Consider the following 230,686-nt stretch of genomic DNA (forward strand, 5'->3'; position numbering starts at 1 on the left):
GGAAGTGATTCGTGCAATACGAGATGTCGAGACAGAGGGGATTGCCCCGATGACCAATCCCTTTGATGCCACCTTGACTTTGCGAGCAGATGTCGTGACAGTTAAAAATGAGCGCGATGAGTTGCAAAAGTTAGCTCAAAGTGTTGAAGATGGTCTATATCTTGTTCCTCAAGTCATTGAATAAAAGAGTGTTATCATGCATACAAAAACAATTTCAGAACTTCGCCTTCAGTTAGAGAAAGGGGAAGTTTCAGCGACGGAAGTTACACAATATTTTCAAGATAGAATTGAAAAATATGATTCGCAGATCAATAGTTTTATTACAACAACTTTTGATCAAGCAAAAGCGGGGGCGGAAAAGGCAGACGCTGCCCTAAAGAACGGGGAAGGAAAGCTATTAACAGGGATTCCTATTGCACATAAAGACCTAGTCTCTACTAAAGGGATCTTAACTACCGCAGCCTCAAAGATGCTGAGTAATTATACGCCCCCTTTTGATGCAACAATTGCAGAGCGATTAGAAGCGCATGGCGCTATCTCATTGGGAAAAGTGAATATGGATGAGTTCGCAATGGGATCAACTGGGGGAACGAGCTATTATGGTATTACTCATAATCCTTGGAACCTAGATCATGTTGCGGGAGGCTCTTCAAGTGGTTCTGCAGCCGCCGTTGCCGCTGGTTTAGTCTTAGCCGCAACCGGTTCAGATACGGGTGGTTCTATTCGTCAACCTGCAAGCTTTTGTGGCGTGACTGGCATTAAACCAACATATGGTCGTGTTTCTCGATATGGATTAGTTCCCTTTGCTTCCTCTTTAGATCAAGCGGGAGTCTTAGCGAAGAGCGCAGAAGATTGTGCAATTGTCTTAGAGGGAATGGCCGGATTTGATCAAAAAGATCCTACCTCTATGGAGGTTGAATTACCCCATTTTTCTAAATTATTAGAGATGCCATTAAAAGGCTTAAAAGTTGCTCTTCCGCGTAACTTCTTTGAAGGAGATATGGATACGGCAACGGCAAAAGCGATCGATGAGACGCTCGATATCTATCGCAAACTAGGTTTAGAGTTTGTAGAAGTTGAGTTGAAATATCATGATCTTGTTACGCCGGTCTACTATGTTGTTGCGCCTGCAGAAGCAGCGAGTAATCTTGCGCGCTATGATGGAATCCGTTTCGGTTACCGTGCAGAAGATGTTCAAAATTTAGAAGAGCTCTATTGCCGTACCCGTTCAGAGGGCTTTGGCAATGAGGTGAAGAGCCGAATCTTGATGGGAACATATGCTAAGACTGAGAAGCTCTATAAAGATTTCTATATTAAAGGGCAGCAGATTCGTCGCTTAATTAGTGAGGAGTATCAAGCGCTTCTAAAAGAGGTTGATTTTATTGCCGGACCGACTGTTGCGGGCCCTGCGTATAGTCAAAATCATCAAGCATCAAGCATTCAAAATTCACTATTTGATACCAATCTCATTGGTGCAAACCTCGCAGGATTACCTGCATTAAGCCATCCTATGGGTTTTAGTAATGGTCTGCCATTAGGGTTCCAGCTCATTGGGCGTGCATTTGATGAAGCTCGACTATTAGCTGCAGCACATCAATATCAGAAAAATAGTGAGTGGCACCAAAAACTCCCAGCAAACTTTGCATAGGAAATCTTTGTTTTATATTAAAGATTGATGGGTGCAAAGTGGTCAGTTCAGTTTTATAAGTATGATGAGAGGTATTCAATGAGTTGGGAAGTTGTAATTGGACTGGAAGTCCATACTCAGTTAACAACAAAAACAAAATTATTTTCTGGTAGTAGCACACTTTATGGACAACCGCCCAACACACAGGCGGGAATCTTTGATATTGCCTTACCAGGAGTTTTGCCATTATTAAATGATGCCGTGATCGATAAAGCGATTCGTTTAGCGATTGCGACAAACTCCAAAGTTCAGCAGCGAACTATTTTTGAGCGGAAGCACTATTTCTATCCCGATCTTCCGAAAGGGTATCAGACAAGTCAATTAGATGCGCCAATTGTCTATGATGGTTATCTAATGATCGAGACAGAATCAGGGGAGAAGAAGATCCGCATCAATCGTGCTCATCTTGAAGAGGATGCGGGAAGTTCACGTCACGGAGAGGTTCCGGGAATGACTGGGATCGATCTTAACCGTGCAGGAACCCCACTTTTAGAGATTGTTTCTGAGCCTGATTTGAGTTCTGCAGAAGAGGCGATTAGTTATCTCAAACAGCTGCATCAGATCGTCACATGGCTCGATATTAGTGATGGCAATATGCAGGAAGGTTCTTTTAGATGTGATGCAAACGTCTCGGTAAGAAGAGCGGGTGAGCCATTAGGAACCCGTACAGAGTTGAAAAATATCAACTCTTTCCGTTTTATTGAGCAAGCGATCAATTATGAAGTTGCGCGTCAAATTAAGATTTTAGAAGCGGGCGGGACAATTACGCAAGAGACACGTCTCTATGATTCTGATAAGAATGAGACACGCTCTATGCGAGCAAAAGAGGAAGCAAATGATTATCGTTACTTCCATGATCCCGATCTTTTACCGATCATTATCTCCGATGAGCGAATTGCGGCAGTGAAGGATGCATTTCCGTTGATGCCAGAAGCTTTAAAAACGAAGTTAATGAGCGAATATGATCTTTCAGAGTATGATGCATCGATTATTGTGCAATCACGCGCTATGGCGGATTATTTTATGACACTTCTTTCATTGAAAGTTGATGCGAAGATGGCTGTTAACTGGTTATTAGGAGATGTATCTGCTTACCTTAATGAAAATGGTTTAGAGATTACCCAATTACCTGTTGATGCCAAAGCATTTGCCGGATTATTAGTAAGAATTGAAGATAAGACAATCTCGAATAATATTGCGAAAAAAGTCTTTACGTTGATGGTTGAGCGCGGAGAGAGTGCGGATGCAGTTATCGAAGCTGAGGGCTTAAAGCAAGTTACCGATAGTAGCGCAATTGAAGCTTGGGTAGATGAAGTGATCGATAAAAACCCGAAACAGGTGGAGCAATATCGTTCAGGTCAGACAAAAATTTTAGGGTTTTTTGTTGGACAAGTGATGAAATTGAGCCAAGGAAAAGCTGATCCGGCAATGATCAATGAGTTAATTAAACAGAAATTGAGCTAAATTTTTCAAAAATCTTTCAAATATAATAATATCTTAACAATATTTTGAGTTTGTTAAGAGAGAAAAAGGGCCTAGTAATGAAAATTGCTAGGCCTTTCTATTCCGCATTATTTTTATTTTTGCTATATTTTTTATATTGATTTCTGATATTGTATGTAATATCAGAGATAAATAATTATGTTAATAGATGGTTAAATAATGTTGTTTTATGTGAAGGCAACTGTTTGCTATTTATTGATCTATTACTGATTACTTATCTGATTACATACACTTATTAATTTCTATCTTAATATCGATACTGTTGATACCATCGAGATCTCATTATTCTCTTTTTAGGATTCAGATAATAATGGGCCTTTTCACCTGCTTGTATGTAAAGATCGGTTCTTACATTTTAAGCAAGAAGAGGGGTATTGAGAGAGATATTCAATCATCTCTTGGTGCTATCTTTATCAACTTTAATGATCTTAAGTGATCTTAAATGATTGATAAGATAGGGCTTAGTAGTCACCATTTAAACTATATTGGAATATAACTTTAGATGAGACTATGAAAGAGAAGATTGGGTCGCTATCATGAATGATATTGCAGTATTATAATATATGATATGAAATATTGATCAATCGATATTGATGACATTATTGACGATAATAATGTCGACATAAAATAGAGTTTTTGATTATTGTGCTGATTATAACTTAATAGGGTTTGAGCTCTATTCTAATCATTGAGCTAATTGCTTCAATTTTAAGTAGTAGCGATCAATTTTTGGAATATTCAATATTATCTGAAAAGGGTATTACACCTTAATAAGCCATTTCGACACGCTCTGAAGATCGCTCTGAAAATAATTAAGGGTCAATTGATCTATTATTAGATAGATTAATAGGTGAATAACAGAATAAGTGAATAAGAGATAGTAATTATTTAATAAGTATCTATTTTGTAGTTTATATCTCTCTTAGATGTGGATTTATTTTTAATTAAACGTTTTTCCATATGTTGCAGGATAATGTGACATAGAGGAGCAGATGTGCTTAAAAAGTAGCTACTTTGAAGAGAGAAAGTGACGTTTAAAATAAGGGGGTAAAGAATGATTCCTGTCGAAAGACATGAGGCAATTTTGGCACTTGTTGCTGAAAAAGGAATAGCAACTATTAATGAGTTGATAGAACTTTTAGGCGTATCACATATGACGATACGCCGAGATCTTCAGAAGTTAGAGAGTCAAGGAAAAGTGGTCACTGTCTCTGGGGGCGTTAAAGCTGCGGAGAAATTGTCGACACAACTAACACATAAAGTAAAAGAGTCCTTAAACGAAGAGGGGCAACGAAAGATTGCACTACTTGCTGCAGCAAGAATTCCTATCAATAGTTGTATCTTTTTAGATTCAGGGTTAACTACTTTAGCCATAGCAAGAGAGATCAAAGGGCGTGATGATTTAACAATTATTACAAATGATTTTATCATCATGTTTTATCTTATTGAGAATGGGAAAGGGAAGTTGATTCATACAGGCGGAACGGTCTGTCCAGATTCTCACTGTAGTGTAGGTGAGGGGGCGGCACAGGGGATTAGAAATTATCTAATCGATATTGCTTTTGTCTCTACAACCTCTTGGAATGAGCGCGGTTTATCAGCAACTTCTGAGGATAAAGTTCCTATTAAAAAGGCGCTTCCCGATGTTGCTAAGAAGCTGGTGCTTGTTGCTGATAGTACACAATATGGCAAAGTTAATACCTACTTCTCGTTGCCATTAAAACATTTTGATGAGGTGATTACAGATCAGCCACTTCCCGATGATATTACCGAGATTTTACAAAATCATAAAATCAATCTGATTACAGATGGTATGGGAGCAGGGGCATATTAATTTAGCAGGTTAATCTGTAAGTCTATTAATGACTTACAGATAGCGTGGTAGATAATAGTGCATTATATGATGCGTTATTGCTATATGAGTTAAGAGAGTATTAATCAAGAGAGATGGATGTTAGTTGATATCAGTACTATCAGTGATCTCAGTACGTAATCTCAGTACGTAATCTCAGTACTATTAGTGGTTATATGAATATTGTGCCCACCAATAACGTTCTGAGTCGGCATAATGATGAACTTGAATTGCTAACTTCTGTTGATTAGCTTCAGTAGAAGCTGATGTGAGAATGATCTCAATAGCGCCAAAATAGCCATTATAAAATTTAGTTTTATCTATTGAGCGAAGCTCTTTTCTAGGGAACTTTGTTGAGAGGAGAATAATCGAATGAAGATTATTCTCCTCTTTTTGTTGTGGATTTCGATGATGGGGCAGTTGTTGCTGAAGAGCTTGATGAAGATCGACATTGAAGCGACTTCTTCCTTGATTGGGGTAGAGCAGAATCAATGTTTCGATATTAGGCATTGCTAGATCTTGTTGGAGCAAGGTATCTGTAAATTTACGCCATTCAGATTGGGTAATATCGGAGAGAAGATAGAGAAGAAGTTGATTCTGAAAGAGAATGCGATAGGCACAACTCGAATCAATAGACGTAATAGGTTGAATCGATAATATTGGTGAGTGATAAGAGAGTGCTTGACACTCCTCTGCTTGATCGATCATTTTGCTAACCGTTCTATGAGCGATAATTTGATCGATCGAAATTTTTTCTCGAAGTGAGCGCGTTCCACCAATATGTTGTTGCTTATTTTGAGTCAGAATTAAAGTCTTAAGGTGATCGATTCCCCTTCTCTTTAAAAAGGGAATAATTACATCCCGGCCGGCATCAAAAGCACCAAAGCGATTGCCACTATCATAGAGAAGATTGTTATCTCCCCACTCTAAATAGAAGGATAGCCCCTCGCCGACAGGTAATTGGTAGAGCGTTAATCTCTCAATTGTGGTGTTACTATCCTGTTTTATTTCCGATGTTGTAATGTAGCCTCGTTGATAGAGTATAAAAAGAAGGGTGCCGAATGAGAGTATCAGCATCGAAGTGATAGCGGGGCGAAAATTGATGCGTTGAATGGTATGTAGGAGAGTATCTTTATAATACCTCTTTTGAGCATCATCGAATGGTGCTCCTAATGGGTGATCTTCTAACTTTTTACGCTTAATTTTGGGGATCAAAGCGAGTAGCCAAAGCGGAATAAGCGTTCCGATAAGAGCGATCTCTAAAGTAATTGCCGGCGTCTCTATTGAGGCGTAAGGGAGATTAGCCGCGCTTTCGATAGCATAACGCAATAAGGTGATGCTCTGATTGGTAAAAGCGAGGAAAGGGGTGGCAAAAAGTTTAGAGAGCGGAAGAAGAAGTGTTCCTAGAAGAAGGGGCGGCATAATCATCAAGGAGGTCCAGGGAATCGCAAAAAGATTGATAAGTGGGCTGATAAGCGAGATCTCTTGAAAAAAAGTAGCCGTTAAGGGAATCAAGAGTAACGAGATGATAAGTTGTGAAATAATCAGTCCTTTTAAGGAGGAACTCACCACGCGAGCAGTGAGTGTTAAGATTGTAACTGCTATAAAGGAGAGCCAAAACCCCGGCATGAAGAGTGAAAGTGGCCAAATCGAGAGAATGGTAAGCAGTGCTAGGGCGACACTGTTGAGTGTAAAGATCGGTTTTTCTATTAAGAGTGAAATCATGGCGATGGTAAACATAATAGCGGCTCGTATTGTAGGTAGACTCATGCCGGCAAGCGTTGCATAGCTCCAAGCAGCCCCGATCGCAATTAGGGCGGCAAGCTTATAAGGAGCAGGGGAGCGCCATCCGATCAAAGCAAAAAAGATTCGAAAGAGAATAAAAGCATAAAAGGCGGTTAAAGTGAGATGTAGCCCTGAGATAGAGACAAGATGGATAGTGCCGGTCTCCCGTAAGATCTGCCAATCATGTTGTGTTAAGGCCTCGCTTTTTCCTACGGATAGAGCGCTCATATAAGCCCCATTTCCATACTGCTGTAGCATTGAGGAGGATATTTTTTGCCGTAGATTCTCAATTTGAGAGGGCTTATGAATCTCTCTAGGTTCAGAGGTAAATTTGCCATAGCCGATCTCTTTTCGCGCCAAGGGTCGCAATATTCGTTGCTGATCTCCCGGCATAGAGCGAAAATAACGCGCTCTTAACTCTAATTTTCCTTGATAGATCGCTCCCTTTTGAAGGGTGTTTTTGATCTTTTTAGGGGGTGAATAGATTCGTAGTTGTGCATTTTTAAGGGCAGACAAGAGCTGCATTTGACGCTTGGGGTCCCTATCATCATCCATGATCTGATCTACATTCAGAAGCTTTACTGTCGTGCTATAAGGAGAGTTATTGTAAATTACCTGATAGGATGCCGTTACTTCAATAGGAAGCGCTTGTAAAATAGTACGATACCCTTTGAGTTCAGAGAGATAGAGTGGCGTTGCTAGAAGAATGCCGGCGATGAGAAAGAGAAGTTGATGTTGTATATTGCGCTGAGCATAAAAGTAGGTACCCTTGAGTGCTGACTGCCGGATTCTCTCTTTCAGCAGATTGAGCGGGGTAGAGAGTTTTAAGGGAAGATCGTTCTCCAGTTGTAATATTCGATTATAGAGGCGGGGGCGATAGTTAATGCTCCAGCAAAGCAAAAGAATCAAAATTATGAGCCATTGAGTGATAGAGAGCGTGGTCGTTAGGGAGTAGGGGGAGAGTGTGAGCCAGAGCGCTTGAAGTGTAAAAGAGAATGCAAGAGTGACCATAATGAATAACCCTCTAATGACTGGATTCTGATGAATTCAATCATCGATTCTGAAGTATAATTTTAAGGTGTTTTTTAAGGTATTCTTAAATGATTCAATTTTAGGAGGGTTTTTCTTGAGGTGAGAAGAGCGCTCAAAGAGTGAGATTGTAGGGAGTGATATCGTGACAAGAGAGAAGATAAATAGTAAGCGTATTAAGAAGGGAAGAGCGCCAAGTTGTCCGTGCCAGAGCGGAGAGGCATATGCTCAATGTTGTGAGCCCCTTCATTTAGGAGAGCATCCCCGAAATGGAGAAGCAGTGATGCGATCTCGTTATAGTGCTTTTGTCTTAGGTTTAGAGGTATATCTTTTAAGTAGCTGGCATGAAGAGACCCGTCCTGAGAGCTTAACGCTCTCGCCGGAGCAACAATGGTTTTATCTAAAAATTATTGAAGCGACACAAGGAGAGCATTGTGATGAATATTATGTCACCTTTGAGGCGCGTTACCGGGAGAATCATCAGGTCTATAAAATGTGTGAGAAGAGCCACTTTATCAAGGATAGTAGTGGTATTTTGAAATATATTGATGGCCAATTTATCTCTTAAAGGATTGTTGCAATCGCTCTAATCTTTGGGGAACCGAGATCGTAATAGATGGGGATTGGGGATCATTTCAGTCTAGGGTATTTATTTTCCGGCAAGTTAGTGATAGTTTTACTCTATAATGATTAAAAGAGATCTCGCAAACGAGCGCTGTTAAAGAGTGCTGTTAAAATCGAGCAATGTACCCCTGTTGTATCGATAGTTAGAATGATGTACCCCATCTAAAATCAGATAGAGAGATCAATCAGATCACAATCAGGACCCAATCAGGATTAATCAGCGTCAATTAGAATTAATCAGAATTGATCAGTGTCTATGAATCATTTTACTAACCAAAAAGTCGTGTAACGATAGCTTAGTGTAATCAATGGCTTATTTTTATTTGATAGGCGCTTTAATGCGTTATCAGTTTTATCGCTAGGTTAGTAATTTGAGAGTTAGGTTTATAAGTAAAATAATGTAAGAATGTAAGCAGAATAGCTGATTTTAATCGCCCTTTAAGCCTGCATATTGAGTGTCACATGTGTCACAAGTCACAAGTGTCATAAGCGTTATATAAGCGTTATATAAGTGTGATATGAGTGTTCACCTTTCAGCATTACACTTAGATTATTAAATATGCTACTTTTAGCGGGGTAGTCAGAGAAAAAATATTATGGAGAATAGAGGAATAGAGATGGTTCAAGATCCAAAGTATCGTTCACACACATCAACTCAGGGACGAAATATGGCAGGTGCGCGCTCATTATGGCGTGCGACAGGCATGACGGATGAAGATTTTAAAAAGCCGATTATTGCCGTGGCAAACTCATTTACCCAATTTGTGCCGGGACATGTCCATCTAAAAGATCTCGGGCAGATGGTTGCAAGAGAGATTGAGGCTGCAGGAGGTGTTGCAAAAGAGTTCAATACGATTGCGGTCGATGATGGTATCGCTATGGGCCATGATGGGATGCTCTACTCCTTGCCTAGTCGGGATCTTATTGCAGATTCGGTAGAGTATATGGTTAATGCTCACTGTGCCGATGCGCTTATCTGTATCTCTAACTGTGATAAAATTACTCCCGGAATGTTGATGGCGGCGCTTCGTCTCAATATTCCTACAATTTTTGTCTCGGGAGGCCCGATGGAAGCCGGTAAAATCTCTTGGGATGGCGAATCGATGAAACTCGATCTCGTTGATGCGATGGTGATGGCAGCAAGTGATGATGCAGCAGATGAGAAGGTCTCTGCCATTGAGAGCGCTGCTTGCCCGACTTGTGGTTCTTGTTCCGGGATGTTCACGGCAAACTCAATGAACTGTTTAACAGAGGCTTTAGGTTTAGCACTTCCTGGAAATGGCTCACTATTAGCAACACATGCGCGTCGAAAAGAGCTCTTTTTAGAAGCCGCAAGAACAATCGTTAAGATTACTAAAGATCATTACATTAATGGTAATGAAGCAGTATTACCCCGTTCTATTGTCAATTTTGATGCGTTTGAAAATGCAATGATGCTCGATATTGCAATGGGAGGTTCAACAAATACCGTTCTCCATCTATTAGCGGCTGCTCATGAAGCAAAAGTTGATTTTACAATGAAGGATATTGATCGCCTTTCTCGTAAAGTGCCGCATCTCTCTAAAGTCTCTCCTTCAACGAATCTTTACCATATGGAAGATGTTCATCGTGCCGGTGGAATCTATGGAATTTTAGGAGAGCTCGATCGTGCCGGCTTGATTCATAATCAGCAGCCAACAGTTGTACATAAGAGTCTTAAAGAGGGGCTTGATGAGTGGGATATCTGCCGTTCAGAGAAGCACCATGAATTTTATAAAGCTGCTCCTGGTGGCGTTAGAACGACAGAAGCTTTCTCTCAAGATCGCCATTTTGAGACGCTCGATCTTGATCGTCAATCTGGTTGTATTCGTGATATTGAACACGCTTACAGTCAAGATGGTGGAATTGCAATTCTCTACGGAAACTTGGCGACAGATGGGTGTATTGTAAAAACTGCTGGAGTTGATGCCTCAATCCTTAAATTTACGGGTAAGGCGCGTGTTTACGAGAGTCAAGATGCAGCTGTTGCCGGCATCTTAGGCGATGAAGTTAAGCCGTGGGAGGTGGTGATTATCCGTTATGAAGGACCTAAAGGGGGGCCAGGCATGCAAGAGATGCTCTATCCTACTTCATATCTTAAGAGTAAGAAGATCGATGCTGAGTGTGCGCTTCTAACGGATGGACGCTTCTCTGGTGGAACTTCGGGACTCTCTATCGGTCACGTCTCACCTGAGGCGGCAGATGGTGGGTTAATTGCGGTTGTAGAAAATGGTGATGAGATTATCATCGATATCCCCAATCGTTCTATTCACCTCAATGTTGCTGAAGAGGTATTAGAAGAGCGGATGGCAGCGCAACGAGAAAAGGGCTTTGTGCCGGCAAAAGAGCGTCCTCGTAAAGTCTCTAATGCGCTAAAAGTTTATGGTGCTTTAGCTACTTCAGCTGCGTTTGGTGCTGTAAGAGATGTCTCTCGCTTAGAGAAGCTTCGTTAAGCAAAAAGGGAGTCGACTCTTTACCGGAGTCGGCCGCAGTGTATTAGTTGATCTATTAGTGAGTGTATTAAAAGTAGACGAATCATTTTTTTGACTTGCTATCTGGAGAAAGATCTCTATAATACATCAAAGTTAATCCTCGATAGCTCAGTTGGTAGTAGCACTTGACTGTTAATCAAGGGGTCCCTGGTTCGAGCCCAGGTCGAGGAGCCACACAAGAAACCGAAGTTACTATAACTTCGGTTTTTCTTTATTTTTTCTTTTTTGTTTTTATCCTCTCCTTTTTGAGCCTATCCTTCTATCTATAAAGATGTTAAAGGAAATTGAAGCGAGTTGAAGAGGATTAAAAGCAGAGGCTAAAAATAGCGCAATAAATTTAGCTAAAAGAGATGAAAAAGGGTTGCTTTGTCTTAAAAAATGATTATAATGCTTAATCTCTAATCCTCGATAGCTCAGTTGGTAGTAGCACTTGACTGTTAATCAAGGGGTCCCTGGTTCGAGCCCAGGTCGAGGAGCCAGATTAGAAACCGAAGTGATTACAACTTCGGTTTTTTTATTGCGCTCAATTTATGGTTGCCGGCATCTGATTAAGTTATTTAGGTATGTTGTTTAGGTGAGTTATCTAGGCAAGTTATATGGTTGAGTTGTCTAGTTAACATTACTCTGCCTCTACTCATCTCAATAGATCTTCTCTCAAGATCCCTCTGATCTCTCCCTAATAGATCTGCATTAAGACTTCTCGTTTCCTTATCAAGGGATTGGATGAAATAGGGAAGAATCATTGAAAATATTGATCAATCCTTGTTATAGTACTTCTTTCTACGATATTAACTATCTTCTTCCACGAGAGAAGGGTATGAGACGCAAAAGATGACAGCAACAACAATAGCAAACGATATTAAAGAGTATGAGTTAAAGCATCGCGGCAAGATTAAGCGATTGACCAATAAAACATTCAAGTTTGATAAGCGTGTCGGCGAGGGTTGGTTTTCCGCAGTCTACTTCTTAAAAACAGCGGAGATAGCGCGTCAATGTGCGCCCGATAAGATTGTGACGATGCAGTTTTTCCAACGTAAAAATGGTGCTGTGTTATGCGGCATTGATGAAGCGATCTCACTTCTTCATGCTTTTGCAAATCATCCTGAGGAGCTTGAAATTTGGGCGCTCAATGATGGTGATCGTATCGATGCTTATGAAACTGTCTTAACCATTACTGGTCGCTACCAAAATTTTGGTTTTCTTGAAGGTATTATCGATGGCATCTTAGCGCGTCGCACCTCGGTAGCAACACATGTGTTAGAAGTAGTAGAAGCTGCCGGCGATAAAGAGATTATCTTTATGGGCGATCGTGATGATCATTTTAGCCAACAAGCGGGAGATGGTTATGCAGCCTTTATCGGCGGCTCAACGGCACAAGCGACCCATGCGATGAATGAGTGGTGGGGAATTGAGGGTTTAGGCACAATGCCACATGCACTTATCCAGCTCTTCAATGGTGATACCTTAGCAGCGGCAAAAGCTTACCATGAGATCTTTCCTGAAGATAAATTGATGGTTTTAGTCGATTATAATAATGATGCAGTTGAAGAGTCATTGAAAGTTGCGCGTCACTTTGGTGATAAGCTTTCAGCAGTACGGGTCGATACCTCAAATACAATGGTGGATCAATACTTTATGCGTCACCAGGATCAATTAGGGACGTTTGATCCTCGCGGAACTAATCCTACGTTGATCTTTGCCCTTAGAGATGCCCTGGATCGAGAAGGATTTAATAATGTGAAGATTGTGGTCAGTGGTGGTTTTAATGCTGAAAAGATCGCTGAATTTGAGAAGAAGAATACCCCCGTTGATTTCTACGGCGTTGGGTCGAGCCTCTTAAAAGTGAATATTAGTTTTACAGGTGATAATGTACTGCTAGATGGAAAAGAGCAGGCGAAGGCTGGACGACGCTATCGCCCTAATCCACGTCTTGAGCAGGTCTTCTATGGCGATAATGAGATTCACTCCTAAGAGGGGAAAGATCTTCGCTTATAAAATTATAGAATATGTGTAACCGTAAGAGCGTGATAGGGATATCGCGCTCTTTTGCAATGATAATGTTGCCGATTGATGTTGCCATTTTACGAAGAATAGAGACATTATAAAGAGCACAATATTATAAAGAGTATAGATAGGTTAAAGGGTTAGCGTGAGTTTTTAGCGATTCACCAATGAGTTGCTAGTAGATGCTGGCTAAATAGTAGTTGAGAGATAATCATTGCCCGCAGCTACTGTTTATTTCCCCTATCTTTGATGAGAAAAAGAGATCGATTATGAAATATTTAGAAAATTATATTATTGAATTAGAGAATTGGTTAGAGGCGGAGCTTCATTATCGTCAGGCTGAAAATTTTATCTTCGGTGTTAGTGGTGGCGTCGACTCTGCCGTGATTGCTTTTCTCTTAAAGCGCCGCTTTGCAGATCGTTCATTAGGGGTGATGATGCCCTCACATAGCCATCCAGATGACCTTCATGATGCAAAATTGGTGATGACAGAATCAGGGCTCCCTTACCATATTGTCGATTTAACAGAGACCCATAATCAACTGATGCAAGCGGTGGGAAATAATTACAATCATACGGGAGATTTAGCCAAAGACCGGGTGATTTCTGGTAATAGTAGCGCAAGATTACGCATGACAACCCTCTATCTTATCGCGCAGACCCAAAATGGTGTTGTGGTAGGAACAGATAACGCTGTTGAGTGGTATACCGGTTATTTTACAAAGTTTGGCGACGGTGGTGTTGATATTGCGCCACTTATTCATCTCGATAAAGAGGAGATTTTTCAAATAGCAGAGAGGTTAGGTGTTCCACAAAAAATTATTGATAAAAAGCCTTCTGCCGGATTGTGGGAAGCGCAGACCGATGAAGATGAGATGGGAGTAACTTACCAAGCACTCAATCGCCATTTAAGAGGGGAGAGTGTTACAGAAGCAGAGCTTGAACGGATTCGCTATTGGCATGAGCGTTCGCACCATAAACGGGCAATGCCACGGATTCCAGCAAAACCACAACGTTAAAGGGTTAAGAATTGATGATCTTTGCAGTCATTATGGTGCTCTATCTCTCGATACAGGGCTATATTCTGTGGCGTTACTATCAGCTGTTGCCGCAGCGCCGTATCATTAAAATATTGGGAGCGATTGCAGCATTACTCTTAACGGTTAGTATGCCGTTAGTTCTTCTTTTCGGGCGCTCACTTCCGGGTGAAATTGTTCGGCCACTCTATCTTGTTGGGGCAACATGGATGGTGGGGTTAATCTACTTTCTTATCCCCGTTCTTAGTTTAGATCTCTTTCGACTTCTCAACCGTTTGGGTCGCTGGATCGCACCGGAGAAAATAGAGGCTTTTCGTCTTGGCAATGGTAAGTTGTTTCTCACGCTCGCACTCTTTTATCTTATCTTTTTTACGATAGGTAACAGGGTGTATGAAGAGAAAGCACGCCGAGAATATTTCTTCAATTTAGAGAATCTACAAGTGATCGATGAAACAGCGTGTCGCTTGCCGGAAAAGGGCGGAGAGATCGATTCTATTCATCCTATTAAGATCATTATGGTAAGTGATCTCCATTTAGGTCATACCATTCAAGGTGATGAGTTAAAGCGTTGGGTGGCGATGTTAAATGAGGAGGCGGCAGATTATCTCTTTATTGCCGGCGATCTGATCGATAATGATCTTAGACCCCTCTACGATGAGCAGATGGCGCAGATCTTAGCAGAGCTATCGGTAACTCAAGGCGTCTATGCTGTTTTAGGCAATCATGAGTATATTGCCGGTGTGGAGCAGAGTATCCCTTTCTTTGCTAAAAGTGGGATAACGCTTCTACGCGATGAGGTAATCGAGTTGCCGGAAGGTATTCTTCTGATGGGGCGTGATGATAAGATGAATCGTCAGCGTGCTTCTCTCTTATCGCTATTAGAGAAGGTTGATCAAATAGATTCCTCTCGCCCTTTGATTATCTTAGATCATCAACCAGGAGATATTGTCGGAAGAGTCAGATCAAGGCAGAATGCAGGCCCCTTTTTACAACTTTCAGGTCATACCCATGATGGGCAGGTTTGGCCCTATATGTATGCAACAGATTATCTCCATAAGATCTCTTCAGGCTTGAGCACTTTTGGAAAGGATCATTTTCTAATTAGCTCCGGCTTAGGTGTCTGGGGCGGGAAATTTAGGGTAGGAACCCGGTCTGAATATGTTGTGATTAATCTCTGTTCTTCAGAAGCGGTGGAAGCGTCTCAGCTTAAAGATTGATTCTGTTCTATTGAGATGTCACTCATGTCGCTCATCTTTTCTTAAGAGGTGTCAAGATCTCAAGCAGCATCCTATCAAGATTTTATCAATATGTTATCGCTCTTATGAAGAGGTTGTTCTCTTTTGAGGCGTTTTTTTTGGGGGGTCGGAGAGGGAAGAGGAATCGTTTTTATGATGCATCTCTTAAAAAGGTTTGACAATTATCAAAAACCATTCTATAACTTTAAAGGAATCAAAAATAAAGAGTTATCTGCAAAGCGCAATAAATGTATTAAAAGTACAAAAAGTACAAAAAGTACAAAAAGTACAAAAAGTACTAAAAAGACTAATCGCTGAATCAGCTAGAGATGCAGTGTAACTTCAAATATAAAAGAGGAATTTATACAGATGTTTGGACAAAACTTTTTCTATAACTATTGGTGGCACAGCTCGCAATTGCGGGAGGTATCTGTGTGCCTAAGAGAAAGATAGAAGCTTTTAGCCAGAGATCAGAATAACCCGCACACGCTGCGGGTTTTTTTATGCCTAGAGAAATCGCAATAAGATCCGCAGCTGAAATATTAGTAATCAGTGCAGTTGATAAAACAGTAGATGCAAGCAGAAGTTTAAGAGATCAGATTTTAACGCGATAACGATAGGATAAAACCATGACAGATAGAACGAATACTTCATTAAAACCGATTTTTCAAAGACTCTATAGTGGTGAGAGATTATCTCAAGAGGAGAGCCATCAACTCTTTAGTGCCATTGTAAGAGGTGAAGTGAGCGAGGCACTTTTGGGAGCCGCATTAATCTCGATGAAGTTACGAGGTGAAACTCCTGCTGAAGTTGCCGGAGCTGCTAGCGCCTTCTTAAGTGAAGCAAAATATTTTGATACTCCCGATTATCCCTTTGCCGATATTGTCGGAACCGGCGGTGATGGCCTTAATACCGTCAATATCTCAACAGCAAGTGCTCTAGTGGGTGCAAGTTGTGGTGCAATCGTTGCAAAACATGGAAATCGTAGTGTCTCTAGCTTAACCGGTTCCTCTGATCTATTACAGGCGTTAGGAGTAGATCTCTATAAGAGTCCTGAAGAGGCACGCACTGCATTAGATCAAGCGCGCATCACTTTCCTCTTTGCTCCCCACTATCATGGTGGCTTTAAGTATGCGGCGAAGACAAGAGGCGAATTAAAAACACGTACAATATTCAATCTTTTAGGGCCATTAACAAATCCCGCACGTCCTAAGCGAGCCGTAATGGGGGTATATCATGCTGACTTAACGGAGCTGATGGCAGAGACGGCAAAACTTTTGGGGTATGAGCATGTTTTAGTTGTTCACGGTGGTGGTATGGATGAAGCAGCACTTCATGCGCCGACCAAGGTAACAGAACTTCGTGATGGATTGATTGAGACCTACTCGCTCACTCCCGCAGATTTTGGTTTAAATGAGCATCCTCTCTCTGCCATTCGTGGGGGAGATGCCTTAGAGAATCGTAAGACTCTTTTAACAATGTTGCATGGAGCAGCTCCTGAAGCGCATCGTCATGCTGTTGCTATCAATGTGGCGCTTCTTCTCAAGCTCTTTGGTTATGAGAATTTAAAAGAGAATGCTGAAAATGCCTTAACTGCAATCGATGAGCGAAGAGCGCTAGCGCTTTTAGAGAAGATGACCGGTAATCAGTTCACACAAACCGGTGAGATCATCACCTCAACGCAAGGCATTCAACGCTTGGCATAAATAGCGCTGTAAGTCATTGCTATCAGATTCTAGATGTAGCACTAAATAACACTAAACAAGATTAAACAATAATAAACAACATTAAACTGAAAAAGTTGATCTAACAAATTGATTTAAAAACTGACTTAAGATGATCGCTTGAAAGAGTGAATTGAGAATAATAGAGAGGAACAAGATGAGTGATACGGTATTAGGGAAGATTGTAAAAACAAGACGTGAGGCGATTGCGCAATTATCACAAGAGATGCCATTAGCGCAATTTGAGGCAGATTTAACCCCTAGTGATCGAGATTTTTATCAAGCGATAGAAGCCCGCAGAGCAGAAGATCTTCCCGCCTATATTTTGGAGTGTAAGCGCTCTTCTCCCTCAAAAGGATTGATCTGTGAAACGTTTGATCTCCCTGCGATTGTTCAATCTTATAATGCTTATGCAACAGCGATCTCCGTCTTAACAGAGCCTCAATACTTTGGGGGTGATTTTGCGAACTTAGCGCTAGCAAAGGCCGCATCTGATCTACCGATTCTCTGTAAGGATTTTATCGTTGATGCCTATCAGATCTATTTAGCACGCCATTATGGAGCAGATGCTGTTCTCTTAATGCTCTCGGTGCTTCGAGATGATGAGTATCGTTATCTTGCCAATATTGCGCATACTTTAGGAATGGGCGTTTTAACAGAGGTCAATGATGAGGAGGAGGTCCGCCGAGCGCTAAAATTACGAGCTAGAGTGATTGGTATCAATAATCGTGATCTGCGTGATCTTTCGATCGATCTTGGTAAAAGTGAGCGATTACGTGCATTGATGCCGGCAGAGCAGATTGTGATTAGTGAGTCAGGTATTCGTCACTATCACGATATTCGCAAGCTTTCCCAATTGGTAGATGGTTTCTTAATTGGAAGTCATCTTATGGGAAGTAGTGATCTTGATCGTGCATTGCATCAGCTATTAGTGGGGGGAGATAAAGTTTGTGGCTTAACCTCTATTGAGGATGCGCAAGCGGCTTATGATGCCGGGGCTCAATATGGTGGATTGATCTTTATTCTTACAAGTCCTCGTGGGGTGACTTATCGTCAAGCAAAGGAGATTACTCGTGCAGTCCCTTTAGAGTATATCGGTGTTTTTCAGAATGATGATATTGAGGCAATTCTCTTTATTGCAGAAGAGGTTGGACTTTCAGCAATTCAGCTCCACGGTAATGAACCTCAACACTATATTGATGAGCTGCGTGCAAAATTGCCGAGTCATATCAAGATTATTAAAGCAATCAATATTCAAAAGGAGGAAAAACAGCTACCTTTTCTTGCTTATCAAGGGGTAGATCACTATCTCTTAGATGGTAAAAAAGGAGGAAGTGGAGAACCTTTCGATTGGACTATTCTGGAAGGAGCTGATCTCTCTAATCTCTTCTTAGCCGGCGGTCTCGATCATCATAATATTGTCGATGCGCTCTCTTTTCATCCATTAGGGGTCGATCTTAACTCGGGTGTTGAAGCGCAGCCGGGAAAGAAAGATGTTAAAAAGTTGCAGGAGATCTTCCAACTCATCGCCCAACATAAGCAGCCAATTAAAGTTGTACGTCAATCGCGGATAGAGTGATGAGTGTGAGGATCTATAGGTGAGTGGCCCATTAAATGTGGGGTGGATCAGAGTAGATAGATCAGATAGGTCGGGCAGGTCAGATAAATGGGTCAGAACAGAATTGATAGATCTAGACAGATACAGATATAGAAAACATATAGACAATAGATAGAAAACATAGAATAAATTAGGAGCGTAGCATGAGAAAGTTAGATCCCTATTTTGGGGAGTTTGGTGGGCAATATGTACCGGAATTACTGATTCCCGCCCTCGATCAATTGGAAGCGGAGTTTATCAAAGCGCAGGATGATCCGGAATTTCAGCGGGAATTTATGGATCTTCTTAAAAATTATGCCGGTCGACCAACCGCATTAACGCTTTGTCGTAACTTAACGGCAGGTACAAAAAGCAAACTCTATCTCAAAAGAGAGGATCTACTCCATGGTGGAGCGCATAAGACAAATCAGGTCTTAGGGCAGGCGCTATTGGCAAAACGGATGGGAAAGAGTGAAATTATCGCTGAGACAGGTGCCGGGCAACATGGTGTTGCAACTGCATTAGCCTGTGCGCTCTTAAATATGAAGTGCCGAATCTATATGGGCGCTAAAGATATCGAGCGACAATCGCCAAATGTGTTTCGAATGGAGTTGATGGGAGCAGAGATTATTCCTGTTTCAAGTGGTTCGGGCACACTAAAAGATGCTTGTAATGAGGCATTGAGAGATTGGTCTGCTAGTTATAAAACAACTCACTATCTTTTGGGAACAGCCGCGGGCCCCCATCCTTTTCCAACTATCGTCAGAGAGTTTCAGAAGATGATTGGCGAAGAGACTAAAGCGGAGATTTTAGCAAGAGAAGGGCGTCTACCTGATGCTGTTTTAGCTTGTATCGGTGGTGGTTCTAATGCGATCGGCATGTTTACCGAGTTTATTCCCGATGCTTCAGTACGTCTAATCGGTGTTGAACCTGCCGGAAAAGGGATTGAGAGTGGTCAGCATGGCGCCTCATTAAAGCATGGAACGCCGGGAATCTACTTTGGAATGAAGTCTCATCTTATGCAGAGTGAAGAGGGGCAGATCAAAGGCTCATATTCGATCTCTGCAGGACTCGATTTTCCTTCTGTCGGGCCTCAGCATGTTCACCTTCATGATATTGGTCGGGCAGAATATCACTCAGTAACGGATGAAGAGGCGCTCGATGCATTTCAACAATTAGCAAAACGAGAGGGGATTATTCCCGCCTTAGAATCTTCCCATGCACTCGCCTATGCCTTAAAGATGATCGCTGCAGAGCCGGAGAAGGAGCAGTTATTAGTGGTGAATCTTTCAGGCCGCGGGGATAAGGATATCTTTACAGTTCATAAAATTTTAGAAGGGAGAGCATAAAATGGCGCGATATCAGCAACTATTTACCCAATTGAGTGCAAAAAAAGAGGGGGCTTTTATCCCATTTGTTGTATTAGGGGACCCCAATAGAGCGCTCTCGGCGAAAATATTATCTACATTGGTGGCATCAGGGGCAGATGCATTAGAGGTGAGTATTCCTTTTTCCGATCCCCTAGCCGATGGGCCTGAGATCCAAGGTGCCGTTTTACGAGCATTAGAGAATGGAGCAACGATTGAGAGCGCTTTCTCTCTTCTCTCTGAGGTGCGGGAAGCATCCCCTCAATTGCCGATCGGTTTATTGATGTATACCAATCTTATCTATGCATATGGTGTTGAAGCCTTCTATCGTCGCTGCAAGGAGATTGGGATCGATTCTGTTCTTGTGGCCGATCTGCCGCTAAGAGAGTCAGCCCCCTTTAATGTTATTGCAAAAGCGCAAGGTATAGCGCCAATCTTTATCTGTCCGCCCGATGCTACTGATGAGGCGATTGCCGGCATCGCCGAAGAGGGAAGAGGCTATACCTACCTTGTTTCTCGTGCGGGTGTTACCGGCATTGATCAAGCTTCAACATCGGTAGATAGCGATGATCTTCAACATAATATTGCTCGCTTAAAAGCTGCGAAAGCAGCACCTATTGTGCAAGGATTTGGGATCTCTACGCCAGCGCAGGCGCGTTACTATTTAGAGCAAGGCGTTGCCGGAGTGATTAGTGGTTCAGCAGTTACCCAAATTATTCGTGAAAATCTCGATAATGAGACACTGATGTTGGAGAAACTTGCCGATTTTATTCGACAAATGAAGCAAGCAACAAAAGAGATTTCTTCAGGCGACTCTTAGAGAGACCACTCCTTGGATCGAGGTAGGACTAAATAGATGGCAGAGATAGGGGAAATGGAATAGAAGCTGACAGATATTCTTCTTTTAGCGTATAATTGATCCCTTAAAATTAAGCCGGTATTTATTAGCAAAAGTGAATAGAAAGGTTAAAAAAATGCATAAGTGGATCTATTTTGTCATTGCAGCGCTTGTCGCGGTCTTTATCTATATGGTCAGTATGCCTTTTATTATGCTCTATCAGGATCACCAAGAGCCGATCGAAGAGGTTAATTACTATATTGCGGAAGAGGGACTTGAGGCGCATTACCATAAAGAGGTGGAGATGGCGAAAGGTCGAAGAGCAAGAAAAGCGGAAGCTGAGCAGGAAAAGGCAGCAGATACACAATAATGGCGTTTAAACAGCGCTAAAAAGCTGAGCTTTACCAGATTCTCTCTACAGTTTGCCAAAAGAGTTCGGCATGCTTATATAAAGAGATTAATGTAAAGAGATTGCTCTGAAAAAATCCGCACTATCTATTGTTATTGAAGGTCACTATCATCGGTAGTGACCTTTTTTATTCTCTTGTTATTCTCTTTTTAACCTTTTATTCTTAGGGTTCTCTTTATAGAGATGTTTGGTAGATATTTAGATAGACATTTAGAAAGAAGGGGCTATTCTAAAAGAGACAACTATTGAGAAGAGTATCGATAAGATATCGATAGAGGAGTATTTATGTTAGTACGAAATCAGACCATTTTAGTGCTTGTGGATGTGCAAGAGAAGTTACTACCGGTGATGCATCAATCGGAGAAGCTTCTAAAAAATCTTGAGATTTTAGTTGAAGGGGCAACAATACTCGATATTCCAATTATCTGGTTAGAGCAGTATCCCAAGGGTTTAGGACCTACCGTTCCCTCTCTTAAAGCTTTGTTGCAAGCGGCAGAGATCTCTCCTTTAGAGAAGATGACCTTCAGTGGTGTTCCTCATCCCCAATTTCAAGCAATATTAGAGCAGCAACCGGAAGCACACTTTGTTGTTGCCGGTATTGAGACGCATGTCTGTGTCTATCAGACCGTTCGGGATCTATTGTTGTTAGATCGAGAGGTGGAAGTCGTCTCTGATGCAGTCGCCTCAAGAGTTGAGCCTAATATTGAATTAGGACTCAATAAGATGATTCAGTTAGGTGCAAATTTAACGAGTGTCGAGATGGTACTCTTTGAGCTTTTAGAGAGCGCAGAAGATGCTAAATTTAAAGAGATTAGTCGTTTGATTCGTTAAGGGAGAAGAATCTTTTGATATCGTGATCTTAAGAGCACTCGTCATAATGAGTCGCCATCCATAAATAGAGTTCTCATTACTATAATTGACCACGACGATCTGCCTCTTTTTAATGTGATTTCTCCCTTTTAAATGCTTCTGATACGCTTTTTAAATAAGAGAGAGAAGATAGATCAATAAATACTATCGAAAATGGGGGTGATTATACCTCCATTTTATTGAGTTATTTTTTATTATCCCTATTATGCACTCATTGCTTTTAGGGATCTTTTTTAGGAGTCTTTATTGCAGCAATTTTATCGGTCATATTTTATCGTGGTTTAATGATTGATTATCGATTTTTATTGGGTTATTTTTTATGCCTGTTTGCCTGTTTGCCTGTTTGCCTATTTGCTTATTAGTCTCTTTGGTCTGTTTAGTTTTATCTTAGTATTTTTACTTTAGTTTTTACTTTAGTTTTTACTTTAGTTGTCACGTTAACTTTTGCGTTAATTTTTACTTTCACCTCCTCATTAATTGGGAAATATAGATGTAATATGAATCAAGAACTTCTCATTGTCCTCGCACTTCTCTTTATCGCTATTGTGGCCTTTATGATCAATAAACCACGAATGGATGTGGTTGCGGTATGTGCATTATTAGCGCTTCCTTTAACAGGAAGTGTCACTTTAGATCAGGCATTAGCGGGATTTAGTGATAGTAGCGTCATCATTGTTGCGGTTTTCTTTATTATTGGTGATGGATTAGTTCGAACCGGCGTTGCATTTAGGGTCGGGGATTGGTTGATGAAGCAATCGAAGAATAGCGAGACGCGATTAATTGTCCTCTTGATGCTCTCTGTTGCGCTACTAGGTTCTGTGATGAGCTCGACCGGTATTGTGGCGATCTTTATTCCGATTGTGTTGAGTGTTGCCGCAAAGATGAAGGCAGATACTCGAAGATTGATGATGCCGCTTAGTTTCGCGGGCCTGATCAGTGGGATGTTAACCTTAGTTGCAACAGCGCCCAACCTTGTGGTTTCAGCCCAATTAGAGCTTGCCGGCAATAAGGCATTTGAGTTTTTCTCCTTTACGCCGATCGGATTGATCATCTTAGTTGTAGGCATCTTCTATATGCTCTTTGCGCGTCGATTTTTAGGAAAAAAGCAGGAGGATATCCCTCAAAATCGGGGGAAAACTCGCATCAATTTTGATGATTTAGCGAGTGAATATAAGCTTAAAGGAAGAAATTATCGTGCTCAGGTGGGTAAAGGATCGCCGATGATTGGTAAGCGCTTAACGGAGCTCAATCTTCGAGAGGCGCATGGGGCTAATATTATTGCGGTAGAGCGCCGGCTTAACCGTCTTCGAAATGTAGTCCTCGATGGTGTTCCTGACCGTGTTATTCAGGAGAATGACGTTCTGCTTTTTGACTTTTTCTATCCTGAAAAGGTTGATTTCTTTCTCCAACAATTTAATCTTGTCTCTCTCCCTCTGATGAGTAGTTACTTCAATGAGCATTCACGAGAGATCGGAATGGTTGAGGTCGCCATTCACCCCGATTCAAAACTGATCGATAAAACGGTTCTAGAGAATACCTTTAGATCGAAATTTGGATTAAATGTGATGGGGATTAAGCGTCAAGGAGAGGTTTTAGAAAATGAGCTACTCAATGAGAAGTTAAAGCGGGGAGATATACTTCTTGTTTTCGGTATGTGGCGAGCGATTCGACAGTTGCAGACGATGAAAAATGATTTTGTTGTCTTAACGATTCCGGCAGAGGTTGATGAGGTTGCGCCGGCAATGGATCGGGCGCCTTATGCCATTATTGCGCTTTTAGTTACAATTGGATTGATGATTTCAGGCATCTTCCCGAATGTCTTGATTGCGATCTTTGGGGCGCTTTTGATGGGAGCATTTGGTTGTATCACGATGGATAGTGCCTATAAATCGATTCATTGGCAGAGCATTATCTTAATTGTGGGGATGTTCCCTTTTGCGGTAGCATTACAAAATACGGGCGGTGTTGATCTAGCGGTAAAATATCTTTTAGAGGCAAGTGGTGATGCCAGTCCAAGGGTGATTTTAGCGATGCTCTTTGGTTTTACCGCTGTTATCGGGCTCTTTATCTCCAATACAGCAACAGCGGTACTTTTAGCGCCGATAGCTATTCAGACCGCTACGGTATTAGAGGTCTCGCCTTATCCTTTTGCGATGGCGGTCGCAATAGCGGCTTCAGCGGCATTTATGACGCCGGTTTCATCGCCGGTCAATACATTAGTTGTTGCGCCGGGAAAATATAGTTTTGCCGACTTTATCAAGATCGGTGTTCCTTTCGTGATTATTGTAATGTTGATTGCCGTGACCTTTATTCCGCTCCTTTTCCCACTCTAAAGGAGCCATATCTGCCGGCATGTAATTAATAGTAAAAGATCTTCATTCGGTGGTAATTAAGAATTGCCACTTGCCGGCATGCAGTTTATGGAAGAGTGCGATGGTAATCTCCGACAACTCCACGGCTCCTCTTATTTTAATTAATCATTCTTAAGAGCGTCTTTCGAGTGGCGGGAGCCGACTATTTCGTTCTTTTCACCATTACATGCCCCCAGAGATGAGCATCTTCGATGTCGGGAACATACTAATTATGTAATTATCGGCGATTAGGAGCGTTTTTTGAGCTCTTTGATCGCAAGATCGGTAATGAGGTGGAGCTCATCATAGTATCGGCGCATCATCTTCTCATCTTCGATCAATTTGAGTTGTAACTCATCTTTTTTTGATCCATTTTTATTAGAAGGAGTAGTGCGGAGGGAGATGGTATGCTCGATCTGTAGACAGTAATCTTCTATTGTAAAGAGTGTCTCTCTTAAGATATTAAATGTTGCATGGGAGGAATCATCGAGAATCATCTGATAGAGATTAAAGTCGATAATATGTTGTAACGCTCGACTGATGATTTCGCTCTCTGCCGATTCTTCATTGTCGTTGTGAGTTGCTTGATATTGAACATCTGCTACTTTAAGGAGTGGTACTGCCTCTCCATATTGCTTTCGATAGAGATAGAGTCGATAGTTGAGAAGTGCTTCAACACCAAGATTTTGGAGCCTCTCAAAGAGCGCGGTGATCTCAGCTTTAGGTAGAAATTTTTCCACTTTATCATCATTGAGTTCAATATCACCGGCACAGTTAAAGAGGGCAACCTTCGAAAAGGAGCTGCTCTTGCCGATCTCTTGATATAAGTGAAAAACCGTCTGGTTATCTACCTTAAGTTCCATAAACCCCTCCTACTATTTCCATTATCTATTGCTCTCTCTTCTGGAGATCTTTGATACTTGATGAATCTTACTTGTTACGGTGATCTTAGATGAAATAAGTTCACAATAAGTTGCCTGATTTTACCGCAAATAGAGCAGGAGGGAGTCTCTAAGTGATCATTATCTGATTAAAGTCAGGTAATATTCTCTCTCTTAAGGATGGATAAATATTGAGCCAAAAAGCCTTAAAAGCGCTATCCTAAAAGCGTTATAAATGGGGTGAAAATAGTAAGAATAAAAAAAGAAGAAGATACTCTATCTCCTTCTTTTGATAGGTATTGATCACTATTTGGTAGCGTTAATCCGATCAATATTATGATTACTCTCAATAACGTTATTGTGACTATTTCAATTCATTGGGCTTGATAAGCGCGAAATTGATATGGCAATAACCGCGAGGATTCTTCTCTAAGTAATCTTGATGCATCTCTTCTGCACTCCAGAAGGATCTTAAAGGCTCTACTTCTACGGCAATAGGTGCACTATAAGCTTGTTGCTCCTTGGAGATAAAAGCCTTGATTGTGGGAAGATCGTTTCGATCGCTATAGTAGACTCCCGTACGATATTGTGTTCCTACATCTCCTCCTTGTTGATTGAGAGAAAGTGGGTCAATCATTCGGAAAAGGTGCTCTAAGATCTTCTCTAAAGAGATAATATCGGTATCATATATGACCTTTACCACTTCAGCATGATCAGTGGTCATGGTGCAAACCTCTTCGTAACTAGGATTGTCAGTAATACCTTGCGCATATCCTACTTCTGTGGAGATAACCCCTTTAAGGCGCTTATAATACTCCTCAACACCCCAAAAACAGCCACCTGCAACAACAATCTCTCTTATATCTCTATTATCCATTATGTCCTCGCTTACTTGATCGCTTATCGAATCGCTCAATGACTCTTTGATACCGTTCAGTTTAGCATATTTCTCTTCGCCTACATTTAGAGCTGTGAAGTGCGTCATAATTTTATACAATAGGGGCTCTTTCTGAACTAGGGTCAAGGAGTCTAAAAATGAGTGAAGAATTAGATGATTTAACATTTGATCTCGATAACCTCTATGAGGGAGTTACGGCAAACTCTGATAATCCAATTGATACAACAGCGCCAGAAGTTGTGGAAGATACAGGTTGTACCGGTGGTGGTTGCACGCTCTAATTTCACTACGCTTAAGGGCATAATTACGATCGTTATCGCTGGTATTTACGGTATTTAATATTATCGAATGATAGCGAGAGTATCCTTTAAGTGGATCTTAAAGGTATCGAAGCTAAAAATAGAACGATCTATCAGAGAGGTAGATCGTTTTTTTAAGGCTATCGATAACCGACTTCTATGAAGTTAAGAGGGTAGGTAACATTCGCCCATACACCTTCTGATAGATCTTTAATAATTAGGTATTAATAGTCAGTATTAATCGGTAAGTATTAATTGGTAAGTATTATGGGTAAGTATTAATAGAGAACGGTTAGTAGGTTAATAGGTAAAGAGTAATAGGTAAATGTGAAGCATAAGGGAGATAGTAGATGGAGTTAACATTAGAAGCGATCAGAATCATCGATACAATCGCTGAGGTGAACTCATATGAGCAAGCCTCTGAGATATTACAAACACCGGCAGCAACCTTAATTGAAGAGATTAGAGCGATTGAGAAGAAGATGGGGCTCACCTTCTTTGAACAGAGGGAGGATCAGCTTATCCTGACTTCTATAGGAGAGCTACTGCTTGAAGAGGGGCGTATTCTATTAGGGGCGGTGACCGATCTTGAAGCGCGATTGCAAAAGATGGCTGGCGGTGTAGAGGTTGAACTCAATATTGTTTTTGATGAGCTTTTCCCACTAGAAGAGATTATGCCGCTCTTTAGTCGCTTTAAAAACTCAACTGTGGCAACTGAGCTCAATATTCGCCGAGAGGTGATGATGGGAGCCTGGGAAGCGCTCTTAAAATTCCGCGCAGATATTATTGTCGCAGTGGGAGAAGGGCCTTCTGGTGGCGGTTATCGTACCTATCCCATCGGCGTTGTTCCCTTTATCTTCGCTGTTGCACCACATCATCCTTTAGCGAAAAAAGAGGCGCCACTTACAAAACATGATCTTCTAAAATACCCAGCAATTATGTTGTCAGATAGCGCACGCACACTACCTAAGCGGCAACGGACGCCACATGAGTGGGAAAAGATGATTACAGTGAATAGATTAGAAGATAAAATCGCGCTACAAGTTGCCGGGGTCGGTCACGGTTTTCTTCCTAAAAAGCAGGCGCAAGCTTATCTTGATGCCGGCACCTTGGTAACTCGAGAGGTTGTACAGGGGTATCGAGAGGAGACGCTCTATCTTGCGTGGCGCACCCATGATGAAGGATTAGCGCTTAATTGGTGGAAAGAGGCGCTGGCAGAGAAGTGGTTAAGTTGAGGCTTTGAGGGATGTTTTGAAGGCTTTAGAGAGGGAGATGCCGCTGATTGAGCTCACAATTGAGCGCTTCTTTTTCCAAGTCAATATTGGTGATAGAGAGCCCCATTAAACGGATTCCCTTATTAGGGTTTAGGTCAATCCTCTCTAGTAGGTAGAGTGCAACAGACCAGAGCTCGGTTAAGCTCTCACCTAAAGGGAAATGGGTAGTGACGCTTCTTGATGTCTGTGTAAAATCTTTATAGCGCAGTTTAAGTGTACAGTTACGACCGATAAACTGACTCTTGAGCGCGCGGCGAATCAACTCTTGCGCAATGATTTCAAGCTCTTCAATCACAGATTCTTTAAGGAGAAGATCATTAAAGAAGGTCTCTTCTACACCGAGTGATTTTTGGGGCTGATCAGGATCAACAGCACGCCGATCGATCCCTTGAGCATAGTAAAAATAGCTCTCTCCCGCTTTTCCAAATTTTTCGATCAAGGCTGACTTTTCCAATCTCTGGAGATCAGCACCATTTTTAATGCCCATTTTATGCATCTTTTGGGCAGTGACTTTTCCTACACCAAAAAATTTTTCAATCGGCAATTGGGCGAGAAATGGGATTGCCTCTTCCGGTGTGATCTCAAAGAGACCATTGGGCTTTTTAACATCAGAGGCAATTTTGGCAAGAAATTTATTATAAGAGATGCCAGCAGAGGCGGTTAATCCCAGCGTTTTTTCGATCTCATCCTTAATCTTTAAAGCAATCTCTCGACTTGAGGAAATATTTTGTAGATTGTGGGTGACATCGAGATAGGCTTCATCAAGCGCAAGCGGTTCAACGAGTGGGGTATAACGATAGAAGATCTGCCGAATCTGTTGTGAAACCTCACGATAACGAGCGAATCGAGGTGCCGCAAAGATTAGGTCAGGGCAGAGCTCTAAGGCACGTTTAGTAGGCATGGCAGAATGAATCCCAAATGCCCTTGCTTCATAGCTTGCAGCAGCAATCACTCCCCGTCCTTCAGAGAAGCCCACAACAAGTGGCTTCTTTCGATATTCAGGGTGATCATGCTGCTCAATCGATGCATAGAAAGCATCCATATCGATATGAATAATTTTGCGTAACTCAGCCATAGCAATGAAATAGATAGGAGGAATAGAGATAGAAGTCCAAATGGAGAGAGAAGTTCTATCTCCTCCTCTTACTTCGTTTTTTTACGACGACGGCTCTTTTGGGATCCCGCTTTAAGGCGCTTTTTATCACTCCCTTTCCGCTCATCATTGGCGCGTTGCTTTCGCTTTTTAGGAACCGGACGATCACCTAGATTCTTCCCGTTATTCTGATTGCTATTTTTATTGCCATTTTTATTCTTATTACCATTCTCAGCACTATTATCATGACCAACTGCTGAAATGAGCTCAAAGTCGATATGTTTTGTTTCGGGATTCGATTCAAGAACCTTTACACGAACCTTATCACTTAGGCGATATTGTTGACGCGTTCTCTCACCAATTAAACGATGTTTTGTCTCATCATAGATGTAGTAATCATCGGTCATTTGGGAGATATGAACCAATCCTTCGATAAAGATATTATCGAGCTCAACGAAGATTCCAAAGCTTGTAATGCTTGTGATTGTGCCGTCAAATTCATCTCCAATAAAGCGTTGAAGGTATTTTGCTTTTAACCAATCCATCACATCGCGTGTGGCATCATCGGCACGGCGTTCACACATTGAGGTATGTTCGCCCATATGAACCATATGCGCTTCCGGATAAAATTGATTAAAATCCCCTTTCTGAAGAATTAATTTAATTGCTCGATGCACAATCAGGTCAGGATAACGACGAATCGGCGAGGTAAAGTGTGCATAGTGGCTTAATGCTAAACCAAAATGCCCCTCATTTTCCGGTTGATATACCGCTTGACTCAGAGAGCGTAACATTACTGTCTGAATCATATTGAATGCCGGTAACTCTTTTGCCGCATTGAGGGTCTCTGCAAAATCCATCGGCGAGGGCTCACTTGCGCCGGCAAGACCGAGTCCAAACTCTTTGAGAAAGTCTCTTAAGGCAAGCAATTTTTTACTATCGGGCTTTGGATGGACACGATAGAGCGCCGAGAGTGGAGAGGATTCAATCATTTTTGCCGCGGCAATATTAGCGGTGATCATGCACTCTTCAATAATCTTATGTGCATCGAATCGGGCATCGGGGACAATCTTCTCAATCTCACCATCATTATCATAGAGAATGAGCGTCTCAACGGTGTCAAAGTCGATCGTTCCACGTGCTTCCCGCGCTCTTCGTAATATTTTATAGAGCGCATAGAGATGATCGAGATGGGGGACAAGCGTCTGATAGCTTTCGCGCAGAATCTCATCACCATCGATCACTTTTTGCACTAATTCATAAGTTAAACGAGCATGAGAGCGCATCACTCCTTCAAAGAATTGATACTCAACGAGATCACCCTCTTGGTTAATCGTCAGTTCTGCAACCATCGTTAAGCGATCGACATCAGGGTTGAGTGAGCAGATCCCATTAGAGAGCTTCGGATGCAGCATCGGAACGACATAATTGGGGAAGTAGACCGATGTTGAACGAAGATAGGCATCCTGATCAATCGCTGAGTCTCGTTTAACGTAGTGGGCAACGTCAGCAATAGCGACATAGAGCTTATAGTGCCCATTTTTAAGGGGTTCACAGTAGACCGCATCATCAAAGTCACGAGCGGTAATTCCATCGATGGTCACTAGTGGGAGATCGCGATAATCTTTTCGCCCCTTCATCTCTTCAGGAGTCACCTCTGAAGGAATTGTCTCAACCTCAGCTTCGCATGATTGAGTGAATTGATGGGGAATATTATGCTCTAAAATGGCCTGCATAATCTCGATATCGATCGTCATCTCTTCCCCAAATACCTCTAACACTTCAGCTTTAGGAGATACACCATCAGAAGGATAGCTATCGATTTTTACCCGAACAAGGTCGAAGTTTTTTGCTTTTAGACTCTTCGCATCATCTACAAAAAATTCTGTTGTGATTTTACGATTTTCAGAGATAACAACGTTAATCCCCTTCTCACGATAGAAGCGCCCGATAAACTCATGTAGTTTATGTTCGAGAATTCTCTCTACTTTCGCAATTCTGCGTCCACGATTATCGATGCCGGCAATAGAGACCTCGATCCGGTCGCCATGGAGAACTTTTTTCATCTCATGCGGCGGGATATAGAAGGAGCCACCCCCTTCAAGATCGAGATAGCCATATCCTTCAGCATGACCGGAGACCTCACCGATAAAGCGCTCGCTACTATCGATAATTTGTAATTTATCTGCTTTATCTAGATAGAGAGAGCCTTGACGGATCATGGCATTAATCCGGCTCTCTAATGCATCAAGCTCCCAATTTTTACGAAGCTTAAAGATACGAGCAAGCTCATCAAAATCGAGATTTGGATGATTTTGTAATAATTCTAAAATAAAAGAGCGGCTCGGGATCGCTCTGCCATATTGTTCTTTTTGTGCTGCGTACTCGGCATCATTCTCATAATATTGTGCAAAGTACTCTAAATTTTTTTGGATATCATTCACTGATGTCTTTTCCTTATAGGGATGACTGCCACTGAATATCGATCTTCTCATCTTCTGGGATCATGCGCTCAATATGGCGATCGATCACAGATTGAATGGTTTCTAATTCTGATTCAGTTGGCGTTGTAAGTTTAATGGTAAGGGATCTCTCTTGTGGATAGAAGAGGGCAACTTTGCCATCTCCAAAATCGACCTTACTCTCTTCTTCATTATATTCGGTTGTAAGTTTATGTGCCCAATGTTTGCAGAGGCGGCGGACTAAGCGCGTTGAATCATTGAGGGTAAATGTTGTTGTTGAGTGAAAGTTTGAGTGGCTCATAAAAGCTCCTACTTGTTATTTTATGGCGAATGTTATCATTCGCTTTTATTGTTTGTTTTATTATTTGTATTAATTATATCGATATTATATCGATACTCCGATCCTTCAACACACCGTTGTTGCATCTTGTCATAACTTTATAATCTCATGATTTGATCATTTCATTATTTCGTTATCCCACATTTATCACGATGATTGATGATCAGTTTTATTATTCGTTGCAATATTGTCACTAGAGCGATATCAACCGCAATATCTATTGCAACATAAAGTTTATTATGGGGCTAATAATTACGATTGCAAGGCTAGAGTTGAAGTGATGACAAGTGATTATAAACGATGATAAATGGTTATAAATAGCGACAAGTAGGGGTCAGCTAACAAGTAGCGAAGTAAGCGCCGATGCAGCCGATACCGCAGATGTAAGTTATCGATCAGTTATCTGTTAGCTATTATTGAATAATCATTCTAGAGCTTGTCGTTAGAATCGACAGAGCAACATAGATAGTAAATATTAGATAGTAATATAGATCGTAATGTTTGTAATGTAGATAAATAGATTGGGGATGTTATATAGAAACAGAGCTATCGATCATTTGCCATTATTTTTCTTTGCAGTGTATCAATAAAATGATCCGGGAGCTCATTTTTTAGTGGAACTGCCCAGAGATTATCCATTTTAAAGTGCTGACATTTTGTAGCATCCTTCTCTGTCATAAGGATGGGAGGAGGAAGTGTTGCGAGCTCATGCTCTTCAATCTGGTGATGATCAGGAAAGCTCTTTGTGGTCAATTGAAGCCCTCTTGCGCGCAGCATCTGATAGAAGTTTTCCGGATGAGCAATGCCGGCAATGGCGCTTAAAGGGGGTTGAAAAGTCTCAAGCGAGCGTTTTAATGCAGGATTATGGAGTGAAACTGCATCATCTAATTCTGCTTTAAGCGGAATAATCTTGGTCTGATCGAATACTTTCGATCTGCCTGAAAAACTTGCTATCTGCTGTATTAATTCGTTAGGAAAGATCTGGTTGCAGATAATAAAATCTACCCTCTGGAGACGGTTTATAGGTTCTCTTAAGGGGCCGGCAGGTAATAAGCGACCATTTCCAAATCCTTGAGCGCCGACCACAATAATCTCTATATCTCGCTCTAATTGCCGATGCTGTAAGGCATCATCACAGATAAAGCAGTCGATATGGGGATTCGCTTTCAGTAGCGCAAGACCTGCCTCGTAACGATGAGAGTAGATTGCCATAGGCGCTTTTGTTTTTTGGTAGATCAAGTAGGGCTCATCGCCAATCTCTTGAACGGTAGAGTGAGGTGTTACAATCTGTAGCGATCGATCTTTGCGCCCAAACCCTCTTGAGAGAATCCCGACTGTCAATCCACGAGCTTGTAATGCTTTTGTTAATGTGATCGTTGTAGGCGTTTTTCCTGTGCCGCCCACATTGATATTGCCAATCACAATGGTTGGGCGAGGAAGCTTTTGGGCTCTCTTTGCCCGTTTTTGTAGATCATATTGTGAGATAAGATGATAAAGGTAAGAGAGTGGAAGAAGAAGTGTTGAGATTCCCCTCTTTTTTTGCCAAAACTTAGGTGTCTTTAACATCAATATCCTCTTTAAATCTTAAATCTTAAATCTTAAATCGCGCGTTTTGATTGAGCGTTCTCTTCTAAATCACCCTGTGGACGATTTTCTACAATAGCAGTTGCCGAATGATCGGAACGCTGCTCGGAGTGTAATTCGGAATGTAATTGATGGTAGAGATAGACTAAACCTTTAAAGATTAAGGTCTCATCAAAGATGATCTCTCCTTTAAAAGGGGCATCTGCGTAGTAATGGAGATTACCGCCGGTAAAGAGGATCTTTTCAATCGGATAGCGCTTCTTAATCTCGGCAATAAGCCCCATAATCATATGGTAGTGGCCATTAATTGTTCCGATACTGATCGATTCAAATGTATTAAATCCTAATACTCCTTCTTGTAGAGCATAATCCATCTCTGAAAGGAGCGCGGCTTGAGCAAAGAGACCTTGAAGGCTCGATTGAATGCCGGGAGAGATCGTTGTACCTACAAATTTTCCATTCTCTACAACAAAGATCGTTGTCGCAGTTCCTAGTGCAACAACCGCACAATTTTGATATTGATATGCTGCTTCAACGCCATAGAAATTAGCGACAAAATCAGCACCTAAGAGATGGATGTTTTTAAGGGAGAAGCGGGACCAATCGACCGGCAGATCATGACGGAGACTATAGACGGGAATTTGGTAGAGGTCGGCAATTGCGCGAATCAAACTATTGAGATCCGGGACAACAGAGACATAGACAACAGCGTCAAAAGAGATCTCAAATTGGTCTAATTTTCTCTTTATCGCTGCGGTATCGCTTAAGACACTATCCTGGCTCAGCGGTCTAATTAGGGGCGTTAAAGAGCCATCTTTAGCGTTATAGAGTCGAAAGTCTGCTGTGGTATTGCCAATATCTACTAAAAGTAGCTTCATGATTTTACGCCTATTTACAGAGATAAAGCTTATTATTATAGCCACTTTTTTGCTGAAATCATCCTAAAGATCATCTTCAAGTATTAAAGCATAGGAGATTGAGTGAGGATTTTTTTAATGCTTATGCTCAATAATCACTTCCCGATTGGTAAAAATTGTCTCAATAGAAGCTGAGTTGATCGCAATATCCATCGTTCTTGAAATCGCTTCAAAAGCTAACTCCATGCGGTAACTCTCCAGAATTTTTTTAGTAATTGGATAGCGTTCTCGCACGGTATGGAAAGGGTTCTCTTTCTCCTCTAAGGTGATTGGCAGATCTCTCTCTTCCTTTGCCTTTAAAAGTGGGGTAATTGCCGCAATAATTAACTTTGAAGGGGTATCTTCGGGGAGTAAGAGTGTTAACGCATTGGCCGCAGGAGTGCTTAAGATCTTTTCAAGTGCTAAAGAGAGAATGTCGAGCCAATTTTGAGGCAGATTGCTCGGTAGGGTTGCCTCTTCCCCTTGTGCTAGAATCTCTTTTTGAAATTGTTCTAAAAGTACGCTATCAATTAACATCTCTTTGATACCTCCCCGATAAATCTTTTGATCATCTCTGATCATTTCTAATCATTGCTGACTATTTTGATCTTTGAAATATTTTTCAAAGCCATTCAATTGTTCGAAGAGTAGAATCTCTACCCTTTAAAAGTTAATTATCAAGCGTAGTGAAAAATAGCGCGTGGTGGGAGAAGCCACGACTGTTAGGATTATTTAAATGAGCAGTTAAGCGCGTAGGGCACGGAGAAGCGCTGAGCAGTCGGTAAAGTGATAATCGGCAAGCTCGGGATAGATATTTTCTTGCTGATTGATCAAGAGGGTGGTAATCCCGGCATTTTTCCCAGCAGCTAAGTCATATTCATGATCCCCAATGATCAGTGCTTCTTGGGGAGAGATCTGCCATAACTCAAGAAGCTTTAAGATTCCATCAGGTGCTGGCTTTGGAGTTGCGGTATCACGACCAATAATGAACTCTTGTGGAAAGTGTTCTGCGATTTTTGCAGCCTTGAGCGTTATTTCCGTTAATGCATGTAAATTGCGAGTTAGGATCGCAAAGTGAGTCGATCTCTTTGCTAAATATGCTAAAAGATCAGCCGCGCCAGCCGCCGCTTTTGTTGCTTTTGCCACTTTATATTCATATTCTGCAAGCCAACGCTCTCGCGCTAGGCGATCTTCTTTTGGTAGTGCTGCTAAATTGTCTAAGATATCTTCATCATCCGCAACTTCGAGGACTTTTCGAATCATTGCAAAATCATGTTTTGCGACGGTAAGGGTACCATCCATATCAAAAATCCAATAGCGGATATCTTGTAATCGAGAAATATTGTGTATCATAAGAGCTCCCTGGAGTATCACCTTGAGCATTATGGCATTATCGTAGCGACTATCAAAATTTGCCGGTCAAACCCTAGGTTAGTGGATCGTTAAATGGGTCACTAGATGGGTCTTTAGATAGGACAATAGGGCGAAGCTAGAATTGAGCTTAGGTGTACAATGGGATCTTAAGATATCAATATCAATATCTATATCAGTATTAGTCTTAATAATTAGATATCAGATACTGGTGTAGATAAATATGGATAGTAATCGACAGCAATTGAAGGAAGAGAGATGAAATTATTATTGCAGAGGGTTAAAGAGGCTTCTGTCACAGTAGAGGGAGAGGTTGTCGGCGCGATTAAAAATGGATTGCTACTCTTTGTCGGTATCGAACCTTTTGATACAGAAGAGACGGTTAAAAAGGGGATTGAGCGAGCGCTTAAATATCGAATATTTAGTGATGAAGCGGGGAAGATGAATCTCTCATTGATCGATACGAAGGGTGATCTTCTTCTTGTCTCTCAATTTACCCTAGCGGCTGATACAGAGAGAGGCTTGCGGCCAAGTTTCACTTCCGCCGCTCCACCTGCACTCGGTGAAGCGCTCTTCGACTATGCTATCTCCGTTGCCCGCTCTACGATTGAACATGTCGCAACGGGCCGTTTTGGCGCTGATATGCAGGTCTCATTGATCAATGATGGCCCTGTAACCTTTCTTTTAGAGACGCGTTAATAGTGCTCTGTTAATAGTCGTTAATAGTCGAAAGATCGTTTTTTTAGGTATTGATCTCTCGCATCACTTCGCTTAAGAGTTGGAAAGATCTTAAGCGTTTTTCTTGCTCATAGATCACGCCGGCAAACATCAATTCTTCAACTTCAATCTCTGTAAGTAGTTCTTCGATGAAATTTTTAGCTCGATTAGGGTCGCCGACAGCAGAGATGCGCAACATTGAGGAGACGTGACGTTTTTCCATAGGATTCCAGTAGCGCTCCATCTCCTCTCGGCTAATGGGAGGTGGTGTCAATTTTCGATCATCACGAATTAATTGTGTAAAGCTCTGTTCCATTGTGGTGAAGAGATAATCTGCCTCCTCATTGCTATCGGCAATTACAGCATTCATACAGAGCATGGCATAGGGCTTATCAAGATATGCCGAAGGACGGAAGCGTTCACGATAGAGCGTGAGCGCCTCTTTCATATGGGTGGGTGCAAAATGAGCGGCAAATGCATAGGGTAGTCCTAAGTGTGCTGCAAGCTGTGCGCCGAAGAGGCTAGATCCTAAAATCCAAACAGGAATCGAGAGATTCATGCCGGGAATCGCATTGATACGCTGATTATCTTGAGGGTGAAAATAGTTCAATAATTCAACCACTTCCTCGGGAAAATGTTCCGCACGCGAAGGATCTCGGCGAAGAGCATAGGAGGTTTGTGGATCAGTGCCGGGCGCTCTGCCGACGCCAAGATCGATTCTACCAGGATAGAGACTCTCTAAGGTGCCAAAAGCCTCAGCGACCATTAAGGGGGAATGGTTAGGGAGCATTATTCCACCTGAACCTAAGCGGATCTTCTCTGTTTGGCTCGCAAGATAACCGATTAAGACTGCAGTTGCCGAGCTTGCGATGTTCACCATATTATGGTGTTCTGCAACCCAAAAGCGACAATATCCTTGTACTTCACCTAGTTGCGCTAATGCTGCTGCTCGATGAAATGCATCGCTTGGTGTCTCTTTTTGATTAATATTGGCTAGATCTAAAATGGAATATTTCATGTTCACGCTCCTATATCACCCCTTCTACTTGATAATCTCTCTTTTAACGGCTTAAATCTGATCATTTAAGCCTGGATAGTTAAACCTAAATAGTTGAATATGATCGTTTAATACCACTCTTCACGCATCTCCTCGATTAAGAGGGAGAGGTCATGATCATTGAAGTAGAGTGGCCGGAAATTGAGGATAAATCCCTTGATATTTTCGAAAGAGCCCTGCAATTCACAGCTCTCCTCATTAGGTTCATATCGAAAGGCACCTTGCAGCTCTGTTAACTGATGCTCGAGATAAAATTCAATAATATCGATCCAGGTATACCCGGTAATCTCCATCTCTAGATCATCAAAGATCTCAAAACGGTCATGAGCAGGGAAGTAGACTCCCCAGAGATTTTCTTCATATTGAACAAGTTCAAAAGGGTGGATTCGTTGTAAGTCTTGCATAATATATATTCTATTACTCTTATTATTCTTATTGCTCTATCAGTGTATCAAATTAATCTATTGAATTAATTTATTGGGCCAGTGTAACGAAAAGAGAAAAAAGAAAAGAGAAAAATTAGGTCAATCTCTCTCATTAATCGCTCTTCTTATTCAGAAAGTGATGTAGGAGAGAGGTAAAATCGAGTAGAAATTAAAGCGGAAAAGAGAGAAAGCCCCCTATAACCTATTAATTTATAGAGGGCTTTTTAGCAGAGTGAACGCTTCTCCAACCGCCCACTCTTTTGCTATATTTCTATTTTTTACTTTAGTTCTAACGATTGTCAGATCACTTCTTTAGGCGATTATTTTGAATGGTATCAGGTATTAATAACACCATTCATCATTGCGCTATTGCCTTAAGCATCTGGTGTCCGTGAGCGACTTAAGAACTCTTTCGGGAATTGGGTAAAGCCTTTCGTTACAAATGAGAGATAGACTAAACCGATCATGCCCCAAACAATACCGATCACAAGCGCTGTATACTCAAGGTTAAACCAGAGATAGATAATAAACGCCATTCCTGCCATTGGGAAGAGAAGGTAGTTTAAGTTATGCATTACTGAGTAACGTTGATTATCACGGATATAGTACTGAACAACAACACAGAGATTAACGAAGAAGAATGCGGTTAAAGCTCCAAAGTTGACGAGATGTAGCGCAAAACTGAGATCGAAGAATCCTGCAAAGAGACAGATAAATCCCACAATAATGATATTGATCGATGGGGTCTTATACTTAGGGTTGATATAACCGAAGATTTTAGGTGGTAAAATTCCATCACGACCCATCACATACATCATTCTCGATACCCCCGTGTGTGCGGCAATTCCTGATGCACAGACTGCTAATACCGCTAACCAAAGGCCGATCGATTGGAATAGCTTTTTCCCAACATAGAGGAGGACCTCTGGTTGGCTCTCTTCCGGATCGATAAAGGTATAGTTTTTAAAGTAGAGTTGCATAAAGTAGGTGACGAAGATAAAGATAATTCCGCCCACTAAAGTGGTAAGAAGAATCGCTCTTGGCACTGTTTTTGCCGCATCTTTTGTCTCTTCTGAAAGAGAGCTTAACCCATCAAACCCTAAGAATGAGAAGCAAAGAATTGCCGAACCTGCTGCAACTGCACCAATCTGCATATCTTCAGACCAGAAAGGTTCAGTGCTCATCAATGTACCGGCGCCGATATCGTCAAATGCTAATCCCTTAATAATTAGACCAATAAAGATTCCAATAAGAAGTAATTGGCAGAAAACAATTAAGGTATTAACGTTTGCGACAAGCTCAACACCACGGTAATTGATATAGGTCATTGCGATAGCTAATGGAATGACATAGAACCAAACACTCACATCAGCACTAATTAATGTCTTAAGGTAGATTGTTGCAAGCAGAATATTGATCATCGGGTTAAAGAGATAATCGAGCATCGTACACCAGCCGATCAAGAATCCTAAATTGGGATTTAATGATCTCTGTGCGTAGGTATATGCAGATCCTGCAGATGGATAATATTTCACCATTTGGCCATAGCTCATCGCTGTAAACATCATTGCCACAAGGGTGATGATGTAAGCAGTGGGAACATGTCCGCCTGATTGGTCACTAACAATACCAAAAGTATCAAAGACAGTCATCGGTTGCATATAAGCAAGGCCGATCATGACAAGTTGCCATAATACTAAGGTTTTTTGTAGTCTTGATGGAGAAGAGATGGATGAAGCAGTAGTAGCGTTAGGAGATAACGCCTTCGTTTTTAATAACATAAGTTTATTTCCCCCAGCCGTCTTAATGGCATGTTAAGAGAGATAAATTAGCCGCGTTAATTCAGATGAATTATTGCCCCCTTGTATCGAAATGAGAAAGAATCTTCTCATAAAATCCCCACTTTATATTTGAGGTTCGGGGAATTTTACACGTTTTATCCCATATGGCTACCCCTTTTTAAATATTAAATAGGGTAGGAGGATCTAAAAGATTTTTAGGGAGCCTCGCCGGCATTAAAGAGAGGTAGAAAGAGGAATAGAGAGATGGCTAGAAAGATGGATAGAGGGAAAGTGTCGTTAGCATTGGTCTACTATCTATCGGCGTTTAATTCATGCTTTCACGATAAAAGCTGGAGTTCATTTCTAAAATTTACAATTAGTGCTTTCTATAGCGAATGCTATTTATTATTTCCAATAAAAAGGAAAAAAGTGTCGCTTGATAAAATTTAGTTATTAAGCAGCCCCATTTCGGCATATCTTTAGCGTGAAATCTACGCTGAGATGATTCTAGATAATCTTAGAAATATTTTCCTTGCCGTGAGGAGTAGCCGTTGATGCTATCTTGCCATAATCCATCAGTATTTTGCCCAACACTTCCAATACCGTTGAGATCAAATTCGATATAGACACGCCACTGTTTTTGTTCATCATAGACATTATTGCGATAGTAGCGTGCAGCAACCCTCGTTGTTACACAGCAATCGCGAAACTCAAAGCCTAATTGGCTATCGATCATCTTTGATTCACTTAAAATGTAGTTGTAGCGGCCTGCAATTGCCCATTTATTGTTGATACTCCAGTAGAAGGAGGTATCAATTTGGTCTGTTTTATCCGAATTTTTTTGATCAGGGCGATTATATTGGTAACTGATGGAGAAAATCTTATCAGAGGCAGGTCGATAGTTGAGGTCAAAAGTTCCATATGTAATGAGCTTATTAGTTGGCGACCAATCAAGATTAGCTTTTGTATAGAGATTGCGTGTGATAGCAATCCCGGTTTCAACAGTTAAAGCTGATTTGCGAATCTCATCGTCCCCTTTCTTACGATCGTCTCCCATCGTGATTCTTGGCGCGCTAAAGTAGCGCGTTTGACCAAGAGAGAGGAAGAAGCGCTCTATGCCGGAACTATCTTCAACAAGACGCGTTGTTACAGCAGCTGTAAGTCGATTAGCATTACTCTGCCTATCGGCACCATAAAAGTCATTAAAGTTGAAGAGATTATCAAAGCTCGAACTCATTCGTGAGGTATCGAAGATCGGGATATTACTCTGCTCGCGATAGGGTGCATAGAGGTAGAAGAGGCGAGGTTCAAATGTTTGTGTGAAATTTCCCCCACCAAATAGCTTAGAGAGGTGAAGGTTTTTATCTAAAAAGAAGCCTGACTCTAAGCTTAAAATCGGCATAGAGCGGGAGAAGCTCGTCTTATTATTTGCTTGATATTTTCTATCATGATAATTGAGATGATATTGCGTATAGCGAAATCTTGCTGCTGGCTCAATATAACCCCATGCATTTTCTAAGCGGTAGCTTATTGTAGGCATCAGATCAAGACGTGTAGCTGCTCGAGGGTGTTTAGCGCTCTCTGCTAAAAAACGATCATTTTTAGCAGAGAAATGGACTAATTCACCATAGAGTTCAAAGCCTAATCCCTTAAAATCCCAACCCCCTTGAAAGAGTAGTTGTGGTAAGCGTCCATACGGGTTTTTCTGCACGATATTTCGATCTGTAACAACAAAGTCTTGAAAGCGAAGAAGCGCAGTCCAATGTTCTGTACGATAATTTAATACAGCATGTCTCTCTAACGTGACCTCTTCAAATAGTCCCGTTTGTCTGCCAAGATCTTTAGCGTATTGATCGTCAGAGACATTTTGAAAGAGAATGTTTCCGGTTAGATTTTTATCAAACTTGAGTTCTTGTTCTGCTTTGATTTGCCATCGTTTCTTATTGTCGTAGAGTTTATCTCGGAAAAGATAACTCCCTTCCAATGTAAGATATTGCCATTCATTAAGATAACGAAGATTACCTTTAACTGCTATCCCTCTTTTGCTGATAATACCAGGCGCTAATATCGCATCCATATTAGGAGCGATATTGAAGTAGTAGGGGAGAAAGAAGGAAATTCCGCTACTTCGGCTAATTTCAAACTCGGGGAAAAGAATCCCACTATGACGCTTTCCATCAATCGGATAGGAAATATAGGGCGTATAGAGTATAGGAACATCAAAAACATCAAAAGTGGCATTATATGCTTTTGCACGGCCTGCAGTATGATCGATATCGATATCGATAGCATCGATTTTCCAGATCTCATTATCAACAGAACAGGCAGAGTAAGTTGCATCTTTTAGAAGTGTCTTTTGAGTATTATCAAAGTGTTCAATCTGTGTAGCTCGACCTTGTATATTGGTGCCAGCTTTTAAGTAGTAGGTGGCAGCGGTCACAGAGGTCTCTTTCTTGCCAATATTATGAATCAATCGGTCACCGACAAGAACGGTGTTAGGAGTTGCGTAACGAACATCTTTACCTTCAGAAGTGATAATTTGATGAACACGATCCATCTCAAATTGATCACTACTTAACCACTCATTTCCAAATTGAATTTCAACATCACCATAGAGATGAGCGTTAGTAGGGGTTAGATTTCCTTCATTAGCAGTTACAAATATTTGCTCTTTTGTCGCGACCTGATCGACGGGCATAATATGTTGAGCAAGGGGAGAGATCTGACAAGCTATAGGATTAGAGGCCAGTGATAGAGCGGGTAGCGAAAGGATAAGGGCAACCGCAATTTTGGAAGGTAGATATCTAGTCTTGGGCACGACAATTTATGCTCGAAAGTTGGGATCAATCAGATCAGGCTAATAAACTTTAATGGAGTGTAGAATCTCATTTTTTAGTGTTAATTTCAACGGAAAGGCTCGCTAAATTTCTACCAAAGATGATACAATCGATAGAAAGAGCGGGTCTCTTTTGCAATAAGTTTCTATAAAGCTTCTATTAAAAGTCTATTAAAAGTCTATTAAAAGTATTTTGCGGACTCACCTTAATTCTTTTTAAGCCGCTAATCTTTATTCTATTGGATTGAAGCTTTTCAGAAAGAGATAGTGCATAGGAGCCCTTAAGTTTAGTAACATTCGTTCATTCTGACACATATCGGTCATTGAAAAGATCGATCTAATAGTAACCCTTAGGAGTTAATTAGATGAATAACTATTATCAAACAGATGCCTATACAGGTGTGCAACGTGAAGGGATGCATAAAGTATTGCGTCAAGCATATACTTTAGTGGCGCTTTCATTGATCCCAACAATTATTGGTGCTTTTATCTCTGTACAGACCAATGTTGTTCTCAATTTAATGGTTTCAAGCCCCATTATCTTCTTTATCGGTTTTATGGTGGCGTTTTACGGTCTCTCTTTTGCGATTGAGGCGAATAAGACATCGGTGACTGGTTTAGTATTGATGTTTGTATTTACCTTCTTGATGGGAATGATGTTAGGTCCTCTCTTAACATTGGCGCTTAAGTCTACTAATGGCTGGCAATATATTGGTATTGCGGCTGGTGGAACGGCGGGTCTCTTCTTGGTTTTAGCTATTTTAGGTGGCGATAAGACTAAGGATTTCTCACCGATTGGTAAATATGTAGGTGCATTAGGAATTGTGATGATTATCACTATTGCGCTTAACTTCCTCTTCTTAAAAATGCCGATGATTAACTTGATTCTATCGATGTTAATTATCCCATTCTCAGGTGCAATTATCTTATGGCGCGTCAATAGCGTTGTAAGAGGTGGGGAAGATAACTACATTAGTGTGGCATTAGATATCTATATTGCACTCTATAATATCTTCTCAAGCTTGCTCCGTCTTATTCTTGCGAGCAATGATTAATCATTGAGAGTTGATCGAAGAATCAATCGAGAATCAATTTAAAATTAATTTGTTGGTCAGTTGACTAGTTAATTTAAAGAGAAGGCGCTTATTTTAAATAAATAGGCGCCTTTTTTATTCTCCATTTCAATTCCTACAGTTTCGCTACTCTCCTCTTTGAGAGGGAGTGATGCAGATTGGGCAATTCTCTTTCTGCTAGAGTTTCCCCCTTAAGATCGATATGATAGAGCTTACAGTTGAGCAGTGAGGATGTGATGATTCAAAATCGGAAAGATCAAATATTGAAAGCATTAGAGAATTTCTATATCTCGCCCCTTACAGAGATAAGCGCAGAGATAGAGATTTTAAAGCGAGTGATCGCTAAGCGCCCATTTCGGGTTCAGATTGCAATGCCAGCAAGTTGGAAAATGGCGCGTTATCTGCCCACGACAATGAATTTGACTCATGATGAAGCATTGGCTCGACTACAACTATTTGTTGATTACTTTTCAGGAAGTAAAAGATCGGTATTTGATCATCAATCCTCTTTGAATACAGGCTCTTCTTTTCCCTATTTTGAGTGGCGTGATGGCGCCGTTTTGCAGGGGATCAATGCATTATTAGGTGAGTTGCGGCTTATCTATCTCTATCGCGGGAATGAGGATGCGGCGTTAGAGTTTTTTACCTTTTTACAAGAGATCAATCTCTTTTCGCAACTAGTTGTTGTGGGAAGTGCGTTAACAGAGAATATTGAATCCTTCTTAAGAGGGGAGAAGATCACGATCATTAACGATATTGAAGAGACTTTTTGGGATCCTTTGGTGAAGAATCGCTCTTTACCGCAGTTGAGTCTGACGACATTTTTTCACACTTCTACAGACCTTTTGTTAATGAGTGCGAAAGGGTGCTATCTAAAGAGCTACTCTCGAACTGAGTTTATGAAGCAATATGAGCAGATTCAGCAAGAGTATTTCGTTGATCTGCCTATTCGTTAAGTTAATTATGTTTGAGTATTGAGATCCATCAACGCGCATCGCTACGTTATCTCTTCACTTATTGATTAGACTTACTCTGTCTATTTTGTCTCTTTACTCTTCAATCCTATCTAAATTTTATTTAAATTTTATCTAAACCCTATCTATTATTAATGGTCAGGTTTACTCTACTAATCTGTGCGATTTAACCTCTTCTTTGTTGATAAATTCCTTGATCAGAGGTGATCACACCCTCAATCTCAAGCATCATTAGATCTGTGGTGATCTCTGCTGCACCTTTATTGAGAAGTTCAACTAACTGGTTGATCGATTTAGGCGCGGCTAGAAGCTGATAGAGTTCATATTGAGGATGCTCTTTTGGTAATTCTGCTACTGCCGGAGCTTTAGGCACTCTTTTCTCAATTTTTTGACGCGGCTTATCGGGGCGACGTTTCTCATTTGTTGATCTCTCCTCAAAAGTAAGATCGAGAGAGGTTTGAGGTGATGAAGGATGGGGATCAACCCAACCGGTGAGGATAGAGCGAATATCATGGGTTGATTCTACTAAGGTTGCGCCCTCACGAATCAATTGATGGCACCCGCGCGATTGTGGCGAATGAATAGAGCCTGGGATGGTAAAGAGATCTCGATTCTCCTCCATGCTGATTCTTGCTGTGATCAGTGAGCCTGATTTTTTCGCAGCTTCTACGACTAAAGTGCCCAGCGATAATCCAGCAATAATGCGATTTCTTCGAGGAAAATTTTGAGGTTTTGCCGGCATATGGAGCGGATACTCACTAATAATAGTGCCGCCATACTCAATAATCGCCTCACTTAATGGGAGATGGTTTTTAGGGTAGATCTCATTTAAACCTGTTCCTAACACAGCAATTGTCGGAGCTTGCTGTTCTACGGCAGCTTTATGAGCAATATAATCGATGCCGAGGGCTAAACCGCTTGTAACAGTCAGCCCTGCGGCAGTTAGCTCTGCTGCAAAGAGTTTGGCATTGTAACTTCCTTCTTGCGTCGGTTTTCGTGTTCCAACAATTGCTATCTGTGGGGCTGAAAGTAGCTGGATTGATCCCTTTACAAAGAGGATTGCCGGAGGGTCGAAGATCTCTTTTAAAAGTGGCGGATAAGATTCACTTTCAAGATGTAAAATTGCGTGATTAGGCGCTTCGGCCCAATTGAGCGCGGCTTCTATCTTGTCGGAGAGATCATAATTGTTAGGGTGCCTGACAGAGCTCGGAACTCCTGCTTCCTGCCAAGCAAGTTGATCTGCTTCTAATACTTTATCGATAGTGCCAAAATAGTTGAGAAGTTGCTGAAAGCGTCTTGCCCCAATATTGGGCGTATAGTAGAGCGTAAGCCAATCTTGTAACATCTGATTTAATCCTTGTTATCCTCACCTTTCACTCGATCCACTCAATCGCTATTCATGTTATATTGAAGAACGATGGAGAGATCGATTTGAAAAGATCTCTTAAGCCGATAATCGATAACCTATAACCATAAGTAATGGAGTTTTAGAATGGGAAATATGATTGAGAAAGTAGCAACAGAAGTCTTATCAACAGCATACGAAACACAAACAGAGCCATTGCAGCTCGATGAATTGAAAGAGCGTTATATTGTGCTCTTTTTCTATCCGAAAGATAATACCCCAGGTTGTAGCAATGAGGTGCAAGACTTTAACCAGCATCTCTCAGATTTTGCCGCACTAGATTGTGCTGTTGTCGGTGCCTCTCGAGATAGTAAAAACTCTCACATTAAATTTGCCGATAAGTTTGAACTGAAGTTTCCACTTCTGTCAGATCCGGAAGAGTCACTTTGCCGAGCATTTGATGTGATTAAGGAGAAGAAGATGTTTGGTAAGGTTGGAATGGGAATTGAGCGTAGTACCTTTATTTTCGATAAAACGGGAAAAATTCTTCATGAGTGGCGTAAGGTGAAGGTTCCTGGTCATGTAGAAGAGGTCTTGGAGACGCTAAAATCGCTTTAGAATCAAAGGTTACTGTTTTTGTTGTTAAAAGCTTTTAATAGCTTTTAATGGTATTCCAACAATAATTATTGTCATAATGACTCTAACTATAGATAATGAAAAGCCCTCAGTATTGACTGAGGGCTCTCTATTTGTGCTCAAAAGTTTGTATAACGCTCTATGCTATTCTCTATAAGAATATAAGAGGCTTATATGCACGCGTGTTATTTTAGAAATGAATAAGTGGGATTGCTTTTAAGATCACAAGGAAGACCACTAAGACTAAAATTACACTAGGGATCTCATTGAAGTAACGATAAAATTTATGTGAATGGCGGTTTTTGTCATGACGGAAGATCAAGACATAGCGATAACAGTAGTAGTGGTAGATCAGCAGTAGAAAGACAAGTGTCAATTTAAAATGAAACCAACCCATCTTGAGAAGCGCCGGATTTTTCATAATAAGAATCAACCCAAAGATCACAGTTAGCGCACCGCCGATGTTAGTCATGATCATCAATTTTTTCTCCATCACCTTAAAGGTCTCGCTAGTGGCGGGATTACTGTTAGATGCATGATAGACAAAAATTCTAGGAAGATAGAAGAGGCCTGCGAACCAGGTGACCATAAAGATAATATGTAATGCTTTGTAGACAAGATATGACATAAAATTTTATAACCTTATTAGTGTGGGATTTAATTTAACTTAATTTGTGATTTGATTTGACTGAACTTTAATATTTAAAGTATCTTTAAGAGATTTTGTATTATCCGCTTCTGATCACTGATAGAGCGGATATTTATAGAATCGATTATAGCAGAGTTTAGGATGCGCTATCGAGAAAGCGCACTGCATTCAAAAGATAAGAATCAGCCACTCTCGATCTTGTGTAAAAGGCTTATTTTAGCGATAATGACCGGCATTGATAACTTTAGATCTTCAACAAAGGACTTTATATGGTTTTTACCATCAAAAGACGCCCCACAAGTCAGGTGATGGTGGGAAATATTGGTATCGGCTCAGATTATCCCATCAGAGTTCAATCGATGACCAATACAAATACAGAAGATGTTGCGACAACAGTGGCGCAGATTATTGAGCTAGCAGATGCTGGCTCTGAGCTTGTTCGTGTTACGGTTAATACCGAGCTAGCGGCAAAGGCAGTTCCCCATATTGTTGAGCAGTTAAGAGTTGCAGGATACGATACTCCCATCGTGGGCGATTTTCATTTCAATGGGCATCGTCTTTTACAGGCTGAGCCAGAATGTGCTAAAGCGTTGGCAAAATTACGAATTAATCCGGGCAATGTCGGGCGTGGAGCACGAAAAGATGAACAATTTAGTGCAATTATTGAAGAGGCGCTTAAACACCAAAAGCCGGTTAGGATCGGAGTTAACTGGGGAAGTTTAGATCCCGAGGTACTAAAGCGCCTATGGGATGAGAATCTTAAAAAGGCGTCCCCTTTAACAAATGATGAGTTGATGTGCGAAGCAATGATTGTCTCGGCACTGGAGAGCATCAGTTTTGCTAAAGAAATCGGAATGACGGATGAGGATATTATCCTCTCCGTGAAGGTAAGTCAGAGTCAACAGCTGATCAAAGTCTATCGTGATATTGCACCGTTAACGAATGTACCACTCCATCTTGGTTTAACAGAAGCAGGAATGGGAATGAAGGGAACTGTAGCCTCCACGGCGGCATTGGCAGTATTACTTCAGGAAGGAATTGGTGATACAATCCGCATCTCTTTAACGCCAGAACCGAATGCTTCCCGAACAGAAGAGGTATTAGTTGGGCGTGAGATTTTGCAGAGTTTACAGATTCGTGCTTTCACTCCAAAAGTGGTGGCATGTCCAGGATGTGGTAGAACCAGCAGTGATGCATTCCAACATTTAGCGCAAGATATTCAATCCTACATCGACAACAATATGCCAACGTGGAAGACCCAATATGAAGGGGTTGAAAAAATGGTGGTGGCGGTGATGGGTTGTATTGTCAATGGCCCTGGAGAATCTAAAATGGCCAATATTGGTATTAGCTTGCCGGGAAATGGTGAGCGGCCTGTTGCGCCTGTCTATATTGATGGTGAGCGATCAGTGACCTTAAAAGGGGAGCAGATTGCTCAAGAATTTAAACAGATCATAAACGAATATATTAATGAGAAATATCGAAAATAGTCACGAGAAGAGTCACGAGAAGAGTAAGGAACAGCATTTAGAAAAGCGCCACGAAAAAGATTGCGAAGGTGTTTCTGAGAGTAGTGAAGCTGCTTGCGAAGAAGCGCATAAAGAACCAGATAAAAATTCGGCGCGTCCATTACGTACGGTTCGTTCATTTGTAAAGCGAGAAGGGCGACTCACTAAGGGGCAGGAGCGTATTTTAGCGGAGAGCCCTTATCTACTTCCTCATACTATTGTTAATGAAGTATGGGATCTTGATCAGATTTTTGGACGTCATAATAGCGCGCGTACGTTGGAGATCGGCTTCGGTGATGGTGCTTCTCTCTCAAAGATGGCAGAAAATGAGCCTGAACGTGACTTTTTAGGAATAGAAGTTCATCGTCCCGGCGTTGGTCGCTTACTTTTAGATGTTGAAGAGAAGGGCTTGAGTAATATTCGAGTGATCGATTATGATGCGGTTCATATCTTAAAGCATGCAATTGCTGATGAATCACTCGATTGTGTTCAGATCTTCTTCCCAGATCCTTGGCATAAGAAAAAACATCATAAACGTCGTATTATTCAACCGGCATTTGTAGCACTGATAGCCCAGAAGCTTCGTCCCGGCGGTCGACTCTGCTTAGCAACCGATTGGGAGCCCTATGCTGAGCATATGATGGAGGTGATGTTAGCCGCTCCTGATTATGTCAATAGTGTAGAGGGATTTGTAGAGAATCCCACCCATAGAATGCCGACAAAATTTGAGGCGCGTGGTCGTCGTTTAGGTCATGGCGTTTGGGATCTGCTCTTTCTTAAAAAGTAGAAAATAGATAGCTAAGACTTAAGATTCAAGATCCAAGGTTCAAGACCCAATATTCAAGGCTAAGGCTAAGGCTAAGGCTCAGGACTTAAGTCTTAAGATGTAAAGTCGAGCAGTAGGACTGATATTAAAATTAAAAATTAAGAGTAAAATGAGAGATAGGAAGAGAGCGGAAAATAGTGAGGAGCGCAGACCATGGTTGATAGTGCGATGATTCTTGCTCTCTCCATCTTTATCATCACAATGACATTGGTGATTTGGCAACCTAGAGGCTTAGGGATTGGCTATGGCGCCTCATTCGGGGCTATTTTAGCTTTAGTGAGTGGCGCAATCGCTTTTTCCGATATCCTTATCGTCTGGGGAATTATCTGGAATGCTGTTTTAACATTTATTGCGATCATTATCATTAGTATTATTTTAGATAAGGCTAACTTCTTTCAATGGGCAGCTCTTCATATTACCCGATTAGGAGCTGGTAGTGGCTTAAAGCTCTTCTTCTTGATGATGCTGTTAGGTGCATTGATTTCAGCTTTTTTTGCTAATGATGGTGCGGCTCTTATTTTAACGCCGATTGTGATGGCGATTCTTATTAAATCAGGGGTTAGTCGCGCATCAACATTAGCGTTTGTTATGGGGGCGGGGTTTATTGCCGATACGGCAAGTCTCCCATTTACTGTCTCTAATCTCGTTAATATAGTCTCTGCTGATTACTATCAGATCTCATTTGGACGCTATGCTTCTGTAATGGTTCCGGTCAATATTGTCTCTATCTTGATGACGCTTCTAGTGTTGGGGCTCTTCTATCGTAGAGAGATTCAATTTCGGTATCAGATGACAGAAGTAGAGCAATCTCCGAGTACTGTTATTCAGGATAAAAAGCTATTTTGGGCAGGTTGGTTGACTCTTTTCCTTCTCTTAATCGGCTTCTTTATCTCCGATTACTATAAGATTCCACTTAGTGTTATCGCCGGCGCTGGCGCACTTTTTCTTCTCTATATTGCTGGAAAACGGGGAGTAATAGCACCGAAGGCTGCTCTCCGTTTAGCGCCTTGGCAGATTGTTCTCTTCTCATTGGGAATGTATCTAGTTGTTTTTGGTCTAAGAAACGCAGGTTTGATCAACTATCTGGTAGCACTTCTGAATCAGCTAGTGGAGAGAGGTATCTGGAGCGCAACTGTAGGAACGGGAGTTCTCTCGGCACTGCTCTCTTCAGTGATGAATAATTTGCCTACCGTTTTGATTGGTGTTCTCTCGATCGATAGTTCCATTGCGACAGGGGTGACGAAGGAGGCGATGATCTATGCCAATGTGATCGGTAGTGATTTAGGACCTAAAATTACCCCGATTGGAAGTTTAGCGACGCTACTATGGCTCCATGTTTTAAGCCAAAAAAACTTAAAGATCACCTGGGGATACTACTTTAAAGTAGGAATAGTTTTGACCTTGCCAGTACTACTTGTGACGCTCTTGGCGCTTGCTATTCGGCTGACATGGTAACCGCGGGGATCTTATCTGCCACCGCTTCTGGTGTTCCATAGAAGATATCCTCAATATACCAACGTTTTGAAATATGCTCTGTTTTAACAAATAGCTCATCATCGATCTCTTTACCTAAACACGCTTTTGCAATAGGGGAGTTAACCGATGAGTAATCTTTGTGGTGAGCAATCTCATCAGCGCCGACAATCCGAAAGAAGAGGCGATTCTCCTCGTCATCAACCAATGTAACCCAAGCACCGAAGTAGACCTTTCCTTCCTGTTGTGGAGAGTAGGGAACAGGGCGAAGAACTTCAAGGCGCTTTCTAAGATGGCGTACGCGACGATCGATCTCGCGCAATTTCTGCTTGTTGAATTGATAATCTGCATTTTCTGAGCGATCGCCTAATCCTGCAGCCCATGTCACTTTCTGAGTGATTTCTGGGCGCTCAATTCGCCAAAGATAGTCGAGCTCTTTCTGTAAGATCTCCATTCCTTCTTGTGTGATTAAGTTGATAGCCATTCTTAAAACCTCTATTTCTTTCTACCACGTGTTCTTGGACGATTACTTCTGTTGCGTCGATTATTGGTAGGCGTATTGGAAGAGTGTCCTCCTTGATTGCTATTTGGGCTTAAGCCTTGAGTCAAGTTCTGGATAAAATTACCATCGCTCGATTGACCTAAACCACCGGGAACGCCAAATGGATCACGATTTCTTCGGCGATTTTCACGTGCAATATTTGCTTCAAATGATCCCGATTCAAAGGGTAAGCGATTCTTGTTGACGATTTCATCATGATTGTTGCTAAAGAAATCGCTCTGACTCTCCCCTTTAGGTGCCGATTGTGGAGCAGGTGCTGGTTGATTTTCTCGATTATCTCGACGGCGACGTGTTGCGCGCGGTTTTATTTCTCGCTTAAGACGTTCTTGGCGATTGACGCGTCCTCTCCGAGGCGTTCGTTCTGTTCGTGTACTATTTTGAGGATCTTGAGCGCTCTGAGTATTTTGGGCATTTTGAGTATTTTGAACATTTTGTGTTTCTGCTTCTTTTGCAACAATATCTTTAGAGGAGACCGACTTAGGCGTCTTTATATCTTGAGAGGCCTGATTAGATTGATCACCTTTTACGGTGCGAGATCGATTGTTATCACGGCGATTGCGCTGATTTTTTTGCTCTCGTTCATGATGGCCGGCATGGCTACGTCCAGTTTCCTCTCGCGTTTGACGCTTAGGCGCTTTAATATCGATTACTTCAATGGGGAGGTTGAGGTCAGGATACTCTTCAAAGAGGGCATCAACCCACACCTGATCATTTTCTGAAGCGATTGAGATAAAGTGTTGCGGATTGAATTTCTGCTGTACAAATTGCAAACGCTCTTCATATTCTGCATAAACCGTCGGAAAGTCGAGGAAGAAAACTGCATCACATTGCGTAATCTTATCGGCAAAGTCCTGAACAACTCGATGCATTAAGATTAATGTATTAAATTGTCCTTCATGGTATCGATCGAAGAGGCTCTTTGCTGTCTCATCATCAATCTTTTCATGAACGATGCGACTGCGAATGCGAGCGCGATAGAGATATTTTTCTAAAAGGCGGGCTGATTGACGATTGTGGGTGATCACTAGCACATCTTGTAGGTTATGTTCTCGAATATAGTCACGAATATATTGTCGCTGTAAATTTCGTGGAACCATTGCTATAAAAGTACCGCCGGCATCAGGTGCATCAGGTTGTTCTACTTGAGTAGACACCTGCTCTTCGTCGGTTGTTTCAGCTTCTCTCTTTTGTGCTTTGAGGCTAATTTTAGCACCACGTTTAGGTTCACTGATCCCATCTGTGCTTGTTTCTGTCGTTTCCTGCTCTTCTGCTACAGCAAGATGCTCCTCATCTACGTCGTTTGATAGATCTTTGGGCATCTCTTTTGATGTTTCTGGAGTCTCTTGAGTAGCTTTTATGTTGCTAGTACGGATGGTGCGAGGCTCATTGATAAGGTTGATCTTTACTTCATCTGCAATCGATTCTTTAGGGAGTGCAGATAAAATAGGATCACTAATCTCCGAAAAACAGGTCGCAAGAAAATAAGAGGGATGATTTTCGAAGCTCTCAATAAGATAGTTACGATTTTCAGCTTCTAAGAAGAAGAGGTCATCAATAAGATCGATCGGGACAGCTTGATCGACAATAATGCAATCAAAATTGGCGGGATTGAATGGTTGTCTTCGCATAGCATCGAGCGAGAAGAGCGAGTAGGGCGCAATAATCACATCAGAGGCCAAAATATTAATTGGTTTCTCTGCATCTTTAGGAAATAGGGTATTGACGCGTAATTTTGAATCTATCGCCTCAAGAAAGAGCTTTAGGAAGATAGTATCGCTAATAGTTCGAGTAATAATGAGGCTACTCGTCAGTAATTTTAGGGTAAAGAGTCGAGAGAGTTGCACCAAAATAGCAGAAGGGGGGAGAATCTCCTCGACCTCTAGGGGTGCTTTTTGTTCTAACAGTGCCTTGCCTCTTACTGAGAAGGTGTTCCAGCGTGATAATATCGTCTCTTGTGTCGAATTCATATAATCTTTTTCTAAGTTGTAATTGTGATTTGAGTATCAAAAAAGTATTAAAATAGCGTGAGAATCAGACTTCTTTATTTCTTTAGATTCTGCACTAGACCATACACTTACTCTTTAGCGTGCGCTTTAACCCTAATCAATCAAGATCAATTTTGACGTTGATGACTAAAATCATCTCTAACATTCATCTCTAATATCTCGAGATCTCAATCTCTTAGTCTCTCGATATTAACGTTTCCGATCTAGCTGATAGGCACAGCACACTCTGATTGCTGATCTGTTTTATGAAATTATAATTTTTACCAGCTTTACAAGTTTTATCATCTATTATCTCTATTATTTTGAATAGAATCTTATTGGATAAGATCAAGTTAAAGATCTAGTTGAAGATCTGCTTGAAGACCTTTTAAGAAGCTATTCAACCGCATTTATAGCTCTTTATCTTTAGGAGCAGTTGCGTTGCTAATATTACTATTATTGTTTCTAGTTTCTAGTTTCTATTGTTATTTCACGTCGTAACATTGTCATGTCGTTATATCGCTATTTTCTTATCCTAAACTGGCATTTGCTCAATTGAAATCTGATTTTGGAATCTAACTTAGAATCTTCTAACTCAGAATCTAATTCAGATTTTAATTCAGATTTTAATTCAGATTTTAATTCAATTGAGTCTGATTATAGGCCGGTGAATAGAATCTGCATTCTTCAATCTTAATATACTTTTAGAATGGATTGGCACCGAGATAAATCAGATTTTTCTAGTACGATGACTGATGACAGTATCGTAAATAAGTAACGTAAATCGATAAAAGTGTAAAGCAATAAAATCATCCAAGATTGTTCTTGTTCGTTTTACAATCAGAATAAGCAAGAATTTTGGTAATTGTGAGTTATATCTCTAAGTTATACCTCTACCTTCATCAAGCTTTGAACGATAGCTATTTTATAGGGTAAGTGTAGGATATAACAGAGAGTGAGTGTCACGCTAATAATAGATGCGCTGATTTGCCCTCCATCGATCTTTTATATTGTCCTTTGCCGATCAATGGCGCTCTCACTCAATTTCAATCTTTGATAACGCTTTATAATTTAGCACGATAAGGGTAGAATGAAAAGCTCGTATTTGAATATATAGTGTCTATAACGGTATCTACGATTCCGGTCATCGGAACGACTTATGGGAAAGGATTGATAAGAGTATGAAGCGAATCTACTTTTGGTTGAAATTGGCGATTTGGTTAGCAATTTTTGCAGTGATGTTTATTGTCTTTTATGTGAATCGTCATAGTGATGTCACCTTCAATTATCTGTTAGGGGAGACAACAATTAATACCTCTCTCTTTATCTGTATTGTCTTTATTGTGGGTGCAATTTTTACTATCGCCGTGCTTGCATTGCTCAATATTTCTCGACTCTTTCAACATCTCTCTCTTAAAAGCTCTGTTAAAAAGCTAGAAAAAGAGAATGAGGAGTTGAAGCGTAAGACGCATGTTCTTTAGTGATCGCCAATTGTGGAAATTATTAAGGAGATGAGATCAAAGCTGAGATCGGTCAGCTTGAGAGAAAGGGGCTTCCTTATGAGGATCGGCCTCTTTTTGCGTCTGATATCTCTTTGGAGGGTAATGAAGGGTCTCGTAGCGCGTTTGATGCGACTTAATTATGCTTGAATATATCTGGTTACTTCTACCATTAGGCTTATTGATCGGTTGGCTTGCAGCTAAGCGAGATAATATTAAAAAGCAGAAGATGCTCCGTTATCTTAATCTGCGCTACTTTATTGAAGAGAGCCAAGAGGTTGATGAGTCATTGTTGACCCTTCCTCCCGATTTTGATGCCGATAACTTACGATTTAGCCTGATGTTGGGGGATCTCTTTCGGAAGCGTGGTGAGATTGATAAAGCGATCAATCTTCATGAGTATCTCATTAAAGAAGCACCCACTAAGGCATTAACGGAAAAGGTCTATCTCTCTTTAGCAGAAGATTATCTTGCTGCCGGGATGCTCGATCGAGCAGAAAGCACATTGCGTCAGCTTCTTGAGTCAGAGGAGTATCGAGATTTAGCACTCTTAAAATTAACAAAGATCTATAAGCAGCAGCGAGAGTGGCTCCAGAGTATCGCTATGCTAGAGCAGATGGAGTCATTGACGTCGCTCTTAAGGGCAGAGATGGCTCATCTCTATTGTGAGTTAGCAGAAGAGGCATTAGCAGAGGGGAGTTCCGCAGGATTAGAGCGGATGATGCTTTGGCTCGATAAAGCCTATAAGGCTGATAAAAATTGTGTTAGGGCCACCTTGATTCGCGCTTATGGGCTCTATCAATATCAACAATATCCATTAGCTTTAGAGACACTTCTTGAGATTGAGCGGCAAGAGATTAAGTTGGTGCCGCTCATTGTGCCGATTATTTATGAGATCTATCATCTAGAAAATGAGGATGAACTCTTTCTACAGTGGTTAGAGCAGATTATCTCAAAAAATAATCATATCTTATTAAAAGCGTGGAAAACACACTATCTTATCTTACATCGCTCCTTTGATGCCGGTATCGATTATCTTCAAGCAGCGCTTAAGCAGACGCCTAATCTTTTAGGGTTAACTATTTTAAATCAGTTGCAAAAGTATCAAAATAGGAGCGAGGAAGCAGAGCTTATTGATCAAACCTTCCAAGAGATGCTCGATCGTTATGCGCAATTTCAGTGTGATTCCTGTGGCTATACAACTAAGACCCTTCAGTGGAGTTGTCCTAGCTGTTTTGAATGGAATCGCTCGATGCCGGTAGAGGATATCGTGGCATTGAAGGTGAAGCATCACTAAATTTCCGTGGAGATGCTTACCTGTTTCTCTAGTTTCTCCTGTTTCTGCGCCTATTTTGATGTTTAATTTTAGCGCAATAGATTTAGTGAGATGTTTGTATAGATTATTCTTTTTCCGCTTATCTTTATGTAAAGATTAATTAAACGCTTGAATAGGACTCTCTTTTTAAAAAAGAGGTGTATAATGTGCGCGTAATAGATGAGGCTGGCATCGAATCTCGAATCTCGAATCTCGAATCTCGATAATCTCTAACCTTGATGATACCTCTATTATCTTAGGGCTATTACTATCGGGTGATTTTATAGAAGGGCGTTGATCATTATTGATATTACCATTACCATCTTGGAATTATCATTGATGCTCTCTTTAGCGCCTACTCTATCTTTATAGAGCAGCCTCTCTAGTTGAACTCCATTTTTATCACTCTTGAGAGACCTCTAATGAAAGAAGATAATCTGTTATACCATCTTGAAGATCGACCTCCCTTTTCAATCTCCCTCCTTCTTGCCGCTCAACACCTTCTTGCTGCTTTAGGCGGAATTATTGCTGTTCCATTAGTTATCGGTAGTGCATTAGGACTTCCTAGTGCTGAAAAAGTGGCTTTAGTTAACGCGGCACTTTTAGTCTCAGGTGCGGTAACATTTGTTCAATCACGTGGTATTGGGCCGATCGGCCTTAAATTGCCGGCAGTAATGGGGACAAGTTTCACCTTCGTCGCATCTGCGATCGCAATCGGTAATAGTGAGTATGGTGTTGCCGGGATTTTAGGTTCTTCATTAGTAGCATCATTGGTGATGATTATCGGTAGCTTCTTTATGCCTCAGATTCGTAAACTCTTCCCACCGGTGGTAACGGGTACTGTTGTGGCGATGATCGGTTTGAGTCTTCTTCCTGTCGGATTAGATTGGTTTGCTGGCGGTCAAGTTGGATCACCTCAATATGCTTCTGGACCAAATCTTCTCGTTGCTTTCTTTGTTCTCTTTGTTGTGATTGCCTTAACGCAGTGGGGTAAAGGAATCTTAGCTTCCGCCTCAATCGTTATCGGAATGATCGTTGGATATTTAGCGGTGATTATTTTAGAGAAAGGTTTTGGCTATGAGCTTGGTTTAGTCAATTTCTCAGGAATTGAGTCCGCTAAAGTCTTCGCACTTCCTTCACTTTTTGAGTATGGTTTTGCCTTTCCTATCTCTGGTATTATCGGCATGAGTATCGCTTATCTTGTGACCATTGTAGAATCGAGCGGTAACTTTCTAGCGCTTGGGGAAGCAACACAGACAAAAGTGACTGGAAAGCGGATGAAAGCAGGGATTCTTTGTGAAGGATTAGGTTCTGCACTTGCAGCTTTAATGTCGACGACACCATTTTCAACCTTTGCACAAAATATCGGTATTATCTCTTTAACTGGTGTTGCGAGCCGTTTTGTTGTGGCAATGGCTGGAATTTTACTTCTCTTTGCCGGCATCTTTCCTATCTTCGGTGCATTAGTTGTTTCGATCCCTCTCCCTGTCTTAGGGGGTGCGGGATTAATGATGTTTGCAATGATTATTGCTGCAGGGATTCAAGTTTTAGGACGTGTTGAGATCAATAAACGTAATGGATTAGTAATCTCTGTTTCATTAGGTTTAGGCTTGATGGTGACGATGCGCCCAGAAGTTTTAAATGCACTTCCTGAGTTTGTTCAAGTGATCTTCAAATCAGGAATTACTGTCGGTTCACTCTCGGCATTGATCTTAAATCTTATCCTTCCAGGAAGAGAGATCGTGCAAGATGATGAGGCAGAAGAGGCGTAATAAAGCCTAAGAGGGCTGAGAAAAAGTTGCTCTGAAGCGACTGCTCTAATAAGTATAATAGAGAGAAGGCGAAAGGATGAGTGTTATTGCTACTCGCACCTTTCGCCTTTTACCTTTCGCTTTTTTTACATTAGATCTTTTTGTGATGTTAAATTTTGTCCTTTATTTAGTTAAGGCTTACTCAACGGTCAGTGATTTAGCAAGATTTCTTGGCTTATCGATATCCTCTCCTCGCTGAAGCGCCGCATAGTAGGCGATTAGCTGAATAGGAATCGTGAAGAGAATAGGGCTTAAAAGATCACTCACCTCCGGCAGATGCATAATATGAGCCCCCTTAAGATCATCTAAAGGGATCTTACTATCGGTAATAATAAAGAGTTGCCCTTTGCGCGCTAAAACTTCATGAAGGTTGGCGCGCACTTTTTCAAAGAGTGCATCATCAGGGAGAAGCGCAATAATCGGCATCTGATCATCAACAAGCGCAAGAGGACCATGTTTCAATTCGCCAGAAGGGTAAGCTTCGGCATGAATATAGCTGATCTCTTTAAGTTTTAATGCTCCTTCTGCCGCAATAGGGTAGTGAATGCCACGTCCTAAATAGAGGGCGCTTGTAACTTCTAAAAAGAGCGTTCCCCATTGACTCGCTAGCTCTTGACAATTGAAGCTTTGGATAATCATTGCCGGCAATTCACGCATCATTTGAAGATGCCGATCTCGATTTTGAGAGGAGAGTCTTCCTTGACTCATTGCAATGCTATTAGCCAAAATAAAGAGTCCCATCAGTTGTGTTGTAAAGGCTTTTGTAGAGGCAACCCCCACCTCAATGCCTGCTTCTGTATAGAAGTAGCAATCACTCATACGCGGTAGCACGCTCTCTTTGACATTGCAGATAGAGAGAGAACCCATCGCTCCTAACTCAAGTGCATGCTTAAGGGCTTCGATAGTATCTAAGGTTTCACCTGATTGGGAGATGGTAATCACTAAGGTATCAGCTTCAACAATCGGGGTTCGATAGCGATATTCGCTCGAAACTTCCACAAGTGTTGGAATTTTAGCGATCTCTTCAAACCAATATTTTGCCACCATGCCGGCAAAGTAGGAGGTGCCACAAGCAAGAATTTGAATACGTTTAATTTGCGGAAAGAGCGCTTCAGCACGATCACCAAAAAGTGCCGGGGAGAAGGGATTTTGATCTGCCTCTTTCATTGTTTTTGCCATGGTATTCTCTAAGACCATGGGCTGCTCGAAGATCTCTTTTAACATAAAGTGTTGATAGTGACCGATATCAAGCCTCTCTAGGGTAAGATCGGAGATCTTAATTTTGTTATCAATGGCGGCTGAAGAGAGTTCGACTCCTTGATAATCAAAGAGTGTTGGTTCTCCGCCAGCGCGTAAGATGGCAAGATCCCCTTTTTCTAAGTAGAGAAGGCGATTGGTCTCTGAGATAATCGCTGCAATATCGGAGGCAATATAGTGGCTCTTTTCTCCTAATCCGATGATTAAAGGACAGCCTTGCGCTGTGGCAATCAGCTCTGCAGGATTGTTTTGATCTAAGACTAAGAAGGCATAATTACCGCTAATGGTAGCAATCATTTCTTTCACGGCTTCTAAGAGCGAGCCACATCTTTGAGTCGCTTCATGTAGAAGGTGTGCTAAAACTTCGGTATCTGTCTCTGATTCAAATTGATAACCGACACGCTGTAAGCGCTGTTTATGCTCATCGTAGGCATCAATAATGCCATTATGAACAATCATTAAATGCCCCGATTGATGAGGGTGAGCATTCTCCACAGAGACGCCGCCATGAGTCGCCCAACGCGTATGTCCAATGCCGACAGAACTCTCGTAGATCGATGCATCTTGGAGGAGATTTTCTACACGACCGACAGCTCTGAGTCGTTTTAAATCTCGTTTGTCTAAAAAAGCAATACCTACCGAATCGTAGCCTCGATATTCGAGCTGCTCTAAGCCTTTTAACAGGGTGGGAAGGATGTTCTTTTGTTGACTAATAATTCCAAATATTCCGCACATCGATCGTCCTTTTGATTTAGGTTAAAGAAGTTATTTTAGGGGGAAAGTGAGAGAATTTCTAATTAAAATTTTAAAGCTAGTGCTATTTTTATAAATTATCTGTTTATAGATTATCTGATCCTTTAAATTGCAGGTTAGAGGAAATGGGCAAGGTTTATCTGTAGAAGTCGTAAACATCGTAAATACCATAAAAATTGTACCAGCCTGAAAATCTGAAAGCCTTAAAGTCGATTACGATTAACTATTAATATGTTAATTAGGGCGTGAATTAGGGTATTAATTAGAGATCCTAATGCCTAATGCGGGATCGTGGGATTGCGCTGCTCTCTTCATAGGGGAAATAGGTTGGAGCGATAAATATTTGTGCGATCAGAAGGGAGAAAATCATCTTCTGCAGGATAACTTTTGCAATAGCGAGGAAAAGTCCCTATTATTGAGATCTATTAGATGTATAGACCTTTTCAAAAGATGAGAAGATATTTAATCTAGATTGAGAGAGCTTAAGAAAATTATGGAACTTATAAAATACAGTACACTTATTGAAGAGCCTTGGAAAAATGGGTTAGGGACAACCCGTCAAATTGTAATCTGGCCTTTAGATGCCGATTTAAGCAACTTTGAGTGGCGTGTGAGTGCGGCCTCTATTATCTTCCCAGGTCATTTTTCTCACTATCCCGGCGTTTCTAGAAGCTTAAGCGTTCTCTCAGGGAAAAGCGCAGAGCTGAAATTAGGTGAGACAGAGCAGACCCTCGCATATCAAGGGCCTATCGTGACTTTTGATGGTGGCGACCATGCAGAAGTTTTAAGTGCTGATGGCCCAGTGTTAGATTACAATGTGATGAGTCGTGATAAGGATGTTGAACACGAGCTCTCTTGTGTCACATTAAAAAAAGAGGAAGTCTACAATCGAAAAGGGGATTATACGTTAGTCACTGTCTTTAAAGGTTGTAATCTGATTTTTGAAGGTGAAGTTGTCTATCTTGCAGAGTATGATTCAGTACTCTTTAAGAAGCATGATGGCGCAGATCTTCTCTTTGAAAGTGCAGATCCGACGACTTCAATGTTGATTACCGAAGTGTGGGAAAAATAGAGGTGTAGAGGCAGAGAGCATAAAGCTCAAGACCTTAAAACATCAAAACATCAAAACATCAAAATATTCAAAATATCAAGAGATAGAAACAAGAGTAGAGCTACAAGATCGGTAGATGTTGTAGCTTTTTTATTATCGCTAGGTTATCGCGATTCTTTTGATGTGTGCGTCCCTATAATCATTTCAAAATCTTAGATACTTTAATGATGCTACCTACGGCACTTTAGCGAGAATTTTAGAGAGAAGCTTAAGGCTGAAGGTAGCGAATCATCTCTCCGAGACGTTTACGATCGATTAAGATAACATCGAGTTTAATGGCCGCTTCAATCGCTGCTTTGGTAAAGCCGCTATTGGTAATCACAATAATACGATCTAGTTCATAAAGATCTTTCGCTGTATAGATCTCTTGAATTGCTGAGAGCGGTACATTTCGTCCCCATCGTTTGCATTGAAAGCCATATTTGAGCTTGTCATGCTCAGCATAAACATCGAGCCCTTTATCATTACTATAGGGGGAGACGCGAATCTTTTTAAATTGGTAGAGATGTAGAAGATTTGCAACATAATGTTCAAATTGTTCCCCATCCATCTGATCGATATCGTCCAATGTATAGCTTGCGGCACGGCGATCTTTCTCATATTCTCGTCGGAAGATATTGAGCGAGATAATTTTTCTACCTATCTGCAAAACAAGATCGCCAATAGCTTTAAAAGTAGGAATTATAGGGATCAATGCCATTATGCTAGGGTAGAGCGGATTAACATGGCGAAAGAGAGTAATATAGAGAAGAAAACCAGCCCAAGCGGCTGTAATCATAAATGCTTCCGAGGCGGAGAGATAGAGCCAACGACCGATACTGATAATCGGAATAAGGAGCAGAAGGGTAAAGTAGAGAACCCCAAGATAAGCAACCCAATGATTTTCAGAGTGAATAAGGGAGAGCCCCATTAGGGTTAAAACCGAAATGGTCACAAATGGCATTGTGATATAGCCAAAGAAATATTTTGATATTGTAAATGCGCACTTCATCGTTATTAATTTTCTACTTTTCTGCGCAAACCTTGATTTAAACTAGCTTAGGAGAGATTATTCTACCATAAGGTTATCTGATTAATCTCAAAAAATATAAAATAGGACTTGAAAAAGAGAAAATTTTCATTAAATAGAGGAGAAATAGGCGCTTAAAGTTGTTTCTCGTTTAATTAGTGCGCAATTATAAAGATAGTGTTGACAGTTATCGTGATACTATATAGAATTCCTTTCTAGTTCAGGACATATAGCTCAGTTGGTTAGAGCACAGCACTCATAATGCTGGGGTCGGTAGTTCGAATCTACCTATGTCCACCAAACCAGTGGTTTTAGAGTGCAATTTTAAGACCACAAAAAATTAGGACATGTAGCTCAGTTGGTTAGAGCACAGCACTCATAATGCTGGGGTCAGTGGTTCAACTCCACTCATGTCCACCAACACAAAAAGCCCACTTTTTAGTGGGCTTTTTTATTGCTTCAAAAAATGAGTATCAGTTCAAAATTTAAAAAATGGCATTAGTACTATCACACTAAGGCATTTTAGCAAATGTCGTCATGGATAGTTTATTTCAGATGACGCAAGGATTTTATGAAAATATTTCTCAAATTTGGTTCGTCATAGAAATTCTAATCTAGGAGATAAGCCTTAATGTTAACCAAGGCTTATCATTAAGCAATGTTTGGAGTATCGGATAGAGGGATTGTATTAATTTCTTGATGATCACATTTTACAGTTTTTTTTATTTCAAATGGTCTATAGCCTCAGAATACTTTGTCTAAAAATGTGTATAAATTTAGTGAGTTTTCTCCCTATTAATTGGTAAAAGTAAGTGGGGATGATGTGGTATTATCTATATGAAATTGAAAGGCAGTCTAGAATATTTTACTAATACAGCTACGTTACTGAAAAGGAGTTATTCAATGTATGGGAAATTTATTGTTATTGAGGGCATAGATGGTGCTGGTACTACAACTCAATCCGAGATGCTTTTTGACTATTTTATCTGTCAAAATATTAAATCTCATTTAACTTATGAACCATCGAGTGGGCCGATAGGAAATCTCATAAGAGAAATATTTAAAGGTCGTATACTAGTAACTAATGATGAGTTGCTTTTTGATAAACAGCTTGCATATTTATTTGCTGCTGATCGACATGATCATTTATATAATCCCATTGATGGTATTGAAAATATCTTGTCTCAAAATATAAATGTCATTTGTACTAGATATTTTTTTTCTTCATATGTTTATCACTCTAGAACTAAAAAGGAAAGAGAGTTCCTTTATAATTTAAATAAAGAATTTAGAAAGCCTGATTTAATTATTTATTTAGATAATCCAATTGAAGTATCAATGGAAAGAATGTCAAATAGAATGGTGAAAGATACATATGAAAATTTCAGGAAACTAAAGCAAGTAAAGGATAATTATGATACCGTTATTGAAGAATATAATGGCAATGTAACCAGAATATTAGCAGATCAACCTGTTAACATTATTCATCAAAAAATTGTCAATGCTGTATTAAGCTTATAAGAGAGGTAACATGTCAATTTTCCCAAATTTATTGCTTTTGAATAAAAATGAATTAAAAGACATATTCCAGAAAATTATTTCAAAGAATGTATTTTTAAAAAAAGATCTTGATATTTTGTTAAGTGAATACCCTTTCATAAACAGATCATTGGAAAGTTATGTTATTTCAATAAGCTTCACTTTGGTCAATTTAGAATTAGCCATATCAAATCCATTTAAAGAGAAATTAAAAAAGAATTTAGAGTTTTTAAGAAAGAAGTTTGGAATTGATGAAAGAGATGTTATTGCATTAGATAATAAAATAGATTTGATACTCGAGCTAAATTGGAATATTTAAATGATAATTTGTGATAAAGATTTATTAAGTAAAATTATAAAAAATGGCTTCAACTCAGACCGTATTAAGGGGGCATCTTATGAATTAACCGCAAGTAATGAATATTTTGATCTGACAGAAAACCCCTCTAAAAAAATAATAGCAAAAAATGAAGAAAATAAAAAGATTTTGATTAAGCCTCTTCATAAGGTAGTTTTAATAACAGCAGAAGAGTTAGAATTACCAGCCAATATAATTGGTCGGATAGTTACTAAAGGATCATTGTTCAGTATAGGATTGAGTGCAATAAATACTATTGCTGATCCAGGATTTAAGGGTAGGCTAGGTTTGGTGTTTTATAATTTTAGCTCAAAGTATATTGTTTTAGATGTAGGGCAAGAAATCGCAAAAATAGATTTTAATCAAGTACGAGATGAATGTGAAACATATTCAGGACAACATGGATTTAGTTTAAATCATTGGCCCGTTCTAACTAATTTACAATATACTTATAATGAGGTTAAAAACCATGAACTTATGAAGTCTTCTTCTTTAGATGAAGCATATGAAATTCTTCCTAACTCTATTACTGACTTGCTTAAAAAACTACAGAAAGGGATATATGCTTTGCGTATGGTTTTAATTGTATTATTTACAATAAATTTGATCGCATGCACGCTTTTATTTTTTAATAAAATTGAAGGTATCACAGCCGGGTTACTTATTAATGGTATAACCGCCCTTATTGGCTTTATATTTACATTTTCTAAAAGTAAGATTTTTTAAATCTTTCTCTATTTCTTATAAATGTGAAAAAAATATTTTTTTTAGCAGTAAACACTGCTATGACAAAACATAATGAAATTACCGAACGCTACATTAAGTTTTATGATGAAAGGGCTAGTGAAAAACTTTATTGCTCTATTGTTGGGAATGTTGTTATTCCAAACGGATATCCAACTAATTCAAATACTCCAATAATATCAAATAATAAATTATGGAAAGAATTAGCAACTAGAATCAATTCTAAAGGAACAAGACCAGGTATACAACTAGCCAGTACTTGGCCGACATATGAGGGGCAGCGTAATTTTATATCTAGAGAGAATAGTTTAGAAACATATAGAAGTTATATGGAAGGCATCAATCAACGAACTATACAGTCAATATTTTCAAATCTTTATTTAGCCTCGCGAATGTCAATTGACTTTGGTTTTAAACATATACAGTTACATGCAGGACATGGCTATTTATTTAATCTTTTAATAGAACCTGTTTTTACGTCTTTTCATGATTTAATAATGGAAAAACTAGAAGAGTGGTTATTTTTTTTGAAAAAAAATAATATAGAGTCATCAATAAGAGTAAGCTTAGTGACAGGAAATTTAGACATAGATAAAGCTCTTGAAATTAGCAATTTAATTCCTAAGCTATCCCCTGATTATTATGATCTAAGTGATGGTTTTTATAATATAGATAAAAAGCTAATCTATCCATACTCGAAGAATATAGAATGCAGGAAAAATAGGCAAATAGATATCAGTAACACATATATTCAACAAAAATTTATCTCATCAGGATTGTCATATGGTTTATATGATGAAGAAATTCTGCCTGATAATCTTCATATTGGTATATGTCGAGATTTAATTGCATCCCCGAACTTTTTAAATTTTCCTAATGAAAAGGGATGTAGCAAATGCTCAAAATGTCATTATTACTCAAGAGGTAAAAGTGAATTAGAATGCCCCAAATGGGATGAGAAGTATTAGTAATCTATATATTAGAATATTTTATTTCAAAACTGACATAACCTATTAAGGTATAATTAAACACTTGTATAAAATTAAATGCAATACAATTAATTATGATATAAAACTAAAATAGTTATGTATAATTCCCTCAATCTCAATAATATTGATACTTATCAATATTAATAGTGGGAGCTAAATAATAATGCATATCAAGAAAATTTAAAAAGATTATATTTTGGCTTTTCAGTTTTTTGTCGTGGCAAAAGTCGAAGTTAGAACATAAGCCTATCATCAAATGTACAGTTCGTAACTAGAGACTTTAGGGGCTCCTCTTTTTTTAAATTGATTAGGAAGGATATTACCCAATAATTCGTGGGTTCTTTCTTCGTTATAACTTAAGATTTAAATCATTGATAAGGGTTATATGTGAAGGGTGGTAGGTGGTAGAATTAAGGTGATTAGTAGTAATATTATTATGTTTAGATGGGTAACAAACCATGTAAATCTGGGGTCAGTAATCCTAAAAGGGATATTTTCTAAATTTGATTATTTGAAGGTTTTCGCTATTTTCATAGAGCTGTACTACAATAGATTAAATAATCAAATTTCTTCATTGATTGGAGAATATTATTAATATTTGCCGGAGGAAATAAGTATGCTATATGAAAAAAAAGGATTTTTGCGATCTGTAGCAAGTATATTTATACAAGGCTCTAGCTATTATGACTATAAAAAAATTACTCAGAAATCCTTTAAAGAGGCTTCTGCTGAGGATATTTTAGAAATATCTAAAGATTTTGAAAGAGTCACAAAAAAATATATATCTGATAAAAATATAGAGTGATACATTTTTTAATAAATAAACTGTAGTATTACCATAGATTTAGCATGAGAAAAGAAAATCATCAGGAAGCTGAAAATAATAAAAACTCTCAGGCGAATGATTTAATACAAGAGCTTCAAAAGCAAGGTATTTTAGATGATGATGCGCTGAAAGTCATATATGAAAATCCTGAAGCTGCAAAGGTTATTACTCAGATAGCTGTTCAATATAAACAGGAAAGTTACGATAGTCCATTCCCTCATCCTGATCATCTGGAAAGATTTAACGAACTCTATGCTGATGCTGCTGAAACCGTTTTTAAGGAATTTGAGTGGCAGGGAAAACATCGTAGAGATATGGAGTCTATTATTGTAGAGAGAGGAACGAAGTTTGATCTTAATGCTCAAAAATATGGGTTTTTTACATCTATAATTTTAGTGATAGCAGCTTTGTTTGGAATGTATATGGGATGGGATGTTTTATCTTATGGAATTCTCGGCTTTGGTGTAGCTCCTATCGTATCTAGTTATTTTGGTAAATTTTCTAAAAAAGAAAAATAACATTTAAACTTTGCTCTTAAAATCGTTCTCAAGACATTGTTATACGGATAAATAGCTACTGTTCTGATTTATAAATTTGTCAACGTTATTTAGGACGGGTCACCACCAACACAAAGCCTACTTTTTAGTGGGCTTTTCTTATTGCCTAAATGACTAAATGTCTAAATCTAAGCTCCTTTATTAGCTCGGCAATAGCTTGGAAGTGTAAGCTATATACAGCATTCTCTACTCCCTATTTATCTCTCCAACTTTCATTGTTTATACCATTAGTTATTTTTGTCATTATTTCTGGCAACAAGGTAAGATACTTTAATCTGGCCATATAGAAGGCGTGATCTAATTAAAGAGAGAAGAGAGCTAAACATGAAAAAATTATTATTGAGTCTTATTGTAGGTGGGTTGGTTACGTTAGGGCAGATGCTCTTTGCCGCTGATATCAAAGCAGTTAGTGATTTTGATAGTGAGCGTTATCTTGGGCAATGGTATGAAATTGCGCGGTTACCTAACTTTTTTCAAGAGAAATGTGTCGGGGATATTTCCGCTCAATATCAGCGTGAAGGGGCGGGGATTTCGGTGGTCAATCGTTGCCGAGTCGCTGATGGAAAGGTGGATGTTGCTAATGGCTATGCCACTGTTGAAAATAGTAGTGGCAGTGAGTTGAAGGTCTCTTTTCTCCCCCGTTATTTCCGCTGGATCCCCTTTACAAAGGGGGATTATTGGGTTTTAAGAATAGATCCTGAGTATCAGATCTCTTTAGTCGGTGACTCTGATCGAAAATATCTCTGGCTTCTTTCTCGCACTCCTACCTTGTCAGAAGATCTGATTGCCGATTATCTCAATAGTGCAAAAGCGATGGGTTATCAGCTAGATGAGGTAATCTATACACAAAACAGCCCTTATAATGTGAGTGATCAGTAACGCATGGGAAGAAAGTTACAGAAATTAGAGATTTTACATGTCACAGATCTTCACTACCAGAAGAAGCTCTATCGCTGGATTGCGAAGGTAGAGGATCGCTTTGATCTGATCTGTTTAACGGGAGATCTTCTTGATGAACGGGCAAATGATGCTGGTAAGAAGCAGATTCGATATCTGAAGCGTTGGCTTGCTAAGCGTAAGATGCCGGTGATGATCTGTAGTGGCAATCATGATTATGTTAAAGAATCGATCGATTGGATGAAGGATCTCCCTTATGGTGATGGGCAAATACATCCTATTTTAGGACTCAAAATTGCTTCTGCTCCCGAAGATTGTCGTGATTTTCGCCCCTATTATGATTGCGATATCTTGTTACATCATTATCCCCCGAAAGGAACACCAACGGCATTTCATCGTAAGAAGGGAAAAGATGTTGGAAGCAAATGGTTAGCGCAAGAATTGCCTAATCTTCGATGTCAGCTACTCTTAACAGGACACGCTCATCGTCCACTTCTCCCTATTTTTGTACGCCACGGAATTAAAATTTATAACTCAGGTGGGGATCATGCTCCTAAGCAACCGAAATATAGTCATATTACTTACTATTTTCCCAAGAATAAGAGATGTTAAGAAGAGAAAGTAGAGAAAGCGGAGTGGGCAATGATTTAAGTAGATAGAGGAAGGTAATCTAGGATTACTTAGATTGCTTTTTTTTAATAAATTTCTCTTCTTTCTTCTCTTTTTTTGAAAAGCATGATATTTTGGGTATAAATATATAAAACTTATATGTTTAATTTTAGGTGCTGTTTTAGAGCTGTGATAGATCAATTTATAATCTGGGTTTATAACCTGGATTTGTGATTTGGTTATAGCGTTGTAGCACTATTTTTTATATTTCAATGTCTTATAAACGACTTATAAACGACTTATAAACGTCTTATAAAAGACTTATAAGAGTCTTATCAATAGAGGGGGAGTTGTATGGTGGGAAGTGCAGAGCAAGAGAACTCATTGCGACAAAAATTGGAGAAAGGTGTGAAAATTGCCACCCTTTTTCTATTAGGGGGCATATTAGCCGCATGTGGTGATTCAGCGGATAAAAATAACAAAGTTTTACGGGTTGGGATGCCGCCGAGTGCGCACAATATCTTGGTGGAGAAGGTTGTCAAACCTGAGCTTGAAGCAGAAGGGTATGAGGTGATCTTTCGAAATTTTGGCGCATTAAGAGATGCTAATAGTGCATTAGTTGAGGGTGGAATCGATTTTCATACTGCGCAACATCAAGCTTATCTCGATGTCTATAAGAGAGAAACTGGTGCCGATCTTGTCTCGATTGTCCATACGCCATCAATACCAGCATTTATCTATTCAACTCGACAGAAGACATTAGATGTAAATGAGGGAGCCTCTATTTTAATTCCAAATGATCCTTCTAATGCGGCGCGTTCTTATGCACTCTTGCAGAAGATCGGTTGGATCGAGTTAGATCCTAAAGTAGATTTAGCGATTGTAACGGCAAAAGATATTACAAAAAATAGTAAAAATCTACAATTTACTGAGGTGGATTCAGCGCTTATTCCTCGTCTTCTTGAGGAGATCGATTATGGTGTTATGCCGGGCGGCGTAGCTCTTTTGGGGGGAATTGGGCCGGAATATGCATTAGCCCATGAGACTTTTCTGCCTGATCTTGAGTTGATGGTAACCGTTAGAGCAGAGGATCAAAATGCTCCTTGGACTGAAGATGTCAAAGCCGCCTTTCAATCTGAGAAGATGCGTGAGTTTATCGAAACAGATCCTGATATTGCCGGATGGTTTATTTGGCCAGAAGGTTAAAGCATCAGATTGTCTAAGAGTGCACATAAAAAAAGAGAAAGTTTGAGTAAATGTGAATATTTGTTGAACAAATCCCCTTTTTTTCTAAAGAGAAAAAGGGGTTATTTTTCAATCCTATTTTCTTTACAATCTTACCTGCTATTAAATGGTAATAGATCTTAAATGCGTCCTTTTTTAAAAAGATAACAGCTCTACGATAGACTTATTTCTTTGATATCTAACGGCTTTTTGGCAGATTTTTTTTAAAAATGTCTAGTTCTATAAAAAACATTCTGTTTTTTTATAAATCACTTACTATTCAATAAAAATTACCTTCTCTCCATTGAAAAAAATTATCGCTTTATAAGAAGTGCTAAAAATTGATCATGATCAATAAAATTTTCTCATGATAAGATACGCGCTTATAAATTTTAAGGTGTTTTAACATAATTATTTGAATGGAGTTTGATATGAGTATTTCACGTAGAAAGTTTCTTCTAGGTGCAGGTGCTGTAGGCGTTTTAGGGGCAGGGGCAGCAGTTACCCCAATGATTCGTAGAGAAGGAACGTTAATTGCGACCACTTCTCGAGCGCCCTATGTTGCAGGAACAGAAGGGGCTTTACCGAAAGAGTCTGATGTTGTGATTATCGGTGCCGGTATTCAAGGAATTATGAGCGCAATCAATATGCGTGAGCGCGGGATGAGCGTCACAATTGTTGAAAAGGGCGAAGTTGCGGGTGAACAATCTGGTCGTGCTTATAGTCAAATTATCAGCTATAAAACAGCGCCAGAGATCTTCCCACTTCACCATTATGGTAAAAAGTTGTGGCGTGAGATGAATGCCCGTGTAGGTGCTGATACCTCTTACCGCACTCAAGGTCGTGTTGAAGCTATTATCACACCTGAAGAACTTACGACTGTGCAAGAATGGATTGCACTTAACTCTCAAAACCCAGGATTTGATACACCTTTAAAGACCCGTATCATTCAAGGTAAAGAGTTAGCAGATCGTCTCCCTAATGCACAAACTGCTTGGGAAGTTGCAGGTTTTGAAGAAGATGCCGGAAGTGTTGATCCTGAGCGCGGAACCACTGTTTTAGCTGAATATGCGAAACGAATTGGTGTGAAGATCTTTACCAATTGTGCAGCTCGCGGTATCGAAACTGAAGGGGGTAAGATTACTGAAGTAGTGACTGAGAAAGGCGCTATTAAGACAAATCTTGTGGTCTTGGCAAATGGTTTCTGGGCTCGTCTCTTTATGGGGAATATGGGCGTTGATCTTCCTACGCTCAATGTCTACCTCTCTCAGCAGGTAGTTGAAGGGGCAGAAGGCGCTCCAAGAGGAAACGTCCATCTTCCGAATGGTATCCATTTCCGTGAACAATCAGATGGTACTTATGCTGTCGCTCCTCGTATCTTTACCAGCTCTATTACAAAGGATAGCTTCCTCTTAGGTCCTAAGTTTATGCATCTTTTAGGCGGAGAAGATCTTCCATTAGAGTTTAAATTAGGAAGCGATCTCTACAACTCATTCACTATGAAGACTTCATGGAGCATGGATGAAGTAACACCATTTGAAGAGTATCGTGTTGCATCCGCAACGCCTAATAATGAGCATCTTGATGGCGTATTTGATCGAATGAAGGCAGAGTTCCCACAATTTGCAGACTCTAAAGTGATCGAGCGTTGGGGCGCATGTATTGCACCGACAGCAGATGGCGCTCCGATTATCTCAGAAGTTGAGAAATATCCTGGTCTTGTGATCAATACAGCAACAGGTTGGGGCATGAGTGAAAGCCCAGCGGCAGGTGAGATTACTGCAGACTTGATTATGGGTAGAACACCGATTATCGATCCAACGCCTTATAGCATCAAACGTTTCTCATAAGTAAGTATCGATATTGAGGTATCGATTAGTAAAATTGAATATATTCAATATTCAATATTCAATATTCAATATTCAATATTCACTAATCGCTAATCATTTAGATGCAAAACCCAACTGTTCCATTATCTCTCTTACAAAGAGAGGGGTAAGGCAGTTGGGTTTTTTATACTCTTTTGCGGCGAAATATCGAGGCTAACCAATATTGTGCTGAGTCTTGTATGGAGCATCGTATTCAATATTATCTTGAATGTTCTATAGACTTATTAGTTCGTTAGAAGCTTGCATTGAGTAGATAAGCATCGCCTCTTCTTGGTGCATGCTTTCGAATACGCTCCATCTCAGCTGGAATCTGGATAAATTGATTGGTCATCTCCACAATGCAACGATCGAGCTGATCATTACCGCTACTCTTATAGACGCCGGTTCGTAACGGGTTTTCATAGATAATGAGTGCGACACGATATTGTCGATTCTGCCCCTTAATATAGCGATCATAACACTGGGTTGATTTGAGCGAGACATTATACTCAAGTCTCCGAATTTGGCTCTCGGCGGCATTATAGATATTGCGATAAGCCTTAATTTCTGCTCTCTCTGGATTCTCTTCCTCAACTAAGATCTCCTCTTCAAGTGGAATTGGCTCGCTATCGGGAGAGTCGAGATAGTGAACGATCAGAGGTGTCGATTCCGTTTTTTCTATCTCTTCGGTGATCTCTTCAATCTCTACAATTTCATCACTGACCTCATCATCGCTCTCATCATGAATCTCATCGAGCGCATCATCAATAGCTGCCTCATTCTCCTTAAAGTTTTGCGGATTATATTGCTTTAATAGATCGATAAATTGGGGAGAATAGTAATTAGGCTGATCGCTATCATCTTCAGCCTCATCCCAGTTTTTATCGAGAAATGGTGTATCTTCTAAAAGAGCAATCGCATCATCGACTAGTTTTTGGTAGGGATTCTCTTCTGTTGTGATGATTCGGCGATAATCTCCCTCTTCTCTTGGGGGAAGAATATTGTCGCGCAGATATTCGCCATCTTGAGAGATATTGCGTTGATAGGGTAGTGGTTCATCTTCTTCGCTCTCTTTTGTCTCCTCAGCAGAGATCTCAATTGCTTCTTCATCAGACGAATCATCTATCTCAGTGTTCTTTTCGTTATTTTCTAGATTTTCTAGATTCTCTTCATCTTTTTGACTCTCTTCCTCTGTTTCCGCGGTCGACGTTACCTCATCTTCGCTCTCTTCGATCATCTCATCTTGAGCCTCCTCAGCTGATGAATCGGGCGTATTAGGGAGAAGAGTGACGGCAATAAGATCCTCTTGCTGATAGAGCTCAATACGACTTTGCTCATCATGGAGCATCAAGTAACCGATACTGGCATGTAGAATCAGCGCAATCAGTAGGGCGATGATAAAGAGGGTACGATCATTCATAGGTTATTTATTCTACTCTATCGGGGCAGCGGGATTATAGGCTCTCTCTATGAGATAGAGGAAGGGAGGATGATTCTTTTGGTTGATAAATTGTTGCCGAAAGACATGATAGTGTTGCTGATCTAAAGTTGAAAGATATTGAGCCAACTGATCTCGCTCCTCTTTTCCCGTCTCATGCCCATGATAGACAGCAATGACCATCATGCCGTAAGGTTTCAGGAGTGAAAGACCTATCTCTACACTCTTTAGTGTGGATTTAGCAACCGTTGTGATCGATTTATCCCCGCGTGGAAGATAGCCGAGATTATAGATAATAAAGTCGATCTTCTCCTCGGGAGCGAGATAATTCTTAAAATAGATATGGCTATCGTGAATTAAGCTGACTTGAGAGGGATCGATCTTCGCCTCTTTGAGCAGCTCTCGGCTTCGCTCAATTGCTTCTGCTTGAATATCAAAGCTATAGAGATGGCCCTTTGCTCCTAGTCGTTGAGCGATCTTAAGGCTATCTTGTCCATTGCCTAAAGTTGCATCAATCACTCTGCTCTCCGGCATTACAAAGCGCTCAATATAGCGATCGATAATGGGATGAATGGAGGTTAAGAATTGGTAACGTTTCATAGAAATAATTATCTACCTGTCACTCTTTGATGAGAGTCTCACTATACTAATTAAAATCGATAACAAATAGGAGTATCATATCATGTTTGTGGGTGCTTATTGAGCAGATAAAGCGAGCTAAAAAGATTACTCTTATAAAGGTTTAAAAATTAGGTTTAAAAATCTGAGTTTATATCTGAGTTGATTGGTGAACGCTTAAACAATTACAAAAGAGAGGAGCGATAAGTGATGGCAAAGAGAAGAATTACAGACCTATTGCAGATGAAAGCAGCATCGGAGAAAATCGCGATGTTAACCTGTTATGAGGCAGGTTTTGCTAAAGAGATGACAAAAGCTGGCGTTGATGCCATCTTAGTGGGCGATTCGTTGGGAATGGTGGTGCAAGGGCATCGCTCTACATTGCCGGTGACATTAGAAGAGATGATCTACCATACGGAGAATATTGTTCGTAGCGACCCCACTGCATTTATTGTTGTCGATCTTCCGTTTGGAACTTATGAAGGAAGTTGTGAAGATGCCTTTCGCGCCGCTTCTGCCTTAATGAAAGCAGGTGCAGAGATGGTCAAACTAGAAGGTGGTGCCGGCATGGCTGAAATTACCAACTTCTTAACAGCAAGAGGAATTCCTGTTTGTGGTCATGTTGGGCTTTTGCCACAATCGGTGCATCTAACGGGCGGTTATCGTGTGCAAGGGCGTGATCTTCAGGTGGCAGCACAATTGATTGAAGATGCTAGAGCTCATCAGAGTGCCGGCGCACAGTTAATGGTGGTAGAGTGTGTTCCAGAAGAGGTTGGAGAGGCGTTAGCGATCGCGCTCGATATTCCTGTCATCGGTATTGGTGCCGGTGCTTTAACCGATGGGCAGGTATTAGTAATGCATGATATGCTCGGTTTAGAAGGGGATGTTACTCCTCGTTTTGTAAAGAACTTTTTAGCGAGTAGTGCTGAGAAGGGAGATTGCTCTATTGACGGCGCATTTAGAGATTATGTTGCCGAAGTTAAGGCAAAAAAATTTCCAGGTAAAGAGCATCTTTTTTAAAGTAATTGTTATTTACTATCTATGGTTATCTGTGATTTTATATGTGATTTCGTTATAGACTCTATTTGAGATCATAAGCTGTAAATCATAGTCATAAACCGTAAATCATAGTCATAAACCGTAAATCATAAGTTATAGAGATTATCGTAGGTTACGGTTGTACAATAATATGATCGGAATCTTAAGATAGTGAGGAGACAGATTGTGAAAATATTAAAAAGTGTGGCGGAAGTACGTCAATGGCGCAAAGAGCATGATGAAGTGGCATTTGTTCCAACAATGGGGAATCTTCATGCTGGGCATCTCTCTTTAGTGGCTGAGGCGAAGCGTCACTCAGAGAATGTTATTGTTTCGATCTTTGTGAATCCCTTACAATTTGGTGAGGGGGAAGATCTCGATAGTTATCCCCGTACTTTGGAGGCAGATAGAGAGAAGTTGGAAGCCGCTGGTGTTTCGGCACTTTTTCTACCTACAGAAGAGATGCTTTATGGTGAAGATGCGCCCTTTTTAGTAGTACCGCCTAAATCTCTTATCGGCGAACTATGTGGTCGAGATCGTCCTGGTCATTTTGAGGGCGTTGCGACTGTTGTTACTAAGTTTTTTAATATTGTTGCGCCAACTTATGCCTGTTTTGGTAAAAAAGATTATCAGCAATTGAAGGTGATCGAAGCGCTTGTGGCGGCACTGAATTTCGATATTAAGATTATTCCAGTAGCTATTGAGCGAGAAGAGAGCGGCTTAGCGCTCTCAAGTCGAAATGGTTATCTCAGTGATGATGAGCGTGCGCAAGCAGTAAAGATCTCTGAAGTCTTAAAGGTATTAAGAGAGAATCTATTAGCACTTGATCCATCGGCGCGTCCTGAAAATTATCATGCCTATGAGAACGAAGCGCGTACGCTCTTAGAGCGAGAGGGTTTTGTTGTTGATTATCTCTCTATTCGTGAGCAAAAGAGTCTACAATTAGCTAAGCAGGCAGATCAGCATCTTGTTGTTTTAGTTGCGGCGAAATGTGGTAAGACAAGGCTTTTAGATAATATTGAGATTAACTATTAAACTCGACATCATATTGAAATGAAGGAAAGGAGATGGATGACATCTCCTTTTTTCTTTTGTTACATTGTTGTCACATACGCTTTGTATACTGTTTTCAGTCGCGGGAGGGACGTAGTTTATTAAGGCCGACCCCCGTCTCCTTAAATCATAAACTTTTAATTTGTACACTTAGGAGAGTTTTTATAATGAAAACAGTAAAGAGCAGTATCGCTAAATTGACAGCAGCAGTTGCATTGGGCGTCGCTATCACTACAACAGGTGCAATGGCACAAAACCCAATCACTGTAACAGGCGCAGGCGCTTCATTCCCCGCACCTGTCTATGCGAAATGGGCCGCTGAGTATGCGAAAGAGACGGGTAATCGAATCAACTATCAATCGATCGGTTCTTCTGCAGGTGTTAAGCAGATCGATGCTGGAACTGTTGATTTTGGTGCAACTGATGCGCCTTTATCAGAAGAGCAGTTAGCAGAGAAGGGCTTGATCCAATTCCCAACAGTTATCGGTGGTGTTGTTCTTGCAATCAATGTTGATGGTATCAAATCGAATGAGCTTGTCTTAGATGGTGAGACATTAGGGGATATCTATCTTGGTAAAATCACGAAGTGGAATGATGAAGCAATTGCAAAATTGAATCCTAATTTACAACTTCCAAATCAAGATATCTCTGTTGTTCGTCGTGCTGATGGATCAGGAACCTCTTTTATCTTTACCGGTTATCTCGCGAAAGTAAATGATGCATGGAAAGATCAAGTTGGTAGCGGTTCAACCGTTAACTGGCCTGTTGGTATCGGCGGTAAGGGGAATGATGGCGTCACTGCCTTTGTTCAACGAATCGAAGGTTCAATCGGTTATGTTGAGTATGCATATGCGAAACAGAATAACTTAAGCTATACAAAATTGATCTCTAAAGATGGTGAGATCGTCAGCCCAGGAATCGATTCCTTCAGCGCCGCTGCAAAAGAGGTGAAGTGGAGTGAGTCATTTGTCCAAGATCTAACGGATAAACCTGGTAAAAATGCATGGCCTTTAGCAGCAACGACCTTTATCCTTCTCCATAAAGAGCAGAATAAACCAGAAGTTGCAAAAGAGATTGTTAATTTCTTTAACTGGGGTTATGGCAAGCAAGGTCAAGAGATCGTAATCGGTCTAGATTATGCACCCCTTCCTGAAAATGTCGTGAAAATCATCGATACTACATTGAAAAATGAGTTGATCATCAAGTAGCTCAAGTAGCTCAAGTAGTTCAAGTAGTTAAATTGCGCATATCTCTTATCGATCGATAAGATGATATGCACAAATGATGATGAGAATGATGAAAAGAGATCATCTTAAGCGATAAATAGAATACCCAATCGATGAGAAGAGACTTCGGTTGGGTTTTCCCATATCTAAAAATTGAGTCATCGAGAATAGTGAAAGAAGAGATTGAATGAAAAGTATTAAAAAACCACAATCGGCTCTGCCAGATCAGATTTTCGCTTTTAGTGTTCGTGCTGCAGCGATCTTTGTCCTGATCCTTTTAACGGGAATTATGCTCTCCCTAATTATTGCATCTATGCCGAGTATCAAGGAGTTTGGCCTCAAATTCCTCTGGACGAAGGAGTGGGATGCCCCGATGGATCAGTTTGGTGCTTTAGTCCCCATTTATGGCACGATTGTGACCTCTGTGATTGCCTTAGTGATTGCCGTGCCGGTTAGCTTCGGTATTGCAATATTTTTAACAGAGTTAGCGCCGCCTTGGTTGCGCCGTCCTATTGGTGTTGCGGTGGAGCTTTTAGCTGCAATCCCCAGTATCGTCTATGGAATGTGGGGGTTATTTGTCTTTGCACCCCTCTTTGCAAAATATTTCCAAAAGCCACTTGAATCCTTTAGTAAAGGGATTCCATTTCTCGATGAGATCTTTAAAGGACCCGCTTTCGGAATCGGTATTTTAACTGCCGGCATTATCCTTGCTATTATGATTATTCCCTATATCGCTTCAGTGATGCGTGATGTCTTTGAGCGAACGCCTCGTATTATGAAGGAATCAGCCTATGGATTAGGGGCAACGACTTGGGAAGTGATCTGGAAAGTGATTCTCCCTTATACGAAAAAAGGGGTTTTCGGGGGCGTGATGCTCGGTTTAGGCCGCGCCCTTGGGGAGACGATGGCGGTCACCTTTGTGATCGGTAATACCTATCAATTTGATAGCTTCTCACTCTTCGCGCCGGGAAATAGTATCACCTCTTCACTTGCAAATGAGTTTGCAGAAGCATCGAGCGAGCTACATACCGCAGCGTTGATGGAGTTAGGTTTACTTCTCTTTATTATCACCTTTATTGTATTAGCGATCTCAAAAATATTTATGAAGCAGGAGCGTGCATAAGATGAATGTAGTCAAGAGCACAGAGAAAAGTATGGGGCAGAATGAGCAGCATCATGAACGACAAGCGGTGCATCTCTCCCGAGTGAAAAAGCAGCAACGACGAAAAGCGGTGAACCAATTTGCGATTGGTCTCTCTCTGGTTGCAATGGCTTTTGGTCTCTTCTGGTTGATCTGGATCTTATGGACCACTGCCACTAAAGGGATGGGGGGAATCTCCTTACAATTTTTTACCGAGATGACGCCACCCCCTAATAGTGAAGGGGGCGGATTGCTCAATGCGATTGTCGGAAGTGGAATCCTAATTTTATGGGCAACAGTGATCGGGACACCATTAGGAATCTTAGCAGGGGTCTATCTTGCCGAATATAATAGTAATGGCAAGCTCTCATCTGTGATTCGCTTTATTAACGATATTCTACTTTCAGCGCCTTCCATTGTTATTGGACTCTTTGTCTATACCGTTGTTGTCGTGCGGATGGGGCATTACTCTGCTATAGCCGGGATCATTGCATTAGCCTTGATTCAGATTCCGATCGTCATTCGGACAACGGAGAATATGTTACTGCTTGTTCCCCATACATTGCGAGAAGCAGCCTATGCCTTAGGAACCCCTAAGTGGAAGATTATCGTACGAATTACCTTAAAATCCTCTCTTTCAGGCATTATGACAGGGATTCTTTTGGCGGTTGCGCGAATTTCCGGGGAGACAGCACCGCTTCTCTTTACGACCTTATCTAATCAATTCTGGAGTACCGATTTGATGGAGCCGATGGCGAGCTTGCCGGTGACAATCTATAACTTTGCAATGACGCCGGATAGTAATCTCCAAGCATTAGCCTGGGCTGGGGTCTTCTTTATCACGATGGCGATCTTAGCACTCAATATTATTGTGCGGATCTTCTTTAAATCTAATAATCGTGATTAGTAGACTTAGCGTGTCAATGAATTAACGCATTGACGAGTTAACAGGTAAATAGGTTGAAAGCAGATAGCACGTTGATACCATTTGAAGTTATCAGCTACTGATCTGCCGGACACCGCTCCATATCGCGCTTCTTATAGAACCACCTATAGAAGCACCTATAAAACCACTTATAAGAAGTGCGGTAGAGGCATCATAAAAGAGTAATAAAGTGAATTTGTTACACTCCTGTTACATAGCAAACTTATAATAGCTCGACCTTTAGCAGATAGGCTGTAATAAAGTGTCTAAAATAGACAACAGTAGACAACAGCTGGCAACAAAAAGATAGGTAGATAGCGCTTAGAGCGTTGCCCAAGTGCCGAAATTGATGTGAAAGGTCAGTGAATCTCTTAATAGATGTAGGAAGATAGAATGAATTTAGAAGCTAAACAGAATATCGAATCTCACGATGCGTTTGCAGCAGCGACAGTCAAGCCTGCTGTAAAAGAGGAGCATACCGCAAAAATTAGCGTACGGAATCTTAACTTTTATTACCATAAATTCCATGCGTTACATGATATTACCCTCGATATTCCAGCAAACCAAGTGACGGCATTTATCGGCCCTTCTGGTTGTGGTAAATCGACATTGCTTCGTACCTTCAATAAGATGTTCGAACTCTATCCGGAGCAGCGTGCTGAAGGGGAGATTCTGATTAATGGGGAGAATATCTTAACCTCAAAGCAGGATGTTGCGCTTTTACGTGCGAATGTGGGCATGGTGTTTCAAAAGCCGACACCTTTCCCGATGTCGATCTACGATAATATCGCCTTTGGCGTTAAACTCTTTGAAAATCTCTCAAGAGCCGATATGGATGCGCGAGTAGAGTGGGCCTTAACCAAAGCGGCACTCTGGTCGGAGACAAAGGATAAACTTCATGAGCATGGGACCAATCTTTCGGGTGGGCAACAGCAGCGGTTGAGTATCGCTCGTGCAATTGCTATTCGTCCTGAGATACTCCTAATGGATGAACCCTGTTCCGCACTCGATCCAATCTCAACAGGCAAGATTGAAGAGTTAATCTTTGAGCTTAAAGAGGATTACACCATTGTGATGGTAACCCATAATATGCAGCAAGCGGCGCGTTGTTCCGATAAGACTGCCTTTATGTATCTTGGGGATCTTATTGAGTTTGATGATACTGATACTATCTTCACCAAGCCTAATCATAAGCAGACGGAAGATTATATTACCGGGCGTTATGGTTAGTTGAGAGATATTTTGGGAATGGTTTTGAAGCAGTTGCGAAGACTATTTTCATCAATATTTTCATCGATATTTTTGTCAATATTTTTCGTAAACAGTTTGAGAAGAGTTTAGTGAGGGAAGGGTAAGGCATGAAAAAGTTAGATTTTACGAGCCATATCTCAGCACAATTTAATGCTGAGTTAGAGCGTTCAATGAGTAAAGTTCTGGAGATGGGTGGCCTAACAGAGCGCCAAATTCGAGATTCCATCAAGGCGATGACTCATCGTGATGAGGCATTAGCACGCGCAATTATAGAGCGTGATGAAGTGATCAATGAGTTAGAGGTGGAGATTAATGAGCTCTGCATTATGATCATCGCTAAGCGACAACCAACGGCGAGCGATCTTCGTCTCTTGATTGTAATCATTAAGACTATTGCAGAGTTAGAGCGTATTGCTGATACAGCCCGAAATATTGCTAAAATGGCCAATATCACACCGGCACCTGAGCATCTCGATGCGATTACGGTCTCTTTAGAATCTTTAGCGATTCGTAGTCTCAATTTCTTTGAGAAGGTTTTAGATGCTTTTGCCCGAATGGATCTTGAAATGGTACTGACGATCTATCCGGAAGATGACAAGATCGATAGTGAATATGAGAATATTATCCGTCAATTGATGACCTACATGATGGAAGATCCACGATCGATCCCTTCAATCTTAAAAGCGATGAATTGTGCGCGTTCTTTAGAGCGAATTGGGGATCGTTGCCAAAATATTTGTGAGTTTATTATCTACTTTGTAAAAGGCGTTGATATTCGAGTTCAAAAGAATGAGCGATTGCAAGAGCTCCTCGATCAGCGTGATCGTAAAGCGCTTTAATCATCGCTAGCTCTCTCTGTAGGCCTTAAGCCTCCAATATGGCAAGGAAGTGCTAACAATGAGGATTCAAAAAAGCGATAACAAATAGAGAGACAATAAGAATGGGAAGAGGATCAGCTCAAATAGGGCTGATCCTTTTTTTAGATAAGAAGATAGCAGATTGCAAGAGAGGTTACTTAGATCATAAATATGGAACAATTTCAGTGACAAAGCATCTATATTGACGAATAATAGGGCGTTTTTTAGTGATTCTTATTTTCTCTATTCCCTCTATGAGCTCTATTGATGAGCATTGATGCCGATAAGTCGGCTTAGGAGTATTATGCTTTCTGTTTTTCAATCTATTAGGATGTTTAAAAAATCATTATCTCGCACTGTTGCTCTTCTCGCTATCGCAGGAGCTTCACTTATCTCGCCGATCGCTTCAGCGCAGACGGTGCCGATTGAGAACTTTAAAACTTGTCTTTTAGAGAATACCTCAGAGGTTGATCAGGTAGAGTTAGCACAATGGGTCTATTTGGCGATCTCAGCGCATCCGCATTTAACCGCCTATACAGCGATTACTCCAGCAGAGCGTCGTCTTGCAAACCAGCGTGTTGCTCGACTCTATGAGCGCCTTGTGACACAAGATTGTAAAATTGCTTTGGCAATGTTAGTTGTTACAGATCAAGTTGAAGCGGGGGTTGAGGCAGGATTTAGTGCTTTAGGAGAAGTTGCGATGCTCTCTCTTTTAGAGGATGAGAGTGTGCTTGAGAGTATTGAGGAGTATGTTCAATATCTCGATGTTGAAAAATTTACAGAACTCTTCAATATCGATAATTAGAGTTGCTGTTTGGCGTAATTCCGTTAGAATGATCGCCTTTCGTTCGTGGTTCGCAATCCTCCCACATAAAAAAACTAAGGAATATATCGATGATTCAATATAACTTTACGCCAGAGCAACGGCAGCGTGCGCTCTATATCCTCTCCTTTTTTCATATTCTGATTATTGCCTCAAGTAACTATCTTGTGCAGTTGCCTTTTACCATTTTTGGTTTTCATACCACTTGGGGGGCATTTACTTTTCCCTTTATCTTTCTTACAACTGATCTAACGATTCGAATTTTTGGTGCTTCATTAGCGCGCAGAATCATTTTTGTCGTGATGATTCCGGCATTGATCATCTCTTATCTGCTCTCAGTTCTCTTCTTTAAAGGGTTATGGGTAGGCTGGGAATCACTAGCGACCTTCAATCTCTTTGTGGCTCGTATTGCATTGGCAAGTTTCTCTGCTTATCTTGTTGGTCAATTGATCGATATTACGGTCTTTAATTATCTTCGCCAAAATCAACGTTGGTGGGTGGCGCCGAGTGCAGCAGCTGTTGTGGGGAATCTAATCGATACTTTAGTCTTCTTCAGTATCGCTTTCTATCAGAGTGATGATGCCTTTATGGCAGAGAATTGGCCAGAAATCGCGATGGTCGATTATTTCTTTAAGATTGTTATCTCTGCTATTTTCTTCCTTCCGCTATATGGAATATTGCTTAACTATCTTTTAAGAAAATTGGCAGCATTTAAAGGTTAAAAGCTCATTCTAACGGATGAAATTAAAGTGCCGGCAATCGAGATCACACTCATTGCCGGTAACTCAACAGATCTTCTTACTTCAATTATTCATTCTTAAGAGAGTTCTTGGAGCGGCGGGAACCGACTATTTCGTTTTTTTCACCGGTGCATGCCCGCCGGTTGGCATCTTCGATGCCGGGAAAGTTATTGCCATTTACAATGCACTTATCGGCAATTGCCGGTGATTAAGAATTGCCATCTGCCGGCGCGTAATCTTTGGAAGAACGTGATAGTAAGGACCGGCAGCGTTCAGCTTCTGTTTGTATTATTTTCAATAAGAAGGGCAGTGGAGCGGCGGGAATCGACCATTTCGTTTTTTTCACCGGTGCATGCCCGCCGGTTGGCATCTTCGATGCCGGGAAAGTTATTGCCATTTACAATGCACTTATCGGTAATTGCCGGTGATTAAGAATCGCCAACTGCCGGCGCGTAATTTATGGAAGAGCGAGATAGTGGTCTCCGGTAACTCAACAGATCTTCTTATTTCCATGATTCATTCTTAAGAGAATTCTTGGAGCGGCGGGAACCGACTATTTCGTTTTTTTCGCCGGTGCATGCCCGCCAAATGGCATCTTCGATGCCGGGAAAGTTATTACTATTCGCAATGCACTTATCGGCAATTGCCGGTGATTGAGAATCGCCAACTGCCGGCGCGTAATTTATGGAAGAGCGAGATAGTGAGGACCGGCAACTCATGAGCTTTTCTTATCTCAATAAATCCTTCATTTTACCGGTGATTGAGAATCGCCAACTGCCGGCGCGTAATTTATGGAAGAGCGCGATAATGAGGACCGGCAGCGTTCAGCTTCTGTTTGTATTATTTTCAATAAGAATGGCAGTGGAGCGACGGGAATCGATCATTTCGTTTTTTTCACCGGTGCATGCCCGCCGGTTGGCATCTTCGATGCCGGGAAAGTTATTGCCATTTACAATGCACTTATCGGTAATTGCCGGTGATTGAGAATTGCCAACTGCCGGCGCGTAATTTATGGAAGAGCGAGATAGTGAGGACCGGCAACTCATGAGCTTTTCTTATCTCAATAAATCCCTCATTTTACCGGTGATTGAGAACCGCCAACTGCCGGCGCGTAATCTTTGGAAGAATCTGATAGTAAGGACCGGCAGCGTTCAGCTTCTGTTTGTATTATTTTCAATAAGAAGGGCAGTGGAGCGGTGGGAATCGACCATTTCGTTTTTTTCACCGGTGCATGCCCGTCTAATCGGTAAGCGCTTCACTATTGAGATGGAAAGAGAAGCAACTTCCTTTACCAACTTCACTTCTGATCTCAAGTTGACTGTCATGATTGTTAAGCGCATGTTTAACAATGGCTAAACCTAAACCACTGCCTCCCGATTGATCCCGATTACGAGAGGAGTCGACACGATAGAAGCGCTCAGTCAACTTATGGAGATGCATCGGCGGAATTCCTTTACCTTTATCACAGAGCTCAAAAAGAATCCGATTCTGCTCTCTCTTTAATGTGAGATGAATCGGAGTATGAGGCGGATTATGCTCAATTGCATTGTAAAAGAGATTCAAAATCACCTGCTTGAGCTGATCACTACTGCCGATAACTTCTAAGTTCGGGGTAATCTCTGCTGTAATATAATCGCGAGATTCAGGATGCTGCTGATAATAATCATCAAGCATCGCTATTGTTAATTGAGAGAGCGGTACTACCTCAGCTTGATCCCATTTTGCCCCTGTCTCTAAACGGGTTAATGCCATTAATTGGATAACTAGAGAGTGTAATCTCTCTGCCTGCTCTTCAATCCGATCTAGTGCTTTTGCCTCAAAGCTCTCTTGCTCCGATTCAGGAAGATTGCTCTGTAACATCTCTACATAACCTTTGATCACTGTTAAAGGAACGCGAAGCTCATGATTGACATTGGCAAAGAAAGTTTGTCGTGTACGCTCCGCCATCTCACGATCGGTAATATCACGCGCAATAATAAGGAGGTTATTCTCAATGTAGGGGTAGTAAAAACGGCATTCGAGCTCGCGCTGATCAAGCTTAAGATGGAACGGCTCGCTATAATCGCCCGCTTTAAAATACTCTAAAATCTCCGGGGTGCGAATTAGATTGAAGATCGATTGCCGCTCATCTTGTGGCCATCGTAATTTTAGCATCGCCTCCGCTTGTGGATTGCACCAATTAAGGCGCCCCTCTTTATCACATAAAATGGTCGCATCAGGCATTGCTTCAGCCCCTTTACGGAAATAACGAATAAAGTCGAGTAATCGATTGCGCTCTTTTCGCTGCTCTATGCGCATTCGGTGAAGGCCGTGGAAGATAGGGAGCCAGCTACTCTTACCTTCAGGCGGGTAGAAATTATGATCGATCCAGATCCAGCGCGAGAGTCGATAGAGCTGTCGATAGTGCCAAAGCAGAAGGAGAAGGGTTGCTAGAAAGAGCCATAAAAAGAGGGAGCCAAAGAAGAAAGAGAGCACTATCGCCGGCAGATAGAGCAGAAAGAGCTCTAAGAGAAACTGTTTGGGGGAGAGGTGACCTAACATACTTTAAGGCTCCTAAGGTAAATCCTAATATTGATAAGTTGGTAACTCTTGAGTAAGTCCTGGTAAGTCTCTATCTTGCGATCTGATATTTGCGATCGCATTTTTGGAGGGCTTTATTTAAAGACTTATTAAATGGCAAGCTAAGAGCCCATCATAACGGATCGATGTGGGCTTCTCCTAGCTAAATTTAGGGTGATTTTCATAGATTAGAGCGGGGGAGAGAAGCGATAGCCTTCACCACGAACAGTCTGGAGAAGTTTATTATGACCTGAGGGTTCCAATATTTTGCGTAATCGGCCGATGGTCACATCGACGGTTCTCTCATCGACATAGCTATCGATTCCCCAAACATGATCGAGAAGCTGATCGCGGCTATAGACTCGGTCAATATGGGTAATAAAGAAGGCGAGCAGGCGAAATTCAATTGCGCTGAGATTGATAAGCTCACCATTAATAGTGATGCGTTGTGCGTCAAGATCGAGTTCGATGCCGGCAACTTCACGAATCTCATTCTCCTCCTCAACATACTCATCGATCCGGCGTAAAAGTGAATTGATTCGAGAGAGTAGCTCTTTCATGGCAAAAGGTTTAGGAAGATAATCATCTGCGCCAGAATCAAGCCCGACAACACGATCTTCCAATTCTGCGCGAGCACTTAGCATAATAACGGGAATGTGACGGTTTTTACGACTTGCTTTTAGTTCTTTGAGCAGATCGATCCCCGATTTTTGTGGCATCATCCAGTCGAGGAGAATAAGATCGATTTTAGGGTTTTGCGTTAAGATCGATTTTGCTTCCTCTCCATCAAAAGCTTGGATTACTTCAAATCCCTGGCTTGAAAGGAAGTGTTCAATCATCTCTGATATAGGAATTTCGTCTTCAACGATAAGAATTTTTTTCATATTGACCAATATCTACCACTGTTTGTACTATTTTAACTAGTTGTCTCATCAAAGTTTCATCAAGGCTACTTTACCGATCGGTCGATCCCTATTTTGTGTCTATAGCAGATCAATGTTACGAATCGATATCTCGATCGATATTTTGCCTCTTTTATTAGCAGATTCTTATTTTAAGGAGCGATTGTGACAACTATGTAACAAAGCAAAGGATTGCGCAATGATTTGTCATCTTTATGTCATCTCAATAGGGTATAAGGTAGAGGGGAGGTCTCGAAACTATTCAGCTTCAGTCAATTTCAACAAGTAAGAAGATTTTTGAGCGGCGGGAACCGACTATTTCGTTTTTTTCACCGGTGCATACCCGCCAATCGGCATCTTCGATGCCGGGGAAGTTATTACTATTTACAATGCACTTATCGGTAATTACCGGTGATTAAGAATCGCCAACTGCCGGCGCGCAATTTATGGAAGAACGGAATAGTAAGGACCGGCAGCGTTCAGCTTCTGTTTGTATTATTTTCAATAAGAAGGGCAGTGGAGCGGCGGGAACCGACTATTTCGTTCTTTTAGCCGGTGCATGCCCGCCATTTGGCATCTTCGATGCCGGGGAAGTTATTACTATTTATAATGCACTTATCGGCAATTGCCGGTGATTAAGAATCGCCAACTGTCGGCGCGCAATTTATGGAAGAACGGAATAGTAAGGACCGGCAGCGTTCAGCTTCTACTTGTATTATTTTCAATAAGAAGAGTCGTGGAACGGCGGGAACCGACTATTTCGTTTTTTTCACCGGTGCATGCCCGCCAATCGGCATCTTCGATGCCGGGGAAGTTATTACTATTTACAATGTACTTATCGGTAATTACCGGTGATTAAGAATCGCCAACTGCCGGCGCGCAATTTATGGAAGAACACGATAGTGATCTCCGGCAACTCAACAGATCTTCTTATTTCAATGAATCATTTTTAAGAGAGTTCTTGGAGTAGCGGGAGCCAATTATTTTGCTCTTTTCACGATTACATGCCCGGCAGTTGGCGCTTTCAGCCCGAGGATAGATCTTTTAATGATGACTATTACGAATAATATCCGCTAAATATTGTGTATGTTTTTCGCTGATCTCATACTCATCACTCTCCACCATAACGCGAACAACAGGTTCAGTGCCGGAGGGGCGAATTAAGACTCGACCTCGACCTGCTAATGCTGCCTCAACCTCTTCCATCGCCTCTTTTAGCGCATCACTCTCCCAAGCTGCACCTCGTTCAATTCTAACATTGTGCATTACCTGTACAGTCTTAGGAATACGATTGCGGATTTCGGCAAAAGTTGTACCACTCTGTTTCATCAATTGAATGGCTTGAAGAGCGGCAATAATACCATCGCCGGTAGAGTGCTGATCGAGACAGAGAATATGACCCGAGTTCTCCCCACCAATATTGAGATCTAACTGATTGAGAAGCTCTAAAACATAGCGATCCCCAACATTAGAGCGATGTAGCGTGATGCCTTGCTCTTTAAGCGCAAGCTCAAATCCTAAATTGCTCATAATAGTGCCGACAACCGCCTTTTCTTTGCGCTCAGTGGCTAATAGATAGAGGATATCATCTCCATCAAAAGGGCGACCTGTTTCATCAATAATTAGAAGACGATCACCATCACCATCAAATGCAACACCATAATCGGCTTCTTCTGCCACTACTTGAGCCATAATTTTTTCCGGCGCGGTAGAACCGACAGCATCATTGATATTGATACCATTTGGGGCAGTTCCAACCTCAATGACCGTAGCACCTAGATGGCGAAAGAGTTCAGGAACGATCTGGTAAGTAGCGCCATGGGCACAATCGACAACGATTTTATCCCCTTTCAGTGAAAGCTCCGGCGCACTAGCAAGACAGAAGTCGCGATACTCAGTGCGTGCTGTTGAGAGCTCTTGAATAGTCCCTACGACGCCATTTTGAGGTGGAGAGAAGGGCGCATCGATCCCTGCTTCGATGGAGAGCTCTACATTATCATCGAGCTTTTCCCCTTTCGCATTGAAGAATTTAATTCCATTATCATAGAAAGGGTTGTGAGATGCTGAGACAACAATACCGGCGATCGCTTGATGCTTCATCGTTAAGTAAGCAACGCCCGGTGTTGGGATTGTGCCGGCAAGTAGGACATTGACGCCCGCATAAGTGAGTCCTGATGCAAGAGCCGCAACAAAGAGGTCGCAGGAGATCCGGGTATCCTTACCGATAACAACGGTACTACCTTCTTCTTGGGCAAGTGCCTTTCCTGCCGCAAACCCAAGTTTAAGAGCAAAGTCGGGTGTGAGAGGAAATTCTCCTACTTTTCCACGGACACCATCAGTACCAAAATATCTTCTCATTGCGCGGACTCCTTTTAGTTCCAACTCAAAATTTAAAAATATGGGGAAAATCATAGCAGATTTTTAAAGCGGAGGTCTTATTTGAAGTGTTAAACGTCAATTAGGATCAAGTTTCCTAGGGATCTTTTAACGGATGAGCCATCATCTATCTATCAGTCTATCTATCAATCTATATGTCATGATAGATCGGATAAGTCATTACCTATTTATCAGACTGCATTTATCGAGATAATTTAACTCAAGTTCCCGATTTATTTTGTTATACTGAGAGAATTAGAGTTTACAATCTATTTCAGGAGCAGAAATGAATCGAAAGAAAGTGTGTATCTTTGGGGGAACAGGTTTTGTCGGTTCTCCTCTTGTTGTGGCATTGGCAAAAAATGGGTATCGCGTCACAGTAATTTCTCGTGATCGTAATGTGCAAAATGATGCTTCATGCCTCTCTTATGTTGAATTTATCGATGGCTGTAAATTAGAAGATGAAGCGGTGATTCGTCAACATATGGCCGGCTCAGATTATGTGATTAATCTTGTGGGAACCTGGGATAATAATCGTCGTAGAGCAACGAAAGCACATGTGACCTATCCAACTCGCATCTATGAGATCGCTAACGATTTGGGCGTTAAAAAGATGATTCATTTTAGTGCATTAGGCGCTAAAGAGGGGCAGAGCACCTTCTTTACAACAAAGGCGGCCGGTGATAAAGCACTTCTTGATCTTGCTGCTAAAAATGAGATGAAGTTAGCAATTGTTGCTCCCTCATTGGTGGTCGGCTATGAAGATCGCTTCAGCTACAATTTAGCACGCTGGATTCGTCATTCTCCTCTTTTATGGTTGCCGATGGCTGAAGCAAAAGTACAACCTCTTTTTATTGATGATCTTATCCAAGCGGTTTTTGCACTTCTCGAGCAAGATCATGAGCAGGTCATCTTTGAGCTTGCTGGCAAAGAGCAATATCGCATTAAAGAGATTGCACAAAAAATTGCAAAAGAGATTACACCTAAGCGCCGTATGATTATCGGTATGCCTAACTTTATCGCGGGCATCTTAGCTTTCTTTATCGGCTTTATTCCACGCTTCCCCTATAATCGCAATCAGTTAAAGAGTGCGAAGACCGGTTCAGTTACAACGCGAAATGATTTTGAAAAGTTAGGTTTAACGCCGGCAAGCTATGAATCTGTACGTCAAGCTGAGATGCCGACGACAGTCTTAGATAAATATTATTACGACCGCCTCAATGCGCGTCGACCTGTTAAGCTCTAATTGATTAGAACTCATTAAAGAAAAATAGATAGCGAAATAACAAAGTAAGCTCCTTATATTTGAAGGTTCTCATAAAAGAGATCAATTAAATATAAGAGAGCTTCTTTCTTTCTCAACAAATGAATAATGATAAGAAAGGATAAATAGAAGATGCTCAATGTTGAATTTAAAGTATTAGATCAACGTCTTGGAACAGAGTTTCCCCTCCCTAATTACGCAACTGCAGGTTCTGCCGGCTTAGATCTTCGCGCAATGATCGATGAAGATATTGTGATTAAAGCCGGGGAGAGTCTCTTTGTGAAGACCGGAATGGCGATCTATCTTAAAGATCCTCGCTATGCGGCGATGATTCTTCCACGCTCGGGTCTTGGGGTTAAGCATGGCATTGTCTTGGGAAATTTAGTAGGCTTGATTGATGCTGATTATCAAGGTGAATTAATGGTTTCACTCTGGAATCGTAGCGATAAGGATTTTACCTTAACAGTGGGTGAGCGTATGGCGCAGATGGTGATCGTTCCTGTAATTCAGGCAAACTTTGAGCAAGTTGAAGAGTTTGAAGCATCAGAGCGCGGTGAAGGTGGATTTGGACATACAGGACGAAAATAGAAGATGGTGAGAGAGAAGGGGTATCGAGTTCCATTAGCCTGCTTTTGGCTAGTCTTTTTAGCCGCGGCATCATTACGGGTAACGTTAACCTCGTTAGGACCAGTGATGAGCGATATCTCCGAAAATTTAGCACTTTCGAGTGCTGTGGTTAGCTTTTTAGTGACCATTCCGGTGATCTGTATGGGAATCTTTGCACTTATCGCTTCTCCATTGAGCCATCGATTTGGTTTAGAGCGGGTGATTACCTTCAGCCTCTTCTTGATCGGGGTTTCCACCATTACTCGTAGCTATTTTCAGAGTACAACGTGGCTCTTTCTCTCCTCCTTTTTAATGGGGATCGGTATCGCAATTGCCGGTCCTCTTCTCTCTGGTTATGTAAAACATCACTTTAAGCAGCGCAGTAATGTGGGGATGATTTTCTACACATTAGGTATCAGCATCAGTGGTGTTTTAGGGACGATGAGTAGCTCTATTTTGAACCACTATCTCCATTGGAAGTGGACATCGACGCTACAATTTTGGGCGCTTCCGGTACTTTTTGTATCGGCAGTCTGGGCGGCTTTCTATCTCTTTAGAGGGGGCGCGCCGGCTAATCAGCAGGCTCCTAAAGCGAAGATGCCCTGGAATCAACCTCGGGCCTGGATGTTAGTCGCCTGTTTTGGTCTACAATCAGGACTTTTTTATACCAATGTCGCTTGGCTTCTCCCCTTTTTATTGGAGAAGGGGATCGATCAATTTCATGCGAATACGCTCCTTAATCTTTCGATCTTAAATGGTATTATCGGAGGCTTTTTGATTCCGATTATTGTGATTCGTTTAGGATTGAGAATGACGAGTCTCGGCGCTATTTTAGTGACGATACTTGCGGTGGTAACGCTCCTTTGGGGTGGAAATAATCTCTTCCTTCTCTATGTCACCGTTGGAATCTTAGGTATTTTAGTCAGCTCTGGACTCTTTGCATTGACGATGCTTCTCCCCTTTTATGAGGTAGATGATGGTAATGCGGTGGCAAGTTGGACAGCGATGATGCTCTTTGGCGGCTACTGCTTTGCGGCCTTTATTCCTACAATTTTAGGATGGCTCTATGATCTTACCGGAACATATGACACGGTCTTTTTAGGGTATCTCCTCAATGCAATATTACTCGGAATAGTCTTCTACCGATTCTTTAGCACGAAGAAGGGCTAAGAAAGAAGGGTTAAAAAGGAGTAAGAAGGCGTAAGAGGCGCAAGCTCAATTGCTGGAATAATTGTCCAAATTACGATCAAAATTACAAGCGAATCGATCAGGTCAATAAAAATAATCGCTCAAATCGATGTTGAGTACTATGATTTTTTAGAACGATCTCGTATATTGATTTGTGGAGCTTTAAAGCTCCGATAGTATATTCGATGATATAAATAGGTGGGCGGTTTGGTATTCTTCTACCGAGCGGCTCTGATCAATCAGATAATAATTAGAGAATAGATCAAAACTCTTGAGATTTGGAGAAGGTTAGAAAAATGAAAGTATTAGTTTTAGCAGGGGATGGAATTGGGCCGGAGATTGTTGGAGAAGCGGAAAAAGTTCTCAATTTTGTTGCAGAAAAGCATCAACTCTCCCTCACTACTGAGCATGCATTGATTGGTGGAATTGCAGTGGATGAGAAAGGGGAGCCCCTACCTGCTGAGACCTTAGCGCGCGCAAAAGCGGCAGATGCTATTCTTCTCGGATCGGTTGGTGGACCTAAATATGATTCACTTCCACGCAATATTCGTCCTGAACAGGGATTATTAGCAATCCGTAAGGAGCTCAATCTTTTTGCGAATCTTCGTCCTGCGCAGGTATTTAAAGAGTTAGCGCATGCCTCTAGCCTTAAAGATGAGTTAGTTGCCGGGCTCGACATTATGATCGTGCGGGAATTAACGGGTGATATCTATTTCGGCCAACCTCGTGGAATTGAGGAGCGTAATGGTGAGCGTGTAGGTTTCAATACCATGATTTATTCCGAGTCTGAGATTCGCCGCATTGCCCATGTTGCTTTCCAAGCTGCACAAAAGCGTAATAAACGTCTCTGCTCAATCGATAAGATGAATGTATTGGAAGCGACGCAATTGTGGCGTGATGTGGTGACGGAGGTAGCAGCTGAATATCCTGATGTTGAGCTCTCCCATCTTTTAGTAGATAACGCCGCGATGCAGTTAGTAAGAGCGCCTAAGCAATTTGATGTTATGTTAACGGGAAATATTTTTGGAGATATCCTCTCTGATGAAGCATCAATGTTAACAGGTTCGATCGGCATGCTTCCTTCAGCCTCTCTTGATGAGAATAACAAAGGACTCTATGAACCGATTCATGGATCAGCACCCGATATTGCCGGTAAAGATGTGGCCAATCCTTTAGCAACGATTCTCTCAGTTGCGATGATGTTCCGCTATACCTTTGCAAAAAATGAGATTGCCGATGAGATTGAGAGTGCGGTAAAACAAGTCTTGAGCGAAGGATATCGTACGCGCGATATTGCCCAACCTGGTGAAGAGGTTGTCGGGTGTGTTGCTATGGGGCAAGCTGTCTTAAAAGCATTAGGTGCTTAATTAAAGTTGATTGTAACTGATCGTAACTAATCGTAACTAATTGTGGTTAGTTGAAATTAATAGAAGTTAATTGAAATCGACCGGCGTCGATTGAAGCCGGTCGAATCAGAGAATAATTAAATAATAAATTAAATAATAAAGGATCAATATAAGATGAAAAAGTTGGGTTTAATCGGTTGGCGTGGAATGGTCGGCTCCGTTTTAATGGAGCGTATGGAGAAAGAGAATGATTTTGCCGGAATTCACACCACCTTTTTCTCAACCTCAAACGCAGGTGGTAAGGCACCTGTGGTTGCCGGAAGTTATGAATCAGCACTTGTAGATGCTTTTGATATTGGGGCGCTTGCGGCACAAGATATTATTATTAGCTGCCAAGGGGGCGATTATACATCTGCTGTTTTTGGGCAATTACGTGAAGCTGGATGGCAAGGTTATTGGATTGATGCCGCATCAACCCTTAGAATGGATGAAGATGCGCTCATTATTCTAGACCCTGTTAATCGAGATATTATCGATCAAGGTTTAGCGCGTGGTATTAAAAACTTCATCGGCGGAAACTGTACTGTAAGTTTAATGTTGATGGCGCTCGGTTCTCTCTTTAAAGAGGGGCTTGTTGAGTGGGCGACCTCAATGACCTATCAATCTGCTTCCGGTGCGGGTGCGCAAAATATGAAGGAGCTCTTAGAGCAGATGGGGGCAATCCATTCGCTTGTCAATAATGATCTCTACAATCCGGCAAAGAGTATCTTAGAGATCGATCAGATGATTACCGATTCTTTCGCAACTGATCAATATCCTAAGAGCCGTTTTGGTGCTCCATTAGCCGGTAGCTTAATCCCTTGGATCGATAGCGAGCTTGAGAATGGGCAGAGCCGTGAAGAGTGGAAAGCGATGGCGGAGAGTAATAAACTTTTACAATTGGAGCGTTCTGTACCTATCGATGGAACTTGTGTCCGTGTCGGAGCAATGCGTTGTCACTCACAAGGTTTAACTGTGAAATTGACTAAAGATGTTCCGTTAGATGATATCGAAGCGATGATTAAAGAGAGTAACCGTTGGGTTAAGGTGGTTCCTAATCATCGTGATATTACGATGCAGGAGTTAACGCCGGCAGCAACATCCGGCACAATGACTATCCCTGTGGGCCGCCTTCGTAAGATGAATTTAGGGCCTGAATATCTCAATGCCTTCACTGTCGGGGATCAGCTTCTCTGGGGTGCAGCAGAGCCACTTCGTCGTATGCTCAATATCTTATTAGAGAGAGAAGAGTCACTCTAATCATGTCGCTCTAAAAATAGAAATAGAAAATAGAGATTTGTTATAAAAAATCCCACAGTTCATTCATTTGATCACTGTGGGATTTTCTCTTTTGTGCCTTCGATCTTTACCTCTTCAACCCTTATGTAGATTAAAGGTAAATGGACTGCTTTACCGCTCTCGCTTTCCTCTTCTTCTCGGGATTCCATGATAGTTGGTGGTAAATTGTTGACCTCGTTGATATTGTCGTTGGCGTCGCTCTTTATGACTCTCTGCCGGCACTAATGCTTCTTTGCCTGAACCGATCAGATCGCTTCTTCCCATATAGCGTAATGCTTGACGCAGTTGTGGCCAATTATTGGGATCGTGATAACGGAGGAATGCCTTATGAAGTTGCCGGCGCTTGAGGCTCTTTGCTGTTCCTACATGTTCAGAATTACGGCGAATCGGTTTGAGGGGATTTCGCTCAGAATAGTACATCGCAGTTGCAACAGACATCGGTGTCGGCATAAAAGCTTGTACCTGATCAGCGCGGAGATCATGTTTTTTAAGCCAGAGCGCAAGATTGAGCATATCCTCATCACTTGTACCGGGATGGGCGGCGATAAAGTAGGGAATTAGATATTGCTCTTTTCCCGCTTCGCGCGAGTATTTTTCAAAGAGAGTCTTAAAATCCTCATAGGCTTTCATCGAGGGCTTCATCATCTTAGAGAGCGGCCCTTCTTCGGTATGCTCCGGTGCAATTTTAAGGTATCCACCCACGTGATGAGTAACTAATTCTTTGATATATTCAGGCGATTGCGCTGCAAGATCATAACGAACGCCGGAGGCAATATGGATCCGTTTAATGCCTTCGATCTCTCGAGCTTTTTTATAGAGTTCAATAAGTGGCTTATGATCAGTATTGAGATTTTGGCAGATGCCGGGGTAGACACATGAGAGTTTGCGGCAATGCTTCTCAATATTGGGATCTTTACAAGCTAAACGATACATATTGGCTGTTGGGCCACCAAGGTCTGAGATATAGCCTTTAAAATCGGGGCTGCGATCTCGAATCTCTTTCACCTCTGCTAAGATAGAAGCTTCAGAGCGGCTCTGGATAATGCGTCCTTCATGCTCTGTGATTGAACAAAAGGTACAACCGCCAAAACAGCCCAGCATAATACTAACGGAGTGCTTGATCATCTCCCATGCCGGAATATGGGCATCACCATAGCTAGGATGAGGTGCTCGTTCAAAGGGAAGTGCGTAAACGGCATCCATCTCTTTGGTAGAGAGAGGGATTGGTGGCGGGTTGATCCAAACATCGAGATCCCCATGTTGCTGCACCATCGGGCGCGCATTAAAAGGATTGGTTTCAAGATGTAAAATACGACTAGCATGAGCATAGAGCGCCGCTGTTTCTGTGACATCTTCAAAGCTAGGTAGACGAATGGTGAGATCGGTTCGGCTAATATTTTCGCTCTTGAGGGTCGATTTTGCTTGATCTTGTGTTGGCGCTTCAAGGGCGACATTGGTTTCGCAATCACGACTTGTGATGGTTCCGTAAGGATTAATATAGGGGTCGATCTTACCCACATGATCAAAGTGAGTAGAATCGAGTTCATGGCGCCCAAAATGGTGTTTTCCATGAGGACGAATAAGGGCTGATCCTCGAATATCGGTAATATCTGCAATCATCTCGCCGGCAGCAAGACGGTGGCTTAGCTCCACAATAGAGCGCTCACCGTTGCCAAAGAGGAGAAGATCAGCTGCGCTATCGACTAAAATAGAGCGACGAATCGTCTCTGACCAATAATCATAATGAGCAACTCGGCGAAGAGAGGCCTCAATTCCACCGATAATAATAGGAATATCCCGATAAGCTTCTCTTACCTTTTGACTATAGACAATCACCGCTCGATCAGGGCGTTTACCATTCACATCTCCGGCAGTGTAGGCATCATTTCGGCGAACTTTACGGTCTGCCGTATAGTGGTTGACCATAGAATCCATATTACCGGAGTTAACTGCAAAGTAGAGATTCGGCGCTCCTAAGCGCATAAAATCATCGAGCGAGCGCCAATCGGGTTGAGAGATCACTCCGACACGAAAACCTTGCGCTTCTAGCAAGCGGCCTAAGATTGCAGTACCAAAGCTTGGGTGATCGATATAACTATCGCCTGTGACAAAGATAATATCGCAACTATCCCAACCGAGAAGATCCATCTCTTCTCGTGTTGTAGGAAGAAATGGCGCCGTACCAAAACGATGAGCCCAATATTTTCGATAGGAGAAGAGCGGTTTAACGCCGTCATATTGTCGCATAGTAAAACCTATATAAGTAAAGGATTGATACTGACCGGTTATCGCCTGAAAGTGGCGGTAAGAGCGGTCATAGATGGGCTCGATAATACCCTTTTATTGCTCAATATCCAAGAAAATAGGGAAATTGGTAGAGAAATATTGCGTGAAAATATTGGTTAAATTTTGCTCAAAAAGAGCGAGGTGGAGCGATTCTGCTTTAAGAGATATTACTATTTACGAGCTATTTTTATCTAAAATTTCAGCTATCTATCTGTTTTTATAGGGATTTTTCATTTAAAATTTTGGAGTATCACTCATCGTTATTTGTAAATCATTTCTGTTTGTAACTTATTGATTAAAGAGGTTTCTCTCAATTCGTAATGTGGGAAATAGTTGTTATACTGTTACGTAAGTTAAGTCGTTGCATTGAGTTGTAGCGATCGTCCGATTCAATAATTTCAATAATAAAGAGGGAATATAAAATGAAAGGAAATAGCGACGTTATCGATTACCTAAATGTTCTTCTTGCTGGTGAGTTAGCAGCAAGAGATCAATATTTCATCCATGCAACAATGTACAACGAATGGGGATATCAGAAGTTATTTGAGCGTATCTTCCATGAGATGGATGATGAAACTGAGCATGCGAAGAAGATCATTGAGCGTATCTTGATGTTAGAAGGTACTCCTAAAATGGTGCCGGACGCGATCCATATCGGCTCTACAGTGGAAGAGATGCTTCAAAGTGATCTTAACCTTGAACTCTCTGTACGTGAAGCTTTGAAGAAAGGTATCGCGTTGTGTGAAGAGAAACAAGATTATGTTACTCGCGAGATGTTAGTTGAGCAGTTGAAAGATACAGAAGAGGATCATGCTCACTGGTTAGAGAAACAACTTCGTCTTATTAAGACTATTGGTCTACCACTCTATCTTCAAAATGAGATCGCTTAAGACCGATTTTAAGGTGATAGCGATCTATTAGGATCTTTTAAGATTGAATCTTAGGGAATTGATTTAACAAACCTAGAGAATCAATCTTTAAAAGATCAATATCTATTTTTAGAAATTGGGGTAAATCATATGAAAGTTGAACGTTCTGTCTTGTTGCAACTCAATAAGGTCTTAGGGCAATACTTAATCTCTATTAACCAATATTTTTTGCATGCACGCATCTTAAAAAATTGGGGCTTTGAAGGATTGGGTCATCCGGTCTATAAGAAATCGATTCAAGATATGAAAGAATCAGATGATCTTATTGAGCGTATTCTTCTACTTGAGGGATTACCGAACCTACAAGAGTTAGGTAAGTTACTCATCGGGGAAGATGTACCAGAGATCTTAAAGTGTGATCTTGATCGTGAGTATCAGAAACGAACCGTTTTAGTGGAAGCAATTGCGCATTTAGAGACGGTGCAAGATTATGTCTCTCGTGAGCTCTTAGAGAGATTACTTGATGAGAGTGAAGAGTATATCGATTGGCTTGAGACTGAGAGAGAAAATATCGATACCTTAGGCTTAGAGATCTATCTTCAGCAGCTTATTGAGAAGAAGTAGCTTAAGCATCAATTAAAGATAAGGCCAAGTTGATTGCATCACCAGAGATAGATCAATATCGCTCGATGTGAGTGACTTGAGTTTCTCTTAATGATTCTTTTAATGATTTTATTAATGATCATTTTAGCCGTTACTATACGTTAGCAGTTAGTTGATCTTTGATCTGTTTAGTCTCCAATTCTCCATTCAATAAACAGAAGATCATTAGCATGCTGAAACGGCTAGAATTATCAAGCAAAAAAAATCTCAGAGGATTTAATAGACCTCTGAGATTTTTTTATGGAAACTTTTTACGCTGTTATAAGTTTTTTTAAGTAATTATCTTACAAGAATTGTTGAGATATAAATTGCAATTATCGCGAGCTTACCGTGCAACAACAAGATAACTAACCAGAAAACTACCGTAATTCATACGCCTGTGGGACGGGGTTGTGGGTCGATTGAGGGGATGCTTCGCCGGGTAAGAGACTTCTGGCAATATCTGCACAAGATCCGCAACCGGTTGCAACACCAAGTTGTGCTTGGAGTGCTTCAAATGTTGTGACACCATTTTCGACAGCTTCAACAATCGCTTTATCAGTAATCCCATTGCAAAGACAAATATACATCATTAATTCCTCTTATCGATGATCGCTTTCTACATACTAATAATAATTATTCTTATTTGCAAGTAGTAAATAGTGCGATTTGAGAAAGTTTTTGTAAACTCACTATTTCGTAATAGGAAAGTATCGTGGAGGCGATAGAGAAGTAATAAAGAAGTAATCGAAAAGAGGAGGAACTTCCTTTCACACTTCGGTTAATATTTTGAGTGTCTCTACTAATTCTCAATTTATCGCATATCTGCACACTTATTTATCTTAAATAAGAAAAGTGAATAAAAAGCGACTAAAGATCAAAGATCGAAAAAATATACACTATATTATGACGTAAGGTTTTATTAAGGGCTCAACTATCGGCATTTTACCTAAGTTTCACCGTTATTTTGTCGACAATTTTGGGTCTTTACGATTGATATTAATTGTTTGCTTAGCAGTTTGATTAACGCTTTTATTAAGGGTGTATTGTTATTATTATCAGGCGTTAGATCGCGACTTACAGTAGCAATAGCGATATATCTATTATCATTAGAAGGGAGTAAAGCATTGAGTAGAGAGATAAAAAATTTACGAGATAAGCTATGGCAGCGTGGAGAGTTACTGAGGATGATCCGCGATTATTTCTTTTTAGAAGAGGTTGTTGAGGTCGATACGCCCATTATGAGCCAATTTGGCAATCCTGATCCTGCGCTCCTCAATTTTAAATCCCGCTACAATGGCCCTGGTCGGCTTCATGGTGATGACACCTATCTGATTACCTCTCCTGAATATCATATGAAGCGTCTATTAGCGGCGGGTTCAGGCTCTTGTTACTATCTCGGCAAAGTCTTTCGAGATGGAGAGTTGAGTCATCGTCATAACCCGGAATTTACCATGTTAGAGTGGTATCGTGAAGGCTTTGATCTCGAGACGCTCATGGAGGAAGTTTATCGTCTTCTCCGTCTTCTTAGTGCAAAGCCGCTTGAGCGCGAATCTTATAGTTATCAAGAGGCATTTTTAAAGTTTCTGCAGATAGATCCTTTCACACTCTCCTTTGAAGCGCTACTTCAATTTATAGAAGACTCAGAGCTCTCCTTAACTTTTACCCCGCGAGATCGAGATGAAGCGTTAGATCTTATAGTTTCTCATCTCTTAGAGCCACAATTTGACCCTGATAAGGTTACCTTTCTCTATCACTATCCTGCAACGCAAGCTTCATTAGCCAAAATTGTGGAAGAGGAGGGCAATTTGGTAGGGAAACGTTTTGAAGCTTATTGGCAAGGTTTAGAACTTGCGAATGGTTATGAAGAGTTAACAGAGAGTCATGAGCAGCGCGCTCGTTTTGAGGCGGAGAATAAGGCACGTCAACAGATTGGATATGAGCCTGTTCCACTCGATCATCTTCTTCTTGAGAGTTTAGATCAGCTTCCATTTTGCAGTGGTGTTGCTTTAGGGGTTGATCGTCTTTTAATGGCTATTTGGGGTAAGGAAGATATTGCCGATGTGCAAGCCTTTGGTTTTGAGCAATCATAATAGCTCTTTTGTAGTTATTGATTGAAATAAAAGAGGCTGAATGCTGCCGGATTTCACCATCGCGTTCTTCCATAAATTGCGCGCCGGCAGATGGCGATTCTTAATCGCCGGAAATTACCAATAAGTGCCTTGTAAATAGTAATAACTTTTCCGGCATCATCGATGCCATTTGGCGGGCATGCGATAGTGTTAAGAATGAAATAGTCGGTTCCCGCCGCCCAACAAACTCTCTTAAGGATTGATTATTAAAATACAAGAGGCTGAATGCTGCCGGATCTTACCATCGCGTTCTTCCAGAGATTGCATGCCGGCAGATTATTTCTTTAAATCATTAGGTTAATGCTCATAAATAGTTATGATGATCAGATATTCTTGATCATAATTGGGTATAATCTCGGGAGGTAATCTTGAAGAGTGAGTGGAAGATCAAAATAACTAAATCGTTATTAAATCGTTATTAAATAGTTATAGATCTAGAAATTTGGGAAACTGAGAGAAGAGGTGAGATGATGGTGGATGCGCCGAAGCCCTTTTGGCAAACGTTGCGATTTATATTGAGTAATCTCATTGTATTGAGCTACTTTTTAGTACGTGTAACACCTGAGAGCCAAATACTCGATGGTGTTGTCTTTACGCTCGATACCTTCTTAATCCCTATGTTTGTTTTTATTGCGGCCTATTTAACACAAGATATCTCCCTAAAGGAGATTAAGAAAGCGGTCATTCCTGCCATTATCACCTGCAGTGGCTTTCAATTGATTAATACAATTCCTGCAATTATTGCCGGCGATTTCTCTCTTTTACAATTCTTTATCGAACCGCTCGACGGAGTCTGGTTTATTATTGCCGTACCATTGTGGCAAGGCTTTAGTAAAATGCATGCGGAATTACGCCACCATCCGATCATTACGATGATTTTCTTCTCTATCATTGGTTTTATCGCTTTTTTCTATGGATTACCCTATTCAGGACTCTTTTCTATCGTGGCCTATTTCCCGATCTTTTTCCTCGGGCGCCGTATTACTCATCAAGCGGTTCATCGTTGGCGGTCAGCACCGCTCTATCTTCCTCTGTTATTGTTAGCGGTAGGGCTAACCTCTGCCTACTTTGGTTTTATCCATTATCCCCATCCGCTCTCCTTTAGAACACTCTATCAGCTCCCTCTTGAAGAAGCGCTTATCTACTATCTCCTCTTTATGTCCCTTTTAGGGATGTTTGGAATGGTGATTGTCTACTTTATTCGCTATATCTCACTATTAGAGGGCGTTGCACCTAAAGCGTTGGGGGTCTATCTTATCCATCCCATTATCTGTGTTATTGTTTTGACGGCATTGGCGCACTCTCAAATTGCTATAACACTTCCTGTTGCGCTTATATCGACATTAATTACTATTGTAGTTGCCGTTGGACTGGCTTCCATCTTCCCCTTTAACTGGCTCTTAGCGCCAAAAATCTCCCATGAGGAGTATGAATCTGCTTAACGAGTGAACAGAGGTGGTAGGGAAGAGCGATAGAAAGAAGCATAAGACAAAAAAGATAAGATAAAAAAGATAAGATAAAAATAAAACCTAAACAGAATAATCCGCTTAGGTTTTAAATGCATCATACAGACTGAGATAATCGATAAGATTGATGAATCTGAGACTCAGCCTAGAAACTACTCCTCATCTTCCTCTTTAATCTGCGCTTTATCAAAGGCTAAGCGAGAGTTGAGACGAAGTACCGCATTATCAAAACGGCGCTGATCAGTACGATTGCGAATCTCTAATTTAGGAACCGGCGTTGGTGTACCATTGTCATTAATCGCGACCATGGTGAAGTAGCAACTATTGGTGTGGCGCACTTCACGTGTCTTAATATTTTTAGCTTCAACTCGAATACCGATCTCCATCGAGGTACGACCGACATAGTTCACATTTGCGTGAAAGGTTACAAGCTCTTGGACATAGATCGGCTGTTTAAAGACCACCTTATCAACGGAGAGGGTCACTACATAGGTACCGGCATATTGGCTTGCACAAGCATAGGCAACTTGGTCGAGGAGCTTTAAAATATTGCCCCCGTGAATATTACCTGAAAAGTTGACCATATCGGGTGTCATTAAAACAGTCATACTGAGTTCACGTGTGGGTGTTTTTGTATCAATCATTTTTCCTATCTCATTTGAAATCAATAAAAGGTATAATTGCTCTCTATTATAGTGGGTCAACTGAAATCATACAGTATCAAATAGTATCAAACCCACTTATTCTTTTTATAAGAGTGATTATAGATCTTGATGAAGGTAAAACTGTATCGATTCGATGAACCTTGATCCTAGAGATGATATTAATCTGCTTGGTAAGCATCGATTAATCTTCATTTTATCGGGGTTTATGGGATCAGTTTAGTAAATTTCACAGTAACTTTTACATTAACTTTAATGAGTTTTAGTCAGTTTATAGCTCGTTTTATTTTAATCTATTTTAGCCAGCTTTAGCTGGATTTAACTAAGTTAGCTTTCATCAGCTTTAATCAGCTCTACCTTTATTTATATCACGATAAATTATTCCGGCAAGATAAATGAGTTATTTAGAACAATTAAATGAGAGTCAATATGAAGCAGTTACGGCACCGCTTGGACCTGTCCGCGTATTGGCAGGAGCAGGATCGGGTAAGACACGTGTTTTAATCTCTCGCATCGCTTGGCTCTTAGAGACTGAACAGGCAGAGCCTTTTGGTATTTTAGCAGTAACGTTCACCAATAAAGCGGCGTTTGAGATGCGCACGCGGTTAGAGGATACCTTAAAGTTTTCATTACGAGGTATGTGGATCGGGACATTCCACTCGCTCTGTCACCGAATTTTACGTCTACATCACCGTGATGCAGGATTGATTGAGAACTTTCAGATCCTCGATAGTGATGATCAGGTTCGTCTCTGTCGGCGCGTTATTCGGGCTAGAGGCTTAGATGAGAAGCTCTACCAACCTCGGGTATTAGCCAACTTTATTAATGGGCATAAAGAGGAGGGACGAAGAGCGCAACATATTGAGGTCTATAATGATCCCTTTACTAAAAATCTCGTCCAGCTCTACCATGATTATCAGACGCTATGTGAGCAATCGGGATTGGTGGATTTTTCTGAAATTCTCTTAAGAACCGTTGAATTATTGCGAACACATCAAGCGATCTTAGCGCACTATCAAGAGCGTTTTAAGTTTGTCTTAGTAGATGAGTTTCAAGACACTAATAGCGTTCAATATGCTTGGTTGCAACTTCTTTCAGGAAAGCATCAAAATCTTTTTGTTGTCGGTGATGATGACCAATCGATTTATGGTTGGCGCGGAGCTAAAGTGGAGAATATCCTCCATTTTGATAGCCATTTTGAAGGGGTGACAACAGTTCGTCTAGAGCAAAATTATCGCTCTACAAAAGCGATCTTAGAGGCGGCAAATCATGTAATAGAGAAGAATGATACCCGTTTAGAGAAGCGTCTTTGGACCGATAATGAATCGACGCAGCCGATTATTCTCTATCGTGGAACTGATGGTTATGATGAGGCGCGTTTTGTCGTTGAGACGATCAAAGAGCGCTTAAAAGAGGGGTATCGTAAATCAGATATTGCGATTTTATACCGCTCGAATGCTCAATCTCGGCTCTTTGAAGAGCTTCTATTGCGTGGGCAGATTCCCTATCGTGTCTATGGTGGGTTACGCTTCTTCGATCGGGCTGAAATCAAAGATATTATGGCCTATCTGCGGATGGTGGTAAATCCGAATGATGATGTCTCATTAGAGCGCAGTATGACAACGCCGCCGAAGGGAATAGGGCAGGCAACTATTGAGATGATTCGAGAATATGCCGCGCAGCAGAGAATCTCCCTGTGGGAGTCGATGCAACATCTGCTTGAGGGGCAACAGCTAAGCACAAGAGCGCATAATGTTCTTTTAGCTTATAGTGCCCAGATTCATGATCTTATGCAGAAAGTTGAAGAGATGAAGCTCGATCAATTTTTTGCTTACGCCATTGAGCAGAGTGGATTGAAAGCGCAATATAAGAAAGAGCCCCTCAATCGGGGGGAAGATCGAATCGATAACCTCAATGAGCTTATCACTGCGGCAGAATACTTTATGATGAGTGATCAAGTTGAGTTAGCTTTTAGTGATGATCCGGTTGATATTCACTCTTTAACCACAAAAGAGCAACTCGATGCTTTTATGGGGCAAACCTCTCTCGATTCGAGTGAAGCGCAAGCAGAAGCGGGTGAGGATTCCATTCAGTTGATGACACTCCATGCATCAAAAGGACTCGAGTTTCCTATCGTCTTCTTAGTCGGAATGGAAGATGGGATGTTTCCTAGTGATGCTTCTATCCAAGAAGCTGATCGATTAGAAGAGGAGCGCCGTTTAGCCTATGTGGGAATTACGCGGGCTGAGAAGATTCTCTACCTCTTAGGGGCAGAGCAACGGATGATCTATGGTAAGACATTACGGATGCCACCTTCACGCTTTATTCGAGATATTCCTCCCCATCTTGTGGAGATGATCGGTCCGGCAATAGCAATTCGTCAAACATTGCCAAGCGGAAACCGAGGTGGGAAGCGGGAGCAATTTGAAGATAATATTGATGGCTATAAGATCGGTCAATTTGTCTCGCACCCTAAATTTGGTGATGGCGTTATTCAAGGATTTGAAGGTGTTGGTGCGAGTACCAGAGTGATTGTGGAATTTTCAGAAGCAGGGCGAAAAGTATTGGTGCTTAGTTTTGCTAACTTAACGATTTTGTAGCTATTTTTTGAAAATAGTGGTCATTTTTCTCAGTAGAAAGAGGAAAGATGATATAGGTCATACTACTAGGGAGAGAAACTTGTTTTATATCAATAGTGTAGCGGTGAGTCTCAGTTAGACTGTTAATCATTCCCTAGTAGTAGGCAATAACAAGTTCAAATCATCAATGCATTTCGTCTATTAAATGTTTATTTGAATGGATATGCCTAATATTTTTACTGGTTTTAACGTTTCGTTAGAACCAGTTTTTTTTGTCCAAAATTTGTCACAAGATATTCAAAGGCTTTAAGAAATTAAGGAGTTAAGGAGTTAAGGAATTAAGGAATTAAGGAATTAATTGCCGGCGCTCAATTTCTGGAAGAGCGCGATGGTAAGATCTGGCAGCGTTCAGCTTTTATTGGTCTTGATAATCTCTTAAAAGAGACGTTGATAGAGAGCACTTTATTTACTTTTGGTAAAGATAGGTCTACCCTAAATATTCTACTTTCTCAATCGTGAGAGATTTGAGGATTAATCTGTAATAGATTAATCAGAGATTGCTTGCCGATTTTGAGACGATTTTATAAGGAGTAAAAGATGTTTAAAGCCCTCTATCTACAAGATACCCCACAGTTTAGCTGTTCACTCTCATCCATTTCCCTCGATGAACTCTATCGGGAAGAGGGTGATACCTTGGTTGAAGTTGAGTATTCAACGCTAAACTATAAAGATGCTTTAGCCATTACCAATCAGGGGAAGATTGCACGTCGTTTTCCAATGATTCCAGGAATCGATCTTGCCGGGCGAGTTTTAGAGAGTCGCTCTGATGCTGTGAAAGAGGGTGATCGAGTCTTTATCAATGGCTTAGGTCTAGGTGAAAATCATTATGGAGGGCTTAGTGAGCGAGCTTATCTCAGAGGAGAGTCGTTACTCCATCTTCCTGAAAATTATAGTACTTTTGATGTAATGGCTTTTGGAACGGCTGGATATACTGCCGCGCTCTCTGTTGCTCGTCTATTGGAATTAGGTTTGATGCCCGAAAAAGGGGAGATCCTCGTCTCTGGTGCCACAGGGGGCGTTGGAATGGTTGCAATTATGTTGCTCTCGAAATTGGGTTTTGAGGTTGTTGCTCTCACCTCAAAGATCGATCAACCTCAATTTTTTACACAGATTGGCGCTCAGCGAGTGGAAGATGCTCGACCTTATTATGAAGCAGGGCGTATTCTGCAAAAAGGGCAATATCAAGGGGCAATTGATGTTTTAGGATCACAACCTCTTGTTAATATCTGCGCACAGATTCAATATGGAGGCGCTGTTGCTGCATGTGGTTTAGCACGAGGAATGGATCTTCCGGGAAGTGTTGCTCCCTTTATTTTGCGTGGCGTTACACTTGCCGGGATCGATAGCGTCATGGCTCCACGATCAGCGCGGATGAGAGCTTGGAAACTTTTAAGTGACAATATTAGTGGGGAAGAGATCCGTTCACAAGTTGAAGAGATCTCTCTGACCGAAGCTATTCCCGTCGCTAAGAAGATGATTGATGGTCAAATTCGTGGGCGCTATGTGGTTAAAATTAGGTAGCTAAGCCTAGATAACTAAGCTTGATCGATATGATGAAATTGGCGATTGAAGTAGAGAAGACCAGCGCTTTTATCTTCGTTAATCGCCATATAATCGAGCTCAATAATAAAGAGGGTGTGGGTCCCTACTTCATAAGTTGCGGTAACGCGACCCTCTAAATTGGCTAAAGCATCTTTGAGGAGTGGAAGATCAGATGGGCCTTCGATAAACTCAAATCGTTCAAAACGCTCTTCCATTGAGACGGGATGCATCCCTCCAAAATATTCTGCTGCCTCTTGCTGATGAGCGCTTAAGATATTAACCGCCATTCGATTATGTGCTTTAAAGGCCGCATTGCTTGCACTATTGCGATTGATTGAGACGAGCATTGTTGGGGGCGTATCGGTAATAGAGACGACCGCCGTTGCCGTTAAGCCACAACGACCTAGAGCACCATTTGTTGTAATAATATTCACGCCTGCGCCCAATTGCGCCATTGCATCTCTAAAGTTCTTCTTAATATCTTGATGGTGGTCATCCACAATCTCTTTCATCGATTATTCCCTCCTGTAGTGAACCATTGATTCTAGCGCTTTCTCCGAAGTTTGAAAAGTAGGAATCAGGGATCTCACCATTATGAGAGACGTTTTTTACCAATCTTGCTTAAAATTCGTTGATAGACTTCAGGATAGCGATCTTTCCATTGGGTATGGCTCTCAACAATATCACTGCAATCGATATTGATAATTCGCTCACTATCGCTCTCGATAGGATAGTAGCCGATCGGCTTGCTCAATTTTGCATTAGCGATGGCATAAGCGGTATGAAGCGTTGCATCATGATCAGAGTGGCAATTGTAGATCTTGCCAGCGATCGCCGCAGTTAGACTCTCCCACTCTTTAGCATTATTATCGACCGCTCCACCAAGAAGAATCACATTGTTGATCTTAATTTGAGGGTGATATTTGAGGAGCTCAAGGGTATAGAAGATGACACGGCAACCTAACGAGTGGGCGATGAGAGTGTAGGGGATTTCACCACTCTGATAGAGAATATTTCCCAAAAGCTCGCCGGTATCTGCCGCTTTTTTCATCGAAACATGCCAAGGATTGGTGATAGCACTATAGGCAAGTTGTGCTAAGAGCAATTTTTTTGAGAAGATATTTCCCAGTTTTGGGGAAAGAAAGGAGCGAGCGAAATCTTCAAAATTCTTGGATGCCCATGTTAATCCATAGATCTCAATATTATCGGGGATCAATTCAAAAGCGCGGCACCAATCTTCAAAGATCTTATCTCGCTCTTTTAAAAAGCCATTGATCACAATGGCACGATGAGGAGGTTTGGGGGATTTAGATGGCATCTCTGTTTGAGCAGCTTTAGGGGGCTTTTGTAACTTAATAATTTCAAAGCGCTCATCATCGGTGAAATATTCGCTAAGTAGATGTTTACCAATAGTTGCCCCAAAGCTATAATTTTTGCGCTCGATCGTTAGAAGTCGCTCATATTGGGTAATATCTTCTAAAGGTGGGTCGAGTGGTGCAAAACGGATAATGGTGCCGTCATGTTCAGCACAGCGCTCATTATCCCAAGTGAAGAATTTCCCAAAGCTCTCTTTATCGGCCCCTTTTGCCATATTGTCACAAAAGCGGCATTGAACCGTGTAGTGATGGCATTGAGTACATTGATAGATACTCCGTCTTAAACGATGCGCTTCAATGAGCTGATGATCCGTGGCATTTAAGCACCAAGAGCAGTAGCGCTCTGCCAATAGTGGCGCTACTTGAGGTTCCTCTTTAATCTCTTTCTCTTGGGAAAGATCAGCGACATTTTCTAACTCAGAGGTGCTTGGGTTATCTTTTTTCATTCAATAAATCCGCTTAACAATATCCGCTTAATAATATCTATTTAGCAATAATCTGCACGATAACGATCAACCCACATTGCCGTCGCACCACAGACTGCTGCCGGCATAATAAAGAGGTTAATGATTGGAATCATCGTTAAAATCGAGACTAGAGCACCAAAAGGGAGATTGAAGAGACGATCTTTTGCCAGACGGTTTTTCATATCGGGGAAGGAGATCTTATGGTTATCGAAGGCGTAGTCACAATATTGGATGACCATCATCCAAGAACCGAAGGCAAACCAGAGCAGGGGAGCGGCAATATTGATTACAGGAATAAAGGAGAGAATTAAGATCAGTAGCGCTCGAGGAAGGTAGTAGCCTAAACGAACTAATTCACGCTGTACCATTCGGGGGACATCTTTAGCAAAAGCAGCCCAAGAGAGATCAGCTGCCGGGATGCCAGATCGCTCCTCTTCAACCTTCTCAGCTAAGAGACTATTGAAAGGGGAGGCGATAATATTAGCTACGGTACTAAAGAAATAACCAAAGACCAAGATGATGGAAAAGAGGATCAATGGCCAGAGGATAAAGTGAAGCCAATGGAGCCAGTTAGGAAGATAATCTAAGGTTGCCGCCACCCAGCCATCGATCTGAAAATAGAGCCAGATAAAGGCACCCCCAAGGATGATGATATTGACAATAATCGGGAGAAAAACAAAACGCTTCAATCCCGGTTGCATCATGATGGAAAAGCCCTCTAAAAAGTAGTGAAAGCCTGTCTTTCTACTCTGACCTGCACGCTTTTGATTCATCCTAATCTCCTTAACATTCTTAGCGCTATTTAAAGCATTGTAAATTTAAGCGTTGTAAAATAAGCGGTATGAAATTTAAATCGCTAGATTGCGGTTATTGCTTGAAGTCCCAGATTTCAAAGGTGTAATCATATCGATTCTTCTCATCTTTAAGATGCTTCTCCTCAAAGATGAGGGTGGCATTGTTAAAATCAAAGGGTGCCATTTTAGTATCTCCCTCAATTTCGGCATGAACATGGGTAAGATAGAGCCGATCCATCAGCGGAAGTGCAGCTTTATAGATCTGCGCGCCTCCCATAATCATAATCTCTTCAGCTTGATAATCATTTTTAAGTACCTCAATTGCATGCGGAAGATCAGCGTAGATTAAACATCCCGGGAGAGCATCTTCCTCTAATGTGCGGGAGATAACTACATTTGTGCGGCCAGGAAGTGGGCGACCAATCGACTCATAGGTTTTGCGACCCATCACAATCGGTTTGCCCATAGTGCTCTTTTTGAAAAATTGGAGATCATTCGGCAGATGCCACGGTAGGCTGTTTTGATCACCAATGGTGCCATTATCTGCCATCGCCAAGATCAGTGAGATAATCTGCGATCTCTTTGTGGGCTCTGTTGCTCTCTCTCTATTTTGATCCATTCAATACTTGCCTCTTTTAATGCTGACTCTATTCAAATTTTCTGTTGAGTTTTTCTATTCAATTTTTCTATTCAATTTCTCTATTATAGGGGAATTTCATCGAAAATATTGACCTATTCGGGGTAAGTTTAAAATCGATGCATAAGATCCTTACAACTTACGCTTAATTAAATAGTGAGGAGTGCTATAATATCGTCCTACTTATTTTAGGTGTTGATGAAAATGACTGAACAGAAAGAGAGTAACAAAGCGCCTCATAAAAAGAGCAATGCGATCTATGTATTACCAAACTTGATTACAACTGCTTCGATGCTCTGTGGTTTCTCTGCAATATTAATGGCATTAGATGCTTATTATGGAGCTCATACCGGAGATTCCCCTCAAACCTTTACTCAAGCGGCGATCTTAGTCTTTATTGCGATGATCTTTGATGGATTAGATGGGCGCGTAGCACGGATGACCAATAGCTCGAGTGCTTTTGGGGAGCAGTATGACTCCTTATCAGATCTGATCTCCTTTGGGATTGCACCAGCATTAATTATCTATCTTTGGGCATTAAAAGAGAGTCATTTCAATATTATTGGAGGGATTTCTTGGTTTGTTGCCTATATCTACCTTGCTTGCGCCGCCCTTCGTTTAGCACGCTTTAATGTACAGATTGGTAAAGTGGATAAGCGCTTCTTTGTGGGGATGCCAAGTCCGACAGCCGCGGCGATTGTTGTTGGCTTTGTCTGGTTTGGAGAGAATGTCGCCTTAGAGACACCATGGAAAGATTATGCTGCATTGATATTAACGCTCTATGCCGGCTTGATGATGGTGACTAATATTAAATTCTTCAGCTTTAAAGATCTTCGCTTTCAAAATCCGGTACCATTCTTCTTTTGGGTATTGCTCGTTTTAGCTTTAGGGATCTTAGCGGTCTGTGTGGTACACTTCCCAGGAGAATCGATCTTTATTGTGCTTCTGCTCTACGGATTATCAGGACCGATCTATGGGATTTTCCGTTTTCGTAAGAGAAAGCAGTTACAGAGTCAACCAAAAGCGGCGAGACAGCGTTAGAGCTATGATTAAACCGAAATTAAGCAAAAACTAAACAGAAATAGCGTTAATAGTTGAATCGATAGTTGATTAGTCGTTTTAGTAATATCAGCAATATCAGAAATATTAGTACTATCAGTAATATTAGTAATACCAATCGTTAACTCAATTATTATAAGTGAGTAATAAGTGAATCATAAGCGAGTAGAGAGAGATGGGGTCGATTGAGATCTCATCTCTTTTGAAATTAGAGGGAGAGAAGAGATGGATGCCAGACAAGCTGAATATCTAAAGCTGTTGGGAATTCAAGCCTGGTGTAAGCAGGAGGATCTCCCTATTATTCAAAGCCATCTCCGGCAAGGAGAGACCTCCGAAACGGTGCAAAGAGCAGCCGCGCCAAGTACGGCACAAGCGCCAAGAGCTCGGCTTCAAGATCAGATGGCATCACTCTTTGATGAGCGACCTTCAGAGCGTTCAAATCTAACGAGAGAGGTTTCGAGCCAAGCGAAAGCGATCGCAATGAAACCCGCCTCTGAAGAGCGTTTGCAGGTAGCTTCTTTAGGAGCAGAGCAGAGCACTTCTAGTGAAAGATCTCGCGCAGAGTCTCGAAGCTCAAACGCTTTCCAGGTGGAAGTTGCCCCCAAAGCGCCGGAGAAGATTGCCGTTAAAGGTCCCTTTACGCCAACACCCTATCAATTCCCCGTCGGTCACTCCATCTATACATCAGAATTTGCTGAAAGTATCCAGCAGTGTCGTGGATGTGAATTTTCTCAATCACGGCATCAAGCGACATTGCCGCGACAATATCCCGATGCGCCGGTAATGATTATTACCGATATTCCGTTGAAAGAGGAGATGTATCAAGGTTTAGTTTTAGATCGCTCTGATGAATCATTCTTCTACCAAGCGCTCAATCGGGTTGGCTTTAGAACGGAAGAGCTCTACATCACCCCCTTTATTAAGTGTCGACCTCCTGAATTACGAGATGTTGATGAAGCTGAATGGCATGCCTGTTACGCCATTTTGCGTCAGGAAATTTTAACGGTAAAACCGAAGGTGATCTTCCTCTTAGGGCGAAACTGTGTCAAATTTCTTCTCCAGAGTGAATTACCCTTTGAGTCGCTCCGTTTAACCCTTCATCAATTGACATTTGAAGGGCTAACTATTCCCGCCGTGATCTCCCATTCACCAAAGGTGTATGCACGAAATTCACGATTGAAGATTAATTTTTGGCAAGATGTAAAATTTTTACGCCGGCAATATCTTGCTTAAAGGGTATGCTATTACGGTTGAACAATCAGATTAATAATTAGATTACTGATCTGATTAAATGGTCAAATTGGGAGCTCAGATTGAATGAGCAGATTGAAGGGTCAACATCCGAGGATTATTTTATAACGGTAGAGCCGATTAAATCATCGATATTCGTAGGGTTTTGATCAATATCGGAAGTGAGAAAATGAGACGCTCATGGAAGGCGTCCTACTATGGAGAAGAGATGGAGAAGCAGAAAAGAGAAGAGGCGATCGCTGCATTATTGACGCGACTATCAATCGCCCCCGCAACAGTTGATGATCTAGAGACTGTTGTTGAAATTGAGCAGAGAGCTTATCCTGTCCCTTGGAGCCGAGAGCAACTCCTTGCAGTCTTTCAGCAGAAGGTGATTCGATTAAAGTTACTTCTCGATGGGAAGATATTGATCGGTTACGCTTTTGTTTCCATTATCTTAGATGAAGGGCATCTGCTCCATATTACTGTCGATCCCCAATATCATGGAAAACGCTTAGGGCACTATCTTCTCGATGCGATCTTAAAGATGGGGGAGAAGGAGCAGTTAGCAACGCTCTTTTTGGAGGTTCGTGCAGGAAATCAACCGGCGAGAAGGCTCTATGATCGTATCGGCTTTAATCAGGTTGGATTACGTAAAGGGTACTATCCTTGTAATATTAATGGTCGGGAAGATGCGATTGTGATGGCTTATACCTTTCCGTCGGCAACGTTCAATTTTAAGGTAGATTCAAAGTAGGTTAAGGACAGATTCAAGGTCGGTTCAACTTAAATTCGATATAGATCTGACTTAGAATAGATTCTATTTCGATTCGATTCGATTCGATTCGATTCTATTTAGCGCTAATTTAGAGGTTTAATTATGAGTGAAAATCAGGAGAAGCATATTATTGAGCTCGATCTAAAAGGGTTAAATTGCCCTATGCCTATTTTAAAGACAAAGCAGGCATTGATGCGAGCAGAGAAGGGTGATCAGTTAAGAGTCTATGCCACAGATCCTCATGCAGAGATCGATTTTAAGGCCTATTTAGCACGAGCGGAACATCAGCTTCTCTCTTTTGAACAGAAAGATGATCTCTTTATCTTTTTAATAGAGAAGTGTTAATTTGCAAGTGATTCTCTTGTTATTGAAGCGCTTGTTATTAAGGTGATCTCAAATGATCCCCGCTCACTATTGCATTCTATAAGTATTCCATAAGCATTCCATAAACTGTTTTGAAAGATATTTTGAAAGATATTTTGAAAGATATTTTTAAAGATATGTCGAAAGGTATATCACAAAGTATTTTTTAAGTTATTTCGCAAATTACTCCGCAAAGTATTTTTATAAGGTATTTCATAAGGTATTAATGGGTTAAAAACCATAATAAGAAGAGATGAAGATTATTCGTAGAACGCCACAACATCACCATATTGCTCCCCATCATTCTCCCTATCTGCAAGAGATCTTAAAAAAGCGGGCGATTGAACATCCTGAGGAGCTCGATCTGTCGCTTCGAGGGCTACACTCCTTTAAGAGTTTAAGCAATATTGAGGTGGCGACGGAGATTGTGGTAGAGGCGATCTTAGCGCAGAAAGAGATCTTAATTGTTGGCGATTATGATGTTGATGGAGCCACAAGTATTGCCCTTGCGATCAGATTGTTACGGGAATTTGGCTGTCATAATGTGCGTTATACCGTACCGCATAGAATTTTAGATGGGTATGGACTCTCTCGTCCTTTGGTACGAAAGATATTGCGAAATCGGCCCGATCTGCTTATAACCGTTGATAATGGTATCTCCAATATTGAGGGCGTTGCCCTTGCGCGTGAGGCCGGGATCGATGTTATTGTGACCGATCACCATCTGCCGCCCGAGACACTTCCAGATGCTAATGCGATTGTTAATCCCAATTTAGTGGGTGATCAATTTCCGAGTAAAGCATTAGCGGGGGTAGGAGTGATCTTTTATCTACTCTCAAGTGTTCGAGCGAGATTGCAAGAACTCAACTACTTTGGCGACTATCCAGCGCCTAATTTAGGAAAGTATCTTGATATTGTGGCGCTAGGAACGGTAGCCGATCTGGTTCCGCTAGATGCGAATAATCGTAAGATTGCTCAGCAAGGCCTCTTAAGAATGCGTCAGGGCGTGACAATTCCGGGGATTGCCGCACTTATTGAGGTTTCAAATCGAACGCAGGCGCGTCTCTCTACCAGTGATATCGGTTTTGGCGTTGCGCCTCTGCTCAATGCTGCCGGCCGATTAGATAATATGCAGGTGGGGATTGAGCTTCTTTTAACAGAGAGTCCAGAAGAGGCAAGAGCGATCGCTCATGAGCTCTTTAGTATGAATGAAGAGCGTAAGCGCATTGAGCAGGAGATGCGAGAAACAGCAGACTTTATCCTCAATGAGATCTCTTTAGATGATCGATCCTTACCTCTTTCGATCTGCCTCTATGATCAGTCGTGGCATCAAGGAATCACCGGTATTGTTGCCTCACGTATTAAGGAGCAATATTATCGTCCAACCTTTATCTTTGCCTATGATAATGAGGGATTAGTAAAAGGTTCTGGTCGCTCTATTCGTGGGATTCATCTTCGTGATTTGATGAGTAATGTTGCCCGTGATAATCCTGGATTGATCGTTACCTTTGGTGGACATGCGATGGCTGCGGGGCTCTCCTTAATGGAGGAGAATATTCCTCACTTTCAAAGCGCGATGGAGCAGGAGATCGCCCGCTTTTTAGCACAAAATGGTGAAGATCAAGAAGCGCTATTAAGTCAAAAGATCTATAGCGATGGCCCTCTTCCGACCGAGGCATTTAATCTGCAATTTGCCGATGAGATTAAATTAGCCTTCCCTTGGGGGCAACAATTTCCAGAGCCTGTTTTTGATGATCGATTTAAAGTGCTCGATTACCGTATCTTAAAGGGAACACATCTTAAGTTAACCTTAAAGGCTCCAAGAAGTGGAGAGACAATTGAAGCGATGGCTTTCTTCCAAGCGCATCAACTTGTCGATCATGTCGAGGAGATTCATTGTGCTTTCAAACTCGATATTAATGAGTGGCGCGGTAATCGTAATTTACAGTTAATTATCGATTATTTTACTCCGGTGGCTTAATTGCTCCCTTAAGACCTGATCGACACCCTATCGTTTACTATCGTTTAATGAAGATTCAGCATAGAAAGATTCAACATAGATATTAAAGAACGCAATTAGCGGAAAATAGACTAGCTTTATACTTTTTAGCAGTATAGAGGAGTCTTATGAAATTGGTCAAATCTAAACAGAACCTTACTGTAGCGCATATTCCCGCGTTTTTTCAGCAGATCGTAGGGCAGATCTTATCCTTATTGCGAGCGAAATCTTCACTTTGGCAACGGCGAAGAAGCAGGATTCATGCACCGCTCTTCAGTCTACTCTTTTTGTCGCTTTTTACTCTTAGTGTGCCGGCTTACAGCGTACCGCTTCAACATGGTAAGAGCTTAACGCCGAAGATGTTAGAGCATCTGCTGATACAAGAGTATTTTGTCAGCGAGAAGTTAGATGGTGTGCGGGGCTATTGGAATGGTAAGCAGCTTCTCTCTCGGCAGGGATATGAAATTGTCGCCCCTGAATGGTTTACAGCCAATCTTGGTGATCTCCCCTTAGATGGTGAATTGTGGTTAGGGCGCGAAACTTTTCAAGAGATCTCGGCTCTCATTGCCAGGGCAGATCGAGAAGATCCGCTCTGGAGAGATGTAACGTTTCAAATTTTCGATCTTCCTGCAGAAAAAGGTCCTTTTCGTGATCGAGTTGCAAAGATGGCGCAATATCTTCCTCTCTTAGCGAAGAAAAATCCTCATGTCATGATGATTCCTCAGGAGCGAATTGAGACAAAAAAAGCGCTACAACAGCGATTAGATGAGGTAATCACTCAAGGGGGAGAGGGGTTGATGTTGCATCATCAAGATGCTTTTTATCAACCTTATATTCGGCATGATCAGCTTCTTAAGATGAAGCGGGTTGAAGAAGATTGTGCCATGGTGATCGGTTATACTGAGGGGAAGGGAAAATATCGGGGAATGGTGGGGGCTCTTCGAGTTAAGGCGGTGATAGAAGGGGAGACCAAATATTTTAAGATCGGCTCAGGATTAAAAGATCGAGATCGGCAATCACCGCCGGAGATCGGGCATTGGATTCGTTATCGTCATAATGGTTTTACAGATCGAAAAATCCCCCGTTTTGCTCGGGTCGTCGATATTAGCGGAGAGAGTTGTGAGCAGTTATCGCAGCAGGAATTTGAAGCATTAGAGAAAGCGATTTAAGCTGTTACCGCTCTCTTTTATCAAGGTATTATTAAACTTTTATTAAAACTTTATTAAAGCTTTATAAAGCTTATTGAGCGTTGAGTGATATTTTAAGGTTGAATAAGTTGCAATCCTTTTTATTGCGATCCTTTTTCTGAAGCGGGCATCTCTATTTTTGGCAATAATTGGTGCTCATTTGTCACTTATTTATCGCCTATTTGTCATTCAGTTGCCACAGAGTTGTTATTGAAGAGAGATTGAATTAGTCATTAGAGCGATTATCTGTTTGTAGATGTCCGGTTATCTATTATAATAATGGGGTTTATAGGATCTATATCAGATAATGATTTCAACAGATCATTCGATTTCTCTTTTAGAGATTTGGCATTCTTATCAGTTTAAAGATTTGCCTTGGTTATCGAATGATATTTGAAATAGAGGGAATAGCTCATATCATTATCCATTTATTTATATAAGAGGCTTAAAATGAAGAAATTAACAATGATTGGACTTGCGGTATTAACGCTTGCTGGTTGTACAAACTCAAGTCTATATTCGGGTGATGTCTATACAGGAAACCAAGCGAAAACAGTTCAATCAGTCTCCTATGGTACCGTTGTCGCAGTTCGTCCTGTGACGATTCAGGCAGAAGGTTCATCTTTAGGAACAGTCTCTGGTGCGGTATTAGGGGGCGTTCTTGGTAATGCAATGGGTGGCGGCCGTGGTCGTAACATCACAACAGCAGTAGGTGCTGTTGCCGGTGGTATCGCAGGAAATAAGATCGAACAGCAAGTGGATAAAGTTCAAGGTGTTGAGCTTGATATCAAAACCGATAGCGGTCAAACAATCGCTGTGGTTCAAAAACAAGATAAGAGCCTTTTCCGCCCAGGTCAGCGTGTAAGAATGGTAGGAAGTGGTCGTAACATCAACGTTTCTCCTCTTTAATAGCATCGATTATCGAGCGCAAACGCATTAAAAAAGCATACCTAAAAGGATCTAAAATGGAGTAAATCCTCTATTTAGATCCTTTTTTATTGTCAGTGATAAGAAGAGATTGCCATCTGCCGGCACGCGATTTATGGAAGAGTGCGATAGTGATCTCCGGCAATTCAACAGACCTTCTTATTTTAATTAATCATTCTTAAGAAAGTTATTAGGGCGGCGGGAGCCGACTAATTCTTTCTTTTTACCATTGTATGCCCGCCAATTGGCATCTTCGATGCCGGGAATAATGTCGGGAATAATGATTATTAAAGATGCAATTTGCCGGCAATAGGAAGGTTGTCCCCTTCCGGCGCACGATTTAGGGAAGAGAGTGATGGTGAAATCCGGAAAATTCTTGTCGTAATCATTCAATCATTTATCGGCAATAGGGAGATTGCCATCTGCCGGCACGTGATTTATAGAAAAGTGCGATAGTGATCTCCGGCAATTCAACAGACCTTCTTATTTCAATTAATCATTCTTAAGAAAGTTATTAGAGCGGCGGGAGCCGACTAATTCATTTTTTTTACCATTGCATGCCCGGAAATTGGTATTTTTGATGCCGAGAAAATAATCACTATTTAAATGATTAAAACTTCATCCCAAGATCGGCGCATTGAGCGCCGATTGGGTCATGCATTATTTAAAGAAGTTAAGTGCAGAGACATTAAAAACCTCTACTAATAGGTGGGAAACAATCGCCACTAAACCGTAGAGAATAATAATGTAGGGCATCACTTTGCCCCCTAATGCACGAAATGGTACAGCGGGTTTTTCGCCACTCTTTTCAGCTTTTTTACGATAATTGATCACCATTGCGGCCGGTACAATAACAGACCAGATCGCAGCAAAGAGACCTGCAAACCCGATCGCTAATACAAATCCATTTGGAAAGAGCATCCCTAAAATTGTAGGAGGTAAGAAGGTGATGAGCGCCGTTAAAAAGCGACCTTTATGACCATCATTAATCTTAAAGAGGTCAGCAATATAATCAAAAAGCCCCAATCCCGCACCTAAAAATGAGGTGACAACAGCAAAGAAGGCAAAGAAACGTAAGGCTAATGCGGCAAAAGGTGCAGCATTGACTTGATCGAGCAACCATGCGACCTGATCATCACCGACAGAGAGGAAACTTGCTCGCTCAACACTTCCCATAATAGCCACCATCCAAGCAAGATAGAAGAGGAAGGTGATTCCCATTCCCCAACCGATAGCTTTTTTAATCTTACTTCCCTCAATGCCATAATATTTTACAAAGCTAGGCACACTTGCATGAAAGCAGAAAGAGGTTAAGAAGAAGGGAAGACTCGCAAAAGCATAGATCGCATAGCGTGACTCTCCATTAGGCTCAAAAAGGTAGGGGATCTCTATCTTTCCTAAAAGACCGGTCACCGCAGCAAAGAGGGTAATAAACATGCCGATCATTAGGATGGTTGAGATCCGATCAACCGCCTTAGTGCTCCACCAGACAATGCCGGTAAAGAGGAGCGCAAAGATTAAGGAGGATTGGTAACGGGGTAATGCGATATCGAAATTGTGGGCGATAGTATTACTAATAACAGAGCCTGAACCTACGACATAAGCATAGAGCAGAATATAGAGAACAAAGGCAACAGAGAAGCCATTTACAAAACGCCAAAGACTGCCGAGGTTATCTTTCACTAAAGTATCGAAACTTGCGCCGGGGCGATAACCTAAGTTGACCTCCAAAATCTGCTCTGCGGTGATATACATAAAAAAGAGCGTCATGAGCATAATTATGACTGTCCAACCAAACCACATTCCAGCTGATGCGATTGGTAAACTCAACATACCTGCGCCAATCATCGTTCCTGCGGCAATCATTGCGCCACCTAAAACAGAAGGCGATTTATCTACTTTCATCTTTGTCCTCGTCGGTCATTGTACATCTTTGTTAAACTTTTCATGATTGAAAGGATCTAATATTATCATGATCTACTATTACTGTAATGATTAATCAGGGTAATTGAGGGATAAAAATAGATCTTTAGGAAGAAACTGTGATAGACTTCTCGCCATTGACAGCAACATCTATAATTTTTTAATACCGATAATACCTATTAATGATCCTTAATTGATTTATATCTATTGGCTTATATCGATATAATTTTATCCCTATTAAGGGATATCTCTATTAAGGGATATCTCTATTGAGAGAGTCATTAATCACTTCACTTACTGCACAGCCCATCTTTTTTCAGTCCGTTTTCCTGTATTTGCGTAAGTAGGCCTTTTATTTAAATACCGTTGCAATAGCGTCAATATTTGGGCCCTATCCTTCAGATATTATATTTTTCAATTTGTGAAATTGGTACGATCAACAATCGCCAAGCATGATGGATAGATTTTCTCCTCTTATACTTTTGTGAGGGAATAATAAAAATGACTATTGAAGTATCTTCTGTTGAAGCGATCTCAACTCGCCGCCCCACCATTCTTGAAGCATTTATCCCGATCATCTTTATGATGTTTGCTCTTGTGATGGGCATTGGTATGTGGGATGTGAGTCCTCATATACCGTTACTATTGAGTGTCTGTGTGGCGATTTTAGTTGCTATGCGCTTAGGCTTTAAATGGAAAGCGATAGAGACAGGGATGTTAGATGCCGTTCGTTTAGCGCTCCAAGCTATTGTGATTTTGATCGTGATCGGAACCATTATCGCTTCTTGGATTGCCGGCGGTATTGTTCCAACATTGATCTATTATGGCCTTAATCTCCTCAATCCTGCCTACTTTCTAGTAGCCGCTTGTGCGATCTGCTGTATTATCTCTATTGCTTCAGGTAATGCCTGGACCGCAGCGGGAACGATCGGTATCGCTATTATGGGGATCGGCTTTGGTTTAGGGATTCCTCCAGAGATGGTGGCAGGTGCGGTGATTTCAGGAGCCTATTTTGGTGATAAGATCTCTCCTCTTTCAGAATCTACAAACTTAGCGCCAGGCATTGTGGGAGTCGACCTCTTTGAACATATCCGTTATATGCTCTATACCACGATTCCAGCATTGATCATCTCCTTGATTCTCTTTACGATTTTAGGATTTAGCGCAACAGCAGAATTAACTGATACTGCGGCGACAAACTTTACCTTAAGAGAAGATCTTAAAGAGCTCTTTGTAATCTCCCCTTGGTTACTGCTTGTGCCGGCATCAATCATTATTGTGATGATCTTTCGTATTCCTGCTTTCCCTGGTTTGATGATCGGTTCGATCTTGGGAGTTCTATGCGCACTCTTTGTACAAGATGCTGATCCTAGTATGGTAATGAATGCGCTCTATGATGGTTATAGCATCACAACAGATAATGAGACACTCAATGAGCTACTCAATAATGGGGGAATTGTCTCTGTCTTCTCGACAGTATCACTTGTGATTATCGCGATGTGTTTTGGGGGGATTTTAGAATTTACCGGAATCTTCCAGACGATTGTTGCTTCGATTGTCCGTCTTGCAAAGACAACAAAGAGCTTGATTATTGCTACTGTTACCACCTGTATTACCGGCAATATTGTGGGGTGCGATCAATATATGTCGATTATTGTGCCGGGAAGAATGTATGCAGAGGAGTATCGTAAGCGGGGAATTAAAGGCAAGGTTCTCTCACGAACTTTAGAAGATTCAGGAACGATGACCTCGCCACTGATTCCATGGAATACCTGTGGCGCTTTTATGGCAACAACCTTAGGGGTGGCAACATTCGATTATCTCCCCTATACCTTCCTCTGTCTCTTAAGCCCGGTGATTGCGATAGCGTATGCTTTAACGGGATATACCATTGAATATTATGAAGATGGGGAAGCGCCGAAGAAGGTTAGACGCTTTAGAATGCCAAAACGAATCTAATCATCTAATGACCTAATGATCTAGTCAATAGGTAGAGTAGCTAAAAGAGTGATCGAGCGGTCACTCTTTTTTTATGCCGAATGAAGATGAATCTGCCGATAGCGATCGGGCGTCATGCCGGCAATTTTCAGAAAGAGGGTAATAAAGCTAGAGGTAGAGCGATATCCTAAAGCAAAGGCGCTCTCTTCCACACTATAACCTTTTTCTAAGAGGGCCGAGCCATGAATAAAGCGGAGCCGAGCAGACCATTCGCTAAAACTCATTCCTAATTCTTTTTGAAAGTAGCGAGCGAGGGTTCTCTCAGTCGTATAGACCCGTTCCGCCCACTCTTTGAGTGTTAAACGTATTGCAGGATCTGCTTCTAGCGCGCTTAAGATCGGCTCTAAGTAGCGATGGTTAGAGAAGGGAAGATAGGTGTGACCGACCATGGCATCTTCAAGTTCATCGATAAAGACACGACTTCGGCGATAATCGCGATCACTCTCTGGCAGATAGATCGCTTTTTCAAAGAGTTCATCAATAATGGCAGCAGCGATAGGGCTCAATTCTAGGAGGGAGGGTTTTTGAGGTAGCTTTTTCGCTTCAGCTTCGCAGATATTGACAGAGCGAAAGCGTGCTTCGGCACGGCTATAGCAACTATGCGGGCAGTGGGGCGGAATCCAGATGGCAAATCCCGGCGGGGCAATAAAGCGTTCATGAGCAATTTCGAGGGTAATAACACCATCATTAACTAAGATCATTTGCCCCCAGCTATGTGAGTGGCTTAGGTACTCTGTCGCCTCATTGATCTGTTCATCTAGTAGCATAATGAGTCGTTTAGGATGATGTAGAAAAGCTTGAAGGGGAAGTTGTTGCACCATAAGAATCTCCAAGGGTGATTGATTGAGTAAGATTGTCTGAATAACGAGAGGAATTGTCCGATTTCCATTATATCCTTCTTATCAGACAAGACTATACTATCTTCCACCCCTTTTAGGGGCTACTACTCAATTGACCTTATTTAGGAGCTCACTATGCAATTTGCAGCGATGTTCTATCCCCTTTTAGCCGTCTTAATCTGGGCGATGAATGCTGTTGTTAACAAACTCTCAACGGGAGTTGTTGAACCTGAAACAATCTCATTTTACCGATGGTTCTTTGCCTTTTTAATTCTGACCCCTTTCTGCCTTAAAAAGAGCATTAAAGAGTGGGATACAATTCGCCCTTATCTTGCTAAGTTGGCATTTTTAGGGCTTTTAGGAATGGCACTCTATCAATGTTTAGCTTACTATGCTGCCTATACGATCAGTGCAACAATGATCGGCATCTTTATCTCGCTGATTCCTCTACTAACTATTATTTTAAGCCTCTTTATTCTAAAAACACCCATTACTTTAGGGCTCATTATCGGAAGTGCGCTCTCCTTTTTCGGCATTATTTGGCTCATTAGCGGTGGTATGCCGGGAATTCTCTTTGAAGTAGGCATAGGGCAAGGGGAGTTGATGATGCTCATTGCAGCCTCCGCCTATGCGCTCTATGGTGTTTTAACGAAAAAGTGGCAGATTCGTCTCTCTGTATGGCAATCGCTCTATTGGCAGATTATCTTTGGAATGATTCTACTGCTTCCACTTTTCTGGTTTGCCGCAGATCGCGCCATCACTTCAGAAAATATCGGCTTGATTCTCTTTGCCGGCATTCCCGCCTCTATTATTGCGCCATTTCTTTGGATTAAAGGTGTTGCCTTTCTTGGGCCCAATAAAACGGCACTCTTTATGAATCTCTCACCACTATTGACGGCATTGATCTCTATTGTCGTTCTCCACGAGTCATTAGAGAGCTACCACTATATCGGCGGAGCAGTCTCTCTTACCGGCGTGATGATTGCACAGAGATTTTCGCAGTAGGAAAATAGTCATTAAATTAAAAGAGATGATTAAAAAAGTAGTGGAAGAAACTCTTTTTGCTCATATTTTATAAGTTGCTATATTGATACAGCTCTCATAGAAGTCTTTTAACAGAAATATTGTTAAATAAAGAGAATATAGGGGCTAGAGATACTATGTAAAAGCTATCAGTTAAATTAATGGGATTAAAAATAGGATGACCTTTGAAAGAATAACTCATTCAATCTGTTCAGTAAAAGATCTTTTACAACTTAGCAATTTAAAAATTCCCCAATATCAGCGCCCTTACAAATGGACAGCAGAGAATGTGAGCGCGCTTCTGCACGATATCAAAACCCAGAGCGATAGAGCAGTGCCGTATCGCCTTGGGAGTGTTGTGTTTCATCGGCAGATTGAAACGAATGAAGACGGAACGGAAAAAATGATCCTCAATATTGTCGATGGGCAACAGCGGATTATTACCTTAATGCTGATTATTTGGGCACTTCGAAAGCATTATGTAGGCGATGAGAAATCATCAGAAAATGGGGAAATTCCGAATGATGAGATAAAATCGGAAACGGTAATTCTTCGTTCAGATCTAGAGAAAACGCTAAAGGAGTTAACAGAGAAGGCATCTTTTCAAGATTGGGCTTTTCCCAGTACGATTTCTCAGAAGAATATCACACAGAATTATCAGCTCATTAATCATTACATTGCTCAAGGCGGATTGCAGGAGAAAGAGATCGATTTCCTGCTCAATCGCTGTGAAGTGGTGCGTTTTGAGTTACAAGATATTTCAGAAGCGTTTCAATTTTTCGATTCTCAAAATAGCCGAGGGCGAGATCTTGCACCGCACGATCTACTCAAAGCCTATCATCTTCGAGAGTTTCCAAAGAGTGAGGTTGAGCTAAAACCGATATCAATCGCCTATTGGGAAGCAACAGAAGATGCCGACAGTGATGAACTGAAAACATTATTTGGCACCTATCTCTTCCGTATTCGTAGATGGATGCAACAAGCACCGGCACGCTATTTTACGAAATCCCAAATTGCGCTCTTTAAGGGCATTAATTTAGATCACAAATCGAATTATCCTTATGCAAAAGCGCTTCAGGTAACGCACCGTTATATTGATCACTATAATCGACAATTTGACCGAGAGATTGATGGACAGAAGATGGATTTCCCCTTTCAACTCGATCAAGCCATTATCAATGGCCGGCGCTTCTTTGAGATGGTGGAATATTATCAAAAGTCGATTGTGAGCCCGGTCATTCAATCGAAATTAAGCGTCGCTACTTCAGATGAAGAGAAGCACAATTCACCATTAGACGGTTTACTTAGCGATCGAGCAGTAGATATTCTTCAGACGCTAGCAACTTATAATCAACGGCATAGAGTCGGCGATGGCTGGGTGCGGATGATCTTCGATTGCGCATTAATCACTTATCTCGATAAATTTGGCCCAGCCAAAATGTCAGAAGCGATTGAGCAGATCTTTATCTGGGCGTATGCTTGCCGACTGCAACAGCACGCGGTACAACTAGCGACAGTGGATAACTATGTTTTAGGGCGAAATCTCTTTGTCTTTATTAAAGAGGCGAATGAACCGCAGGAGGTTTTTATCCAACTGGAGAAGACCCGTTATCTACCGACAATATCGGGAAATCACGGCGATATTGTAAAATTGTTTGGGAAATTGGGCTTTTATAAAAAGGAAAATGATGAACAGCAATCACAAAAATGATAGCGTCAGAGAATTGAGCATCGGCGAGCTATTCAAAGAGCCTAATACCGCTTATATGATTCCGATGTATCAGCGCAATTATGCTTGGCGTGAGGCGGAGATTGAACAGCTCATCGAAGATATTGAGAGCTATGTTAATGGCGATCAGAAAAAATACTATATCGGGACGTTAGTGGTCTATCAGCATGATGATGGGATCTTTGAGGTTATCGATGGACAGCAACGGCTAACAACGCTGACTTTGATCTTATTGGCTTTTATTAATTTGTATGAAAAGTCTCTTAAAATCAAAGTGTTAGATATTAAAAGCTGGCGAAAAAGTGTGAAGCTCACTTTTGAATGTCGGCCGAAATCGATTGCGACTTTAGAGATGATTCAAAAAGGGGATCTTACGGCATTAGATGCAGAGCATTATAACCAAGGAATCATAACCGGTTATCATATTATCAAAAAGACTTTTCAGCGGAAATTGCAAGATGAAGGGGCAATAGAAGCCTTTTTGCAATATCTACTCAACTCTGTTCATATCGCCCGTATTCAAGTGCCTCAAGGGACAGATCTCAATCACTATTTTGAAGTGATGAATAATCGCGGGGAACAGCTGGAAAAACATGAAATTATCAAAGCGAATCTTCTCTCTAAACTCTCAGAAGAGGATCGACCGATCTTGAGCCAAGTGTGGAATGGCGTTGCGAATATGGAACGCTATCTGCAATATGCTTTTGAACCTGAACCGAGAAGTGCAATTTTTGGTAATGAGTGGCAGAGTTTACAGGTCACAGATTATGATACATTAAAGAAGTGTTTAACATCTGATGCCTCAGAAGCTCAAAAAATCAAGGAGTCTGAAGTACCGAAAGCGCCGACAATAGAAACGCTCATTGCAAATATCACGACTAAAGATCATAGAGAGAAAAGCAGTAAAAAAGAGGAAGATACGCCGGAGCGCTTTCAGGTGGTGCTCTCATTTTCGAGCTTTCTACTGCACGTTCTGCGCGTTTTTGTGCAGACGAAGTTATATCCCAAGCAATTTGATCGAGTTGCTTCAGCAGAGGGTGATCTTCACGATGTCGCACTTGATGATAAGCAACTCATTCAACAATTTAACCAGTATCTATTGCAGAAAGATCTTTTCCCGGGGGAAACTGCGGACTCAAAAGCGTTGGAAAATGAGATCGTATCTGAACGGATCAAACAATTTACCTTTCTGTTATTGCAATGCAAATATCTCTTTGATCACTATGTTATAAAACGGGATACAAGCCAAGAGGATCTGTGGGGGATTAGAGCGCTGAAACAGTATGAAAAGAGTGCTAGTTCTAGTTATGTGAATACTTTTACCGGCGGAGAGACTGAAACGACAGATGTGAAGCGAATGATTCTATTGCAAACTGCATTTCACTACTCTATTCCATCGCCCCATTATAAGCATTGGCTCTCAGGGCTACTCTATTTCTTGGTCAATGAGCAATCAGATAGGGAGATGTTTCAAGAGATTAAGGCACAAGCCTATTTAGATTATATGGAGCGTTTAGCTCGGCGTTACACTTTTTGGCGTTATCTTGCTAAAGATGAAGATAGAACGGCGAAAGGGGGTTATGGCAATATGCTCTTTAATAATGAGAATGTCGCTACCTCGATGACTGAAAAAGATATTCCTTTAGATAAGTTGAGCTATTTCGGAATTGAAAATCATTTTCTCTTCTATTATCTCGATTACCTTATTTGGCAAGAGGCGCAAGGGGAAAACAATCAACCAGAGGATAGGCAAGAGAAGGATAGACAAGAGAAATATACGCAACAAGAGAAGGAACTTATCAAAAATTACACAATGGTGGCCGGCGGTTCGATTGAACATTTCTATCCGCAAAAACCTAAAAATGAGGAGTACTTAGATCAGCAATCTACAGATGAAGAGTGTAAAAAACGGGAGGCGGAGAATAAGGACGAAGAACCGGCAATCCGCATTGTAGATAGTTTTGGAAACCTCTTTTTAATCTCTCGCAATCAAAACTCTAAAATTGGGAATGATCTGCCGGGTGCGAAGATTGATCATTACCATAAGAGAGATATCGATAATCAGAAAATTGTGAGTCTAAAACTCTATCGAATGATTAAGTTAATCAACAGCGAACAGAAAGATCCCAATAATCGGGAGCAATATACTGAGCTGATGGATAAACATGAAGATGCGATGATTGAGTTATTCGTATCGGCATCAAAAAAAGAGGAATCGGCAGCTAAATGATAGAAAACACCCTAAAGCAATCAGTAATGATCAACTTTAGGGTGTTTTTGTATCGGTTTTATATCGATTCAGATTCTATCTTAACTCTCTTTTTATATAACTAGAGGCTTTTTCGGCGAATTATCCGATGACGTAGACGGCTATAGATGAATGCGATTAAGAAGAGAAGTGTTTGGCTGAGAACGATACAAGGGCCCGTTTCGGCATCGATATGAAAGCTTAAGAGAACGCCCATAAAAGCGGAGATGAGTGAGGAGATCACCGCAATTATCATCATAATGGGGAAACGCTTTGTGAGAAGAAAGCCGATAATTCCCGGCGCAACTAACATCGCAATAACGAGGATAACGCCCACCGCTTGTAGTGATGCCACAATACTTAATGCTAATAGAATCAGTAATGTATAGTGGAGAAATTTGACCGGAAGCCCTAAAACATTCGCTTGTACCGGATCGAAGCAGTAGAGCATAAAATCTTTTCGCTTCAAGAGGATAATTAGCAAGGTAATGCCGGCGATAATGATAATCTGCCATAGCTCAGAAGGGAGAATCCCTAAGATATTACCAAAAAGAACATGGGTAAGATGTTGGTCGGTCTTTACGAAAGAGAAGGTGAACAGCCCTAGCGCAAAGAGTCCGGAGAAGACAATCCCTAAGATTGCATCCTCTTTGATTCTGCTATTCGCCCGTAAGTAACCGGTTGCAACGGCACAGAAGAGCCCTGAAGCAAAGGCACCAATGACAAGCGGAAGATTGAAGATAAAGGCTAGAACAATTCCCGGCAAGACCGCATGAGAGATCGCATCCCCCATCAGTGCCCATCCCTTTAAAATAAGGTAGCAAGAGAGTACGGCACAAACAACACCAGAGATCAGCGCACCTAACATCGCTTGCTGCATAAAGGGGTATTGTAGAGGCGTTAAGATTAAGGTATCGATCATAATGAGACCTCCTTTTTCGTTAACTTCTCTTCATCTTGCATCAATGTCTCCTCAATCTCATCGATACTTTCGCTAAGGCTTGTAGATCGACGGGCAGAGCGACGTTTGGCAAAGTGACCATGTTTCGGCGCAAAGAGAAAGGTGAGAAGAAAGAGCGTTGTCTGAAGGACAACAATAAGGCTTCCCGTTGTACCTCCTGGAAGAAAGAAGCTCACATAAGCCCCAATAAAGCTACTTAATGCGCCAATCATCACGGCTAGGGTGAGCATCACGCCAAAGCGATCTGTTAAGAGATAAGCGGTCGCTCCCGGTGTAATAACCATCGCAATAACCAAAATTGCCCCGACAGTTTGAAGTGCTGCAACAATACAGGCACTCAATAGTACAAAGAAGAGAATCTGCAGACGCATCACCGGCAGACCGATCGTTTTAGCTTGAACCTCATCGAAGAAGAGAAGCATTAGATCTTTCCAGTAGCAGAGAAGAAGAAGTAGGGAGATTATCGTAATAATCGCTGCTTGTAGCGCATCTCCATCGGAGATCCCTAAAATATTTCCAAAGACGATAGAGTTGATACTAATCGGTGTTGGATTGAGCGAAATAATCAATAACCCTGCCGCAAAGAAGCTACTAAAGATCAGCCCGATAATGGCATCTTCCCGCAATTTGGTGAAATGTTTGACAAGTCCCATCGCGAGGGCTGCTAAAATGCCGGTGAAGAATGCACCAATAGCATAGGGAAGACTTAACGCATATGCGCCGGCAACCCCGGGAACAACTGAGTGAGAGAGAGCATCTCCCATCAAGGACCAACCTTTCAGCACAAGATAGGCAGAAAGGAAAGCACAAACAGCGCCAACCAGCAGACTCATAATGATCGCTTTGACCATATACTCATATTGAAAGGGCTCTATTAAGAGCGCCAATAACTGTTCCATTAGTGATCACTCCTGAGATGTTTCTCGATTGAGGTGCGTACCTGTTTTCTGGCTATCGCGTGCTTTTTTGAGCTGCTGCGTCTCTTGACAACCATAGAAGACTGCCGGGCGCTCATCATCCGTTAAGACGGTGACATGACGAGGATCATCATCGCTATGGAGATGATCTCCTTTGAGCGAAATCTCCCGCAAGACACCACCAAAAGTATGGGTAAGATTCTCTTGTGTATAGGTTGTCTCTGTTGGCCCTTGGGCTAAAACAGTCTGATTTAAGAGAATTACCTGATCACAAAACTCCGGTATCGACCCTAAGTTATGGGTCGATACCAACATGAGATAGTTCTCTTCCCGAAGGGAGATCAAGAGCTCAATAATGCTATCTTCCGTCTTCAGATCGACACCGGTAAAGGGTTCATCGAGTAGTAAAATACGGCTCTCTTGCGCTAATGCTCTTGCTAAAAAGACCCTTTTTTTCTGCCCGCCGGAGAGCTCACCGATCTGTCGCTTACGAAAAGCGGTAAGATCGACGCGTGCTAAGGCTTCATCGACCTTTTGATGATCTATTTTAGAGGGAATACGTAAAAAACCCATCTTGCCATATCGGCCCATCATCACCACATCTTCAACAAGAACAGGGAAGTTCCAATCAACTTCCTCTGTCTGTGGGACATAAGCGATCTTATTGGCTTTTAGCGCCTCTTTAATAGCCATATTATCGATCTTAATCGTGCCGGAAGTGGGGTTGACTAACCCCATGATCGACTTGAAAAGTGTCGATTTACCACTTCCATTGACACCGACTAAGCCACAAATAGTGCCGGCATCGAGACGAAAATTGACATCAAAAATAGCTCTATGTCCATTGCCGTAAACAACAGCGACATCTTCAACAACGATACTCATTCTAGGTTAAATCCTTTAACAATCGTTTCTACAGTGGTTTGGAGAAGATCAATATAGGTGGGGACAGGCCCATCTTCTGTTGAGAGAGAATCAACATAGAGAACGCCACCATAACGAGCGCCACTCTCTTTAGCAACCTGTTTTGCAGGTTTATCAGAGATCGTGCTTTCACTAAAAAGAACCGGAATTTGGTTGGCACGAATGGTATCAATCAAGCGTTTAACCTGCTGTGGTGAACCCTCTTCATCGGCATTGATGGGCCAGAGATAGGCTTCTTTGAGATTATAATCTGCAGCTAAATAACCAAAGGCTCCTTCACTCGTGACTAACCAGCGCTGATCTTCAGGGATCTGCTCAAGCTTTTCCCGTAATGGTTTATCGAGCGCTCTGATCTTTTCTGCATATTGCGCCGCATTCTCATTGTAGATGGCCGCATTTTCTGGATCTGCTTCAACAAATGCTTGACGAATATTCTCAATATAGATTAAGGCATTATTAGGGCTCATCCAGGCGTGCGGATTAGGTAGCCCCTCATATTCCCCTTCATAGATGGAAAGGGGAGTGATCCCTTCTGTTACAACAACGGAGGGAACATTTTTGATATTTTGGAAGAAGCGCTCAAACCAACGTTCTAAATTGAGACCATTCCATAAGATAAGCTCAGCATCTTGGGCTTTGACGAGATCTCGCGGAGTGGGTTGGTAATCATGAATCTCCGCTCCCGGCTTGGTGATCGACTCTACAATCGCTGCATCACCTGCAACATTTTGGGCCATGTCTTGTATTATGGTAAAGGTTGTGATAACTTTTAGGGGTTCTTTCGCATAAGCAATTCCCCACGCGGAAGTTAACATCGCGCTAATCAGCGCACCTCTTAGGGCAGTTCTCGCCCACTTTTTCAAACCTGTTTTCGATCTTAATTTCATGATTATTGGCCTCCCTCAGCCTTTTGTTTGAGAACCATTCTCATTTGTAAATTTATATCATATAGAGCGTAGTGTCAAACTTATCGCAAAAATATAATGAAAATAGTTTCTCCCCCATAAGATAGTCGCAAGATGATTATGGGAATTTTAGGCGAATTTTTGGGATGTTTTGAGGTATTTCTCGGCAATAGAGGCTATTAGATCTAGATTTTTGGATCTTTTTTGATCTATTTCCACTTCAATCCAAAACCGAGGTAGAGCGTACGATTAGTATTACTTCCGCGTTTTGCTTTCAACTTCTCATATTGATAGCCGGTATCGATCGAAAGATTATCGGTTAAGCGATAAGCTAATTTTGCATTGAGATTGAGGTCGAGCGTCACATCGCGATTGAAACTACGACCAACGCTACCCTTTGTTGAGAAGGTAATTGTCTGATTATAGAGCGCATGTTGAAAGTCCCACTTAAGAGAGAGCTGCGGGTTTCTAGAGTGTGCATGATCGCGATACTCGATATGTTGATAGTTGAGTAATGTTGCAAGTGAGAGCTGTGAACGAGTATTATTCCAGAGCTGAAAACCAGGTCCAGTACCAATAAGGAGATTATTACGGATATCTTCAATCCAATCATGTTGGAAATCGATCGATCCTTGCCAGAAGAAGCGGGGTGTTATAAAGCGGTCCGCTGAGTAATTAAGGTGATAGTAGTAATCTTTCGTCTTACTCTGATCTCGCTTTCGGTAGAGGTGAGCAGAGGTTGCATGGCGCCAGAGACGATACTCAAGCGTATATTCCCCCTTCAATCGATAGCGGGAGAGGCGAGAATTATCATTATCAAAGATTGCGCTAGCATTGAGGGAGAACTCCTGTCGGAAAGTTTTTGGCTGCAATGTAGTGCGATTAACTTTCGCAATAATCAGACTTTTATCGAACGGAATCGATTGGGGAATCCCATGATTTTTAATGATCAATCGATCCTTAAGTGCATCATTTTCGGCATCATAGAGTACCTCTGTTGAGGTAAAGCTCTTGGTAAATTGATTCTCTTTCACAGCAACGGGGGCTTTTATCTCAAATTGTGCGATATGTTTGGCATCTACCTTCACGCGACCGGCATAATCGGTCTCAATCTCTACTTGATGCGCTTCTATCAAAAGGATTTTACCGCTTAACTGATCCCCATTTTTAAGGCGTATCTGGTCGGCAAAGAGAGGAGCACTTAGAAGTAGAGAGAATAGGGAGAGAAGAGTGAAGATTTGGCGTCGTTGTAATAGATTGGTGGCGTGTGAAAAATATCTCATCAATTTTGGCATCAACAGTTTCTCTTTTGGGGAGAAGGTACTCACTATTTCCTAAGTTAAAGAGCGGATGCTCTATCAATCTTGGCAATCTTGGCGTCACAAGATCAAGTGGAAATAGAGAAGGAGAAAGATAGTGACAGGATAAAGGTCGATTTTGACAAGATCAAGAATAAATTTACGATTCTTAGCGATTCCCTAACTCTTTATAGCTATTTATAGTTGTTTGCCATATTGTTTGCCATAGTTATTGATTATTTTCTTTGCTGCTTGCTGATAGGGTTCTTATTTTTCTAAGAGCCAATGAAGATAGCGCGCATGCCCTTGATACTCCGATCTTTCTGAGTAGCGGAGTTCCATAGCGAGATGATCCTCTTCACTAATTCTCTGCCGTGCTGCCGGCGCCATAAAATCATAATAGGTGCGTATTCCACTCTCTTTGAGAAGGGTTAGCTGATATTTTTTAATTTGCTCTTTTAGCCATTTCGGGCAGATCGGAGAGATGGGCGTTAGGCTACCTTTTTCTCCTTGAAATTGCCCTTTTTCAACGTAGTAGTAATTACCCCGAATCAGATTGTGATAGATCAACCCTTCTCGATTGTAGAAGAGTAGGGAGAGCTTTCCACCCGGCTTGAGGGTCGGCAGAGCAAGCTGTAAGAAGCGTTCAGGTTCAGGGAGCCACTCGATCATTGCATGGCAGGTGATAAGGTCAAATTGTGGGAGGGGGAGTTCAGGAAGTTTCTCTAAAGATTCTTGAAAGAAATTCGCCTCTAAACCCTCTCTAAGAAAGCTCTCTTTTGCCAAGGTTAACATCTCTATCGCCGGCTCGATAAGCGTCAAGTGATGCCCCTTTTTTGCAAGCATCAGCGCATATTGCCCTTGTCCGGCGCCGATATCGAGAATAGAGAGGGGCGCTTGGTGTAGATTTAATGCCTCAAAGTCGCGCTCTAAGATAGCAAGGCGTAACTTGCCTTTAAATGTCTGATAGATATTGCGTCTAAATTTCCGACTCAGTTGGTCGAAGGTCTTATCACGCTTCTGGTCGTGAGTCTGTTCCCCACTTTTTACTGCTACTTGCATCAATTGATCGGTAGAAGCGGAAGAGTCGGTAGGCGCTGAATCATTCAGTGTAGACACAGAGGCCGATAGAGGGGGTTGGGGGTGATCAGTAGACATAATACACTATAACATTCTCTAAATTTAGGCGGTCAGATTTAAGCGATTAGATTGAAGCGAGGATATTGCAGAATTTCAGCGAGCATAGAGCAGGGAAACTCATTGGTAATTTCGCGGTAATCGTGAGCAGTATCATTATAGTAAGAGGCGGATTCATCAATATTGCGATTGGTAATCTCAACACGGCTCCAAAGGGTGGTCAACTCCTCTAAATCTTTCAACTCAGGATGGCGACTAGCACGTTTATAGAGATAGTTGAGGCGGTCTCGTAGTAGAAGGATATTGAGAATCTCCTCCTCTTGCGGCAGCTGTTGCCGATGATCATCATAGAGAGGCATAATCTCTTCATAGAGTTTACGCTCATCCCGAAGCACTTTTTGTGTAATCAAGATAATAGGTCGTGAATGATCAATTAATTCGCCTTGTAGGCGAAGAACATCAGCAAATGCCGTTTCGCAAAGCAATCTTTGGGTGCGTAATTTGCGGTAATTGTGGAGGAACAGCACTAAAATAGTAGCAGAGAGAAGAATCGTAATTACGATTGTTAATATCGTCGTTTTCATATGAGCTCAAGGTTCCTTAGCCGATGAGAGTTCTATCTATAAAGTAGCGCAGCTATTCTCTATCATTCTCTTTATTATATTCGGAATAAAAAGAAAAGGAGAGATATATTGAAGATATCTTTTAAAGGCATCTTTTGAAGAGATTTTAGCGTTAGAAATCTGTTGAAATTAAGCAGTATAAAGAGGATTGGTCGGGAGGGAAGAGAAGAGCGATAGAGTCAAGATAAGAATCAAGATAAGAGTAAAGATAAGAATGAATAAAGATAACGAAGAAGATAACAAAGAGGGTGATCAATGGAGGTGAAAGAGATCAAAAATGGCAATAAAAATTGCGGTGTAAAAGGGGCTTTTTATTCTCTTTAGGGAAAGATAAAAATCGCTGAAATGCCCCATAAAATCTTTATCGAAAGATAAAAAATAGCGCTCTAATTCTATTGACTAAGGTAGGGCATAAGGATAGAATCAGTTACTCAGAAATCGATCATCTCTTTCGATTCTTATTGATCTTATTTATGGGTTGAATTTCTCAATGAAAAAACAGAAAGTCGCCATCATTATGGGGAGCAAGAGCGATCTGCCAACGATGCAGAATGCTGCTGACATACTCAACCAATTTTCCATCTCATACGACATGAAAATCGTCTCGGCACACCGTACGCCAGAGCATATGGTCTCTTTTGCGCTCTCTGCAAAAGAAGCCGGATATGATCTGATTATTGCCGGAGCAGGAGGTGCTGCGCATCTTCCAGGAATGGTTGCATCTTTAACAATGCTTCCCGTTATTGGCGTTCCAATTAAAACAAGTACCTTAAGTGGTGTTGATTCTCTCTACTCAATTGTGCAGATGCCGGGCGGTGTTCCTGTGGCAACAATGGCGATCGGCGATGCCGGTGCAAAAAATGCCGCACTTTTAGCCGCACAGATTCTTGCTCTGAGCAATGAGACACTCCAGCAACAAATTGAACAATTTCGTCACAATCAAACCGCAACTGTCTTAGCAGATAGCACAATTGAGGAGAAGTAACTAAAATGCACATTTTACCCGGAAAAACTATTGGAATTATAGGTGGTGGTCAACTAGGTAAAATGCTAGCAGAAGCGGCGAACAGGATGGGATACTACGTTATAACGTTAGATCCTGCCTCAGATGCGCCCGCGGTTTCAGCCTCTCATGGCCATATTGTCTCTGGCTTCTCAAATGAGGAGGGGTATGAAACATTAATCTCCCGTTGTGATGTGGTGACCTATGAATTTGAGAATATTGATGCTTCTCTTGTTAAGCGACTCAATGAAGAGTATTGCAATATTCCTCAAGGCGAACTTCCCCTCTATTTAGCGCAAAATCGAGCACGTGAAAAGGCGGCATTAACCGCTGCAGGGCTTCCTGTTGCTCCCTATGTTGTGCTTGATGATCCCGAAAAAGGGCTTGCTACTGCGATTGCGGAGCTTGGTTATCCTTTTGTAGTGAAGACACAAGAGGGAGGCTATGATGGTAAAGGGCAGGTTGTGGTCCGAAGTGAAGCGGATCTACCTAAAGTGGCAACACTCTACAATATCCCCTGTGTAGCGGAGAAATTTATTCCTTATGATTGGGAATGCTCCATCATTGGAACACGCTCGATTAATGGAGAGTATCGCCATTTCCCGATCGCGGAGAATCTTCATCATAATAATATTCTCTTTAAGACTGTTGCCGGCAGTGAAAAAGTTACCCCAGCGCTTGAAGATGCGCTTAATGAGATGCTTAAAAGCTTTATGACAACCCATAATATCGTGGGTACATTGGCAATGGAGGCATTTGTTGTGGGTGATCTTATCTATGTTAATGAGCTTGCGCCGCGTCCCCATAACTCAGGGCACTTTACGATTGAAGGCTGCGCTACGAGCCAGTTTGAGCAACATATCCGCGCTATCTGTGGGCTTCCACTTGGGGAGACAGCACTCAAACAAAAGACCATTATGTTCAATATTTTGGGGCAAAATCGGGAATTTCTCTTCAATTATCTTCCCCATCTCTCAAGTGATGCACACCTTCACCTCTATGGGAAAAAAGAATTTAAAAATAACCGTAAAATGGGCCATGTCACCTTTACGGGCTCAAAAGGATTAACTTCTTTTGAGACAATGCTGACAGATAGTTTTGAATAAACTGATACTCAAGGACTCTAATGAAACGTAGATTTTATATTGAAAGTACACCGCGCTATTCAACTGAAGCAACTGCCTTATTGAGCGAGCTCAAAAAAGCACTTAATATTCAGACGTTATCAAAAGTGCGACTCATTCAAGTATATGACCTCTTTGATTTGGCAGAGAAAGATATTGATCGAGTGCGTGCGGCATTAATTCAACCTGTCCGAGATCAAGCGATTGATGAGAGTATCATGATGGCGGAGTTGGCAAAGATGCCCCATTTCACCATCGAGTGGCTCCCAGGGCAATATGATCAAAAAGCCTATAGTGCAGAGCTAGCATTTAAAGTGCTTGGCGTCTCACCTAAGACTCAAGTCTCAACTGCATTACTTTATGGTTTTAACCACGATCTCTCTTCAGAAGATCTACAAAAAATTCAAAATTATCTCTTCAACCCCATCAATTCTCGTCTTAAAGATCTTACCCTTCCTATTAATGATTCCCGCTTTATCGATAAGCGTGCACCAAAGAAGGTGGAGAGTATTAAAGACTTTATCCATATGACCGATTCTAAGTTAACAGAATTTAAGTTACAGATGGGATTGGCGATGGAGTTTGAAGATCTCAAACATATTCAAAATTACTTCAAAAATGAAGAGAATCGCAATCCTACAGAGACAGAGCTTCTTGTTCTAGATACCTATTGGTCTGATCATTGTCGCCACACAACATTTGAAACCGCGCTACAATCGATCGATTTTACCGAGAGCCAATTTAAAGAGCAGATTCAGCAAGCTTATGAAGATTATCTTGCGCTTCGTCGCGAGACAGGAATTTCAGAGCGCCCTGAGACATTGATGGATATGGCGACAGTATTTGGCCGCTATCAGCGTAAAACAGGAGAGCTCGCCGATATGGAGGTCTCCGATGAGGTGAATGCCTGTTCTGTTCGCATCACGGTTGATGTTAATGGTGTCGAAGAGCCTTGGTTATTGATGTTTAAAAATGAGACACATAACCATCCTACTGAGATTGAGCCTTATGGGGGTGCGAATACCTGCGTGGGCGGCGCGATTCGTGATCCGCTTTCAGGGCGTGCTTATGTCTATCAAGGTATGCGTATTACGGGTGCCGGTAATGTACTTGAGCCTGTAGAAGAGACGCTTCCTAACAAGATTCCACAAAGACGCATTAGTCGTGTTGCAACTCAAGGGAATAGTGCTTATGCCAATCAGATTGGGGGTACAACTGCTTTTGCTAAAGAGTATATCCATCCCGGATTTGTGGCTAAGCGAATGGAGTTAGGTGCCGTTGTAGGCGCTGTCCGTGAAGATTATGTTGTACGTGAAAAGCCGATTGCCGGCGATGTTGTGATCCTTTTAGGGGCAAAAACAGGGCGTGATGGTGTTGGTGCAGCAACAGGCTCTTCTCAGGTACAGACTGTAGAGACAGTAGAGACTGCCGGTACAGATGTACAAAAAGGGTGTGCAAGTGAAGAGCGTAAAATCTTGCGTCTCTTCCGTAAAAAAGAGGTTACAACACTGATTAAGAAATCGAATGACTTCGGTGCCGGAGGTGTCTCTGTTGCTATTGGTGAGTTAGCCGATGGTGTTCATGTAGATCTCGATAAAGTCCCAACAAAATATCCAGGTCTTAATGGAACCGATCTTGCGATCTCAGAATCTCAAGAGCGTATGGCGGTTGTTGTTGCGAAAGAGAATGCAGAGCGCTTTATTCAGCTTGCAGCGGAAGAGTCTGTAGATGCCGTGATCGTTGCAAAAGTGACAGAAGAGCCCCGCTTAGTGCTTGAGTGGAAAGGGCACAAAATTGTCGATATCGCGCGTTCATTCTTAGATACTAATGGTATCCGTAAAGAAGCAACAGCAAAGGTTGTAGATAGTAATCTTCCATCACCGTTACTTCAACGTCAAAATTTAGATGATATTGAGAAGACTTGGCAGGGCATTCTCTCCGATCTCAATATCGCAAGCCAAAAGGGGATGAATCAGAGTTTTGATTCAACATTAGGTCGTTCGACCGTTCTGCTCCCTTATGGCGGTAAGTGTCAAGCAACACCGGCAGAAGCTTCAATTCAGAAGATTCAAGTTGCCGAAGGCGAGACACAAACTGCTGCGATTTTAGCGCATGGTTATAACCCCTATCTTGGCGAATGGTCTCCTTTCCATGGTGCGGCATATGCAGTGATTGAATCACTTGCACGTCTTGTTGCTTCAGGGGGTGATCCAAAACGAGCAAGACTCTCATTTCAGGAGTATTTTGAACGCCTCGATGGTGTGCCAGAGCGTTTTGGTAAGCCGGTTGCAGCACTTCTAGGATCGATTGCGGCGCAGAAAGCTTTCAATGTTCCAAGTATCGGTGGTAAAGATAGTATGAGTGGAACCTATGAAGAGATTAACGTTCCACCAACATTGGTCTCTTTCGCCGTTGTGCCGGTGAAAACAGAAGAGGTGATCTCGCCTGAGTTTAAAGATAGTGGTCATTATATCTATCTTCTTCCTGTGAAAGAGGATGTTACAGATCGCATCCCTTATGATGAAATTAAGCATAACTTTGAGATTTTCCAAAAGCTTCATCGTGATTATAAGATCTATGCAGCAAGTTCTGTTCGTCAAGGGGGTGTTGCAGAGAGCCTTGCGATGATGAGTTTTGGTAACCGAATTGGTGCTAATATTGAAAATATCTCTGAGCATGATCTCTTCCGCCCACAATATGGTGCATTTGTGATCACAACGCGTCAGGCGCTCCCTGAGTCGGATGATTATATTGCGATCGGAACAACACTGAGCGAATATCGCTTTGATTATGGACAGGTCACAATCTTAGGTTCAACACTTCAGGCTGCGGCAGAAGATCGTTTTGAGAAGATCTATCCTATCTATGAGAAGAGCGAAGGCTTTGTTGATAAAGTAGAAGCACGTCCATTGAGCGCGGTGAAGAATCATCTTGCTGTAGAGAAACCACGTGTGTTAATTCCTGTTTTTGAAGGAACACACAGTGAGTATGATACGGCAAAAGCATTTGAAAAAGCGGGCGCTACAGCAGATCTTCTTCCGATCGTGATGTTAACAGAAGCGGATTATCTAGCCTCTATTAGAAAGTTTAAAGAGGCATTGACGCTCTCTGAGATCTTTGTACTCGCCTCTGGTTTTGCGAGCACGGAAGAGCCGGCAGGAACAGGCTCAACGATGGCGCTCTTCTTAAGACGTCCTGAGATTCAAGAAGCGGTTGAAAACTTCTTAGCGAAAGGGGGATTACTCTTAGGAATCAATGCAGGTTTCCATGCATTAGTGAAGACAGGTCTTCTCCCTTATGGTGAATATCGTCAAGAGAGTGATCTACTCTTAACGACCAATCAGGTCGGTGAGTTTAAAGCGCAGATGGTGACAACTGAAGTGGTCAATAATCACTCCTTATGGTTTGCAACAAATCCTGTTGGCGAACAACATGTGCTCCCCTTTGCTGCTTTAGAAGGTCGTCTCATCTTAACGCCTGAGCTCTATGAATCATTAAAAGAGCGTGGGCAGATCGCAACACAATATGTGGATCATAAAGGACGTGCAACGCTTGATCCAACCTTTAACCCAGCACTCTCTGATTATGCGGTTGAAGCGATTACCAGCCCTAATGGCCAGATTCTCGGTAAGATGGCGCATAGCGAGCGATATGAAGAGGGACTTTTCCTCAATATCCCAGGCAATAAAGCACAAACAATCTTTGAAAATGCAGTGGCAGCAGTCACTACTCCTAAAATCTAGCATGAGCAGAAGGTATTAAATATGTCACAGTTACTCTATGAAGGTAAAGCGAAACAGATCTACAGTACGGAGAATCCAGATGAGGTTCTTATCCATTATAAGGATGATGCGACTGCTGGAAATGGGGCGAAGAAAGCTCAGTTTGAAGATAAAGGTGTTTTAAATGCCGCAATCTCAACGATGATCTTTGAATATCTGATTGAAAATGGCATTAAGACCCATCTTATCAAGCAGGTTAATGATCGTGATGTTCTTTGTAAAAAGATCGATATCGTTCTCCTTGAAGTGATTATGCGTAACATTGCAACAGGATCACTAACAAGCCGCTTAGGAATTAAAGAGGGAACGCACCTAAATCCACCCATTCTTGAGTTCTGCTATAAGAAAGATGAGTTTAATGATCCTTTGATCAATACCGATCATGCGTTAGCATTAGGCTTAGCGACTATCGAGGAGATTGAAACGATCTCTACAGAAGCACGTAAAATCAATCAACTTCTTATTAAACTCTTTGCTGAGATCGGCATTGAATTGGTCGATTTTAAGGTTGAGTTTGGACGCAATCCACAAGGTGAGATTGTATTAGCTGATGAGATTAGCCCGGATACTTGCCGCCTTTGGGATGTTGAGACACATAGCAAGCTTGATAAAGATCGCTTCCGTCAAGATCTTGGTAATGTGATCGATGCCTATCGTGAAATTCATAAGCGTCTTTTAGCACGCAAGGAGAAATAAGTGTTTGCAGTTATTGGTAATCCAAATGCTGCTTCCTTAACGTACTACGGGCTGCATAGTTTGCAGCACCGTGGTCAAGAAGGTTCCGGTATCTCTGTGATGAATGATGAAGGTGAGATCAATACCATTAAAGGAGAGGGACTCTTAACGGATGTCTTTACCAATCCTGCAATGTTAGTCGATCTGCCGGGAGCATATAGTATCGGTCATATCCGTTATCCATCAAATGGGGAGAAGGGCTATGATAATGTCCAACCACTTTTGATGAAGATGAGCGACGAGAAGTTTGCGATCGCTTACAACGGCAATATTACCAATACGGCAGAGCTTCGTCGTGAATTAGAGCGTCAAGGAAGTGTTTTTCATGCTTCAGGCGATGCGGAGATCTTAGTTCATCTTATTCGCCGTAAGAAGGGAACATTTCTAGAGCGTTTAAAAGCCTCTCTTTTAGAGCTTGAAGGCGCTTTTAACTACTTTATTCTCCATGATAGCGGTGTCTATGCGGTTCGAGATAGTAAAGGGATTCGCCCACTCTGTATCGGTAAATTATCAGATGGCGGTTATGTCTTTGCCTCGGAAACCTGTGCTTTAGGCATTGTGGGTGCAACCTATATCCGTGATGTTCTCCCCGGTGAGATAGTCTATATTGAAGATGGAAAAGTGATGTCCACCTTCTTTACCGAGAAAGATCGTATCCATGCAATCTGCTTGATGGAATATGTCTATTTTGCCCGTCCTGATAGTGATCTTGAAGAGCGAAATGTTCATAGCTTTCGTAAGCAGAGCGGTGTTGAACTCTGTAAAGAGACCCATGTGGATGCCGATATGGTCATTGGGGTTCCCGACTCTTCTATCTCTGCAGCTAATGGTTATGCAGAAGCGGCAGGGCTGCCCAATGAGATGGGTTTGATTAAGAATCGATATGTGGGTAGAACCTTTATTCGCCCAACACAAGCATTGCGCGAGCAGGGCGTACGCATGAAGTTAGCACCTATTCCTTCTGTTGTTAAGGGAAAACGAGTGATTGTGATCGATGACTCGATTGTCCGAGGAACGACTAGTCGCCGAATTGTGCAGATGTTACGTGAGGCGGGAGCAAAAGAGATCCATATGCGTGTCTCCTCCCCACCGATTATGTATCCCTGCTTTTATGGGGTCGATACTTCTAGAAGGGAGGATCTTTTAGCTCATCAACTCGATATTGAAGAGATGCGCCGCCATATTAAAGCAGACTCTTTAGCATTTCTCAGTCGCGAGGGGACCATTCGTGCCTTGCAACGTTCAGAGAGTTTAGGACCTAACTGTGGCGTCTGTATGGCTTGTTTTACAGGTGAGTATCCTACGGATATTCTCAATCGAGCATCATCGACAGATGAGGACAGTAAAAGATAGCTACAACTCGTTAAGATTAGTTGAAGCGGGTTGAGATTAGTTAAAGAGTAATGACAAAGGGCAATGAACTGAGCGATATTAAGTCGCAATAATCGAGTCGTGGTAATGAAGCTACGATAAGAGTGGGAAGCGGTAGCGCAGTAATAGAATATACAACAATAAAGTATAGATAAAATATAGAAGGGGCTGCTCTCAATGATAGTGGTGAATTCAAAGTGGTAGATGATCAACCATATATGAGTGAGCAAACCCCTGATATCATCAGATTCTGATATAAGAAGATAAGAAGATAAGAAGCGTAGAAAGGAATAAGCATGAGTGATGCATATAGAGAAGCGGGTGTAAACCTAGAAGCTGGCTATGAGTCAGTTGAGCGAATTAAAAAGCATGTTGCCAGTACAATGCGTATTGGGGCGATGGATATCTTTGGTGATTTTGGTGGTTCATTCGATCTCTCAGAACTCAATTATAAAAAGCCCGTTTTGGTCTCCGGCACTGATGGCGTGGGGACAAAGTTGAAGTTAGCTTTTGAAATGGATATTCATGACACCATCGGTATCGATGCTGTAGCAATGTGTGTGAATGATATCTTAACGCAAGGGGCAGAGCCGCTCTTCTTCTTAGATTACATTGCATGTGGTAAGAATAATCCTGCCCAGATCGAAGCGATTGTAAAAGGAGTTGCTGAAGGATCTAAGCTCTCAGGCGCCGCCCTTTTAGGGGGAGAGACTGCGGAGATGCCAGGCTTCTATCAAGATGGTGAATATGATATTGCCGGTTTTGCAGTAGGTGTTGTGGAGAAAGATGAGCGCATTACAAAAGCTAATGTGAAAGTAGGTGATAAGATTATCGGCCTTCCTTCAAGTGGTGTCCATAGTAATGGTTTCTCATTAGTTCGCCATATTATTAAGGAGAAAGGGCTCGACTTTCATACAACCTATGAAGGATTTGATAAACCGCTCGGAGAGGTGCTTTTAACCCCTACCAAGATCTATGTAAAGCCGATTCTTACCTTGTTAAAGTCAGTTAAGGTCAATGCGATGGCTCATATCACCGGCGGTGGCTTTTATGAAAATGTACCACGAATGCTCTCCGGTAATTTAGGGGCAAAATTTGATCATAAATCCTGGCAGCAACCAGCTATCTTCCCATTTTTGCAGAAAGAAGCGGGAATCTCGGATAAAGAGATGTTCACCGTCTTTAATATGGGAATCGGTTATATGATTGTGGTTGATCCAAGTGCGGTTGATGCCACACTCTCATTACTACCTGAAGCATCGGTTATTGGTGAAATTACTGAATCTGGTGAAGTAGAGATTGTATAGATGAAAAAGATCGCCATTTTTGCCTCTGGCACAGGCTCAAATTTTGATGCATTAGTGGCTGCAATTGAGCGGGGTGAACTCCCCGCATCTGTTGAGCTGTTGGTGTGTGATCGTCGTTCTGCAAAAGTTCTTGAAAAGGCAAAAGTAAAGGGAATTCCGACGCTTCTCTTTTCTGGAAAAGATTATGCTTCTAAGGCTGAATATGAGGCGATGATTGTAGAAGCATTGCAGAAACATCAAGTCGAATGGATTGTTCTTGCCGGATATATGAGACTTTTAGGTGAAACTCTCCTCGATGCTTATGCTGATCGCATTATCAATATTCATCCCTCTTTGCTCCCCGCTTATAAGGGGAAAGATGCCGTTCAGCAGGCATTAGCCGCCGGCGAAAAAGTGATTGGGGTCTCGATTCATTATGTAGATGCCGGCATGGATACAGGAAAATTGATTGCGCAAGAGTCGATTAACCTTACCGGCAGAGAGAGTGAGGAGGAAGTGATGCAGATGGTTCATCATGTTGAGCATCAACTCTATCCGAAGACATTAGCAACGCTTTTTACCGCTGATTGAGGCTCTTTATAAGAGATGCTTATAAGGTTTATCCTAACACTCAATAAACGTTAAGTATTCATCTCTTAGCTGGCTTCATTAGCGGTGTTATTAGCAGTTTCATTAACCTATTATTCAGTCTGCTCTAGCGACTATTTAATCTGTTATCTATGATTGCCAGTTACGCTTTAACCGTTATTTTTTAATATTTGTTACTTACTACTTACTACTTACTACTTACTACTTATTATTTACTATTTATTATTTTCCGCGCTACTTCTGAAGCCTATTAAGGCACTTAAGCCTATTTAATTGTTCGATTCTCTATGGTCTATTGTGGACTCAATTGAGGATCAACATCCTATTTAAACCGTAGTATTCAGAAGTATTGCGATCATTTCATCGTTGTTATTTTAGAAAGGATAGATCTAATCATGACTAAACGACGCGCACTTTTAAGTGTCAGTGATAAAACAGGAATTACCGAATTTGCAGCAGAGCTCGTAAATTTAGGTTTTGAGCTTATCTCCACCGGGGGAACCAAGAAAACGATTAGCGATGCCGGCATTGCGGTTAAAGATATCTCTGATATTACCGGCTTCCCAGAGATTATGGATGGTCGTGTGAAGACATTGCACCCGATGGTTCATGGTGGATTACTCTCCGTCCGTGGTAATGAGACACATACCAAAGCAATGACCGATAATGGCATTGAGTATATCGACATGGTTGTTGTTAATCTCTATCCTTTTAAAGAGACAATCAGCAAACCAGGTGTTCAATATAATGATGCGATTGAAAATATCGATATCGGTGGCCCTTCAATGCTCCGTAGTGCGGCAAAAAATCATGAATCTGTAACAGTGATTACCGATCCGGCAGATTATGCAGTGGTTTTGGAAGAGCTAAAAGCAAATGGTGATACCACTTTTGCAACCCGTCAGAAGTTAGCACTTAAGGTTTATCAAACAACTGCAGCTTATGATGCTTTGATTGCACAATACTTTGCCAATGAGATCGGTGATCAATTCCCAGAGAAGTTAACATTGACCTATGAGAAGCAGCAAGGTCTTCGTTATGGGGAGAATCCACATCAAGAAGCGGCCTTCTATAGAACTCCACTTCCACAAAATAACTCGCTTGCTCATGCAAAACAGATTCATGGTAAAGAGCTCTCGTATAACAATATTCAAGATGCAAATGCCGCTGTGAATATTATGCTCGAATTTAAAGAGCCGGTTGTTGTTGCGGTTAAGCATATGAATCCTTGCGGCGTTGGTCTAGGCAAAGATCTCTTTGAAGCTTGGACAAAAGCGTATGAAGCAGATCCAACCTCGATCTTTGGTGGCATTATCGCAACTAATAGAGAAGTTGATGCGAAGACAGCAGAAAAGATGAGTGAAATCTTCCTTGAGATCATTATTGCGCCAAGCTTTACAGAAGAGGCGAAAGAGATCTTAATGGCGAAGAAAAATATTCGTCTTTTAGAGAATAATCCGCAAGAAGAGCGTATGAAAGAGACCTTAACAACCACAGCGGTTAATGGCGGTCTTTTAGTGCAGACACTTGATAGAGCAGAGATCGATCCCGAAGTATTTACCGTGGTTACAGAGCGTCAGCCAACTCAAGAAGAGATGGATGCTCTACTCTTTGCTTGGAAAGTAGTTAAACATGTGAAATCAAACGCGATTGTTGTGGCTAAAGAAGGTCAAACATTAGGTGTAGGTGCCGGCCAGATGAATCGTGTAGGCGCTGCCAAAATTGCTCTCGATCAAGCAGGTTCAGAAGCAGAAGGGAATGTTTTAGCATCAGATGCATTCTTCCCAATGCCTGATACTCTAGAAAATGCAGCTAAAGCTGGTATCAAAGCAGTTATTCAACCGGGTGGTTCAATTAAAGATCAAGACTCAATCGATGTTGCTAATCAATATGGTATTGCAATGGTCTTTACAGGAACACGCCATTTTAAACACTAATCAGTCGTAAGATTGAGAGTTGATCTCCCAATTAAAGGGAGAAAAAAGCCAAAAAGCAGGATTGTTTATCTCAAGTCGTAATTTTATTGTGTGGTGCTTTAAGAGCGATCAGTGATAAATCATTCTGTTTGGAGGAAGTCGAAGTGCCGGAGGACGAAAGTTCTCCGGCATTTATGTATTGGGATTAATATAATCACCCCAATTTTGATCTTTGTGCCACTTTCTGTGTTGATTATCTGTTCAAATGAGATTTAGTCAAAAACTTTTATGCAGAATAGATTAAAATAAGAGCCTTTATTCTATTGATACTCAATATTTATATTGTACTCATTCGAGGTAGTGCATGGATTGGCAGCAGGTTATCTTCCAGTTTTTAGGTGGTTTGGGTCTCTTTCTTTTTTCGATTAAATATATGGGGGATGGATTACAAAAGTCAGCAGGTAATCGTCTTCGCTCCATTTTAGACCGTTTTACAACAAATCCTTTTATGGGAATCTTGGCCGGTATCTTTGTGACGGTATTGATCCAATCGAGCTCTGGAACAACAGTGATTACGGTAGGCTTAGTCAGTGCCGGGCTGATGACACTACGACAAGCAATCGGGGTCATTATGGGGGCTAATATTGGGACAACTGTCACTGCCTTTATTATTGGGATCGATATTGGGGAATATGCCTATCCGATTCTGCTAAGTGGCGCTGTGATGCTCTTCTTCTTTAAATCAGCAAAGATTCAAAATTTAGGGCAGATCTTCTTTGGTTTTGGGGGGCTCTTTATTGGACTTGATCTGATGAGTAGTGGTCTCTCGCCCTTACGCCATCTCCCACTCTTTACCGATCTTATCTTAGAGATGAGCCATAGCCCGATTTTAAGTGTCTTTGTGGGAACAATCTTTACCTTAATTGTACAATCTTCAAGTGCGACTATCGGAATTTTACAAGGATTATATGCTGAGAATTTAATCTCGCTAGAAGCGGCATTACCGGTTCTCTTTGGCGATAATATCGGAACGACGATCACCGCAGTGTTAGCAGCGATTGGTGCTAATATTGTGGCAAAACGGGCGGCTGCAATTCATGTTCTCTTCAATGTCTCTGGTGCTATTCTCTTCCTGATCTTTTTAGGTCTTTTTACCCATTTTATTGTCTGGATTACCGGCACACTCCATTTAGAGTCTAAAATGCAGATCGCATTTGCCCATGGAACGTTTAATATTGTTAATACCCTCATTCAACTTCCCTTTATTGGTGTTTGGGCTTATCTAGTTACAAAGCTCTTACCAGAGCGGGAGAAGCCAAAGGAGAAGGTTGCGCTCTATCTTGATGAGACATTGATTGAAAAATCTCCTTCAATTGCTATTGGTCAGGCGAAAAAAGAGGTGATTCATATGGGTAATCTCAGCCTAGATGGTCTCCGTTCTGCATACTCTTATTTAAAGAGCAATAATCCTGACGAGGCGATCTTTGCCAATATGTTAGAGAAGAATATCAACCAGCTTGATGAGGAGATCACAAAATATTTGGTAAAAATCTTCCCCCATTCAATTTCACCGGGTGATTCCAATGAATTACAAGCGCTTCTCAATTTAGTCTGTGATATTGAACGGATTGGTGATCATTCTGAAAATATTATTGAGCAGATCAACTATATGAATGAACGCAATATTGTTTTAAGTGAGGATGCCAAAAATGAGGTCTATGAGATGTTCGAGCTTACGATCAACTCAGTAGCGCTCTCGATTGAGGCATTAGAGCAGGGGAACTTGACCAAAGCACGTCGTGTCTATGAATTAGAAGATCAGATCGATGAGATGGAACGTTATCTCCGTAAGCAACATATCCATCGCCTTAATCATGGAGATTGTACGCCAAAATCGGGCTTAACCTATACCGATCTTCTCTCAAATCTCGAACGTATCGGTGATCATGCTCATAACGTGGCGGAGATGTTGTTAGATAAGGCGCAGATTCGAAAATAGAAGCAAATCTTAGATCGATAATCTTGCACTCTGCCATTTTTGTATGTTGTTTGATCCGCTCTTTATTGTGACATATTAAAAAAGGCTCTTTATCAGAGCCTTTTGTTTGTATTATTTTCGAAGAGATTAATTCTCGTTGAATACATTAGTGAAATACGTTAGTGATTAAGCTCGTCTTATACAGATCCCGCTAACCTAATAAGAGAGCATCATCTTCCACTTTATCACCTCTTGTCTGCTCAAAGAGCATGAGGAGATCAGAGATTGTAAGCTCTTTGCGCATTTCGCCGGAGACATCTAGCACAATCTCCCCTTGATGTAGCATAATTGTGCGATTACCAAGAGAGAGAGCTTGTTGCATTGAGTGGGTTACCATTAGTGTGGTGAGTCTATTTTTACTGACGATTTTTTCTGTTAACTTTAAGACAAAAGCAGCCGTCTTAGGATCGAGAGCGGCTGTATGCTCATCGAGCAGGAGAATCTTCGAGGGCTGTAAAGAGGCCATTAAGAGGCTAATTGCTTGTCTTTGTCCCCCGGAGAGAAGTCCCATACTATCTTCTAGGCGATCTTCAAGACCTAATTTTAAGGTAGAAAGATGTTGCCGGAAGATCTCTCTACGCTCTTGGTTGATTGCAGGAGAGAGGCGAAATGAGGGAGCACCACGATCATAGGCGAGTGCTAAATTCTCTTCGATTGTTAAACTTTCGCAAGTGCCGGTCATAGGATCTTGGAAGACTCGTGCCACTAATCTAGCTCGCTCTGATACTGATCGTTTAGTCACATCTTCATCATTGATAAAGACGCTGCCGGCAGTTGTCTGGGCATTACCGCTAATGACATTTAGGAGCGTCGATTTTCCTGCACCATTCGTTCCGATAACGGTAACAAACTCCCCTTCATTGATGGTGAGATTGATCTTCTTGAGGGCGATATTCTCTAAGGGCGTATGCTCATTAAAGATCACTTGAACATTTTCTAAACGCATCATAACTATCTTCTTCCTCTCAGTTTTTTAAATTTGCCTTTAATCTGTGGCAATACAAGTGCAATAACCACCAGGGTGGAGGTGATAAAGTTTAAATCTTGTGCGCCGACGCCAATTTTTTGTAATGGTTCACTATGCAGTGCAAGTGCGATAAAGAGGCGATAGAGTAGCGCCCCTAAGATAACGGCAGTGGTGATCCAGAACATCTTTTTAGAGGTGATAAAGGTTTCCCCAATAATAACGGCAGCAAGACCGATCACAATAGTCCCAACACCAATAGAGATATCAGCCCCTCCTTGTGTCTGTACATAGAGTGATCCGCCAAGTGCAATTAAAGCATTTGAGATCATCATCCCAAGATAGGTCGTTAAATTGGTATTGATTCCTTGTGCTTGAGACATCTTAATATTAGCTCCGGTTGCTCTTGTCGCAAGACCTGTGCGGCTTCTAAAAAAGAGATCGAGCAATAGCTTCCCGGCAATAACAAAAAGGAGAATAATCAGCGGTTTTACCCAGAATTGATTACTATAATCCTCATTGATAAAAGGGGTAATAACGGTAGGTTCCCAGATCAATGGAAGATTGGGCGCCCCCATAATTCGTAAGTTAACAGAGTAGAGAGCAATCATCACTAAGATACTTGCTAAAAGCTGCATAATCTTAAGCGAGACATGTAACCAGGCAGTGACAAAGCCAGCTGCAGCGCCGGCAAGTGTTCCAAAGAGTGTCGCAAGCCAAGGATTGACTCCGGCAATAATTGAGACGGCACAAACAGCGCCTCCAAGCGGAAAGCTACCATCGGCCGTTAGGTCTGGAAAGTTCAGTATTCTAAATGAGATCAGAACGCCAAGAGCAACTAATCCGTAGATTAAGCCCACCTCCAAGGCGCCGAAAAGCGAGATAATCGACATTAAAACTCCATATTGAAAAGATCGATATAAGAAAGAAAAGAGAGATCCGATGGGGATCAGCTAAAGATCAGAGCGGATCTCTTTTATAAACTAGTTAGTGAATGTATAAAAATGGGTTGAAATAAAGCTTAAAACTCAACTCAAAACTAAATTTAAAACTGAGCTCTAACTTAAAAGTCAGAGCTCAATGATCGAGGATCAATAACATGGATCAATAACATGGATCAATCTAGATCTACCTGAAGATCCATGTTGAGATCACTCTATTCGATCACTTTTACCGCAGCATCGATCACTTCAGGTGGAAGTGTAACCCCTTGTTGCTTAGCGGCTTTTAAGTTGACATAGAGCTCCGTATTTTGTGGTTTTTCAGAAGGAATATCTCCCGGTTTTTCACCATTTAAAATTCGCACAACCATCTTACCTGTTTGACGACCCATACCATAGTAATCACCCCCTAATGCTGCTACAGCACCACGTTCAGCAGATGAGGTGTCGGAGGCAATAAGTGGGATCTTGGTCTGTACAGCTGCTTGGTACATCGATTCATAAGCAGAAACAACATTGTTATCGGTACTTGTATAGATAACATCAACACGATCTTGAAGGCTCTTCACCGCAGTTGAGATATCTGTTGTCCGTTGAGCAGGTGCTGGAACAACGCGGATATCCTGTGGCGTTAAGATCTCCTGAAGCTGCTCTAAGACAATTGTAGAGTTAACCTCGCCGGGGCTATAGACAAAGCCGATGCTTTTTACCTCGGGAATAATGGTTTTGATAAGTTCTACTTGTGGTTCGAGCGGAAGATGATCCGAAACCCCGGTAACATTGCCACCTGTTGCTTCCCAGCTGCGGACAAGATTTGCTGCTACAGGATCGGTTACGGCGGTATAGACAATCGGAACAGTGCGTGTTGATGCAAGAAGTGCTTGTGCGCTCGGCGTTCCAATGCCTACGGCAACATCAGGATTATCGCCGGCATATTTTTTAGCAATCTGTGCTGCTGTTGCGCTATTTCCTTGCGCACTTTGGAATTGGATTTTAAGATTTTTCCCCTCTTCGTAACCTGCATCTTTCAGCTCATCAATAATCCCTTGACGTGCTTGATCGAGTGCCGGATGCTCTACAATAGCAGTAATCGCTACATGTTTAGGTTTTTCTGCCGGATCAGCAAAAGCCAATGTCCCGATCGAAAGTGGTAATACGAAAGAGAGCAGTTGTAACATCTTTCTTCTTTTCATTAGATTAATATCCTCATTTTTCTGATTATTGGTTAGTCGTTTTATTAATATTTTCAGCCAGAACTTTTCATCAGCACTTCTTATCAGTACTTCTCATCAGAACTTATTAGTAAAATTACTGGTTAAAGTGACTGACTGAATGGGTTGATTGATTATTCAGTTAGTTATTCAGCTATTCAGTTGCCTAATATTGATCATTAATATTGAGTTACTTGGTGATTAGTGATTAGTGATTAGTGATCAGTGATCAATTATCAGTTATCTGACTCATTCATTATCGACCCTTTCAGCATCCGCTAAGGCACTTATAATGATAACCTTAAAGCAGGTGTGCGTAATAAGGCGCTTGAAGCTCCTAAATATAGGAGATCAATCGAAAAAAAGCCTAATACTTTGAACATAACACAAAACAGTTTATCTGGATAGTAACTGTTAAATAGAATGATTCAATCTCGCCATTTTTAGGGGGATATGAAAGGGTGCTATACTCAATCAAGGTTTATCGATTAGAGGATCGCTGCTAATAAATAGCGAATAAGAGTAGATGTGATAGAAGTGATAGAAGTGATAAGGAGCGAGAATGTTAAATTGTAAAGAGGGGATGTGTGAAGCAACTTTCCATCAGAAGCAAGAGGAGAGTGCGATCTCATGGAAAGAGAAGGGGCCGTATGTTATCTATGTCGGCGATCCGATGTGCTCTTGGTGTTACGGCATCTCAGAAATTGTTGCAGGTCTTCAATCCTATTGTGATGAGAAAGAGATCGGGTTTGAGATAATGGTAGGGGGGCTGCGTACAGGAGGTCCTGAAGGTTGGAGCCCCGCGCAACGGCAATATCTAAGAGAAGTATGGAGTAGAATTACAAGAGTAACGGAGCAATCTTTTAATTTTAAGATCTTAGATCTCGATTATTTCGATTATGATACGACGCCTAGTTGCCGAGCAATTGTGGTCGCGAAGCATCTATTGCCGGCAGATAATGGTAGAAGTTTAGTGCAATTTCTCCATGAATTACAGAAGAAGTTTTACCTCAGAGGGGAAGATCCTAAAGTTGTCGATTTCTACCAATCTATCTGTGAGCAGATGAAGATCGACTTTACACAATTTGCCGAACTTTTTGGATCAGATGAGATTCGGGAAGAGACATTAAGGGAGTTTAGTTGGTGTGCAGCACATGATGCGACACTTTTTCCTACCTTTCTCTGGATCGATGGAAAAGATATTCGTCGCTTAGCTTCGGGGTATACCTCTTTAGATCGGCTTGTCCGTCGAATTCCTATTATCGAAGCAGAAGAGCAGGGCGGAAATTAGGCCTTAAAATGCAAGAGAGCTTAAGAAGACTCTAGGATTGAATAATCCTGTTGAGATCAACTTAAGCCCTCGCTATTTACACTCTATTTATATTCTATTTGTACTCCATTTATACTCTCTTGAGGCCCTATTAGTGCTCTATTTTGCGCTCTACGCTTTACGCTCTATTTTATGCAAAATATCACTACTTGAGAGTGAGTATCGATCTTTAATTGACGGCAATGCCGGTGTTCGCTTTAACACGAATCTCATTGAAGATCGCGGTTGCTTCTGCTTGATTACATTTTTTCGCACCGATAAGAGTTCCTACATAGCCGGCAATAAAGCCTAAAGGAATTGTGATAATCGCAGGGACAGCAAGATCAACGAGTGGTGAGCCTACAAAAATGGCAGCTCCTGGCGTCTCTGACCAGATATTAGGCCCCATCATTCCGAGGATTAAGCAGGAGAGAACACCTGTTGAGATTGCCGCGATGACTCCAGTTGAGTTAAATTTACGCCAGTAGATCGTATAGAGAATGACCGGTAAATTTCCTGATGCGCCGATACAGAATGCAAAGGAGACAAGAAATGAGACATTAAGATTTTGGGCAAAGAGTGCAAGAAAGATCGAAAGTATCGCAATACTGATCGAGCCGGCACGCGCTGCTACAACCTGCTGTCTAACGGTCAACTTTCCACCTTTGATAATCTCTCCATAGATATCGTGTGAGATTGCCGAAGCACCTGTTAGGACTAAGCCTGAAACAACTGCCAAAATAGTGGCAAAGGCAACGGCACTAATAAAGGACATTAAAACATCGCCACCTAAATAGTGCGCAAGTAGTGGAGCGGCGGTATTTCCAGCCTTATTTTCTGCCATAATATTCTCAATTCCTACAAATTGTAGGGCACCCAATCCTAAGAAGATGGTCAGTGAGAAGAAAATGGTGGTGATCCAAGTGGTCCAAGAGATCGATGCTCTCGCTGTTTTAGCATCTCTAACAGTAAAGAAGCGCATCAAAATATGGGGAAGACCCGATGTTCCTAAGACAAGCGCCATCATCATCATGGAGACAGAGTCGATAGGGCTTGAATATTTAATGCCGGGCACTAAAAATTTCTCCCCATGTTCTTGGGCAATTGTGTCAAACATATTGGTGATAGAATAATCGAACTTGATAAAGACCATCGCCGCTAAGAGACCTGTTCCAAAGAGCAGGAGGAAAGCTTTAATAATCTGTACCCATGAGGTAGCCGTCATTCCACCAAAGAGAACATAGCTTGTCATCATTACTCCGACAATCATGACCGCAATCCAATATTCAATACCAAAGAGTAATTTGATCAAAGCGCCGGCACCGACTAATTGCGCAATCATATAGAGAATAACGATCACAATAGTTCCAGATGCAGCAACGCCTCTTACACGCTTCTCATTAAAACGGGCGGTTAACATATCGGCGAGGGTATATTTCCCTAAATTGCGCATCGGTTCTGCTATCAGATAGAGCAGAACAAGGTTAGCGACAACATAACCGATCGAGAAGAAAAAGCCATCAAATCCCGTAAGGGCAATAGCACCAGAAACACCTAAGAATGCTGCCGCGGAGAGATAGTCGCCGGCAATTGCAAAGCCATTTTGCCAACCCTTTAGCCCCCCACCTGCGGTATAGAAGTCACTCGCTGAGGAGGTTCGTTTGGCAGCAAAATAGGTAACGACTAAAGTTAAACCGACAATTGCCAAGAAGAATGAGACAGATACCATATTCATCTTATGCTCCTCCCCTTGTTGCCTGAAACTCTGCAATTAAGCGCGCTGAGAGCTTATCGAAGTGATTTGCTCTTCTGATATAGAGCGTGCAGAGAATAATAGTCATCAAAAAGAGTAGTGCCGAATAGATCCAAACGCCCGTAATTGCGCCAATGACCGGTGTCTGTAGTATCGGTTGAAAAGCCAAGATAGGCAGTAAAATATAGACAAAGAGAAAGATGCCCGTAATCGTAAAGAGAAAACGGTTCTTCTGTCTTACAAATTGGTTAAAACTCTCCATCGATTCGATGGCATTATAATCATCCCTCGTTAAGGGTGCTTTCCGTAGATCTATCATCTGATCCATATTCTATTCCTCCTAGTGGTTATGGATATCGCGATCTACTCTGTAATCTCTCTCTCTTCTTATTGTTATATTTTTATTATGTTTTTTGTATTGTTGTTTTTATCGTTTTTATATTTGTTATTTTAGGGGGTTGTGTTTTTTTAGTGGTTATTCTTAATAGTTATTTTTGGTTGTCTAGTTAGTTGTCTAGCTTATTTTTATTGTTTTCAGTTTGATTGGGTTATTAATCCTATTAACATCAAATTTTATTAATATCAATTAATCAACTACTCTATTAATTAAATTATTAACCGATTAAATCGTTAAATCGTTAAATGGTTAAATCGTTTATAAATGACCCTCTAATAGTACTACCCCAGTTGTGATTAAAATGTCAAATTATTAAGCGAAATAGGTATATGAAATAGCTATGTGAAATAGTTATACGAGATTAGGAAGAAGAGGAAGAGGATCAGAAAAAAGCGACTACCGAAAGATTTCAATAGTCGCTTCTTGCATGGCTTCTTATCTGTTTTTCAAAACAATTTAAATCTAATGAGTAAGGAATAATTAGTAAGGACGATTATTGCGGATTGCTTCAATTTTTTTATTAGTATCATATTGCGATAATGCATAAACCGCCCAAAGTGCAGCAGGAATCCAGCCGATCAGGGTGATTTGTAATATTAGGCAGATGATGCCCGCTAAGGGACGACCAATCGTAAAGAAGACTAAAAAGGGGATAAAGATCGCAATTAGTAGACGCATAATCGTACTCTCTCTTAATGTGTGAATGTTGATGACAATGTTAATTGATGACTGTTAAATAATCATCAGCGATATAAATATTATCTTAATTATATATCGAATAGAGCGATGATACAGCTTTTTCTCAAGATTTTAGGGGATTTTTCCGTTAGTTTCTGCCTTTAACCTCAAGGCATCTATGCTATACTTTCCGACATTATTTGGGGAGGAGGATCACAAGTCGAGAACGCTTCTTGCGATCCTAGATCATCGTAACAATCGATTCATTTAGCATTCATTTAGGATAAGTTTATAGATGAAAGTATTAATTGTAGGTAAAGGTGGCCGTGAGCATGCGCTTGCGTGGAAGAGTAAAAAGAGTCCATTAGTTTCTGAAGTCTTTGTGGCGCCGGGAAATGCGGGCATGAAAGAGGATGCGACATTAGTTGCGCTTTCAGAGACCGATCCTATCGCACTTGCTGATTTTGCAGAAAAAGAGGAAATCGATTTAACGATCATAGGGCCTGAAGCGAGTCTTGTTGCCGGCGTTGCCGATGAATTTAAACGGAGAAATCTCCTTGTTTGGGGACCCGATAAAGCCGCTGCACAGATCGAGGGTAGTAAAGATTTCTCTAAAAAGATGATGGTAAAATATGGTGCGCCGACAGCACATTCAGAAAGTTTTACCGATAGTGAAATGGCAAAAGCATATGTTGGTGAGATCGGTTTACCTATTGTGATTAAAGCAGATGGTTTAGCCGCAGGAAAAGGGGTCGTTATTCCAGAGAGTATGGAAGAGGCTCTAACAACAATCGATGATATGCTCGAGGGCAATAAGTTTGGTGAAGCTGGAAGCTGTATCTTAATTGAAGAGATGTTAGTGGGCGAAGAGTTCTCATTGATGTGCTTTGTCCATAATGGTGTTGTTATTCCTATGGTGATGGCGCAAGATCATAAGCGTGCTTATGATAATGATGAGGGCCCTAATACCGGCGGAATGGGTGCTTATGCGCCAACCTTTGGTGCCGATAGCCCAGAAGTTTCAGAAGCGGTTGCTAAAATTATGCAACCGATTGTTGATGGATTGAGCAGTGAAGGAATGCCTTATACCGGTTTCCTCTATGGTGGGCTCTTCCGAACGGCAGAAGGCTTTAAAGTGATTGAGTTTAATGCGCGTTTTGGTGATCCTGAAGCGCAGATTATCCTTCCTCTTTTAGAGAGCGATCTTATTGAGATTATCTATAATCTCTTAACAGAGAGAGCACTCCCTGAAATGAAGTGGCGTCCGCAATATGCGATCGGCGTTGTGCTTGCTTCAGAGGGATATCCCGAGCAACCTAATACCGGACATCCATTGAAGAAGCTCGATCTTAATGGTGAAGATGAGTTGATTTTTTACGCCGGTGTTCGTGAAGAAGATGGCGTATTGTTGAGTGATGGAGGTCGTATTCTCCTCAATGTGGCGATTGCAGATGATTTCAAGAGTGCTTATGAGAAAGCTTATCGTAATATGAAAGCATTAGAAGTGCCGCACACTTTCTACCGCACTGATATTGGCCATAAACAATTTAACCGTGAATAGGTTATAAAAAATTTGTGAGTTGCATGAATAGATGAGGTTGGGGTTAGCCGTGCTTTAATCAGTGTTTTAATCAATGCTTTAATCTCGATTGTATTACCTATTCAATGACCCATTAATAACCTATTAAGTAACCCATTGATAACAGCGTCTCTTATTAAGAGGCGCTTTTTTTGTGTAAAAAAGTAGCAAAAGTTAGCGATTTTTATGTCAAGTTATTGTATAAATATTATGAAGATAATCTTATCGATTAGGGATTGAGAGAGAAGGTTAAACTTTTTTCCCCTCTTAAAGGGTATGAATTCTCCGTTTTCTCTTAAACAATTGTGTAAAAGCCTGATAGATAGCTAGATACCATCCATTTTAGATAATTGTAAATTGAACAGATCGATTCGTTATTTTTAGAGATTGCGACTTTTTGAGGTGTTATTTTCGGGAGGATTTTATTGTATGATATTTGGTCGAATTTTGGGGTTGAAAAGCTTAAAACCATGAGAAATGCTTGATTTTGTGTTACTATTTTGGCGTCAAATTAAAAATGATCTATTAAGACTAAGGGCATAAGGTTCTTAGAAAAGACTCTCCACTAGAGGGAGAGAAAGGATGTTAAAAATATATGGTGGCAACAAATATTAGAGGAAAATTGCCAGATAAAGAGGGTGATCAACCGAGTGAAAATAGTGGTCTATTTTCATCATTGCATCTGCCGGTCTTTATTAGCGCAAATATCATTATCCTAATCATTATTGCTTTAGCGCTCTTTCTTCCTGATGCGCCGGCATTCTTTAGCGGGGCACTCGGTTGGATTACCGAAAACCTCGGTTGGTACTATCTACTAGCGGTTGGAATCATTCTTATCGCTTTTGTCTTTGTCGCTTTGAGTCGTTACGGAACCATTAAATTGGGACCTGATCATTCTGAGCCGGCTTATAGCGATCGCAGTTGGTTCGCGATGCTCTTCTCAACGGGAATGGGGATCGGGATCATGTTCTTCGGAGTGGCAGAGCCGCTTCTTCACTATCTCAACCCCCCTATTGGAACACCAGAGACAATCGAAGCTGCAAAGTCAGCGATGAATATCACTTTCTTCCACTGGGGAATTCATGCATGGGCAATCTATGGTATTGTCGGTCTAATTCTTGCTTACTTTAGCTTTAGACTCAATCTACCATTAGCAGTACGTTCCGCGCTCTATCCTATGATTGGGGATCGTATCTACGGTCGCTGGGGAGATGCAATCGATACTTTCGCCGTAATTGGAACGGTCTTTGGGGTAGCAACAACACTCGGTTTTGGGGTAATGCAGATCAATACTGGGCTTAACTATCTCTTCCCCTCGATCCCTGTGGCGTCACCAACACAAGTGATTTTGATTATTATCACAACGGCTTGTGCGACACTTTCAGTCTCAATGGGATTAGATAAGGGCATTAAGATTCTATCGGAGCTTAATCTCTTCTTAGCATTTGCTTTAGTTCTCTTTATCTTCCTCTTTGGTGGTAAAGTACTCTTCTTGTTAGAAGTGTTGATGCAAAATATTGGTCAATATTTCTCTTCAATCTTCAATAGCACTTTCAATATGTATAGCTATGAAGCAGCTTCATCACCTGCGATGAAGGAGCAGATCGAAGGCTGGTTAGGGGGATGGACAATCTCTTATTGGGGTTGGTGGATTGCTTGGTCTCCTTTTGTGGGGATGTTTATCGCGAAGATCTCACGTGGTCGTACAATTCGTAACTTTGTCGGGGGTGTTCTCTTAATTCCTGCTGGATTCACCTTCTTCTGGATGACAACTTTTGGTAACTCAGCGATTGATATGATTGCATCTGATGGTGTTACAGAGCTTAAAGAGACTCTTTTAGGTCCTGATGGTAGCTCTAAAGCGCTCTTTGCTTTTATTAGCCATTTCCCTGTAGCAGAAGCGGTACAAAGCATTATTCCTGCAGAGTGGATTAGAGGGACAATCTCCTTTATCGCGGTAATGATGGTAGCAGTCTTCTTTGTGACGAGTGCTGACTCCGGTGCTTTAGTGATGGATATGTTAGCAAGTAAGAAAGATGTGGCAGTTACACCACTCTGGCAGCGTATCTTTTGGGGTTCAATCACAGGTTTAATCGCGATTGTTCTGCTTCTTAATGGCGGCTTAGGATCATTACAAGCGGTTTCGACGATGAGTGCGTTCCCCTTTAGTATTGTGATTTTGATCTCAGTCTATGGGCTCTTTAAAGCACTTCGTATGGACTTTGGTAAGATCGATATTCGTAATAAAGCGAATATGTATGTTCAGCCGAGTACTCGAGATTCTGGTGGTTGGCAGAAACGTCTACGTAACGTGACGGTCTATCCGCGTCGTGATAATGTCTTACGCTTTATGGAGCTAGTAGTTGTTCCCGCCTTTGAAGAGGTTAAATTAGAATTTATCAAGCAAGGCTTACCTGTTAACCTTCATTTAGAAGAGGAAGGGGATATCTCTCTTGAGATCGATCATGGTGATAATGCAAACTTTATCTATCGTGTTAAAGCGAAACATTATCTCAAACCAAGTTTTACACTGCTTGATGAGGAATCAGATCAAGAGAATCAGAAATATTTCCGCGCGGAAGTCTATCTTGATGATGGAAGTAAGGGATATGACATTATGGGATATACCAAAGAGAATATTATGAATGATATTGTTGACCAGTACACAAGTCATCATTACTTCATACAGAACTTTGAGGTCCCTTCAGATTATGATGTAGGCTCAAACCCTAACGAATCATAATCGATACTCTAGAGTATGATAAGGAGCGTAGCTTATTAAAGTTACGCTCTTTTTTTAACGCTTTTTTATCAATTAGCGGTGACTGAAACAGAAGCAACAGGGGCTGAACGCTGCCGGATCTTACTATCGCGTACTTCCAGAGATTACGCGCCGGCAGGACGGCAATCTTATTACTCGTAAGAAAGATTATTTTAAAGATACTATTTCCGACATTATTTTCCGACATTATTAATGTTTAATCACGGGCATGCTAAATTGCGGGCATACGGTGGTGAAAAGAGCGAGATGGTCGGCTCCCGCCCCTCAACGAATCTTCTTAAGAATGATTGATTGAAACAGAAGCAACAGGGCTGAACGCTGCCGGATCTTATTATCGCGTACTTCCAGAGATTACGCGCCGGCAGGACGGCAATTTTATTACTCGTAAGAAAGATTATTTTAAAGATACTATTTCTGACATTATTTTCCGACATTATTAATGTTTAATCACGGGCATGCCAAATTGTGGGCATACGGTGGTGAAAAGAGCGAGATGGTCGGCTCCCGCCCCTCAACGAATCATCTTAAGAATGATTAATCGAGATTAATTGAGATTAATCGAAGTAAATTGAAGCGAAGAGATTTGTTGAGTTGCCGGAGATCACTACTGTATGCATTTTTATAGGGGTATTAGCTATCTTCTCGCAATACTTTGAGAATTAAACTGGTAATGATAGCGATAATACCACCGATAAAGGTCTCGATAATGCGATCTATCAATAGTTCAACCTTTGGAGGATGATCCCAATACATGCCTAATTCAACAAGTACTAAGCTATAACAGGTAACGCCGAGCGTGACGATAAGATAACTCTGTTTAAAGCAGATGGGGAGAAGAAAAGCGAAAAAGAAGAGAAGAGCGACCATGATATAGAGTCTATTGATCGGGATATGGAGGGATATCTGAAAGAGAATAAAGAGTGCGATTACGGCAATCACACTTCCCCAGAAGCGTAACCAAGTATTATGAATAACGGTCATTGCTTTGGGCGGCATTACCATTAAGAATGTGATTGTTGCCCAGTAATTTTTTTCGATTCCTAACATTTGAGGAATAATCAGGCTTAAAAATAATCCTGAACTATAGATAAAAGCTCGCGGGATGAGATTCGTATCGAGTCGGAAGAGCTCATGGGTAAAGATCCCCTGTTTAAAGGCTTCAAGATCGATCTCTTTTCGTAGAAGATAGTGGGAGATAAGCAGTGCCGAGAGCGTACCGATCGCACCACCAATCGCAAGTTGATTATCTGCTATCGGTAGAGCAGTACCGATTGTTGCAAAAATAATGACAAAGCGAATTGCTCGATCAAAGACAGGATCTCTTCCAAAAAGGTAGTAGTAGAAGTAGCTAATAATAAAGAGAAAGAGATAGAACTTCCAAGTGAGATGAAATAGTTGACCAATATAACTACTGCTGAAGATCAATATGATCCACAATGCCACATAGAGAAGATTGCTCCGATCAGGTTTAGCATTGTAGAGCGCATAGGTACAGAGCACCGAAAATGAGGTCCAGGCGATTGCCGCATGTAGACCAATAAATTGTGCGGCAATCAGTGCGCTGATAGCCATGCTAAAGACAAAGACGAAGCTGTCTCGAAAAGAGATTTTTTTTGGGCAGATTGGAAGGGGATTGTGACATATTTATAAGCTCCAGAAAACTGCTTTATCTAATCGGAATAAGCCGGCAATATTGATCCAGCCATAGAGTTAAATTCCGCACATTAGTGTATCACTGATCTATAGAAAAAATCTTGATCGATTCAATATGCTTTGGGGTTAATGATGTTAATGATGTTAATGGTGTCAAAGGTGTTAGTGGTGCGTTGATGAGATCCAGTTGGTGATAGATAAAATCAGTCTCATGGGTGATCTTCCCACCATCGATAATACGCTTTAAGAGCGGTTTAGGCGTCTCAAATTGCGGTAAGGGGAGATCAAGCTTTTTAGCCATCGCTTGATAATAGCTCTTACGTTCGAGATGAAGTGGGGTAACAAGATTGTAGATTCTATCGATTATCTCAATCTCTTTGGGGTTCTTATTATTTTTTCTCTCTTGCTGCGCGATAAGTGTCGCAATAGCGCTTAAGAGATCTTCAATGTGGAGTAAGTTGATCGCATCATAGGGAGATTTAATCTCTTCTCGCCCGGCAAGAGAGAAGATAGGATGGCGACCATTGCCGATGAGCCCCCCTAAACGAAGAATGGTGCTCGGAATCTTGCTGCTGCGGATTACTATCTCGGCAGTTAGAATTGCTTTTGCATTTTGAGTTTGAGGAAGCGGTGGGATCTCTTCATGGATTAACCCACTGGTTGCGCCATAGAGGGAGGTAGAACTTAAAAAGAGCAGCTCACGTGCTTGGTAAATCTCTGCTAACTCAACGATTCTACCGATCATCTCACCATAGGTGGGTGCCGGTGTTTGATGGGAAGCCTCTTGATCTATCGGTTTTTTGTTTTCCCACTTTTCTTTTTTATTACCTATGAAGGGGGAGGGCGGAATCGTAATGATAATGGTTCGATCCTGAAAATAGGACTCCATTTGTGATTGAGTCTCTTCTTGAAAGACCTCTCTTTCAGAGAGCGATTTTAATTGTAAACTTCCTGAATAAGTGCTAGTTGCTGCCTTAATCTCCCGCTCTAATTGTGATGGAATCTCCCGTTTTGTTGCTATCACATCCGCCCCATGAAATGTTAATAATTGAGCTAATGGAAGTCCTGCCCAACCGGCACCAATAATGAGAATCTGTTGATTATTTAAACGATTATTCATCTATTTTCCTTACAATTGCATCTAAAATTAATCTATATCAATTGACATAGAGCAAAGAGTGAAGAGAAAGATGATCTCTGCTATAGTCAAAAGGAGAGAGTAGCTCAAGAAAGAGATAGCTTTTCAGAAGCTTAAAGATCCCGACGCTTGAGAATCTATTGAATTATCTCTATTGATTTCTTCTGTTAGTGTAAGCGATTTAGGTCAATAGAGATAATCGAATAGATCAGTTAAGGGATATTGATCATCTCGAGGTTTCTTTAGGGCAGGCGGTATAGGGTCCTGCTTTGAAGTTCTACTATCAATGGGCAATCAAATGATTGCACCTCTGCTACAAGTGATGAGTGGTTCAGCAATTTTATTTCGCTACTTAATCTTATATTGAGTATCACTCTACTCCCCTTAAATGATCTACAAGATTGTGGTGCGATTAGCGTGCCGTCATTTTAAAGTCATTGATGAATTTTAAGGGGGTTCATAATGAAAAACAGTAATCTATTACATAATAAAGAGGGAAATGCCGGCAGTGATTGGCGCCGTTTTCTACTATTGATGATTGTTATCTTACCGCTCCTCGCATTCTGTCTTATTGGTGCTTATGGGTTAGGCGTTTGGATTATGCAGCTGCTCTTCTGGGGACCGCCGGCATAAGCGGATGCTATAGAGCAATCAGACAGTCAGTGATCTTATTTTGACTCATCATTACAACATCAACCTACTTGTCAACTGCAGCATTATCGCTGCAATAGTTTTTGTTATCCACTTTTCGCTATCTAATTATTAGCATTAGCGATTTTCGTAGATATGATTTTGTTATCTGTTATTGAATGGGCGAATCTATCAATTCAAGATATACAAAAGATATACAAAGATGATGATTGATAGTGATGAGAGATGAGATCCCACAGAGAATTATTAGATTAAGGGATATAATCATGGGAATATTTAGACGATTAAAAGAGATGCTCTACAATCTCTTTTTAAAGCCGAGTATGCGTATTGGACTTGGTGTATTAGTAACCGGCGGATTTATTGCCGGCATTATCTTCTGGAATGCTTTTGATGCGGGGTTGAAGGCGACAAACTCAGAAGCATTCTGTATTAGCTGTCATACAATGGCAGATAATGTCTATCCAGAACTTCAGCAGACAGTCCATTTTCGGAATCGTACAGGGGTGCGTGCTTACTGCTCCGATTGTCATGTTCCCCATAACTTTACAGATAAGATTGCCCGTAAGGTTCAAGCAAGCCGTGAGGTCTGGGCACACTTAACAGGTGATATTGGCACAAGAGAGAAGTTCTTAGATAAGCGTTTAGTACTTGCGCAGCGAGAGTGGGATCGCTTAAATGCCAATGGCTCAAAAGAGTGTCGTGCTTGTCATGATTATGAACATATGGCTTTTGAGAAGATGGATATTATGGCAGAGATGGAGATGCGTGGTGCGGCAAGTCGTAACACGAGTTGTATCGAGTGTCATAAAGGGATTGCACATCAACTCCCTGTTGTTGAGAGTATCCGCAATGAAGATCTCGATAAACTCTTAACCTCAGCCAATAAAGAGTCAACGGCAGTTAATCATGAATATTATAACGTTCTACCACAAACGCTCTATCTCGATGAATCCTTAAGTGAGCCGATTGGTACCTTAGAGGTGGCAACGGAAGTCCGTATTATCGATAAGAAAGGGGATGCCGAGCAGATCGAGTATGAATTATGGCGCAAAAATAAGGGTTATGGACGCGTTCTCTATGGTGCTTATAGTCTCAATATGGTGAGTGCCATTTTAGATAAAGAAGTTGCGCAAAATAGTGAGTTTAATATTGTTGAAACAAAAGAAGATCCTTTAACAGGGCTTGAATGGCAACGGGTGAAGGGGACAGCTTGGATCGAAAAAGGTGGCTTAATGGCGGATATTACGCCGATCTGGGAAGTCGCTAATGCAAGTTATACCAAAGGTTGTAGTACTTGCCATATTCAACCCGATACTGAGCATTACGATACCAATACCTGGCCAGGTTTATTTGCCGGAATGGTGGGCTTTACCAATATGGATGAAGATACCTCCAAAGTGGTCTTAAAGTATCTCCAGCTCCATTCGATGGATTTTAAAAATAATCAGAGTGCGCGTTAAAACGCATTAGAAGATCAAATAAAACTTCGAACTTCGAGCATCGAACATCGAACGTTATTCAGGAATATTAAAGTTAAAGAAAAGTGAACGGTGAAGCGTTAATGATATTGGGAACGAATCTCTAGAGCTGATATTTAGAATTGATATTTAGAATTGATATCTAGAACTGGTATCAGAGAGGGTTTCCAGATCGATAGATGCTTCATCGATCTAAAAAGGATTGAAATATGAGTTATCAAACAGATAGATCTCGCCGGGGATTTTTAAAGATGGCATCACTGATCGCAGGTGGATCATTAGTGGCACCGGCATTGATGGCAGAATCTCTTCTGCATACTAAAGCGCCGACTGATGTCGATATAGAGACATTAACCGAATGGCGTATTTCGGGCGCTCATTGGGGTGCTTTCCGCGCTAAAGTTGTTGCGAATCGTCTTGTTGAGGTAGAACCTTTTGAGTTTGATCGTTATCCAACAAGAATTTTAGATGCCGTTCCCGGGATTATCTATAGCCCGGCGCGTGTTCGTTACCCTCTGGTACGCCTCGATTGGTATAAACATCGTCACAATAGTGATACGAGTCAACGTGGGGATAATCGCTTTATCCGCGTCAGCTGGGATGAAGCACTCGATCTCATCTATGAGTCATTAGAGCGAATTCAGACCCAATTTGGTCCTTGGGCGCTTCATACCGGAAATGTGGGTTGGCGCTCTGTCGGACAGGTGCATAGTTGCGGAAATCATATGCTTCGCGCAATTGCGATGCATGGTAATAGTGTCGGGACGGCTGGGGATTACTCAACCGGTGCGGGGCAGGTGATTATGCCCTATATTCTCGGTTCAACGGAAGTCTATTCGCAAGGTACTTCATGGGATATTATTCTCGAAGAGAGTGATGTCATTGTAATTTGGGGCTCCGATCTGGTGAAGAATCTACAGGTTGGCTGGAATACAGAGACACATGAAGCTTATGGCTACCTTGAGCAGCTCAAAGAGAAGGTCGCAGATGGGGAGATTCGGGTGATCTGTATCGATCCTGTTAAGAGTATGACAGCAAATTATCTCAATGCAGAGCATCTCTATGTTAACCCTATGACAGACCTTGCGGTGATGATGGGAATTGCCCACACGCTCTGGAAAGAGGATCTCTATGATAAGGAGTTCCTAGAGACTTATACCTTAGGCTTTAATGAGTTTCTCCCCTACCTAAAAGGGGAGACAGAAGATATGGTGGAGAAGACACCAGAATGGGCAGCAGAGATCTCAGGTGTACCGGCCGATACCATCCGTGAGCTTGCGCGTACAATGGCGCAAAATCGCACACAATTGATGATCGGATGGGCATTACAGCGTCAACAACATGGAGAACAACCTTACTGGATGGCGGCTATTGTTGCGGCGATGCTAGGGCAGATCGGTCTTCCAGGCGGTGGTATCAGCTACTCGCATCACTATAGCTCTGTGGGAGTCTCTTCATCAGGAGCTTCAATGCCGGGAGCATTCCCTCTCAATCTCGATTTTGGTCGTGAGCCAAAATATAAGAGCACCGACTATAAAGGATACTCCAACTTTATTCCGGTTTCGCGTGTTGTCGATGCACTCTTAGAGCCGGGTAAAGAGATCAATTATAATGGTAATAAGATTAAGTTAGCGCCTTATAAGATGGCGATCTTTTCTGGTGCAAATCAGTGGCATCGTCAGCAAGATCGTAACAAGATGAAGCGGGCCTATCGCAACTTAGAGACCGTTGTTGCGGTCGATTATGCCTGGACAGCAACTTGTCGCTTTGCCGATATTGTTCTGCCGGCATGTACCCCTTATGAGCGTAATGATCTCGATGTTTACGGCACCTATAGTAATCGCGGTATTATTGCGATGCATAAGTTGATCGATCCACTCTACTACTCGAAGAGTGATTTTGATATCTGGCGTGAGTTTAGTAAGCGACTCAATCGTGAAAAAGAGTATACGCAAAATCGTAATGAGATGCAGTGGATCGAGAAGATCTATATGGATTGTTATAATGAAAACTATCCAAAAGGCTTCTACATGCCCTCATTTAGAGAGTTCTGGGAGCGTGGATATGTACTCTTTCCTGAGGGTAAACCATGGGTTCGCCATGCAGACTTTAGAGAAGACCCGGAGGTTAATGCACTAGGAACACCTTCAGGCTTTATTGAGATCTATAGCCGAACGATTGCAAGTTATGGCTATGAAGATTGTAAAGGGCATCCGATCTGGATGGAGAAGGCAGAGCGTTCACATGGTGGGCCAAAATCTGATCGCTACCCACTCTGGTTACAATCGGCGCATCCCGATAATCGTCTCCATTCACAAGGATGTGAAGCGACAAAAATGCGCGAGAGCTATGCGATTGCCGGCCGTGAACCTGTCTTTATTAGCCCCATTGATGCAGAGAAACGCGGCATTAAGCATGGGGATCTCGTTCGAGTCTTCAATGATCGAGGTCAATTGCTTGCCGGGGCAAATGTTAATAATAACTTCCCGGAAGGCGTTGTAAGAATCTTTGAGGGCGCATGGTATTCACCACTTGATGAGACAATCGGCTCGATCGATACTTATGGTGACCCTAATACCTTGACGATGGATGTGGGAACCTCAAGTCTCTCGCAAGCACCAAGTGCTAATACCTGTCTTGTTGAGATTGAGAAGTTTGTTGGCGTTGCGCCGGCACCGACCGGTTTCCACGGACCGACAGTTGTCGATATCGAAGGGAATGAGACGGTCGAGGTATAGCCTAAATGCTCTTGAGAGCGTAACATAGAGTGATGACTCTTCATCTGGCTAACATCTGATTGATATCTGATTGAGAGTCATCAAATTTATTGTTATTGAAGATGCGTTGTCGTTGATTAGCTACAGCGCATCTTAATTATTCAATGAGAGTTTATTCAACGAGCGTTTATTCAGAAAGAGTTCCATCAGGGCTCATCAAGAGTTCATCAAGGGTTCATTAGGAATTCATCTAAAATTCAGATAGATAAGATAGGATTAGCTATGAGTGAAATACGAGCCATCATTAATGAAGCTAAAGTCGTTGCGAAAATGAGAGGAGAAACCTATCAGTGGTTTGCTCGAATCTTTGCTAATGAATTAACCGAGAGTGATGTAACGCTCTATCAGGAAGGGGCGCTCAATACACTACTAGCGCTCTTTAGTGAGATCGGTTTAGCACTAGAAGTTGATCAGGTAAAATCCGCGATTGATCGATTCTCTGAGATTGAGCATGTAGAGGTAGAATTGCGTGCTGATTTTGCAAGCTGTTTTCTCTTAGATGATCAAAGTGGAGCGATTCCTTATGCATCTCTCTATTTAGGAGATGGCGATATGATGTATGCCGAAGCGGAGCGTAAGATGCGAGAACTGCTTTCAAAGAGTGGCTTAGCAATTTTAGACTCATTTAAGGAGCCTTCTGATCATTTAGCAATCTATCTGGCACTATTACAAAAATGGTGTGAGCAATTAGTAAGAGATCTAGAGGCGCAGGATGAAGATAGCACGCTCTTAAAGAGTGAATATATTGCGCAGCAGACCTTTCTGCAAGAGGGATTACTACTTTGGGTACCTCTTTGGAATGAACGATTACAGCGAGTGACTAACTGTCGTTGCACCTTCTATAGTGCGATGGGATCACTTTTAGTAGCTTATCTTTTAGCCGATAATGATTATTTAACTGCTGAAATTGAGCGATTGATTGCGCTTGATGTATAGCAGAATATCTCCCTTTTTGTTAAGGTTATCGGGTTATTGATTATTTCTCCGCTTTTGAGCGATTTAGGAGCCTTTTTATGATTAAAAAAATTACTCTCTCCATTCCAGAAATTAGCTGCTCTCATTGTACAAGTAGTATTGATGCTGCCTTACGAGAATTAGATGGTATTCAATCGGTAGAATCGAGTGTTGAGAAGAGAGAGACTACAGTAGAGTTTGCTTCGGAGATTATCTCTGAAGGCGCTATTATTGAGATCATTGATGATATCGGCTTTGCCGCAGAGGTTATTTCTCGATAAAGATCTTAAACCGGCATGTCTGCCGTCAGCATATTAAAAGAAAACCAGCGACATAATCGCTGGTTTTTTTATCTCTTTAGTACTTCATATAAGTACTTTATATAAGTAATCTATATAAGTTGAGAAAATAGAGCTTCAATTATTCAAAGATCTTTAGGAAGTTTTGCAGTAAGGTCTGGAAAAAAGAGCGGCTGTGATGGCTCGTCCATTGAATACCATTTTTATTACAGCTTTCGGTAATAAATGGATTATCGTTTCCTTGAATATCCTGAATAATCTCATTACGCTGGCACTCCCATGCAGTAGGAGGGAACGTTAGATGCCATTTTTGCATCAGATTCATCTCACGACTAGTGAAGGGCACATTGTAACGATCATTCATGTAGAGATAAGTTCGGGCAATCATCCCTTTAACTTCATCACGAGGAAGGACTTGGCGCTTCTTAAAATCGGTTCTAAACTGACACGCACCATATTGATTAAATTGTGGCGTAAGCTCGGCAAAGCTGAAGTTAGAGCGATCGGCATTGATCTCGCCTACAGCAGGCTGCAAGTTATGCATATCTCCTTCCATCATCTTAAAGAGCGTATTTTCATCAACATCACCCACTTTACAGCCACTACGACCACCATCTTTCCAACATTGCATATCTTTTCCAAAAGCATGCGCCGGCACAACATGTTCCCATTCTATACGATTTGCTCGCTCTGGATTATTGCGAATGACATAACCACAGCTCGCTAGATCGACAACGCCACTTTGATTGTTGAAGTTAAAATCACATCCACAATAAAATTCTTCCTGATCAGGATAAGCTTTATAGATCTTCACAAGCTCTCTTTTTGCCTGCTCAAAGCTTGTAATATTGCTACTCTTATCGATGTCGAGTCCATCACCATAGAAATATTGGAAAAGACCAATCGCGATAAGGGCAACAATCCCTAAAATCCACTGTTTAGGATTCCGCTTTTTTAGACTCTTCTTGATAATTTTTTCGACCGACTTATTAAAAACTGGGCGCATATAAAACTCTCTATTCCCTTAGGTAGTGAAAACTGATCTAGCAACTGATTTAGTAATTGATCTAGCAATAGATCTTAGAAGTGAGGGCGCATTATACTGCTATATCGTCATTTTGTGAAAAGAGAAGGGAATAAAGCTGCATTATTGAGAGCAGTTGTGGAAGATGGGCTATAATTTAACCACTTTTCCTGATCGATCAAGCAATCGGACACCTCAATAATGGATAATGAGAAATGTGTATTGCTGATAAAACCGATAAGCCAGATAAGCCCGATAAGATCGATAAGACCCATAAGGAATTAAAGAGATGATGATATTTGTAATACTGATGGTGATTTTGCTGCTTCTATTAGTGCTCTTAGCCTATTATGTTGCTTATCTATTAATTATGCCGGAAACAATCTGGGGATTAGTCACCGTTGGGGCGATCGGTACAGGTTTACTGCTTCTACTCTTTCTTATAGTTCGGTTGATCTTTATCACAATTGAATGGTTTTTAGATCAAAAGCGTATGAAGCGAGAGATCAAAATAGAAGCAGAACGCAAGAGAGGAAGAGAAGCGTAATGGTGCGATTAATTTTTGTAATATTGATGATCTATCTACTCTATAAGGTGGGGCGTCTTCTTCTACGTGGATTGATACTCCTGATTGCGGCGATCTACTCCTTTATTTCAGAAGAATCACAAAAACAGCGCGAAAAAAAGAGCCTCTACCAAAAAGAGAGAGCTTGGGAAGTTAAGCAGAAAGCCTCACAACATCAGGCGCAAGGCACACTCCCTTCTTGGATGAATAGCGATCGAATCAACGACTTTAATCAAGGGGTCTACCAAATTTTACGAAGTAGCGGGATCGGCATAGAGGATGCCAAAAGACTTCTCAATCATCGAAATCCTTACCTAAGAGCCCTCTATGTTGCCGGCAGAATGGAACGGAAAGGGGCAACTTATGAAGAGCAGAAGCGCGCCGCCGGCGAGACATTAGTCGCCTTGTGGCAAAGAGCGGATCATCAACAACTCTTTTCAGATCATCTCGAATAATCGCAGGATCATTATCCTACTCACAGATAGCCCTATGGAAACATCTTTAAAATCATCACTAATAACTTCTGCGCCGCTGGAGGTAGTTGTCGTCCTCGTCGCGTCATCATATAGGTCTCTGTTCGATTAAAGTAGGGATGTTGTAGATTATGGAGCTGTAGGCGATCTCGATCCTCTTCATAGAGCATAAATTCAGGGAGTAGGGTGATTCCGCCACCAATGGCATACTGCTTTAACATATGTAGCTGGCTACACTCTAAAGTGGAGTGCAATATAATCTCTTCCTCATCCTCAACACGTTGAATAATCTGTCGAATTCCTTGGGAGATATCTCCCATTGCCAGAGGATAATCCTTTATCTGGGCTAAAGTGAGTGGCTCTTTCTCTTGAGTCAAAGGATGTTGTGGCGGTAGAAAGGCCTTTAAAGCATGATCTTTCTTAAAGTGAATCCGCAGATTGGGTTCTAAAATAGGGTTAAATGCAATTCCAATATGGGCCTCATTGTCACTGACCTTGCGCACAACATGATTACTGCTACCTACAGAGAGTTGTACCTCGATTTGTGGATGATCTTTAGAAAATTGAGCAATCATTGTGGAGAGATGACGAAGATACCCCTCTCCCGTTGCGATGGTAACTCTCCCGCGCTCTAATCCTTGAAGTGCAGCTAAAGAGGCGAGGAGATCCTCCTCTTGCTCTAATGCATGAGAGAAATATTTTAACACCAACTCTCCCGATTCTGTCGGTTGCGCACCTCTTAAGTTTTTCTCCAAAAGTGGTGTTTTCAGCTCCTCTTCTAAGAGGGTGATCTGCCGACTAATGGAGGAGGGGGCAATATTGAGAATATCCGCAGCATGACGAATTCCCCCATACTTGACCGCTTGATAGAGATAGTAGACACGATGTTTCTTAATCACTGCTTGAGACTCCCTCTGTTGCGTAAAAACGAACAAAATTCCTAATTCGTTCTATTGTTGCACATTTTTTCTTTCTCTATACTGAAATTGATTCCAAAAATCGAAATTTAGAATTCAACCCGGAAGCTAGAATCGAAATTAACTCTAGAGGGAATCAAATAGACGCGTTCTAATAATTACGTTCTAGCGATCAATTAAAGATCAGATATTAAAAGTTGGAAACTCGAAACTAGAGATTAGAAGTTAGAAGTTAGAAGTTACAGATTATAAAAGTTTATAAAGATTATAAAGATTATTTATAAAGATTAGATAATAAGAAATAGAAGGGGAGCATCATGGATAGAGAGCTACTAAAAGATGTTGCAATCATCGGCTTAGGGAATATGGGGCTAGGAATGGCCAAGAACCTTTTAGCGAAAGGGATCACCGTTAGTGGATTTGATCTTAGTGAAACAGCGACGGTCGCCGCTTCAAAAGCGGGAGTTAAGATTCTTCCGGCTGCACAATTGATCGCTGAGGCCCGTATTTTAATCTTATCCCTGCCAAAAGCGGAGCATGTTTTAGCTTGCAGCGAAGAGATTGAAGTATGGGGGAAGAAGGGGTTAGTTGTGATCGATACTAGTACCTCAACACCGACAGTAACGCGAGAAATTTATCAACGACTCTTAGAGCGAGAGATGCTCTTTGTTGATGCACCTGTTTCCGGCGGACCTCAGGGCGCACTCAATGGCACAATGACAATGGTTGTCGGGGCGGATAAGTGGTTATTTGAGGCATTACTCCCCCTTCTAGAGATGATGAGCTCAACACAAGTCAATGTTGGAAAGGCTGGTGCCGGCAATATTGTGAAGATCTGTAATAATCTGCTAATTGCAGCACATCTAATAACCACTGCCGAGGCGCTCTCACTTGCGGCAAAAGCAGGGGTAGAGCCAGAAGCTTTCTTTGCCGGCATCAATAAAGGATCAGGAAGAAGTGCGGCGAGTGAGGTTAATTTCCCTTTATGGATTCTCAATGGTCAATACCATTCCGGTTTTACAATGGGTTTGATGCGCAAAGATGTCGGGTTAGCACAATCATTGATGGCGGAATTAGAGATGGAGCTTCCCCTTAGTCAGGAAGTTATGGCGCTATGGGAGCAGAGTCGCACACTTTTAGCCGATCATGCCGATTTTAATGAAATTGTAAAACAGAGTGATAGCGAGCTTTATGGTTAAGTCGCTTGCTCTTTAGTGAACCTAATAAATGTGTTTAATAAATGTACTTAATAAATGGGTCTAACTGATGAGATAGCGAATGGATCAGTCATTAGAAGAATTATTAGAAAATAGCCAGAAGAACAACCGGAAGAATAATCGGAAGAATAAGATGGATCGAGAGGAGAAGAAGATGATGAATTGTGGGTCGCAACAACAGAGAGAGAATCGTTTTTGGGAATTGCTCAACCAATTTTTCCCCAATGCCGAAAGTATCGGCAGTTATATTGGTGGGGAGTGGTTTATTGGGGATGGCAGTGATATTGAGCTCTATAATGCCGATAATGGTGCGCTATTTTATAGCTATCGAGATGCTTCTCCTGAGATTATTCCAAAGCTTAATGAGGTCACCAAAGTTGCCGAAGCTCAATGGCGAGCGATGACAGCTGCCGATAGAGGGCGTCTAATTTTTCAGGTAGGTGCGAAGATTAGAGCGGTGAGTGCGGAATTGACGGAATTAGAATCATTGGTCGGTAATAAACCGATTCGTGATGCTCGTGGTGAAGTGGCTAAAGTTGCTGAGATGTTTGAATATTATGCCGGTTGGAGCGATAAGCTTCATGGGGAGGTGATTCCTGTTCCTACAACGCATCTTAACTATGTTGTGTATGAACCTTTAGGAACCGTTTTACAAATTACGCCATGGAATGCACCGATCTTTACTGCAGGATGGCAGATTGCCCCGGCAATTACAGCGGGAAATGGGGTGATTTTAAAGCCCTCAGAGTTGACGCCGGTGACCTCTTTAGTATTAGCAAAATTGATCGAAGAGGTTGGTATTCCAAAAGGCTTGGTTAATGTTGTTGCCGGCTATGGACATACAATTGGGCAGATGATGATTCAGCGTTGCCATATCGATAAGGTGGTCTTTGTAGGTTCTCCTAATACAGGAGAGCAGATCGCGGTAGCAGCAGCAAGAAAGGGAATACCAGCGATTTTAGAGTTAGGTGGAAAGTCCGCTAATATTGTCTTTGCAGATGCCGATTATGAAAAAGCGTTAAGGGGCGCACAAAATGCAATCTTTGGTTCTGCAGGACAGAGTTGTGTCTCCGGCTCTAGACTTTTAGTTGAGCGAATAATTTTTGATCAGTTTGTTAATGATCTTGCGGCGACGACAGCACAGTTTCAAGTGGGGAATCCGCTTGATGAAGCGACACAGATTGGCCCGATTCAGAATCAAAAACAGTACACCCATGTCTGCAAAATGATTGAACAAGCTTTAGGAGAAGGCGCAAAAATCCCTAATAATAATGTAGAATCAATTCCCTCAGCGGCAGGGTATTATATCTATCCGACTGTTTTGGTCGGGAATAATCAGATGCAGTGCGCCCAAGAGGAGATCTTCGGTCCGGTTGTTGTTGCAATTCCTTTTGATACAGAGGAAGAGGCGATTGCAATTGCCAATGAGAGTACTTTTGGTCTTGCCGGTGCGGTATGGTGTCGAGATGTTGCCAAAGCACACCGTGTTGCTGATAAGGTAAGAGCAGGGACTTTCTGGATAAATGGCTATAAAACCATCCATGTGAGCTCCCCTTTTGGTGGTTATGGTCGAAGTGGGTATGGACGCTCCTCCGGATTAGAGGCTTTAAGAGCTTATAGTCAGGTGAAGAGTATCTGGGTTGAGCGAGCAGCAGAGCCCTTAGTCAATTTTGGCTATGGTTCACAAGAGAAGTAGGAAGTAACCTCGTTACATAATAGTTGCATTATTAATTGCGATTATAAAATAGACAATGAAATAGGCAGTGAAATAAATAATAAAAAGAGAGCACAGATGTGACTCAGGAGGATTAGGGTATGAGTAAGCATGAGCATTATGCAAAACTATTGGATTGGCGTCTGCACCTTGTGGTAATTATTGTTACCGTTCTTGCAGAGATGATCGGCATTATGAAGTTTGATATTGGCATTGGGATTGTGATTCTTCTTCCTCTGCTATATGCCTTTCTCTTCTCAATTCTCTTTAATGGCAATATTATTCCAGGAACGGGCAGAATTATTGGTCCGAGCGCACAGACGGCAAGTCATTGGGTATTGATCTGTGTGATGCCTTTTATTGCAAAGTTCTCAATCGGTATCGGCCCGAAGATTAATGATATTATCGCAGCAGGTCCGGCACTTGTTCTACAAGAGCTAGGGAATGTGGCAACGGTTTTAGTTGCGATGCCGGTTGCGGTTCTTCTCTTTAGAATGGGGCGTGAATCTGTGGGCGCGACACACTCAATTGCGCGTGAACCCAATATTGCATTAGTTGCAGATCGTTTTGGCATTAAGAGTCCAGAAGGGATCGGGGTGATGGGCGTCTACGTGATGGGGACACTTTTCGGCGCGATCTACTTCTCTCTTCTTGCCGGTTTTATGGCTTCATGGGATTACTTCGATGTTCGTGCTTTAGCAATGGCATGTGGTGTTGGAAGTGGCAGTATGATGGGGGCATGTTCAGCCTCACTTGCTGAAGTGGTTCCAAATCAAGCAGAGGATATTGTTGCGTTTGCCGCAACTTCAAATCTTTTAACTTATGGGACAGGACTCTTTGTGAGTGTTTTTGTGGCGTTACCTCTTGCCGAGTATTGCTATAAATTTTTAAGCAAAATCCGTAAGCCTGCTGCAGTCAATAACGCGATGGAAGCGGCCTTAGAGGAGGATTCACTCTTAGAAGCAGAAGTGGTAGAAGAGGGTGAAGAGCTTCGTCTTTCAACGATTCAGGTACTTATCGCATTGGCGGTGATGTCTGTCATTCTTCTGATCTCTAACTGGGCAGGGACAGGAACCTCTCCATTAGTAGCTCTCCCTGGGATGATCATTATCTACGCTTTAAGTGTTGGTGGCGTTCTCTTAGGTAAGGTCATTCCGATTAAGATTCCGGCAATTGCATGGATCTCCCTTCTTGCGATCTTCTTCGGGCTTCCCTTTATGCCAACGGCAGATCATCTAGTCATAATGACAGAGAAGTTAGGGCTCTTACCACTTATCACCCCGGCATTGGCCTATGCAGGTATTGCAATTTCAAAACGTGAAGTGGATCTTTTTAAAAAGTCAGGAATCAAGATCGCAATTGTTGCACTTTTAACCTTCACCGGCACCTTCTTAGGCTCAGCCTTTATTGCTGATCTTCTGCTTTAGGAGAAGAGCTACTTTTTTCAATAAGACAATCATCAGTTGAGATAATAAGAGTGATTTCGATTAATTCGGAGTTACTCTTTTTTTATCTCAAAAATCAACCGCTCTATCTAGGCGCTCTCCTAACAGCTTTATTCGTAAACTTACCCTAAAAAGACAAATTTGCGGTTGGTAGAAATTTATAAAATTGAATCATAATGGCGTCATTGATCATAAAGTTTGTGGTTTTATGACTTCTATGACTTCTATTATTTTATGACTTTTATAGGATTTATTATTTTAATAATGATATTTGTTAATACAATATATCTATTTTTTGTTATTGTGAGAATAGAGGGTATCAAGCATTATTTTATTGTATCTAGTAATGCATCTTACAATGCATCTTGTTATACCTCCTTAAAAATGAAGCGATTAGGTAGAGGTTAATTATGGATTATCTACATGGTTCTGATTTGAAAGCGATTCTTCATTCGAAGCGTGCGAATATCTATTATTTGGAATATTGTCGAGTGCTAGTTAATGGTGGGCGCGTAGAGTATGTGACCGATCGAGGTAAGGAAGCACTCTATTATAATATTCCTATTGCGAATACGAGCTGCTTATTATTGGGAATTGGAACATCAATTACCCAAGCGGCTGTTCGGGATTTAGTAAAAGCAGGTGTAATGATTGGATTTTCTGGAAATGGTGGAACACCACTATTAGCAGGTACAGAGCCTGAGATAGCATGTCATTTTTTCTCTCCTCAATCAGAATATCGTCCGACAGAGTATCTACAAGCATGGTGTCAGTTTTGGTTTGATGATGATAAACGCTTACAAGCAGCTAAACTCCTTCAAAAAGCGAGGTTGCAGTTCACGCTCAAGATGTGGCAGAAACATTCCTGGGAATTCAATATTAACCTGCTAAAAGAAGCTGTAGAAAACTATGAGCGTGAAATAGAACAATGTTCAAATACTCAAGAACTACTTTTGACAGAGGGTCGTTTAACGAAGAAACTCTATTATTTTTCGAATCAAGCAACCTTAAATGAAGCAAGCTTTCGCAGAGATTCAACAGATAGCGATTATCGAAAAAAAGATCCTACCAATCGTTTTTTAGATCATGGAAATTATTTAGCATACGGCCTTGGTGCAACTGCCTGTTGGGTTTTAGGCTTGCCTCATGGATTATCGATTTTACATGGAAAAACGCGTAGGGGTGGGTTAGTCTTCGATGCAGCAGACATTATTAAAGATGGAATTGTTTTACCTTTAGCTTTTATATCGGCACTTTCAGGAGATAATGAACGTGAATTTAGAGAGAAAGTGATAGAGGTGTTTCGAAGTTTAGAGGTATTAGATCATATTTTTGAGGTACTTAAAGAGATCGCTAATTATCAATATGAGGAGAAAAAATGAATGTACTGCTTATCTCTGAATGTAGTGGTAAAGCACTTAATGAGACTCGAAAAATTTTAGATCAGTTTGCCGAGAGAACAGGGCGTCGTACTTGGCAAACAGCGATGACGATGGAAGGCCTGAAAACAGTTCATCGTCTATTGCGTAAAACGGCTCGTAAAAATAGTGCCATTGCTTGTTTTTGGATTCGAAGTAAAAATCACACAGAGCTCCTTTGGACGGTAGGACGACCCTATACATTTAATGAGCGGGGGAGAGTACCCACAAATCGAACTAAACGTCGTGTTAATCCTCAAGATGAGATTCAGTGGAGAGATGGACGAACCATTGAGATTGTAGCTACGTTAGCCGCGTTATTACATGATCTTGGTAAAGCAACTATTGGGTTTCAAGAGAAGTTGCGGCCTGGCGGGCAAGCTATAGACCCTTATCGGCATGAATGGCTCTCCTTGCAACTCTTTTTGTTGATTATTAAAGATTGCCAAACAGATTTAGAAGCATTAGAGCGTCTAGCCCATTTTGAGTGGGATGATGAACTTTTTCGGGAGTTAGAAGAGCAAAATTTTGATCATGTGACGATTCCTGATCAACCATTGATTCAGCTTCTTTCTTGGTTGATTGTCTCTCATCATAAGCTCCCTTTAGCCTCTGTTGAAGAGAGAGGAAAGAAGCAAAATATCTGGATAACACGAAAGAAATTCTTTGCAGAGTTACGGGCAATGAAGGGATGGGTTAGAAATAGTGCCGAGAATGATTTGAAGTTTTGGCATATTTTAACTGATCCAGAACGTGTTACGCCTGAGTTAACGAAGCAGTTTAAAGGATGGAGTGATGCGCTAAAATATTGGGCTTCACAAGCATTACTATTATCTCTATATGAGCGTGGTCAAGGGCTTCTTTCTCCATTTATACTCTATTTAAGCCGTACAACTTTGATATTAGCAGATCATACTTACTCTTCTGTAAGATCAAGCCTAGGATTGCGCTTTTTTGAACAGGTAGGAGATCAATATCTTTATCGCGCATTACCATTGATCGCCAATACATTTAGCCGTGAAAATCAAGAACCTAATCAGACATTAGCACGTCATTTAACAGGAGTTGCCGGACAAGCTTCTAATTTTGCTCGTAAACTCCCTTTTCTACGGCAAGAGTTGCCTTTTTTGAAAGAGAAGCCTCTCTTAATGAAGAGTCGTACGCCTAAACACCTTACTAAGTTTATTTGGCAAGATTCCGCAACGCAATTGGCAAGGAGGCTTAATTTACAATCAGAAACAGAGGGATTCTTTGGCATTAATATGGCTTCAACCGGGCATGGTAAGACGCTTGGTAATGTCAAAATTATGAATTCGCTTCAAAGCGAACAGCGAAGATCGAGATTGACGATTGCTTTAGGGCTTCGTGTGTTAACCCTGCAAACAGGGGAGAAGCTTAAAGAGGACTTAACACTCTCAGATTATGAGATTGCGACTTTAGTGGGGGGTGTTGGTGTCTCGGAACTCTATGCTTTAAAAGCGAAAGAGAGTCAGCAAATGGCTTCGAATAATTCTGAGCACACTTCATTGCAGATTGATGAGGATGATTCTCAAATGTCTCAAGTGGAAGCACAATATGCAAATCAAGGGAGTGAGTCTTTGACTGCACTTGTTGAAGGGGATGTGTTAGGTGGATATGATACAGCCTTAACTGAAGAGGATCTGGGTGTTGCTATATCAGATCAGAAAGCGCAGAAACTACTCTACTCTCCGATTGTAGCTACCACAATTGATCATCTGATACCTGCTACCGAAACAATGCGTGGCGGTAAGCATATTGTCCCTATTTTACGGCTATTGACTTCTGATCTTATTTTGGATGAAGTGGATGATTTTAGTCCCGAAGATCTCTATGCTGTAACGCGCTTAATCTACCTTGCCGGAGTATTAGGAAGTAGAATTATGCTCTCTTCTGCAACATTAGCACCGGATCTGATTGCGGGGTTATTTGAAGCTTATAGTCAAGGTTATCGATTATGGCAGAAACAAAATTTAGCAGATACAAGTGATGAGAATGGCAAAGTATTGGTTGCTTGGTTTGATGAGTTTAAGTGTGAATCAACCGTCATTGATGTAGCGTTAATTGAGAGTGATTTGGAAGATGAGTTAAAAGAGTATGAATTAAATGTAGAGAAGTCGGAAACGTTTAATATTGATCATACGCGCGTGCAGTTTATGGAGCACCATAATGATTTTGTCTCATCTCGGGTAAGGGCGCTTGAATCTATGCGATTAGCGCGACCTATGCGCCGAGGAGAGCTTATTCCATTTGAGTTTTCCCCGAAGACTTGTAGCGCAAATAGTGAAGATTATCAACAATTAGCCGCCTCATTATTACCCTCGATTATAGAGATGCATCATAATAATAGTGAGCCTATTCCAGAGTGGTTACAAACACAAGTTCTTAAGGCTCAACGTATAATAGAATTACCAGATAGAGAAAATATTCTATTGAAACCGATGGATTTAAGTTGTGGGGTTTTAAGAATTGCCAATATTCGCCATATTTTGTCATTGACTCGAGCATTTTTTGAATTATCGCTGCCGAAAGATACTCATCTCCATATTGTTCCCTATCATGCACGGCAACTGTTATTACTTCGCTCTCAATTAGAGAAGATCCTTGATCGACTCTTTAACCGTAAGGTTCCAGAGCAGCTCTTTATGCAGCCTGAGATCAAAGAGGCATTGATTGCCCATCCTGCTCAACATCATATTTTTCTTATTATTGCTTCGCCAGTGATTGAAGTTGGAAGAGATATCGATCTTAATTGGGCAATTAGTGAACCATCAGCAATGAGTTCTCTAATTCAATTAGCCGGAAGAATTATGCGTCACCGGGAGTTAGGGCAACTTTATCAATCTATTATCCCCTCTACTTCATCTAAGAAGGGGAAGACAGAAAATCCAATTGAAAAGATTGATAACTTACCGACGAATGTTGGTGTATTAGATCGTAATTTACGCAGCTGTTTTTCAAATACGAAGATTGCTTATGAAAAACCTGGCTATGAAAATGCTCAATATCGGTTAATAGAACATCAAGGAGATAATAGTTATCAATCTCTCTTTAGAGAAGTGGAACTTTCCGTGATAGATTCAATTCCAAGAATTATGAAAATAGAAGCGGAAGGCGAATCGATGGTAGCTGAGGATAGAACTGCTCCAAGACGGCGCAGGCGAAGTGCTCGGAATCAGGATAATATTATTAAATGTAGATATCTATCTGATTTAGAGCATACCGTTCTAAGGGCATGGTACTTTCCCAAGAAAGATGGAAAACCCACCGAGAATCTGATGAATATCTTTTGGAACCCACGATATGCGGTGCATCTACGAGCCGATCTACAAGCTGAAACCCCTTTTCGAAAGAGTTATGGCAGTGACCGGCGTTATATCTATTTTCCTTTTTCCGATATTAGAAAAATCAGTGATATTGAAGATGCTGACTTTAAGTTTATTGCTTATGAGAGTTTGCAAGAATTCTATCAAGAAGGAGAAGATCGAGATTTAGTTAGTCATGAGCAATTAGTCTCCTCAAAGAACTCCTTAGAGATTACTAGGGAGAATTCACAAGTCTCTCGCTGGTTAGAATTAGATGTAAAGCAGGAGTTTGCAAAAATATGCCGGCAGATTAAGAAGAAATCATATCGATCCTCGGCGATTAATTTTTTAACGATCGAATTAGATCAAACGAAGCAATTCGATTTCCATCCATGGTTAGGGTTTTACCATAGGGGTAGAGTATAATGTCTACCAACTGCTGAATAAGCAGCTGAGAAAATTTAGTAGTTATTTTGTTTATTATCCGCCGAACAGGCGGTGACCCAGTGTTTTATAGCACTGGGTTTTTTTATAACCTAAAATTCTATATCCATTTATTAGTTTTTTTGGTTGAATATTATTTTTGGTTGACTTAATATAATAATGAGAAAGGAAAAGCATATATTCATTCTAGTATATAAAGCAGTTAAGTTAATTTTTATATGGATAATTTTGATATATGTTTATATTTTGATTTCCCTGGTTAAGAGGAGGTTGTATGGAAACATTGACATCTTCTATTGTGAAAGAACGGCTGAGACTCTTTTTTGAAAAAGAGCTCAAAATTTCGCCTGACACAATAGAAGAGTGGTTTGAGAAAAATATTGAGCGTGCTGCGGGCTTGCAAGCGGGAACTCATATTTCGAAAGGGGTACATTCTAGCTCCAAAGGAAGTAACTTTACCTTTAAACCAAGTGGGCAGGAGTTTGATCACTATGTTGGTACCCATTCAATTGAGAAACCATTATTGGATGTAACGGGTAATGGCGCTTCAATCACCTTAATGCGCGTTGTAACGGCACCGATTACAGAAGATAAATCGTTATATGATCTTTTGATGACAGATGATGAGGTCCTTGATGGTCTCTTCTCTAAAGATAAAGAGCGCTCAAAAGCGATGCAAAAAGCGCTTAAAGAGATCTTTGTTAATGATGAAGAGGTGATAGTAGATGGCGATTGGAATAAGATGCTTATTTGGCCTGTTGATGGGTGTGATTCCATTGATGATGAGCAATATCATAATCTAATTCCGCTACATGCATCCGCCTTACTCTATGAAGCAAATCAGAGAATTAATCAGCGCTATAGCGATGAGATGAAAGCTGCGAGAAAAGCCCGGCAAGATTGGCAGAAAATCGATCCTGAGAAAAAGGAGCTGCGGGCAGAGAAGCTTCAGGATTTAAAACCATATTTTAATTTCCAAAATTTAGCACGCATACATTTAGGGGGTGCTCACCCTCGTAATGTGGGGTTGCATACCCATAATCTTTTTGGGCGCAATCATCTGCTTCCCTCATTTCCTCCGACGGGGCAGTTAAGAGATAATTACTATCTTCATCCAGATAGTGACTCTATTTTTGATAGTCGACTTTCGTATCATTGTCGTAATGCTTTCAGAGAGCTAGAGATCGCTTTAAGACGCATCCAATATCATGACAAGATTAATATTGATATTAAATTACAAATTAGAGATGCACTCGATACGATTTTTTATCGAATTATTCAAGTGATTGAGCAATATCAACGAAAAGCAGCAGGATGGAGTGATGATTATAATTTAGAGCTTGTCGAAAAGCATTGGCTAGATCCTGATAATCCTCGCTTTGAGGAGAAGCCATTAAACCGAATGGAAATTGAACGGATATCAAGCCGAATCCAGGGGTGGATTGTCAATGTTATTCAAAAGAATCCAAAGCTCTCCTCATTGTTGAGTTCGCAAAATATTGCAGATACCGAGTATCAAGAATGGCTGAAAATGTTGAAAATTACTCTATTTAGCTCTTTAATCCCCCTTGATAATTTGCTGAGTGAGGAGACGACACATGTGTAATACTAAACCTGAAGAGATAACTTACTACCTTGTCCTTAATCACCTTACAGTTCGAGATGCAAATGCAATCTCAGGGAATTTAATTTATGGGTTTCCGGCATTAACGGCCATTGAAGGATTTGTTCATGCTTTAAACAGAGCTTTAATTAAAGAGGTAGAAAATAGAGATATCGATGATAGAGAGAGCGATAACCATCCTCTACAAGAAGCTCGATATCAAAGCTGGATGTTGGTAGCGCACGAGTATGAAGCCAAAGTTTATCGTGAACACTCAGGTCGAGATTATACCTTTCTACAAAGAAAGGCGCCGTTAACCCGCTCAGGTGCGAATCCTCCTATTATTGAAGAGGGACGTATTGATTTAAAACTCTCTTTAGTCATTGAAATCAGTGTGTTAGAGAGTTTAAATGAAGCGAAATTGCAGCAAGGGAAATCAATCATTAAGCATTGGTTATCACAATCTCGGTTTGCCGGCGGTGTTGTTGAAGCTCATGAAGATATCCATTGGCTTGAATCAGAAGTGGATGATGAGCAGATGAAAAGGAAGATTATCAAGCAGGTTGGTTTTGGTTATCTCCTCTGCTCAAGGGAAGATCTAATGGGAAAATTATTAGATGAGAATCCGACGAAAGATGCCTTAGATATTCTGCTCGATACTGCAAAACTTCAGTATGAACCTCCTCAAGATATTGATAGCCGCTGGCAACTTAAAACTTTACAACAAGGGAATGGTTGGATTGTCCCTCTCATGGTGGGATACCAATCAGTCTCCAAAGTATTTGAGCCTCATGCATTAAAAGCGATAAGAATGCCGGAATATCCCACTGAATTCGTGGAACCTCTCTATTCTCTTGGACAATGGATATTAACTTATCGAATAGTATCGGATAGAGCGAAGTTACCACTTTCCCACTATTTTTGGTTTAACGAGAGGGAAGCAGGGCAATATCTATTAGCTTCACCTCAAGAATAAATTCCACAAAATTGTATTGATGTAATTATTTTATAAATCATGATGTTAGGTAGTTTGTTTTTTTATCATAGGAGATAAATATGACGAAAGTAACTTATCCAAGCGTATTGGCTTTTGAGCGTAAATTTGATTGTTCTGATCTCTATTTCTTCCAAAAGCGTGTAGGAAGTGATGAGAGCCCCTCTCCTATATCGCTTACTGAAAAAACTGTTTTGGGGACCATCTCTCACAAAAGTGCGAAAGAGAATGATAAACGTTCTGCCAATATTCAGCGAGTTGATGTCGCAAAACTCGATAATGATAAAGATAGTTTAGTTGCGAAATGGAATTTCAAGGTTCTCCCATTTAACGGTAAGCCTTGGAGTTGTAATGAGCCTGAGTTTCAGAAGAAGTTGATGGCATTAGTTGAAGAGTATCTGGCAGATGAGACTAATCTTTCCGCACTTACCGATCGTTATGCATATAACATCATTAATGGTCGTTGGCTTTGGAGAAATAGGGTTTCGGCTAGAAATATCCAGCTCGAAATCTATCAGGATGGAGAATCAGATCCATTTATAACTATTGAAGATGTGAAGGATTATCCATTATTACAGTTTTTGAAAGATGAGAATGTAGAACATCTATCGAGAGTGATTGCTCAAGGATTGAAAGGTGAACAATTTGTAAATCTAAAAGTGGTTGCAACTGCATATATTGGTGAGGGACATGAAGTCTACCCATCACAGGAATTTGTACAAGATGCAAGTTCTGCTAAAGGGGCAAAGAGTAAAGTGCTCTATAGCACCAACGATACCGCGGGTATGCATTCACAGAAAGTGGGCAATGCAATTAGAACAATAGATACTTGGTATATGGACGATGCACAATTTCCCATTGCTGTAGAGCCATTTGGAACAGTCTCCACTATGGGTGAGGCTTTTAGAGCAAAGAATCACTTTTACAAATTCTTCGAAGATTGGATTGTAAAAGATAAAGAGATTTCCCTCGATGAGAAGCATTTTGTGATAGCTAACTTAATTCGTGGTGGAGTTTTTGGTGGTAAATCTTAAGGAGGTCGTATGATTATTACAGATTACTTAGATTTAAAAGCCATACCCCAAGAAGAGATGACGGAAGATCTCATTATCAGCGAATTGATGATGGCGATTCATAATTTGTTAATTTCAAGTGGGCTAAAAGGAAAGGTAGGAGTAGGGTTTCCTAACTATAACTTGAATAAGCGGCTAGGTGGCATTATTCGTCTTTTTGCAAGTACAGAAGTGCTTCAGCAATTTGATCAATATATCCGTCAAAATCATCTTATTCGTGATTATGCTTTAGTAACTTCCATAAAAAGAGTTCCAGATGAGGTGGATGATTATGTCATTTTTTCAAGATGGAGACCCCAATCAATTAGTAAAAGCCAAGTGAGACGTTATCAAAAGCGTCATCCTGAAAAGTGGAGTGATGCTGTTTGTGAATATGTTTTAACTGAGCGTTCTTTACCTTTTGGCATTCCGCACTTTAAAGTGAAAAGTGGAAGTACAGGACAGACTTTTACAATTTGGGTAAAACGACACTCTTGGGATAAGCGCAATCAACGTCATGGAGTATTCGATAGTTATGGCTTGAGTAAAACTGCTGCTGTTCCTATTTTTTAAAAAAGAATGCACCTTTCTGATTAGATAATAACCCTAATTTTTCGTTAAGATGTAACTTATTGATTTTTAATCATGAAAAGTAATCTAGAAAAATTAGGGTTTTTTTATCCCTGTTCTTTAACAATTTGGATATAATGAGCGTTCTAGAAGATTTATCTCTAGTTAACCGCCGCACAGGCGGCTTAGAAATTTATGGGAGCGCGTGGGAATAAATTCGTAAAGTTAACCGCCGCACAGGCGGCTTAGAAACGTACATGCGCCAAGTACCCCCACGCCATGTAGTTAACCGCCGCACAGGCGGCTTAGAAAGCTCGGTGAATTTAAGATCGTGGCGCTCAATTGTTAACCGCCGCACAGGCGGCTTAGAAACAGCGCTCTCCCTCGGATTCAGAGCATCTGTAGTTAACCGCCGCACAGGCGGCTTAGAAATTATGCCCCCCTGCGGTGGTAGCTTACTTTTTGTTAACCGCCGCACAGGCGGCTTAGAAATACGGTTGGAAAGGATCTGCTTCTAACCATAAGTTAACCGCCGCACAGGCGGCTTAGAAACTCGCCGGTGGGCAGAGGGCATGGCTAAAACCGTTAACCGCCGCACAGGCGGCTTAGAAATTATCAGGCTTAACAGGCAATGATTACAACGTGTTAACCGCCGCACAGGCGGCTTAGAAACCCCATTAATCCTACCTTTTTTTATCTCTCTAGTTAACCGCCGCACAGGCGGCTTAGAAACGAAGCAACAGTTAACGGCCAAAAAGTCGTGTGTTAACCGCCGCACAGGCGGCTTAGAAACTGAGATGTGGGTTTGATTCCCACCAGGCTAAGTTAACCGCCGCACAGGCGGCTTAGAAATACTGTCTAGCGTGCTTACATGCTGTTTTGCAGTTAACCGCCGCACAGGCGGCTTAGAAAGGACAGATCGATAGCAGATACGATCGCATTTAGTTAACCGCCGCACAGGCGGCTTAGAAAGCTACTCTGAATTGCGTTAACTGTTTCAGTTGGTTAACCGCCGCACAGGCGGCTTAGAAAGGACAGATCGATAGCAGATACGATCGCATTTAGTTAACCGCCGCACAGGCGGCTTAGAAAACCGCCTTGTGGGCGCATATGATATTGATTAAGTTAACCGCCGCACAGGCGGCTTAGAAAAAACGAGAAACCGCAAACGTGAGCTACGCTTGGTTAACCGCCGCACAGGCGGCTTAGAAAGAATCTTGCTCGACATCCCTGCATTGTCTTGCGTTAACCGCCGCACAGGCGGCTTAGAAAGCTCGTCGATGGTAAACCCCTTTATCCAGGATGTTAACCGCCGCACAGGCGGCTTAGAAAAATAACGAGTACAATAGGATTCGCCAGAACAGGTTAACCGCCGCACAGGCGGCTTAGAAAAATCACTAATGCATCAAGGTTTGCATAATCACGTTAACCGCCGCACAGGCGGCTTAGAAAGATTGGCTCGCTCGAGCAATTGTGGATTACCCGTTAACCGCCGCACAGGCGGCTTAGAAAGCCGCTGCAATCTGGTACAGAGATAACGCCGGGTTAACCGCCGCACAGGCGGCTTAGAAATAGATAGCTGCAAAAGAGATCTGCCGGAAAATGTTAACCGCCGCACAGGCGGCTTAGAAAGCAATGTCCTTCAGCGTTAAAACCCGTGATGCGTTAACCGCCACACAGGCGGCTTAGAAATCAATACGATTCATATCGCTTGCGCCGGGAAGGTTAACCGCCGCACAGGCGGCTTAGAAAACCCAGATGGCAATCCCTATCTCTCAACTGCTGTTAACCGCCGCACAGGCGGCTTAGAAAATGGTTTGTGGTTTGGTCTTTTGGTATGGTACGTTAACCGCCGCACAGGCGGCTTAGAAACATGGTTGCCACGTCGGGCATAGTTGTGGGCAGTTAACCGCCGCACAGGCGGCTTAGAAATCGAGAGCATCATAATACTGCCTCTCGCTTATGTTAACCGCCGCATAGGCGGCTTAGAAATTGATGCTCTCTGACTTAGCTTGGTGATCTGTGTTAACCGCCGCATAGGCGGCTTAGAAAGATTTGAAAAAGGTTTTAATAGAAAGAGATAAGTTAACCGCCGCATAGGCGGCTTAGAAATTTAACGAAAGCCTCTGGACGGTAGACTGCAAGTTAACCGCCGCATAGGCGGCTTAGAAACTTTACCCCTTAGACGCTCGGCGCTTGCCAGAGTTAACCGCCGCATAGGCGGCTTAGAAATTTTTGTGCAGCTGCTTCTGCGCTCTTAATAAGTTAACCGCCGCGTAGGCGGCTTAGAAAAAATCGATTGCGGATATGCTCCATAGGTGAGCGTTAACCGCCGCATAGGCGGCTTAGAAATATTTCATACACGAGAACTATAAATAGAGGTGGTTAACCGCCGCATAGGCGGCTTAGAAAGCAACTGTCTTCCCGCCGATCTGCTGCAAAGAGTTAACCGCCGCATAGGCGGCTTAGAAATTGATGCTCTCTGACTTAGCTTGGTGATCTGTGTTAACCGCCGCATAGGCGGCTTAGAAATTAAGGTAGGCCAGAAAACCTCTTATAGTATCGTTAACCGCCGCATAGGCGGCTTAGAAAGGTGCATCTTTCGCTATCAACATATAACGAATGTTAACCGCCGCATAGGCGGCTTAGAAATAAAGCTGATGAGATCTGGATAGTGGAAGGAAGTTAACCGCCGCATAGGCGGCTTAGAAATCTTCGCTTTCGAAGATTGTGCGTAATCTATGGTTAACCGCCGCATAGGCGGCTTAGAAATATCCTATGTTAGAAGCAATCAAAGCGGAGCTGTTAACCGCCGCATAGGCGGCTTAGAAATTGCAAAGCTTCGAGAAGATACACAGAAAGAGGTTAACCGCCGCATAGGCGGCTTAGAAATGCTGAAGCTCCTTCAAAAGTTGTTTTACCTGGTTAACCGCCGCATAGGCGGCTTAGAAATGAGATTTCATGAAGAGCCGGAAGAGTATGAAGTTAACCGCCGCATAGGCGGCTTAGAAAAACGAAAGATTATCCCTTCTATCGCGTGCTTGGTTAACCGCCGCACAGGCGGCTTAGAAACATTCATTGTCTGATAGCTTCAGCATCAATTGGTTAACCGCCGCACAGGCGGCTTAGAAACATGGTTGCCACGTCGGGCATAGTTGTGGGCAGTTAACCGCCGCACAGGCGGCTTAGAAAAACGCTTGATGACTTGGTGTGTGGGTAATGCGGTTAACCGCCGCACAGGCGGCTTAGAAATTCGCCGTCAACCAATACAGATACCTGGCTACGTTAACCGCCGCACAGGCGGCTTAGAAAGTACGGGCTTAAATTTAGCCAATCATTTGAGCGTTAACCGCCGCACAGGCGGCTTAGAAATAATAGCAATCAATTCTTATCTCCTCTCGATCGTTAACCGCCGCACAGGCGGCTTAGAAAAACGCTTGATGACTTGGTGTGTGGGTAATGCGGTTAACCGCCGCACAGGCGGCTTAGAAATTCGCCGTCAACCAATATAGATACCTGGCTACGTTAACCGCCGCACAGGCGGCTTAGAAAATGTGAACCACAGCTCGCTGTCGGCCTTTCTGGTTAACCGCCGCACAGGCGGCTTAGAAAACCATTCATTAGATACAATCGTTACCGTATAAGTTAACCGCCGCACAGGCGGCTTAGAAATAACTAATATCGAGAAGATCGAAGGCGGTAGTGTTAACCGCCGCACAGGCGGCTTAGAAATCATCGAATGACTTAATAAAATCTATCCCATCGTTAACCGCCGCACAGGCGGCTTAGAAAAAACTTTCCTGAGCCGGCAACTCTCGGCGATAGTTAACCGCCGCACAGGCGGCTTAGAAAACGTACGCCGGCGCAACCGAGCGATGGCCGCCGTTAACCGCCGCACAGGCGGCTTAGAAACACGTATCACAAGAGAAGACATCTTCATTGCCGTTAACCGCCGCATAGGCGGCTTAGAAAAAAAGAAAGTTAAGAATTGATACAGCAGAATCGTTAACCGCCGCATAGGCGGCTTAGAAAAATCAGATCGGCAATTTAACCGCAGCGGTCAAGTTAACCGCCGCATAGGCGGCTTAGAAATTGATCACCTTCAATAAGCCCTTTCACCCAAGGTTAACCGCCGCACAGGCGGCTTAGAAATTGCGGATAAAACTTCCGCGGTTGTAGAAGAGGTTAACCGCCGCACAGGCGGCTTAGAAAATATTAGGGTCGGCTAACTTCAATATAAATTTGTTAACCGCCGCACAGGCGGCTTAGAAATATTATCTTTCTCACTACTAAAGAGTCTCCAAGTTAACCGCCGCACAGGCAGCTTAGAAAAATTCCTGATTCTGTAGCTGTAGAGCGTTGACGTTCGCTGCCGCACAGGCAGCTTAGAAATTTGGCGGGTAGGGCTTTTCGCCTTTCCCTTCGTTCGCTGTCGCACAGGCAGTTTAAAGTTTCGGCGGAAAAGGAGTCCGTCGATGCTTTGGTACAGTAGCATTTGGGGCAAGTAGATAGAAAAAAGGCCGTTAATATAACGGCCTTCTTTTTAGGTTTAATCTGATATTTTTTATCAGAGATCAAGTCTTAATCAGCAATTAAATGATTAATGCTTGATTAGAATGGAGCGTCGATATCGACAACATCAACGAGTTTGATATTAACGAACTCTTTAAGACCTAAGTCGATCAATTCACGACCATATCCTGAACGGCGGATACCACCGAATGGGAGATCTGCTTTAACCATGGTTGGGTGGTTAACAAATACCATTCCTGTTGAGATTTGGTTTGCAACACGACGGCCACGCTCATTATCTGAAGTGAATACTGATCCACCTAAACCAAATGGTGAGTCATTAGCAATGCGAATCGCATCAGCTTCATCTTCTGCTTTAATGATCATCGATACAGGACCGAAGAACTCTTGGTAGTATGCTGGGTTATCAGGCGTTACATTTGTTAGGATTGTTGGTTGAACGAAACAGCCTTGTTCTGGTACTTTCGGACCTACTTCAGTTGCAATCGCACCATGTTTTACTGCCTCTTCGATCTGTTTTAAAAGACCATCTTTTGCTCGTTGTGAAGAGAGAGGGGCAAGTTGTGTTGTAGGATCCATCGGATCGCCTGCTTTTAAAGCCGCAACGCCGGCAGTATACTTTTCTAAATACTCATCATAGATTTTTGCATCAAGAATCATACGTTTTGAAGAGACACAAACTTGGCCTGCATTCCAGTGACGACCAAATACACCCCAAGCAACAGTCTTATCGATATCAGCATCATCTAATACAACAAATGCATCTGCGCCACCTAATTCCATAATTGCTTTTTTAAGATGCTTACCCGCAACTTGTGCAACGGCAGAACCTGCAAATTCAGAACCTGTTAAAGCAACGCCACAAACACGTGGATCTGCTAATACAAGCTCAACATCTTCATGTTCAATAAAGAGGTTTTGGAAAACACCCGCTGGAAGACCGGCATCTTTCATCAATTGTTCAAATGCTAAGGCACATTGTGGAATATTTGATGCATGCTTAAGAATCAACGTATTACCCGCAGAGAGTTGTGGTGCAAGAATACGTGCAACTTGATAGAAGGGGAAGTTCCAAGGCTCGATAGCAAGAAGAACACCTAATGGCTCATAAACTAACTCAGCATCACCTTCTGCAGGATCCATAACAGGTAATTTACGTGGTTGTAATTGCTCTTCAGCATGACGGACATAATATTCTAAGATCTGTGCAGAGAGCTCAACTTCACCTTTTGCTTCTGCAAAGATTTTACCCATCTCAAGAGTGATCACTTTCGCATATTCATCAGCATTTTTACGAAGAAGATCAGCCGCTTTTTGAAGATAGCCAACACGCTCTGCAACAGGGAGCGTTTTCCACTGATGGAATGCTTGATCTGCTGTGCCAATTGCTGAAACAATCTCTTCACGTGTTGCACTTTCGAAAGTTTTAATCACTTCATTGGTATAAGGGTTTACAGTTTGAAATGCCATAATTAATGATTCCTAATAAATTTTGAATGTAAAATCATTATAGACCTCGTCTCTATGCAATGCACCCATTTTACCAATAGGAATGAATAACATTTGGACGGTTTTGAATCTTGATTTTTTATAACTTATTGATTCTATTCTTGTAAATAACACTTAAAGAGTTTGTAAAATGTTGATCAATTTCTACCCAAGCTGATTTAGCTCACAAATTTTTATCTTTTCATAAAGCTATCACCATCTGTTTTGCGCAAAAAATGTTAAATTTTGCAATTGCCATTTATGCTTATTGGTCTTTCTTAGGGCTATGTTAGGGTAGAGTATGTACTTAGATTGTTTGTATGAGATTTTTGATAGTAGGAGATAAGTGAAAGATGGATAAAGTGATGATGATTGATGAGATCGATTTTGGTGCACTCTATAGGCAGCATGCGAAAGCCTCTTTGCGTCGCCCTAAAACAGCTGAAGATTGGGATGCAAGGGCAGAGAAATTAGCCTTAGAAGGGGAGTGCAGTAATGAGGACTATCGTGAACAATTCCTAAATAAAATGACGCTTAAGGATATTAAGAGTGTTTTAGATGTTGGTTGTGGGAGTGGTACTATCGCCCTGGCTGTGGCGCCTTATGTTGAACGAGTCTACGCACTTGATCACAGTCCTAAGATGTTGGCGCTTTTAGAAGAGAAGGCGAAAAGTGCCGGCATCGACAATATTGAGACCATTCTTCTCTCTTGGGAGGATGATTGGGGTGATGTACCGATTTGTGATATTGCGCTCTCTTCTCGCTCCTCGATGGTCTCCGATTTAGAAGCGGCACTTGAAAAGCTCAATAGTAAGGCGAAAAGGGCTGTCTATATGACGATGACAATGCGTCAAGGATATCTCAATCGTGAATTGCTCGATCTTTTAGAGCGGGAGTATATCGGCTTTCCGACCTATATCTATGCGCTTAATATTCTCTATCAGCAAGGGTATTCTGTTTCTGTCGATTTTATTACGGCAGATCATCACCGGCTGCGGCAAGCGCCTTCATTAATGGAATTTATCGAAGCGGTCAATCATACTTTAGGGCCACTCTCACCGCTAGAGCGAATCCGAGTTGAGGACTATTATCTTGCAAATGAACATCGTTTGTTGCAACTCTACTATGATATCCGCCCCTGGGCCTTTCTCCATTGGGAGCGCAGTTAATCGATTGTCGGAATAGATCGAGCTGATCAGCATTTTTTATTTTATGCTTCTCTCTTTACATCTCTTTATATCTCTTCATATCTCTCTTTCTTTTTACTTGCATTTGGGCTTGGTGCTTGTTGGTTACGGTTTAAGCCTTCAAGCCCTTTAGCAACGAATTTTAAGCTTCAGTCGGGAGCTTATCTAACACTTTAAGAACAATTTGACTTGAGTTTTTTGCAGCAAGATCGAGATATTCAACAAAACTCATCGGCATCTCTTTATCGGGAAGATCAGAGAGGGCACGCATTACGATAAATGGTGTTTGATAGAGGTGAGCAACTTGTGCGATAGCTGCCGCTTCCATCTCAACAGCTAAAACATTAGGGAAGATCGCCTTGATCTGTGCGACCTGCTTCTGATCGGCAATAAAGGCATCACCGGTCGCAATAAGCCCTATTTTTGAGTTGATATCGAGCTCTGTAAGAGCATCTTCTACCAATGCGATAAGCTTAGGATCGGAGGGAAAAGTTTTAGGTAGATCGGGGAGTACCGCTGGCTCTAAGCCAATAGGGGAGAGATCCACATCATGATGGCCACTCTCACTTGAGATAATAATATCTCCAATCTCCATGCCGGAAATTAAGCCACCTGCAGAACCGATATTGATAATGAGCGAAGGTTTATAATGTTCATGGAGCAGAGTCGTTGCCATCGCTGCTTGTACTTTGCCAACGCCGGAACGAAGAAGAACAACTTGATGACCTTGTAATTCTCCTTGAATAAACTCAACACCGGCAATTATCTGCTTCTGAGGGTTGTTGATCATACTCGCTAAAAGGGAGACTTCCTGCGCCATCGCACCAATAATACCGATCATCATTTATTTTTTATCCTCTATCTACACTGTTATCTGTCGCTGATATTTCTTTCAACATTATTTTTAACATCATTTTTGACACTACTTTTAATACTATATTTGATATCGAACGACACCTGTTAATAATACTTTTATTCTATTGCTTGTTATCTAATTACGCATTATTCAATGCGTATTATCCAATTAATTATCCAATGAGCTTGAAGAGACTTTTATACTTCTTTTTCGTAGAAAGTACTACTCTATCTCTCAATATAGGTTATTTACACGATAAAATCTTATCAAAGCGAGAGAGAATTTAAAGAGCCGATAGCTGATGCTTTAATCTAAGCAGATCAATCATCTCGATGCCGGGAAGAAGCTTATACCCCGCTGGGGTAAAGTTGATATACTACCTTAGATTTCGCCCCATTTTTGATTTAGGAGATGGTGGCACTTAACATTGAGCATCGATTTAAGAGAGAAGGTCATGAGCCAAGTAGCAGGAAAGGAAGAGATAAAGTTAAAACGGGGGCTAAAGAATCGTCATATTCAGATGATCGCTTTAGGGGGTGCAATTGGAACGGGGTTATTTTATGGCTCGGCAGAATCGATTGCACTAGTAGGGCCGGCAATTCTATTGGCCTATCTATTGGGTGGATTTATTATCTATCTTATTATGACGATGATGGGCGAGATGTCGACTCATGAGCCTGTCGCCGGCGCATTTAGCCACTTTTCTTATAAATATTGGGGCGAATTTCCCGGATTCTTAGCTGGTTGGAACTATTGGTTTCTCTATATATTGGTCAGTATGGCGGAGCTTTCGGTAATCGGAATCTATATTCAAGTCTGGTTTCCCGATATTCCACTTTGGGTCTCTTCATTGACGGTTTTGATCATTATCACAATTATTAATCTCTTTTCGATCCGTATCTATGGGGAGTTTGAGTTTTGGTTTGCTTTAGTGAAAGTATTGGCCATTATCTTACTAATTGCGTTAGGGGCTTATCTGATTCTTACCGGCACTGATGGCGCTTCTATTGCGAATCTCTGGCAACATGGAGGATTCTTCCCTTATGGTATTAAAGAGTTTCTCCTCTCCTTAGTGATTGTAATGTTCTCATTTGGAGGAACGGAGCTTATCGGTATTACTGCCGGAGAAGCGGATGATCCTAAAAAATCGATTCCTAAAGCGATTAAGCAGGTGATCTGGCGTATTCTTCTCTTCTATATCTTATCGATTGCAGTGTTGATGATTCTTCATCCGTGGAATGAGATCGGTACTGATGGAAGCCCCTTCGTGATTATCTTCAAAGAGATGGGTTTTGGGATTGTTAATACTCCATTAGGGGAGATCAATATTCCGGCAACATTCTTCAATATTGTGGTATTGTCGGCGGCGATCTCAGTCTATAACAGTGGTATCTATAGTAACGGGCGGATGCTCTTCGGTTTAGCAGAGCAGGGCAATGCCCCTAAATTATTTATGAAGCTCAATCGTAACTCTGCTCCCGTTGTTGCGATCCTCTTCTCTTCGCTTTGTACCTTAATCGCGGTAGTGATCAACTTTTTAGTGCCGGAAGGGGCATTTATGCGCATTATGTCTTTAGCGGTTGCAGCGGCGACAATCACTTGGGGTTTGATCGTTATTGTGCAATATAAGTTTAGAAAGCAAGTCGATGAGAAGAGCTTAACCTTTAAAGTTCCGTTCTATCCCATTAGTAATTTTATAGCATTAGCCTTTTTAGCATTGCTCTTAGTGATGATGACGCAATCGGGAAATATGGTCTACGCCGTGATTGTTATACCGATCTGGATTATCGTGCTCTATATCGGTTTTAGAGTGAAAAAGCGTTTAGAGAAGCATTAGGATCAATAAGTATTATGGCAGTATTATGGCTATTGATTGAGGTCATTTGATAATCAGAATTACAAAATAGTCTATAGCGAAGCTGATATTTTAAGAGATTATTCTCTTGAGATATCAGCTTTTTTATTTCAGAAGGATTAACCGTTCAGGTAGCGATACTTGCCGGCATGTAACTTTTGGAAGAACGCAGTGGTGATCTCCGGCAACTCATTAACCTTTGTTGTTTTAACAAATAAGAATGATTATGGAAGGGCGAGAATCGACCATTTCGCTCTTTTCACCGGTGCATGCCCGCTATTTGCTGCTTTCAGCGCCAAGGAGATCCTCGTTATTTGAAGCTAATGGTCAGTGTCAGCGATAAAGAATCGCTTCTGCCGGCGCGATATTGTTGGAAGTTCGCGATGGTAAGATCCGGCAGCGTTCAGCTTCTATTTTTTAATGATCTATTAAACAGCGGCATAGAGGAAAGTAATAGTGATCGTTTGTAGCGTAATATATTGGTAGAGGAAGTAGCTTCCGACAGTTACAAAGATCAAGAGAAGAATCAAGCCGTAAGGCTTTCCCCGAGGAATTGGCATGCCATAACGATTGGCAACGGAGCTTCCCGGCATAATGAAGGGGAAGAGGCGAATTAGTAGCGCTAAAGAGATCAGCATAAAGAAGAGTGTGTAGTAGAACGTCTTCTCTAATGTCATCGGCATCATAATAATGATCAATTCTAAGGAATAGGGAAAGATAAAGAGTAGCGTCGCCCACCAACCGGAGAGATTGATATCATGCAGACGCATTACAACGGCACGAATATTGAGGAGAATAACCGCCCCAATAAAGCCGGCATGAAAGATAATTCGCCCTAATGTTTGTGTCATATCGATCGATTTATCCGCTGATTCCGTCAGTGAAAAGATCCCCTGTTCAATCACAAAGTAGTAGAAACAGTAGATAATAATCGCCAAAACGAGATAGGTTGCAAAACGGTTTGCGAACTCGAGTCGCCCAATTCTACCAGTGAAATTGATTGCAAAATAAGCAGGTGCCTTCTGCATCTTTTCATGGGATTTACTCATAGATCTCCCTCTACCTTCTATTAGTGTCGATATTATAAAGTAGAAAACCGAGATAATAATTTCTCGGCTTCTATTTTATGGTTAGTTCTTGAGATTTTGCATCTCTTGCTAATTGAATCTACAGAACCTATTTTTTCTTCTCTTGATCGGCAGTGTCAGCAAATGTGAGATCTTTACCTCTAAAGACACGGATAATCACACCTTTGAAGACCCAGATATTAATTAGACCTAAAAGAAGAAGGATTGTGATAACGGAGTACGCAAAGTAGAGTTCCGACATATCTTTAATCGATGCGAGTAACCCTGTTTTAAAGTGAAGCACAACAAGAGCGACAACGGCAACAACATAAGTGAGGAGAAAGAGTGACATCCATAGTTTTTTAACACCCTCTTTGGTTAAGAGGAAGAGCGAAACTATGTAACAGATAATGAGAAGCGCTAATAAACCGATTAAAACTATTTCCATGGTATAACTCCTTATAAGAGGGTTGCTGTATTAGATCGATATCGATTTTTACTTAAGCATCTAAAGGTTGATTCTTCTTATCATTGAGATATTGCACAATAAATTCATGAAAATCCTCCACTTTTTGTGCGCCTTGAATTGCAATCTCATTATCGATTACAAAGAAGGGAACACTCTGAATATTGATACGGTGGGCGATCTTTTCATCATCACGTACTGCATTAACATAGGTTTCATCATCTAATGCTTGTTTGACATCGCTAATATTGAGCTTCAATTTATCGGCAATCTCAATCAATGCTACCATATCACTTAGGTTAACGCCCTCTTCAAAGTAAGCTTTAAAGAGAAGGTCAGCACAAGCTTTAATCTTACTAGGAGCTTGATTGGCGACATAGTGGAGGAACTGATGAGCTAAAAATGTACTAGTAGGGATGATCTTATCATTGTTGATCGTAAGGCCGACAGTTGCCGCCATGCCTGCTGTATTGATCGTCATCTCTTTCGCTTTTTCAACAGTTGTCTGATAGCGCTCAGCTAAAACTTCCGCTAAAGATTCCTCTGTATAGAGCGGAGCATCTGGCGCAAGTTCAAAGCTGCGATATTGAATTTTGATCTGAGCCATCTCTTCTTCGCTAAGCTGCATAATGGCTTGTTCTAAATTGTGTTTTCCGATGTAACAAAATGGGCATGAAAAATCAGACCAAATTTGGATATTCATACGAGACCTTTCCTTGATCGACAAAAAATGAGAATATAAACTTCTTGTTATTATAACAAACAAGTATCAAACAAGCAGATAAAAGGAGTAAATATGACTGGGGAAAGAACCGTAGAGAGTGTTAATGGCTATCAAGGTAAAAATCTATTGAAGACGCTTGGCATCGAGATGGTCGAGCTTAGTGAAAAGTATGCAGAGGCGAAGATGCCGGTAACTGAAGCGCTTCAACAGACGATGGGGTATCTTCATGGTGGCGCGACAATTGCTCTGGCAGAGACTGTCGGGGGGATTGGCTCTTTTGCAATATTGCCCCTTGATGAGGCATGTGTAGGGATGCAGATTAGTGCAAGTCATCTCTCTTCGGCAAGTATTGGTGATACGGTGGTTGCTAAAGCGGATCTCCTCCATAAAGGAGGTAGAAGTCATGTATGGGATGTTAATATCTACTCAGAGAAGAGTGGGAAGTTAATCTCTACAATCAAAGTGACCAACGCAATTGTGCCGATCCAGAAAGCAAGGCCCAAAAAAGAGCTCCCTTAAAAGCTCTCTTAAATAGAGTATCCAACGCCGATGCGACCATAGAGATGGGGGCCGGCATCATTTCTTCCTTGAACCGATGCGCTCCCACCACTTGCGGCGCAACCACTTAAGATCAGTAGGGTAATGGTGGTTAATAAAAAAAGACGTTTAATCATTTTATTCTTGCTCTTTTAATAAAGACTTCGGTATAGGGGCAGGGTATAGGAATACATATAGAGTTAAAATATAGGGATTAATATTATAACTAATCCTGTACTCTCATCATGTTATCCTATCATTATGTAATGCTACCATTACACTAAAATGTGAACACTAAATAAAAATAAATTTTCGTTTTTTATTTTGTATTTTTCATTTTAAATTTTATAACTACTTCTCTTATCATCTCTTATCGAAATAGTTATATCTTATATATAACATACCCTGATATATAACCATATAAATATATATAACCATATAAAAAACCCTAGATAAGAATATCTAGGGTTTTATCGTTACTTGATAATGTACTGCTTTAAAGATAAATCTTGAAACCAGTACTTATCCGATTAGTAGTAACGGATTCTACGGTTAGATTCGCGCATTATACGTTTGTAATGGCGTTTCTGAGCCGCAGCCTTCTTACGCTTTCTTTCAGCGGTCGGTTTTTCATAGTACTCACGTGCACGCACCTCAGATACGATACCTGCTTTTTCGCAAGCACGTCTAAAACGACGCATAGCAACGTCAAATGGTTCATTCTCACGAATTTTGACGGAAGGCATTGAACATCACCTCAATTAATAATAGGTTAAAATAAATTGTTCTTATACGAAATGTATTAAGAACACCAATTCACTAGTATAACCCCAACGACCGATAATATCAATGATGATCTCAATAGATGGGGCTATTTCATGAATGCGTTACTTATCTTTGAGCTTGGTTCATAAGCTCATCGAAAGTTTTCTTCTCAGTAACAACTGCCGCTTTTTCAGCTAAAAGATCAACCACTTGATCTTCTAATGCGATATTGCGGATATTTTGCATACTGTTTTGATCTTTTTTGAAGTGCTCAATCACTTCTGCTGGATCTTCATAAGTTGAAGCGATAAGGTCTAAACGCTTATCAACATAGCTCTCATCCGGCGTGATTTTGTTATCTTCAATAAATTTGCTAACAAGAAGGCTCAAACGAACTTTTTGCTCCGCCTGTTTTGAGAAGATCTGTGTAATCAATTCCATTAATTGATTTGCTTCTTCTTGGCTACGTGGCTGTGGGAAGTTTGATTGTTGCGCCATTGCTTGTGCTTCTGAGACAACCATTACTTGTGGAACTTCTAACTCATGGTTTTTCTCAAGTGATTCTAAAACAGAAGCTTTGAAGCGGTTATGGATAACGTTATTTAATTCACGCTCCATATTTTTACGCAATTCTGAACGAAGTTTTTCAACATCACCGTCAGCAATACCGAAACGCTCTGCAAATGTTGCATCAATTTCTGGTAATTCACCAACTTCAACGCTATTTACCGTGATATCAAACTCAGCTTCTTTACCTGCAAGATGATCTGCTTGGTAATCTTCAGGGAAGGTGACCTTAATCGTTTTAGTTTCACCTTTTTTCATACCAACGATCTGATCTTCAAAACCAGGAATCATGCTGTTAGAGCCTAAGATTAATGGAGTGTTGTCAGCTTTACCGCCTTCAAACTCTTCACCATCAACGCGACCTACAAAGTTGATGTTAACGCGATCTTCAACTTTTGCTGCTTCATCGCTCTCTTTCCAAGTTTGGCTCTGCTTTTGAAGTGTTTTGAGCATATTTTCAAGATCAGCATCTGTTACTTCAGCTTCAAACTTAACTGCTTCGAGCTTGTCAAGGTTGTCTAGCTTAACTTCGGGCATCACTTCAAACTCAGCAGTGAAAGAGTATTTATTCTCTTCTGATGGGCGATCAATCACAGGTTGACCTGCTGGCTCTAGTTTAAGTTCAGTAATGGTTGCTTGATACTTTTTACCAATCGCTTCGCCGATTACTTCATTTTCAACTTCAGCGCCATGCATATTACGCACAACTTTAACTGGCACTTTACCAGGGCGGAATCCATCAACGCGAACGCGACGTGCTAACTCTTTAAGACGTGATTCGATATCTTTCTCAACTTGCTCTGCATCAAGCTCAATAACGACGCGGCGTTTGAGGCCTTCTAATGTTTCTACTGACATAATTATATACCCGATTCTAAGATTGAATTCTAAAATTGAAAATATAAAAAAAGGTGCTCATTTAAGCACCTTCTTCAACTTATTAAGGTGATCTCTATCACCATAACTCAATATGGTGCGAGCGGAGAGACTCGAACTCTCACGGATGAACCACTAGATCCTAAGTCTAGCGCGTATACCAATTTCGCCACGCTCGCATAAGCCGTTAATTATACATTGTCTTTATTGCTTGTCAAGACATTTTGAATTGCCTATTTGGCGCTCTGTCGCTGCTTGAGCATGCAATGAACTATGAGGAAAGATGATAATCTATTTTCGTAAAAAAACAAGTATTTTTGTTGCTGAAAAGTTGATCATTCATCTGCCGAGATAGTGAAACACCGTATTTGGAGGTTTTTAGATTTTCATAAAGAATTGAGTGAAGGACCCATAAAGGATTCTATAAAGATCTAAAGCGTTCTATAAAAAATTTGATAAAGAAGTCTTAGAAAGAATCTCAAGAAAGGATCTTAAGAAAGGATCTTAAGAGGGCATCATAAAAATGGGCGAATATGAAAGCGATTCTTAATAACTTGATAGTATTGATCTTTATCATTTTTAGCGAATCTGTCTGTTTTTGCTTATTATATTGACAATCTAAATTTTAAAGATCAGGTTATAATCAAAAATTAGTATGATATTTGCCCAATTAAACCCCATTGTAGATAATCCCATTGAAATGATTATTTTCTAAATGATCATTGCTCAAGTGGTTAATTCTCAAATGGTCAAGTTCCAAGTGATCAATTCCCTTTAAATGATAAGGAATAAAATTTATGAAAAAATTGAAGTATTTTTTTACAGCATTAATTGTTGCACTCATTGTAACGGCTTGTACAGCGGATAAGGATTCTCCAGAGGGCGCTGTTCGCCAATTTGTAGAGATGTTTGCAACAGGTGATGCCTCTAATTGGACAAATATTGTCTATATTCCTGATGAAGCCAATACACCAGAAGAGGCTTTGGGCAAGGCAGTCGTTCAAGAGAAATTATCATTACTTGCTGAAGAAGGGAAAAACTATTATGACTCACAAGGGGGCTTGAAAGATATCACCTTCAATAATGTGGAATATAATAAAGATAAGACAGAAGCGACAGTGCTTTTCCAGGTTCATTATAAAAATGGAACAAGTGAAGATCCAGAAGAGATTGAGACAATGAAAGGAAAAGAGGGCTGGAGAGTGAAGTTTTAACTTTCGAGTTGCCATTTTCAGTTAGGAGCTGAAGTAGAAATATAGGTAGAAACTCAAATAGAGATTTAGAGAAAAAGAACGTTAAGGCGTTCTTTTTTTATAACATTACTCATCATCAACATCATCAACATCATCAACATCATTGAAACGATTAAGGCGATAGATGCGCTTGAAGAAGCTATATTTAAGATTAAAATTAATTCTCGTAACGCTCTTGATCTCTATAGGTTTGCTGATAGGCGTAATCACTATTTTGGAGATCGATCTCAATCCTTTTAAGGATAGAGATCATTATGAGCCTTGGAATTCAATCTATCAGGATCGATTAGCGGTTGGGGATATTATTTTTCGAACTGCTTATGGTAAAGAGAGTCGTTTTGTTCAATGGGTCAGTGGTGGTGAATTCTCCCATATAGCACTTATCACCGCTACAACGCCTGAGATTATTGTGACCCATGCAACGACCAATGATGAAGCAACGCTTCCTAATCAAGTCTTAGCGACACCTATAGAGAAGTTTCTCTCTCCTACCTTTGCAAAATCATATCTAATAGCGCGACCCGAGTTTCTTCCTGAATCGGAGCGCTCTCTCTTTGCAGAGATGGTCGCAGAGCAGGTTGGAGAGCCCTATCTTTTAAAGGGGCGTGATGAGGTTAATCTCTACTGTACAACTCTTTTAGAGATTCCGTTACAAAAGTTAGCCCCAGACTTAACCGCTCAGTTGAGTTGGCGTGCTCTATCATTACCCGGCGTTGCCGGTGAATACCTCTTTCCAGATACCTTTCTTTCGTTACCTAATATGTTACCCCTCCTTGTAGATGACAACTGGGTAGAGTCGGTCATATCCGCTGATGGGGATGATCAGGATTAGAAGAGTAGATCAAGATGAGGGTTTAGGAGCGCTCTTCATCTGCTTGATCGACTGTTGCTTGCTGCCAAAAGTTCTCAATCGTGCGGATTAAGCGTTCTTGAATCCCTTCTGAGTAGGAGCTAACAGCATAATCTTGATAGAGTTTATGATCCTTTTTAGCGTAACTCTCTGCAAGGCGAATTAAGATCTCATCCTTAATAATCCATCGCTTCGGCAGATTTTTTTGAATCGCGATCAGCTCTCGCATTTTAGCTAATGCTTTGAGTAACTGCTTAGCGCTACCTCTTAACCGTTTATAGCCTTTTACTTTTTTCCAGGCTAATTCAGGCTGTGGCTCATATCGCTCCCGTTCTGTTAGGGGGGTGAAATGGGAGCGTAGCTCACCCTCTTTGCCGGCATCACAGATCTCTTTTTGAAGTTTACGATATGTCGGAATAAGGTAGTGAACATCATCGTAAGCATACTTTAGCTGTTCGCTCGTTAGAGGACGAAGATCCCACTGTGTACGGGTCTGATCTCGAATAAGATCAACATCGCAATAGTGCAGAACAAGATCGTGGTAGCTCATTCCGACTCGTTGTTGCTGGGTAATTTGAGCTGCAATTTGTGTATCGAAAACCGGAGTTGGAAGAATATCGAGAGCATGGACAATCGCCTCTAAATCTTGGCTCGCAGAGTGAATAATTTTAGTGATATGTTCTGCCGTTAAAAGCGCTTTGAGATGGGTGAAATCTTTAAGCGCTAAAGGATCGATGCAGACAGCTTCCTCTTCTGTTGCTAGCTGTATTAAGCAGAGTTTTGGAAAGTAGGTCTTAACGCGCAAAAACTCTGTATCGAGTGCTAATAACTCAATCTCTTGGAGCTGCTTTTGGCACCATTGATCTAAGGTTTCTTGAGTATCGATGTAGAGGTCTTTCATATCTTATTCCGCAATAGAGTGAGGTTGTTATTATACGGATTTCTTCTCTTTTTGGGTGAAATTGGTTAGAAATCGGGAATATTCGAAAGGATAGGTACAAAAATTGGCACTTTTACGCGCAAATGATCAGCAGTGATTATCCTGTTTACTCCACTTTTTCAGTGTAAGATAGGTGAATCTTATTGTTATATTATCGTTACATTATCGCTACATATTTCTTTATATTATCGATTTTGAATTAAACGGGAGTTCTACCATGGTTCCTTTTTCTGCACTAAATGCCATCCCTTACTTGATGGAGTATCAAGAGAAATCTCCACTCATCCACTGTATGACCAACGATGTTGTGCAAAATTTTACCGCTAATCTACTTCTTGCAACAGGGGGGAGTCCGGCGATGATCCCCGATATTCAAGAGTGTGCGGAGTTTACCGAGATCGCAAGTTCGCTCTTAATCAATGTTGGGACATTAACTCAACCGCGAGCAGAAGCGATGCTTCATTCAGCAAAGCAAGCGATGGTTACCGGAACGCCTTGGGTTTTAGATCCTGTTGGAATTGGGGCGGCGCTCTATTTTCGAACAAAGATCGTCCATGAACTATTAGCTTATCGCCCCACAGTTATTCGGGGTAATATTGCTGAAATCAAGGTTTTAGCAGGAGTTGACGCAGCAGCTAAAGGGGTTGATTCTCATGAGTCGAGCCGTGATGCGGCGCAATATGCAGAAGCTGTAGCAAGAGCGCTAAAGACCATTGTCGTTATGACAGGTGAGATCGATTATATTACTGATGGTAGCCGAGGTTATACTATTTCCGTAGGAACGCCACTTTTGACACGGGTCACGGGAACAGGCTGTTCTCTTTCTGCGCTTGTAGCCGGTATGATTGGTGCTACAGTGGATACGCTCGAGGCAGCTGCAACAGCTTGTTACTTAGTAGCGCTTGCCGGAGAGCTTGCTGCGGAAAAGGTGACGGGAATAGGCTCCTTTGCTGTGCAATATCTCGATGAAATCTCTAATTTATCGCCTGAACGATTATTGGAGATAGCGAAAAAGGAAGCGCCGGAGATTCAGTTTTAACGCTTTCTTATATCAAAATAGTATTAAAAATGCTGTGTGAAAACTGTATACAAGCTGTATAAAAATTACATTAAGAATATTGTATTAAGAACAATGTGTTAAGAAGATGTTATGACTATGTTAAAACTATATTAAAAGAAGGAGAAAGGATGGGCTATCCTATCATTCGTCGTCAATTGAGTCGTACTTCATTTGATCTATCACTCTATCTTGTGCTTGATCCTGAACTTTGCGGGGGAATTGCCGGGATGGTTTCAACTGTTTATGAAGCCGTTGAGCGGGGCGTAACTTGTGTGCAACTTCGTTCAGAAAAGGAAGTAGATAAGCGTTACTGGTATGATGCCGGTCTACTACTTAAGGCGCTTTTAGAGGATTATGATGTACCACTTATTATCAATGACCATATTGATGTCGCGCTAGCGATAGATGCTGATGGCGTTCATATCGGGCAGAAAGATCTTCCTGCAGATGTGGCGCGCCGATTGTTGGGACCTAATAAAATTTTAGGGCTCTCGGTAGGTTCAATCTATGAGATGGATCAGGTAAAGCTCCATGATGTTGATTATGTTGGAATTGGGCCGGTCTTTACAACATCGACCAAAAAAGATGCGCGAAAAGCATTAGGGGTTGATGGTTTAAGGGCTATCGCGGCTCAAAGAGCAATTCCCAAGGTAGCTATTGGTGGAATCAATGCCGAGAATGCAGCAGCAGTGATGAAAAGTGGTGTTGATGGAATTGCTGTTGTTTCTGCAATTTGTGGCCAGGCCGATATTGCTATGGCAACAAGAAGATTAGCGATGATTGTACGAGGGGAAGATGAATAAGATTTTAACAATTGCGGGATCAGACCCAAGTGGTGGCGCGGGAATTCAAGCTGATCTTAAGACCTTTTCGGCATTAGAATGTTATGGTATGGCGATTATCTCGGCGTTGACAGCACAATCGACTCAAGGTGTAACCGGAGTTTTACCTGTTCCTACAGAATTTATAGAGAAGCAATATCATACGTTGATGGATGACATTGATGTTGATGCGGTCAAAATGGGGGCGCTAGTCAATAGTGAGATTATCACGACTGTGGCTAAGTTATTGCGTGAGCGCCCGATCCCTTTTGTGGTGTTAGATACTGTCATGATTGCAAAAGGGGGGCATCCTCTGCTAGTTGAAGAGGCAGTAGCGGCAATTCGTGATCAACTACTTCCTGTTGCAGATATTATTACCCCGAATCTGCCAGAAGCGGCGACACTTCTCGGCGTGAAAGAGGCTAAAAATCTTGAGGAGATGGCAGAACAGGGAAGAGCGCTTCTCTCATTAGGCCCTAAAGCAGTCTTAATGAAAGGAGGACATCTTGAGAGTGAAGAGAGCCCTGATCTCTTAGTGATGGCTAATGAAGAGCTACTCTTTAGTGGTGCAAGAGTGACGACCAAAAATACTCATGGAACGGGCTGTACGCTCTCTGCTGCAATCGCCGCACTCTATCCCGCACATGGAGTAAAAAATGGTGTACGTCTTGCGAAAGATTATATCGAAGGTGCCATTCGGCATGCAGATCGATTAAATATAGGGAAAGGAATCGGACCGACTCACCATTTCTACCGCTGGTGGGGTTGCTAGCTTTAAAAGATCAGGGTATATCAAGATGAAATATAACTTCCAAAATAGTGATCCTCAGCTGATCTACAAATTGTTAGCCTCTACCGTGGTGCCACGCCCAATCGCTTGGGTAACAACTGTGGGCTCCTCCGGGCAGGCAAATGCCGCACCTTTTAGCTTCTTCAATATTATGGGGAGTCAGCCCCCGATAGTCGCCTTAGGAATTCAGCATCGGGCAGATGGTAGGGCAAAAGATACCTTACACAATATTCGCGAGCAGAAGATCTTCGGCATTAATTTAGTGAAGAGAGATGACGCTCAGCAGATGAATCTAACAAGCGCAGATTATGATTCGGCAGTTGATGAGCTTAAAGAGCATCAGATAGAGACGATAGTGGGAGAGTTGCTGCCGCTCCCCCTTATTGCAAGTTCTCCTGTTAAGATGGAGTGCCGTCTCTATCAAGAGATACCAACGGGCGAAAATCAAGCAATTATTCTCGGGGAGATATTAATGCTCCATCTAATTGATGAAGCATTGATCGATGCAGAAGCAGGTTACGTGGATGCTACCCAATTAAATCTAGTTGCACGAATGCATGGGCGAGGATGGTATAGTGAGCCGAGCGCTCTCTTTGAGATGTTACGCCCTGATCGTCACAAGGATTAATTATTAACGGCGTCTTTTCCCGCGACTTTGCCGATCATGCATCTCTGCAATAGTTGTTCGAATCTGCAGATAGCTTTCTAAACGACGAAGAGAGATCAATCCCTCTTTAATTGCATCTTGGTAGCGGCAGCCGGGATCGTCAATATGGCTACAGTTACTAAAGCGGCAAGGGGTTGTAATCGCTTTTAGCTCAGGAAAGCCTTCATCAATAGCGCTTAGTGGCAGATGTTCAATATTGAAGCTACGAACGCCGGGAGAATCGATCAGATAACTCTCCGGCATCGGAAGATGGTAGAGAGTTGTTGTTGAGGTGGTATGATTCCCTAAGCCGGTGGAAGCATTAATTTTCTGTGTCTGTAGTGCTAAGGAGGGGATCAGATGATTTGTCAGAGAAGATTTCCCTACGCCTGATTGCCCCACAAAAATTGATGTTTTGTCTGCGAGTGCCTCTTCAAGTTCTGCGATTAATTCCGGTTGATAGATTGAGGTTTCAAAGATTGGAATCCCAAGCTTGCGATAATCTTCTAAGAAAGAGAGGTCGATAGAATCATCTATCTGATCGATCTTATTGAGGATAAAGGAGACTTCAATATTGAAGTGATAGGCAGCAATAAGATAGCGATCAATCAGTGAAGGACTCGGTTCTGGCTTCGGCGCAATCACAATATAGAGTTGATCGATATTTGCCGCTAAGATCTTTTCTGCACCGCCAAAAGCGATACGGGAGAAGTGATTCTCCCGAGGAAGACGAGCGATCACAACAGGCTCATTCTGCTCTAATTGATAGTAGACATAATCCCCACAGACAATTGCACCAAGGCTTTGACGCACTGCGGCTTTATGGAGATTAAGCGCACCATCTTCTAAGGTGACATGTTGCCCATGTTGGGCGATAACACGACCGGGCGTTGCATTTTGTAGCTCTTCATTGGAGAGAAGCGCTTGTTGGCGCGCTTCAATCACTCGTTTTTGTTGATTCGTAAGACGACGACTCATATTTTTATTATCGCTCTCTGTAGTGACGATTGTAGAAGGGTTACAGAATCGGTGATCAAATTATTTCTCAAGATGGGGGAGCTTATTAGGAACACCATCCCACTTTTCAGCTTCAGGAAGTGGTGGTTTTTGTTCTGTAATCACGGGCCATTTTCGTGCTAATTCTGCATTGAGTGCTAGGAAGACCATCTGATCTTCACTCAGATCATCATCTGCAAGGATCGCGCCAGCGGGGCACTCAGGTTCACAAAGTGTGCAATCGATACACTCATCAGGATCGATTACAAGAAAGTTTGGGCCTTCATGGAAGCAGTCAACAGGACATACCTCTACACAGTCGGTATATTTACATAAGATACAATTATCTGTGACGACAAATGTCATTTATAACTCTCCAAAGATCAGTTCGATTGTAGATTGATAAGGTGTTTGTAATTATGTTTGTAATTAGTTAGCTTGAAATAGTTTTCTTTAAAACTTATTTAAGACTTATTTAAAACTTATTGTGACGCTATTGAGAGATGATTACAAGTGGTAATCGCTAGCAAGTCTGATCGAAAGAAGAGCCCAGTTTCGATTAAGAGTAACATTGATCTCCTAACTCAACTGAGCTTCTTCTATCTGAATCCTTCTAACTTTTTTCTAACTTTTTGCTAATCTATTTTACAATCACATTAGCAATACGACGTTTACCAACTTGGATAATAACATTATCCCCTTTAGCAAGCGTTAAGCCTTTATCTTCGATGCGCTCTTGATTGATGCGAACCGCTCCTTCAGTAATCATTCTAAACCCTTCAGAGTTAGAGCTAACAAGGCCAGCATCTCGCATTGCTTGTGCAATACCGATAACACCATCCGTAGAAGTGACTACTTTCTCTTCAATATTTTCAGGCAGATTACCTTTCTGGAATCGCTCAATAAAGTTGCGCTGTGCTGAAGCCGCTGCTTCGGCATTATGATAACGGGTGATCAATTCATCACAGAGTTCAAACTTAACATCGCGTGGGTTACGTCCTGCAGCGACTTCTGCTTTTAGACGCTCGATCTCAGCATTTGAGCGGAAGCTTAAGAGTTCGAAATAGTTCCACATAAGATCATCTGAGATCGACATCAATTTACCAAATTGTTCATCTGGCGCTTCATCAACCCCGACATAGTTGCCGAGAGATTTAGACATCTTATTGACGCCATCAAGACCTACAAGAAGTGGCATAGTGATAGCACATTGTGGTTTGCTATTTCCATAAGCACGCTGAAGATCACGCCCCATTAAGAGGTTGAACTTCTGGTCTGTCCCGCCGATCTCAACATCCGTCTGAAGATGAACGGAGTCATATCCTTGCAATAATGGGTAGATAAACTCATGAATCGCAATCGGTTGTTGAGCTTTATAACGCTTTTCAAAGTCATCACGCTCTAACATGCGCGCAACCGTGTGGCGTGATGCTAATTGAATCATGCCAGCTGTACCAAGCTCGCCTAACCATTGGGAGTTGAAGACAACTTTGGTTAACTTAGGATCGAGCACTTTAAAGATCTGCTCTTCATAGGTTTTAGCATTTGCTAAGACCTGCTCACGAGTGAGCGGCTTACGAGTAACATCTTTGCCTGAAGGGTCACCGATCATGCCGGTGAAGTCACCGATTAGAAAGTTTACTTCATGACCGAGATCTTGAAAATGACGCATCTTATTGATAACGACGGTATGTCCGAGATGTAGATCTGGAGCTGTAGGGTCAAATCCTACTTTAATGCGGAGCTGACGATTCTCTTTCAATTTAGCGGTTAAATCTTCAATGGAGATCACTTCATCAGTACCACGTTGAATAATCTCTAGACTCTCTTCTATGGTTGCCATACTTTTATCCTAAATATTCTTAATATGCTTAAATGAGTTGTGAGTCATCTGCTCAATCCTTCAAGGGATGATTAATGACTTGTTAATAATGACGTCTCGCGACGTCTGTCATACTTTTACTATTCACTTATTTCATTATTGAAATGAGTTATTTTGCTGGCGCCGCTCTTCTGCTGAAGGGGGAAAGACAATCTCCTCCATCTCAATGGTCGGCTCACCTAAGCGACTCTCTTGAATGATCGTTCTCTTTTTCATCTTGAGGGTCGATTCTGGCTTATAAGTCTCATCGCGACGTTCTTTTGCAAGCTCTTCAGCTGTTGGCTGGAGGGGATTGCTGCTTGGTGTACTATTTAGTGTACTGTTGGGTGTCGCATTACTATATTCTGTATTGATACGAGTGCCGATACCATCGCTTCCTAAGCTACTCACCACTGGTGGCGCAACTTCTATCACCGGCATCTCAGGGCTAGACATCAGCTCAATAGAGCTGCTTGTTCCAGCGATATTTGCAGGTGATTTTGTCGGTATATGGGAGACTTTCTCACCGATGATAATGGGGATACCGGTCTGTTGCTGAACTGCTAAGTTCACCATATCGTAGTTGATCGATGCATTAGGATAGGGTTTGATAAACTCAGCAAGCTGCTTGAGTGCCTGCTCTTTAAGGGCGGGAACCGAGAGATTATCTTCCTCTAAAGGAGGATGAACCTCGATCATAATATCATTGCCCGAAAAGCCATATTTCACCGGCTGATTGAGGAAGGTGACCATGGTATTGGTGGGAACCATATCGTAAAGATGCTCGATATGTTGTGGATAGAAACGCATACAGCCATGGGTAACACGCATACCGATACCGGTTTCATCATTGGTTCCATGGAGCAGATAGCTAGGAAGGGCAAGGCGTAAAACGCGAGTCCCTAAGGGGTTGTCTGGACCTGCCGGAACAACGCTTGGGAGCGTTCCACGACCCATTTCCACATGCTCTCTTCGAATAGACTCAGGTGGATACCAAGCGGGATTTTCTTGCTTTCGAGTAATCGACCAGGAGCCTAAGGGCGTTTTCCAATCCATTCGTCCCACACCGACAGGATAGACATAAACCTTATCTGAACCTTCTAAGAAGTAATAAGTCCGCATTTCAGGGATATTGGAGACAATTCCTGAGCGCTTACCTTCTGGTAAGATAAATTGGGTGGGCAGTACAAGGGGTTGGTTCTCATTGAGCATCCAGGCATTAATTCCGGGATTTGCCCAGCGAAGCTCGTCATAACCCATCTCATGACGAATCGTAAGATCCACAAGTGATTCATGTTTTTTAGGAGTGACATAGACAAGCTCACCAATAACATCATCACCCGCTTTGGGTTTTTGGTATTCAACATACTTCTGTGCGTATGCCGATGAGACGAGGAAACCAACGGCTAATAATATGCGCTTCAATTTCATATATTACTTCTCAGCAAGGTTAGATCGTGAAAAAGGGGGTAAACTTACCCTTGAAGTTTATGGAATTTCTCCATCAACTCTTCTTGCGATTCAACGCGATCAGGGTTTTTCGGGATACATTCAACCGGACATACTTCAACACATTGTGGTGTATCGAAGTGACCGACACATTCTGTACATTTATCGGGATCGATCACATAGATCTCAGGTCCCATTGAGATTGCCTCATTAGGGCACTCAGGTTCACATACATCACAGTTAATGCATTCATCAGTAATCATTAATGCCATTGCTCTTCTCCTAAAATGACAACATTGTTGTAAGCTAATATGATCGCTCATCTAATTTAAAGTCGTGAGCGATCATATTTGCCAAAATGGTTGAGAGTGTTACCGTTAGCTTAACAGAGAACGCTTGAGGAGGCTTATAAAAAAGACCTATAAAAAGCGATCCATTTGCGATTCATTTAAGAAAGGTGACGCTCTATTCTTTGCTCTATTTTTTTACTCTATTTTAAACTGTTTCCTAATCGATACTTTATTAAATTATTCTAACTTATTGATTAGAGATACTCTCGATTCTGCATATAAGGCTTGAGGACCTCAGGGATACGAATTCGACCATCTGCTTCTTGATAATTCTCTAAAACAGCGACGAGCGTTCTTCCTACAGCAAGACCCGAGCCGTTAAGGGTATGCATCAATTCCGGCTTACCACTTTCGCTATTGCGATAACGTGCTTTTAAGCGACGCGCCTGGAAATCTTCACAGTTAGAGCAAGAAGAGATCTCACGATACTTCTGTTGCCCTGGTAACCAAACTTCTAGGTCATAAGTTTTTGCAGCGGAAAAGCCCATGTCGCCGGTACAGAGAACTACACGACGATAGGGGAGCTCTAATTTTTCTAAAATAATTTCCGCATGGCGAACGAGGCGCTCTAATGCATCGTAAGAATCATCTGGTTTGGTGAAGTGGACTAATTCCACCTTCTCAAATTGATGCTGACGAATCATGCCGCGGGTATCTCGACCATAGCTTCCTGCTTCTGAGCGGAAACAGTTACTATGAGCAACTAATTGTGTCGGGAGTGCAATCTCTTCCCAAATCACATCTTGAGCTAAGTTAGAGAGAGGAACTTCCGCTGTTGGAATAAGATAGAAGTTGCGATCATCTTCTAACTTAAAGAGATCTTCTGAAAATTTAGGTAATTGAGCAGTACCGTAGAGGCTCTTTTGATTGACAACAACAGGAACGTTGACCTCAACATAGTTATGCTCTTCCGTATGGGTATCGAGCATAAATTGTGCGAGTGCTCGATGAAGCTTCGCCATATTAGATTTTAAAACAACAAAGCGAGAGCCACTGATCTTAGCGGCAGATTCAAAGTCCATTCCTAAAGATTCACCTAAAGCGACATGATCTTTAGGTTCAAAATCAAATTCATGAGGCGTTCCCCAGCGTTTAATCTCAACATTATCATCCTCATTCTTGCCGACAGGCACATCGTTGTGAGGAAGATTGGGCATATCAAGGAGAATTTTTTCTAGCTCTTCGCTCACGACATTGAGTTCAGCCTCAACCTTGGAGAGTTGATCACCTAAATCCGCTACAGAAGCTAAAATTTCAGAGGCATCTTCCCCTTTCGACTTGGCAATACCGATCTCTTTAGAGCGTTTATTGCGCTCATTTTGCAACTCTTGAAGCGAGATCTGTAAGGTGCGACGGCTCTCTTCAAGTTTATTGAATCGTTCCGTGTCTAGGTTATAGCCACGTTTTGCAAGTAGAGTAACAACATCATCTAAATTCTGTCTTAATATGCGTGGATCAATCACTTGTATATCCTTCATGAAGAGTGAAAATTAACCCCGTATTATATACGAAAAAAGGTATTGCTTCCAAAGTAATATCGGTTAGGGGATAGCGGGAGCTTTAACGGGGTTAATAAGAATAGTGATATCATTGAGTGATTGTTTTATAAGATCTTCAATAAGTCTCCGATAACTCCCCTATAAGTGATTCTGCAAAGTGAGATTTATGAAGATTTATAGAGATTTATAGAGGTTTATAGGGACGATAGGAGATTGTAGGGATCAAGAGGCATGTTGAGAGATCATCAGTGATGGTAGTGGTGATGGTGATGAGTAGAGACACTGAGAGTAACTGAAGAAAGTTGAGGATAATTGATGCAAAAGAGTGTGATAAGCGCGATTAGTGAAAGAGAGAGCGGCGATGGCAGTGCGGGAATATTTCAGGGGTTCAAGGTCGAGATCAGGATCTTCAGCTCGATTTTGCAGCCTGTTTTTAAATTTTTTGATAGAAGATCTGCCTTTTTAGGGCTCGGCTGCGCGCTATTATTGTCGGGATGTGGCTCTGTGATGCAGGCTCAGCAGGAAGCGATGGATCATTATCGAGCTATTATTCTTGAGGAAGCACAACTTGATAACTCAACACGAGAGCAGCTTTATCAGCAAGAGGGCTGGTATCAGGAGAAGATTTGGCAAAAGCGAGAGAAGGGCGGAAATACAGATGGGAAAGATTCTTCACTTTCGCCAGAAGCCTCTGCCTTACGGACGCGCGATTTTGTAGAGTGTTTAGAATCTGCTAATGCGATTGAAGCGGGAATTAGTGAGCGAATGGGCGGGGGAGACCCCATACAGATCGTTCATGGAAGAGCGACAGTTGAGGTCTGCATGGTGACGCGAGGTTATCATATTATCCCACCTCATCGACCACTGATTTGTGAAACAGATCAATATGATGTTTTACCTGTTTGCCATTTTGCAAGAAGAGAGATTCTCAACTATCGCGATCAATGGCGTTAAGTGAAGGAGACGATGCGATATTTTTGTGCAAGGAAGATCGCATTCTCCATCGATTTTTTAAGAAGCGGTTGCAGGTAGGCAAAATTCTCGTCTTCTAACTTTAAGATATTGATGACGCGTAGTAGGGAAGCAAGCTCTGCTGTTACCGAGAGCGTAACAAGATAGAGTGCCGGTGAGTGCTCTTTATCCTTAAAGCTATAGTGTTGATCGTAGTAGTAGAGAAGATCGTTAAAGACTTTAATGGCATTGAGCCGTTCCGGTGTAAATTTCTCAATAAATTGAGCTTCACTCAGTAAGATGCGCTCTTTTCGTGTTGTTAACGCTAAGTCTGCAAGATACTCCTCTGTTAGATAGTGTTCCGATAAGCGATCCACTTTTTGTGAGAAGGTGAGAAGCATCATCTGAAAGTGTTGATTGAAGAGTTGTCTTTTCGCCTCCTCTTTCTGCTCTCGCATCTCTTCTCGCGTTCTTCCTAATTCCTCTCGATTAATAGCTAACTCTTCACGATTGAGTTGTAGATCTTCTCTTTGTAGATGAAGAGAGTAGAGTACACCGGTAAAGGCGACCCCGGTAAAGAGCGCTACAATTGCATCAAAGAAGATGCTTTCATTATTAGGGCTCTTTAACGTGAGATAGATAGCGATGAGCCAAGTCATTACAATAAAAGCGATTGTAATCACAAATAGCCAGTTGAAAGGTGGGCGTTGCTCACGGTTTTTTCGGCGCATAGGCAGTGGCTCCTTGAGAATCGATAATTGAAGATTAAAAAACCATAATAGATGCCAAGATGACTGATGTAAGGTCTCTTATGAAGCCTCTTCACCACTTTCTAGATAAGCATTAGGATCTTGGAATCGCCCTTGATCGAGTAGACCTAACTCTTTATCGGTTACAACGGATGCAGTTAGTGCGCCGGAGATATTGGTCATTGTTCTTCCCATATCAATCATCGGGTCGATGGCTAATACCATACCAATGAGAGGGAAATACTCACCCATTCCCATGCCGGAGAGGGCGATTGTAGCCGCAATAGTTGCCGTTCCCGGAACGCCGGCGATGCCGATGGAGCCAATGACAATTACAATAAGAAGCATGATATAGAATTGTAGATCTGTCTCAATGCCGACCATATGAGCAACCATCATCACAAGAAGAGCAGGAAAGAAGCCGGCACAACCATTCATCCCCATTGTTGTTCCAAGTGAGGGGATTAGATTAGCAGTACTGCCAGAAACTCCCATTCTCTCTGTTAATGTGGAGATCGCAAGAGGCAGAGTACCAACAGAAGAGCGGCTAGAAAAGGCCATCACTAAAGTGTCACGCGATTTACGAAGAAACATTAACGGGGAGAGGCCATGTCCCGCAACGATCACAAGATGAATCATAATCATAATAAAGGTTGCAATATAGATCGCAATCACAAAGCTTGAGACCTTAATCACTGCCGGAATCCCATTGGTCATAATGGTGCCGGCTAAGAGTGCAATAATGGCATAGGGCATATATTTGATAATAGTCATAGTGATACTCATCACTATTTTGTGAAGCGCATCGATCAGCTTTTGGAAAATAGAGATCGCCTCTTCTGCTTTAGGTCTCATCCGGTTTGCCGCAACTCCTACTAAGGCAGAGAAGATCACAAGCCCAATAATATTGTTATTATTCATTGCTGAGATAATATTATTAGGCACAAGATTAACAAAGGTATCCACTAAGGTGGTGTATTCACGCTCTTTTGCCGCTGTCTCGATCAAGGCATCGCCATAACCTAGCCTCATAATATTAGCAATAAAGATCCCTAATAATGCCGCAATGCCGGTGGTAAAGAGAAGCCAGAAGATACCTCGACGCGCCACTTTTGTTAGACGTTGGTCGCCACCAAAATCTAAAATAACCTTCACAATAGAGACAAAAACAAGGGGAATAACGAGCATTCGGATAAAGGCGATAAAGGTTCGACCAAAGAGTCCATACCAGGTAGCGGTCTCTTTTAAGACAATATTGGCTTGATCAGGAAAGCCTTGCCACGCTTGAATGCCTAATCCGATTACTGCGCCTAAAATCAGACCAACCGACATTCGCATAAAGAAGCTCGATTTACGCTTCTGAAGACGATAGATCACCCAAAAAGCGAACGCTAAGATTAGAAGACCGATGATTGTCTCGTAACGGGAGATCGCTAAGAAATTTTCAAAGAATGCACCTTGAAAAAGTGGGGTTTGTGGGGTGTCGATACTCTCAGGCATAATCCTGCTCCTTTATTTATATTTATAAGAATATAATTTTGCCAGTCGATGCTAAATTCGATAATGATCTGTCGTAGCGTGATCGCATCGCTACTCTCTGTCATGTCGCTATTGTACCTCTATTGCATCTTTATTACGTTAGCTTAAGATTAATTGTTATGAATCACAACAAAAACTGATTATATATGATAAGTATGTTTTTAGCATTCTCTTTTATTATCCATTTTTCATCAATAAACGCTCATCAATAAGCAGGTAAAGAGCGAGTAAAAATGGTGAAATTGTGCTAGATTATATCCTTTTTATTATTCCCCCAATTGAGTATGGAAAGAGTCACCTATGCGCTTAAAGAAAGTTAAACTCTCTGGTTTTAAATCATTTGTTGAGCCGACAACTTTTGTTTTAACGAGCAAACTAAATGGTATCGTAGGGCCTAATGGTTGCGGTAAATCCAATATCATCGATGCAGTGCGTTGGGTAATGGGGGAATCTTCGGCAAAGCAGCTTCGCGGTGAGTCGATGAGTGATGTGATCTTCAATGGCTCTGAGCGAAGAAAGCCCGCCGGCATGGCCTCTATCGAGTTGATCTTTGAAAATGATCAGGGTCGATTAGGTGGAAAGTGGTCGGAGTATCGGGAGATTAGCATTAGAAGAACGCTCGATCGCGATGGAAAGAGTCAATATTTCTTAAATAATACGCGTTGCCGCCGCCGGGATATTACCGATATCTTTTTAGGAACGGGATTAGGTCCTCGCTCTTATGCCATTATTGAGCAGGGGATGATCTCTCGTATTGTTGAATCTAAGCCAGATGAGCTTCGAGTTTTTTTTGAAGAGGCGGCTAATATCTCAAAGTATAAGGAGCGTCGCCATGAGACAGAGCAAAGAATCGAGCATACACGAGAGAATTTAGAGAGGCTCAATGATATTCGTTTAGAGTTAGGCAAGCAGCTCTCTAAGTTAGAGCGCCAAGCCGATGCTGCAAGACGTTACCAAGCTCTACGAGAGCAGGAGCGGACGATTCGCTATTCGCAAGTGACCGAGCAGAAAAGAGCGATTGAGGCTGATATTGAGAAGCTACATCAAGATCATGAAGGGGAGTATGAACAATTTCAAACGGTTCTCACCCAATATCAAGAGGTAAGCGCAGAAATTTTGGTACAAAAGGAGCATTTTGAGACCTTAGAAGCCACCTTAGCGGAGAAAAATCGAGCGCTCTATCCTTATAAGCAGGCTGTTGATCATCTCAATCATGAACAGATACGATTACAAGATCTACAAAAGCAGGCGATGGAATCACAATCAGAGTGGCAAGAGAATGGGGAGAGGCTCTCGCAGGAGTTAGCGGCGACACAATCGGAATTAACCACCTTAGAAGAGAATCTTAATGAGGAGAAGTTTACCCTCGAATCTCTTGAGGAGCAGCTCTGGCAGGAGCGTGATCAATTATCAACGGTTGAGCAGTCCCTCGAATCAGCAGAAAAACGTACACAAGCATTACGTGATCAGGTTAAGCAGTTAGAGCAGAAGCTACAATTAGCAACACAGAGCCGACAATTTCATCAAGAGCGCCTAACACAGGTAAGTGCTGAGCGAGCAACTCTAGCGTCACAAGATCTAGGTGAAGAGGATCAAGCGGCCTCAGAAGAGCGCCGAGCGCTTGAATCATCACTTGTCATCTATCGTAAAGAGCAAGGGGAGTTAACAGCGCAAATAGAGGTTGGCGATAGTGAGTTGATTACGTTAAAAGCGGAGATTAGAACATTACAAGATGAGCAACGACAAGAGCTCGCAACACGAAATCAACTTGCCGGCGAAATAAGTATGTTGCAGAAGATGCTCAATCAGGATGAGCAGAAGTCACGTTCGCCCCTCTTTGAGCATCTCGTTGTTAAAGAGGGCTGGAATAGCGCTGTTGATACTGTTTTACAACAATTTTTGATGGTTGAGACAGAGAAGCAACGGGGAAGTAGCTATATCTTAGGCGGGCATGATTATACATATGGTGCCGATCAACTTGGCTACTATATTGAGAGCGATCTGGCGATCGGCTCACTTCTCTCCCATCTCTATATCTTTGATGATTCTCACTTAGAGCCTCTCGCGATTGAAAAAGATGCCGGCTTTATCGCGTTGAGAGAATCCTTGGCACTCTATGAAGCGATCGTTACCAAATCGGGTCTTCTCTTTGGACCGGACTGGGCGCTCTATAATACCCAAGATGCACAATTTGGGATCTTAGCGCGACAACGCTCTTTGGAGAATGCAATAGCAGAGCGGCAAGAGATCGATCAGAAATTGGAATTTTTAGATGAGGCGCTCTATGAGAAAGAGGAGTGCCTGAAGGCGCGTCAACAACTGGTAGATAAGGCGCGATCAGCTTTGCAGAAAGTGAATCGTGAATATTACGATCTTGAGAAAAAATTGAGCCTTCTTCTGCAAGCTGAAAGTCATCAGGCAGAGGTGCGTCATCGCGCGAAACGTCGTTTTGATGAGTTAATGGAAGAGGAGCAGAAGCATCAAGGACAACTTGAGATTCTCTCAACAGAGATTGCATTAGTGGAGGAGGAGCGAATCCTGCTTCAAGAGCAGCTTGAAGAATCGATGATGCAGTATGAGATGCAAAAGAGCCACTATGGTGAGCAGAAGCAGCAGATGGACGCATTGCGAGAGCAGCATCGAGCACGAAAAGGGCAAGTTGAACAGTTAGAGCATCACTATGTACGCCTTAAAGAGCGTCATAATCGAGCAGAAGAGGAGTTAACCTTACTGCAAAAACGGTTAAAATCGCAAGAGAAGGTGGGGGATTATCAAGATAAAATTGCTGATCTTGAGGTTGAGAAGATTGTTGCGATTGAGCAGTTAGTCACTTTTGAAGCAGATCTTAGTGCGTTAGAGCATGAGGTAGAGAAGGGGCGTATCGCTCTGACCACCCTTGAGGAGCGGCGCGATATCTTTAATGCCTCATTAGAAGCGCAGAAGAAAAAGATGAATCAATTCTCTATCCGAGAGGCAGAGCTCAATACGAAGCGCGGTATTATCTTAGATCAGTGGGAGAAGATTGTCTCAGAGATCTCTGATGAGGAGCTCTTAATGGCAAAAGAGCGCTATCAAACTGAAGAGGCAGAGGTTTTAGAGCAGAAATTAAAAGAGATTCAGAGCGCTATTCAGAAGATGGGTGCCGTTAACCTGATGGCTATTGCCGAAAGTGAAGAGTTGCGGGAGCGTAAAGAGTATCTCGACACACAACATGAAGATCTTGAAACGGCGCTTTTAATGCTTGAGAAGGCGATTCGTGAGATCGATCAAGAGACACGTACCCGCTTTATGGAGACATTCCAAGCGATCAATGATGATTTCTCAACACTATTCCCACGGCTCTTTGGTGGAGGGAAGGCATATCTTGAATTGACAGAAGAGGATGCTTTAACAAGTGGAATCAATATTATTGCCCATCCTCCTGGGAAAAAACCTGGAACGATCCATCTTCTCTCCGGGGGAGAAAAAGCGCTAACGGCGATGGCGCTTGTTTTTTCTATCTTCAATCTCAATCCTGCTCCTTTCTGTATGCTCGATGAGGTCGATGCGCCTCTCGATGAGGCGAATGTTCGTCGTTTAGGGAAGTTGATCGATGAGATGAGTGAAAAGGTACAATTTATCTTTATCACCCACAATAAAGCGACGATGACGATCTCCGATTCCTTAATTGGGGTTACAATGGCTGAACCGGGAGTTTCGCGGTTAGTATCGGTCAGCCTTCAAGATGCGATGGCATTTACGGAAGAGTAGTAGAGAGAATCTCAAAGGAGCAGGCAATATTTATGGAACGAGTCATAAACCTTACAAGAGCGGAGATCAGCTCCCATCAAAACCCGCGGATTAAAAGTTTGCGACGTTTAATCCAGAAGCGGGAGCGAGATCGTACCGGATCTTACCTTATTGAGGGATTTCATCTTCTTGAAGAGGCTTTACTGAATGGCGCTGAGGTGGAGAGTATTCTCTATAGCGATGCGATGGTGGCTCAACATGCAGAAGATTGGCAGAAGATTGAGGTGGCTTTAAGTCGCTACATCAAACATTTAGAATCTTCTTTACAATCATCTCCCTCAAAATCGGATGCCACTCTCTCGATAACAACTGTTGAACTGATCACAGTGCCGGAGAGTATTATAAAATTACTTGCCGATACGGCAACCCCTCAGGGCGTGCTGGCGGTAATTCGGCAACCGAGTAGGACTCTACACTCTTTTCTCGCTTTAGGAGAGGATCGACCTCTACCGCATCTTCTGCTTCTCGATGGTGTACAAGATCCCGGGAATGTCGGCACGATGATTCGCACCGCTGAGGCTGCCGGCTTTCAAGGGGTTATCTTAGGAGAAGGGTCTGCAGATCTCTATAATCCTAAGAGTATTCGTGCAACACAAGGGGCGCTCTTTCAGATTCCGATCTTAAGTGGCGTGTCTCTACTGAACTTATTACCTACGCTCCATGAGGCAGGTTACTGCTCTTGGGTCACCACATTAGAGGATGCTCAATTTTATACGCAACTAACGAATCCTAAGCGATGCGCGCTTATAATGGGCAATGAGGGGCAAGGCGTCTCACCACAATTACAAAAAATGGCGAAGCAGAAGGTGAAGATCCCGATGTTAGGTGCGACAGAATCACTCAATGTAGGCGTTGCGGCCGCTATTTTAATCTACCATCTCCTCGAGGGGGATCATGGCGCGTAGCTCATTGAGATAACGCTGAAAGTAGACTTCATCAATCTTCTCTTTAGGATAAGTCTCTTCCTGCTCTAAGATGGCGGAGACCACTTTCGCGGCATGTGTTACCACCCGCTCTAAAGAGAGTTCAGGCTGTGTTAGAAGCGCATTTGTGATCAGTGCTGTAAAGATATCGCCCGTTCCGCCAAAATGGATCGGGATCATCTGGTAGGGGATTTTAAAGTAGTGATCCTCACGTGCGCAATATCCAAAGATATAGAATTGATCAAGAATCTTAACACTTGTGATCAGAATAGACTGAGCCCCCATCTCATGGAGTGATTTGAGCCAATCATAGACCTTCGCTTCAGTGACATGATGATAGGCTTGCTCCTCTCCTAAAATCAGTAAAGCTTCCGTAAGATTAGGGATAATCAGATCTGCGAGCGCAACAATATCACGCATGCCGGCAACAAGTTCATGGGAGAGCCCACTGTAGAGTTCACCCCAATCGCCCATAATTGGGTCGGCAATAAGAAAGGGGGGCTTCTCCTGCTCTGCAATTAATCGTTTAATGATAGCTACTTGTGCTTGAGAGAAGAGAAAGCCGGTAATTAAGAGATCAAATTGAAATTGATGCTTCTGCCATATCTCTAGGGTCTGCGCCATATAATCTGTCAATTCATAGACAACGGCATCACCATAATCGAAGCTATTAGAGACGACAGCAGTAGGAAGGCAGCTTAAGGTGCGATTTTTGGCAGTTAAAAGTGGTGTCATCACCGAGAAAGAGACTTTACCAACGCCGGCAAAATCACCGACTAAGAGGATCTCATGATGATCTTTTTGTTCATGGGGTCTCAATCTCTGTTTATTAGAACGATCAGTCATCATTACCTTTAATCTTTTTGGTGTTTTCAGTGTTTTCAGTACCCTGGGAACGATCTTTGCTTTTGGGGCTCTTTTTCTCTACTTTGCTCTCTCGTTCGTCTCTATTAGGAGATGCTTTTGGTGCTCGCTTAATCTCTTTGTTGCCATTTTGCTCTTCCTTCTCTCTCTCTTCTCGGCGTTGTGATTGGTCAAAGTCGGTAAACATGCGCGTTACTAAGCGCTTCTCCTTGCGATTGAGTGCATCATAGAAGGCTTGATATTGGCGATTTTTCTCTTTAAACATCCGATGGAAGACGGCAAGATATTCACGAGTATTGATCTGCTCTAGGCTACGATGCCCACTATAAACTTCACCAGGTTGAGGATTAGAGCCACTTCGCATTAAGGTCTCATGCGCTTGTCGCGCCTCAATAATGGGAATGCGCCATTTAGGTTGCTCTAATAAGCGTTGATATTGCATATAGAGATCGGGAATCTCCTTAATCGCTTTAATATTTTCTGGATTATTGGGATTGATATAGATAGGGAAGTTGAGTTTAAGATTCTTCTCATCATCAGGATGGCGAGGGTGTAATTCAATAATCGCCTCTTGCTCTAGGCTTGTAACATTCGCAAAGCCGGGAAGACCATTGATCCCTAGAAGTTCAATTCGATCTTCCATAAAGTCTTCTAACGTAAAGCGGGTATGCTGCATTGTGGTGCCGTAGAAGTAAGCTTTATGAAAAATATGTTGGAAGTTAGCACGAATGCAATTTGCATACTTAAATGTGGTATTGGTAATTTGTGCCTTTATAAAGCGTGCTTCTGTTAGATCACTCATGGTAAAGCTCGAGATATTGAGAGTTGCGTAACTGAAGTTAGTATCGAAACAATTACTATAATCGAAAGTGACATAGTTAAGACGCGCATAGGTAAAATTAACATTGCGCAGATTCATATTCTCAAGATCGGCATGATCGCTATAGACCCCTTTAAGGATTGAGCTTGCTAAATTGAGTTTAAAGTTGAGTGCACGAACTAATGTCTTATCGTGACTATGCTCCTTTTTACTTAAAAGACGAAAGAGAATCGCGATTTCGTTGCCGGGCTCCTCTTCATGTTGTCGAATCACCTTTGAGTCATCATCGTAACGTTCTGCATAGGCTCTTGAGAAGCGTGTTTTAGCGATTGAAGGATAGTAGGTGAGGAGATACTCTTCACTATTAGTCAAGGTACGAATATGACCACAGAGAATACTGAGAACTTGCTCATGAAGGGAGAATGCTTTGAGATAAGCCTTAATTTGAGATTGATCCGCAGGATATTGCTTAAGATAGCGTTTCTTTAAGGAGGCTTGTCCCTTTGTCTCAGCAGCTGAGAGCGGCTTACTCGTCATATAAGGAATAATGGGATAATCTTTATAGCGATGATAATAGACATTGTAGTAACGGCTATCGAGGTAAGGAAGTGCTTTTACGGCATCTTTCACAATCTCCCATAAGATATAGATTCCTCCTAAACGGACTGATTCATTCTTATCCCCTAATAATTTAATACCCTCTAACATTCGGCGATCGACTTCACTTTCACGATCTTTCTGCTGGGTATATTCAAGGTGTTTCTCTGAGTGGCGCAGTGAGCGATGGCGTACTGAGGCTACATAGGCAGAGACACTAAAACCTAAGACGGCAAACGCACCAAAGTAGAGTGAGGTAAGAAAGGTATATTCACCACCATAGAGTTTTGATGGGGGAACTTGGGCGATCAGTGAAACAATATCAACAAAGAGTAGCGAGAGAATCAATACCATTGGAATGGCAAAGATTCCCATTACAAAGAGACTATGCTGGCTACTTAATCGCTTTAAAATGATCGATGCATTAGGCGTTTTGGCATAGAGGATAAAACGCTTGAGCCCCGTTAGTAGCGCATTGTAGAGCATACTAAAGATAAAGAGCGTTACCGGAATAATAAAGGCAAGGCTAATTAGGGAGATGCCATTATGAAAGGGCGAGTGAACTGCAAGCCACAATCCAACAGGAATAAAGGCGAGCAGATGTGCTGCGATCCGCCGATTACGGCGACTCTTAAGTGCCCAAGTGATTAAGCGATGAAGGTGTTGTTTAATACTTTTACCGTAATTGAGGAATTGCGTCATATCTTTACCAAAAATCATATTTTAGCTCTCAATTATGCCATTAATAGGAATAAACTGCATTAAGCCATTCGGTTCTTCTATTTTTTGTTCAACTTATTCAGCATTCGCTTATTATTTGATCTTATTGCACTTATTGTCTGCTACCCCTTTTGTTTTTCTTGCTGTTGTTATCCTTATTATCACCATCCTCCTCATCATCCGTTATCCTTATGTTATCGTCTTTATCACTATCTGATTGTTATCAGTTGCTATCAATTGCTATTAGCTCCTATGACTCGTGCTGATGCTTATTGCAGCGCTTTCTCTTCCTCTTTAGGGAGCAAAAAGGTTAAAACGCCGATAATAGGAAGAAAAGAGGTAAGAACAAAGACAGTCTGAAGTGAGGTAACATCGGCAAGCCAGCCGAGGAAAAGAGCGCCGATACCACTCATCCCAAACATCAGGCCAAAGAAGATGCCGGCAATCATGCCTACGCTTCCAGGAACTAGTTCTTGTGCAAAGACAACAATTGCCGAAAAGGCGGAGGCTAGAATCAAACCAATAATAACAGCACAGATCATCACGCCGATAAAGGGGAGATGGGGAAGTATTAATGTAAAGGGAAGGGTGCCCAACATGGAGAACCAGATCACCGATCTACGGCCGATTCGATCACCGATAGGACCGCCGGCAAAAGTACCAATCGCGATTGCAGCGAGAAAGAGGAAGAGGAGGATTACTGCATTGGAGCGTTCAATATCAAATTTCTCAATTAGATAGAAGCTAAAGTAGTTAGTGAAGTTAGCCATATAGAAATATTTTGCAAATATCAGGACACCGAGAGTAATAAGTGCCCAGATTGTTCTTCTTTTTCCATAAGGGAAGGTGATTTTTCGAGCGCTTACTTTTTGTTGATTTCGCTGATACTCTCCTCCCCAATGGCCAAGATAGGTTAAAAGTACAATAGCGGTAATACCGGCAATGACAAAGTAGAGGATATTGTTCTGATTGGCATACTTCACAATCACAATACCGGCAATAAGCGGGCCAAAGGCTGATCCCATATTACCGCCTACTTGAAAGATCGATTGAGCTAAACCAAATCGACCGCCTGAAGCGATGCGCGTGAGTCGTACGGCTTCAGGGTGAAAGATTGAAGAGCCGACTCCCATCATTGCAGCAGCGATTAAAAGATGGTGATAGCTTGTTGCAAAGGCAAGGAGCGTAATACCACTTGTGGTAATCACCATGCCGGTTGGAAGGAGGTAGGGTTTAGGATGTTTATCGGTCCAAAAGCCGATGGCAGGTTGTAAAATAGAGGCTGTACATTGGTAGATTAAGCTAATAAGGCCAATCTTAGCAAAATCGAGGAGGAAGAGTTCTTGCAGCATCGGGTAGATGGCAGTGAGCATCGATTGAATAAAATCATTAAGCAGATGGGCGGATCCCAGCATCAGTAAGATGGGCACGGCAGTCTGTAGTGAACGGGTTTGCATATTCCTCTCTATCCTCTTATGATCATTTCGGTAGCGACTGTTATTGGTAGGGTCATTGCTATCGATTTCTGATCTATCTCTACTATATCTACAATTTAAGGGTGGTTATTATCTATATTATCTATTCTTATTATTTTTTTAAATCCTTCAAATATGGGGATTTAAGGTCGGGATGTAAGCGATAATTTCTATCTGCTCTATTTGAAAGTATCAGAGTTTATCGGCGGACTCAATTGTTAGATTAGCAAATCAGATCTCTCTAATTTTCCCTACTCTATTTTTTATATTTGATTCCATAAGAGGACTTGTGGAAAGGCGGGAGAGAACAATTTCGTTCTTATCACGACTGCATGCCCGCAGATTGGCATCAATGATAGCCGGGGATAAGATTGTTAAAGTAGCGATACTTGCCGGCGCGTGATTTTGAGAAGCATGCGATGGTAAGGACCGGCAACAGAAAGATTGCCATCTGTCGGCATGAGATTTTTGGAAGAACGGGATAGTAAGATCCGACAGCATTCAGCTTCTTTTTAATCAATGATTCTTAAGATCATCACTTTGCCGGCATGAAGCTCTGTTTTATTCTATTTTTATTGAATCTATAGACTTTAATCGCATCGGTTAATAATGGAATCTACATTGAACAATCGATATTCTCTTATCTGTTACTTCGTAGACTAATCGATGTTTTTCATCAATTCTTCGACTCCAAAATCCAGAAAGATTAGCTTTTAGTGCCTCCGGTTTGCCGGTACCCTCAAAAGGTGTTCTTTGACACTCCTTGATTAAATTATTAATGCGTTTAAGAGTTTTTCTATCTTGTGTTTGCCAGTAGAGATAATCCTCCCATGCGTGTATTGTCCATTCGATTGTTCTACTATTCATCCTCAATTAGATCTCTCTCAACTTTTTTACCGGAACGCAATTGAGCGATTGATTCAGTTAAGCGATTAGCATTATTGGGAGATGAGAGAAGATATAAAGTCTCCATCAAACTATCATAATGTTCTTGTCCCATAATGACGGCATGTCCTCCCTCTTTTCGAGTAATAAATGCAACATCAGCATCATTATTAACCTTATCTAAGACAGATTTGAGATTATTGCGTGCATCTGAATAGGTAAATATATGCATATTGGTCTCCTGTTGAGTCAATCTATTATTATAGATCTATATATTAAATATAGATTTCAATTGTACAGTTTCTTGTACAATTGAGCAATGAGATAGGAGCAATAGTTGCAGAGAGAGGAGAAAAAATTGTGTTTGATTCAGTAAGAGAATTAGTGGAGGGGAGGGAACTGATTATTTTGTGCTAAATAAGAATCAGTTAGGACTATTTTGGAATATTAATTTTATGGGTTCATTAGCGTATATTCTTGTTTGGAGTTTTCACTAAAAACTGTATAAATTTATGTAGCCTACTACTCATCAGTGCGTGAAGTCGGGTGTTCTGTAAATTTTTTAATGTTTATCTCATATACTTTTTGAGAATCTGATTTTATTCCATATATGCCATTAATATTGAGTCTTCCTTTATCGTGATTTAAATCACCACCTATAAATAACCTTTCTCCCTGTACAGTCCAAATAATCTTTAACTCATTCTGTTGTAAATACTCTAAGAATATTTGCTTTTTAATCAATAAACATGGTGGTGAGTTAGGATCAACTCCCATTTCTTTACAAATAACGTTACCTTTGGAGTCCACCATTTCCCCATCCTGTATACCGTGTGATAACTGTAAATGTTCAACAATATGTAAAGCTGGCTTTAAAAAGCTTATGGAAGACTCTTTAGAAGCATCGTATTCATCATCTGAAGAGTACTTTTGAGTTGTCACAATACAATCACCTATATATCTCTCATCTGGTTTACTTGGGTAGTTGCTTTCACTAATTTCTTGCCAAAATTTATTCTTATATCCATTCTCAGGATGAGTTAACATGGCCTGATAAGCTGGAGACCAGTAAAACTCATGAGAAAAAATGTTCCATGGACCTGATTGACTGGGCATACATTCTTTAGGAAAATCTTGCTTAGTCAATTGCTCACAAATTTCTAAATATTGATCGTGTCGGACGAGGTAACTGTGTAATTGTAGATAATACTCTTTTCTAGGGAACTCATAGTTATCTGCACCTAAGATTTTCTTCTCTTTCCATGATGGGTGGCTTTCTAGCACCAACCATTCCTCATCATTTTCATCCTGTACGTTTAGCAAGGATGCTACTTCTATTTCAGTATTAGCTGATGAGATCCATTCATCATCTGATGATTCCCAATCTAACGTTGGAGTCATATTCCACCAAGTCTCCTTATAATCACTGTAATAACTTGAGGTTTGTTGCACCATTAAAGCTGGATCAATATTTCTTGTTCGTGATAATTGCCAAGCCCCCAAGTAATCAACTATTTGATCAGAAGACAACATATGAAAATTATCACTTAAACGAGCTTTGTATTCATAATAAGCGATCCATTGATATTTTTTTCGAAGTGTCTCGATTCTTCTTGTATCCATTCGTCCTAAATATGGGGTATTTAATCTAGCTCTCTCCTCCACTGAATTACTCCAGCCTAATTCGATGACTTTAAGAAAAATCATGATTTGAGCAGTTCGAAGATCAAAATATTTCCCAGAATCTGATATTCGTTTGTAATCAGAAGACAAGAATGGCTCTATCAATTGTTCAAAATAATTTAGTTCTTCTTGTGTCAGAGATTCTCTAAAGTTTTTTTGATTTTTTTCAATCTCTTCAGTAGATTTTTTCCCCGCAGATACAGAGTAAGAAATGCCTCTGATACCAGCATCTTTATACAAATTGGGGTCAAGGGCATTTAAAAAATCTAACTGTTGTTTCGTTAAGCTCTCTTTGAATTTTTTAAATACTAATTCTCTATCAGTAGGTTCTTCATCTTTTTTGTTTCCAGACCAATCTCTTGTTCCATGATTTGTACCAATGATATAGCGAGCAAAATCACTACCACTCATAACAGAATGCCATAGAACTCTATATTCAGGATCATCTTTATATTGGATTTTTAGTTCTTCTAATGTTGGTAAATTATCAGGCCACTCAGAATGGTAAGGCGGGCGGACTTCTTCAATATCAAACTCTAAGAAAATTTGAAGATAATTAGTGTATTCAATAATGTTACAAGCATAATCTCGCAATAGAACATTCGGAATAATGGCAGTTTTATCTTTAAATATAATTTGAAAAATATAATGACTTAATTCTTTTAGAGATTCTTTATCATTACTACGCAGTACTACACCATAAGCTACTGCGAATAGCCTTTCGTAAACATATAGGTCATTAACACCTTCAAACTTTTGAAGTAAATCTTTTACTAAATGCAAACGATCCGTGAGGATATTCACTAATGCTTTTGTAGCATGATCTCTTAAATGTCGAGTAGTACTTGTTAAAAACCAAGATAATGTGATGCTAGTTAAAAGCAATGATTCATCTGAAACATAATCAAAATCCTCAGCTTCTCTTGCCCAACGAATCAAACGGTCTATCGAACTGTTTTCTTTATAATTATTATTTAAATATGCTGTCCATTCTGTGTCTCTATCGATAAGAGAAAAGCTCAATAGATTTTTATGAAGCCAGTTAGAGTTAAGATAAAAGTTGGGGATATTTGAAAGAGATATTTGGGTATCAAAAAAATGATTGTAACTATCCTCATAAGGTAGAACATTCTCATTAAGAAATGGCAAAATGTTGTCTGCTACTGTTACATGTTTTCGCCATAGCAAGCTATCAATCCATGAATTTCGAATTATTTCATGTTCTTTAAGTTCTAATGTAACCAATTGATATAGCTCGATATTGAAAAGCTCAGGGAGTTGAATAGATAGTGCATCAATAACCCCTCGATATCTATATAAGTTAACATCTGAGCTAAAACAATAATGCAGAGGGCCTACTTTTGAAAAAAGATTTTGGATATCTTCTGTTTCTCTCAATATTTTATTTATATACAAATGATCCTCTAAACGCTCATATGCTACATAAACTATCTCTGAATATTCTTGGGAGTTATAATCAAATACATAGTCTTTAGTTAAAATTCCTCCAGATATTAAATGTTCTATAAAGCCTTTTTCAGATATAAAATCTTTCACACTATTATCTATCAGCCGATAAGCATCTCGATATGTAATAGATTCAGACTGGGTTTCATATTTTCGAGTAATAAAGGCATTAATAGCATCTTGGACTAGATTTAAACTTTTACTGCAATAATTAAGTTGATTGGGTGTTGATAAATATTTATTAAGGCTATCTATGAATAACTCATTAATTTTTGTAATTCCTTGAAAGCCTTTCTGAATACTAGTTAATCCAGAACGACTTAAACCTTCACAAAATAACTTTAAGAAAAGAGGATTTTGAAACTCTGGATGAAGAAGAGGAATTTTTGGCAATTCTATATGATAATTTTTGAAAAATAGTTTGCTTGCTTCAAACTCGTGTCCACTAAATCCCTGATGATAATAAAAATTGATATTGAGCTTTTTACGATATTCCTTTGGAAAAATTAAGTCTGTATAAGAAGATCGTATAGATAAAACAAGAGCAATATAAGGATATTTTTGTATTTCTTGGATAAAGCTTAAGATATTATCTGGCCAGAAGTACCTTCCTGCTCCCTCATTAATCGCATCAATAGCTAAAATAACTCTCTGATTCCTTTTTTCTCCATATTCATTGAATTTTTCTAAAAAATTATTGCTTTGAATTCCTTCTAACCCTAACTGACTTAATATTTGTTGCCATGGTACTTTTTTTTCTAAAAAATGTTGACCAAGCAAAAATAGGCTTTCCATATTTTTATTGATACGTTTAGATATCGCATCACCAATCAAATGAGACTTACCTATACCTGCGTTACCCGCAATCACTAGTATAGGGTTATTGTAAATTTCTATTTCTTGATTTTTATTTAAATTTTCCTCAAAACTATATAACTCAAGCAGAAAGTCATATAGTTTTCTTTTAATATAATCACTAATCAACAGCTTATTTTTTTCTTCATCAGACAAATTTCTCTTTGACAACTCATTATTATAATTCTTAATTAATTCTAAAATATCACCTTGATACTTATTTAACTGTTGAATCAATATTTTAATATCTTCTAGTGGGATAGTTCGTTTTAATTTTGCCTTATCTCTAGTTAATTTAATCAAGTCTGTTAATACAATAGTCAATGCTGGGTGGCCCAACTCATATTTTTCAAGCGATGAATCAACGTCTCTGCCCACAATAACTAATTTATCTAGCCTTTTTTCTATAATATTTATGAACTGATCGGTTTGTCCTAGCGCTTCAAATATATTTAAATCTTCAAATTCAAAATTGATCTCTTGGCTGTATCTATTTCCCAAGTCATTAATTGCTTTCTTACTAATCCTAGTAAACCACGCTTGATCTATTAATAGTTTTTCGTTATCTAATCCTCCTAGATAAACCTCACGATAAGCAGCCTGCGTTGAAATATTATTCTTTTTAAGAAACTCATGAATAACTGAAATACTAATTGCCCCTAAGTACACACCTTCTTGTCTGATTAATATGCCTATAACTTGTTCGTTAATGATGAGTGGGCTACCAGAAAAACCACTAAA

193 protein-coding genes, 5 tRNA genes, 1 CRISPR repeat array and 1 riboswitch (2 of these 200 cut by a window edge) are annotated in these 230,686 nt (G+C 41.4%); of the genes, 118 read left to right on the top strand and 80 right to left on the bottom strand.

Going from position 1 to position 230,686, the window contains the following annotated elements; all coding sequences use genetic code 11:
* From gatC to DC077_RS00670, 4 genes are all read left to right on the top strand, one after another.
* Nucleotides 1-184, top strand: partial view of an Asp-tRNA(Asn)/Glu-tRNA(Gln) amidotransferase subunit GatC gene (gene gatC, locus DC077_RS00655; RefSeq protein ID WP_109201399.1) — the 3' portion only. It extends 104 nt beyond the left edge of the window; the window shows 184 of its 288 coding nt (coding positions 105-288); its start codon lies off the left edge, out of view; it ends in the stop codon at nt 182-184.
* A 12-nt stretch (nt 185-196) separates the two neighbouring features.
* Complete coding sequence (gene gatA, locus DC077_RS00660; protein WP_109201400.1) at nt 197-1,648, top strand: Asp-tRNA(Asn)/Glu-tRNA(Gln) amidotransferase subunit GatA; 1,452 nt, start codon at nt 197-199, stop codon at nt 1,646-1,648.
* A 78-nt stretch (nt 1,649-1,726) separates the two neighbouring features.
* On the top strand, nt 1,727-3,151 hold the full coding sequence (gene gatB / locus DC077_RS00665) for an Asp-tRNA(Asn)/Glu-tRNA(Gln) amidotransferase subunit GatB (RefSeq protein WP_109201401.1): 1,425 nt from the start codon (nt 1,727-1,729) through the stop codon (nt 3,149-3,151).
* A gap of 1,093 nt (nt 3,152-4,244) precedes the next feature.
* On the top strand, nt 4,245-5,024 hold the full coding sequence (locus tag DC077_RS00670) for a DeoR/GlpR family DNA-binding transcription regulator (protein ID WP_109201402.1): 780 nt from the start codon (nt 4,245-4,247) through the stop codon (nt 5,022-5,024).
* Nucleotides 5,025-5,207: 183 nt separating this feature from the next.
* Here DC077_RS00670 and DC077_RS00675 read toward each other — a convergent pair whose 3' ends face one another.
* A complete protein-coding gene (locus tag DC077_RS00675) occupies nt 5,208-7,838 on the bottom strand; it encodes a ComEC/Rec2 family competence protein (RefSeq protein WP_109201403.1) in 2,631 nt (876 codons plus the stop codon).
* 163 nt (nt 7,839-8,001) lie between these two features.
* Between DC077_RS00675 and DC077_RS00680 the strand changes: the two genes are divergently transcribed.
* The 14 genes from DC077_RS00680 (at nt 8,002) to DC077_RS00745 (ending at nt 24,404) form a co-directional block, all read left to right on the top strand.
* Complete coding sequence (locus tag DC077_RS00680; RefSeq protein WP_157953458.1) at nt 8,002-8,424, top strand: YchJ family protein; 423 nt, start codon at nt 8,002-8,004, stop codon at nt 8,422-8,424.
* A 673-nt stretch (nt 8,425-9,097) separates the two neighbouring features.
* Entirely contained in the window at nt 9,098-10,951 is a 1,854-nt protein-coding gene (gene ilvD / locus DC077_RS00685) for a dihydroxy-acid dehydratase (RefSeq protein ID WP_109201405.1), read from the top strand.
* A gap of 136 nt (nt 10,952-11,087) precedes the next feature.
* Nucleotides 11,088-11,164 (top strand) — tRNA-Asn (locus DC077_RS00690).
* A 228-nt stretch (nt 11,165-11,392) separates the two neighbouring features.
* Nucleotides 11,393-11,469 (top strand) — tRNA-Asn (locus DC077_RS00695).
* A gap of 379 nt (nt 11,470-11,848) precedes the next feature.
* The gene (locus DC077_RS00700) at nt 11,849-12,961 is read left to right on the top strand and encodes a nicotinate phosphoribosyltransferase (protein ID WP_109201538.1); all 1,113 of its coding nucleotides are present in this window, start codon (nt 11,849-11,851) and stop codon (nt 12,959-12,961) included.
* A gap of 302 nt (nt 12,962-13,263) precedes the next feature.
* Nucleotides 13,264-14,013 (top strand): NAD(+) synthase, encoded by a 750-nt coding sequence (gene nadE, locus DC077_RS00705; protein ID WP_109201406.1) that lies wholly within the window; start codon nt 13,264-13,266, stop codon nt 14,011-14,013.
* 14 nt (nt 14,014-14,027) lie between these two features.
* The gene (locus DC077_RS00710) at nt 14,028-15,248 is read left to right on the top strand and encodes a metallophosphoesterase (protein WP_109201407.1); all 1,221 of its coding nucleotides are present in this window, start codon (nt 14,028-14,030) and stop codon (nt 15,246-15,248) included.
* A 647-nt stretch (nt 15,249-15,895) separates the two neighbouring features.
* Nucleotides 15,896-16,972 (top strand): anthranilate phosphoribosyltransferase, encoded by a 1,077-nt coding sequence (trpD, locus tag DC077_RS00715; protein ID WP_109217756.1) that lies wholly within the window; start codon nt 15,896-15,898, stop codon nt 16,970-16,972.
* A 175-nt stretch (nt 16,973-17,147) separates the two neighbouring features.
* Complete coding sequence (gene trpCF / locus DC077_RS00720; protein WP_094567142.1) at nt 17,148-18,569, top strand: bifunctional indole-3-glycerol-phosphate synthase TrpC/phosphoribosylanthranilate isomerase TrpF; 1,422 nt, start codon at nt 17,148-17,150, stop codon at nt 18,567-18,569.
* 182 nt (nt 18,570-18,751) lie between these two features.
* Nucleotides 18,752-19,936, top strand: a complete 1,185-nt coding sequence (gene trpB, locus DC077_RS00725; protein WP_109201409.1) for a tryptophan synthase subunit beta — start codon at nt 18,752-18,754, stop codon at nt 19,934-19,936.
* 1 nt (nt 19,937) lies between these two features.
* Entirely contained in the window at nt 19,938-20,774 is an 837-nt protein-coding gene (gene trpA / locus DC077_RS00730) for a tryptophan synthase subunit alpha (RefSeq protein ID WP_109201410.1), read from the top strand.
* A gap of 154 nt (nt 20,775-20,928) precedes the next feature.
* Entirely contained in the window at nt 20,929-21,162 is a 234-nt protein-coding gene (locus tag DC077_RS00735) for a hypothetical protein (RefSeq protein WP_109201411.1), read from the top strand.
* A 324-nt stretch (nt 21,163-21,486) separates the two neighbouring features.
* A complete protein-coding gene (locus DC077_RS00740; protein ID WP_109201412.1) occupies nt 21,487-22,032 on the top strand; it encodes an isochorismatase family protein in 546 nt (181 codons plus the stop codon).
* A 536-nt stretch (nt 22,033-22,568) separates the two neighbouring features.
* Nucleotides 22,569-24,404, top strand: a complete 1,836-nt coding sequence (locus DC077_RS00745) for an SLC13 family permease (RefSeq protein WP_109201413.1) — start codon at nt 22,569-22,571, stop codon at nt 24,402-24,404.
* A gap of 266 nt (nt 24,405-24,670) precedes the next feature.
* Here the strand turns inward: DC077_RS00745 and DC077_RS00750 are convergent, their stop codons facing one another.
* Nucleotides 24,671-25,285, bottom strand: coding sequence for a hypothetical protein (locus DC077_RS00750; protein WP_109217757.1), 615 nt, complete (start codon nt 25,283-25,285; stop codon nt 24,671-24,673).
* 382 nt (nt 25,286-25,667) lie between these two features.
* A complete protein-coding gene (msrA, locus tag DC077_RS00755) occupies nt 25,668-26,180 on the bottom strand; it encodes a peptide-methionine (S)-S-oxide reductase MsrA (protein ID WP_275663855.1) in 513 nt (170 codons plus the stop codon).
* 158 nt (nt 26,181-26,338) lie between these two features.
* On the opposite strand from msrA, the gene DC077_RS10790 reads away from it, so the two are divergent.
* Both DC077_RS10790 and DC077_RS00760 read left to right on the top strand, forming a co-directional pair.
* Complete coding sequence (locus tag DC077_RS10790) at nt 26,339-26,482, top strand: hypothetical protein (protein WP_157953459.1); 144 nt, start codon at nt 26,339-26,341, stop codon at nt 26,480-26,482.
* Between the two features lie 368 nt (nt 26,483-26,850).
* Nucleotides 26,851-27,735 carry a LysR substrate-binding domain-containing protein gene (locus DC077_RS00760; protein ID WP_109201415.1) on the top strand — a complete coding sequence of 295 codons (885 nt, stop codon included), beginning with the start codon at nt 26,851-26,853 and terminating at the stop codon, nt 27,733-27,735.
* A 25-nt stretch (nt 27,736-27,760) separates the two neighbouring features.
* Here DC077_RS00760 and dinB read toward each other — a convergent pair whose 3' ends face one another.
* From dinB to DC077_RS00795, 7 genes are all read right to left on the bottom strand, one after another.
* The gene (dinB, locus tag DC077_RS00765; RefSeq protein ID WP_109201416.1) at nt 27,761-28,849 is read right to left on the bottom strand and encodes a DNA polymerase IV; all 1,089 of its coding nucleotides are present in this window, start codon (nt 28,847-28,849) and stop codon (nt 27,761-27,763) included.
* Nucleotides 28,850-28,917: 68 nt separating this feature from the next.
* On the bottom strand, nt 28,918-31,311 hold the full coding sequence (gene rnr, locus DC077_RS00770; protein WP_157953460.1) for a ribonuclease R: 2,394 nt from the start codon (nt 31,309-31,311) through the stop codon (nt 28,918-28,920).
* A 13-nt stretch (nt 31,312-31,324) separates the two neighbouring features.
* Entirely contained in the window at nt 31,325-31,630 is a 306-nt protein-coding gene (locus DC077_RS00775; RefSeq protein ID WP_109201418.1) for a DUF2218 domain-containing protein, read from the bottom strand.
* Between the two features lie 585 nt (nt 31,631-32,215).
* Nucleotides 32,216-33,235, bottom strand: a complete 1,020-nt coding sequence (gene lpxK / locus DC077_RS00780; RefSeq protein ID WP_109201419.1) for a tetraacyldisaccharide 4'-kinase — start codon at nt 33,233-33,235, stop codon at nt 32,216-32,218.
* Nucleotides 33,236-33,267: 32 nt separating this feature from the next.
* A complete protein-coding gene (locus tag DC077_RS00785; protein WP_109201420.1) occupies nt 33,268-34,131 on the bottom strand; it encodes a type III pantothenate kinase in 864 nt (287 codons plus the stop codon).
* Nucleotides 34,132-34,245: 114 nt separating this feature from the next.
* A complete protein-coding gene (locus tag DC077_RS00790) occupies nt 34,246-34,686 on the bottom strand; it encodes a hypothetical protein (protein ID WP_109220168.1) in 441 nt (146 codons plus the stop codon).
* Between the two features lie 207 nt (nt 34,687-34,893).
* A complete protein-coding gene (locus tag DC077_RS00795; RefSeq protein WP_109201422.1) occupies nt 34,894-35,502 on the bottom strand; it encodes an HAD family hydrolase in 609 nt (202 codons plus the stop codon).
* Between the two features lie 276 nt (nt 35,503-35,778).
* Here DC077_RS00795 and dtd point away from each other — a divergent pair, with 276 nt between their 5' ends.
* Nucleotides 35,779-36,219 carry a D-aminoacyl-tRNA deacylase gene (gene dtd, locus DC077_RS00800; RefSeq protein WP_109201423.1) on the top strand — a complete coding sequence of 147 codons (441 nt, stop codon included), beginning with the start codon at nt 35,779-35,781 and terminating at the stop codon, nt 36,217-36,219.
* 43 nt (nt 36,220-36,262) lie between these two features.
* Here the strand turns inward: dtd and DC077_RS00805 are convergent, their stop codons facing one another.
* From DC077_RS00805 to DC077_RS00820, 4 genes are all read right to left on the bottom strand, one after another.
* Nucleotides 36,263-37,255 (bottom strand): LLM class flavin-dependent oxidoreductase, encoded by a 993-nt coding sequence (locus DC077_RS00805; RefSeq protein WP_109201424.1) that lies wholly within the window; start codon nt 37,253-37,255, stop codon nt 36,263-36,265.
* A gap of 107 nt (nt 37,256-37,362) precedes the next feature.
* Nucleotides 37,363-37,698 carry a hypothetical protein gene (locus tag DC077_RS00810; protein ID WP_109201425.1) on the bottom strand — a complete coding sequence of 112 codons (336 nt, stop codon included), beginning with the start codon at nt 37,696-37,698 and terminating at the stop codon, nt 37,363-37,365.
* Between the two features lie 395 nt (nt 37,699-38,093).
* The gene (locus DC077_RS00815) at nt 38,094-39,500 is read right to left on the bottom strand and encodes an APC family permease (protein ID WP_109201426.1); all 1,407 of its coding nucleotides are present in this window, start codon (nt 39,498-39,500) and stop codon (nt 38,094-38,096) included.
* Nucleotides 39,501-40,017: 517 nt separating this feature from the next.
* Nucleotides 40,018-42,318, bottom strand: a complete 2,301-nt coding sequence (locus DC077_RS00820; RefSeq protein ID WP_133243411.1) for an LPS-assembly protein LptD — start codon at nt 42,316-42,318, stop codon at nt 40,018-40,020.
* 383 nt (nt 42,319-42,701) lie between these two features.
* Between DC077_RS00820 and DC077_RS00825 the strand changes: the two genes are divergently transcribed.
* A complete protein-coding gene (locus DC077_RS00825; RefSeq protein WP_109201428.1) occupies nt 42,702-43,391 on the top strand; it encodes a Bax inhibitor-1 family protein in 690 nt (229 codons plus the stop codon).
* Nucleotides 43,392-43,645: 254 nt separating this feature from the next.
* A complete protein-coding gene (locus DC077_RS00830; RefSeq protein ID WP_109201429.1) occupies nt 43,646-44,365 on the top strand; it encodes a hypothetical protein in 720 nt (239 codons plus the stop codon).
* 184 nt (nt 44,366-44,549) lie between these two features.
* Here DC077_RS00830 and dprA read toward each other — a convergent pair whose 3' ends face one another.
* Entirely contained in the window at nt 44,550-45,728 is a 1,179-nt protein-coding gene (dprA, locus tag DC077_RS00835; protein ID WP_109201430.1) for a DNA-processing protein DprA, read from the bottom strand.
* A gap of 147 nt (nt 45,729-45,875) precedes the next feature.
* Between dprA and DC077_RS00840 the strand changes: the two genes are divergently transcribed.
* Nucleotides 45,876-46,346 carry a peroxiredoxin gene (locus tag DC077_RS00840; protein ID WP_109201431.1) on the top strand — a complete coding sequence of 157 codons (471 nt, stop codon included), beginning with the start codon at nt 45,876-45,878 and terminating at the stop codon, nt 46,344-46,346.
* 208 nt (nt 46,347-46,554) lie between these two features.
* Here the strand turns inward: DC077_RS00840 and hemJ are convergent, their stop codons facing one another.
* Nucleotides 46,555-46,992, bottom strand: a complete 438-nt coding sequence (gene hemJ / locus DC077_RS00845) for a protoporphyrinogen oxidase HemJ (RefSeq protein WP_109201432.1) — start codon at nt 46,990-46,992, stop codon at nt 46,555-46,557.
* Between the two features lie 290 nt (nt 46,993-47,282).
* Here hemJ and ispG point away from each other — a divergent pair, with 290 nt between their 5' ends.
* The 3 genes from ispG to DC077_RS00860 all read left to right on the top strand — a co-directional run bounded on the left by ispG (nt 47,283) and on the right by DC077_RS00860 (nt 50,802).
* Nucleotides 47,283-48,503 (top strand): flavodoxin-dependent (E)-4-hydroxy-3-methylbut-2-enyl-diphosphate synthase, encoded by a 1,221-nt coding sequence (gene ispG / locus DC077_RS00850; RefSeq protein WP_109201433.1) that lies wholly within the window; start codon nt 47,283-47,285, stop codon nt 48,501-48,503.
* Entirely contained in the window at nt 48,484-49,308 is an 825-nt protein-coding gene (gene trmB / locus DC077_RS00855) for a tRNA (guanosine(46)-N7)-methyltransferase TrmB (protein WP_109201434.1), read from the top strand. The genes ispG and trmB overlap by 20 nt, the downstream gene beginning before the upstream one ends.
* 207 nt (nt 49,309-49,515) lie before the next feature.
* The gene (locus DC077_RS00860) at nt 49,516-50,802 is read left to right on the top strand and encodes an arsenic transporter (protein ID WP_109201540.1); all 1,287 of its coding nucleotides are present in this window, start codon (nt 49,516-49,518) and stop codon (nt 50,800-50,802) included.
* On the opposite strand, the gene greB is transcribed toward DC077_RS00860, so the two are convergent.
* Nucleotides 50,783-51,304, bottom strand: coding sequence for a transcription elongation factor GreB (gene greB, locus DC077_RS00865; RefSeq protein WP_109201435.1), 522 nt, complete (start codon nt 51,302-51,304; stop codon nt 50,783-50,785). The genes DC077_RS00860 and greB overlap by 20 nt on opposite strands.
* A gap of 11 nt (nt 51,305-51,315) precedes the next feature.
* Nucleotides 51,316-53,349: a hypothetical protein gene (locus DC077_RS00870; protein WP_109201436.1), complete on the bottom strand. Its 2,034-nt coding sequence runs from the start codon at nt 53,347-53,349 to the stop codon at nt 51,316-51,318.
* A gap of 1,199 nt (nt 53,350-54,548) precedes the next feature.
* Between DC077_RS00870 and DC077_RS00875 the strand changes: the two genes are divergently transcribed.
* The 3 genes from DC077_RS00875 (at nt 54,549) to DC077_RS00885 (ending at nt 57,953) form a co-directional block, all read left to right on the top strand.
* Nucleotides 54,549-54,848 (top strand): lipopolysaccharide assembly protein LapA domain-containing protein, encoded by a 300-nt coding sequence (locus tag DC077_RS00875; protein WP_109201437.1) that lies wholly within the window; start codon nt 54,549-54,551, stop codon nt 54,846-54,848.
* Nucleotides 54,849-55,008: 160 nt separating this feature from the next.
* On the top strand, nt 55,009-56,163 hold the full coding sequence (locus tag DC077_RS00880) for a hypothetical protein (protein WP_109201438.1): 1,155 nt from the start codon (nt 55,009-55,011) through the stop codon (nt 56,161-56,163).
* A 440-nt stretch (nt 56,164-56,603) separates the two neighbouring features.
* On the top strand, nt 56,604-57,953 hold the full coding sequence (locus DC077_RS00885; protein WP_109201439.1) for a nucleobase:cation symporter-2 family protein: 1,350 nt from the start codon (nt 56,604-56,606) through the stop codon (nt 57,951-57,953).
* 177 nt (nt 57,954-58,130) lie between these two features.
* On the opposite strand, the gene glmS is transcribed toward DC077_RS00885, so the two are convergent.
* Complete coding sequence (gene glmS / locus DC077_RS00890) at nt 58,131-59,984, bottom strand: glutamine--fructose-6-phosphate transaminase (isomerizing) (protein ID WP_109201440.1); 1,854 nt, start codon at nt 59,982-59,984, stop codon at nt 58,131-58,133.
* A gap of 511 nt (nt 59,985-60,495) precedes the next feature.
* On the opposite strand from glmS, the gene DC077_RS00900 reads away from it, so the two are divergent.
* Complete coding sequence (locus tag DC077_RS00900) at nt 60,496-61,074, top strand: HutD/Ves family protein (RefSeq protein WP_109201442.1); 579 nt, start codon at nt 60,496-60,498, stop codon at nt 61,072-61,074.
* Between the two features lie 247 nt (nt 61,075-61,321).
* Here DC077_RS00900 and DC077_RS00905 read toward each other — a convergent pair whose 3' ends face one another.
* Entirely contained in the window at nt 61,322-62,104 is a 783-nt protein-coding gene (locus tag DC077_RS00905; RefSeq protein ID WP_109201443.1) for a restriction endonuclease, read from the bottom strand.
* A 241-nt stretch (nt 62,105-62,345) separates the two neighbouring features.
* Here DC077_RS00905 and DC077_RS00910 point away from each other — a divergent pair.
* The 12 genes from DC077_RS00910 (at nt 62,346) to DC077_RS00965 (ending at nt 71,715) form a co-directional block, all read left to right on the top strand.
* Nucleotides 62,346-62,422 (top strand) — tRNA-Met (locus DC077_RS00910).
* Between the two features lie 43 nt (nt 62,423-62,465).
* Nucleotides 62,466-62,542, top strand: a tRNA-Met gene (locus DC077_RS00915).
* A 483-nt stretch (nt 62,543-63,025) separates the two neighbouring features.
* Nucleotides 63,026-63,643, top strand: a complete 618-nt coding sequence (gene tmk / locus DC077_RS00920; RefSeq protein WP_157953461.1) for a dTMP kinase — start codon at nt 63,026-63,028, stop codon at nt 63,641-63,643.
* 10 nt (nt 63,644-63,653) lie between these two features.
* On the top strand, nt 63,654-63,980 hold the full coding sequence (locus DC077_RS00925) for a hypothetical protein (RefSeq protein WP_109201445.1): 327 nt from the start codon (nt 63,654-63,656) through the stop codon (nt 63,978-63,980).
* On the top strand, nt 63,981-64,745 hold the full coding sequence (locus DC077_RS00930; RefSeq protein ID WP_109201446.1) for a dCTP deaminase: 765 nt from the start codon (nt 63,981-63,983) through the stop codon (nt 64,743-64,745). It abuts the gene before it with no gap.
* Between the two features lie 59 nt (nt 64,746-64,804).
* Nucleotides 64,805-65,731, top strand: a complete 927-nt coding sequence (locus DC077_RS00935; RefSeq protein WP_133243412.1) for a hypothetical protein — start codon at nt 64,805-64,807, stop codon at nt 65,729-65,731.
* Nucleotides 65,732-66,368: 637 nt separating this feature from the next.
* Nucleotides 66,369-66,557: a hypothetical protein gene (locus DC077_RS00940; RefSeq protein WP_109201448.1), complete on the top strand. Its 189-nt coding sequence runs from the start codon at nt 66,369-66,371 to the stop codon at nt 66,555-66,557.
* Between the two features lie 44 nt (nt 66,558-66,601).
* Nucleotides 66,602-67,096, top strand: a complete 495-nt coding sequence (locus DC077_RS00945) for a DUF2335 domain-containing protein (protein WP_109201449.1) — start codon at nt 66,602-66,604, stop codon at nt 67,094-67,096.
* A gap of 363 nt (nt 67,097-67,459) precedes the next feature.
* On the top strand, nt 67,460-68,014 hold the full coding sequence (locus DC077_RS00950) for a lipocalin family protein (protein WP_109201450.1): 555 nt from the start codon (nt 67,460-67,462) through the stop codon (nt 68,012-68,014).
* A 3-nt stretch (nt 68,015-68,017) separates the two neighbouring features.
* Nucleotides 68,018-68,644, top strand: a complete 627-nt coding sequence (locus DC077_RS00955; RefSeq protein WP_109201451.1) for a metallophosphoesterase family protein — start codon at nt 68,018-68,020, stop codon at nt 68,642-68,644.
* A gap of 351 nt (nt 68,645-68,995) precedes the next feature.
* The gene (locus tag DC077_RS00960; protein WP_109201452.1) at nt 68,996-69,847 is read left to right on the top strand and encodes a MetQ/NlpA family ABC transporter substrate-binding protein; all 852 of its coding nucleotides are present in this window, start codon (nt 68,996-68,998) and stop codon (nt 69,845-69,847) included.
* A 449-nt stretch (nt 69,848-70,296) separates the two neighbouring features.
* Nucleotides 70,297-71,715, top strand: coding sequence for an FAD-dependent oxidoreductase (locus DC077_RS00965; protein ID WP_109201453.1), 1,419 nt, complete (start codon nt 70,297-70,299; stop codon nt 71,713-71,715).
* 271 nt (nt 71,716-71,986) lie between these two features.
* Here DC077_RS00965 and DC077_RS00970 read toward each other — a convergent pair whose 3' ends face one another.
* Both DC077_RS00970 and mnmM read right to left on the bottom strand, forming a co-directional pair.
* Nucleotides 71,987-73,153 carry a hypothetical protein gene (locus DC077_RS00970; protein WP_109201454.1) on the bottom strand — a complete coding sequence of 389 codons (1,167 nt, stop codon included), beginning with the start codon at nt 73,151-73,153 and terminating at the stop codon, nt 71,987-71,989.
* A 12-nt stretch (nt 73,154-73,165) separates the two neighbouring features.
* Nucleotides 73,166-73,771: a tRNA 5-(aminomethyl)-2-thiouridylate-methyltransferase MnmM gene (gene mnmM, locus DC077_RS00975; protein WP_239990242.1), complete on the bottom strand. Its 606-nt coding sequence runs from the start codon at nt 73,769-73,771 to the stop codon at nt 73,166-73,168.
* Nucleotides 73,772-73,999: 228 nt separating this feature from the next.
* Between mnmM and panB the strand changes: the two genes are divergently transcribed.
* From panB to DC077_RS10590, 10 genes are all read left to right on the top strand, one after another.
* The gene (gene panB, locus DC077_RS00980) at nt 74,000-74,809 is read left to right on the top strand and encodes a 3-methyl-2-oxobutanoate hydroxymethyltransferase (RefSeq protein ID WP_109201455.1); all 810 of its coding nucleotides are present in this window, start codon (nt 74,000-74,002) and stop codon (nt 74,807-74,809) included.
* 204 nt (nt 74,810-75,013) lie between these two features.
* Nucleotides 75,014-75,862, top strand: a complete 849-nt coding sequence (gene panC / locus DC077_RS00985) for a pantoate--beta-alanine ligase (RefSeq protein ID WP_109201456.1) — start codon at nt 75,014-75,016, stop codon at nt 75,860-75,862.
* 185 nt (nt 75,863-76,047) lie between these two features.
* Complete coding sequence (gene pstS, locus DC077_RS00990; RefSeq protein WP_109201457.1) at nt 76,048-77,088, top strand: phosphate ABC transporter substrate-binding protein PstS; 1,041 nt, start codon at nt 76,048-76,050, stop codon at nt 77,086-77,088.
* Between the two features lie 205 nt (nt 77,089-77,293).
* On the top strand, nt 77,294-78,229 hold the full coding sequence (gene pstC / locus DC077_RS00995) for a phosphate ABC transporter permease PstC (protein ID WP_109201458.1): 936 nt from the start codon (nt 77,294-77,296) through the stop codon (nt 78,227-78,229).
* Nucleotides 78,230-78,260: 31 nt separating this feature from the next.
* A complete protein-coding gene (pstA, locus tag DC077_RS01000; protein WP_109201542.1) occupies nt 78,261-79,154 on the top strand; it encodes a phosphate ABC transporter permease PstA in 894 nt (297 codons plus the stop codon).
* A gap of 411 nt (nt 79,155-79,565) precedes the next feature.
* Entirely contained in the window at nt 79,566-80,402 is an 837-nt protein-coding gene (pstB, locus tag DC077_RS01005; protein WP_109201459.1) for a phosphate ABC transporter ATP-binding protein PstB, read from the top strand.
* A 128-nt stretch (nt 80,403-80,530) separates the two neighbouring features.
* The gene (phoU, locus tag DC077_RS01010) at nt 80,531-81,262 is read left to right on the top strand and encodes a phosphate signaling complex protein PhoU (protein ID WP_109201460.1); all 732 of its coding nucleotides are present in this window, start codon (nt 80,531-80,533) and stop codon (nt 81,260-81,262) included.
* 322 nt (nt 81,263-81,584) lie between these two features.
* On the top strand, nt 81,585-82,085 hold the full coding sequence (locus DC077_RS01015) for a hypothetical protein (protein ID WP_133243413.1): 501 nt from the start codon (nt 81,585-81,587) through the stop codon (nt 82,083-82,085).
* Nucleotides 82,086-82,124: 39 nt separating this feature from the next.
* Nucleotides 82,125-82,169, top strand: a riboswitch (PreQ1 riboswitch).
* 5 nt (nt 82,170-82,174) lie between these two features.
* Complete coding sequence (locus DC077_RS01020; RefSeq protein ID WP_109201462.1) at nt 82,175-82,825, top strand: 7-cyano-7-deazaguanine/7-aminomethyl-7-deazaguanine transporter; 651 nt, start codon at nt 82,175-82,177, stop codon at nt 82,823-82,825.
* Between the two features lie 16 nt (nt 82,826-82,841).
* A complete protein-coding gene (locus DC077_RS10590) occupies nt 82,842-83,051 on the top strand; it encodes a hypothetical protein (protein WP_133243414.1) in 210 nt (69 codons plus the stop codon).
* Here the strand turns inward: DC077_RS10590 and DC077_RS10595 are convergent, their stop codons facing one another.
* The 6 genes from DC077_RS10595 to DC077_RS01030 form a co-directional block, all read right to left on the bottom strand.
* Nucleotides 83,052-83,240, bottom strand: a complete 189-nt coding sequence (locus tag DC077_RS10595) for a hypothetical protein (RefSeq protein WP_133243415.1) — start codon at nt 83,238-83,240, stop codon at nt 83,052-83,054.
* A gap of 106 nt (nt 83,241-83,346) precedes the next feature.
* On the bottom strand, nt 83,347-83,562 hold the full coding sequence (locus tag DC077_RS10600; protein ID WP_133243538.1) for a hypothetical protein: 216 nt from the start codon (nt 83,560-83,562) through the stop codon (nt 83,347-83,349).
* A gap of 105 nt (nt 83,563-83,667) precedes the next feature.
* Nucleotides 83,668-83,889: a hypothetical protein gene (locus DC077_RS10795; RefSeq protein ID WP_133243417.1), complete on the bottom strand. Its 222-nt coding sequence runs from the start codon at nt 83,887-83,889 to the stop codon at nt 83,668-83,670.
* Between the two features lie 26 nt (nt 83,890-83,915).
* A complete protein-coding gene (locus tag DC077_RS10800) occupies nt 83,916-84,068 on the bottom strand; it encodes a hypothetical protein (RefSeq protein WP_157953462.1) in 153 nt (50 codons plus the stop codon).
* A gap of 14 nt (nt 84,069-84,082) precedes the next feature.
* Nucleotides 84,083-85,384, bottom strand: coding sequence for a phosphate regulon sensor histidine kinase PhoR (gene phoR / locus DC077_RS01025; protein ID WP_109201463.1), 1,302 nt, complete (start codon nt 85,382-85,384; stop codon nt 84,083-84,085).
* A 206-nt stretch (nt 85,385-85,590) separates the two neighbouring features.
* The gene (locus DC077_RS01030; RefSeq protein ID WP_109201464.1) at nt 85,591-86,286 is read right to left on the bottom strand and encodes a response regulator; all 696 of its coding nucleotides are present in this window, start codon (nt 86,284-86,286) and stop codon (nt 85,591-85,593) included.
* Nucleotides 86,287-86,750: 464 nt separating this feature from the next.
* Between DC077_RS01030 and DC077_RS01035 the strand changes: the two genes are divergently transcribed.
* Nucleotides 86,751-86,939, top strand: a complete 189-nt coding sequence (locus DC077_RS01035) for a hypothetical protein (protein ID WP_109201465.1) — start codon at nt 86,751-86,753, stop codon at nt 86,937-86,939.
* A 31-nt stretch (nt 86,940-86,970) separates the two neighbouring features.
* Nucleotides 86,971-87,159, top strand: a complete 189-nt coding sequence (locus tag DC077_RS10610; RefSeq protein WP_133243540.1) for a hypothetical protein — start codon at nt 86,971-86,973, stop codon at nt 87,157-87,159.
* Nucleotides 87,160-87,348: 189 nt separating this feature from the next.
* Here DC077_RS10610 and glmM read toward each other — a convergent pair whose 3' ends face one another.
* On the bottom strand, nt 87,349-88,662 hold the full coding sequence (gene glmM, locus DC077_RS01040; RefSeq protein ID WP_109201466.1) for a phosphoglucosamine mutase: 1,314 nt from the start codon (nt 88,660-88,662) through the stop codon (nt 87,349-87,351).
* Between the two features lie 304 nt (nt 88,663-88,966).
* Between glmM and DC077_RS01045 the strand changes: the two genes are divergently transcribed.
* The 5 genes from DC077_RS01045 to asd all read left to right on the top strand — a co-directional run bounded on the left by DC077_RS01045 (nt 88,967) and on the right by asd (nt 94,383).
* On the top strand, nt 88,967-89,926 hold the full coding sequence (locus tag DC077_RS01045; protein ID WP_109201467.1) for an NAD-dependent epimerase/dehydratase family protein: 960 nt from the start codon (nt 88,967-88,969) through the stop codon (nt 89,924-89,926).
* 150 nt (nt 89,927-90,076) lie between these two features.
* On the top strand, nt 90,077-90,532 hold the full coding sequence (dut, locus tag DC077_RS01050) for a dUTP diphosphatase (RefSeq protein WP_109201468.1): 456 nt from the start codon (nt 90,077-90,079) through the stop codon (nt 90,530-90,532).
* A 3-nt stretch (nt 90,533-90,535) separates the two neighbouring features.
* Nucleotides 90,536-91,720, top strand: coding sequence for an MFS transporter (locus tag DC077_RS01055; RefSeq protein WP_109201469.1), 1,185 nt, complete (start codon nt 90,536-90,538; stop codon nt 91,718-91,720).
* A 314-nt stretch (nt 91,721-92,034) separates the two neighbouring features.
* Nucleotides 92,035-93,105 (top strand): 3-isopropylmalate dehydrogenase, encoded by a 1,071-nt coding sequence (gene leuB, locus DC077_RS01060; protein ID WP_109201470.1) that lies wholly within the window; start codon nt 92,035-92,037, stop codon nt 93,103-93,105.
* 153 nt (nt 93,106-93,258) lie between these two features.
* Nucleotides 93,259-94,383 (top strand): aspartate-semialdehyde dehydrogenase, encoded by a 1,125-nt coding sequence (asd, locus tag DC077_RS01065; RefSeq protein WP_109217760.1) that lies wholly within the window; start codon nt 93,259-93,261, stop codon nt 94,381-94,383.
* Between the two features lie 150 nt (nt 94,384-94,533).
* Here the strand turns inward: asd and DC077_RS01070 are convergent, their stop codons facing one another.
* Nucleotides 94,534-96,669, bottom strand: a complete 2,136-nt coding sequence (locus DC077_RS01070) for a YgiQ family radical SAM protein (RefSeq protein WP_109217761.1) — start codon at nt 96,667-96,669, stop codon at nt 94,534-94,536.
* 461 nt (nt 96,670-97,130) lie between these two features.
* Here DC077_RS01070 and bfr (DC077_RS01075) point away from each other — a divergent pair, with 461 nt between their 5' ends.
* Both bfr (DC077_RS01075) and bfr (DC077_RS01080) read left to right on the top strand, forming a co-directional pair.
* The gene (gene bfr, locus DC077_RS01075) at nt 97,131-97,598 is read left to right on the top strand and encodes a bacterioferritin (protein WP_109217762.1); all 468 of its coding nucleotides are present in this window, start codon (nt 97,131-97,133) and stop codon (nt 97,596-97,598) included.
* A 129-nt stretch (nt 97,599-97,727) separates the two neighbouring features.
* Nucleotides 97,728-98,201, top strand: a complete 474-nt coding sequence (gene bfr / locus DC077_RS01080) for a bacterioferritin (protein ID WP_109217763.1) — start codon at nt 97,728-97,730, stop codon at nt 98,199-98,201.
* 398 nt (nt 98,202-98,599) lie between these two features.
* Here bfr (DC077_RS01080) and DC077_RS01085 read toward each other — a convergent pair whose 3' ends face one another.
* Nucleotides 98,600-98,812, bottom strand: a complete 213-nt coding sequence (locus DC077_RS01085; RefSeq protein WP_275663856.1) for a bacterioferritin-associated ferredoxin — start codon at nt 98,810-98,812, stop codon at nt 98,600-98,602.
* A 534-nt stretch (nt 98,813-99,346) separates the two neighbouring features.
* Between DC077_RS01085 and epmA the strand changes: the two genes are divergently transcribed.
* Nucleotides 99,347-100,312 (top strand): EF-P lysine aminoacylase EpmA, encoded by a 966-nt coding sequence (epmA, locus tag DC077_RS01090; RefSeq protein ID WP_239990386.1) that lies wholly within the window; start codon nt 99,347-99,349, stop codon nt 100,310-100,312.
* 506 nt (nt 100,313-100,818) lie between these two features.
* A complete protein-coding gene (locus DC077_RS01095; protein WP_109217766.1) occupies nt 100,819-101,793 on the top strand; it encodes a hypothetical protein in 975 nt (324 codons plus the stop codon).
* Nucleotides 101,794-101,969: 176 nt separating this feature from the next.
* Here DC077_RS01095 and DC077_RS01100 read toward each other — a convergent pair whose 3' ends face one another.
* On the bottom strand, nt 101,970-102,461 hold the full coding sequence (locus DC077_RS01100) for an acyl-CoA thioesterase (protein ID WP_109217767.1): 492 nt from the start codon (nt 102,459-102,461) through the stop codon (nt 101,970-101,972).
* Nucleotides 102,462-102,874: 413 nt separating this feature from the next.
* Here DC077_RS01100 and uvrD point away from each other — a divergent pair, with 413 nt between their 5' ends.
* A complete protein-coding gene (gene uvrD / locus DC077_RS01105) occupies nt 102,875-105,079 on the top strand; it encodes a DNA helicase II (protein WP_109217768.1) in 2,205 nt (734 codons plus the stop codon).
* Nucleotides 105,080-105,655: 576 nt separating this feature from the next.
* Nucleotides 105,656-106,639 (top strand): MDR family oxidoreductase, encoded by a 984-nt coding sequence (locus DC077_RS01110; RefSeq protein ID WP_109217769.1) that lies wholly within the window; start codon nt 105,656-105,658, stop codon nt 106,637-106,639.
* Nucleotides 106,640-106,653: 14 nt separating this feature from the next.
* On the opposite strand, the gene DC077_RS01115 is transcribed toward DC077_RS01110, so the two are convergent.
* From DC077_RS01115 to DC077_RS01130, 4 genes are all read right to left on the bottom strand, one after another.
* Nucleotides 106,654-107,172, bottom strand: coding sequence for a flavin reductase (locus tag DC077_RS01115; RefSeq protein WP_109217770.1), 519 nt, complete (start codon nt 107,170-107,172; stop codon nt 106,654-106,656).
* A gap of 80 nt (nt 107,173-107,252) precedes the next feature.
* A complete protein-coding gene (locus DC077_RS01120; protein ID WP_109217771.1) occupies nt 107,253-108,482 on the bottom strand; it encodes a DUF726 domain-containing protein in 1,230 nt (409 codons plus the stop codon).
* A 41-nt stretch (nt 108,483-108,523) separates the two neighbouring features.
* A complete protein-coding gene (gene cysZ, locus DC077_RS01125; RefSeq protein ID WP_109217772.1) occupies nt 108,524-109,276 on the bottom strand; it encodes a sulfate transporter CysZ in 753 nt (250 codons plus the stop codon).
* Between the two features lie 94 nt (nt 109,277-109,370).
* Entirely contained in the window at nt 109,371-109,916 is a 546-nt protein-coding gene (locus tag DC077_RS01130; protein WP_109217773.1) for a dihydrofolate reductase, read from the bottom strand.
* A gap of 222 nt (nt 109,917-110,138) precedes the next feature.
* Between DC077_RS01130 and pssA the strand changes: the two genes are divergently transcribed.
* From pssA to DC077_RS01165, 7 genes are all read left to right on the top strand, one after another.
* Nucleotides 110,139-110,975 (top strand): CDP-diacylglycerol--serine O-phosphatidyltransferase, encoded by an 837-nt coding sequence (gene pssA, locus DC077_RS01135; RefSeq protein ID WP_109217831.1) that lies wholly within the window; start codon nt 110,139-110,141, stop codon nt 110,973-110,975.
* 243 nt (nt 110,976-111,218) lie between these two features.
* Complete coding sequence (locus tag DC077_RS01140; protein ID WP_109217774.1) at nt 111,219-112,226, top strand: uracil-DNA glycosylase; 1,008 nt, start codon at nt 111,219-111,221, stop codon at nt 112,224-112,226.
* Between the two features lie 187 nt (nt 112,227-112,413).
* On the top strand, nt 112,414-112,980 hold the full coding sequence (gene rimI, locus DC077_RS01145; RefSeq protein WP_109217775.1) for a ribosomal protein S18-alanine N-acetyltransferase: 567 nt from the start codon (nt 112,414-112,416) through the stop codon (nt 112,978-112,980).
* Between the two features lie 123 nt (nt 112,981-113,103).
* Nucleotides 113,104-113,346, top strand: a complete 243-nt coding sequence (locus DC077_RS01150; protein ID WP_239990213.1) for a sulfurtransferase TusA family protein — start codon at nt 113,104-113,106, stop codon at nt 113,344-113,346.
* A gap of 271 nt (nt 113,347-113,617) precedes the next feature.
* Nucleotides 113,618-115,345, top strand: a complete 1,728-nt coding sequence (recJ, locus tag DC077_RS01155) for a single-stranded-DNA-specific exonuclease RecJ (protein WP_109217776.1) — start codon at nt 113,618-113,620, stop codon at nt 115,343-115,345.
* Between the two features lie 146 nt (nt 115,346-115,491).
* Entirely contained in the window at nt 115,492-116,532 is a 1,041-nt protein-coding gene (locus DC077_RS01160) for a DNA ligase (protein WP_109217777.1), read from the top strand.
* Nucleotides 116,533-117,000: 468 nt separating this feature from the next.
* Nucleotides 117,001-117,459 carry an outer membrane lipoprotein gene (locus tag DC077_RS01165; RefSeq protein WP_109217778.1) on the top strand — a complete coding sequence of 153 codons (459 nt, stop codon included), beginning with the start codon at nt 117,001-117,003 and terminating at the stop codon, nt 117,457-117,459.
* Between the two features lie 678 nt (nt 117,460-118,137).
* Here DC077_RS01165 and DC077_RS01170 read toward each other — a convergent pair.
* Nucleotides 118,138-119,382, bottom strand: coding sequence for an aromatic amino acid transport family protein (locus DC077_RS01170; protein WP_109217779.1), 1,245 nt, complete (start codon nt 119,380-119,382; stop codon nt 118,138-118,140).
* Nucleotides 119,383-119,901: 519 nt separating this feature from the next.
* Between DC077_RS01170 and nhaC the strand changes: the two genes are divergently transcribed.
* Nucleotides 119,902-121,359: a Na+/H+ antiporter NhaC gene (nhaC, locus tag DC077_RS01175; RefSeq protein WP_109217780.1), complete on the top strand. Its 1,458-nt coding sequence runs from the start codon at nt 119,902-119,904 to the stop codon at nt 121,357-121,359.
* A gap of 71 nt (nt 121,360-121,430) precedes the next feature.
* Here the strand turns inward: nhaC and DC077_RS01180 are convergent, their stop codons facing one another.
* Nucleotides 121,431-122,219: an AraC family transcriptional regulator gene (locus tag DC077_RS01180; protein WP_109201485.1), complete on the bottom strand. Its 789-nt coding sequence runs from the start codon at nt 122,217-122,219 to the stop codon at nt 121,431-121,433.
* Between the two features lie 153 nt (nt 122,220-122,372).
* On the opposite strand from DC077_RS01180, the gene DC077_RS01185 reads away from it, so the two are divergent.
* From DC077_RS01185 to DC077_RS01195, 3 genes are all read left to right on the top strand, one after another.
* Complete coding sequence (locus DC077_RS01185; RefSeq protein WP_109201486.1) at nt 122,373-123,242, top strand: DMT family transporter; 870 nt, start codon at nt 122,373-122,375, stop codon at nt 123,240-123,242.
* A gap of 196 nt (nt 123,243-123,438) precedes the next feature.
* Entirely contained in the window at nt 123,439-124,971 is a 1,533-nt protein-coding gene (locus DC077_RS01190) for a DUF262 domain-containing protein (protein WP_109217781.1), read from the top strand.
* On the top strand, nt 124,949-127,219 hold the full coding sequence (locus DC077_RS01195; RefSeq protein ID WP_162297629.1) for a GmrSD restriction endonuclease domain-containing protein: 2,271 nt from the start codon (nt 124,949-124,951) through the stop codon (nt 127,217-127,219). The genes DC077_RS01190 and DC077_RS01195 overlap by 23 nt, the downstream gene beginning before the upstream one ends.
* A gap of 100 nt (nt 127,220-127,319) precedes the next feature.
* On the opposite strand, the gene DC077_RS01200 is transcribed toward DC077_RS01195, so the two are convergent.
* The 7 genes from DC077_RS01200 to DC077_RS01230 all read right to left on the bottom strand — a co-directional run bounded on the left by DC077_RS01200 (nt 127,320) and on the right by DC077_RS01230 (nt 133,963).
* The gene (locus DC077_RS01200) at nt 127,320-128,159 is read right to left on the bottom strand and encodes a metal ABC transporter permease (RefSeq protein ID WP_109217783.1); all 840 of its coding nucleotides are present in this window, start codon (nt 128,157-128,159) and stop codon (nt 127,320-127,322) included.
* Complete coding sequence (locus DC077_RS01205; protein ID WP_109217784.1) at nt 128,156-129,097, bottom strand: metal ABC transporter permease; 942 nt, start codon at nt 129,095-129,097, stop codon at nt 128,156-128,158. Before DC077_RS01205 ends, DC077_RS01200 begins: the two co-directional genes overlap by 4 nt.
* Before the next feature lie 6 nt (nt 129,098-129,103).
* Nucleotides 129,104-130,000 carry an ATP-binding cassette domain-containing protein gene (locus DC077_RS01210; RefSeq protein WP_109217785.1) on the bottom strand — a complete coding sequence of 299 codons (897 nt, stop codon included), beginning with the start codon at nt 129,998-130,000 and terminating at the stop codon, nt 129,104-129,106.
* The gene (locus DC077_RS01215) at nt 129,997-130,854 is read right to left on the bottom strand and encodes a metal ABC transporter substrate-binding protein (RefSeq protein WP_162297631.1); all 858 of its coding nucleotides are present in this window, start codon (nt 130,852-130,854) and stop codon (nt 129,997-129,999) included. The genes DC077_RS01210 and DC077_RS01215 overlap by 4 nt, the downstream gene beginning before the upstream one ends.
* 299 nt (nt 130,855-131,153) lie before the next feature.
* Nucleotides 131,154-132,239 (bottom strand): DUF481 domain-containing protein, encoded by a 1,086-nt coding sequence (locus tag DC077_RS01220; RefSeq protein WP_109217787.1) that lies wholly within the window; start codon nt 132,237-132,239, stop codon nt 131,154-131,156.
* Between the two features lie 270 nt (nt 132,240-132,509).
* Entirely contained in the window at nt 132,510-133,400 is an 891-nt protein-coding gene (locus DC077_RS01225; protein ID WP_239990387.1) for a methyltransferase domain-containing protein, read from the bottom strand.
* A 38-nt stretch (nt 133,401-133,438) separates the two neighbouring features.
* Nucleotides 133,439-133,963: a LemA family protein gene (locus DC077_RS01230; RefSeq protein WP_109217788.1), complete on the bottom strand. Its 525-nt coding sequence runs from the start codon at nt 133,961-133,963 to the stop codon at nt 133,439-133,441.
* Between the two features lie 529 nt (nt 133,964-134,492).
* Here DC077_RS01230 and purE point away from each other — a divergent pair.
* The 9 genes from purE (at nt 134,493) to DC077_RS01275 (ending at nt 147,827) form a co-directional block, all read left to right on the top strand.
* Nucleotides 134,493-134,987 (top strand): 5-(carboxyamino)imidazole ribonucleotide mutase, encoded by a 495-nt coding sequence (purE, locus tag DC077_RS01235; protein WP_109217789.1) that lies wholly within the window; start codon nt 134,493-134,495, stop codon nt 134,985-134,987.
* Nucleotides 134,988-134,992: 5 nt separating this feature from the next.
* On the top strand, nt 134,993-136,111 hold the full coding sequence (gene purK, locus DC077_RS01240; RefSeq protein ID WP_109217790.1) for a 5-(carboxyamino)imidazole ribonucleotide synthase: 1,119 nt from the start codon (nt 134,993-134,995) through the stop codon (nt 136,109-136,111).
* Nucleotides 136,112-136,131: 20 nt separating this feature from the next.
* Nucleotides 136,132-139,872 carry a phosphoribosylformylglycinamidine synthase gene (locus DC077_RS01245; protein ID WP_109217791.1) on the top strand — a complete coding sequence of 1,247 codons (3,741 nt, stop codon included), beginning with the start codon at nt 136,132-136,134 and terminating at the stop codon, nt 139,870-139,872.
* Nucleotides 139,873-139,893: 21 nt separating this feature from the next.
* Entirely contained in the window at nt 139,894-140,607 is a 714-nt protein-coding gene (purC, locus tag DC077_RS10995) for a phosphoribosylaminoimidazolesuccinocarboxamide synthase (protein ID WP_109217792.1), read from the top strand.
* On the top strand, nt 140,608-141,999 hold the full coding sequence (gene purF / locus DC077_RS01255; RefSeq protein ID WP_109217793.1) for an amidophosphoribosyltransferase: 1,392 nt from the start codon (nt 140,608-140,610) through the stop codon (nt 141,997-141,999).
* A gap of 314 nt (nt 142,000-142,313) precedes the next feature.
* Nucleotides 142,314-143,324 carry a phosphoribosylformylglycinamidine cyclo-ligase gene (gene purM, locus DC077_RS01260; protein ID WP_109217794.1) on the top strand — a complete coding sequence of 337 codons (1,011 nt, stop codon included), beginning with the start codon at nt 142,314-142,316 and terminating at the stop codon, nt 143,322-143,324.
* Nucleotides 143,325-143,894, top strand: a complete 570-nt coding sequence (gene purN, locus DC077_RS01265) for a phosphoribosylglycinamide formyltransferase (protein WP_109217795.1) — start codon at nt 143,325-143,327, stop codon at nt 143,892-143,894. It abuts the gene before it with no gap.
* Between the two features lie 413 nt (nt 143,895-144,307).
* Nucleotides 144,308-145,849, top strand: a complete 1,542-nt coding sequence (gene purH, locus DC077_RS01270; protein WP_109217796.1) for a bifunctional phosphoribosylaminoimidazolecarboxamide formyltransferase/IMP cyclohydrolase — start codon at nt 144,308-144,310, stop codon at nt 145,847-145,849.
* A gap of 343 nt (nt 145,850-146,192) precedes the next feature.
* Nucleotides 146,193-147,827 (top strand): Na/Pi cotransporter family protein, encoded by a 1,635-nt coding sequence (locus tag DC077_RS01275; RefSeq protein ID WP_109217797.1) that lies wholly within the window; start codon nt 146,193-146,195, stop codon nt 147,825-147,827.
* Between the two features lie 190 nt (nt 147,828-148,017).
* On the opposite strand, the gene DC077_RS01280 is transcribed toward DC077_RS01275, so the two are convergent.
* The 3 genes from DC077_RS01280 to DC077_RS01290 form a co-directional block, all read right to left on the bottom strand.
* Nucleotides 148,018-148,815: an ABC transporter ATP-binding protein gene (locus tag DC077_RS01280; RefSeq protein WP_109217798.1), complete on the bottom strand. Its 798-nt coding sequence runs from the start codon at nt 148,813-148,815 to the stop codon at nt 148,018-148,020.
* A gap of 2 nt (nt 148,816-148,817) precedes the next feature.
* Nucleotides 148,818-149,723, bottom strand: coding sequence for an ABC transporter permease (locus DC077_RS01285; protein ID WP_109201507.1), 906 nt, complete (start codon nt 149,721-149,723; stop codon nt 148,818-148,820).
* Between the two features lie 263 nt (nt 149,724-149,986).
* Nucleotides 149,987-150,964 carry an ABC transporter substrate-binding protein gene (locus tag DC077_RS01290; protein WP_164488749.1) on the bottom strand — a complete coding sequence of 326 codons (978 nt, stop codon included), beginning with the start codon at nt 150,962-150,964 and terminating at the stop codon, nt 149,987-149,989.
* Nucleotides 150,965-151,544: 580 nt separating this feature from the next.
* Between DC077_RS01290 and DC077_RS01295 the strand changes: the two genes are divergently transcribed.
* Entirely contained in the window at nt 151,545-152,273 is a 729-nt protein-coding gene (locus DC077_RS01295; RefSeq protein ID WP_109217800.1) for a DsbA family protein, read from the top strand.
* A gap of 208 nt (nt 152,274-152,481) precedes the next feature.
* Here the strand turns inward: DC077_RS01295 and DC077_RS01300 are convergent, their stop codons facing one another.
* The 3 genes from DC077_RS01300 to DC077_RS01310 all read right to left on the bottom strand — a co-directional run bounded on the left by DC077_RS01300 (nt 152,482) and on the right by DC077_RS01310 (nt 155,119).
* Complete coding sequence (locus DC077_RS01300; RefSeq protein ID WP_109217801.1) at nt 152,482-154,026, bottom strand: solute symporter family protein; 1,545 nt, start codon at nt 154,024-154,026, stop codon at nt 152,482-152,484.
* A 1-nt stretch (nt 154,027) separates the two neighbouring features.
* Complete coding sequence (locus DC077_RS01305) at nt 154,028-154,372, bottom strand: DUF485 domain-containing protein (protein ID WP_239990211.1); 345 nt, start codon at nt 154,370-154,372, stop codon at nt 154,028-154,030.
* A gap of 549 nt (nt 154,373-154,921) precedes the next feature.
* A complete protein-coding gene (locus DC077_RS01310; protein WP_109217802.1) occupies nt 154,922-155,119 on the bottom strand; it encodes a YqaE/Pmp3 family membrane protein in 198 nt (65 codons plus the stop codon).
* A 295-nt stretch (nt 155,120-155,414) separates the two neighbouring features.
* Here DC077_RS01310 and purD point away from each other — a divergent pair, with 295 nt between their 5' ends.
* Entirely contained in the window at nt 155,415-156,680 is a 1,266-nt protein-coding gene (gene purD / locus DC077_RS01315) for a phosphoribosylamine--glycine ligase (protein WP_109217803.1), read from the top strand.
* Nucleotides 156,681-157,293: 613 nt separating this feature from the next.
* Complete coding sequence (locus DC077_RS01320) at nt 157,294-159,441, top strand: BCCT family transporter (protein ID WP_109217804.1); 2,148 nt, start codon at nt 157,294-157,296, stop codon at nt 159,439-159,441.
* A gap of 669 nt (nt 159,442-160,110) precedes the next feature.
* Here the strand turns inward: DC077_RS01320 and DC077_RS01325 are convergent.
* On the bottom strand, nt 160,111-161,052 hold the full coding sequence (locus DC077_RS01325) for an FUSC family protein (RefSeq protein WP_109217805.1): 942 nt from the start codon (nt 161,050-161,052) through the stop codon (nt 160,111-160,113).
* A gap of 160 nt (nt 161,053-161,212) precedes the next feature.
* The gene (locus DC077_RS01330) at nt 161,213-162,253 is read right to left on the bottom strand and encodes a Rossmann-fold NAD(P)-binding domain-containing protein (RefSeq protein ID WP_109217806.1); all 1,041 of its coding nucleotides are present in this window, start codon (nt 162,251-162,253) and stop codon (nt 161,213-161,215) included.
* Nucleotides 162,254-162,733: 480 nt separating this feature from the next.
* Between DC077_RS01330 and DC077_RS01335 the strand changes: the two genes are divergently transcribed.
* The 5 genes from DC077_RS01335 (at nt 162,734) to DC077_RS01355 (ending at nt 168,415) form a co-directional block, all read left to right on the top strand.
* Entirely contained in the window at nt 162,734-162,904 is a 171-nt protein-coding gene (locus tag DC077_RS01335; protein WP_094567319.1) for a hypothetical protein, read from the top strand.
* A gap of 284 nt (nt 162,905-163,188) precedes the next feature.
* Nucleotides 163,189-164,385 carry a pentaheme c-type cytochrome TorC gene (gene torC / locus DC077_RS01340; RefSeq protein ID WP_189363296.1) on the top strand — a complete coding sequence of 399 codons (1,197 nt, stop codon included), beginning with the start codon at nt 163,189-163,191 and terminating at the stop codon, nt 164,383-164,385.
* A 227-nt stretch (nt 164,386-164,612) separates the two neighbouring features.
* On the top strand, nt 164,613-167,141 hold the full coding sequence (gene torA, locus DC077_RS01345; RefSeq protein ID WP_109217807.1) for a trimethylamine-N-oxide reductase TorA: 2,529 nt from the start codon (nt 164,613-164,615) through the stop codon (nt 167,139-167,141).
* Nucleotides 167,142-167,402: 261 nt separating this feature from the next.
* Entirely contained in the window at nt 167,403-168,116 is a 714-nt protein-coding gene (gene torD, locus DC077_RS01350) for a molecular chaperone TorD (RefSeq protein WP_109201518.1), read from the top strand.
* A 77-nt stretch (nt 168,117-168,193) separates the two neighbouring features.
* On the top strand, nt 168,194-168,415 hold the full coding sequence (locus tag DC077_RS01355) for a heavy-metal-associated domain-containing protein (RefSeq protein WP_109201519.1): 222 nt from the start codon (nt 168,194-168,196) through the stop codon (nt 168,413-168,415).
* 139 nt (nt 168,416-168,554) lie between these two features.
* On the opposite strand, the gene DC077_RS01360 is transcribed toward DC077_RS01355, so the two are convergent.
* The gene (locus tag DC077_RS01360) at nt 168,555-169,439 is read right to left on the bottom strand and encodes an endonuclease (protein ID WP_109201520.1); all 885 of its coding nucleotides are present in this window, start codon (nt 169,437-169,439) and stop codon (nt 168,555-168,557) included.
* 307 nt (nt 169,440-169,746) lie between these two features.
* Between DC077_RS01360 and DC077_RS01365 the strand changes: the two genes are divergently transcribed.
* Nucleotides 169,747-170,004, top strand: coding sequence for a hypothetical protein (locus DC077_RS01365; RefSeq protein ID WP_133243418.1), 258 nt, complete (start codon nt 169,747-169,749; stop codon nt 170,002-170,004).
* Nucleotides 170,004-170,477 (top strand): hypothetical protein, encoded by a 474-nt coding sequence (locus tag DC077_RS01370; RefSeq protein ID WP_109201522.1) that lies wholly within the window; start codon nt 170,004-170,006, stop codon nt 170,475-170,477. The genes DC077_RS01365 and DC077_RS01370 overlap by 1 nt, the downstream gene beginning before the upstream one ends.
* Before the next feature lie 32 nt (nt 170,478-170,509).
* Here the strand turns inward: DC077_RS01370 and DC077_RS01375 are convergent, their stop codons facing one another.
* Nucleotides 170,510-171,394 carry a LysR family transcriptional regulator gene (locus DC077_RS01375; protein ID WP_133243419.1) on the bottom strand — a complete coding sequence of 295 codons (885 nt, stop codon included), beginning with the start codon at nt 171,392-171,394 and terminating at the stop codon, nt 170,510-170,512.
* 335 nt (nt 171,395-171,729) lie between these two features.
* On the opposite strand from DC077_RS01375, the gene DC077_RS01380 reads away from it, so the two are divergent.
* The 9 genes from DC077_RS01380 (at nt 171,730) to cas6f (ending at nt 185,195) form a co-directional block, all read left to right on the top strand.
* Entirely contained in the window at nt 171,730-172,611 is an 882-nt protein-coding gene (locus DC077_RS01380; protein ID WP_109201524.1) for an NAD(P)-dependent oxidoreductase, read from the top strand.
* Between the two features lie 175 nt (nt 172,612-172,786).
* On the top strand, nt 172,787-174,325 hold the full coding sequence (locus tag DC077_RS01385; RefSeq protein WP_109201545.1) for an aldehyde dehydrogenase family protein: 1,539 nt from the start codon (nt 172,787-172,789) through the stop codon (nt 174,323-174,325).
* Between the two features lie 119 nt (nt 174,326-174,444).
* A complete protein-coding gene (locus tag DC077_RS01390) occupies nt 174,445-175,770 on the top strand; it encodes a DUF3100 domain-containing protein (RefSeq protein ID WP_109201525.1) in 1,326 nt (441 codons plus the stop codon).
* Nucleotides 175,771-176,198: 428 nt separating this feature from the next.
* Nucleotides 176,199-177,170: a type I-F CRISPR-associated endonuclease Cas1f gene (gene cas1f, locus DC077_RS01395; protein ID WP_109201526.1), complete on the top strand. Its 972-nt coding sequence runs from the start codon at nt 176,199-176,201 to the stop codon at nt 177,168-177,170.
* Nucleotides 177,167-180,955: a type I-F CRISPR-associated helicase Cas3f gene (cas3f, locus tag DC077_RS01400; protein ID WP_109201527.1), complete on the top strand. Its 3,789-nt coding sequence runs from the start codon at nt 177,167-177,169 to the stop codon at nt 180,953-180,955. Before cas1f ends, cas3f begins: the two co-directional genes overlap by 4 nt.
* 292 nt (nt 180,956-181,247) lie before the next feature.
* Nucleotides 181,248-182,579, top strand: coding sequence for a type I-F CRISPR-associated protein Csy1 (gene csy1, locus DC077_RS01405; protein ID WP_109201528.1), 1,332 nt, complete (start codon nt 181,248-181,250; stop codon nt 182,577-182,579).
* Complete coding sequence (gene csy2, locus DC077_RS01410; RefSeq protein ID WP_109201529.1) at nt 182,572-183,552, top strand: type I-F CRISPR-associated protein Csy2; 981 nt, start codon at nt 182,572-182,574, stop codon at nt 183,550-183,552. Before csy1 ends, csy2 begins: the two co-directional genes overlap by 8 nt.
* Nucleotides 183,553-183,632: 80 nt before the next feature.
* Nucleotides 183,633-184,604 carry a type I-F CRISPR-associated protein Csy3 gene (gene csy3 / locus DC077_RS01415; protein WP_109201530.1) on the top strand — a complete coding sequence of 324 codons (972 nt, stop codon included), beginning with the start codon at nt 183,633-183,635 and terminating at the stop codon, nt 184,602-184,604.
* Nucleotides 184,605-184,613: 9 nt separating this feature from the next.
* A complete protein-coding gene (cas6f, locus tag DC077_RS01420; protein WP_109201531.1) occupies nt 184,614-185,195 on the top strand; it encodes a type I-F CRISPR-associated endoribonuclease Cas6/Csy4 in 582 nt (193 codons plus the stop codon).
* Nucleotides 185,196-185,356: 161 nt separating this feature from the next.
* Nucleotides 185,357-189,584: a CRISPR direct-repeat array (repeat unit 28 nt; unit sequence GTTAACCGCCGCACAGGCGGCTTAGAAA).
* A gap of 219 nt (nt 189,585-189,803) precedes the next feature.
* On the opposite strand, the gene DC077_RS01425 is transcribed toward cas6f, so the two are convergent.
* Nucleotides 189,804-191,195 (bottom strand): NAD-dependent succinate-semialdehyde dehydrogenase, encoded by a 1,392-nt coding sequence (locus DC077_RS01425; RefSeq protein ID WP_109200989.1) that lies wholly within the window; start codon nt 191,193-191,195, stop codon nt 189,804-189,806.
* 371 nt (nt 191,196-191,566) lie between these two features.
* On the opposite strand from DC077_RS01425, the gene DC077_RS01430 reads away from it, so the two are divergent.
* Complete coding sequence (locus tag DC077_RS01430) at nt 191,567-192,382, top strand: class I SAM-dependent methyltransferase (RefSeq protein ID WP_109217808.1); 816 nt, start codon at nt 191,567-191,569, stop codon at nt 192,380-192,382.
* Nucleotides 192,383-192,542: 160 nt separating this feature from the next.
* On the opposite strand, the gene mtnN is transcribed toward DC077_RS01430, so the two are convergent.
* Nucleotides 192,543-193,244 carry a 5'-methylthioadenosine/S-adenosylhomocysteine nucleosidase gene (gene mtnN, locus DC077_RS01435; RefSeq protein WP_109200991.1) on the bottom strand — a complete coding sequence of 234 codons (702 nt, stop codon included), beginning with the start codon at nt 193,242-193,244 and terminating at the stop codon, nt 192,543-192,545.
* Nucleotides 193,245-193,710: 466 nt separating this feature from the next.
* On the opposite strand from mtnN, the gene DC077_RS01440 reads away from it, so the two are divergent.
* Nucleotides 193,711-195,093, top strand: a complete 1,383-nt coding sequence (locus DC077_RS01440; RefSeq protein WP_109200992.1) for an amino acid permease — start codon at nt 193,711-193,713, stop codon at nt 195,091-195,093.
* A 159-nt stretch (nt 195,094-195,252) separates the two neighbouring features.
* Complete coding sequence (locus tag DC077_RS10805; RefSeq protein WP_157953463.1) at nt 195,253-195,429, top strand: hypothetical protein; 177 nt, start codon at nt 195,253-195,255, stop codon at nt 195,427-195,429.
* A 110-nt stretch (nt 195,430-195,539) separates the two neighbouring features.
* Here the strand turns inward: DC077_RS10805 and DC077_RS01445 are convergent, their stop codons facing one another.
* The 3 genes from DC077_RS01445 to DC077_RS01455 all read right to left on the bottom strand — a co-directional run bounded on the left by DC077_RS01445 (nt 195,540) and on the right by DC077_RS01455 (nt 197,347).
* The gene (locus DC077_RS01445; RefSeq protein WP_109200993.1) at nt 195,540-196,160 is read right to left on the bottom strand and encodes a DUF805 domain-containing protein; all 621 of its coding nucleotides are present in this window, start codon (nt 196,158-196,160) and stop codon (nt 195,540-195,542) included.
* A 127-nt stretch (nt 196,161-196,287) separates the two neighbouring features.
* Nucleotides 196,288-196,626 (bottom strand): hypothetical protein, encoded by a 339-nt coding sequence (locus DC077_RS01450; RefSeq protein ID WP_109200994.1) that lies wholly within the window; start codon nt 196,624-196,626, stop codon nt 196,288-196,290.
* Nucleotides 196,627-196,678: 52 nt separating this feature from the next.
* Nucleotides 196,679-197,347: a DsbA family oxidoreductase gene (locus DC077_RS01455; protein WP_109200995.1), complete on the bottom strand. Its 669-nt coding sequence runs from the start codon at nt 197,345-197,347 to the stop codon at nt 196,679-196,681.
* A 93-nt stretch (nt 197,348-197,440) separates the two neighbouring features.
* Between DC077_RS01455 and DC077_RS01460 the strand changes: the two genes are divergently transcribed.
* Entirely contained in the window at nt 197,441-197,887 is a 447-nt protein-coding gene (locus DC077_RS01460; protein WP_109200996.1) for a PaaI family thioesterase, read from the top strand.
* 8 nt (nt 197,888-197,895) lie between these two features.
* Here the strand turns inward: DC077_RS01460 and DC077_RS10810 are convergent, their stop codons facing one another.
* The 4 genes from DC077_RS10810 to DC077_RS01475 form a co-directional block, all read right to left on the bottom strand.
* Nucleotides 197,896-198,042 carry a hypothetical protein gene (locus tag DC077_RS10810; protein ID WP_157953464.1) on the bottom strand — a complete coding sequence of 49 codons (147 nt, stop codon included), beginning with the start codon at nt 198,040-198,042 and terminating at the stop codon, nt 197,896-197,898.
* A 393-nt stretch (nt 198,043-198,435) separates the two neighbouring features.
* Nucleotides 198,436-198,651, bottom strand: a complete 216-nt coding sequence (rpsU, locus tag DC077_RS01465) for a 30S ribosomal protein S21 (protein WP_109200997.1) — start codon at nt 198,649-198,651, stop codon at nt 198,436-198,438.
* Nucleotides 198,652-198,796: 145 nt separating this feature from the next.
* Nucleotides 198,797-200,095 (bottom strand): trigger factor, encoded by a 1,299-nt coding sequence (tig, locus tag DC077_RS01470; protein ID WP_239990210.1) that lies wholly within the window; start codon nt 200,093-200,095, stop codon nt 198,797-198,799.
* 113 nt (nt 200,096-200,208) lie between these two features.
* Nucleotides 200,209-200,292 (bottom strand) — tRNA-Leu (locus DC077_RS01475).
* Between the two features lie 618 nt (nt 200,293-200,910).
* Here DC077_RS01475 and DC077_RS01480 point away from each other — a divergent pair.
* Nucleotides 200,911-201,327, top strand: a complete 417-nt coding sequence (locus DC077_RS01480; RefSeq protein WP_109200999.1) for a DUF4878 domain-containing protein — start codon at nt 200,911-200,913, stop codon at nt 201,325-201,327.
* 163 nt (nt 201,328-201,490) lie between these two features.
* A complete protein-coding gene (locus DC077_RS01485; protein ID WP_109201000.1) occupies nt 201,491-202,198 on the top strand; it encodes a YiiX/YebB-like N1pC/P60 family cysteine hydrolase in 708 nt (235 codons plus the stop codon).
* 22 nt (nt 202,199-202,220) lie between these two features.
* Here DC077_RS01485 and DC077_RS01490 read toward each other — a convergent pair whose 3' ends face one another.
* Nucleotides 202,221-203,117: a ribonuclease D gene (locus tag DC077_RS01490; RefSeq protein ID WP_109201001.1), complete on the bottom strand. Its 897-nt coding sequence runs from the start codon at nt 203,115-203,117 to the stop codon at nt 202,221-202,223.
* Between the two features lie 256 nt (nt 203,118-203,373).
* Here DC077_RS01490 and thiM point away from each other — a divergent pair, with 256 nt between their 5' ends.
* From thiM to DC077_RS01510, 4 genes are all read left to right on the top strand, one after another.
* Entirely contained in the window at nt 203,374-204,195 is an 822-nt protein-coding gene (gene thiM, locus DC077_RS01495; protein WP_109201002.1) for a hydroxyethylthiazole kinase, read from the top strand.
* A 149-nt stretch (nt 204,196-204,344) separates the two neighbouring features.
* Nucleotides 204,345-205,019: a thiamine phosphate synthase gene (gene thiE, locus DC077_RS01500; RefSeq protein ID WP_109201003.1), complete on the top strand. Its 675-nt coding sequence runs from the start codon at nt 204,345-204,347 to the stop codon at nt 205,017-205,019.
* Complete coding sequence (gene thiD / locus DC077_RS01505) at nt 205,012-205,809, top strand: bifunctional hydroxymethylpyrimidine kinase/phosphomethylpyrimidine kinase (RefSeq protein ID WP_109201004.1); 798 nt, start codon at nt 205,012-205,014, stop codon at nt 205,807-205,809. Before thiE ends, thiD begins: the two co-directional genes overlap by 8 nt.
* A gap of 25 nt (nt 205,810-205,834) precedes the next feature.
* A complete protein-coding gene (locus DC077_RS01510; protein ID WP_109201005.1) occupies nt 205,835-206,455 on the top strand; it encodes a flavin reductase family protein in 621 nt (206 codons plus the stop codon).
* 3 nt (nt 206,456-206,458) lie between these two features.
* On the opposite strand, the gene rsgA is transcribed toward DC077_RS01510, so the two are convergent.
* From rsgA to serS, 6 genes are all read right to left on the bottom strand, one after another.
* The gene (rsgA, locus tag DC077_RS01515; RefSeq protein ID WP_109201006.1) at nt 206,459-207,451 is read right to left on the bottom strand and encodes a ribosome small subunit-dependent GTPase A; all 993 of its coding nucleotides are present in this window, start codon (nt 207,449-207,451) and stop codon (nt 206,459-206,461) included.
* 60 nt (nt 207,452-207,511) lie between these two features.
* A complete protein-coding gene (gene fdxA / locus DC077_RS01520) occupies nt 207,512-207,835 on the bottom strand; it encodes a ferredoxin FdxA (RefSeq protein WP_109201007.1) in 324 nt (107 codons plus the stop codon).
* A gap of 274 nt (nt 207,836-208,109) precedes the next feature.
* Complete coding sequence (tyrS, locus tag DC077_RS01525; protein ID WP_094568109.1) at nt 208,110-209,312, bottom strand: tyrosine--tRNA ligase; 1,203 nt, start codon at nt 209,310-209,312, stop codon at nt 208,110-208,112.
* Between the two features lie 135 nt (nt 209,313-209,447).
* Entirely contained in the window at nt 209,448-210,761 is a 1,314-nt protein-coding gene (locus DC077_RS01530; protein WP_094568108.1) for a L,D-transpeptidase family protein, read from the bottom strand.
* Between the two features lie 44 nt (nt 210,762-210,805).
* Nucleotides 210,806-211,051: a YfhL family 4Fe-4S dicluster ferredoxin gene (locus tag DC077_RS01535; RefSeq protein WP_109201008.1), complete on the bottom strand. Its 246-nt coding sequence runs from the start codon at nt 211,049-211,051 to the stop codon at nt 210,806-210,808.
* A 272-nt stretch (nt 211,052-211,323) separates the two neighbouring features.
* On the bottom strand, nt 211,324-212,592 hold the full coding sequence (serS, locus tag DC077_RS01540; protein WP_109201009.1) for a serine--tRNA ligase: 1,269 nt from the start codon (nt 212,590-212,592) through the stop codon (nt 211,324-211,326).
* A 351-nt stretch (nt 212,593-212,943) separates the two neighbouring features.
* Here serS and DC077_RS01545 point away from each other — a divergent pair, with 351 nt between their 5' ends.
* The gene (locus DC077_RS01545) at nt 212,944-213,582 is read left to right on the top strand and encodes a hypothetical protein (RefSeq protein ID WP_109201010.1); all 639 of its coding nucleotides are present in this window, start codon (nt 212,944-212,946) and stop codon (nt 213,580-213,582) included.
* On the opposite strand, the gene DC077_RS01550 is transcribed toward DC077_RS01545, so the two are convergent.
* Together DC077_RS01550 and DC077_RS01555 are read right to left on the bottom strand one after the other, a co-directional pair.
* On the bottom strand, nt 213,579-214,310 hold the full coding sequence (locus DC077_RS01550) for a hypothetical protein (protein ID WP_109201011.1): 732 nt from the start codon (nt 214,308-214,310) through the stop codon (nt 213,579-213,581). The genes DC077_RS01545 and DC077_RS01550 overlap by 4 nt on opposite strands.
* 78 nt (nt 214,311-214,388) lie before the next feature.
* On the bottom strand, nt 214,389-215,828 hold the full coding sequence (locus tag DC077_RS01555; protein WP_109201012.1) for a cation:dicarboxylate symporter family transporter: 1,440 nt from the start codon (nt 215,826-215,828) through the stop codon (nt 214,389-214,391).
* Nucleotides 215,829-216,167: 339 nt separating this feature from the next.
* Here DC077_RS01555 and DC077_RS01560 point away from each other — a divergent pair, with 339 nt between their 5' ends.
* On the top strand, nt 216,168-219,617 hold the full coding sequence (locus DC077_RS01560; RefSeq protein ID WP_109201013.1) for an AAA family ATPase: 3,450 nt from the start codon (nt 216,168-216,170) through the stop codon (nt 219,615-219,617).
* Between the two features lie 32 nt (nt 219,618-219,649).
* The gene (locus DC077_RS01565; RefSeq protein WP_109201014.1) at nt 219,650-220,561 is read left to right on the top strand and encodes a TrmH family RNA methyltransferase; all 912 of its coding nucleotides are present in this window, start codon (nt 219,650-219,652) and stop codon (nt 220,559-220,561) included.
* Here DC077_RS01565 and DC077_RS01570 read toward each other — a convergent pair.
* From DC077_RS01570 to avs2, 7 genes are all read right to left on the bottom strand, one after another.
* Nucleotides 220,523-221,428 (bottom strand): PfkB family carbohydrate kinase, encoded by a 906-nt coding sequence (locus tag DC077_RS01570; RefSeq protein WP_109201015.1) that lies wholly within the window; start codon nt 221,426-221,428, stop codon nt 220,523-220,525. The two genes, DC077_RS01565 and DC077_RS01570, sit on opposite strands and share 39 nt — an antisense overlap.
* The gene (locus DC077_RS01575) at nt 221,418-223,580 is read right to left on the bottom strand and encodes a pentapeptide repeat-containing protein (protein WP_109201016.1); all 2,163 of its coding nucleotides are present in this window, start codon (nt 223,578-223,580) and stop codon (nt 221,418-221,420) included. The genes DC077_RS01570 and DC077_RS01575 overlap by 11 nt, the downstream gene beginning before the upstream one ends.
* Nucleotides 223,581-223,849: 269 nt before the next feature.
* A complete protein-coding gene (locus DC077_RS01580; RefSeq protein WP_109201017.1) occupies nt 223,850-225,037 on the bottom strand; it encodes an MFS transporter in 1,188 nt (395 codons plus the stop codon).
* 367 nt (nt 225,038-225,404) lie between these two features.
* Nucleotides 225,405-225,575 carry a hypothetical protein gene (locus DC077_RS10815; RefSeq protein ID WP_157953465.1) on the bottom strand — a complete coding sequence of 57 codons (171 nt, stop codon included), beginning with the start codon at nt 225,573-225,575 and terminating at the stop codon, nt 225,405-225,407.
* Nucleotides 225,576-225,658: 83 nt separating this feature from the next.
* On the bottom strand, nt 225,659-225,922 hold the full coding sequence (locus tag DC077_RS01585; protein ID WP_094568096.1) for a Txe/YoeB family addiction module toxin: 264 nt from the start codon (nt 225,920-225,922) through the stop codon (nt 225,659-225,661).
* Complete coding sequence (locus tag DC077_RS01590) at nt 225,915-226,172, bottom strand: type II toxin-antitoxin system Phd/YefM family antitoxin (protein ID WP_109201018.1); 258 nt, start codon at nt 226,170-226,172, stop codon at nt 225,915-225,917. Before DC077_RS01590 ends, DC077_RS01585 begins: the two co-directional genes overlap by 8 nt.
* A gap of 290 nt (nt 226,173-226,462) precedes the next feature.
* Nucleotides 226,463-230,686: the 3' portion of an AVAST type 2 anti-phage system protein Avs2 gene (avs2, locus tag DC077_RS01595; RefSeq protein ID WP_109201019.1), read on the bottom strand. The gene runs 435 nt beyond the window's last position; only the last 4,224 of its 4,659 coding nucleotides appear in the window; its start codon lies beyond the right edge, outside the window; its stop codon occupies nt 226,463-226,465.

Origin of the sequence: Ignatzschineria cameli, assembly GCF_003121895.1 — a bacterium.
Classification (GTDB): Bacteria; Pseudomonadota; Gammaproteobacteria; order Cardiobacteriales; family Wohlfahrtiimonadaceae; genus Ignatzschineria; species Ignatzschineria cameli.

Bases quoted from the DNA above. Each gene is read 5' to 3' on its own strand.
- DC077_RS01590 (WP_109201018.1), bottom strand. From the start codon at position 226,172: ATGCATATATTTACCTATTCAGATGCACGCAATAATCTCAAATCTGTC.
- DC077_RS00670 (WP_109201402.1), top strand. From the start codon at position 4,245: ATGATTCCTGTCGAAAGACATGAGGCAATTTTGGCACTTGTTGCTGAA.
- DC077_RS00840 (WP_109201431.1), top strand. From the start codon at position 45,876: ATGGGAAATATGATTGAGAAAGTAGCAACAGAAGTCTTATCAACAGCA.
- DC077_RS01335 (WP_094567319.1), top strand. From the start codon at position 162,734: ATGAAAAACAGTAATCTATTACATAATAAAGAGGGAAATGCCGGCAGT.
- DC077_RS01275 (WP_109217797.1), top strand. From the start codon at position 146,193: ATGGATTGGCAGCAGGTTATCTTCCAGTTTTTAGGTGGTTTGGGTCTC.
- pstS (WP_109201457.1), top strand. From the start codon at position 76,048: ATGAAAACAGTAAAGAGCAGTATCGCTAAATTGACAGCAGCAGTTGCA.
- DC077_RS01220 (WP_109217787.1), bottom strand. From the start codon at position 132,239: ATGCCAAAATTGATGAGATATTTTTCACACGCCACCAATCTATTACAA.
- DC077_RS01195 (WP_162297629.1), top strand. From the start codon at position 124,949: ATGAACAGCAATCACAAAAATGATAGCGTCAGAGAATTGAGCATCGGC.
- DC077_RS01045 (WP_109201467.1), top strand. From the start codon at position 88,967: ATGAATCGAAAGAAAGTGTGTATCTTTGGGGGAACAGGTTTTGTCGGT.
- DC077_RS01295 (WP_109217800.1), top strand. From the start codon at position 151,545: ATGTTAAATTGTAAAGAGGGGATGTGTGAAGCAACTTTCCATCAGAAG.
- msrA (WP_275663855.1), bottom strand. From the start codon at position 26,180: ATGGATAATAGAGATATAAGAGAGATTGTTGTTGCAGGTGGCTGTTTT.
- DC077_RS00825 (WP_109201428.1), top strand. From the start codon at position 42,702: ATGAATAACTATTATCAAACAGATGCCTATACAGGTGTGCAACGTGAA.
- DC077_RS01095 (WP_109217766.1), top strand. From the start codon at position 100,819: ATGATGGTGGATGCGCCGAAGCCCTTTTGGCAAACGTTGCGATTTATA.
- dinB (WP_109201416.1), bottom strand. From the start codon at position 28,849: ATGGCTGAGTTACGCAAAATTATTCATATCGATATGGATGCTTTCTAT.
- DC077_RS01285 (WP_109201507.1), bottom strand. From the start codon at position 149,723: ATGTCGATTATCTCGCTTTTCGGCGCCTTGGAGGTGGGCTTAATCTAC.
- DC077_RS00900 (WP_109201442.1), top strand. From the start codon at position 60,496: ATGGAACTTATAAAATACAGTACACTTATTGAAGAGCCTTGGAAAAAT.
- csy2 (WP_109201529.1), top strand. From the start codon at position 182,572: ATGTGTAATACTAAACCTGAAGAGATAACTTACTACCTTGTCCTTAAT.
- DC077_RS10610 (WP_133243540.1), top strand. From the start codon at position 86,971: ATGGAAGAACGGAATAGTAAGGACCGGCAGCGTTCAGCTTCTACTTGT.
- DC077_RS00940 (WP_109201448.1), top strand. From the start codon at position 66,369: ATGCTATATGAAAAAAAAGGATTTTTGCGATCTGTAGCAAGTATATTT.
- uvrD (WP_109217768.1), top strand. From the start codon at position 102,875: ATGAGTTATTTAGAACAATTAAATGAGAGTCAATATGAAGCAGTTACG.
- DC077_RS01110 (WP_109217769.1), top strand. From the start codon at position 105,656: ATGTTTAAAGCCCTCTATCTACAAGATACCCCACAGTTTAGCTGTTCA.
- DC077_RS01320 (WP_109217804.1), top strand. From the start codon at position 157,294: ATGGTGGCAACAAATATTAGAGGAAAATTGCCAGATAAAGAGGGTGAT.
- DC077_RS01185 (WP_109201486.1), top strand. From the start codon at position 122,373: ATGCAATTTGCAGCGATGTTCTATCCCCTTTTAGCCGTCTTAATCTGG.
- DC077_RS01440 (WP_109200992.1), top strand. From the start codon at position 193,711: ATGAGCCAAGTAGCAGGAAAGGAAGAGATAAAGTTAAAACGGGGGCTA.
- panB (WP_109201455.1), top strand. From the start codon at position 74,000: ATGGCAAAGAGAAGAATTACAGACCTATTGCAGATGAAAGCAGCATCG.
- DC077_RS00775 (WP_109201418.1), bottom strand. From the start codon at position 31,630: ATGAGCCACTCAAACTTTCACTCAACAACAACATTTACCCTCAATGAT.
- DC077_RS01130 (WP_109217773.1), bottom strand. From the start codon at position 109,916: ATGGATCAAAATAGAGAGAGAGCAACAGAGCCCACAAAGAGATCGCAG.
- nhaC (WP_109217780.1), top strand. From the start codon at position 119,902: ATGACTATTGAAGTATCTTCTGTTGAAGCGATCTCAACTCGCCGCCCC.
- csy3 (WP_109201530.1), top strand. From the start codon at position 183,633: ATGACGAAAGTAACTTATCCAAGCGTATTGGCTTTTGAGCGTAAATTT.
- DC077_RS10810 (WP_157953464.1), bottom strand. From the start codon at position 198,042: ATGATTAAACGTCTTTTTTTATTAACCACCATTACCCTACTGATCTTA.
- DC077_RS01560 (WP_109201013.1), top strand. From the start codon at position 216,168: ATGCGCTTAAAGAAAGTTAAACTCTCTGGTTTTAAATCATTTGTTGAG.
- DC077_RS01280 (WP_109217798.1), bottom strand. From the start codon at position 148,815: ATGATGCGTTTAGAAAATGTTCAAGTGATCTTTAATGAGCATACGCCC.
- glmM (WP_109201466.1), bottom strand. From the start codon at position 88,662: ATGAGAAGATATTTTGGTACTGATGGTGTCCGTGGAAAAGTAGGAGAA.
- DC077_RS01290 (WP_164488749.1), bottom strand. From the start codon at position 150,964: ATGAAAAGAAGAAAGATGTTACAACTGCTCTCTTTCGTATTACCACTT.
- torC (WP_189363296.1), top strand. From the start codon at position 163,189: ATGGGAATATTTAGACGATTAAAAGAGATGCTCTACAATCTCTTTTTA.
- trpB (WP_109201409.1), top strand. From the start codon at position 18,752: ATGAGAAAGTTAGATCCCTATTTTGGGGAGTTTGGTGGGCAATATGTA.
- DC077_RS01310 (WP_109217802.1), bottom strand. From the start codon at position 155,119: ATGCGTCTACTAATTGCGATCTTTATCCCCTTTTTAGTCTTCTTTACG.
- DC077_RS00970 (WP_109201454.1), bottom strand. From the start codon at position 73,153: ATGAATGATCGTACCCTCTTTATCATCGCCCTACTGATTGCGCTGATT.
- DC077_RS01385 (WP_109201545.1), top strand. From the start codon at position 172,787: ATGAATTGTGGGTCGCAACAACAGAGAGAGAATCGTTTTTGGGAATTG.
- DC077_RS01480 (WP_109200999.1), top strand. From the start codon at position 200,911: ATGAAAAAATTGAAGTATTTTTTTACAGCATTAATTGTTGCACTCATT.
- DC077_RS01140 (WP_109217774.1), top strand. From the start codon at position 111,219: ATGGATGCCAGACAAGCTGAATATCTAAAGCTGTTGGGAATTCAAGCC.
- DC077_RS01300 (WP_109217801.1), bottom strand. From the start codon at position 154,026: ATGAATATGGTATCTGTCTCATTCTTCTTGGCAATTGTCGGTTTAACT.
- phoR (WP_109201463.1), bottom strand. From the start codon at position 85,384: ATGTTAGGTCACCTCTCCCCCAAACAGTTTCTCTTAGAGCTCTTTCTG.
- fdxA (WP_109201007.1), bottom strand. From the start codon at position 207,835: ATGACATTTGTCGTCACAGATAATTGTATCTTATGTAAATATACCGAC.
- ispG (WP_109201433.1), top strand. From the start codon at position 47,283: ATGGTTTTTACCATCAAAAGACGCCCCACAAGTCAGGTGATGGTGGGA.
- DC077_RS01450 (WP_109200994.1), bottom strand. From the start codon at position 196,626: ATGGAAATAGTTTTAATCGGTTTATTAGCGCTTCTCATTATCTGTTAC.
- DC077_RS10795 (WP_133243417.1), bottom strand. From the start codon at position 83,889: ATGAGTTGCCGGTCCTCACTATCTCGCTCTTCCATAAATTACGCGCCG.
- DC077_RS01445 (WP_109200993.1), bottom strand. From the start codon at position 196,160: ATGAGTAAATCCCATGAAAAGATGCAGAAGGCACCTGCTTATTTTGCA.
- torD (WP_109201518.1), top strand. From the start codon at position 167,403: ATGAGTGAAATACGAGCCATCATTAATGAAGCTAAAGTCGTTGCGAAA.
- DC077_RS00925 (WP_109201445.1), top strand. From the start codon at position 63,654: ATGTCAATTTTCCCAAATTTATTGCTTTTGAATAAAAATGAATTAAAA.
- trpA (WP_109201410.1), top strand. From the start codon at position 19,938: ATGGCGCGATATCAGCAACTATTTACCCAATTGAGTGCAAAAAAAGAG.
- DC077_RS00805 (WP_109201424.1), bottom strand. From the start codon at position 37,255: ATGAAATATTCCATTTTAGATCTAGCCAATATTAATCAAAAAGAGACA.
- DC077_RS01535 (WP_109201008.1), bottom strand. From the start codon at position 211,051: ATGGCATTAATGATTACTGATGAATGCATTAACTGTGATGTATGTGAA.
- DC077_RS01585 (WP_094568096.1), bottom strand. From the start codon at position 225,922: ATGAATAGTAGAACAATCGAATGGACAATACACGCATGGGAGGATTAT.
- DC077_RS01035 (WP_109201465.1), top strand. From the start codon at position 86,751: ATGGAAGAACGGAATAGTAAGGACCGGCAGCGTTCAGCTTCTGTTTGT.
- tmk (WP_157953461.1), top strand. From the start codon at position 63,026: ATGTATGGGAAATTTATTGTTATTGAGGGCATAGATGGTGCTGGTACT.
- DC077_RS01460 (WP_109200996.1), top strand. From the start codon at position 197,441: ATGACTGGGGAAAGAACCGTAGAGAGTGTTAATGGCTATCAAGGTAAA.
- dut (WP_109201468.1), top strand. From the start codon at position 90,077: ATGCTCAATGTTGAATTTAAAGTATTAGATCAACGTCTTGGAACAGAG.
- gatB (WP_109201401.1), top strand. From the start codon at position 1,727: ATGAGTTGGGAAGTTGTAATTGGACTGGAAGTCCATACTCAGTTAACA.
- DC077_RS01055 (WP_109201469.1), top strand. From the start codon at position 90,536: ATGGTGAGAGAGAAGGGGTATCGAGTTCCATTAGCCTGCTTTTGGCTA.
- DC077_RS01425 (WP_109200989.1), bottom strand. From the start codon at position 191,195: ATGGCATTTCAAACTGTAAACCCTTATACCAATGAAGTGATTAAAACT.
- purD (WP_109217803.1), top strand. From the start codon at position 155,415: ATGAAAGTATTAATTGTAGGTAAAGGTGGCCGTGAGCATGCGCTTGCG.
- DC077_RS00860 (WP_109201540.1), top strand. From the start codon at position 49,516: ATGATTCTTGCTCTCTCCATCTTTATCATCACAATGACATTGGTGATT.
- DC077_RS00885 (WP_109201439.1), top strand. From the start codon at position 56,604: ATGAAAGAAGATAATCTGTTATACCATCTTGAAGATCGACCTCCCTTT.
- DC077_RS01015 (WP_133243413.1), top strand. From the start codon at position 81,585: ATGCTTTCTGTTTTTCAATCTATTAGGATGTTTAAAAAATCATTATCT.
- DC077_RS01245 (WP_109217791.1), top strand. From the start codon at position 136,132: ATGAAACGTAGATTTTATATTGAAAGTACACCGCGCTATTCAACTGAA.
- trpCF (WP_094567142.1), top strand. From the start codon at position 17,148: ATGAGTGATACGGTATTAGGGAAGATTGTAAAAACAAGACGTGAGGCG.
- DC077_RS00675 (WP_109201403.1), bottom strand. From the start codon at position 7,838: ATGGTCACTCTTGCATTCTCTTTTACACTTCAAGCGCTCTGGCTCACA.
- thiD (WP_109201004.1), top strand. From the start codon at position 205,012: ATGAATAAGATTTTAACAATTGCGGGATCAGACCCAAGTGGTGGCGCG.
- DC077_RS00790 (WP_109220168.1), bottom strand. From the start codon at position 34,686: ATGTTAATTGATAGCGTACTTTTAGAACAATTTCAAAAAGAGATTCTA.
- leuB (WP_109201470.1), top strand. From the start codon at position 92,035: ATGAAAGTATTAGTTTTAGCAGGGGATGGAATTGGGCCGGAGATTGTT.
- DC077_RS01305 (WP_239990211.1), bottom strand. From the start codon at position 154,372: ATGGATCAGATGATAGATCTACGGAAAGCACCCTTAACGAGGGATGAT.
- trpD (WP_109217756.1), top strand. From the start codon at position 15,896: ATGACAGATAGAACGAATACTTCATTAAAACCGATTTTTCAAAGACTC.
- pstB (WP_109201459.1), top strand. From the start codon at position 79,566: ATGAATTTAGAAGCTAAACAGAATATCGAATCTCACGATGCGTTTGCA.
- DC077_RS00810 (WP_109201425.1), bottom strand. From the start codon at position 37,698: ATGCAAGACTTACAACGAATCCACCCTTTTGAACTTGTTCAATATGAA.
- DC077_RS00785 (WP_109201420.1), bottom strand. From the start codon at position 34,131: ATGAAGCTACTTTTAGTAGATATTGGCAATACCACAGCAGACTTTCGA.
- DC077_RS00740 (WP_109201412.1), top strand. From the start codon at position 21,487: ATGTTAGTACGAAATCAGACCATTTTAGTGCTTGTGGATGTGCAAGAG.
- DC077_RS10595 (WP_133243415.1), bottom strand. From the start codon at position 83,240: ATGGCAATAACTTTCCCGGCATCGAAGATGCCAACCGGCGGGCATGCA.
- greB (WP_109201435.1), bottom strand. From the start codon at position 51,304: ATGGCTATCAACTTAATCACACAAGAAGGAATGGAGATCTTACAGAAA.
- gatA (WP_109201400.1), top strand. From the start codon at position 197: ATGCATACAAAAACAATTTCAGAACTTCGCCTTCAGTTAGAGAAAGGG.
- DC077_RS01115 (WP_109217770.1), bottom strand. From the start codon at position 107,172: ATGAAAGAGATTGTGGATGACCACCATCAAGATATTAAGAAGAACTTT.
- purM (WP_109217794.1), top strand. From the start codon at position 142,314: ATGAGTGATGCATATAGAGAAGCGGGTGTAAACCTAGAAGCTGGCTAT.
- nadE (WP_109201406.1), top strand. From the start codon at position 13,264: ATGAAATATTTAGAAAATTATATTATTGAATTAGAGAATTGGTTAGAG.
- DC077_RS01070 (WP_109217761.1), bottom strand. From the start codon at position 96,669: ATGCGACAATATGACGGCGTTAAACCGCTCTTCTCCTATCGAAAATAT.
- lpxK (WP_109201419.1), bottom strand. From the start codon at position 33,235: ATGTTAAAGACACCTAAGTTTTGGCAAAAAAAGAGGGGAATCTCAACA.
- glmS (WP_109201440.1), bottom strand. From the start codon at position 59,984: ATGTGCGGAATATTTGGAATTATTAGTCAACAAAAGAACATCCTTCCC.
- DC077_RS01430 (WP_109217808.1), top strand. From the start codon at position 191,567: ATGGATAAAGTGATGATGATTGATGAGATCGATTTTGGTGCACTCTAT.
- DC077_RS01150 (WP_239990213.1), top strand. From the start codon at position 113,104: ATGAGTGAAAATCAGGAGAAGCATATTATTGAGCTCGATCTAAAAGGG.
- DC077_RS01325 (WP_109217805.1), bottom strand. From the start codon at position 161,052: ATGGCTATCAGCGCACTGATTGCCGCACAATTTATTGGTCTACATGCG.
- DC077_RS00875 (WP_109201437.1), top strand. From the start codon at position 54,549: ATGAAGCGAATCTACTTTTGGTTGAAATTGGCGATTTGGTTAGCAATT.
- DC077_RS01085 (WP_275663856.1), bottom strand. From the start codon at position 98,812: ATGATGTATATTTGTCTTTGCAATGGGATTACTGATAAAGCGATTGTT.
- cas3f (WP_109201527.1), top strand. From the start codon at position 177,167: ATGAATGTACTGCTTATCTCTGAATGTAGTGGTAAAGCACTTAATGAG.
- DC077_RS00735 (WP_109201411.1), top strand. From the start codon at position 20,929: ATGCATAAGTGGATCTATTTTGTCATTGCAGCGCTTGTCGCGGTCTTT.
- DC077_RS01230 (WP_109217788.1), bottom strand. From the start codon at position 133,963: ATGAAAACGACGATATTAACAATCGTAATTACGATTCTTCTCTCTGCT.
- DC077_RS01550 (WP_109201011.1), bottom strand. From the start codon at position 214,310: ATGCGCCGAAAAAACCGTGAGCAACGCCCACCTTTCAACTGGCTATTT.
- hemJ (WP_109201432.1), bottom strand. From the start codon at position 46,992: ATGTCATATCTTGTCTACAAAGCATTACATATTATCTTTATGGTCACC.
- purK (WP_109217790.1), top strand. From the start codon at position 134,993: ATGCACATTTTACCCGGAAAAACTATTGGAATTATAGGTGGTGGTCAA.
- rsgA (WP_109201006.1), bottom strand. From the start codon at position 207,451: ATGAGTCGTCGTCTTACGAATCAACAAAAACGAGTGATTGAAGCGCGC.
- DC077_RS01210 (WP_109217785.1), bottom strand. From the start codon at position 130,000: ATGAGTATCGTTGTTGAAGATGTCGCTGTTGTTTACGGCAATGGACAT.
- dtd (WP_109201423.1), top strand. From the start codon at position 35,779: ATGAAATTATTATTGCAGAGGGTTAAAGAGGCTTCTGTCACAGTAGAG.
- DC077_RS01030 (WP_109201464.1), bottom strand. From the start codon at position 86,286: ATGAAAAAAATTCTTATCGTTGAAGACGAAATTCCTATATCAGAGATG.
- purE (WP_109217789.1), top strand. From the start codon at position 134,493: ATGAAAAAACAGAAAGTCGCCATCATTATGGGGAGCAAGAGCGATCTG.
- DC077_RS01455 (WP_109200995.1), bottom strand. From the start codon at position 197,347: ATGAATATCCAAATTTGGTCTGATTTTTCATGCCCATTTTGTTACATC.
- DC077_RS01160 (WP_109217777.1), top strand. From the start codon at position 115,492: ATGAAATTGGTCAAATCTAAACAGAACCTTACTGTAGCGCATATTCCC.
- DC077_RS01370 (WP_109201522.1), top strand. From the start codon at position 170,004: ATGGTGCGATTAATTTTTGTAATATTGATGATCTATCTACTCTATAAG.
- DC077_RS00760 (WP_109201415.1), top strand. From the start codon at position 26,851: ATGGAGTTAACATTAGAAGCGATCAGAATCATCGATACAATCGCTGAG.
- DC077_RS01020 (WP_109201462.1), top strand. From the start codon at position 82,175: ATGATTCAATATAACTTTACGCCAGAGCAACGGCAGCGTGCGCTCTAT.
- DC077_RS01355 (WP_109201519.1), top strand. From the start codon at position 168,194: ATGATTAAAAAAATTACTCTCTCCATTCCAGAAATTAGCTGCTCTCAT.
- DC077_RS01510 (WP_109201005.1), top strand. From the start codon at position 205,835: ATGAAATATAACTTCCAAAATAGTGATCCTCAGCTGATCTACAAATTG.
- cas1f (WP_109201526.1), top strand. From the start codon at position 176,199: ATGGATTATCTACATGGTTCTGATTTGAAAGCGATTCTTCATTCGAAG.
- DC077_RS00945 (WP_109201449.1), top strand. From the start codon at position 66,602: ATGAGAAAAGAAAATCATCAGGAAGCTGAAAATAATAAAAACTCTCAG.
- DC077_RS10790 (WP_157953459.1), top strand. From the start codon at position 26,339: ATGAGTGAAGAATTAGATGATTTAACATTTGATCTCGATAACCTCTAT.
- DC077_RS01365 (WP_133243418.1), top strand. From the start codon at position 169,747: ATGATGATATTTGTAATACTGATGGTGATTTTGCTGCTTCTATTAGTG.
- thiM (WP_109201002.1), top strand. From the start codon at position 203,374: ATGGTTCCTTTTTCTGCACTAAATGCCATCCCTTACTTGATGGAGTAT.
- pssA (WP_109217831.1), top strand. From the start codon at position 110,139: ATGACTGAACAGAAAGAGAGTAACAAAGCGCCTCATAAAAAGAGCAAT.
- DC077_RS01530 (WP_094568108.1), bottom strand. From the start codon at position 210,761: ATGAAATTGAAGCGCATATTATTAGCCGTTGGTTTCCTCGTCTCATCG.
- tyrS (WP_094568109.1), bottom strand. From the start codon at position 209,312: ATGGCAACCATAGAAGAGAGTCTAGAGATTATTCAACGTGGTACTGAT.
- DC077_RS01545 (WP_109201010.1), top strand. From the start codon at position 212,944: ATGCAAAAGAGTGTGATAAGCGCGATTAGTGAAAGAGAGAGCGGCGAT.
- DC077_RS01485 (WP_109201000.1), top strand. From the start codon at position 201,491: ATGCGCTTGAAGAAGCTATATTTAAGATTAAAATTAATTCTCGTAACG.
- pstC (WP_109201458.1), top strand. From the start codon at position 77,294: ATGAAAAGTATTAAAAAACCACAATCGGCTCTGCCAGATCAGATTTTC.
- DC077_RS01165 (WP_109217778.1), top strand. From the start codon at position 117,001: ATGAAGAAATTAACAATGATTGGACTTGCGGTATTAACGCTTGCTGGT.
- DC077_RS00880 (WP_109201438.1), top strand. From the start codon at position 55,009: ATGCTTGAATATATCTGGTTACTTCTACCATTAGGCTTATTGATCGGT.
- ilvD (WP_109201405.1), top strand. From the start codon at position 9,098: ATGGTTCAAGATCCAAAGTATCGTTCACACACATCAACTCAGGGACGA.
- DC077_RS01225 (WP_239990387.1), bottom strand. From the start codon at position 133,400: ATGTCTACTGATCACCCCCAACCCCCTCTATCGGCCTCTGTGTCTACA.
- DC077_RS00745 (WP_109201413.1), top strand. From the start codon at position 22,569: ATGAATCAAGAACTTCTCATTGTCCTCGCACTTCTCTTTATCGCTATT.
- mtnN (WP_109200991.1), bottom strand. From the start codon at position 193,244: ATGATGATCGGTATTATTGGTGCGATGGCGCAGGAAGTCTCCCTTTTA.
- asd (WP_109217760.1), top strand. From the start codon at position 93,259: ATGAAAAAGTTGGGTTTAATCGGTTGGCGTGGAATGGTCGGCTCCGTT.
- purH (WP_109217796.1), top strand. From the start codon at position 144,308: ATGACTAAACGACGCGCACTTTTAAGTGTCAGTGATAAAACAGGAATT.
- mnmM (WP_239990242.1), bottom strand. From the start codon at position 73,771: ATGAAACGTTACCAATTCTTAACCTCCATTCATCCCATTATCGATCGC.
- DC077_RS01490 (WP_109201001.1), bottom strand. From the start codon at position 203,117: ATGAAAGACCTCTACATCGATACTCAAGAAACCTTAGATCAATGGTGC.
- csy1 (WP_109201528.1), top strand. From the start codon at position 181,248: ATGGAAACATTGACATCTTCTATTGTGAAAGAACGGCTGAGACTCTTT.
- DC077_RS00935 (WP_133243412.1), top strand. From the start codon at position 64,805: ATGACAAAACATAATGAAATTACCGAACGCTACATTAAGTTTTATGAT.
- bfr (WP_109217763.1), top strand. From the start codon at position 97,728: ATGAAAGTTGAACGTTCTGTCTTGTTGCAACTCAATAAGGTCTTAGGG.
- dprA (WP_109201430.1), bottom strand. From the start codon at position 45,728: ATGTTACAAGATTGGCTTACGCTCTACTATACGCCCAATATTGGGGCA.
- DC077_RS01100 (WP_109217767.1), bottom strand. From the start codon at position 102,461: ATGATTGATACAAAAACACCCACACGTGAACTCAGTATGACTGTTTTA.
- cas6f (WP_109201531.1), top strand. From the start codon at position 184,614: ATGATTATTACAGATTACTTAGATTTAAAAGCCATACCCCAAGAAGAG.
- DC077_RS00955 (WP_109201451.1), top strand. From the start codon at position 68,018: ATGGGAAGAAAGTTACAGAAATTAGAGATTTTACATGTCACAGATCTT.
- phoU (WP_109201460.1), top strand. From the start codon at position 80,531: ATGAAAAAGTTAGATTTTACGAGCCATATCTCAGCACAATTTAATGCT.
- trmB (WP_109201434.1), top strand. From the start codon at position 48,484: ATGAGAAATATCGAAAATAGTCACGAGAAGAGTCACGAGAAGAGTAAG.
- bfr (WP_109217762.1), top strand. From the start codon at position 97,131: ATGAAAGGAAATAGCGACGTTATCGATTACCTAAATGTTCTTCTTGCT.
- rimI (WP_109217775.1), top strand. From the start codon at position 112,414: ATGAGACGCTCATGGAAGGCGTCCTACTATGGAGAAGAGATGGAGAAG.
- DC077_RS01190 (WP_109217781.1), top strand. From the start codon at position 123,439: ATGACCTTTGAAAGAATAACTCATTCAATCTGTTCAGTAAAAGATCTT.
- DC077_RS10590 (WP_133243414.1), top strand. From the start codon at position 82,842: ATGAAATTAAAGTGCCGGCAATCGAGATCACACTCATTGCCGGTAACT.
- pstA (WP_109201542.1), top strand. From the start codon at position 78,261: ATGGGGCAGAATGAGCAGCATCATGAACGACAAGCGGTGCATCTCTCC.
- DC077_RS01555 (WP_109201012.1), bottom strand. From the start codon at position 215,828: ATGCCTGAGAGTATCGACACCCCACAAACCCCACTTTTTCAAGGTGCA.
- DC077_RS00710 (WP_109201407.1), top strand. From the start codon at position 14,028: ATGATCTTTGCAGTCATTATGGTGCTCTATCTCTCGATACAGGGCTAT.
- DC077_RS01570 (WP_109201015.1), bottom strand. From the start codon at position 221,428: ATGATGACTGATCGTTCTAATAAACAGAGATTGAGACCCCATGAACAA.
- DC077_RS01120 (WP_109217771.1), bottom strand. From the start codon at position 108,482: ATGAAAAAAGATAACCCAAGCACCTCTGAGTTAGAAAATGTCGCTGAT.
- DC077_RS01170 (WP_109217779.1), bottom strand. From the start codon at position 119,382: ATGAAAGTAGATAAATCGCCTTCTGTTTTAGGTGGCGCAATGATTGCC.
- DC077_RS01565 (WP_109201014.1), top strand. From the start codon at position 219,650: ATGGAACGAGTCATAAACCTTACAAGAGCGGAGATCAGCTCCCATCAA.
- DC077_RS00905 (WP_109201443.1), bottom strand. From the start codon at position 62,104: ATGAAGTGCGCATTTACAATATCAAAATATTTCTTTGGCTATATCACA.
- DC077_RS01390 (WP_109201525.1), top strand. From the start codon at position 174,445: ATGAGTAAGCATGAGCATTATGCAAAACTATTGGATTGGCGTCTGCAC.
- DC077_RS00930 (WP_109201446.1), top strand. From the start codon at position 63,981: ATGATAATTTGTGATAAAGATTTATTAAGTAAAATTATAAAAAATGGC.
- rpsU (WP_109200997.1), bottom strand. From the start codon at position 198,651: ATGCCTTCCGTCAAAATTCGTGAGAATGAACCATTTGACGTTGCTATG.
- DC077_RS01215 (WP_162297631.1), bottom strand. From the start codon at position 130,854: ATGTTAACTTCCGCGTGGGGAATTGCTTATGCGAAAGAACCCCTAAAA.
- tig (WP_239990210.1), bottom strand. From the start codon at position 200,095: ATGTCAGTAGAAACATTAGAAGGCCTCAAACGCCGCGTCGTTATTGAG.
- recJ (WP_109217776.1), top strand. From the start codon at position 113,618: ATGAAGATTATTCGTAGAACGCCACAACATCACCATATTGCTCCCCAT.
- cysZ (WP_109217772.1), bottom strand. From the start codon at position 109,276: ATGAATCAAAAGCGTGCAGGTCAGAGTAGAAAGACAGGCTTTCACTAC.
- DC077_RS00950 (WP_109201450.1), top strand. From the start codon at position 67,460: ATGAAAAAATTATTATTGAGTCTTATTGTAGGTGGGTTGGTTACGTTA.
- DC077_RS00960 (WP_109201452.1), top strand. From the start codon at position 68,996: ATGGTGGGAAGTGCAGAGCAAGAGAACTCATTGCGACAAAAATTGGAG.
- purN (WP_109217795.1), top strand. From the start codon at position 143,325: ATGAAAAAGATCGCCATTTTTGCCTCTGGCACAGGCTCAAATTTTGAT.
- DC077_RS01180 (WP_109201485.1), bottom strand. From the start codon at position 122,219: ATGGTGCAACAACTTCCCCTTCAAGCTTTTCTACATCATCCTAAACGA.
- torA (WP_109217807.1), top strand. From the start codon at position 164,613: ATGAGTTATCAAACAGATAGATCTCGCCGGGGATTTTTAAAGATGGCA.
- DC077_RS01205 (WP_109217784.1), bottom strand. From the start codon at position 129,097: ATGGAACAGTTATTGGCGCTCTTAATAGAGCCCTTTCAATATGAGTAT.
- DC077_RS01330 (WP_109217806.1), bottom strand. From the start codon at position 162,253: ATGAATAATCGTTTAAATAATCAACAGATTCTCATTATTGGTGCCGGT.
- DC077_RS01380 (WP_109201524.1), top strand. From the start codon at position 171,730: ATGGATAGAGAGCTACTAAAAGATGTTGCAATCATCGGCTTAGGGAAT.
- DC077_RS01360 (WP_109201520.1), bottom strand. From the start codon at position 169,439: ATGCGCCCAGTTTTTAATAAGTCGGTCGAAAAAATTATCAAGAAGAGT.
- DC077_RS00870 (WP_109201436.1), bottom strand. From the start codon at position 53,349: ATGAATTCGACACAAGAGACGATATTATCACGCTGGAACACCTTCTCA.
- DC077_RS01200 (WP_109217783.1), bottom strand. From the start codon at position 128,159: ATGATCGATACCTTAATCTTAACGCCTCTACAATACCCCTTTATGCAG.
- DC077_RS00815 (WP_109201426.1), bottom strand. From the start codon at position 39,500: ATGTTATTAAAAACGAAGGCGTTATCTCCTAACGCTACTACTGCTTCA.
- thiE (WP_109201003.1), top strand. From the start codon at position 204,345: ATGGGCTATCCTATCATTCGTCGTCAATTGAGTCGTACTTCATTTGAT.
- DC077_RS00795 (WP_109201422.1), bottom strand. From the start codon at position 35,502: ATGATACACAATATTTCTCGATTACAAGATATCCGCTATTGGATTTTT.
- DC077_RS01575 (WP_109201016.1), bottom strand. From the start codon at position 223,580: ATGATTTTTGGTAAAGATATGACGCAATTCCTCAATTACGGTAAAAGT.
- DC077_RS01580 (WP_109201017.1), bottom strand. From the start codon at position 225,037: ATGCAAACCCGTTCACTACAGACTGCCGTGCCCATCTTACTGATGCTG.
- purC (WP_109217792.1), top strand. From the start codon at position 139,894: ATGTCACAGTTACTCTATGAAGGTAAAGCGAAACAGATCTACAGTACG.
- DC077_RS00750 (WP_109217757.1), bottom strand. From the start codon at position 25,285: ATGGAACTTAAGGTAGATAACCAGACGGTTTTTCACTTATATCAAGAG.
- DC077_RS00965 (WP_109201453.1), top strand. From the start codon at position 70,297: ATGAGTATTTCACGTAGAAAGTTTCTTCTAGGTGCAGGTGCTGTAGGC.
- DC077_RS10600 (WP_133243538.1), bottom strand. From the start codon at position 83,562: ATGAGTTGCCGGTCCTCACTATCTCGCTCTTCCATAAATTACGCGCCG.
- DC077_RS00830 (WP_109201429.1), top strand. From the start codon at position 43,646: ATGATTCAAAATCGGAAAGATCAAATATTGAAAGCATTAGAGAATTTC.